The organism is Desulfuromonas acetexigens (assembly GCF_900111775.1).
GTDB lineage: Bacteria > Desulfobacterota > Desulfuromonadia > Desulfuromonadales > Trichloromonadaceae > Trichloromonas > Trichloromonas acetexigens.
On the sequence record NZ_FOJJ01000037.1, the window covers coordinates 1 to 226765 of the forward strand.

At 62.8% G+C, this 226765-nt stretch carries 220 protein-coding genes, 2 tRNA genes, 2 pseudogenes and 2 riboswitches (1 of these 226 cut by a window edge); of the genes and pseudogenes, 103 read left to right on the forward strand and 121 right to left on the reverse strand.

The window, feature by feature from the left end:
* The first annotated feature begins 116 nt into the window (after positions 1-116).
* Entirely contained in the window at positions 117-347 is a 231-nt protein-coding gene (locus BQ4888_RS12250; RefSeq protein ID WP_092057550.1) for a hypothetical protein, read from the forward strand.
* A gap of 161 nt (positions 348-508) precedes the next feature.
* Here the strand turns inward: BQ4888_RS12250 and BQ4888_RS12255 are convergent, their stop codons facing one another.
* From BQ4888_RS12255 to glmU, 10 genes and pseudogenes are all read right to left on the reverse strand, one after another.
* Positions 509-820, reverse strand: a complete 312-nt coding sequence (locus tag BQ4888_RS12255; RefSeq protein WP_092057551.1) for a type II toxin-antitoxin system RelE/ParE family toxin — start codon at positions 818-820, stop codon at positions 509-511.
* Entirely contained in the window at positions 808-1065 is a 258-nt protein-coding gene (locus BQ4888_RS12260) for a type II toxin-antitoxin system Phd/YefM family antitoxin (RefSeq protein WP_092057552.1), read from the reverse strand. Before BQ4888_RS12260 ends, BQ4888_RS12255 begins: the two co-directional genes overlap by 13 nt.
* A 152-nt stretch (positions 1066-1217) precedes the next feature.
* The gene (locus BQ4888_RS12265; protein WP_092057553.1) at positions 1218-1598 is read right to left on the reverse strand and encodes a hypothetical protein; all 381 of its coding nucleotides are present in this window, start codon (positions 1596-1598) and stop codon (positions 1218-1220) included.
* Between the two features lie 121 nt (positions 1599-1719).
* Positions 1720-2565 carry a methylamine utilization protein MauJ gene (gene mauJ, locus BQ4888_RS12270; protein ID WP_092057554.1) on the reverse strand — a complete coding sequence of 282 codons (846 nt, stop codon included), beginning with the start codon at positions 2563-2565 and terminating at the stop codon, positions 1720-1722.
* A 186-nt stretch (positions 2566-2751) separates the two neighbouring features.
* Positions 2752-2925 (reverse strand): annotated as a pseudogene (locus BQ4888_RS12275) (tyrosine-type recombinase/integrase); the annotation flags it as partial.
* A gap of 435 nt (positions 2926-3360) precedes the next feature.
* On the reverse strand, positions 3361-3732 hold the full coding sequence (locus BQ4888_RS12280) for a YbaN family protein (RefSeq protein ID WP_092057820.1): 372 nt from the start codon (positions 3730-3732) through the stop codon (positions 3361-3363).
* Between the two features lie 44 nt (positions 3733-3776).
* Positions 3777-5969, reverse strand: coding sequence for an ATP-dependent helicase (locus BQ4888_RS12285; RefSeq protein WP_092057555.1), 2193 nt, complete (start codon positions 5967-5969; stop codon positions 3777-3779).
* 1 nt (position 5970) lies between these two features.
* Positions 5971-7773: a chloride channel protein gene (locus BQ4888_RS12290; RefSeq protein WP_092057556.1), complete on the reverse strand. Its 1803-nt coding sequence runs from the start codon at positions 7771-7773 to the stop codon at positions 5971-5973.
* Between the two features lie 6 nt (positions 7774-7779).
* On the reverse strand, positions 7780-9603 hold the full coding sequence (gene glmS / locus BQ4888_RS12295; protein WP_092057557.1) for a glutamine--fructose-6-phosphate transaminase (isomerizing): 1824 nt from the start codon (positions 9601-9603) through the stop codon (positions 7780-7782).
* A gap of 78 nt (positions 9604-9681) precedes the next feature.
* The gene (glmU, locus tag BQ4888_RS12300) at positions 9682-11067 is read right to left on the reverse strand and encodes a bifunctional UDP-N-acetylglucosamine diphosphorylase/glucosamine-1-phosphate N-acetyltransferase GlmU (protein WP_092057558.1); all 1386 of its coding nucleotides are present in this window, start codon (positions 11065-11067) and stop codon (positions 9682-9684) included.
* Between the two features lie 160 nt (positions 11068-11227).
* On the opposite strand from glmU, the gene BQ4888_RS12305 reads away from it, so the two are divergent.
* Both BQ4888_RS12305 and BQ4888_RS12310 read left to right on the forward strand, forming a co-directional pair.
* Positions 11228-11779: an MXAN_5187 C-terminal domain-containing protein gene (locus BQ4888_RS12305; RefSeq protein ID WP_092057559.1), complete on the forward strand. Its 552-nt coding sequence runs from the start codon at positions 11228-11230 to the stop codon at positions 11777-11779.
* 29 nt (positions 11780-11808) lie between these two features.
* Complete coding sequence (locus tag BQ4888_RS12310) at positions 11809-13641, forward strand: B12-binding domain-containing radical SAM protein (protein ID WP_092057560.1); 1833 nt, start codon at positions 11809-11811, stop codon at positions 13639-13641.
* 70 nt (positions 13642-13711) lie between these two features.
* Here the strand turns inward: BQ4888_RS12310 and BQ4888_RS12315 are convergent, their stop codons facing one another.
* The 9 genes from BQ4888_RS12315 to BQ4888_RS12355 form a co-directional block, all read right to left on the reverse strand.
* The gene (locus BQ4888_RS12315) at positions 13712-13984 is read right to left on the reverse strand and encodes a thioredoxin family protein (RefSeq protein ID WP_092057561.1); all 273 of its coding nucleotides are present in this window, start codon (positions 13982-13984) and stop codon (positions 13712-13714) included.
* 96 nt (positions 13985-14080) lie between these two features.
* Positions 14081-14947: a response regulator gene (locus BQ4888_RS12320; RefSeq protein ID WP_092057562.1), complete on the reverse strand. Its 867-nt coding sequence runs from the start codon at positions 14945-14947 to the stop codon at positions 14081-14083.
* A gap of 151 nt (positions 14948-15098) precedes the next feature.
* Positions 15099-17732 (reverse strand): ATP-dependent chaperone ClpB, encoded by a 2634-nt coding sequence (clpB, locus tag BQ4888_RS12325; protein WP_092057563.1) that lies wholly within the window; start codon positions 17730-17732, stop codon positions 15099-15101.
* 104 nt (positions 17733-17836) lie between these two features.
* Complete coding sequence (locus tag BQ4888_RS12330) at positions 17837-18223, reverse strand: Hsp20/alpha crystallin family protein (RefSeq protein ID WP_170232859.1); 387 nt, start codon at positions 18221-18223, stop codon at positions 17837-17839.
* Between the two features lie 47 nt (positions 18224-18270).
* Positions 18271-18705: an Hsp20/alpha crystallin family protein gene (locus BQ4888_RS12335; protein ID WP_170232860.1), complete on the reverse strand. Its 435-nt coding sequence runs from the start codon at positions 18703-18705 to the stop codon at positions 18271-18273.
* A 285-nt stretch (positions 18706-18990) separates the two neighbouring features.
* Positions 18991-19944: a hypothetical protein gene (locus BQ4888_RS12340; RefSeq protein ID WP_092057566.1), complete on the reverse strand. Its 954-nt coding sequence runs from the start codon at positions 19942-19944 to the stop codon at positions 18991-18993.
* Positions 19945-20046: 102 nt separating this feature from the next.
* Positions 20047-21429 (reverse strand): DUF3999 domain-containing protein, encoded by a 1383-nt coding sequence (locus BQ4888_RS12345; RefSeq protein WP_092057567.1) that lies wholly within the window; start codon positions 21427-21429, stop codon positions 20047-20049.
* Positions 21426-24113, reverse strand: coding sequence for a DUF2339 domain-containing protein (locus BQ4888_RS12350; protein ID WP_092057568.1), 2688 nt, complete (start codon positions 24111-24113; stop codon positions 21426-21428). Before BQ4888_RS12350 ends, BQ4888_RS12345 begins: the two co-directional genes overlap by 4 nt.
* Positions 24114-24137: 24 nt before the next feature.
* Positions 24138-25586, reverse strand: a complete 1449-nt coding sequence (locus BQ4888_RS12355) for a sigma-54 interaction domain-containing protein (protein ID WP_092057569.1) — start codon at positions 25584-25586, stop codon at positions 24138-24140.
* A gap of 174 nt (positions 25587-25760) precedes the next feature.
* Between BQ4888_RS12355 and sugE the strand changes: the two genes are divergently transcribed.
* Positions 25761-26075 (forward strand): quaternary ammonium compound efflux SMR transporter SugE, encoded by a 315-nt coding sequence (sugE, locus tag BQ4888_RS12360; RefSeq protein ID WP_092057570.1) that lies wholly within the window; start codon positions 25761-25763, stop codon positions 26073-26075.
* A 14-nt stretch (positions 26076-26089) separates the two neighbouring features.
* On the opposite strand, the gene BQ4888_RS12365 is transcribed toward sugE, so the two are convergent.
* Positions 26090-26311 carry a hypothetical protein gene (locus BQ4888_RS12365; RefSeq protein ID WP_092057571.1) on the reverse strand — a complete coding sequence of 74 codons (222 nt, stop codon included), beginning with the start codon at positions 26309-26311 and terminating at the stop codon, positions 26090-26092.
* A 137-nt stretch (positions 26312-26448) separates the two neighbouring features.
* Between BQ4888_RS12365 and BQ4888_RS12370 the strand changes: the two genes are divergently transcribed.
* Positions 26449-27339, forward strand: a complete 891-nt coding sequence (locus BQ4888_RS12370) for a radical SAM protein (protein ID WP_092057572.1) — start codon at positions 26449-26451, stop codon at positions 27337-27339.
* 109 nt (positions 27340-27448) lie between these two features.
* Positions 27449-27814 (forward strand): hypothetical protein, encoded by a 366-nt coding sequence (locus BQ4888_RS12375; protein WP_092057573.1) that lies wholly within the window; start codon positions 27449-27451, stop codon positions 27812-27814.
* 72 nt (positions 27815-27886) lie between these two features.
* Here BQ4888_RS12375 and BQ4888_RS17720 read toward each other — a convergent pair whose 3' ends face one another.
* The 6 genes from BQ4888_RS17720 to BQ4888_RS12405 all read right to left on the reverse strand — a co-directional run bounded on the left by BQ4888_RS17720 (position 27887) and on the right by BQ4888_RS12405 (position 31253).
* Positions 27887-28258, reverse strand: coding sequence for a superinfection immunity protein (locus BQ4888_RS17720; RefSeq protein WP_205748009.1), 372 nt, complete (start codon positions 28256-28258; stop codon positions 27887-27889).
* 31 nt (positions 28259-28289) lie between these two features.
* Entirely contained in the window at positions 28290-28700 is a 411-nt protein-coding gene (locus BQ4888_RS12385; RefSeq protein WP_092057574.1) for a type II toxin-antitoxin system VapC family toxin, read from the reverse strand.
* Entirely contained in the window at positions 28697-28924 is a 228-nt protein-coding gene (locus tag BQ4888_RS12390; protein WP_092057575.1) for an AbrB/MazE/SpoVT family DNA-binding domain-containing protein, read from the reverse strand. Before BQ4888_RS12390 ends, BQ4888_RS12385 begins: the two co-directional genes overlap by 4 nt.
* Positions 28925-29502: 578 nt before the next feature.
* Positions 29503-29895 (reverse strand): helix-turn-helix domain-containing protein, encoded by a 393-nt coding sequence (locus BQ4888_RS12395; protein WP_092057576.1) that lies wholly within the window; start codon positions 29893-29895, stop codon positions 29503-29505.
* A complete protein-coding gene (locus BQ4888_RS12400; protein WP_092057577.1) occupies positions 29888-30202 on the reverse strand; it encodes a type II toxin-antitoxin system RelE/ParE family toxin in 315 nt (104 codons plus the stop codon). Before BQ4888_RS12400 ends, BQ4888_RS12395 begins: the two co-directional genes overlap by 8 nt.
* Positions 30203-30257: 55 nt before the next feature.
* Positions 30258-31253 (reverse strand): sugar phosphate nucleotidyltransferase, encoded by a 996-nt coding sequence (locus tag BQ4888_RS12405; RefSeq protein WP_092057578.1) that lies wholly within the window; start codon positions 31251-31253, stop codon positions 30258-30260.
* Positions 31254-31392: 139 nt separating this feature from the next.
* On the opposite strand from BQ4888_RS12405, the gene hslO reads away from it, so the two are divergent.
* Positions 31393-32268, forward strand: a complete 876-nt coding sequence (hslO, locus tag BQ4888_RS12410) for an Hsp33 family molecular chaperone HslO (protein WP_092057579.1) — start codon at positions 31393-31395, stop codon at positions 32266-32268.
* A gap of 33 nt (positions 32269-32301) precedes the next feature.
* Here the strand turns inward: hslO and BQ4888_RS12415 are convergent, their stop codons facing one another.
* The 21 genes from BQ4888_RS12415 to mnmH form a co-directional block, all read right to left on the reverse strand.
* Complete coding sequence (locus BQ4888_RS12415) at positions 32302-32769, reverse strand: OmpA family protein (protein WP_092057580.1); 468 nt, start codon at positions 32767-32769, stop codon at positions 32302-32304.
* Positions 32766-34544, reverse strand: coding sequence for an ABC transporter ATP-binding protein (locus BQ4888_RS12420; protein WP_092057581.1), 1779 nt, complete (start codon positions 34542-34544; stop codon positions 32766-32768). Before BQ4888_RS12420 ends, BQ4888_RS12415 begins: the two co-directional genes overlap by 4 nt.
* A complete protein-coding gene (locus BQ4888_RS12425) occupies positions 34541-36274 on the reverse strand; it encodes an ABC transporter ATP-binding protein (protein ID WP_092057582.1) in 1734 nt (577 codons plus the stop codon). Before BQ4888_RS12425 ends, BQ4888_RS12420 begins: the two co-directional genes overlap by 4 nt.
* A 114-nt stretch (positions 36275-36388) precedes the next feature.
* Positions 36389-36946, reverse strand: coding sequence for a Gx transporter family protein (locus BQ4888_RS12430; protein WP_092057583.1), 558 nt, complete (start codon positions 36944-36946; stop codon positions 36389-36391).
* On the reverse strand, positions 36927-37310 hold the full coding sequence (locus BQ4888_RS12435; protein ID WP_092057584.1) for a NusG domain II-containing protein: 384 nt from the start codon (positions 37308-37310) through the stop codon (positions 36927-36929). Before BQ4888_RS12435 ends, BQ4888_RS12430 begins: the two co-directional genes overlap by 20 nt.
* Positions 37307-38305, reverse strand: a complete 999-nt coding sequence (locus BQ4888_RS12440) for an FAD:protein FMN transferase (protein ID WP_092057585.1) — start codon at positions 38303-38305, stop codon at positions 37307-37309. The genes BQ4888_RS12435 and BQ4888_RS12440 overlap by 4 nt, the downstream gene beginning before the upstream one ends.
* A gap of 3 nt (positions 38306-38308) precedes the next feature.
* Complete coding sequence (gene rimO, locus BQ4888_RS12445; protein ID WP_092057586.1) at positions 38309-39649, reverse strand: 30S ribosomal protein S12 methylthiotransferase RimO; 1341 nt, start codon at positions 39647-39649, stop codon at positions 38309-38311.
* Between the two features lie 92 nt (positions 39650-39741).
* The gene (locus BQ4888_RS12450; protein WP_092057587.1) at positions 39742-40227 is read right to left on the reverse strand and encodes a YajQ family cyclic di-GMP-binding protein; all 486 of its coding nucleotides are present in this window, start codon (positions 40225-40227) and stop codon (positions 39742-39744) included.
* A 327-nt stretch (positions 40228-40554) separates the two neighbouring features.
* A complete protein-coding gene (locus BQ4888_RS12455) occupies positions 40555-41325 on the reverse strand; it encodes a LolA family protein (protein ID WP_092057588.1) in 771 nt (256 codons plus the stop codon).
* Positions 41326-41452: 127 nt separating this feature from the next.
* Positions 41453-42076, reverse strand: coding sequence for a chemotaxis protein CheC (locus BQ4888_RS12460; RefSeq protein WP_092057589.1), 624 nt, complete (start codon positions 42074-42076; stop codon positions 41453-41455).
* Positions 42073-43968: a chemotaxis protein CheA gene (locus tag BQ4888_RS12465; RefSeq protein ID WP_092057590.1), complete on the reverse strand. Its 1896-nt coding sequence runs from the start codon at positions 43966-43968 to the stop codon at positions 42073-42075. The genes BQ4888_RS12460 and BQ4888_RS12465 overlap by 4 nt, the downstream gene beginning before the upstream one ends.
* Positions 43969-43996: 28 nt before the next feature.
* Positions 43997-44365 (reverse strand): response regulator, encoded by a 369-nt coding sequence (locus BQ4888_RS12470; RefSeq protein ID WP_092057591.1) that lies wholly within the window; start codon positions 44363-44365, stop codon positions 43997-43999.
* Between the two features lie 19 nt (positions 44366-44384).
* Positions 44385-44801: a chemotaxis protein CheW gene (locus BQ4888_RS12475; RefSeq protein WP_092057592.1), complete on the reverse strand. Its 417-nt coding sequence runs from the start codon at positions 44799-44801 to the stop codon at positions 44385-44387.
* Between the two features lie 7 nt (positions 44802-44808).
* A complete protein-coding gene (locus tag BQ4888_RS12480) occupies positions 44809-46080 on the reverse strand; it encodes a methyl-accepting chemotaxis protein (protein WP_092057593.1) in 1272 nt (423 codons plus the stop codon).
* Entirely contained in the window at positions 46071-46955 is an 885-nt protein-coding gene (locus tag BQ4888_RS12485; RefSeq protein WP_092057594.1) for a CheR family methyltransferase, read from the reverse strand. Before BQ4888_RS12485 ends, BQ4888_RS12480 begins: the two co-directional genes overlap by 10 nt.
* Before the next feature lie 11 nt (positions 46956-46966).
* Entirely contained in the window at positions 46967-47968 is a 1002-nt protein-coding gene (gene thiL, locus BQ4888_RS12490) for a thiamine-phosphate kinase (protein WP_092057595.1), read from the reverse strand.
* Positions 47965-50295: an endopeptidase La gene (lon, locus tag BQ4888_RS12495; protein ID WP_092057596.1), complete on the reverse strand. Its 2331-nt coding sequence runs from the start codon at positions 50293-50295 to the stop codon at positions 47965-47967. The genes thiL and lon overlap by 4 nt, the downstream gene beginning before the upstream one ends.
* A 197-nt stretch (positions 50296-50492) precedes the next feature.
* Entirely contained in the window at positions 50493-52094 is a 1602-nt protein-coding gene (locus tag BQ4888_RS12500) for a phosphoenolpyruvate carboxykinase (protein WP_092057597.1), read from the reverse strand.
* Positions 52095-52482: 388 nt separating this feature from the next.
* Entirely contained in the window at positions 52483-53823 is a 1341-nt protein-coding gene (locus tag BQ4888_RS12505) for a DEAD/DEAH box helicase (RefSeq protein ID WP_092057598.1), read from the reverse strand.
* A gap of 408 nt (positions 53824-54231) precedes the next feature.
* Positions 54232-54441, reverse strand: coding sequence for a hypothetical protein (locus BQ4888_RS12510; RefSeq protein WP_092057599.1), 210 nt, complete (start codon positions 54439-54441; stop codon positions 54232-54234).
* Between the two features lie 48 nt (positions 54442-54489).
* Positions 54490-55545 (reverse strand): tRNA 2-selenouridine(34) synthase MnmH, encoded by a 1056-nt coding sequence (gene mnmH / locus BQ4888_RS12515; RefSeq protein WP_092057600.1) that lies wholly within the window; start codon positions 55543-55545, stop codon positions 54490-54492.
* Positions 55546-55739: 194 nt separating this feature from the next.
* On the opposite strand from mnmH, the gene BQ4888_RS12520 reads away from it, so the two are divergent.
* Positions 55740-55816 (forward strand) — tRNA-Met (locus tag BQ4888_RS12520).
* A gap of 72 nt (positions 55817-55888) precedes the next feature.
* On the opposite strand, the gene BQ4888_RS12525 is transcribed toward BQ4888_RS12520, so the two are convergent.
* The 8 genes from BQ4888_RS12525 to BQ4888_RS12560 form a co-directional block, all read right to left on the reverse strand.
* Complete coding sequence (locus BQ4888_RS12525) at positions 55889-57964, reverse strand: PAS domain-containing sensor histidine kinase (RefSeq protein ID WP_092057601.1); 2076 nt, start codon at positions 57962-57964, stop codon at positions 55889-55891.
* The gene (locus tag BQ4888_RS12530) at positions 57961-58221 is read right to left on the reverse strand and encodes a sulfurtransferase TusA family protein (RefSeq protein WP_092057602.1); all 261 of its coding nucleotides are present in this window, start codon (positions 58219-58221) and stop codon (positions 57961-57963) included. The genes BQ4888_RS12525 and BQ4888_RS12530 overlap by 4 nt, the downstream gene beginning before the upstream one ends.
* Positions 58222-58239: 18 nt before the next feature.
* Positions 58240-59334: a YeeE/YedE family protein gene (locus tag BQ4888_RS12535; RefSeq protein WP_092057603.1), complete on the reverse strand. Its 1095-nt coding sequence runs from the start codon at positions 59332-59334 to the stop codon at positions 58240-58242.
* Positions 59335-59367: 33 nt separating this feature from the next.
* Positions 59368-60339, reverse strand: coding sequence for a chemotaxis protein (locus BQ4888_RS12540; RefSeq protein ID WP_092057604.1), 972 nt, complete (start codon positions 60337-60339; stop codon positions 59368-59370).
* 105 nt (positions 60340-60444) lie between these two features.
* A complete protein-coding gene (locus tag BQ4888_RS12545) occupies positions 60445-62196 on the reverse strand; it encodes a methyl-accepting chemotaxis protein (RefSeq protein ID WP_092057605.1) in 1752 nt (583 codons plus the stop codon).
* A 305-nt stretch (positions 62197-62501) separates the two neighbouring features.
* Positions 62502-64394, reverse strand: coding sequence for a methyl-accepting chemotaxis protein (locus BQ4888_RS17805; RefSeq protein ID WP_092057606.1), 1893 nt, complete (start codon positions 64392-64394; stop codon positions 62502-62504).
* Positions 64395-64824: 430 nt separating this feature from the next.
* Positions 64825-65025, reverse strand: a complete 201-nt coding sequence (locus BQ4888_RS12555) for a cold-shock protein (protein WP_092057822.1) — start codon at positions 65023-65025, stop codon at positions 64825-64827.
* 232 nt (positions 65026-65257) lie between these two features.
* Positions 65258-68434 (reverse strand): EAL domain-containing protein, encoded by a 3177-nt coding sequence (locus BQ4888_RS12560; protein WP_092057607.1) that lies wholly within the window; start codon positions 68432-68434, stop codon positions 65258-65260.
* A 165-nt stretch (positions 68435-68599) separates the two neighbouring features.
* On the opposite strand from BQ4888_RS12560, the gene BQ4888_RS12565 reads away from it, so the two are divergent.
* From BQ4888_RS12565 to BQ4888_RS12610, 10 genes are all read left to right on the forward strand, one after another.
* On the forward strand, positions 68600-68989 hold the full coding sequence (locus tag BQ4888_RS12565) for a DUF309 domain-containing protein (RefSeq protein WP_170232861.1): 390 nt from the start codon (positions 68600-68602) through the stop codon (positions 68987-68989).
* Positions 68990-69090: 101 nt separating this feature from the next.
* Entirely contained in the window at positions 69091-69543 is a 453-nt protein-coding gene (locus tag BQ4888_RS12570; protein ID WP_092057609.1) for a ferritin family protein, read from the forward strand.
* Between the two features lie 19 nt (positions 69544-69562).
* Positions 69563-70879 (forward strand): Na(+)-translocating NADH-quinone reductase subunit A, encoded by a 1317-nt coding sequence (locus tag BQ4888_RS12575; RefSeq protein WP_240746342.1) that lies wholly within the window; start codon positions 69563-69565, stop codon positions 70877-70879.
* Positions 70876-72036, forward strand: a complete 1161-nt coding sequence (locus tag BQ4888_RS12580; RefSeq protein WP_092057610.1) for an NADH:ubiquinone reductase (Na(+)-transporting) subunit B — start codon at positions 70876-70878, stop codon at positions 72034-72036. The genes BQ4888_RS12575 and BQ4888_RS12580 overlap by 4 nt, the downstream gene beginning before the upstream one ends.
* Positions 72026-72802 (forward strand): Na(+)-translocating NADH-quinone reductase subunit C, encoded by a 777-nt coding sequence (locus BQ4888_RS12585; protein ID WP_092057611.1) that lies wholly within the window; start codon positions 72026-72028, stop codon positions 72800-72802. Before BQ4888_RS12580 ends, BQ4888_RS12585 begins: the two co-directional genes overlap by 11 nt.
* Entirely contained in the window at positions 72795-73415 is a 621-nt protein-coding gene (locus tag BQ4888_RS12590; RefSeq protein ID WP_092057612.1) for an NADH:ubiquinone reductase (Na(+)-transporting) subunit D, read from the forward strand. Before BQ4888_RS12585 ends, BQ4888_RS12590 begins: the two co-directional genes overlap by 8 nt.
* 4 nt (positions 73416-73419) lie before the next feature.
* Positions 73420-74031: an NADH:ubiquinone reductase (Na(+)-transporting) subunit E gene (gene nqrE, locus BQ4888_RS12595; protein WP_092057613.1), complete on the forward strand. Its 612-nt coding sequence runs from the start codon at positions 73420-73422 to the stop codon at positions 74029-74031.
* Positions 74032-74068: 37 nt separating this feature from the next.
* On the forward strand, positions 74069-75295 hold the full coding sequence (gene nqrF, locus BQ4888_RS12600; RefSeq protein WP_092057614.1) for an NADH:ubiquinone reductase (Na(+)-transporting) subunit F: 1227 nt from the start codon (positions 74069-74071) through the stop codon (positions 75293-75295).
* A 2-nt stretch (positions 75296-75297) separates the two neighbouring features.
* A complete protein-coding gene (locus BQ4888_RS12605; RefSeq protein ID WP_092057615.1) occupies positions 75298-75477 on the forward strand; it encodes a hypothetical protein in 180 nt (59 codons plus the stop codon).
* A gap of 72 nt (positions 75478-75549) precedes the next feature.
* A riboswitch (cyclic di-GMP riboswitch) is annotated at positions 75550-75628 on the forward strand.
* An 87-nt stretch (positions 75629-75715) separates the two neighbouring features.
* Positions 75716-75913: a hypothetical protein gene (locus BQ4888_RS12610; RefSeq protein WP_092057616.1), complete on the forward strand. Its 198-nt coding sequence runs from the start codon at positions 75716-75718 to the stop codon at positions 75911-75913.
* 82 nt (positions 75914-75995) lie between these two features.
* Here the strand turns inward: BQ4888_RS12610 and nspC are convergent, their stop codons facing one another.
* The 4 genes from nspC to BQ4888_RS12630 are packed head-to-tail and all read right to left on the reverse strand — an operon-like array spanning position 75996 to position 79131.
* Positions 75996-77150: a carboxynorspermidine decarboxylase gene (gene nspC / locus BQ4888_RS12615; RefSeq protein WP_092057617.1), complete on the reverse strand. Its 1155-nt coding sequence runs from the start codon at positions 77148-77150 to the stop codon at positions 75996-75998.
* A 19-nt stretch (positions 77151-77169) separates the two neighbouring features.
* Entirely contained in the window at positions 77170-77577 is a 408-nt protein-coding gene (locus BQ4888_RS12620; RefSeq protein ID WP_170232862.1) for a HEPN domain-containing protein, read from the reverse strand.
* Entirely contained in the window at positions 77564-77890 is a 327-nt protein-coding gene (locus tag BQ4888_RS12625) for a nucleotidyltransferase domain-containing protein (protein WP_092057619.1), read from the reverse strand. The genes BQ4888_RS12620 and BQ4888_RS12625 overlap by 14 nt, the downstream gene beginning before the upstream one ends.
* A gap of 44 nt (positions 77891-77934) precedes the next feature.
* Positions 77935-79131: a saccharopine dehydrogenase family protein gene (locus BQ4888_RS12630; protein WP_092057620.1), complete on the reverse strand. Its 1197-nt coding sequence runs from the start codon at positions 79129-79131 to the stop codon at positions 77935-77937.
* 205 nt (positions 79132-79336) lie between these two features.
* On the opposite strand from BQ4888_RS12630, the gene BQ4888_RS12635 reads away from it, so the two are divergent.
* From BQ4888_RS12635 to BQ4888_RS12650, 4 genes are all read left to right on the forward strand, one after another.
* Positions 79337-80422 carry a ribonuclease Z gene (locus tag BQ4888_RS12635; RefSeq protein ID WP_092057621.1) on the forward strand — a complete coding sequence of 362 codons (1086 nt, stop codon included), beginning with the start codon at positions 79337-79339 and terminating at the stop codon, positions 80420-80422.
* A 99-nt stretch (positions 80423-80521) separates the two neighbouring features.
* A complete protein-coding gene (gene prmA, locus BQ4888_RS12640; RefSeq protein WP_092057622.1) occupies positions 80522-81445 on the forward strand; it encodes a 50S ribosomal protein L11 methyltransferase in 924 nt (307 codons plus the stop codon).
* Positions 81446-81486: 41 nt separating this feature from the next.
* Entirely contained in the window at positions 81487-82227 is a 741-nt protein-coding gene (locus BQ4888_RS12645) for a 16S rRNA (uracil(1498)-N(3))-methyltransferase (protein ID WP_170232863.1), read from the forward strand.
* 33 nt (positions 82228-82260) lie between these two features.
* Positions 82261-83589: an RDD family protein gene (locus tag BQ4888_RS12650; RefSeq protein WP_092057624.1), complete on the forward strand. Its 1329-nt coding sequence runs from the start codon at positions 82261-82263 to the stop codon at positions 83587-83589.
* Positions 83590-83660: 71 nt separating this feature from the next.
* On the opposite strand, the gene BQ4888_RS12655 is transcribed toward BQ4888_RS12650, so the two are convergent.
* Both BQ4888_RS12655 and BQ4888_RS12660 read right to left on the reverse strand, forming a co-directional pair.
* On the reverse strand, positions 83661-84278 hold the full coding sequence (locus tag BQ4888_RS12655; RefSeq protein WP_092057625.1) for an MBL fold metallo-hydrolase: 618 nt from the start codon (positions 84276-84278) through the stop codon (positions 83661-83663).
* A complete protein-coding gene (locus tag BQ4888_RS12660) occupies positions 84275-84496 on the reverse strand; it encodes a hypothetical protein (protein ID WP_092057626.1) in 222 nt (73 codons plus the stop codon). Before BQ4888_RS12660 ends, BQ4888_RS12655 begins: the two co-directional genes overlap by 4 nt.
* Before the next feature lie 163 nt (positions 84497-84659).
* Here BQ4888_RS12660 and dapF point away from each other — a divergent pair, with 163 nt between their 5' ends.
* From dapF to yjgA, 6 genes are read left to right on the forward strand one after another with little or no spacing between them, the layout of a single operon-like run.
* A complete protein-coding gene (gene dapF / locus BQ4888_RS12665; protein WP_092057627.1) occupies positions 84660-85499 on the forward strand; it encodes a diaminopimelate epimerase in 840 nt (279 codons plus the stop codon).
* The gene (locus BQ4888_RS12670; protein WP_092057628.1) at positions 85496-85909 is read left to right on the forward strand and encodes an HIT family protein; all 414 of its coding nucleotides are present in this window, start codon (positions 85496-85498) and stop codon (positions 85907-85909) included. The genes dapF and BQ4888_RS12670 overlap by 4 nt, the downstream gene beginning before the upstream one ends.
* A gap of 5 nt (positions 85910-85914) precedes the next feature.
* Positions 85915-86556, forward strand: a complete 642-nt coding sequence (locus BQ4888_RS12675; RefSeq protein WP_092057824.1) for a pyrimidine 5'-nucleotidase — start codon at positions 85915-85917, stop codon at positions 86554-86556.
* Positions 86556-87416: a deoxyribonuclease IV gene (locus BQ4888_RS12680; protein ID WP_092057629.1), complete on the forward strand. Its 861-nt coding sequence runs from the start codon at positions 86556-86558 to the stop codon at positions 87414-87416. Before BQ4888_RS12675 ends, BQ4888_RS12680 begins: the two co-directional genes overlap by 1 nt.
* A gap of 1 nt (position 87417) precedes the next feature.
* On the forward strand, positions 87418-87867 hold the full coding sequence (gene dtd, locus BQ4888_RS12685; protein WP_140396658.1) for a D-aminoacyl-tRNA deacylase: 450 nt from the start codon (positions 87418-87420) through the stop codon (positions 87865-87867).
* Entirely contained in the window at positions 87867-88394 is a 528-nt protein-coding gene (gene yjgA, locus BQ4888_RS12690) for a ribosome biogenesis factor YjgA (RefSeq protein WP_092057631.1), read from the forward strand. Before dtd ends, yjgA begins: the two co-directional genes overlap by 1 nt.
* Before the next feature lie 59 nt (positions 88395-88453).
* Here yjgA and trxA read toward each other — a convergent pair whose 3' ends face one another.
* Positions 88454-88783, reverse strand: a complete 330-nt coding sequence (gene trxA, locus BQ4888_RS12695; protein ID WP_092057632.1) for a thioredoxin — start codon at positions 88781-88783, stop codon at positions 88454-88456.
* A gap of 177 nt (positions 88784-88960) precedes the next feature.
* On the opposite strand from trxA, the gene BQ4888_RS12700 reads away from it, so the two are divergent.
* The 10 genes from BQ4888_RS12700 to BQ4888_RS12745 all read left to right on the forward strand — a co-directional run bounded on the left by BQ4888_RS12700 (position 88961) and on the right by BQ4888_RS12745 (position 98435).
* Positions 88961-89536, forward strand: coding sequence for a phosphoheptose isomerase family protein (locus BQ4888_RS12700; RefSeq protein WP_170232864.1), 576 nt, complete (start codon positions 88961-88963; stop codon positions 89534-89536).
* A complete protein-coding gene (locus tag BQ4888_RS12705) occupies positions 89533-90231 on the forward strand; it encodes a precorrin-2 dehydrogenase/sirohydrochlorin ferrochelatase family protein (protein WP_092057634.1) in 699 nt (232 codons plus the stop codon). Before BQ4888_RS12700 ends, BQ4888_RS12705 begins: the two co-directional genes overlap by 4 nt.
* A complete protein-coding gene (gene ccsB / locus BQ4888_RS12710) occupies positions 90228-91073 on the forward strand; it encodes a c-type cytochrome biogenesis protein CcsB (protein ID WP_092057635.1) in 846 nt (281 codons plus the stop codon). The genes BQ4888_RS12705 and ccsB overlap by 4 nt, the downstream gene beginning before the upstream one ends.
* A 20-nt stretch (positions 91074-91093) precedes the next feature.
* Positions 91094-92389 carry a glutamyl-tRNA reductase gene (hemA, locus tag BQ4888_RS12715; protein WP_092057825.1) on the forward strand — a complete coding sequence of 432 codons (1296 nt, stop codon included), beginning with the start codon at positions 91094-91096 and terminating at the stop codon, positions 92387-92389.
* Between the two features lie 17 nt (positions 92390-92406).
* The gene (hemC, locus tag BQ4888_RS12720; RefSeq protein WP_092057636.1) at positions 92407-93369 is read left to right on the forward strand and encodes a hydroxymethylbilane synthase; all 963 of its coding nucleotides are present in this window, start codon (positions 92407-92409) and stop codon (positions 93367-93369) included.
* Positions 93370-93554: 185 nt separating this feature from the next.
* The gene (cobA, locus tag BQ4888_RS12725; RefSeq protein ID WP_092057826.1) at positions 93555-95117 is read left to right on the forward strand and encodes a uroporphyrinogen-III C-methyltransferase; all 1563 of its coding nucleotides are present in this window, start codon (positions 93555-93557) and stop codon (positions 95115-95117) included.
* A gap of 222 nt (positions 95118-95339) precedes the next feature.
* On the forward strand, positions 95340-95669 hold the full coding sequence (locus BQ4888_RS12730; RefSeq protein WP_092057637.1) for a nucleotidyltransferase domain-containing protein: 330 nt from the start codon (positions 95340-95342) through the stop codon (positions 95667-95669).
* Positions 95656-96042, forward strand: coding sequence for a HEPN domain-containing protein (locus BQ4888_RS12735; RefSeq protein WP_092057638.1), 387 nt, complete (start codon positions 95656-95658; stop codon positions 96040-96042). The genes BQ4888_RS12730 and BQ4888_RS12735 overlap by 14 nt, the downstream gene beginning before the upstream one ends.
* Positions 96043-96135: 93 nt before the next feature.
* On the forward strand, positions 96136-97113 hold the full coding sequence (hemB, locus tag BQ4888_RS12740) for a porphobilinogen synthase (RefSeq protein ID WP_092057639.1): 978 nt from the start codon (positions 96136-96138) through the stop codon (positions 97111-97113).
* A 23-nt stretch (positions 97114-97136) separates the two neighbouring features.
* A complete protein-coding gene (locus BQ4888_RS12745) occupies positions 97137-98435 on the forward strand; it encodes a M16 family metallopeptidase (RefSeq protein ID WP_092057640.1) in 1299 nt (432 codons plus the stop codon).
* Here BQ4888_RS12745 and BQ4888_RS12750 read toward each other — a convergent pair.
* Complete coding sequence (locus tag BQ4888_RS12750) at positions 98432-101260, reverse strand: GPMC system transcriptional regulator (RefSeq protein ID WP_092057641.1); 2829 nt, start codon at positions 101258-101260, stop codon at positions 98432-98434. The two genes, BQ4888_RS12745 and BQ4888_RS12750, sit on opposite strands and share 4 nt — an antisense overlap.
* Before the next feature lie 170 nt (positions 101261-101430).
* On the opposite strand from BQ4888_RS12750, the gene BQ4888_RS12755 reads away from it, so the two are divergent.
* Complete coding sequence (locus tag BQ4888_RS12755) at positions 101431-102216, forward strand: J domain-containing protein (RefSeq protein WP_092057642.1); 786 nt, start codon at positions 101431-101433, stop codon at positions 102214-102216.
* Positions 102217-102284: 68 nt separating this feature from the next.
* Positions 102285-103451, forward strand: coding sequence for a recombination-associated protein RdgC (gene rdgC, locus BQ4888_RS12760; RefSeq protein ID WP_092057643.1), 1167 nt, complete (start codon positions 102285-102287; stop codon positions 103449-103451).
* A 279-nt stretch (positions 103452-103730) separates the two neighbouring features.
* Here rdgC and BQ4888_RS12765 read toward each other — a convergent pair whose 3' ends face one another.
* Positions 103731-105047 (reverse strand): ferredoxin reductase family protein, encoded by a 1317-nt coding sequence (locus tag BQ4888_RS12765; protein ID WP_092057644.1) that lies wholly within the window; start codon positions 105045-105047, stop codon positions 103731-103733.
* Positions 105048-105366: 319 nt separating this feature from the next.
* Here BQ4888_RS12765 and BQ4888_RS12770 point away from each other — a divergent pair, with 319 nt between their 5' ends.
* The 3 genes from BQ4888_RS12770 to BQ4888_RS12780 all read left to right on the forward strand — a co-directional run bounded on the left by BQ4888_RS12770 (position 105367) and on the right by BQ4888_RS12780 (position 108360).
* Entirely contained in the window at positions 105367-106173 is an 807-nt protein-coding gene (locus tag BQ4888_RS12770) for a pyruvate, water dikinase regulatory protein (RefSeq protein WP_092057645.1), read from the forward strand.
* A 62-nt stretch (positions 106174-106235) separates the two neighbouring features.
* The gene (locus BQ4888_RS12775) at positions 106236-106907 is read left to right on the forward strand and encodes a response regulator (protein WP_092057646.1); all 672 of its coding nucleotides are present in this window, start codon (positions 106236-106238) and stop codon (positions 106905-106907) included.
* Position 106908: 1 nt separating this feature from the next.
* Entirely contained in the window at positions 106909-108360 is a 1452-nt protein-coding gene (locus tag BQ4888_RS12780; RefSeq protein ID WP_092057647.1) for a sensor histidine kinase, read from the forward strand.
* 81 nt (positions 108361-108441) lie between these two features.
* Here BQ4888_RS12780 and BQ4888_RS12785 read toward each other — a convergent pair whose 3' ends face one another.
* Positions 108442-109890, reverse strand: coding sequence for a cytochrome c family protein (locus BQ4888_RS12785; RefSeq protein WP_240746344.1), 1449 nt, complete (start codon positions 109888-109890; stop codon positions 108442-108444).
* Positions 109891-110092: 202 nt separating this feature from the next.
* Here BQ4888_RS12785 and BQ4888_RS12790 point away from each other — a divergent pair, with 202 nt between their 5' ends.
* From BQ4888_RS12790 to BQ4888_RS12800, 3 genes are all read left to right on the forward strand, one after another.
* Complete coding sequence (locus BQ4888_RS12790; protein WP_170232865.1) at positions 110093-111472, forward strand: sensor histidine kinase; 1380 nt, start codon at positions 110093-110095, stop codon at positions 111470-111472.
* 2 nt (positions 111473-111474) lie between these two features.
* On the forward strand, positions 111475-112221 hold the full coding sequence (locus tag BQ4888_RS12795) for a response regulator transcription factor (RefSeq protein ID WP_092057649.1): 747 nt from the start codon (positions 111475-111477) through the stop codon (positions 112219-112221).
* Between the two features lie 107 nt (positions 112222-112328).
* Positions 112329-113030: a hypothetical protein gene (locus tag BQ4888_RS12800; protein WP_092057650.1), complete on the forward strand. Its 702-nt coding sequence runs from the start codon at positions 112329-112331 to the stop codon at positions 113028-113030.
* An 89-nt stretch (positions 113031-113119) separates the two neighbouring features.
* Here BQ4888_RS12800 and BQ4888_RS12805 read toward each other — a convergent pair whose 3' ends face one another.
* The 7 genes from BQ4888_RS12805 to BQ4888_RS12835 all read right to left on the reverse strand — a co-directional run bounded on the left by BQ4888_RS12805 (position 113120) and on the right by BQ4888_RS12835 (position 121398).
* Positions 113120-114247, reverse strand: a complete 1128-nt coding sequence (locus tag BQ4888_RS12805) for a sodium ion-translocating decarboxylase subunit beta (RefSeq protein ID WP_092057651.1) — start codon at positions 114245-114247, stop codon at positions 113120-113122.
* 22 nt (positions 114248-114269) lie between these two features.
* Complete coding sequence (locus tag BQ4888_RS12810) at positions 114270-114752, reverse strand: biotin/lipoyl-containing protein (RefSeq protein ID WP_092057652.1); 483 nt, start codon at positions 114750-114752, stop codon at positions 114270-114272.
* Entirely contained in the window at positions 114745-115122 is a 378-nt protein-coding gene (locus BQ4888_RS12815; protein ID WP_092057653.1) for an OadG family protein, read from the reverse strand. Before BQ4888_RS12815 ends, BQ4888_RS12810 begins: the two co-directional genes overlap by 8 nt.
* A gap of 17 nt (positions 115123-115139) precedes the next feature.
* The gene (locus tag BQ4888_RS12820) at positions 115140-116699 is read right to left on the reverse strand and encodes an acyl-CoA carboxylase subunit beta (protein WP_217882330.1); all 1560 of its coding nucleotides are present in this window, start codon (positions 116697-116699) and stop codon (positions 115140-115142) included.
* 38 nt (positions 116700-116737) lie between these two features.
* The gene (locus BQ4888_RS12825) at positions 116738-117025 is read right to left on the reverse strand and encodes an antibiotic biosynthesis monooxygenase family protein (RefSeq protein WP_092057654.1); all 288 of its coding nucleotides are present in this window, start codon (positions 117023-117025) and stop codon (positions 116738-116740) included.
* A 159-nt stretch (positions 117026-117184) separates the two neighbouring features.
* Positions 117185-120856: a DUF748 domain-containing protein gene (locus tag BQ4888_RS12830; RefSeq protein ID WP_092057655.1), complete on the reverse strand. Its 3672-nt coding sequence runs from the start codon at positions 120854-120856 to the stop codon at positions 117185-117187.
* Positions 120853-121398 (reverse strand): O-acetyl-ADP-ribose deacetylase, encoded by a 546-nt coding sequence (locus BQ4888_RS12835; RefSeq protein WP_092057656.1) that lies wholly within the window; start codon positions 121396-121398, stop codon positions 120853-120855. The genes BQ4888_RS12830 and BQ4888_RS12835 overlap by 4 nt, the downstream gene beginning before the upstream one ends.
* Positions 121399-121653: 255 nt before the next feature.
* Between BQ4888_RS12835 and BQ4888_RS12840 the strand changes: the two genes are divergently transcribed.
* Positions 121654-122949 (forward strand): B12-binding domain-containing radical SAM protein, encoded by a 1296-nt coding sequence (locus tag BQ4888_RS12840; protein WP_092057657.1) that lies wholly within the window; start codon positions 121654-121656, stop codon positions 122947-122949.
* Positions 122950-122960: 11 nt separating this feature from the next.
* The gene (locus BQ4888_RS12845; RefSeq protein WP_092057658.1) at positions 122961-124100 is read left to right on the forward strand and encodes a beta-ketoacyl-ACP synthase III; all 1140 of its coding nucleotides are present in this window, start codon (positions 122961-122963) and stop codon (positions 124098-124100) included.
* A 54-nt stretch (positions 124101-124154) separates the two neighbouring features.
* Here the strand turns inward: BQ4888_RS12845 and BQ4888_RS12850 are convergent, their stop codons facing one another.
* From BQ4888_RS12850 to BQ4888_RS12955, 22 genes are all read right to left on the reverse strand, one after another.
* Positions 124155-124649: a hypothetical protein gene (locus tag BQ4888_RS12850; RefSeq protein WP_092057659.1), complete on the reverse strand. Its 495-nt coding sequence runs from the start codon at positions 124647-124649 to the stop codon at positions 124155-124157.
* A 29-nt stretch (positions 124650-124678) separates the two neighbouring features.
* Positions 124679-125215 carry a DUF4410 domain-containing protein gene (locus BQ4888_RS12855; RefSeq protein ID WP_092057660.1) on the reverse strand — a complete coding sequence of 179 codons (537 nt, stop codon included), beginning with the start codon at positions 125213-125215 and terminating at the stop codon, positions 124679-124681.
* A 44-nt stretch (positions 125216-125259) separates the two neighbouring features.
* A complete protein-coding gene (locus tag BQ4888_RS12860; protein ID WP_092057661.1) occupies positions 125260-125532 on the reverse strand; it encodes a phosphopantetheine-binding protein in 273 nt (90 codons plus the stop codon).
* A 32-nt stretch (positions 125533-125564) separates the two neighbouring features.
* Complete coding sequence (locus tag BQ4888_RS12865) at positions 125565-126893, reverse strand: ABC transporter permease (protein ID WP_170232866.1); 1329 nt, start codon at positions 126891-126893, stop codon at positions 125565-125567.
* A gap of 4 nt (positions 126894-126897) precedes the next feature.
* Positions 126898-127665, reverse strand: a complete 768-nt coding sequence (locus tag BQ4888_RS12870; RefSeq protein WP_240746345.1) for an ABC transporter ATP-binding protein — start codon at positions 127663-127665, stop codon at positions 126898-126900.
* Positions 127662-128660, reverse strand: coding sequence for a BtrH-related acyltransferase DarH (gene darH / locus BQ4888_RS12875; RefSeq protein ID WP_092057664.1), 999 nt, complete (start codon positions 128658-128660; stop codon positions 127662-127664). The genes BQ4888_RS12870 and darH overlap by 4 nt, the downstream gene beginning before the upstream one ends.
* Positions 128657-129100: a DarG family dialkylresorcinol biosynthesis protein gene (locus BQ4888_RS12880; protein WP_092057665.1), complete on the reverse strand. Its 444-nt coding sequence runs from the start codon at positions 129098-129100 to the stop codon at positions 128657-128659. Before BQ4888_RS12880 ends, darH begins: the two co-directional genes overlap by 4 nt.
* Position 129101: 1 nt before the next feature.
* Positions 129102-130133, reverse strand: coding sequence for a beta-ketoacyl synthase N-terminal-like domain-containing protein (locus tag BQ4888_RS12885; RefSeq protein ID WP_205748010.1), 1032 nt, complete (start codon positions 130131-130133; stop codon positions 129102-129104).
* Positions 130134-130272: 139 nt separating this feature from the next.
* Complete coding sequence (locus BQ4888_RS12890; protein WP_240746346.1) at positions 130273-131442, reverse strand: beta-ketoacyl-[acyl-carrier-protein] synthase family protein; 1170 nt, start codon at positions 131440-131442, stop codon at positions 130273-130275.
* A gap of 14 nt (positions 131443-131456) precedes the next feature.
* Entirely contained in the window at positions 131457-131711 is a 255-nt protein-coding gene (locus BQ4888_RS12895) for a phosphopantetheine-binding protein (protein ID WP_092057667.1), read from the reverse strand.
* 23 nt (positions 131712-131734) lie between these two features.
* Positions 131735-132673: a lysophospholipid acyltransferase family protein gene (locus BQ4888_RS12900; protein ID WP_240746347.1), complete on the reverse strand. Its 939-nt coding sequence runs from the start codon at positions 132671-132673 to the stop codon at positions 131735-131737.
* Positions 132660-133823 carry a DUF2062 domain-containing protein gene (locus BQ4888_RS12905; RefSeq protein ID WP_176374260.1) on the reverse strand — a complete coding sequence of 388 codons (1164 nt, stop codon included), beginning with the start codon at positions 133821-133823 and terminating at the stop codon, positions 132660-132662. The genes BQ4888_RS12900 and BQ4888_RS12905 overlap by 14 nt, the downstream gene beginning before the upstream one ends.
* 2 nt (positions 133824-133825) lie before the next feature.
* Positions 133826-135268 (reverse strand): B12-binding domain-containing radical SAM protein, encoded by a 1443-nt coding sequence (locus BQ4888_RS12910; protein WP_092057670.1) that lies wholly within the window; start codon positions 135266-135268, stop codon positions 133826-133828.
* Positions 135255-136628, reverse strand: coding sequence for a lipid biosynthesis B12-binding/radical SAM protein (locus tag BQ4888_RS12915; protein WP_092057671.1), 1374 nt, complete (start codon positions 136626-136628; stop codon positions 135255-135257). Before BQ4888_RS12915 ends, BQ4888_RS12910 begins: the two co-directional genes overlap by 14 nt.
* The gene (locus BQ4888_RS12920; RefSeq protein WP_092057672.1) at positions 136625-137890 is read right to left on the reverse strand and encodes a B12-binding domain-containing radical SAM protein; all 1266 of its coding nucleotides are present in this window, start codon (positions 137888-137890) and stop codon (positions 136625-136627) included. Before BQ4888_RS12920 ends, BQ4888_RS12915 begins: the two co-directional genes overlap by 4 nt.
* Positions 137891-137914: 24 nt before the next feature.
* On the reverse strand, positions 137915-138235 hold the full coding sequence (locus tag BQ4888_RS12925) for a nucleotidyltransferase family protein (protein WP_092057673.1): 321 nt from the start codon (positions 138233-138235) through the stop codon (positions 137915-137917).
* Positions 138228-138659: a nucleotidyltransferase substrate binding protein gene (locus BQ4888_RS12930; RefSeq protein ID WP_092057674.1), complete on the reverse strand. Its 432-nt coding sequence runs from the start codon at positions 138657-138659 to the stop codon at positions 138228-138230. Before BQ4888_RS12930 ends, BQ4888_RS12925 begins: the two co-directional genes overlap by 8 nt.
* A gap of 22 nt (positions 138660-138681) precedes the next feature.
* Positions 138682-140187: a penicillin-binding transpeptidase domain-containing protein gene (locus BQ4888_RS12935; RefSeq protein ID WP_092057675.1), complete on the reverse strand. Its 1506-nt coding sequence runs from the start codon at positions 140185-140187 to the stop codon at positions 138682-138684.
* Between the two features lie 190 nt (positions 140188-140377).
* A complete protein-coding gene (locus BQ4888_RS12940; protein WP_092057676.1) occupies positions 140378-140926 on the reverse strand; it encodes a CDP-alcohol phosphatidyltransferase family protein in 549 nt (182 codons plus the stop codon).
* A 179-nt stretch (positions 140927-141105) separates the two neighbouring features.
* Positions 141106-141372: a hypothetical protein gene (locus BQ4888_RS12945; RefSeq protein ID WP_092057677.1), complete on the reverse strand. Its 267-nt coding sequence runs from the start codon at positions 141370-141372 to the stop codon at positions 141106-141108.
* A gap of 86 nt (positions 141373-141458) precedes the next feature.
* Positions 141459-143360: a molecular chaperone HtpG gene (gene htpG, locus BQ4888_RS12950; RefSeq protein WP_092057678.1), complete on the reverse strand. Its 1902-nt coding sequence runs from the start codon at positions 143358-143360 to the stop codon at positions 141459-141461.
* A 127-nt stretch (positions 143361-143487) separates the two neighbouring features.
* Positions 143488-145491, reverse strand: a complete 2004-nt coding sequence (locus tag BQ4888_RS12955; RefSeq protein ID WP_092057679.1) for a molybdopterin oxidoreductase family protein — start codon at positions 145489-145491, stop codon at positions 143488-143490.
* Between the two features lie 201 nt (positions 145492-145692).
* Between BQ4888_RS12955 and BQ4888_RS12960 the strand changes: the two genes are divergently transcribed.
* Positions 145693-146022 (forward strand): cytochrome c3 family protein, encoded by a 330-nt coding sequence (locus BQ4888_RS12960; protein ID WP_092057680.1) that lies wholly within the window; start codon positions 145693-145695, stop codon positions 146020-146022.
* Positions 146023-146096: 74 nt separating this feature from the next.
* On the opposite strand, the gene groL is transcribed toward BQ4888_RS12960, so the two are convergent.
* From groL to BQ4888_RS12975, 3 genes are all read right to left on the reverse strand, one after another.
* Positions 146097-147740: a chaperonin GroEL gene (gene groL / locus BQ4888_RS12965; protein WP_092057681.1), complete on the reverse strand. Its 1644-nt coding sequence runs from the start codon at positions 147738-147740 to the stop codon at positions 146097-146099.
* Between the two features lie 45 nt (positions 147741-147785).
* On the reverse strand, positions 147786-148076 hold the full coding sequence (groES, locus tag BQ4888_RS12970) for a co-chaperone GroES (protein ID WP_092057682.1): 291 nt from the start codon (positions 148074-148076) through the stop codon (positions 147786-147788).
* A 221-nt stretch (positions 148077-148297) separates the two neighbouring features.
* Positions 148298-150409, reverse strand: coding sequence for a L,D-transpeptidase family protein (locus tag BQ4888_RS12975; RefSeq protein ID WP_092057683.1), 2112 nt, complete (start codon positions 150407-150409; stop codon positions 148298-148300).
* 173 nt (positions 150410-150582) lie between these two features.
* A riboswitch (ZMP/ZTP riboswitch) is annotated at positions 150583-150669 on the forward strand.
* Between the two features lie 73 nt (positions 150670-150742).
* Here BQ4888_RS12975 and BQ4888_RS12980 point away from each other — a divergent pair.
* Both BQ4888_RS12980 and BQ4888_RS12985 read left to right on the forward strand, forming a co-directional pair.
* Positions 150743-151819, forward strand: coding sequence for a pyridoxal-phosphate-dependent aminotransferase family protein (locus tag BQ4888_RS12980; RefSeq protein ID WP_092057830.1), 1077 nt, complete (start codon positions 150743-150745; stop codon positions 151817-151819).
* Positions 151820-151983: 164 nt separating this feature from the next.
* Positions 151984-153828 carry a sensor histidine kinase gene (locus tag BQ4888_RS12985; RefSeq protein WP_092057684.1) on the forward strand — a complete coding sequence of 615 codons (1845 nt, stop codon included), beginning with the start codon at positions 151984-151986 and terminating at the stop codon, positions 153826-153828.
* A 214-nt stretch (positions 153829-154042) separates the two neighbouring features.
* Here BQ4888_RS12985 and BQ4888_RS12990 read toward each other — a convergent pair whose 3' ends face one another.
* The gene (locus tag BQ4888_RS12990; protein WP_092057685.1) at positions 154043-156550 is read right to left on the reverse strand and encodes a glycogen/starch/alpha-glucan phosphorylase; all 2508 of its coding nucleotides are present in this window, start codon (positions 156548-156550) and stop codon (positions 154043-154045) included.
* An 85-nt stretch (positions 156551-156635) separates the two neighbouring features.
* The gene (locus BQ4888_RS12995) at positions 156636-158237 is read right to left on the reverse strand and encodes a DUF445 family protein (protein ID WP_092057686.1); all 1602 of its coding nucleotides are present in this window, start codon (positions 158235-158237) and stop codon (positions 156636-156638) included.
* A gap of 115 nt (positions 158238-158352) precedes the next feature.
* On the opposite strand from BQ4888_RS12995, the gene BQ4888_RS13000 reads away from it, so the two are divergent.
* The 3 genes from BQ4888_RS13000 (at position 158353) to BQ4888_RS13010 (ending at position 160865) form a co-directional block, all read left to right on the forward strand.
* On the forward strand, positions 158353-158886 hold the full coding sequence (locus tag BQ4888_RS13000) for a GNAT family N-acetyltransferase (protein WP_092057687.1): 534 nt from the start codon (positions 158353-158355) through the stop codon (positions 158884-158886).
* A complete protein-coding gene (locus BQ4888_RS13005) occupies positions 158883-160019 on the forward strand; it encodes a M20 family metallopeptidase (RefSeq protein ID WP_092057688.1) in 1137 nt (378 codons plus the stop codon). Before BQ4888_RS13000 ends, BQ4888_RS13005 begins: the two co-directional genes overlap by 4 nt.
* A 90-nt stretch (positions 160020-160109) precedes the next feature.
* Complete coding sequence (locus tag BQ4888_RS13010) at positions 160110-160865, forward strand: DUF169 domain-containing protein (RefSeq protein ID WP_092057689.1); 756 nt, start codon at positions 160110-160112, stop codon at positions 160863-160865.
* Positions 160866-160960: 95 nt separating this feature from the next.
* Here BQ4888_RS13010 and BQ4888_RS13015 read toward each other — a convergent pair whose 3' ends face one another.
* The 3 genes from BQ4888_RS13015 to BQ4888_RS13025 all read right to left on the reverse strand — a co-directional run bounded on the left by BQ4888_RS13015 (position 160961) and on the right by BQ4888_RS13025 (position 162569).
* Positions 160961-161188: a hypothetical protein gene (locus tag BQ4888_RS13015; RefSeq protein WP_092057690.1), complete on the reverse strand. Its 228-nt coding sequence runs from the start codon at positions 161186-161188 to the stop codon at positions 160961-160963.
* A 37-nt stretch (positions 161189-161225) separates the two neighbouring features.
* Complete coding sequence (locus BQ4888_RS13020; protein ID WP_092057691.1) at positions 161226-161459, reverse strand: hypothetical protein; 234 nt, start codon at positions 161457-161459, stop codon at positions 161226-161228.
* A gap of 327 nt (positions 161460-161786) precedes the next feature.
* Positions 161787-162569, reverse strand: a complete 783-nt coding sequence (locus tag BQ4888_RS13025; RefSeq protein WP_092057692.1) for an enoyl-CoA hydratase-related protein — start codon at positions 162567-162569, stop codon at positions 161787-161789.
* A gap of 138 nt (positions 162570-162707) precedes the next feature.
* On the opposite strand from BQ4888_RS13025, the gene BQ4888_RS13030 reads away from it, so the two are divergent.
* Positions 162708-165104 (forward strand): copper resistance protein B, encoded by a 2397-nt coding sequence (locus BQ4888_RS13030; protein WP_205748011.1) that lies wholly within the window; start codon positions 162708-162710, stop codon positions 165102-165104.
* Between the two features lie 11 nt (positions 165105-165115).
* Here the strand turns inward: BQ4888_RS13030 and BQ4888_RS13035 are convergent, their stop codons facing one another.
* Positions 165116-165997, reverse strand: coding sequence for an REP-associated tyrosine transposase (locus BQ4888_RS13035; RefSeq protein ID WP_092057693.1), 882 nt, complete (start codon positions 165995-165997; stop codon positions 165116-165118).
* 129 nt (positions 165998-166126) lie between these two features.
* Between BQ4888_RS13035 and BQ4888_RS13040 the strand changes: the two genes are divergently transcribed.
* The gene (locus BQ4888_RS13040) at positions 166127-166405 is read left to right on the forward strand and encodes a type II toxin-antitoxin system Phd/YefM family antitoxin (RefSeq protein ID WP_176374258.1); all 279 of its coding nucleotides are present in this window, start codon (positions 166127-166129) and stop codon (positions 166403-166405) included.
* The gene (locus tag BQ4888_RS13045) at positions 166395-166664 is read left to right on the forward strand and encodes a Txe/YoeB family addiction module toxin (protein WP_092057695.1); all 270 of its coding nucleotides are present in this window, start codon (positions 166395-166397) and stop codon (positions 166662-166664) included. Before BQ4888_RS13040 ends, BQ4888_RS13045 begins: the two co-directional genes overlap by 11 nt.
* Before the next feature lie 103 nt (positions 166665-166767).
* Here BQ4888_RS13045 and BQ4888_RS13050 read toward each other — a convergent pair whose 3' ends face one another.
* Genes BQ4888_RS13050 through BQ4888_RS13065 form a run of 4 tightly spaced genes read right to left on the reverse strand, consistent with a single transcriptional unit; the run spans position 166768 to position 168260 of the window.
* Entirely contained in the window at positions 166768-167094 is a 327-nt protein-coding gene (locus BQ4888_RS13050; protein ID WP_092057696.1) for a nucleotidyltransferase domain-containing protein, read from the reverse strand.
* A complete protein-coding gene (locus BQ4888_RS13055) occupies positions 167073-167525 on the reverse strand; it encodes a HEPN domain-containing protein (protein WP_092057697.1) in 453 nt (150 codons plus the stop codon). The genes BQ4888_RS13050 and BQ4888_RS13055 overlap by 22 nt, the downstream gene beginning before the upstream one ends.
* A 51-nt stretch (positions 167526-167576) precedes the next feature.
* Positions 167577-167903 (reverse strand): type II toxin-antitoxin system HicB family antitoxin, encoded by a 327-nt coding sequence (locus tag BQ4888_RS13060; RefSeq protein WP_092057698.1) that lies wholly within the window; start codon positions 167901-167903, stop codon positions 167577-167579.
* A 51-nt stretch (positions 167904-167954) separates the two neighbouring features.
* Positions 167955-168260 carry a hypothetical protein gene (locus BQ4888_RS13065; protein ID WP_092057699.1) on the reverse strand — a complete coding sequence of 102 codons (306 nt, stop codon included), beginning with the start codon at positions 168258-168260 and terminating at the stop codon, positions 167955-167957.
* 375 nt (positions 168261-168635) lie between these two features.
* Between BQ4888_RS13065 and BQ4888_RS13070 the strand changes: the two genes are divergently transcribed.
* The 32 genes from BQ4888_RS13070 to BQ4888_RS13225 all read left to right on the forward strand — a co-directional run bounded on the left by BQ4888_RS13070 (position 168636) and on the right by BQ4888_RS13225 (position 199580).
* The gene (locus tag BQ4888_RS13070) at positions 168636-169520 is read left to right on the forward strand and encodes an ATP-binding protein (RefSeq protein ID WP_092057700.1); all 885 of its coding nucleotides are present in this window, start codon (positions 168636-168638) and stop codon (positions 169518-169520) included.
* Positions 169521-169522: 2 nt separating this feature from the next.
* The gene (gene cmoA, locus BQ4888_RS13075) at positions 169523-170254 is read left to right on the forward strand and encodes a carboxy-S-adenosyl-L-methionine synthase CmoA (protein ID WP_092057701.1); all 732 of its coding nucleotides are present in this window, start codon (positions 169523-169525) and stop codon (positions 170252-170254) included.
* 2 nt (positions 170255-170256) lie between these two features.
* Positions 170257-171225 (forward strand): tRNA 5-methoxyuridine(34)/uridine 5-oxyacetic acid(34) synthase CmoB, encoded by a 969-nt coding sequence (gene cmoB / locus BQ4888_RS13080; protein ID WP_092057702.1) that lies wholly within the window; start codon positions 170257-170259, stop codon positions 171223-171225.
* Positions 171226-171328: 103 nt separating this feature from the next.
* Complete coding sequence (locus tag BQ4888_RS13085; RefSeq protein ID WP_092057703.1) at positions 171329-172447, forward strand: hypothetical protein; 1119 nt, start codon at positions 171329-171331, stop codon at positions 172445-172447.
* A 40-nt stretch (positions 172448-172487) separates the two neighbouring features.
* Positions 172488-173936, forward strand: a complete 1449-nt coding sequence (locus tag BQ4888_RS13090; protein WP_092057704.1) for a FlgO family outer membrane protein — start codon at positions 172488-172490, stop codon at positions 173934-173936.
* A gap of 32 nt (positions 173937-173968) precedes the next feature.
* Positions 173969-174697, forward strand: coding sequence for a 3-oxoacyl-ACP reductase FabG (fabG, locus tag BQ4888_RS13095; RefSeq protein ID WP_092057705.1), 729 nt, complete (start codon positions 173969-173971; stop codon positions 174695-174697).
* Positions 174698-174953: 256 nt separating this feature from the next.
* On the forward strand, positions 174954-176174 hold the full coding sequence (locus BQ4888_RS13100; protein ID WP_092057706.1) for a beta-ketoacyl-[acyl-carrier-protein] synthase family protein: 1221 nt from the start codon (positions 174954-174956) through the stop codon (positions 176172-176174).
* Positions 176171-177625, forward strand: a complete 1455-nt coding sequence (locus BQ4888_RS13105) for a phytoene desaturase family protein (RefSeq protein ID WP_170232867.1) — start codon at positions 176171-176173, stop codon at positions 177623-177625. The genes BQ4888_RS13100 and BQ4888_RS13105 overlap by 4 nt, the downstream gene beginning before the upstream one ends.
* Positions 177616-178851 (forward strand): beta-ketoacyl-[acyl-carrier-protein] synthase family protein, encoded by a 1236-nt coding sequence (locus tag BQ4888_RS13110; RefSeq protein ID WP_092057708.1) that lies wholly within the window; start codon positions 177616-177618, stop codon positions 178849-178851. The genes BQ4888_RS13105 and BQ4888_RS13110 overlap by 10 nt, the downstream gene beginning before the upstream one ends.
* Positions 178844-179107: a phosphopantetheine-binding protein gene (locus BQ4888_RS13115; RefSeq protein WP_092057709.1), complete on the forward strand. Its 264-nt coding sequence runs from the start codon at positions 178844-178846 to the stop codon at positions 179105-179107. Before BQ4888_RS13110 ends, BQ4888_RS13115 begins: the two co-directional genes overlap by 8 nt.
* A 19-nt stretch (positions 179108-179126) precedes the next feature.
* A complete protein-coding gene (locus tag BQ4888_RS13120) occupies positions 179127-179921 on the forward strand; it encodes a lysophospholipid acyltransferase family protein (protein WP_240746348.1) in 795 nt (264 codons plus the stop codon).
* Positions 179915-181231, forward strand: a complete 1317-nt coding sequence (locus BQ4888_RS13125; protein ID WP_092057710.1) for a phenylacetate--CoA ligase family protein — start codon at positions 179915-179917, stop codon at positions 181229-181231. Before BQ4888_RS13120 ends, BQ4888_RS13125 begins: the two co-directional genes overlap by 7 nt.
* Before the next feature lie 22 nt (positions 181232-181253).
* Complete coding sequence (locus BQ4888_RS13130) at positions 181254-182849, forward strand: HAL/PAL/TAL family ammonia-lyase (RefSeq protein ID WP_092057711.1); 1596 nt, start codon at positions 181254-181256, stop codon at positions 182847-182849.
* Complete coding sequence (locus BQ4888_RS13135) at positions 182849-183283, forward strand: hotdog family protein (protein ID WP_092057712.1); 435 nt, start codon at positions 182849-182851, stop codon at positions 183281-183283. The genes BQ4888_RS13130 and BQ4888_RS13135 overlap by 1 nt, the downstream gene beginning before the upstream one ends.
* The gene (locus BQ4888_RS13140; protein WP_092057713.1) at positions 183280-183903 is read left to right on the forward strand and encodes a LolA family protein; all 624 of its coding nucleotides are present in this window, start codon (positions 183280-183282) and stop codon (positions 183901-183903) included. Before BQ4888_RS13135 ends, BQ4888_RS13140 begins: the two co-directional genes overlap by 4 nt.
* Before the next feature lies 1 nt (position 183904).
* A complete protein-coding gene (locus BQ4888_RS13145; RefSeq protein ID WP_092057714.1) occupies positions 183905-186289 on the forward strand; it encodes an MMPL family transporter in 2385 nt (794 codons plus the stop codon).
* Positions 186274-186942, forward strand: a complete 669-nt coding sequence (locus BQ4888_RS13150; protein ID WP_092057715.1) for a DUF3261 domain-containing protein — start codon at positions 186274-186276, stop codon at positions 186940-186942. Before BQ4888_RS13145 ends, BQ4888_RS13150 begins: the two co-directional genes overlap by 16 nt.
* 1 nt (position 186943) lies before the next feature.
* Positions 186944-187300, forward strand: coding sequence for a 3-hydroxyacyl-ACP dehydratase FabZ family protein (locus BQ4888_RS13155; protein WP_092057716.1), 357 nt, complete (start codon positions 186944-186946; stop codon positions 187298-187300).
* Entirely contained in the window at positions 187297-187758 is a 462-nt protein-coding gene (locus BQ4888_RS13160; protein ID WP_092057717.1) for an acyl-CoA thioesterase, read from the forward strand. Before BQ4888_RS13155 ends, BQ4888_RS13160 begins: the two co-directional genes overlap by 4 nt.
* Positions 187755-188885, forward strand: coding sequence for a beta-ketoacyl-[acyl-carrier-protein] synthase family protein (locus BQ4888_RS13165; protein ID WP_092057718.1), 1131 nt, complete (start codon positions 187755-187757; stop codon positions 188883-188885). Before BQ4888_RS13160 ends, BQ4888_RS13165 begins: the two co-directional genes overlap by 4 nt.
* Positions 188879-189595: a beta-ketoacyl synthase N-terminal-like domain-containing protein gene (locus tag BQ4888_RS13170; protein ID WP_092057719.1), complete on the forward strand. Its 717-nt coding sequence runs from the start codon at positions 188879-188881 to the stop codon at positions 189593-189595. Before BQ4888_RS13165 ends, BQ4888_RS13170 begins: the two co-directional genes overlap by 7 nt.
* A gap of 62 nt (positions 189596-189657) precedes the next feature.
* On the forward strand, positions 189658-191037 hold the full coding sequence (locus BQ4888_RS13175) for a sigma-54 interaction domain-containing protein (protein ID WP_092057720.1): 1380 nt from the start codon (positions 189658-189660) through the stop codon (positions 191035-191037).
* Positions 191038-191221: 184 nt separating this feature from the next.
* Entirely contained in the window at positions 191222-191878 is a 657-nt protein-coding gene (locus BQ4888_RS13180; protein WP_170232868.1) for a NifB/NifX family molybdenum-iron cluster-binding protein, read from the forward strand.
* Between the two features lie 37 nt (positions 191879-191915).
* Complete coding sequence (locus BQ4888_RS13185; protein WP_092057722.1) at positions 191916-192260, forward strand: DUF5320 domain-containing protein; 345 nt, start codon at positions 191916-191918, stop codon at positions 192258-192260.
* Positions 192261-192362: 102 nt separating this feature from the next.
* Positions 192363-192725, forward strand: coding sequence for a NifB/NifX family molybdenum-iron cluster-binding protein (locus tag BQ4888_RS13190; RefSeq protein WP_092057723.1), 363 nt, complete (start codon positions 192363-192365; stop codon positions 192723-192725).
* A 31-nt stretch (positions 192726-192756) separates the two neighbouring features.
* Positions 192757-193587, forward strand: a complete 831-nt coding sequence (locus BQ4888_RS13195) for an ATP-binding protein (protein ID WP_092057724.1) — start codon at positions 192757-192759, stop codon at positions 193585-193587.
* Positions 193588-193598: 11 nt separating this feature from the next.
* A complete protein-coding gene (locus BQ4888_RS13200; RefSeq protein ID WP_205748012.1) occupies positions 193599-194558 on the forward strand; it encodes a radical SAM protein in 960 nt (319 codons plus the stop codon).
* A gap of 77 nt (positions 194559-194635) precedes the next feature.
* The gene (locus tag BQ4888_RS13205; RefSeq protein WP_092057726.1) at positions 194636-195511 is read left to right on the forward strand and encodes an ATP-binding protein; all 876 of its coding nucleotides are present in this window, start codon (positions 194636-194638) and stop codon (positions 195509-195511) included.
* A gap of 39 nt (positions 195512-195550) precedes the next feature.
* Positions 195551-195976, forward strand: a complete 426-nt coding sequence (locus tag BQ4888_RS13210) for a PaaI family thioesterase (RefSeq protein ID WP_092057832.1) — start codon at positions 195551-195553, stop codon at positions 195974-195976.
* 96 nt (positions 195977-196072) lie between these two features.
* On the forward strand, positions 196073-197773 hold the full coding sequence (locus BQ4888_RS13215; RefSeq protein WP_092057727.1) for an FAD-dependent oxidoreductase: 1701 nt from the start codon (positions 196073-196075) through the stop codon (positions 197771-197773).
* A 20-nt stretch (positions 197774-197793) separates the two neighbouring features.
* Positions 197794-198675, forward strand: a complete 882-nt coding sequence (locus BQ4888_RS13220; RefSeq protein ID WP_092057728.1) for a methylenetetrahydrofolate reductase — start codon at positions 197794-197796, stop codon at positions 198673-198675.
* A gap of 2 nt (positions 198676-198677) precedes the next feature.
* On the forward strand, positions 198678-199580 hold the full coding sequence (locus BQ4888_RS13225; RefSeq protein WP_092057729.1) for a damage-control phosphatase ARMT1 family protein: 903 nt from the start codon (positions 198678-198680) through the stop codon (positions 199578-199580).
* Positions 199581-199727: 147 nt separating this feature from the next.
* Here the strand turns inward: BQ4888_RS13225 and BQ4888_RS13230 are convergent, their stop codons facing one another.
* From BQ4888_RS13230 to BQ4888_RS13240, 3 genes are all read right to left on the reverse strand, one after another.
* A complete protein-coding gene (locus BQ4888_RS13230) occupies positions 199728-200981 on the reverse strand; it encodes an MFS transporter (protein WP_205748013.1) in 1254 nt (417 codons plus the stop codon).
* A gap of 156 nt (positions 200982-201137) precedes the next feature.
* The gene (locus BQ4888_RS13235) at positions 201138-201557 is read right to left on the reverse strand and encodes a type II toxin-antitoxin system VapC family toxin (protein ID WP_170232869.1); all 420 of its coding nucleotides are present in this window, start codon (positions 201555-201557) and stop codon (positions 201138-201140) included.
* Complete coding sequence (locus BQ4888_RS13240) at positions 201541-201807, reverse strand: hypothetical protein (RefSeq protein WP_092057732.1); 267 nt, start codon at positions 201805-201807, stop codon at positions 201541-201543. The genes BQ4888_RS13235 and BQ4888_RS13240 overlap by 17 nt, the downstream gene beginning before the upstream one ends.
* Positions 201808-202118: 311 nt before the next feature.
* Here BQ4888_RS13240 and BQ4888_RS13245 point away from each other — a divergent pair, with 311 nt between their 5' ends.
* From BQ4888_RS13245 to BQ4888_RS13310, 14 genes are all read left to right on the forward strand, one after another.
* Positions 202119-203885, forward strand: a complete 1767-nt coding sequence (locus BQ4888_RS13245; protein WP_092057733.1) for a transporter substrate-binding domain-containing protein — start codon at positions 202119-202121, stop codon at positions 203883-203885.
* Positions 203878-205296, forward strand: coding sequence for a sigma-54-dependent transcriptional regulator (locus BQ4888_RS13250; protein ID WP_092057734.1), 1419 nt, complete (start codon positions 203878-203880; stop codon positions 205294-205296). Before BQ4888_RS13245 ends, BQ4888_RS13250 begins: the two co-directional genes overlap by 8 nt.
* A gap of 265 nt (positions 205297-205561) precedes the next feature.
* Complete coding sequence (locus tag BQ4888_RS13255) at positions 205562-206890, forward strand: anaerobic C4-dicarboxylate transporter (RefSeq protein WP_092057735.1); 1329 nt, start codon at positions 205562-205564, stop codon at positions 206888-206890.
* Positions 206891-207158: 268 nt separating this feature from the next.
* Positions 207159-207500: a type II toxin-antitoxin system RelE/ParE family toxin gene (locus BQ4888_RS13260; protein WP_092057736.1), complete on the forward strand. Its 342-nt coding sequence runs from the start codon at positions 207159-207161 to the stop codon at positions 207498-207500.
* Positions 207478-207804: a helix-turn-helix domain-containing protein gene (locus BQ4888_RS13265; RefSeq protein WP_092057737.1), complete on the forward strand. Its 327-nt coding sequence runs from the start codon at positions 207478-207480 to the stop codon at positions 207802-207804. Before BQ4888_RS13260 ends, BQ4888_RS13265 begins: the two co-directional genes overlap by 23 nt.
* A 109-nt stretch (positions 207805-207913) precedes the next feature.
* A complete protein-coding gene (locus tag BQ4888_RS13270) occupies positions 207914-208186 on the forward strand; it encodes a YlcI/YnfO family protein (protein ID WP_092057738.1) in 273 nt (90 codons plus the stop codon).
* Positions 208183-208482 carry a type II toxin-antitoxin system RelE/ParE family toxin gene (locus tag BQ4888_RS13275; protein WP_092057739.1) on the forward strand — a complete coding sequence of 100 codons (300 nt, stop codon included), beginning with the start codon at positions 208183-208185 and terminating at the stop codon, positions 208480-208482. Before BQ4888_RS13270 ends, BQ4888_RS13275 begins: the two co-directional genes overlap by 4 nt.
* Before the next feature lie 198 nt (positions 208483-208680).
* Positions 208681-209055, forward strand: a complete 375-nt coding sequence (locus tag BQ4888_RS13280) for a hypothetical protein (RefSeq protein ID WP_092057740.1) — start codon at positions 208681-208683, stop codon at positions 209053-209055.
* A gap of 116 nt (positions 209056-209171) precedes the next feature.
* Positions 209172-210557: an IS5 family transposase gene (locus BQ4888_RS13285; RefSeq protein ID WP_092057741.1), complete on the forward strand. Its 1386-nt coding sequence runs from the start codon at positions 209172-209174 to the stop codon at positions 210555-210557.
* Between the two features lie 98 nt (positions 210558-210655).
* Positions 210656-211264 carry a class I SAM-dependent DNA methyltransferase gene (locus BQ4888_RS13290; RefSeq protein WP_092057742.1) on the forward strand — a complete coding sequence of 203 codons (609 nt, stop codon included), beginning with the start codon at positions 210656-210658 and terminating at the stop codon, positions 211262-211264.
* Positions 211265-211387: 123 nt separating this feature from the next.
* The gene (locus tag BQ4888_RS13295) at positions 211388-213763 is read left to right on the forward strand and encodes a peptidase U32 family protein (RefSeq protein ID WP_092057743.1); all 2376 of its coding nucleotides are present in this window, start codon (positions 211388-211390) and stop codon (positions 213761-213763) included.
* Positions 213764-213781: 18 nt separating this feature from the next.
* Positions 213782-215761, forward strand: coding sequence for a GIDE domain-containing protein (locus tag BQ4888_RS13300; RefSeq protein WP_092057744.1), 1980 nt, complete (start codon positions 213782-213784; stop codon positions 215759-215761).
* 30 nt (positions 215762-215791) lie between these two features.
* On the forward strand, positions 215792-216361 hold the full coding sequence (locus BQ4888_RS13305; RefSeq protein WP_092057745.1) for a LemA family protein: 570 nt from the start codon (positions 215792-215794) through the stop codon (positions 216359-216361).
* Between the two features lie 45 nt (positions 216362-216406).
* Positions 216407-216697 (forward strand): Dabb family protein, encoded by a 291-nt coding sequence (locus BQ4888_RS13310; protein WP_092057746.1) that lies wholly within the window; start codon positions 216407-216409, stop codon positions 216695-216697.
* Between the two features lie 82 nt (positions 216698-216779).
* Here BQ4888_RS13310 and BQ4888_RS13315 read toward each other — a convergent pair whose 3' ends face one another.
* The 11 genes and pseudogenes from BQ4888_RS13315 to recQ all read right to left on the reverse strand — a co-directional run.
* Positions 216780-218198, reverse strand: a complete 1419-nt coding sequence (locus BQ4888_RS13315) for an aldehyde dehydrogenase family protein (protein WP_092057747.1) — start codon at positions 218196-218198, stop codon at positions 216780-216782.
* A gap of 58 nt (positions 218199-218256) precedes the next feature.
* A pseudogene (gene upp / locus BQ4888_RS13320) lies at positions 218257-218878 on the reverse strand (uracil phosphoribosyltransferase).
* Between the two features lie 91 nt (positions 218879-218969).
* Entirely contained in the window at positions 218970-221399 is a 2430-nt protein-coding gene (hsdR, locus tag BQ4888_RS13325) for an EcoAI/FtnUII family type I restriction enzme subunit R (protein WP_092057748.1), read from the reverse strand.
* Positions 221396-221701 (reverse strand): winged helix-turn-helix domain-containing protein, encoded by a 306-nt coding sequence (locus BQ4888_RS13330; protein ID WP_092057749.1) that lies wholly within the window; start codon positions 221699-221701, stop codon positions 221396-221398. The genes hsdR and BQ4888_RS13330 overlap by 4 nt, the downstream gene beginning before the upstream one ends.
* Positions 221702-221748: 47 nt before the next feature.
* A complete protein-coding gene (locus BQ4888_RS13335; RefSeq protein WP_092057750.1) occupies positions 221749-222312 on the reverse strand; it encodes a hypothetical protein in 564 nt (187 codons plus the stop codon).
* A 50-nt stretch (positions 222313-222362) separates the two neighbouring features.
* Complete coding sequence (locus BQ4888_RS13340) at positions 222363-223595, reverse strand: restriction endonuclease subunit S (protein ID WP_092057751.1); 1233 nt, start codon at positions 223593-223595, stop codon at positions 222363-222365.
* On the reverse strand, positions 223592-225055 hold the full coding sequence (locus BQ4888_RS13345) for a class I SAM-dependent DNA methyltransferase (protein WP_092057752.1): 1464 nt from the start codon (positions 225053-225055) through the stop codon (positions 223592-223594). Before BQ4888_RS13345 ends, BQ4888_RS13340 begins: the two co-directional genes overlap by 4 nt.
* A gap of 271 nt (positions 225056-225326) precedes the next feature.
* Positions 225327-225402 (reverse strand) — tRNA-Asn (locus BQ4888_RS13350).
* A 71-nt stretch (positions 225403-225473) separates the two neighbouring features.
* The gene (locus tag BQ4888_RS13355) at positions 225474-226064 is read right to left on the reverse strand and encodes a GTP-binding protein (RefSeq protein ID WP_092057753.1); all 591 of its coding nucleotides are present in this window, start codon (positions 226062-226064) and stop codon (positions 225474-225476) included.
* Positions 226065-226078: 14 nt separating this feature from the next.
* Positions 226079-226573 (reverse strand): roadblock/LC7 domain-containing protein, encoded by a 495-nt coding sequence (locus tag BQ4888_RS13360; RefSeq protein WP_092057754.1) that lies wholly within the window; start codon positions 226571-226573, stop codon positions 226079-226081.
* A gap of 47 nt (positions 226574-226620) precedes the next feature.
* Positions 226621-226765: the final stretch of a DNA helicase RecQ gene (gene recQ / locus BQ4888_RS13365; protein ID WP_092057755.1), read on the reverse strand. The gene runs 1727 nt beyond the window's last position; the window shows 145 of its 1872 coding nt (coding positions 1728-1872); the start codon falls outside the window, past its right edge — the gene reads right to left on this strand; its stop codon occupies positions 226621-226623.

The following is a 226765-nucleotide window of genomic DNA, read 5'->3' on the forward strand; positions in this document are numbered from 1 at the left end:
CTACGGCGAATCATGAGTCACCCGGCCAAGCAGATCGATGAGCTACTGCCGGATCATTGGTTAGCCTCCCGGAAGAAGAATGCCGCATCGCAGACCGTCAAGCAAGATGGGCTGGGTTGACGGTTACCTTCATGCTCTTCTGGTCCAAACACAGCGCCGCCTCCCCCTGGGTCGGCTGGGAGCTGGAAACGGCCAAACAGGCCAAAGCCCGGGATCTCATCCAGATCCAGGCGCTGCAACCGGACCTGCCGCCACCCACGGGCTTCGAAGCCATCCACGGCAGCAGCGTCTATCTCTGGGTACGGGAGGGCAACGAAGCCGTGCGCAACCGGCCGCCGGCGTCATGAAGGGGAGATCTAGTCTCGCAAGACGCCTGTCGTATTGCCTCAAATCCGTAGGATGTGGTGAGCACAGCGAACCCCATCTGTCGGGGCAATTCAGAAGAGATGCGGTTCATTGCATTCACAGCATCCTACGAAACCAATGGAATTTCAGGAAGATAAAACGGTCAGCCGTTCGTCTCCGCCTCCAGAAGAAATTTGCGTAACTGCATTTCTTCCCGCATGACGTGAACAATTAAAACCACACCGTTTTCTTGACGGTAAAATATTCGGCATGGCCTGACAAAAACTTCACGATAAATCGAGTTGGGAATTTCGGGTGGAACATGGCCCGAATCCGGAAACTGCCCAAGCCGATCCACGGTTGAAAATATTTTTTTAACAAGTCCTGCAGCCGCTTCCGGCTTATCCAAAGCGATGTAATCCGCGATTTCTTCCAATTGATCCAGAGCGGGATCCGTCCATACTATTTCAGCCACTTCCGCATCCGCTCTTTGGCCTTCTCATGGGAGGTCGTCCTGCCCTCCAGAATTGCCCTTTCTCCCTTGGACAACCCTTCCAGCAGCGCGAGCCTGCGCTGCATGAATTCGTAATCCTGAACATCGACCAGGTAAGCTGACGGCTGACCATGTTCGGTAATCAATACAGCTTCCTTGCTCTCATGCAGATCGGCAAGGATTCTCGTCGCTTGACGCTTCAGATTGGTGACAAGCTCTACTTTCATGAGAGACCTCCTTCAAAGTGCTACTATAGTAGCACTCTCGTCGGTTTATGGCTACTCTTGCGAGACAAGGAGACCAATCTTGACGCCCAACGGTTCATGATAACCGGCGGCGACGCGAGGTATTGGTCACCACCGCAATTTGGTTTTGCTTTTCAATTTTGCACAGACGTATTTTCCGTCCGGTTGATTATATTGTTAGATTTCTTTTTGTTTTTAAATAAATATGTCAATAGATACAGAGTGTTAAAACAAAACATGATGCTAAAGAGTGTGATTGCTTTGCTGGTAGCTTCAATTGCTAAATCTACCGTTTTGTAGGCTCCATTTTGAGCTGTATAACTGAACTTGGCGATGCTTCTTAATTTCTCTATGTTCGTTTCATTTTTAATTATTTCTTCAAATTTGCTTGTTTTATCCGCGCTGAGCGAAAGAGAATTGTAACTTCCAAAATATGCATTCGAAAGACAAGCAATGCTTATTATAAGGAAAAAGATATTTGCAGCTAATAATAATTTTATGGGATTAGTGCTCATATTAAATTCTTTGAAATCTAACGGTTCATGATAACCGGCGGCGACGCGAATTTGCGTGACCCACCGCAATTTTGCTTTTCAATTTTGCACAGACGTATTTTCCGTCCGGTTGATTAAGTTGTTATACGCTTTTTGATAATTTTGTAATTGTCTCATATGTTAGGGCTTCTAATGGCCCTAGGAATGGTTCGACCTCTTCCTTTATTTTGGGATCAAATGGCAAATAGCCAAAGTTCTTATTCACTTTCAAATGAGCACATCGATGTCTTGCATGAACGATAGAATCAATGAACGAGATAAAGCCCTGTAATGCTTCCTCTTCGGTGGTGAATTCAAAAATTGAAGTGAACACATTTAATAGGTCTGAATTGGTTTTAAGTGTGTCTTTAATATGTTGTTTTTTATGTGTTGGTGGAAACTGACTCTCAAGTATCTTGAAAAATGCGATGAATTTTGCAATAGCGTTTTTTGTGTTTCTAGCTTCGTTGTGTTGAGTCACGAGTCGGAAATCAATTGAGTCTTCAGATTTTTTTGCAAATTTTTGGGAGTCAAATTTGGGGGGAGGGACTGCTTCAACCAAATTGACCACAACACTAAAAGGAGTGTCTCCAACTTCTTCTATTTCTTCAGGCGTTTCTGGCAACCTTTCGCAAACAAGCAGGCCTCCAAGCAACTTAAAGTCACCGTGATCAAAAGCTATTTTTTGGGAAATCATAAATGCCAAATGGTGAATGACTGGCTTGGCCTCGTCGTGTGTCAAAGGTAGCGTGATGTACAATGTCCCCGTTTGCTCGGCATTGGGGTTATTTTTTTCTTTGTCCGGTGATATGGAAATTTCTAATTCAAGATTTTCGGGCAAATTTTCTGCAATATTTACGTTAAGGCCATTTGCGGACCCTATAAATTTATGTTCTTTTTCAAAAACGAAGTCATTAGTTTGAAAATGAAAATGCCATTTTGTCTTCATTGATTTCTCATTTTTTGCGTATAACAATATTTAGACGGATCCGCATAAGATGCGGATTTTCGGCACTATGCCGTATAATGCTCCATTTTCGCATTTCAATAAAATCGACAAACTGCTGAAATCAAATCTATTCCTTCTTTATTCCGGCATATGGCGGCATCTTATGCGGATCCGGATAAGATACCATCAAAGCCCATCCACCGGGCTGCGAACCGCCGATGGACCCCGGTTCAGCACATGCGTGTAAATCATCGTCGTCTTGACATCACTATGGCCGAGAAGTTCTTGAACGGTGCGGATGTCGTAGCCTGCCTCCAGTAGGTGGGTCGCGAAGGAATGCCTGAACGTGTGGCAGGTTGCGCGACATAGGTGTTTTCGGTGCGGCGGCTGTAATGGCGGGCGCGTAGAGCTTGACGCAACTGGTCGAGCAGTTTGGGGGGATTTGTCGGGAGCGGCCTGGAAAGAGGGGAAGGGTCGGGCGGGCTGCTTCCGGGCTGGTGAGTCGTACCTTGCCTGGGCGTATGACTCTCTTGATTCGGCCGCCGGGTTTGATCGTCCATCAGCCCTCCTCGGCAGAAGATAACCCCATTGCATTGGAAGACGATAATCCGCATCGATGCAGCCCGTCAACCACAAAAAATTTCAACAGTGGCCCAAAAGGCGACGGATTTATTTCCCTGCTTCGCCCGTCCTTGGCTTCGCCGGGCGGTTAGAGACTTCGGATTCGAACACCAGATCCTCGCCCGTCTTGCGGTTGTCGTCGTGGCTTGGAACCGCCAATGGATGGGCGATTCCTCAGTCGCCGTCCCCGTCGGCGGTGGGCAGGCGCAGCAGGTAGAGGGTGACGCCGAGGGCGATCAGGGGGAGAAGGATTTGCAGCCAGAGGCGCTCGATGAGGAAAAACGTGGAGAGCAGGATGCTCGCCCAGACCAGCAGAATCGCCTTGACCTTGGCCTTGAGGGGCATGCCGGCGCCGGCGAGATAGGGGCGTACCAGGGGGCCGAGCTGCTCGTGTTCGACCAGCCAGGTATGGAAACGGTCGGAGCTGCGGGAAAAACAGGCCAGGGCCAAAAGCAGGAAGGGGACGGTGGGAAGGACCGGCAGAAAGAGGCCGAGAATCGCCAGGGCGACACTGAGCCAGCCGCAGGCGAAAAGGAGCCAGCGCAGGATGGAGGTGGAGCTGTTCTTTCCGGCGGGCGCGGCGCCCATGCTCAGGCCGGCTCCAGCCCGGCGAATTTGAGCAGCAGGGTTTTCGGCCCGACGCTGCGGAAGTAGACGGTCACCTTCTGTTTGTCGCCGCTCCCTTCCAGGCGACGCACGGTGCCGACGCCAAATTTGAGGTGGCGCACCTGCATGCCGATGCGCGGCCCCTCCTCGGCATCGGGGACGAGGCGGACCTCCTCCTCGAAGGGGAAGTCATCGTCATCGAAGGGGGCGGGGGCGATCTGCTCGAAGATCGAGGCGAGGTTGTGGCCGGCGGTCTTTTTCAGAGCCGGAGCCGGCTGATCGCGCAGGGCCGCAGGCGGAATCTCGCCGAGAAAGCGACTCGGCGGATTGAACTGGTAGTCGCCGTAGACCCGGCGGCGGCGGGCGTGGGTGAGATAGAGCTTCTCCATGGCCCGGGTCATGCCGACGTAGCACAGGCGCCGCTCCTCCTCGATCTCCGCCCCCCCTTCCGCCGCGCGCGAGTGGGGGAAAAGCCCCTCCTCCATGCCGGTCATGAAGACCACGGGGAACTCCAGTCCCTTGGCGGCGTGCAACGTCATCAGCGTCACCCGGTCGAGGCTGTTGTCGTAGCTGTCGAGGTCGGTGATCAGCGCCACCTGCTCCAGATAGTCGGCCAGCGTCCCCTCGCTGCCGTAGTGTTCCTCCATCCCCGCCAGCAGCTGTTCGAGGTTGTCCATCCGCCCCCGCGCCTCCTCGGTGCGCTCCTCCCGCAGCATCGGCCCGTAGCCGCTCTCGTCGATGATGACGGCGGTGAGCTGGGGATAGGGGAATTCCTCCAGCTTTTGCCGGAAACTTTCCATCAGCGTCACGAACTCCCCGACCCGGTTGGCCGCCGCCCCTTTGAGGGCGCCCCGCTCCAGGGCCAGGCGGCAGGCGGGAAGAAAGCCCCCGGCTTCGACTTCGAGGGCGGCGATGCGCTCGACGGTGGCGGCGCCGATCCCCCGGGGGGGGACATTGACGATGCGCCGGGCGGCGATGGCGTCGGCGGGATTGGTCAGCACCCGCAGGTAGGCGAGGATGTCCTTGATCTCCAGGCGCGAGTAGAACTTGACCCCGCCGAACATGACGTAGGGCAGCCCGCGGCCGCGCAGGGCCTCTTCGAGGGAACGGGACTGGGCGTTGGTGCGGTAGAAGACGGCGATGTCGCGGAGATGGCGGCCGCTCTCCTTGAGGCGGGCAATCTCGGCGGCGACGAAGCGGGCTTCTTCCAGGTCGTCGGGCAGGGCTTCGAGGGTGATCTTTTCGCCGGGGGGATTTTCCGTCCACAGCGTTTTCCCCTTGCGCCCAACATTCTTCGCCACCACTTCGCCGGCCGCTTCCAGGATGGTGCGGGTCGAGCGGTAGTTCTGTTCCAGACGAATCACCGTGCAGCCGGGGTAATCCCGCTCGAAACCGAGGATATTGCCGATCTCGGCGCCGCGCCAGGCGTAGATCGACTGGTCGTCGTCGCCGACCACGCAGAGGTTGCAATGAACCCCGGCCAACAGGTGGATGAGCCGGTACTGGACCTGGTTGGTGTCCTGGAATTCGTCGACGTGAATGTACTGGAACCGCTGGCGGTACTTGTGCAGCACCTCGGGATGGGCCTCGAAGAGACGCACGGCGAGCAGCAGCAGATCGCCGAAGTCGAGGGCATTGGCCTGTTGCAGCCGCTGCTGGTAACGGGCGTAGACCCGCGCCGTCAGTTCGCCGTAGAAGTCGCCGGTATCGAGCTGCTCGGGAAAGAGCCCCTTGTTTTTGGCGGCGTCGATAGCCCAGGCGGCGGCGCGGGCTTTCAGGGTCTTTTCCGGGATGTCGAGCTCAGTCAGCACCGCCTTGAGCAGGCGCTCCTGATCCTGATCGTCATAGATGGTGAAGTCGGAAGAATAACCGAGGACAGCGATCTCCCGCCGCAGGATGCGCACGCAAGTGGCGTGGAAGGTCGCCACCCAGGGGAGTTCCGAGGCGCCGAGGAGCCGCTCCAGGCGCGCCTTCATCTCGGCGGCGGCCTTGTTGGTGAAGGTCACGGCGAGGATCTGCCAGGGAGCGACGCCCTGTTGGCGGATCAGATGAGCGACCCGGTGGGTCAGGGTGCGGGTTTTGCCGGAACCAGCCCCAGCCAGCAGCAGCAGCGGCCCCTCGTGGTGAAGCACCGCCTGGCGCTGCGGGGGGTTCAATCCGGCAAGCAATTCATCCACCTTACTGGTCCTCCAGGGTGCGACTCATCAGCACCCGGTTGTAGGCCGAAACCATGTCCCGTCGCGAGATAATGCCGAGCAGTTGGCAGTGGGTCGCGCGGTCGACCACCGGCAGCTGCTCGATGTTACGGTAGCCGATCTTGCGCATCGCCTGGTCGAGATCCTCATCCGCATGGGCGGTGATGACCTTGGTCGTCGCCAATTCCTTGACCACCACCAGATCCATGAGGTCGCGCTCGAAAACTACCCCCATGAAATCCTGTACCGAGATGATGCCGGTCAGCTCCCCCTGCGCGTTGACCAGGGGGAAATTGGTATGCCGGGTGCGCTCAATGAATTGGGCGAACTGCCCCAGAGTCATGTTCTCGGGAATGCTGGCCACGTCGCGCACCATGACCTCGCCGACCCGGATCGACTTCATGATGTTGCGCTCTTTGCCTGCCTCGAGGTCGATGCCGGCCCGGGTCAGCTCGAAGGTTTCGAGACTGTCCTTTTTGAAGTGGCGAGCCGTCGCCGTGCCGATGACGCAGGTGAGCATGATCGGGATGATGACCTCATAGCTGTCGGTGATCTCGAAGAGTAGAAAGATCGCGGTCATCGGCGCGTGGGTTGCCGCCGCCAGAAAGGCGCCCATGCCGACCAGGGCGTAAGCGCCGGGGGTGATCCCCGCCATGGGGAAGAGTTTGGCCGCGAGATGGCCGAAAGCGCCGCCGCTCATGGCACCGATAAAGAGGTTGGGAGCGAAGAGACCGCCGGGCATCCCCGAGCCGAGGGTGATGGAGGTCGCCACGGCCTTGGCCAGAACCAGGCCCGCCAACAGGTACCAGGTCAGCGGTTGGCCGTCGCCGCCGCCCAAAAGGACGGTTTCGACGAACTCGTAGCCGTTGCCGAAAACCTGGGGGAAAGCCACGCCGATAAGGCCGACCACCAGCCCCCCCGCCGCCGGTTTGAGCAGGGGATGGATGGGAATGGCGGCGATACGATCCTTGATGCGAAAGTGGATATCGGTGAAGCCTGCCGCGAACACGCCGATGAGCAGGCCGAGCAGCACATAGAGACCGAATTCCCAGAAGCTCTGGACGACGTATTGGGGGGCGAAAAGTTCCGAAATATTGCCGAGCAGGGCGCGGGAGACGACGGTGGCCATGCCACTGGCGATGACGATGGAGGTGAAACTGGCGAGCTCGAAAGACGCGAGGAGGACGATTTCCTGAGCGAAGAAGACCCCGGCGATGGGAGCGTTGAAGGTAGCGGCAACCCCGGCGGCGGCGCCGCAGGCAACCAGTACCTTGAGCCGGTCGCCGCTCATCTTGAAGGCCTGGCCGAACTGGGAACCGATGGCGCCGCCGATCATGGCGATCGGTCCCTCCTGTCCGGCGCTGCCGCCGGAACCGATGGTCAGGGCGGCGCTGAAGCCGCGAGTGAAGATCGGCCGCAGACGCAGCTTGGCGCCACCGAGATTGACCCGCTCCAGAAAACCGGCAAAACCTCCCTTGAGATCCTGCCCGAACCAGTGCCAGAGGGGGATCAGCAGCAAGCCGCCGATGGCCGGTAAAAACATCACCGCAAAGCGCCGGGGGCTCCACTCATGCAGGCTGATGTCGAGCAGCCGTTCGCTCTGCTCGAACAATCCCCAATGCATGAACTCGATGGTCTGACGGAAGGCGTAGTTGCCCAAGCCACCGAGCACCCCGATGATTACCGCGAGGATGATGAGAAAAGTGTTTTCGCTGATATGAAAATAGGCGGGCAGCCCGGCCAGCGCATAACGCAGCCGCGCCCGCAGACGCTGTCCGAAAGCCAAATCCTTTTACTCCACGGTGACGCTTTTGGCCAGATTGCGGGGCTGATCGACGTCGGTTCCTTTGAGCACGGCGATGTGATAGGCGAGCAGTTGCAGGGGGACGGAGGTCAACACCGGCATCAGGTCGTCGACGATGCGGGGAATGACCAGCAGCGCGTCGGCCTTGTCGCACAGCCCCTCGGCGTCGGTGACGGCGATCACCCGTCCGGCCCGAGCCTGGACTTCTTCCATGTTGGAAACGACCTTTTCAAAGGTATCGTTCTCCGTGGCGATGACCACCACCGGCATCAGCTCGTCGATGAGGGCGATAGGGCCGTGTTTCATCTCGCCGGCGGGGTAGCCCTCGGCGTGGATGTAGGAAATTTCCTTGAGCTTGAGCGCCCCTTCGAGGGCGGCCGGATACTGGTTGCCGCGCCCCAGATAGAGAAAATCCCGGGCATTCATGAAGTCGCGGGCAATGGCCTCGATTTGCTCGTTGAGCTCCAGGGTCTCCTCGACCTTGCGCGGCAGGGTCGCCAGGGCGGTGGCGAACTCCCGCACCTGCTCCGCCGTCAGGGTGCCTCGCGCCCGGCCAAGACGCAGGGCAAAGAGGAAGAGGGCGACGAGTTGGGTGGTGAAGGCCTTGGTCGAGGCGACACCGATCTCCGGTCCGGCATGGGTATAGATGACGCCGTCGCACTCTCGGGGGATGGAGGATTCGACCACGTTGCAGACGGCCACGGCCCGGCCGCCCTTGCCCTTCGCCTCGCGCAGCGCCGCCAGGGTGTCGGCAGTCTCGCCGCTCTGACTGATGAGCACGGTCAGGGTGTTCGGCCCGATGATCGGATCGCGGTAGCGGAATTCGCTGGCGATGTCCACTTCGACGGGAATCCGGCAGTGTTTCTCAATCATGAACTTGCCGACCAGCCCGGCGTGCCAGGAGGTGCCGCAGGCGATGATGAAAATCTTCTCCAGCCCGCTCAGGTCGGCGTCGCTCAATTTGAGATCTTCGAGGTAGACATCCCCCTCTTCCTCGCGCAGGCGGCCGGCCAGGGTGTCGGTAATGGCCCGGGGCTGCTCGTGGATCTCCTTGAGCATGAAGTGCTTGTACCCCCCCTTCTCGGCCATGAGGGGGCTCCAAGTGATGGTCTTGGCGATCTTGGTCAGCGGCTTTCCGGCCAGATCGGTGAATTCCATGGCCGCGCCGGTGAAGACGACCATCTCGCCGTCTTCGAGGAAGATCATCTCGCGGGTATGGGAGAGCATCGCCGGAATGTCCGAGGCGACGAAATTCTCCCCCTGCCCCTGCCCAACCACCAGCGGCGAGCCGAGCTTGGCGGCAACCATCCTGTCCGGCTCCTGCTCACAGAGGATAGCGACGGCGTAGGCGCCGCGCACCTCGGCCAGGGCCTGGCGGACGGCGGTAACGAAATCGCCAGTGGACTTGTAATGTTCCTCGACCAAATGGGCGATAATCTCGGTGTCCGTCTCGGAACTGAAGCTGTGCCCCTGGCCCTTGAGTCGTTCCTTGAGGGACAGGTAGTTTTCGATAATGCCGTTATGCACCACCACGATCCCGCCGGCCTTGTGGGGATGGGCGTTCGTTTCGGAGGGCCGGCCGTGGGTCGCCCAACGGGTATGGCCGATCCCCCGGCTCCCCGTCAGCGGACGATCGCGCAAGAGATTTTCCAGGTTGATCAGCTTCCCCTGGGCGCGTCGGATCTCGATCTTGCCGTCATGCAGGGTGGCGATCCCGGCCGAGTCGTAGCCGCGATACTCCAGACGGCGCAGGCCGTCAAGGACGATGGGGGTAGCTTCCTGGGAACCGATATAGCCGACGATACCGCACATATATAAAAACCTCTGGAGATCAGTGATTGGTGATTGGTGATTGGCTGAGGCGAAAAGGCGCCGCTGCAAACCCCGGAATCATTTTTTCGTGTTTTTCTGCCGCAGTCGCCAGCCTTCGATGATCCGCTGCTCACAGCGCGACAGGGCCAGGGAATCGGGGGGGACATCCTTGGTGATGGTCGAGCCGGCGCCGATCAGGCTGTTGCGGCCAATGCGCACCGGCGCGACGAACTGGGTGTCGCTGCCGACGAAGACGTCATCCTCGATGATCGTTTTGTGTTTGTTGACGCCGTCGTAGTTGCAGGTGATGGTACCGCAGCCGATGTTGACGTTGCGGCCGACCTCGGCGTCGCCGATGTAGGTCAGATGGCTGGCCTGGGCCTTTTCCGCCAGGATGGCCTTTTTGGTTTCTACGAAGTTGCCGAGCTTGTTGTGCCCGGCGAGGACCGTGCCCGGGCGCAGATGGGCCATCGGGCCGATGGCGCAGCACGGGCCGAGGGTCGACTCGGCCAGGACCGAACCGGCCTTGAGATGGGCGTGCTCGCCGATGACGCAATCGCTGACGATGACCCCCGGTTCGACGATGCAGTTGCCGCCCAAGCGGGTGACGCCGCGCAGATGGACATTGGGATGGATGACGCAGTCCGGGGCGATCTCTACTGAGGTGTCGATATAGGTGGTGTCCGGATCGATGAGGGTGACGCCGGCGCGCATGTGCGCCTCGTTGATACGCCGCCGCAGGATGGCATTGGCCTCGGCCAGCTGCACGCGGTCGTTGATCCCCATCGGCTCATCGGCGTCGGTCACCGCCAGGGCCCGCACCGCCAGCCCCTGGGCGCGGGCGATCTCGAGCACGTCGGTCAGATAGTATTCCCCCTGGGCGTTGTCGCGGCCGACGGAGCGCAGCGCTTCGAAAACCAGCGGCGCCTGAAAAGCGTAGATACCCGTATTGATCTCGTGGATGGCCTTCTCCTTGGCGGAGGCGTCCTTCTCTTCGACGATGCGCAGCACCGCCTCGCCGTCACGGACAATGCGCCCGTAGCCGTGGGGATTGGCCATCTCGGCGGTAAGGACGGTGACCGCCGCCTGCTGTTCGGCATGGTAGGCAAGAAGGCGCTCCAGGGTCTGGCGACGCAAGAGCGGCACGTCGCCGCACAAGAGAAGCAGGGTGCCGGAAAAGTCGCGTAGTTCGTCGGCGGCGCAGAGCAGGGCATGGCCGGTGCCGAGCTGCTCGGCCTGCACGGCAAAGCTCACCGGCTGATCCACAAGCGCCCGGCGTACCTCTTCGGCGCCGTGGCCGACGACCAGCACCGTCTTCTCACAGTGCAGTTCCCGGCAGAGGCGGATGGGGAAATTGACCATCGGCTCGCCGGCCACCGGGTGCAACACCTTGGGCAAGGCCGATTTCATCCGCGTCCCCTGCCCCGCCGCGAGAATGACCGCCGCCAACTGTTGTCCGCTCATAAACCCTCCTGAAAATGGGCGTGGTAAAAGATGATTAGTATCATGGAAAGACCCCATGGAGTCAAGGCCCGTGGGCTCGTCCCCGCCCTTTGCGCGCCGCCTTTTTTTTTGCATTGCCGCTAGGAGTTCAGTATAGTTCGGACATTGGAGGGACTTTGCAATGAATGATCGTTTGCTGATTCTGCGGGATCTGGGGGAAATCGAGCAAGAGCTCAAGGAGCTGGTCATCCTCTACGAACAGTATTTCGCCGGCGTGGAAAAACGCGAGCCGCTCAAGCAGCGCGAACACCTGGCCCGCCGTCTGCGCCATTTCGTCAATCGCCGCATCATTCAGACCGACGCCCGCTTCCGCTACCAGACCCTGGCTGCGCGCTATCACAGCTACTCCAGCCATTGGGATCGCATCCTGCGCCTCATCGACGAAGGCCGCTACGACCGGCATACCGCCAAACTCAAGAACGCGTCGTCGCTCGCGGAGGAACCGATCCCGACGGCAACGGCGGCCGACCCCGGGGATAAAATCTACCAGGATCTTCTCGCCGCCCGTCAAAGCTGCGGCATTGCCGGCCCGCCCCCCGATCCTCGTCAGGTCAAACTCTTTCTTGAAAACCAGAGGGACAAGATCCGTGAGAAATTCGGCGACCGGGCAGTAGAGTTCCGCGTCGAAATCGAAGACGGAAAGCCGAAAATCAAGGTCCGCGCGAAAAAATAGCGGCCTCGCGCCCGGGAGGGGCTTGACCCATGCATATCCTGCTGCCGACCCTGCATGTCCGCCCGTCGCCCCAGGCCGTCCCCCTGGCGGCCGCCTGCCTGAAAGCGGCGCTGCCGGAAGAGTCCCGCCGCCGCGCCTCCCTGCTCGACCTCTACCCCCGCCAAAGCGATGCCGAGATGCTGGCGGCGATCCTCGCCGCCGCCCCCGATCTGGTCGCTTTTCCCCTCTACGTCTGGAACCGGCGCCGGCTTCTCGCCCTGGCCCGGCAACTGCGTCAGGCCCGCCCCGACCTCATCCTCGTCGCCGGCGGCCCGGAAGTCATGGCCGACAGCGCCCGGGTGCACGCGGAAGGGGTCTTCGATTATCTCATCGGCGGCGAAGGGGAGGAAACGTTCGCTACCCTCGTCGCGCGCCTGGACCGGGGGGAGAAGCCGAGCCCGACGGACCCCCTGACCGCATCGCCACCGCCGCCGGAGGAGCTCCCCTCCCCCTGGTTGAGCGGCGCGCTGATCCCCAGCGAAGGCGGCGGCGTCCTCTGGGAAACCTCCCGGGGTTGCCCCTTTGCCTGCGCCTTCTGTTTCGATTCCCGCGGCACTCGCGGAATGCGCCCGCTGCCCATGGCGCGCCTGGAGGCGGAACTCGACCTCTTCGTCCGCCACCGGGCCGGCCAGATCTGGATTCTCGACTCGACCTTCAACCATCCCCCCGAGCGCGGCAAAGAGCTTCTACGCCTGCTCGCCCGCAAAGCGCCCCACATCCACGTGCACCTGGAAGCCAAGGCCGACTTTCTCGACCGGGAAACGGCCCGGTTGCTGGGGCAGCTCTCCTGCTCGGTGCAGGTCGGCCTGCAATCGGCCCGGCCTGAGGTGCTGCGACGTATCCACCGGAACTTCGAGCCGCGGGAGTTCGCCCGCAAGATCCAGCTGCTGAACCAGGCCGGCGTCACATTCGGCTTCGATCTCATCTACGGCCTGCCCGGCGACGATTATGCCGGGTTCCGGCAGAGCCTCGACTTCGCCCTGGAACTGACCCCCAACCATCTCGACATCTTCCCCCTGGCGGTGCTGCCCGGCACCGAACTGCACCGGGATGCCATCGAGTTGGGACTGCGGGCGCAGACCGAGCCCCCTTACGAAATCCTCGAAAGTCCCTCCTGCAGCGCCGCTGAGATCGAGGCCTGCCGGCTGCTCGCCGCCGCCGTCGATCTCTTCTACAACACCGGCCGCGCCGTCGCCTTCTTTTCCGCCCTGCTCCGGGTTCCCGGGTGGAAGGGTTCGGATTTTCTTCTCGATTTTGCCGACTGGGCGCTGACCGTCGCGAAAATCCCCCGCGAACGCTTTCTCGATGGCGAATCCTGGCAGGCCGCCGACATTCTTGAGCTTCAGGAGGGCTACCTCAGCCATCTGTTCAAAAAACTGGAACGCCCCGACCTGCTGCCGGCGGCGCTCGATCTTCTCCGCTACCATTTCCATTACGCGGAAACCCTGCTCGGCCCGGAAACCCTGCCGAGTCCCCCCGAAGAGCTGCGGAATCTCGACCCCTGGCTCGCCCCCCTAAGGCTTGCCGAGGGGGTGCGGCTGGTGCACTTCTCTTACGAGATCCTTGATCTGCTGGAGATGGAAGATTCCGAACTGGAGGAAGTCGCTCTCCTCTTCCGGCCGGTGGGGTCGGTGGCGGTCTTTCTGCGGCGGGGCGAAGAGGTGCTGTGCGAATCGCTGGAAGAGGATTTTCTGACCCTGCTCTCTGGCTGCGACGGCCGGCGCTCGCCGGAAGAGATTTTCGCCGGCACGGTCATCCGCGCCGAAGGGGAGGAGATCGTCCGCTTCGCCCTGGCGGAAGGCTTTCTGCTTCCGGCCCCCTGAAAGAAAAAAGGAACCCCTCCTCTCAACGAAAGGGTTCCTTGGGTAAAAAGTGTTTATCCCCGCTGAAAACTCAGGCGGCGTTGAGTCGTTTCTGATAGCGGGGACGCTCGGCGAGTAGCGCGATGATCTCCCGCACCTCGGGAATCCGCCCCGCCACCCGTACGCAGTCATCAACGACCAATGCCGGCGAAACGTAGACCCGATGATCGATCATTTTCCGCCGGTCACGGAAGAGATGTACTTCCGCTTCGACCCCCGTCTCAGCCAGAGCCTGACGGACATTCTCCAGGGTTTTTTCACAGCGCTTGCCACTTTCCGGTTTGCCAAGAATATCGATTCTCATAAATGGCCTCCTTCCGGCTTTGGCGGCATCAATTTATGACCTTGTTAGTCATAATATCCCCTTCCGCCAGAATTTTCAATGGATTTACAACAGTTTTCAGGGTTTCGGGGGCGGCGCGGTCGTGCCGTAAACGGCCTTCAGCGCTCGCCGTACCCGCGCCGCGAGGCGCACGGGGTTGATCGGTTTGGCGACAAAATCGAAATAACCGGCATCGAGCAGCTTCGCTTCTTCTTCCGCCGAAGACTTGGAGGAGAGAGCGATGACCGGAATTCTGGTGGTTTGGTTGTTGGCCTGCAGAGCCCGGAACATCTCGAACCCATCCATGCGCGGCATGATGGTATCGGAAATGATCAGATGGGGATGACGCTGACAGGCCGTCTTCAAACCATCGGCACCGTTGGTGGCTTCGATCGTCTCGTACCCTTCTTTCCTGAGGGCGGCGATGACCGCCGAGCGCACCAGCTCCTGATCATCCACCACCAGGATCGTCCACCAATCGGATTCAGGCTCTTTCGACTCGCTGGGCGCGCCGCCAAGATAGTGCTGATGCACGGCCGCCTGGATCTCCGCCGGAGTAGTCACGCAGGGGACAACCCGCAAGCCGGTCCGGAAGGAGATATCGTCGATGGTGTCCATGTCGAGGGGATTGACCATCGCCAGAAACAAGGTTTTCTGGTCGAGCTTGAGGGGAAACAGGTTCTTTTTCAGCGCGATTTCGCTGCTGAAAAGCGCCAGCACCTCTTTGGGGAAGCTGTAGCCGGCCAGGTTCTGCACGGTGCGGAAGTCAAACTGCCGGGCCAGAGCGACGGCGGTGTCCTTCTCGGTTACCACCCCCATCTCCTCAAGCACCTGCCCGAGACGCTTACTGCTGCCGCGCTGCTTTTCCAGGGCGAGTTGCAGGACCGGTTCGGTGACGACCTTGGCTTCGAGCAGAATCTCCCCAAAGCGCTTGCGTTTGTTCATTCTTCCCCCGATGTAGTGGCTGACTTAAGACTGCAACAGTCTTTTATGCAAATTGCGCTCCCAACCCCGCCAACCCCATAAAAAAAGGGAACAGACCGCTCGATTGAGCCATCTGTTCCCTTTTCACAAGCCTTGGGTCGGAAAGAAATCCTTATCCGGCGTCCTCCGCTTGCGCCGGGTTGACCTGGATCACGGTCAATTCATCCCCCTGCAGATCGACGGTCAAGGTCGCGCCGTCACGGATATCCCCGGCGATCAGCGCCCGTCCGATGCGGGTTTCCAGCTGATGCTGGAGGTAACGCTTGAGCGGCCGGGCACCGTAGACCGGATCGTAAGCGTTTTTGGCGATGAACTCCACCGCCGCTTCGGTGAGTTCCAGCCCGATGCGGCGGGCGGCCAACCGCTTGCGCAGATCGCCGACCAGCAGCCCGACGATGGCCTTGATCTCGTTAAGTGTCAAAACTTTGAAGAGAACGATGTCATCGATCCGATTCAGAAACTCCGGCCGAAACTCGCGGCGCAGTTCGGCCATTACGTTCTTTCGCGCCCCTTCGGTGATTTGACCGTCGGCGCCGAGCCCGTCGAGAAGGTGCGGCGAGCCGATATTCGAGGTCAGGATAATGACGGTATTCTTGAAATCGACGGTGCGCCCCTGGCTGTCGGTGATGCGGCCGTCATCGAGCACCTGCAAAAGGACGTTGAAGACGTCGTGATGAGCCTTTTCGATCTCGTCGAAGAGGATCACCGCGTAGGGCTTGCGCCGCACCGCCTCGGTCAACTGCCCCCCTTCTTCGTAGCCGACGTAGCCGGGGGGCGCGCCGATCAAGCGGCTGACCGCGTGTTTTTCCATATACTCGGACATGTCGATGCGCACCATGTTGTCCTGGCTGTCGAAGAGGGTCTCGGCCAGGGCGCGGGCCAGCTCGGTCTTGCCGACCCCGGTCGGACCGAGGAAGATGAAGGAGCCGATGGGACGGCGCGGGTCCTTGATCCCGGCGCGGGCGCGGATGACCGCGTCGGCCACCAGTTGCACCGCCTCGTCCTGGCCGACCACCCGCTGATGCAGCACCTGGTCGAGCTTGAGCAGTTTTTCCCGCTCCCCTTCCACCAGCCGGGTCACCGGGATGCCGGTCCAGCGGGCGACGATCCCGGCGATCTCCTCGTCGGTCACCGCCTCGCGCAACAGCCGGTTGCCCGCCCCCTCCCCGGCGAGCAGCTTCTCTTTTTCGTGCAGCTCCCGTTCCAGTTGCGGCAAGCGGCCGTGCTTGAGCTCGGCGGCGCGGTTGAGATCGTAATTGCGTTCGGCCCGCTCGATCTCCTGGCGGGTCTTCTCGATCTCCTCGCGCAGCCCCTGCACGGTCTTGATCGCCCCCTTCTCCCCCTCCCACTGGGATTTGAGGGTCTCGGCCCGCTCCTTGAGCCCGGCCAGTTCCTGCCGCAGAGTCTCCAGACGGGCGAGACTGGCGGCGTCCTTCTCCTTGGTCAGGGCCGCTTCCTCGATCTCCAGCTGCATGACCCGCCGGGTGACCTCGTCGAGATCGCTCGGCAACGAGTCGATCTCGGTGCGGATCATGGCGCAGGCTTCATCGACCAGGTCGATGGCCTTGTCTGGCAGAAAGCGGTCGGAGATGTAGCGATCGCTCAGAGTCGCCGCCGCCACCAGGGCATTATCGTGAATGCGTACCCCATGATGGACCTCGAAGCGCTCTTTAAGGCCACGCAGAATGCTGACCGTGTCCTCCACCGTCGGCTGCTCGACCAGAATCGGCTGGAAGCGTCGCTCCAGGGCCGCATCCTTCTCGATGTACTTCCGATATTCGTCGAGGGTGGTGGCGCCGATGCAGTGCAGTTCGCCCCGGGCCAGCATCGGCTTGAGCATGTTGCCGGCGTCCATGGAGCCTTCAGCCTTTCCGGCGCCGACGATGTTATGCAGCTCGTCGATGAAGAGCAGGATGCGCCCCTCGCTGTTGCGGATCTCGGTCAGCACCGCCTTGAGCCGCTCCTCGAACTCGCCGCGATACTTGGCCCCGGCCACCAGCGCGCCCATGTCGAGGGCGAAAATGGTCTTGTTCTTCAGCCCCTCGGGGACGTCGCCGCGGACGATGCGCTGGGCCAATCCTTCGACGATAGCGGTCTTGCCGACCCCCGGCTCGCCGATGAGCACCGGGTTGTTCTTGGTCTTGCGCGAGAGAATGCGGATGGTGCGACGGATTTCGCTGTCGCGGCCGATGACCGGATCGAGCTTCCCCTTCTGGACCGCCTTGACCAGATCGATGCCGTATTTCTCCAGCGCCTCGTAGGTTCCTTCCGGATCGGGGCTGGTCACCCGCTGGTGACCGCGCATCTCCGACAGGGCCTTGAGCAGACGATCCCGATCGATGCCGAACTCCCGGAAGAGGCGCCCGGCGGCGGTCGCCGAGCCTTCTTCGACCAGCGCCAGCAGCAGGTGCTCGACGCTGACATATTCATCCTTGAGATGGCGGGCTTCCTCCTCGGCCTTGACCAGCAGCCGGTTGAAACGCTGCGAGACGTAGATTTTCCCCGCTTCCATCCCGCCACCAGAGGCGCTGGGACGTTTTTCCAGCTCCTTCTTCAGGGCGCGGGACAAGGCTTCCGGCTCCACCCCCAGCTTTTGCAGCACCCGGGGAACGAGCCCCTCGGGCTGTTCGAGCAGCGCCGCCAGCAGGTGTTCGCCGTCGACCTCCACATGGCCGAGGCGGGTGGCCTTGCTCTGGGCGGCCTGGATGGCTTCCTGGGTTTTGACGGTCAGTTTGTTGATATCCATATTTTTTCTCCTGGCGGCTCGTGTTCTTTTTCGTTTCCCGGTTTCAAGTATAGCGAGCATTCAATGAAAAGGGCCGGGTTGCGAGCCCGGCCCCGATTTCGTCCTTAGTGGACGGTGACTTCGATGCGGCGCGGTTTGGCGGAAGCCGCCTTCGGCAGCCGCAGGGTAAGGACGCCGTCCTTGAGTTCGGCGGCCGTCTGGTTCAGATCGAGGTTCTCCGGCAGATGGAAGCGGCGATAGAAGCCTTTGCCGCCGAATTCGCGGTACAGAGCCCCTTCCTCGGCGCGTTCGAGGCGCCCTTCGATGGTCAGCACCTGCCGGTCGATGCCCAGTTCCAGTTGTTCCTTGCTCACCCCCGGCAAATCCGCCACCAGGGTCAGGGCGTCATCGTTCTCGAAGATGTCGACGGCGGGAGCGATCATGGCGGCGCGGTCCTTATCCGCGACGGCCGGTGTGTTTTCTTTATGAAGAGTGATTTCGTTGTTTTTCATGGCGTATCTCCTGTTCATGATATTTCGTTATGGTCCCGATCAGCGCTTCAGTTGGCCTGCACCTCGATGCGTTTCGGCAGTACGCTGGCGGCTTTCGGCAGGGTCACGGTCAAGAGCCCGTCCTTGTAGTCGGCGCGCACCTTGTCGCCATCAATTTCCGCCGGGATGTCGATGGAGCGCATGAACTTTCCGAAACCACGCTCCCGGCGATGCCAGGTTCCCTGTCCCTCGGCGGGCGCCTTGCGCTCACCGGAGAGGGTCAGCGTCCCCTTGAGGATCGTCATTTCCAGTTCTTTGGGATCGATACCCGGCAGCTGCGCCTCAAGGAGGTAGGCATCCTGATTCTCGCGCAGGTTGATGCGCGGATAGCCGCGATAGGCGGAGCCCGGAACGAGCGGTCGACCGAAGCCGAGATCACGGAACACCTGGTCCATTTCGCGAGTGAAGCTGTCCATTTCCTTGAAGAGATCGAATCCTGTCATAGCCTTCCTCCTGTTTCCTTTCCCCGTGGGGGGAGTAATGGTTGTCATAAAGAGTCGCGCGGCGTCATGCCTTGCACTTATCCCTGATACAACGGTCATGCCAAATTTATATCTAAATAAATTCGGGATGTTAGACATATCCAAATGGATTACTTGATCACCTGCGACGTCGCACCAAATGTCGCAACTGTCGCCTGCGACGTCGCACTGAAAACAGCGAGGCCGGACTCTCTTCTGCAGAATCCGGCCTCGGTTAAGCAACGGGGAAATACGAGAGACGAGTGACTAGCGGCGCCCTCCCTGGGCATGACACGAGGAGCAGACCCGGAAATCCTTGAAAACGAAAAGCCCGTCGTCATTCAAGAGCAGTTGGTGGCAATCGAGACACTTCTTTCCCTTGCTTGCAACCAGCAGATGGTGGCGGGTCGGATTGTCGATCGCGCTATTGCGACTGGACAGTAGCGCCGGATCGACAGCACCGCCGTGACAGCCGAGACAATCCTCGTTGCTGCCGATATGACCGAAATAGGGAGCTTCGCCGCCGGGGGTGATGACCCCGTCGCCGTTGGTATCGGCCTGGATGTTGTGGATGGAAAGGGGCGCGTGACACTGCTCGCAGGCGCGAATCGCCAGAGCCGGCTCGGCCAGGGGATTGTGGCACCAGTAGCATCCCCCCGGCTGGGCATAGAAACCCGTTTCGTGGTGGGTTTCCATGTTGGTCGAGATCGGTTCGCCACTGGCGAAATCCGTCCCCCAGTCGTGGCAGAAACGGCAGGAGCCCTGCCCTTCCGCCCCGGTGCCGCGGCTGGGCAGGGGGGTGACCATGGTCGCGGCGTAGCTGGGAACATAGTGACCGTCGTCCCGGTTCTGCACCATCGAGCCGTGGCAGTCGACACAGTCCCCGGCCAAGGCGCTGTCGGCGAGGTGATGCACCGAGGCGACCCCCGGCTGCTGCTCATGGCATTCGAGACAGCCGACGACGAAAATCCCTTGGTTAACGAGCACCGGGTTATGGCAGGAATAGCAGGTCAAGCCCTCGTCGGCGGCCAGGGTATGGTGCAGGGTGCCGATATTGCCACCATGACAGGCCCGGCAGCCGGCTTCATCCAGGTCGTTGAAGACCGCGTCGAAAAGACCGAGATCCTGCCGTACCGGCGGCGGGGTCTCGGCACCGACGGACAGGGGCAGGGAAAGAAGGACGAGAAAGAACCCGAGAATCGGCAGGACGAACTTGTTCATTTGCGACACCTCCGTAGTTGAAATTTTCTAATGTCGAAAACTACAGCCCGATCACCGGGGTGTCAATGGATTTAATCTCAATTCTCTAATTCGTTCTCGGCCTTATTCCGACGAGGACGAATCCGTGGGCGCTTCCCGCAACTGCCGTTGCAGCCGCCAGGCCAGGACACCAACCAGCACGACGCCGAGGCCGAGCACACCCCAGAGCGTCAGCGTCCGCCAGGACGGCGACGACCGCCGTGGCAGCAAACGCTCCGGACCGCCCAGGGTGACGACATCACCGGGGACGAGGCGTTCCGGCGCCGGAACGCCTGCTCCGGCGATTTCGGCGCTGTGCAACAGTTCGGCGCCGGCGGTTGGGGGGGAGTTCAGGTTGGCGTTGCCGTAAGCGAGCAGGAAGGGTCCGGTGCCGCGCACCAGAAAGCACAGACGATCGGGCCGCCAGCCGAATTCCAGACGGGCCCCGGCGAGACCGTCATCGGAGCGCAAAAACCAGTAGCGGTCGCGGGACGCGGTCAGCGGCAGTTCCGCGCTGACCAGTTCCCGCTCACCAAAACGCAGCCGGTAAACCAGCGCCTCGGCGCGATGACGCCCCGGCCCTTCGGGATTTGCTCCGGAGGAGAGGCGCAGGCGCGCCAGATTGTTGGCTTCGGCGAAGGTCACGCGCAGAGCGGCGACGGGGAGGCGCCCACCGAGATCGACCCGCGACAGCCCCGGCGTCTCCGCCAACGGGGTCGCCGTCACCGGCAACCACTGGCGAATCTCCGGCAGGGTGGCGTGACTGGGGCGCGCCGAGGCGACCACCCGCGCCGGTTCGAGCAGCGGTGCGCTCCCGCTCCAGCGCAGACGCAGATACCGTCCCGGCGCCGTCGGCAGGTCGATGCGCCGGTGCTCCAGGCGCCGCCCCTGATAGTCGAGGCGGGCGAGGACAACGCGGGTCAGCGGTCGCCAATCCTTCAACTGGTCGCTCGTCGCCACCTCGACTTCGCCGAAAAAGTCGCCGCCATCCTCCCAATCCAACTCCACCTGAGCGACGGAAAAATCCAATCCGCCCAGATCGAGCAGATAACCGGAAACAGGCACCTTCGTAGTCGGTTCCGCCTGAGAACGGGTCTGAATCTCCACCCGCCAGTCGCCGGGAGCCTCGGCGACGCGCACCGCCAGGGCCTCGTCGGCGTCATCGGCGGCACGCAAGGGGAAGAAGGGAACGGCCCGCGCCGCGCCGGGGGTCTCCGTCACGACCGCCTCGGGCCCGCGCAGCAGATGCGGCACTTCCTCGCCGGCGCTGTTGAAGACCCGCAGATCTCCGAGATCGGCCCGGGTCAGGGTGTGATAGACCGCCAGCGGCAGTTCCACCTCGGCGAAGGGCGTGGCGCCGCTCGGTGTCAGCGGCAGGCCGTAGGCGAAATCCTCGGGCAGACTCCGGCCGTAAGCCGGGGCGCCAACGACGAAGCAGAGCAGCACGGCGATCAGCAAAGGCTTCATGAATCCTCCCGATCCCGGTCCGCCCGTCCCGGCAGCGGCGCCAGATAGCCGACGGCCAGGCAGAGGAGGCCGACGCCGATAAAGGAAACGATCCGCTCCACGGTACTGGTCCGGGCCAGATCGAAGATAAAGAGTTTGACCATGACCACCCCGATCAGCCCGGCGCCGGTCCACCACAGGGTTCGCAGCCCCTTGCGCGCCGCCCAGAGCATCACCGCCAGGGCGCTCAGGGTCCAGAAGATGGAGAAGGAGGTCTGCGCCAGATCGGAGGCGAGCAGCGCCCGCGGACGGAAGGGCACCTCCCCCCAGTGGTGGAGGGTGCGGACGAGCATGGCGTTGAGCCAGAAGAAGGCCGTCGCCCCGGCGAGGATAATCCGCGGGCGCCGCCGCATTCCCAGCGGCTCAAGGCCGAGCCGCGTCGTCAGGGTCAGGCTCCAGAAGGCAACCGCCAGCAGCACCAACGCCTGCGCCAGATCGAAGGGGTTGAGCAGGGGCAGGTAGGGGAGCGGCCAGGGATCGCCGGGGCTGAAAAGGTTCGCCCCCAGGGTGCCGAGCCAGAGATAGCCGACGATCGGCAGCAACCCCGGATAGAGATAGTCCCGGCGGAAGGAAGAAAGCGGCCAGCGCGGGGAATTCCACAGCCGGCAGAGGCCGAGGACGAAGGCCGACGGGAGGATGCCAAGCACCGCCAGAAACCAGGTACCGGCGCCGCCTACGCCATGATCGGTCCACCAGGCCGCCTCCCAGGTGACGAGCAGGATTAGCAGCCAGAGCAGGCCGAGATGGGGATAGCGCAGATAGGCGGCGACAGCGATCCGCTCATCCCGATAGAGCAGCAGATAGTGGAGGAGCAGGGCCAGGGGCCAGGCGAGAAAGCCGCCGTGGAGCGACGGTGGACCGTGAAATTCCAACGCCGTGAAGAGCAGTACCAGCGCCATGACCGGCACCAGACCAAGGTAGACCCGGCGTAGGTACGGCCAATCGAGCCGCGCCCCAAGCCAAAAGGCGGCTCCGGCGGAGAGGGCGCAGAAAGTCAGGGCCTGGGCGGGACGCAGGGCAAAGGGGGCGAAGCGGCCGATTTCATGAAGTCCGGCGCCGAACCACCAGCACAGCCCCCAGGCTAGCGTCAGGAGGCTCTCCAGCATCGACGTCGGAAACTCCCCGGCCCGCCGCCACAGACACCAGGCGCTGAAAAGCCCGGCCAAGGCGACGAGCAGCGCGCCAAGGCAGAGGCCGTTGAGGACCGGCAGGCCGGTCACCGTTCCCGGCAACGCCGTCAGGAAGGAAGCGCCGGCCAGCACCTGAAGAATCAGGCCGAAGATCCGGGGCGTGCGACGCTGCTGCTTGAGGGCGATCCAGACCAGCGCCGCTCCCTCCAGCGCCCAGGCCGCCGAGGTCCAGCGCCCGTCCAGGGCCAGGGGGATGGCCACTGTGGCGAAGACGACGCCGGTGGCGAGAAAGGCCTCGATCAGGGTGCGCAGGGCGGGCTGTCCCTGCCGCCACAGCCGCCAGGCTAGGCCGACATAGATCAGCCCTAGGGCCAGGGCCGACCAGGCCAGGCCGTAAGCGTAGGGCCGGACCAGCACCGCCTGCAGGGCGAAGGCGACGATCGGCGTGCCGAAAACCAGGGTACCGTCGATGTAGCCCTTGAGGTTGAGCGGCTGGTTGCGGGCGAAAAGGAGGCCGAGGGCGAGATAGAAGAGGAAAAAGAGGATCAGGAAGGGCTCGGTGGTGGCGAACATCTCCGGCCGGTAGTTGCCCGCGCCCCAGAGAGCGCCGATGCCGAAGGTGAAGAAAAATCCGAGCAGGTTCAGTTCCCGCCAAGAACGATGACGGGCGGTATAAAGAATGCCGACATTGAGCAGGGCGTAATAGCTGAAAAGGAGCACATGGCTGCCGCCGCCGGTGGAGGTCAGCACTGGCGCCAGAAAACCGCCGACGATGCCGAGCACCGCCAGCACCCGGGCGTTCTGGGCGATGGCCAGAGTCGCCGAGGCGATGGCGAGAACGATCAGCAACGGCAGGGCGAACCCGGCCGGGAACAGCTGGTAAAGCTTCATCGCCGCGAAGATCGCCAGATAGAGGATGCCGATCGCCGCCCCTTGCAGGATCAGGGCGTAGCCGGGGCGTTTCAACCGCAACTGCCAGCCGAACAGGAGCAGGGCGACAGCGCCGAGGCTGACCCCAAGCAGGCGCAGTTCGATCGGCACCAGATTCCGTTCGGCCGAGTATTTGAGCAAAAAGGCGACGCCGAAAAAGAGCACCACCGCCCCGGCCCGCACCACCACATTGCCGCCGGTGAAATAGGCGACGAAAATGTTCCACCATTCGTTTTGCTTGGAGGATTCCGGGCCGGTGCGGGGCGCGGATGGCTGGAACGACGGTCGGGGTTGGATAGATGGTGGGGCGGGCAATTCCACCGCCGGTGGTGGCGCCTCCGGCGTGAAGATGAAATCGTCGGCGGCGGGCTGCGCAACCGTCGGGGCGGATTCGGAAGCAGCGACCCCGCCTTGGGCTTCGGCCAGTTGCCGCTCCAAAGCGGCCAGGCGCTTGCCCAGACGCAGATGGCGCAGCCAGAAAATCCCGAGAAAGGCCCCGAGCAGGGCACCAGCCACCTCCCGACTGTGCTCGGAAAAAAGCCAGGCCCCGCCGATCAGCCCCACCAGCCCCGCGATGAAATACATGCCCCCTCCCCGGTTTCTGATCCCTTAATCCTCGCTTCGTTCCGCTTCGTCCAGACCGTCCAACTCTTCCCGACCCAGACCGAGCCGCTCCAGATGGCGATAGAGCGTCGCCCGATGCACCCCCAACCGGCGGGCGGCGGCGCTGAGATTTCCGCCTTCGGCCCGGTAGGCCCGACGGATCGCCCCTTCGGAAAGTTCCACCGGCCGCGAACTTTCCACAGGCGCCGAGAGCGGCGGCGAAAGGAGCAGGCGCTCGCTTGCCAGGGGATAGGGGGGCGTCACCACCCGCGCTTCCCGCGGCGCCTCCCCCCATTCGCCGGGGGAGAAGTTCTGCCGCTCGCGAATCCACTCGGCGAAGGCGCGGGCGCCGATCACCTCGCCTCCCGTCTCGATGCAGACCCGCTCGAGCACGTTGCGCAGTTCGCGGACATTGCCTGGCCAGAGGTAGGACTGCAACAGGGCGACGGCCTCGTTGGTCAGGCGTTCGATGCGGCGGCCGTATTTGCTGTTGAATTGCCGGAGAAAATGCTCCGCCAGCAAAGGGATATCCTCGCTCCGTTGGCGCAGGGGCGGCAAGTGGATGCGCAGCACCGACAGGCGATGATAGAGATCGGCGCGAAAGCGGTTCTGACCCACCGCCTGTTCCAGCGCCACGTTGGTGGCGCATACCACGCGCACATCGACCGGATATTCTTGCTCGCCGCCGACCCGTTCGACCCGTTTCTCCTCCAGCACCCGCAGCAGCCGAGTCTGGGTGTGCAGCGGCATATCGCCGATCTCGTCGAGAAAGAGGGTGCCACCGTCGGCCCGCTCGAAACGCCCCTTGTGAGTGCGCAGGGCGCCGGTGAAGGCTCCCTTTTCATGGCCGAAAAGTTCCGATTCGAGCAGCTCCTCGGAAATCGCCGAGCAGTTCACCGCCACATAGGGCCCCGCCGCACGGCCGCTTCCCTCGTGCAGGGCGCGGGCGACCAACTCCTTGCCGGTGCCGGTCTCGCCGGTGATGACGACCGAGGCCTCGGTCGGAGCGTAGAGGGCGATCTTGCGAAAGACCTCGCGAATAGCGGCGCTCTCCCCGATCAGTCCGGCGAAAGCGGGCGATGGCTCACTCCGGTCCGCCCGATCTGGACGAAACCGCACATGCACGAGCTGACCGCTGTAATCCTCGGCCAGCCCGGCGGGGAAGAGATCGGCCAGCAGATCCGCCCGCGCCCCGGGAAAACGCATCCGGATGCCGGTCAGCGGCCGCTCCCGGCTCGCCGCCTCGGTCACCAGCTCTACCAGGGACGGCACCGTCCCGGCCAGAGCCCGATCCAATTCCATCCCCTTCAAGCTTTCCACCGGCCGGTCGAGCAGCTCGGCCAGCCGTTCCGAAACCCGGACCAGGCGCGGACGCCCCTCCGGCCGGACCAGCACCACCAGATCGGGGGTGGCGGCCGGGAGATCGCTCTCGATTATCGGCGGGGCGTCGTTCATGGCATCGTCCGGAGGAATGGGGGCGGCACATGGGGCGAATACAATCGAAGGAACTTCCGGCAATCTAACCACGCCGGCGAAGAAGCGCAAGGATTGACGGGCCCTCCCCGCTCGGCTATTAATGGCAGACCGACCGCGACCTTCAACCACGCAACGACTACGGAAGGATTGAGTATGGCCTGGTTTTACCTGGTGCTGGCGGGACTGTTCGAAATCGGCTGGGCGGTGGGACTCAAATACACCGTCGGCTTCACCCGCCTCTTGCCGTCTCTGTGGACCCTGGCAGCCATGGCCCTGAGTTTCATGCTGCTCAGCCAGGCCCTGAAGACGTTGCCCATCGGCACCGCCTACGCCATCTGGACCGGCATCGGCGCCGCCGGCACCGCCCTCTTCGGCATGCTTTTTCTCGGCGAACCCCGGGAAGTCGCGCGCCTGCTCTGCCTGCTGCTGATCCTCGCCGGCATCGCCGGGCTTAAAATGAGCGCCTGAATCCGCGCGTTCCGTCAGTCCTGCAACTCCAGGGACGACTGCTGCACACTGCCGCAATCGGGGCAGCGGAAGACCCGGGTGTCGTGCCACCAGGGTTCCGGCCCCCAGTAGGTGGGATTTTCGAAAGAATTGAGATGCTCGACATCATTGAAACGCTTCGGCGCGTTGCACTGCGAACAATGCAACCAGACCCGCCCATCGTTGCAAGCCATGAGAAATTCACCGGGATTGGACATTTCACGCTCCTCTGAAAAAAGCCTGGCCGCAGGATAGCGCAAGGGCGGGCGCGGAACAACCGGGAAAAGGATCGTCGCGGATTCCGTAATTACCGGGCAACAGCTCCGAAGATCACTCCCCTCCCAAGGAAAACCCCATGTACGGCTACTTCGACTACGACCACCCCCTCTTTCGCCCACCGAGCGAGGCGCACAGCCTGATCTTTCAGATCACCCTCGGCTGCTCGCGCAACCGCTGCACTTTCTGCGGCATGTACAAGGGCAAACCCTTCCGCGTTCGCCCGGTCGCGGAGATCCGCGCCGAGACCGAAGGCATCCCGCCGGCGCACCGGCCGCATATCCAGCGGATCTTTCTCGCCGACGGCGACGCCCTGATCTATCCCCAAAAGGGCCTGCTGGAGATTCTCGACGAGCTCAATCGCGCCTTTCCCCGCCTGACCCGGATCGGCGCCTACGCCTCCCCCGCCAGCCTCGCGGGCAAAACCGGCGAAGACCTCGCCGCCCTGCGGGAACGGAAGCTGCGCATCCTCTACTTCGGGCTGGAAAGCGGCGACGACGCCACCCTGGGCGCCATCGACAAAGGCTATGGCGGCACGGAGATGCTCGCCTTCTGCCGCAAGGCGCAAGCCGCGGGGATGAAGCTGTCGGTGACGGCGATCCTCGGCCTGGCCGGGGCGGAGCGCTCGCGGGAACACGCCCGGGCGACGGCGGAATGGATCACCGCCCTCTCCCCGGAATACTTTTCGCTCCTCACCCTCTTCCATCGCCACAACGACGACTTCCTGCGCGGCATCACCCCCCTGAGCCGGGGCGGCATTCTCGAAGAAGCGAGCGAACTGCTGCGGCATCTCGTCCCCCGCCGCACCATTTTGCGTTCCAACCACGTCTCCAACTTTCTGCAGCTGGCCGGCAGCTACCCCAAGGACCGGCAGACGCTCATCGACCAGGTCGAAGCCGCCATCGCCCGCGCCCGGCGCCGGCCCGAGTGGTACGACGAGATTCCGGACTATCGGGAAGAAATCTACTGAATCGCGGCATTTGACTTGCCCGGCCGCGGTGATAGACCTGTAAACGGAAGCGGGGAGCAGGGAATGCCCCCGCAAGGTTCGCAAATGACGACGAGGCAAGGAGGAAATCATGAACAATGCGAAATGGATGGCGGCCCTGGCGGTCGGCGCGCTGCTGCTGGCCGGAACCCAGGCCCTGGCCGCCGAGCAGGCGCAGACCCGGGAAGAGACGCAAGTACGGGAAGAGGTTTACGGCAGCCAGCTGATGACCCCGCAGGAGCGCAACGAGTATCAGACGCGGATGCGGGCGGCGGCAAGCGAGGAGGAACGGGAGCGGATTCGCGCCGAGCATCACGAGCGCATGAAAATCCGCGCCCGGGAGCAGGGGCTGAGCCTGCCCGACGAGCCGCCGGCGCACGGCATGCACAAGGGCATGGGTTCCGGCGGCGGCATGGGCATGGGCCCCGGCGGGGGGATGGGCAAGGGGCGCTATTGAGTTGCCGGAAAATTGAGAACTGAAAATCGACAGGGGCGGATGGTTGCGACCATCCGCCCTTTTTTCATGGGGTCATTCCCCCTCGGTGGCGCCCTTGCCCGGCAAACTCCAGACCAGGGCGAGGGCCCAGCCGATGACCGACCAGCCGGTGAGCAGATTCAGCGCAAAAATCCCCCGCCGGTTCGGATGCCCCTTTGTGAAAGCCAGAAGCGCCGGCACCAGGTAGACGACAAGCCCGAGCAGCAAAAAGAGCGCCCGATCCCAGCGGGCGAAATAGGTAAAAACCTCCACCGCCCACCGATAGCCGTCCGTCGCGGCGGCAACCGAAACCGACCAGAGAAAGCCGACGACCGGCACCAGAATGTAATAGACAACGGCAACGACCAGGCCGACGGCGACGACATTGACCAACAGGTTCAGCAGGCGGGAACGATCGAACGGCAAGGGTTTCTCCTTTCGTGAACGTAGCGGGAACTCAATGGGTGGGGGCGATGAGCGCTAGGGTCGGAAAGTAGGTCCGGTAGCGTGCCCGGTCGCGGGTGAGCAGGGGATAACCGGAAACCGCGGCATGGGCGCCGATGAAAAAATCCGGCAAGGGAGAGGTTCGCGTTCCACCGCTCCGACGGTAATCCAGAAAGACTTTGCCGGCCAGAAACAACGCTTCTCGCGGCATGGGCAGGTGCGCAAAGTTGCCGCAACTCAACATCTCGTCCAATTCCTCGATCCGCCAAAAACCGATGGAAATTTCTGCATAAACCACATCGTTGATGAACAAGGGGCCGGTTTTGGCGTAGCATTGCAACATCTCCTCCGACCAGTCGCCCCAGTTCGGATCGTCGGTGACCAGATCGAGAATGATGTTGGAATCGACTAAAACTCCACTCATTCCTCGCTCCGAGTCAGACGCATAATTTCTTCGGTGCTCATCCTTACTGTGGCGCACCCGCGTAGTCGGGCGAACTCTTTGCTTCCCGACTCGCCAACGCCTTTCTTGACCAGAAACACTCGGCCTTTCTCCTCGACAAATTCCACCTCGTTTAAGGGGGCGATGCCCAACTTCTCCCGAACCCCCTTGGGGATGGTAACCTGCCCTTTACTGGTGACTTTCATGATGTTCCCTTCGGTATTACTTTTTGTATTACTTTAGCCCGTCACCCACCACCGGTCAAGCCGCTTTATTTGCCGGTTTTGCCGGCTGCCCTCAAGGCCGACTTGATCCGGGATACTGGCCAGACCAGGCTTATTTGTGCACGATAATCGCGTCGTCCTGCATCGTGGACTCTGCGGGGACGACCCCCTCTCGATAGAGATAGCGAACCATCCCATCCAACAAACGCCAATCCATGCCGATAGCGACTTGCACCTGACCCATATTCATTTTTGAATCCTCCATCAAAAGAGTGCTGGAAATCGCTGCCCAATATCGATCCGTTTAGTGAAGCGTAACAGACTTATCGCCCATCGCAAAAACGGCCCTGGCGCCGCGTCCAGCCCTCCGCCCCATGGGTCAAGAATCGAACCGGCGTTGCCGAAAACGGGCGCCTTCCCAGAAAATCCGCACCTCGAACGGAATGGGCGCCCAGTAGCTAACAGGGAATGGCCAGCTATTCTGTAGCAAAACAAGATCTGACCCCAGATTTTTTTTGGGGCGGCTCCATTTCCAGTCCTTCCTTCCGCCCTGCTTGAAGTTACGCCGCCAATTCCTGAAGAATTTCAGGGTAACGGGTAGCGACTTTAAGAAGGGTGGCCGCCGCCCCCGAGGGGACTTTCCTCCCCTGCTCCCATTCCTGCAACGTCCTGACGGAAACCCCGAGAAGTTTGGCGAAAGCGGACTGCGAAAGCCCTGTTGCCGCCCGGGCAAGGGCGACCTGCGCCCGTTCGGAGGTAACGATTTCATCCTTTTCGACCGTTCCATCACGGCGCGTGACAATGCGGCGCACGGTTCCATCGTCCTGTGGAATGAAATCCGTTTTCCTGGCCCAATCCCCACGCTTGCCTTCCGGCAATGCAGCAAGCAATTCCGCATTCAAGTCGCGAGTTTTTTCCCATGATGCGAGTTCGGCCTCGGACAATTTAGTCATGACTGAAACTCTCCTTGATTCGCCTTAACAAGCCGGGGTCGATATTTTCCTGGACATTTTTCGCGTACATGGTGACCAAAACAATCTGTCCATGGGCGAATCGCAAAAAATAGATCACCCGTACTCCACCTCTTTTTCCGTGGCCCTGCGCCGCCCATCGCAACTTTCGACATCCACCCGAGCGTGGAATAACATCCCCCGCATCAGGGTTCCCCAGCAAATAGGCCTGAAGAGAGAGAAACTCCTCTTCATCAAAATATTTTTCACGGACAGCCGAAAATGGCTGCAATTCAACGAACTGATACATGAAATATACGCTTTAGACGGATACTCGTCAAGGGAAGCACTATAAATTCGCTCCCCTACCCCTCCATCACGATCACCGAATGGTCGCCGATGCTCATTTTGCGGGGGGAGCCGATCAGGGAGACGTTGTCGCCGAGGATCGAGTAGTGCAGGATGCTGTCCTTGGCGTGACTGTTGGCGTTGATGATCGAGTCCTTGATGATGGCTTCTTCGATGACGCAGCCGGGGGCGATGGAGACGTCGGGGCCGAGGATGGAGTTGCGCACCACCGCCCCCTTGGCGATGTGCACCGGCTCGATGAGAACCGAGTTGTAGACTTCGCCGTGGGTGTGATGACGGCCGCGCAGCAGGTAGCGGTTGGTTTCGAGCAGGGTCTCGGGCTTGCCGCAGTCGAGCCACTCGTCCAGCTCGGGGGCGCGGAAGCGGGCGCCGTCGTGGATCATGCGCATGAAGACGGCGGGCAGGTAGTACTCCCCCTTCACCGTGTCGCCGGCGGCGATGGTCGCGCCGATGTAATCCATGAAACGCCGGCCGTCCTTGAGATAGTAGAGGCCGACCTGGGCCAGTTTGGAAATGGGGGTGTCGGGCTTCTCGACCATGTCGATGATCAGGCCGTCCCGCAGCACGTTGACGCCGAAACGCTGGTAATCCTCCACTTCCTTGGAGTAGATCAGGCCGTCGCAGTCGGCGCAGAGTTTGGGGATGCGATTGAGTTCGGTGACGAAAATGGTGTCGTTGAAGACCACCAACACGTCGTCCCCCTCATGGATGTGCGGCCCCGCCAGCGATACGGCGTGGGCCGGGCCGAGGCGATCCTTCTGCACGATGTAGCGGCATTCGACCTGGGGAAACTTCTCTTTCATATAGGCCTCGATCTGCTGGCCGTTCTCGTCGGTGATGAAGATCAGCTCGATGTTATCGAGCACCAGCAGGCGGCTGACGATATGTTCGAGAACGGTCTTGCCGGCCACATGGACCAGGGATTTGGCCTTGGTATGGGTGTGCGGACGCAGGCGGGTTCCCTTGCCGGCAACAGGAAGAATGATTTTCATGGTCGCTCCGGATGGTGAAAGTATTGGCGTCGCAGGTCGGCTTTCGGTAGGATGCACGGCATCCGCGCGCTTGCCCGCGAACCCCGGAAGTTTAACTTTTTTTCCGACAAGTCACAAGGGATCACCCGAAGGAGCCGCTATGACCGATCACCTGGTCCGCATTCTCAGCAAGGACGGTTCGCTGCGCGCCGTCGCCGCCGCCACTACGAACCTGACCGAAAGCATCCGCCTCCGCCAGGGGACCGACCCCACCGCCACCGTCGCCCTCGGTCGCCTGGTCGCCGGCGCGGCCCTGATGGGGGCGCTGCTCAAGGGGGATCAACGCCTGGCGCTGATGATCGAGGGGAGCGGCCCCTTGCAGCGGCTGCACGCGGAAACCGACGCCTTCGGCCATGTGCGCGGCTCAATCAAAAACCCGATCGCCGACCTGCCGCCAAAAGCGGATCGTTTCGATGTCGCCGGAGCGGTGGGCAAGGCGGGGTTTCTGCACGTCATCAAGGATCTCTGTCTGAAGGAGCCGTACCGGGGCATGGTCCAGCTCTACAGCAGCGAAATCGCCGAGGATCTTGCCTACTACCTGACCACTTCGGAGCAGGTGCCGTCGACCGTCGGCCTCGGCGTCGCCCTCGACCAGGATTTCGCCGTCGCCGCCGCCGGCGGCTTTCTGGTGCAGGCGATGCCCGACGGCGACCCGGAACTTCTCCCCCTGCTCGAAGAGCGCCTGCGGCAACTGCCGCCGATGACCAGCCTGCTGCGCGAGGGGAAAACGCCGCTGCAAATCCTGGAAGGCATCTTCCAGGACATCCCCTTCACCGTACAACTGGAAACGCCGCTGGAATTCCGCTGCACCTGCAACCTGGCCCAGGTCACCGCCATGCTCCGCGCGCTCCCCGCCGACGAAGTGCGCACCATGCTCGAAGAAGACCAGGGGGCCACGATCACCTGCGAGTTCTGCAAGCAGCAATATCATTTCACCGCCGAGGAACTTTCCGCCCTGCCGCAGCTGAAGAATTAGTTGACGAATTCCCCCCCTTGGCCAAGGTGGGGGTTACTCCCGCAACTCCAGCTCGAAGGGAGCTCCCGTCCCTCCCTCCGCCGTCAGTTCGAGCTTTTCCCTATCGATTCCGCGATTGGTGAAATAGCGGCCGAGCAGTTCGGCCCGGGCCTGGGCCAGCTGCCGGTCGTACTCCGGAGAAACATCGGTGGCGGCGCGCACCGTTCCCCGCCAGCGGACGCGGCCGCTCGCCGCCAGCCAATCGGCCAGGGGCTCGAGCATCTCGACCCCGCCCGCCAGGGGCAGGGCCGCCCCCGCGCTGAAGAGGCGTTCGCCGGGATAGCGCAGGGTCAGGCCTTCCCCGGGATCAATCTCGACCCCGGGGAGCAGCGCGGCGCTCGCCCGCAACTCCGCCGCCGACGGCGTCGGCGCCGCCGCTTCGACGACCGGGGCCGGGGACGGAGTGCCACCGGCACATCCCCACAATAGCAGCAGCAACAGGCCGATCAGTCCGTTCCTCATCCTTCCTCCTCAGGTTCACCGTTCAACTCCTGCAAACGCCAGAGCCGGGCGTAAAGCCCCCCTTGGGCCAGCAATTCCCGGTGGCTGCCGACCTCGGCCACGCTCCCCCGATGCAACACATGGATGCGGTCGGCACTGGCGGCGGTGCGCAGCCGGTGGGCGATGAGCAAAACGCTCCGGCGGCGTCCGGCGCGAGCCAGGGCCTCCCCCACCCGTTGTTCGGTAAGGCTGTCGAGGCGGCTGGTCGCCTCGTCGAGAACCAGCAGGGCCGGATCGCTTGCCAGCGCCCGCGCCAGGCAGAGCAGCTGCCGCTCGCCCGAGGAGAGATTGCGACCGCGTTCGCTCAGCACCCCCTCCAGCCCCTCCAGCCGCTCGGCGACCTCCTCCATGCCGCAATCGGCGAGCAGCGCCAGCAGGGCGGCATCATCCAGCGTCCCCGCCGGATCGAGGTTGGCGCGCAGCGTTCCGGCGAAAAGGAAGGGCTCCTGGGAGACCCAGCCGATGCGGCGGCGCAGTTCGGCCGGATCGAGGTCATAGAGATCGACCCCGTCAATGAGAATGCGCCCCTCCTGGGGGCGGTAGAACTGGAGCAAAAGCCGGGTCAGGGTACTCTTACCGCTCCCGGTGGCGCCGACCAGGGCCACCCGCTCACCGGGGCCGATGCGCAGGTCGATCCCCTTGAGCACCGGGGTCTTGCCGTCGTAACTGAAACTCACTCCCTCGAAGCGGACCTCGCCGGGGCCATGAGGGTAAACCCCGGATCCGACCGGCTCTTCCGGCTCGTCGAGCAGCTCGAAGATCCGTTCCAGAGAAGCGTTGCTGGCCTGGAGCACGGAATATTTGGCGGAGAGGTCGCGCAGGGGGATAAAGAACTTCTGCACATATTCGATAAAGGCCACCAGGGTACCGAAGCTGGCGATGCCGGTCAGCACCTCGCCCCCCCCTTTCCAGAGGATGGCGGCGATGGCCACCGCGGCAAGGACTTCGACCAGGGAATAGAGGGCGGCATCCCATTCGATGGTGCGGAAGGTGCTGTCCCGGTAATCGTTCTGCAGGGTCTCGAACTCGTCAAGGGTACGGCGCTGCTGGCCGAAGAGGCGGACTTCGCCGATGCCGGCGATGCGTTCGGCGATGAAGGCGTTGAGCCCGGCCAGACGCGCCCGCACCTGGCGCATGGCATCGCGCATGTTGCGGCGAAAGAGGTAGAGAATGACGAGCAGGGGCGGCACCACCGCCAGCGCCACCAGGGTCAGGGATGGGCTAAGCCAGAACATGACGGCGACGATGCCGATCAGGGTGACGATGTCGCCGACCGAGGCGATGACCCCGGCGCCGAAGAGTTCGCCGACATTCTCCACGTCGCTGGTCAGGCGGGTAACGAGGCGCCCCGAGGGGTGGCGGTCGAAAAAGGCCGTGGACAGGCGCAGCATCCGCCGGAAACCCTGGCGGCGCAGATCGGCCATGATCCGTTGCCCCACCGCCTGCACCAGGTAGCCCTGGGCGAAGAGGAGCAGGCTTTCGCCGAGCAGGGCGAGCAGAAAGAGGAGCGCCAGCCCGGCGAAGCCGTCGAGGCTCCCCGGCACGATGTGATTGTCGATCAGCAGCTTGATCAGATAGGGCTGGATCAGCTTGGCCCCGGCGATAAAGGGCAAAAGGCCCAGGGCGATGACGGCCTGCCCGCGATAGGGGCGGACCATGGCGACGAAACGGCGGAAGAGCCGCCAGTCGAGGTAGCGTCCGGTGACGGTATCGAGTTCGGTATGGCCGTGCCTCATGCCGATCCCTCCAGTTCCGCCAGCAAGCGCTCGCGCTCGGCGAGACGAGCGTAGCAACCGTCCGCCGCCGCCAGCTCGGCGGGCGTCCCCTGCTGGCAGATGCTTCCGTCTTTCAGCACCAGCACCCAATCCATCCCCTGAAACAAAGAGACTCGCCCCGAAGCGAGGAGCACGGTGCGCCCGGCCAACCGGGGACGCAGCCGCGCCCAGACCTCACGGGCGGTGGCGGCATCAAGATGGCTGAAGGGATCGTCGAGGAGCCACAGTCCGCCGTCGGCGGCCAGCGCCCGACCGAGACAGACGCGTTGCCGCTGACCGCCGGAAAGGGCCAGGCCCCCCTCACCGACGCGGGTGGCGTAGCCTTCGGCGAAGTTCGCCACTTCCTCCTCCAGACAGACTGCCTCGGCGATTTGTCGCAGCAAGTCGTCGTCGGCCTCGGGCACTCCGTAGAGGAGATTTTCCCGCAGCGTGCCGCTGAAAAGTCGCCCTTCCTGGGGAACCGCCGCCAGCCGCCGGCGATAAGCGGCACCGTCGAGGTCGGCGAGATCCTCGCCATCAACGAAGACCTTCCCCGATTCCGGCCGATAGAGCCGTGAGAGCAGCTTGAGCAGGGTGCTCTTGCCGCTGCCGGTGCCGCCGGCGACCCCGACCAGGGCGCCCGGGGGGATGTCGAAGGTCAGCCCATGCAGCACCGGCCGCTCGCCATAGGCGAAATCGAGTCCGGCCGCGCGCATCGCCGGAGCCCGCAGGTCGCGGGTGGCGGAAGCGGCGAAGGGGGCCGGTTCCGGGGTACCGAGCAGGGGATCAAGCCGTTCCATACTCGCCGCCGCCCGCTGGGTCAGGGTCAGCACCCAGCCGAGAAGCAGGGTCGGCCAGGCCAGTTGCACCAGATAAGCGTTGAAGGCGATCAACTCGCCGAGACCGAGTTCCCCGGCCATCACCCGGGCGCCGCCGAAGTAGAGGGCGAGGAGGGTGGCGAGGGGGCCGATGACGATCATCACCGGCAGCACCAGGGCGCGCAGGCGAGCCAGCACCAGATTGCGTTCCAGATAGTCGTCGTTGAGTTCCGCGAAACGTCGGCACCGGTCCTCGGCGAGATTGCCGGCGCGGATCACCGCCTGCCCGGAAACCCCTTCCTCCACCGCCTCGCTGACCCGGCCGAGACTTTCCTGGACCAGAGTGGAGTGTTGCAGCAGCCGGCGGCTGACCCGTTTGACCACGATCAGCATGAAGGGATAGGGGAGCAAGGCGATCAGGGTCAGCCCCGGCGATAAGGCCAGGAGCATAACCAGGGAGAAGAGATAGACCAGTACGGCGTTGGCCAAAGTCAGCACGCCGAACCCGGCGAGCATGCGGATATTGGTGAGATCGTTGGTGAAACGCGAGAGAAGATCACCGGTGCGGTGGTGGTCAAAGAAGGGGGCGTCCTGGCCGAGCAGGCGGGTCAGCAGGTCGCGGCGCAGATCGACCTCGATGCGCCGAGCGGTGCGCAGAAAGCGCAGCCGGGAAAGCTGCCGGGTGCCGCCCCGCAGCACCGCGGCCAAAGCCAGCAGCAGGGCGAACCAGGCCAGCCCCCGGTAATTCCCGCCCTCGACCGCTTCGATCCCGCCCTTGAGCATCCAGGGGATGACCATCGCCAGGGCGTTGGTCAAAACCAGCCAGACCACCCCAGCCAGAAGCAGCCGCCGATAGGGGAGCAGATAGGGGATGAGGAAACGCAGGCTTTTCACGAAGAACCTGTCCGAGAAGGGGGAAACACCCTCGTAGGATGCGGTGACGCAAGGAACCGCATCGGTTGCGACACGACATTGGTTTCGATGCGGTTCGCTCTGCTCACCGGCATCCTACCCTTCTTTCTCCTCACGAAAAGCCGGATGTCCGCGCAGCAGGTCGAGCAGCCAGGCGGCGGCGAAGCCGTTGGCGAGACCGGCGCCGAGGGCGAAGAGGAGAAAGGGCGGGAGCAGCTGCCAGAGGCCGGGATGGCGCACCAACAGCAGATAGGCCAAACCCATCTGGCCGAGGGCGTGGCCGACGGCGCCCAGGGCCGAAACCCCGACTGGGCCGATACGGCGGCCTCCGAAACGATAGGCGGCGGTCATCAGCGCCGTGGCCGCCGCCCCCCCGGCGAGGGAGAGGAAGAAGCCCGGAGAAAAGAGGGTGCCGACCACCAGCGAGCCGAGCAGGATGCGCCCCAGGGTCACCCCCCAGGCGGCGCGAGGGCCGTAGAGAAAGAGCGCGGCCAGGGTCAGGATATTGGCGAAACCGAGACGGAACCAGGGGGCCGGAGCGGGCAACAGGTATTCAAGGGTGTGCAGCGCCACCGCCAGGGCGGTGAAAAGGGCGAGAAAGGTCCGGCGGCGCGCCGCCGCCAGCACCTGCGGGTCAACGGCTGAGCAGGTCATGGTCGGCACCGCCTCCCTCCCCGTCGATGCGCACCAGCAGTTGGTTGGGCACGCAGGCCAGCAGCTCCCCTCGGCGGGCGATGGCGCCCATGCCGATACAGGCCTTGGTCGGACAGGGGGAAGCGAGGATGCGCGCCCGACCATCGCGAATCTCCAGCCGGGTCCGGCCCAGCGGTCCCTCCAGATCGACGACTCGATTCTCGGCCAGCGGGGCGCTGAAGAGCAGCCGGCCGTCGCGCTCGACCAGCACCCGCTCTCCCTGGGGAAGAGCGCCGAGGAGGAAAAAGGAGGCGAAAACCGTCAGCAGCAAAGTCGCCACGATCAGCCGGTCGAGACCGGTCATGCATCCCAACAGAGCCCTCATGGCCGGCGCACCCGGTCTTTCAGATCCTCGGAAAGGCTGACTTCCCCATCGGCGGCGACGAACAGGGCCAGCCCCCCCCGGGATTCCACCAACCGCCGCCCAGCTTCGGGACCGAGAACGAAGGCGGCGGTAGCCAGGGCGTCGGCCTCGGCGGCGCTCGCGGCGACCACCGTCACGCTTTGGCAGGCGTCAGCCGGACGGCCGTCGCGGGGATCGAGGATGTGGTGATAGCGCACCCCCTCCACCTCGAAAAAACGCTCGTAATCGCCGGAGGTGACAACGGCGGCATCGGCCAGTTCGAGGGTGACCAGCACCCCTTGGGGATCGCGGGGATGCTGGATGCCGATGCGCCAGGGGCGGCCGCCATGGTCGCCGAGCAGGCGCAGATCGCCGCCGGCGTTCACCGAGGCGTGGCGGATACCGGCCGCCCGCAAGGCGGCAACAGCGCGGTCGACGGCGTACCCCTTGGCGATGGCGCCGAGATCGACGCGCAAGGCGGCATCCCCTTTCGTGACCCGCCGCCCTGCCAGGCGCAGGGATGCGGGGCCGATGCCCTGCAAGGCGGCGGCAATCTCCGGGTCGCTCGGAACGCGCGGCGCGTCGCCATCAAAGCCCCAAAGCGCCTTGAGCCGCCCCAGGGTCAGATCGAAGGCGCCGCCGCTCGCCGTAGCGACGCGCAACCCCAGTTCCAACACTTCGGCGGTGGCGGCGGAAACCTCCACCGGCTCGGCGGCGGCGTTGAGCCGCGCCACTTCGCTGTCGTCCCGATGGGCCGACATGCTCGCCTCGACCTCGGCCATGGCACTGAAGGCGGCCTCCATCGCCGCCTCCGCATCGCTCGCCGCCCCGCCGTCGAGGAGGGTGATCTCCACCACCGTCCCCATGAGCACCCGGGCGCGGCGAAACTCGCCGGAATCCCCGCCCCCGCGCCCAAAGAGGGCCAGTGCCGCTAGGGCAATCGCCAGCAGCAGGGCAAACAGGCGCGACCGGGACATGGCTCAGTCCTCGACGATCTCGCCGATCAGATCGTAATCCGAGGAATCGGTGATGCGCAGGTCGACGATGTCGCCGATTTCGGCGTTTCCGGCGGTGATGTAGACTTGGCCGTCAATATCCGGCGCCTGGCGGATGCAGCGCCCGCGCAGCAGCAGCTCGGTCTCCTCGCTGTAGCCCTCCACCAGCACCGGCTCGACCCGCCCGACCAGCGCCCGGTTACGACGAAAGGAGACGCGCTGCTGGGATTTCATCAGCTTGGCGTAGCGGGATTTCTTCACCCGTTCGGGAATCTGCCCCTCCATGACGGCGGCCGAGGTCCCCTCCTCCCGGGAATAGCGGAAGACGCCGACCCGCTCGAAATGCCCTTCGTTGACGAACTCGTGTAGTTTGGCGAACTGCTCCTCGGTCTCGCCGGGGAAGCCGACGATGAAGGAGGTACGCAGGGTCAGCTCGGGGATGCGTTCGCGCAGGCGGCGGATCAGGCCGCGGATCGTCGCCTCGTCGACGCGCCGGTTCATCTGTTTGAGGATGGCATCATCCACATGTTGCAAGGGGATGTCGAGATAGTTGCAGATCTTCTCTTCGCTGGCGATCAGCTCGATCAATTCGTCGCTGATGCCGTCGGGATAGGCGTAGAGCAGGCGCAGCCAGTGCAAGTCCTCAATCTTCACCAGCTCACGCAGCAGACCTTCGAGCCGGGCACCGTCATCGCGGTCGGCGCCGTAGGCGGTGATGTCCTGGGCGATGAGATTGACTTCCTTGACCCCGTCGGCGGTCATCCGGCGGACCTCGGCGACGATCGACTCGATGCTGCGCGAGCGCAAGGTGCCGCGCAGCCGGGGGATGACGCAGTAGGAACAGTGATTGCCACAGCCCTCGGCGATCTTCACGTAGGTCGAGTAAAAGGGGGAGGACTTGACCCGGGGGGTGGTGTGGTCGTAAAGAAAATCCGGCCGGCCGATGGCGGTGGTCTGCCCCTGCCGTTCCAGCTGGGCATCGAGCAAGGCGACGAGACGGGGCGCGTCGGCGGTGCCGACGAAGAGATCGACCTCGGGCAGTTCGGCGGCCAGCTTCTCGCCGTAGCGCTGGGGCAGGCAGCCGCTCACCACCAGCATTTGGCAGCGGCCGTGTTTCTTGTGGTCGGCCACTTCGAGAATAGTGTCGACCGACTCCTCCTGGGCATCGCTGATAAAAGCGCAGGTGTTGACGATGATGATGTCGGCCTGGGTCTCGTCGGTGACGATCTGGAAGCGGTCGGCGGGCAGATGGCCGAGCATGACCTCGGCGTCGACCAGGTTTTTCGGACAGCCGAGGCTGACCAGACTTACATTCAGTTTGTTCAAGTCGATTTCTTTCGGAAATCAGGATAAAGGAAAAAGGATCGAGGAAAAAGGGTTCATCCTTTCTCCTTTTTCCTTTCTCCTTTTTCCTGTGTTTACGCCCTCATATTGACGAATTGCAGCTCGATGTCGAAGTCATGCCCCTTGACGGCCTGGATGACCTCCTGCAGATCGTCGATCTTCTTGCCGGAAACCCGCACCTGATCGTCCATGATCTGGGCCTGGACCTTGAGCTTGGTCTCCTTGATGAACTTGATGATCTCCTTCCCCTTCTCGGTGGAGACCCCCTGGACGATGGCGACCCGCTGCCGGACCGCCCCCCCCGAGGCCGGCTCCTTCTTGCCGTAGTCGAGGCATTTGGGCGAAACATTGCGCCGCACCAGCTTGCCCTTGAGTACGTCGATCACCGCATCAAGCTTGTAGTCGTCGGCGCCAAGCAGGACGATGGCGTCCTTTTCGAGGTTGATTTCGTTGTGTGTCCCCTTAAAATCGAAACGCTGGTCGATCTCCTTGCGCGTCTGATTGATGGCGTTGTCAATCTCCTGCAAATCAACTTTGGAGACGATGTCGAAACTGGGCATGGTTCACTCTCCTCCTGCGGAAAAAATCTCCGGCGAAAGGCAACAATCCCGCCGAATCAATAGCTTGTAACACAACTGCAGCGCGGATGAAAAGCCTAAATCCCGCCGCCGAAGGAAACGCCCCGCCTCCTGACGGAAGCGGGGCGTTTGTAAAGACCAGATGGGCGAAATCAGTGGAACCTGCTGAAAAACCATTGTCGCTCAAGGCTGAGCAAAAATGTCCAGATGCAAGGCGCCCGAAATTCGAGGAGTGAGGCGTACCGAAAGGTACGTCGCAGCGACGAGAATGAGGGCAACGCCGCAGATGAGCGTTTTTCCTCAGCCGGCTTAAAAGCCCCCCTCGTTGGACGGTCGTATCACCTCCACCCCGGCGGGAAGAATGAAACGGAAGGTGCTGTCGGGGATGCCCCGGTTGACCCGGGGGGCGCTGAATTCGATGATCGTTGAATTACCACTGGGGTCGAAGACGGTACTCGACAAGAGCGGAAAGATGTCGCCGAAGCTGGCCGGACGCCCCGAAGGCGCCACCGCCTCGCGGTTGACCACCAGCAGCAGGCGCTGAATCATTGGCGAGGCGCGCCGGGGGCTCAGTTCGAGGATGAAGTTGCCATCCAGGTCACGATTCGGCTCGGCCCAGCCGATCTGAAAATCCCGTGAGAGGTTGCCGAGGCCGGTGAGAAAGGTCACCGGATCGTCGGGGCGGGACTGAGCGGCCAGTTCGATCTCCGATTGAATCACCTGGTTGTTGTCCGGCAGGTAGACCCAGACGGTTTCCCCGTCGGAGACGATCTCCTGGGTGGTGGGCTGGTCGTAGTCCCAGCGGAAGAGGGCCTTCGGCACCCGGTCCCCGCGGTTGTGGTCAAACTTCACCAGGACCCGGCCGCGCCCGTTCTGCACCCGGTCGAGGGAGACGATGCGCGACTCCTGGAAAAAGTCGGCCTCGAAGTCGCGAATGGCAAGATCCTTGGGCGCGTTCGCCTGGAAGGGCTCCTCGACGGCGCGGATCACATCGCTCATGCCGATGCGCGTCTCCTCGGCCCAGGCCGCTCCCGCGGTCGCCAGCCAGCAAAGTAAGGCCGTAAGCAGTAAGTGTTTCATCTTTATCCTCCGGATTATTTCTTAGGTATGGGTCGCGGCGCCTTGCAGCGTCGCCGGGAAAAAGCTGAATGTGCAGATTAACAGAAGATGGGGGGTGCGGGCTACGGGAATTTCGTTGCCGCCGGCCTCAGTCCGGGCGACCGCCTCCGGCGCTGTCGAGAATCGCTTCCAGGGTGGCGGGATCAGGCAGGATCAGAAAGTGGCCGCGAATCACCTCGGGAAGGGACGCCTCGCCGTGAAACTCGGTCTCGACCAGCAGCGCCCGCTCCCCCGTCTCTCCCAGCTCGCCAAGAATCTGATCGAGCACCGCGCCGGCCATGTCCCAGGCCAACTGGGGGACGGAGGGCAGGAGCGGCATACCGAGCATGCCGCCAAGGGCGACGAGATAGGCCGAGGCGAGAATGTTGCCGACCTCCTTGAGGGCCGAGGCGCCCAATTCGTCCAAAGGTTCCGCCGCCCGCCCGCCGAGCAGTCGTTCCAGCAGAGCGCGGGCGCTGTCGCCGGGGAAGACCAGCAGCAACGTGCCCGGGGTCGGGCCATTCATGGCCAGCCGGATCCCCGCCACCTCCGCCTCGGGGCCGCCGACCAGCTCGGGGATGTCGCTGATCTCGACCATGGCGATGCGCGGCACCCGCAAGTCGATGCGCGTCTTCAGCATGCGCGAGAGGGCGGTGGCCGCGTGCCCCATGCCGATATTGCTCACTTCCTTCAAGGTGTCGAGCTGAGCCGGGCTCAGGGTCGAAAGGTTCATGGGGTGACTCCGCTTCGCCCGCCGGACGCTGTGCCCTCGTCGAGCAGGCCCTGGGGATCGATGATAAAGACGATGCGGCCGTCGCCGAGGATGGTGGCGCCGCTGACCCCGGCGATGCGGTCGAGGGGAAAAGCCAGGGATTTGACGAAGGCCTCGCGCTGGCCGACCAGACGGTCTACGACCAGGGCGATCTTGCGCCCGCGCGCCTCGCTGACCACCACCGGGATCGTCCCGGCGACGGGCTTTGCCGGTTGCCGCAGCATCCGCCGCAGGGAAAGGAGCGGCACCAGTTCGTTCCCCAGCGGCACGACCATCTGCCGCCCCGAGGAACGGATTTCCGCCCGCTCCAGCTCCAGGGTGCGCAGCACCCGGGTGATGGGCAGGGCCAGCAGTTCGCCGCCGCACTCCACCAACAGCAGACGGATGATCGCCACCGACAGGGGGAGGCGCAGCTGGATGCTCGTCCCCCGCCCCCGTTCGGAAGCGATCTGTAGGGTGCCGCCGAACTGCTCGGTCACGGCCTTGACCACATCCATACCGACCCCGCGCCCGGAGGTTTCGCTCACTTCGGTGCGGGTCGAAAAGCCGGGCAGGCAGATCAGAGGAAAGAGATCGCGCTCGACCATCCGCCGCGCCTGCCCCGGGGAGAGGAGTCCGGCGGTCACCGCCTTGCGGCGGATCGCCTCGGCGTCGAGGCCGCGCCCGTTGTCGCGCACCTCGACCAAAACCAGGTCCTTCTCCCGGCCGGCGCGGATCTGAACCTCGCCGCGCTCGTCGATACCGTGGTCGACGGCGTTGCGCACCAGGTGCATCAGCGGATCGGCCAAAGCCTCGAGAATCGAACGGTCAAGCTCGACCTCCTCCCCGACGATGCGCAGGGCGACCTCCTTGCCGGACTGCTGTTCCAGCTCGCGAACCATGCGCGGCAGCCGCCCGGTGATGCTCGCCAGGGGCATCATCCGCACTTGCAAGACATGGTGATGAAGGTCGGTGATCAGCCGGGTCAGTCGTTCCAGACCATCGCGCATGTCCTGATCGCGTCCATCGTTGTAGGCGGCCTGCAACATGTAGCGGTTGGTGACAAGCTCCCCGGTGAGATTGATGAATTGATCGAGCAGGCCGGTGCGCACCCGTACCGTCCGCTCCCGGCTTTGGCGGGCCGCCGGCCGAAGGCGCTCGACGACGCAGGAGACCCGGGCCACGTCGGGCATAGCGAGCAGCAGATCCTTGATCTCCTGGGGCGCCCGCCAGCTTTTCAGCCGCAGTTCCAGACGGGGAACCGCCCCCCCTTGCAGCAGCTTGCGCTCGTCCGGGTCGGCGTCGAGCACCTCCCCCTGCGCGGCCAGCTCCCGCAGCATCAGTAGGGCGCGGGCGGCGGGGGCGACTGCTCCTGACACCAACTCGATGACGATTTTCAGGATTTCCTCGCCGCTCGCCACCGGGATCGTAACCGCCCCATTCTCAAGAGCGACCGCCTCGGTCCCCTCTACCGCCGGTGCCATCGGCGGCGGGGCGGAGGGGGGCGCGGCGGCGGAACCGGCGATGAAGGGGCGCACGTCCCGCTCCGGTCGCTCAGCGGTGAGATCGTCGATCAGCCCTTCGAGCAGGTCGACCCCGGCCAGCACCCGGTCGATGGCGGTCGCGGGGATCGCCCCGCCGGCGCGGAAGCCGGAGAGAAAATCCTCGAGATGATGCCCCAACTCGGCGGTGGCGCGGTAGCCCATGGACGCGGCCATCCCCTTGATGGAGTGGGCTTCGCGAAAGAGGGCATCGAGCCCCTCCCGGTCGTCGGGGGACTTCTCCAGTTCGACCAGCAGCCGCCCCATAGTCTGGAGATGCTCCCGGCTCTCGGAGAGAAACATATCGCGGTACTTGGACATGTCGATGGCCATCGCCGTCCCGCTCCCCCTTGCCTGTCGCCTAAGCGCGCTTGACGACGCGCCGCGCCGTTTCGAGCACCTTCTCTTCACTGAAGGGCTTGACGATAAAATCCCGGGCGCCGGCCTGCACCGCTTCGAGAATCAACGCCTCCTGGCCCATGGCGCTGCACATGACGACACAGGCCTCGGGATCCTCGCGGCGGATCTCCGTCAGCGCCTCGATGCCGCTGACCAGGGGCATGACAATATCCATGGTCACCAGGTCGGGGCGCAGGCGCCGGTACTGCTCCACCGCCTCACGGCCGTCGGCGGCTTCGCCGACCACCTCGTACCCCCCCTTGATGAAAAGATCCTTGAGCATGCCGCGCATGAACAGGGCATCATCGACAATCAGAACCCTCAATCCCACTCCGATGTTCCTTTCCGTTTCACAGACTTTCCAACCGTCCCAGCAATGTTTTGAGATCGAGCAGGTTAATCATTTCCCGCCCCTGCGTGAGCACCGCCCGAATGCAGCTTTCCCGGGTCTGTTCCTCGCGGGTCGGCAGCAACGACTCCGGAGCGAACGGGACCACCCCACGCAGAGCCGTCACCGCCAGGGCCAGGTGCGCGACCGCCGGGGAGAGAACGAGAACGCGGGCGTCGCGCTTGCCCGGAGCGAAGTCGAGAAAGGCGGCAAGGTCGAGAACCGGCAGGATGCTGCCGTGAAAGTTGAGGGCGCCGGGCATCGCCGCCGGGGCCCGGGGGATGGTGTAGAGGGGGGGCGCCTCGACGACTTCCTGGATATGGGCGATCTCCAGACCATAGAGCTCGCCACCGAGGCAAAAGGTAAGCAGTTGTTCCATGTCCCGCTCAGCCCTTCGCGCCGTCCAGACGGAAGCGTTCCACCGCCTCCAGCAACTCTTCCGCCAGTTCGGAAAGCCCTTGGGCGGCGTCGGCCATCTCTTCCATGGAAGCGGTCTGCTCCTCCGTCGCCGCCGACACTTCTTCCGTCGCCGCCGCGTTATCTTCGGCGATGCGGGCGATTTCCTCGACAGCGGCAACCATGCCGGAGGCGCCGTCGGTCTGCCTCTGCGCCATTTCGCTGATACCCATGGTTTTGGACTGGGTGTTCAGAGCGGCGCCGATGATCGCCTCGAAGGCGCGGCCGGTATCGTCGACCGCCGCCCGCCCGGCGTCGAGATCCTGGACGCTGGCTTTCATCGATTCCTGGACCTTGCCCGCCTCTTCCCGAATCGTTTCGATGAGCTGGGTGATCTCGGCTGCCGAAGTCTCGGTCGAATCGGCCAGCTTGCGGATCTCCTCGGCGACCACGGCGAAACCGCGTCCGTACTCCCCGGCGCGGGCCGCCTCGATGGTGGCGTTTAAGGCGAGCAGGTTGGTCTTGCCGGCGATGCCGGTGATGACCTCGACGATCTTGCCGATCTTCTGCACCTGGGCACCGAACGCCGCCACTTGTTGGCCATTGCACTCGACCGTCTCCAGCACCTGCTTCATGCGGCCGATGGTCGCCTGGGAGAGCTGGCCGCCGCGCTGAGCGGTGGCGGCGGTCTCGCTCGCCGACTGAGACGCCTTGCTCGCCGAAGCGGCGATCACCTCGACGGAGGCGGCCATTTCCTTGATCAGGGTGGAACTCCTCTCCACCATCTCCGCCTGGGTTTCCGCCCCCTTGCTGATCTGCTCGATGGCCTTGGAGATTTCGTGGGACGACGCGCTCATCTGCTCGGAGGTCGCCGAGAGTCCCTGGGCGGAGTCGGCAACCTTGACCGAGGAGGAGCGGATGGCGCCGACCAGGGCGCGCAGGCTGTCGATGACCCGATTGAGGGAAGCGGCGAGATCGCCTGTTTCGTCGGGGAAGGCGGTCTCCGGCAGCTTGACCGGCGTGCTCAGATCGCCGTTGACCAGGGCTTCGGCGCCGGCGTTGATGACCCGGATATTGGCGGAGAAGCGGCGCGAGAAGAACCAGCCGAAGAGCAGCCCGACGAGGATGGCGCAGGCGACGGAGAAAAGCTGGCGCCACTCTTCGGGAATCCCCAGCTGGGGGACGAGCAGGTTGAGCCCGACGATGGAGGCGACCACCACGATGAACCCGACGATGAATTTGTAACTGATCTCTACACGCATCGCTCCACTCCTTGCGGCAATGACGCCGAATGATCCTCAAGCCGCCGATAGATCCGTTCCCGGGGAACCTCCCCATGGAAACGCTCGCGCGCGGCACCGAAAAGATTTTCCGCCCGACCGATGACGAGAAAGCCCCCGGGCGGCAGCGCCTGGGCAAAACGGTCGACAATCCGCTCCTGCTCGGGACGGGAAAAATAGATCAAGACGTTTCGGCAGAGAATCAGGTCGGCGCGGGGATACTCCCCCGGCGCAAGCAGATCCTGGCGGCGAAAGCGCACCATGCGCCGGATTTCGCGATCCAGCCGAAAGCCTTGCCCCTCGGCGCGGAAATAGCGCTCGCGCAGCTCCTCGGGCACCTGGGCCAGCCGTGCCGGTTCATAGAGCCCCTCCCGCGCCCGCTCCAGAATCACCGGGCTGAGATCGGTGGCGAGCAGCGACAGGGCGAGCTCGGGCGGGGCCAGTTCCCGCGCCAGCAGGGCGAGGGAATAGGGTTCCTCCCCGCCGGCGCAGCCGGCGCACCAGAGACGCAGCTCGCCGCGCCGCGTCCGCCGGGCGCGCTCGATCAGCGCGGGGAGCACCTGCCGGCGCAGATGGTCGAAGGTCGAGGGGTTACGAAAGAACTGGGAGACATGGATAGTCAGGGCCGCGAGCAGCGCCTCGGCCTCGGCCGGGTCGTCCCGCAGCCGCCGCACATAGGCGGCGCCATCGCAGCGGCAGGTGCGGGCGCGGCGCGCCACCCGGCGGCGGGCGCAGCCGTCCTTGTAATGACCGAGATCGAAACCGGCCCGTTCCAGCAGCAAGGCGCGAACTTCGGCGAAGGTCGTTTCCGGAAATTCCGGATCATCCCCGCCGGAATCTTTGCGCGCGATGCTCACCGCCGATGTCCTCAGCCCTTACCGAAGGGGGAAAAATGATTGAAACCCTTGGCCGTCGCCGCCTCGCGACCGCCGTCGGCACGCCTCAGCCAGAGCCGCCCCGGTTCCGCCGTCACCGTGCCGAGACGGGTCAGGGGCAGGCCAAGAGCGGTGGAAATTGCCGCCAACTCCCCTTCCCGCGCAGGCGGGATGGTGAAGAGCAGTTGATAGTCTTCCCCACCGGAAAGGGCCAGCTCGATCAGCTCCGGCGCCTCGGCCAGGGCCGAGCGGAAGGCGGGGGAGAGAGGGAGAGCCGCGATCTCGATTTCGGCGCCGACGGCGGAGGCCTCGAGGATGTGGCCGAGGTCGGCAAGCAGGCCGTCGGAGAGGTCGATCATCGCCGAAGGCAGGCGCGCCTTTGCTAAAGTCCGCCCCAGTTCGACCTGGGCGCGGGGGTCATGGTGGCGGGCCGCCGATACGTCGTCGGGAAGGCTGCCGTCCAGCAACCGGCGCAGAGCCAGGGCACTGTCGCCGAGGGTGCCGGAGGCGTAGATGCCGTCGCCGGACCGGGCCCCTCGACGGCTGACGACTTCGGCCGACGGCGCCGAGCCTTCCACCGTCACCGAAATCAGCAGCGGCCCCGGCGACCGGCAGGTGTCGCCGCCGACCAGGGTCGCCCCGTAGTCGCGGCAGGCGGAAAGAAAGCCGGAAATAAAGGCATCCAGCTCTTCGACCGGCAGGTCGGCGGGGATGCCGAGGCCGAGATAGAGATGGCGGGGGGTGCCGCCCATGGCGGCGATGTCGCTGACGTTGACCGAAACGCTTTTGCGCCCGAGGCGGAAGGAATCGGTCCACTCCCGGCGAAAGTGCACCTCCTCGATGAGCAGATCGGTACTGGTCAGCAGCCGTTCGCCGGGAGGCAGCTCCAGCACCGCGCAGTCGTCGCCGATCCCCAGATGAACCCCGGGGGCCCCGGCGACCGCCCGGCGGATGCGCTCGATGAAGCCGAATTCTCCCAGCTCGGCAAGCTTCATGCCGGATCTTCCAGCGCCGCCGCCAGCACCTCATCCATGGTCGAGGCGCTGACAAAGCGCACCTTTTTACGGAGATGGGGGGGGATTTCTTCCAGATCCTTGGTGTTGCGCTCGGGGATGATGATGGTGCCGATATGGGCCCGCACCGCCGCCAGAACCTTCTCCTTGAGGCCGCCGATGGGCAGCACCTTGCCGCGCAGGGTGATTTCCCCGGTCATGGCGACATCTTTACTCACCCGGCGCCCCGACAGGGCGGAAATCAGCGCCGTCGCCATCGTTACCCCAGCGCTCGGCCCATCCTTGGGAATGGCTCCGGCCGGAACGTGGATGTGGACGCTCGTCCCCTCCAGGAAATTGGCGTCAATCCCCAACTCGGCGGCGTGGGCACGGGCATAGGAGAGGGCCGCCTGGGCGCTCTCCTTCATGACGTCGCCGAGATGCCCGGTCATGGTCAGATCGCCCTTGCCCTTCATGGTACTGACCTCGACCAGCAGGATCTCGCCGCCGACCTCGGTCCAGGCCAGCCCCGTCGCCACGCCGATTTCGCTTTCGCGCAACTCCTCCTCGGGAAGAAAACGGGGGGGGCCGAGAAAACCGGCGACGGCCGTCTCCGAAACCAGCACCGGCTTTTTGTTCCCCTCGGCGAAGCGCCGGGCGATCTTGCGGCAGACGCTGCCGATCTCCCGCTCCAGATTGCGCAGCCCGGCCTCCAGGGTGTACTCGGTGATGAGCTTGAGCAGCGCCTTTTCGGAAAACCGCGCGTCCTTCGCCTTCAGCCCGTTTTCCTTGAGCTGGCGGGGAACCAGGTAGCGCGTGGCGATGGAGAGCTTCTCCTCGGTGCTGTAGCCCGTCAGCCGGATTACTTCCAGGCGGTCCTTGAGGGCCGAGGGAATGGGGTCGAGGACGTTGGCGGTAGCGATGAAGAGCACCTTCGAAAGATCGAAGGGAAGATTGATGTAGTGATCGGAAAAGGCGTGGTTCTGCTCGGGATCGAGAAGTTCCAGCAGAGCCGCCGAGGGGTCGCCGCGGAAATCGGCGCCGATCTTGTCCAGCTCGTCGAGCATGAAAACGGGATTGCAGGTCCCGGCCTGCTTGATGCTCTGCAGAACCCGCCCCGGCAAGGCGCCGACATAGGTGCGGCGGTGGCCGCGAATCTCCGCCTCGTCCCGCACCCCGCCCAGGGAGATGCGCACGAACTGCCGGCCGAGGGCGCGGGCGATGGATTTGCCGAGGCTGGTCTTGCCCACCCCCGGCGGACCGACGAAACAGAGCACCGGCCCCTTCATATCCTTCTTCAGCTTGCGCACGGCAAGGAATTCGAGAATCCGCTCCTTGACCTTTTCCAGGTTGAAGTGATCTTCGTCCAGGACCTTGCGGGCCTTTTTCAGATCGAGATTGTCGCGGGTGGCGTGACTCCAGGGGAGATCGACCAGCCAGTCCATATAGGTGCGCAGCATGGAATATTCGGCGGCCTCGGGATGCATCGTCTCCAGGCGCCGCAACTGCTTGTCGGCCTCGGCCCGCGCCTCCTTCGGCAGACCCGCCGCCTCCAGCTTCTGGCGCAGCTCGGCGATCTCCTCGGCGCGAGGGTCGGCCTCGCCCAGCTCGGCCTGGATCGCCCGCAGCTGCTCGCGCAGGTAATATTCCCGCTGACTCTTGCCCATCTCCTCCTTGGCCTGGCTCTGGATGCGGTTCTGCACCGTCGCCACTTCCAGCTCGTTGGCCAGCACGTCCTTGACCTTGCGCAACCGCTCCAGGGCGTCGACCACCTCCAGCAGCTCCTGGGCCTTGGCGACCTTGAGGCCGAGGTTGCTGGCGATGAGGTCGGCGAGGCTGCCGGGATCCTCGATATTGTCCAGCACCACCGAGACTTCCGGGGGAAAATTCTTGCCCAGCTGCATGAGCTGGGCGAGCTGGTCGCGGACCATGCGCATCAGCGCCTCGATTTCCAGGGTCGGTTCCGGAGGAGCGGACTCCTCCAACCGCTCGACCCGCGCCGCGAAGTAGGGATCGACCGAAGGAAAGCCGGTCAGGCGCGCCTTGGCCATCCCCTGCACCAGCACCTTGACCCGGCCGTCGGCGAGCTTGAGCATGCGCATGATCATCGCCACCGTGCCGACCGGGTAAATGTCGTCGGGTTCGGGATCCTCCTTGGATACATCCTTCTGGCTGGCGAGAAAGATCAGCCGGTCGCGGGAAAGGGCCGCGTCGACGGCGGCGACCGATTTATCGCGCCCGACAAAGAGGGGCAGAATCATATAGGGAAAGACCACGATGTCCCGCACCGGCAAAAGCGGCAGCACCTCGGGGATGGTCAGTTCCTTCATTTCAATGGGACGACTCAAATTAATCCTCCAGGACCCACGCCTTGCAGGCGCGGAAAAAGAAGCGCTGTAACTATCTTTTAAACCATACAAAAACCCCTATTGAAAGTCCAGCGGCAACGCGTGCCGAATGACTCCACCCCAGCGAAATAAAAAGGGCCGGCGACGGCCGACCCTTTTCCACGGTGGTGTGAAAAAGTCTACCCCGCGGGCGGACCGGCGGCGCAGACGCTGTCGCTGACGGCATCGGCGTAGTCGACGAAATTGCGGCGGAAGGCGCGGGCCAACTCGACTGCCTGACGGTCGTAGGCCTCCTGGTCGGCCCAGGTGTTGCGCGGGTTGAGCACTTCGGCGGGAACGTCGGGGCAGGACTTGGGTAGATGCAGACCGAAGACCGGGTCGGTTTCGTACTCGACCCCGACCAGGCGGCCGGAGATGGCGGCGTTGATCATCGCCCGGGTGTACTGGATCTTCATCCGTGAGCCGACGCCGTAGGGGCCGCCGGTCCAGCCGGTGTTGACCAGCCAGCAGGAGACATGATGGCGACGGATCTTGTCCTTGAGCAGATTGCCGTAGACCGAGGGGTGCAACGCCATGAAGGGCGCCCCGAAACAGGAGGAGAAAGCCGGTTGCGGTTCGGTCACGCCGCGTTCGGTGCCGGCCAGCTTGGCGGTGTAGCCGGAGATGAAGTGGTACATGGCCTGCTCCGGCGTCAGCCGGGCGATGGGGGGCATGACCCCGAAGGCGTCGGCGGTGAGCATGATGATGTTGGTGGGATGCCCGGCCATGCCGCTGCGGACGATGTTGGGGATGTGGGTCAGGGGATAGGAGGCGCGGGTGTTCTCGGTCAGGGAGTCGTCGTCGAGATCGATGCGCCGGGTGGCGTACTCCATCGCCACGTTCTCCAGCACAGTGCCGAAACGCCGCGTGGTTTCATAGATTTCCGGCTCGGCCGAGGCCGAGAGCTTGATCACCTTGGCGTAGCAGCCACCCTCGAAGTTGAAGATGCCGTTATCGCTCCAGCCGTGCTCGTCGTCGCCGATCAGCGCCCGCCCCGGGTCGGCCGAGAGGGTGGTCTTGCCGGTTCCCGACAGGCCGAAGAAGAGGGCCACATCCCCGCCCTTGCCGAGGTTGGCGCTGCAATGCATGGAGAGCACCCCCTGTCGCGGCAGCAGATAGTTGAGGACCGAGAAGATACTCTTCTTGATTTCACCGGCGTAGGAGGTGCCGCCGATGATGACGACCTTCTTTTCGAAGTTGACGATGATGAAGGCTTCGCTGCGGGTGCCGTCCACTTCGGGGTCGGCGTGGAAACGTGGGGCGTTGATGACGGTGAACTCGGGAACGAAATCGGCCAGCTCCTGGCGGGGTGCCTGGATGAACATGTTGCGGGCGAAGTGGCTGTGCCAGGCCTGGGTGGTGATGACCCGGACTTTCAGACGATAGGCGGGATCGGCGCCGGCGTAGCAGTCCTGGACGAAGATATCCTTGCCCTGGAGGAAAGCCAGCAGCTTGTGGTAAAGCCGGTCAAAGTTTTCCGGGGAGAATTCCTTGTTGACCTTGCCCCACCAGATATTTTTGGCGCTCTCCCCCTGCCGCACCACGAAACGATCATTGGGGGAACGGCCGGTGTGATGGCCGGTGGAAACGACCAAGGGGCCGAGGTGCGAGAGATGCCCTTCGCGCCGCTTGATCACCTCTTCGACCAGAGACGGAGTGGCAAGGTTCCAATAAGCTCCGCTGACGTTGCGGATGCCGTGATGCTCGAGCCCGTGGCTGCTTTCAAATTTTTCGCCGCTCATGCTTACCTCCTCGTGCCGTGACGATTTCCGGCTCCTGCCACCGGGGAATGATCATGGGAAGTTCCTAACCCCGGAAGCATAGCAGAAAAATGCAGGTTTTGGGGAAAGGGGCCGAAGACGGCCGCGCCCTAACCCCTCAGCGAGCGGCACAAGGCGAACCCGGTCTAGCGCTTGCGACGACGGCGGCGGGCACGCAGACCAAAAAAAACTCCGGCGGCAAACAAGGCCCAGATCAGGGCGGTGACGATCGTTTCACTCGATGGCATAAGTCCTCCCGGGATATGGATTTCAGGCATCGTCCGCGAACACGCATCCCGCCGCCTTGAGCCGGATCAAAAAACTCAGGATAAAAAAGGCGGGAAGCCTTAAGCTCCCCGCCTTTTTGGACTCAGCGGCTGGTTGAAACGCCGCCTTGATGATCGGAACGGCGGCTGCGATATTCGATGATCGGCGCGCTCCGCTCACCGCGCTGCTTCGTCGGGAACTCCCGCTTAGCGCGCTCCGGGCTGCGCGCCGGACGCTCGCCGGGCTTGCGCGGGGCGCCGGAACGGGACGGGGGACGGCCGGTGCGGGCCGGACGAACATCCAGCCCCCGGGTCGGCTCCAGCCCGGGAATCACCAGTTGCGGCAGGCTTTTGCCGATATAGCGCTCGATCCGCCGCAGGGCGGCGGTCTCGGCGGCGGAGGCCATGGAGATGGCAGTTCCCGTGGCGCCGGCGCGACCGGTACGGCCGATGCGGTGAACGTAATCCTCGGCGAACATCGGCAGATCGAAGTTGATGACGTGGCTGATGCTGGTCACGTCGATGCCGCGGGCGGCGACGTCGGTAGCGACCAGCAGCTTGATCCGCCCCTGGCGCAGATCGCGCAGGGTCCGGTTGCGGGCTTGCTGACTCATGTCACCGTGCAGGGCGGCAACCCGGTGCCCCTGGGCGGAAAGATCCCGAGCCAGGCTGTCTGTGTCGCGCTTGGTCGCGGAAAAGATGATCGCCTGATTGATCTCTTGGTTGGCCACCAGGTGCTGGAGAATCTTCTCCTTGTGCTGGCGGTTGTCAGTGACATGCAGGCGCTGTTCGATGGCGTCATGGGTCATCTGCCGGCCACCGATATCGATGCGTACCGGCTCGCGCAGCATGCGTCCGGCCAGATCGGCCATGGCGCGGTCGAGAGTGGCGGTGAAGAAGAGGGTCTGACGGCCGCTCGGCGCTTTGCCGATGACTTTCTCCAGATCGTCCTTGAAGCCCATATCGAGCATACGGTCGGCTTCGTCGAGAACGAGAATCTCCAGACGCGAGAGGTCGAGGGAACCCCGTTGCAGGTGATCAACCACCCGGCCGGGAGTGCCCACGACCAGATCAGGGGAATCCTGCAGGGCTTTGAACTGCTCACGATAGGGCATGCCGCCGAGGAGCAGCGAGTAACGGGTGCGCAGATGACGGCCGTAGGTGCGGGTTGCCTCGAGAATCTGGTTGGCCAGTTCGCGGGTCGGGGTCAGCACCAGCACCCGGGGGGCGCCGCGCCGCTTGGCGGCCGGCTCAGACATCAGCTGCAGGGCCGGCAGCATGAAGGCTGCGGTCTTGCCAGTGCCGGTCTGGGCCGAGGCGAGCAGATCGCGGCCGGCCAGGGCTTCGGGGATGGCGCGAGCCTGGATCGGGGTGGGAGTGGTGTAGCCACATTCTTCGATTCCCTTGAGCAGGGCGGGAATCAGGTTCAGTTCAGCAAAAGACATACGATTTCCTTCGGCCAGGCGCGGACGCACGCCGACAAGGGCGGGTCAGGCCGGGGCCAACAAAAGAGAGGTGTCCGCCGGGGGAGCAACCGATGCTCCGCGACAAGCGGCCGACACTTAAAACGATGGGGGGAAAATAGAGAGGCCCGCGGGGTTGGGCGCACATAAGCGCGCCGGGGCATTTTTCCGCGACATCGGATGGCATTCACATCGTCGCCAACCTGATTGAATGCCGCGGATTCCAGAAGAAGAAGAGCGGAGGGGGTCAGGGATCGATGAGTGGGGCAAGCGCCGTAGCGCCCGCGCCCCGGGCGAAAAATCCGCCGAAGGGTTGCACTGCCAGCGGGGCATCATACAGGATTAAAGGAGTAAGGCAAGCTTTTTCTCGGATCTTTTTTGAGTCACCAGCTAGGTTTTTCCTTTGGAATCCTCATCCTTATTCTTATCTATATCCCCCCGAAACAGATCCAGCTGCTCAAAACGGTGCGTGGAAACCTTGAAGGGCCGCTTGAGAAAGCGCGGACATTCCAGAAGCAGGACGCCCCCGGGCTGCTTGCAAGGGCGCAGGCAACGGTCGCACAGGGAATTATTACGCCCTTCCGGGATCTTCTTGGCCATCGGCGCCCTCGCGGGGAAGAGTGGGAATCAAGGGAGACTGCTATCCGGTCAGGCCGGCGGCCGCGCCAACAGTTCGGCAATGGCCTGACGCAGCCGCGCCGGTCCTTCCGGCTCATCAATGGCGATCACAATCCGCCGTTCGGGCTGGGTGTGGCTGTAGAGGGGATCATAATAGCGCAGCATCAACTCCCGCGCCAACGCCTCCCACTCCCCGGCGGCGAGCAACCCGAGGAAGCGCTCCACCACGTCGCCGCCCAACCGCTGGCGCAACGCCTTGATCGGCGGGATAAACGCAGCGCGCAGGGCATCGCGGGCCGGGTAATCCTCCAGAATCACCCGCGCCCGATAGTCGAGGGAAGCCTCGACCCACAGCGAGGTCTCCTTCTGCAGGGCCTCGTAGACCTTCAGGGGGAGGATCAAGCGCCCGATATGGCGGCTCTCCCCCTCGGCCAGGGCATAGCCCTCGGGCGGAATCTTGCGCAGGGCATCCCAGAGCAGGGACTCGAACTGCTTCTGGGATGGCTGCGGCGCCAGCCCGAGACCGCCGAAGGCGCTTCCCCGGTGGCCGGCCAGCCCTTCCAGGTCGAGGACCGGGTAACCTTCTGCCGCCAACTCCAGCAGCTGACGGGTCTTGCCGACCCCGGTCAGGCCACGCAGAACCAGCAGCCGCCCCCACTCCCCCCGCTCGAAAAAATCCCGCACCTGAGCGCGGAAGGCCTTGTGTCCGCCTATGAGCTGCCGCGCCGGCAGTCCGGCCAACTGGAGAAAGGAGGTCAGGGCCTTGCTGCGCATCCCCCCGCGCCAGCAGAAGACAACGATCGGCACCCTTCCGGCCGCTCCCCAGGCCGCCTCGACCTGTTCGATCAGTTCGGGAATCTTCGGCGAAACCAGGCGCACCCCAAGCCGCCGGGCTGCCTGACGCCCCTGGCACTTGTACAGGGTGCCGACCTCGGCCCGCTCGGCGTCGCTGAAAATCGGCACGTTGACCGCGCCCGGAATGCTCCCCTCGGCGAACTCCGCCGGCGTCCGGGTATCGACCAGCAACGCCCCCTGATCGCGCAGGGCGAGGGCTTTATCCAACGAAACGGTCAACTCTTCGAACATGATTCAACCTGATGAGGGGGAGGGCTAGGAAGGAAGGCGGAACGACGGCCGCCGCCGAACCTAGGGGGAGTTATACCGGAAAAGCCTCTAGGGGGCAAGGGCACCGCCCCCGGCGTCTTCGAAGATTTTCTCCCAGGTTGGGTAAATTTTTCATTGACAAGCGGACCATGGCACCCTATAGTACCCTTTCCTGACGCGGGGTGGAGCAGTCTGGTAGCTCGTCGGGCTCATAACCCGAAGGTCGAAGGTTCAAATCCTTCCCCCGCAACCAATCAAAGACAAAGGGATCGGCCCAGCGCCGATCCCTTTTTTTGTCTTGTGCGCCGACGGCCCTTCCCTTCGGCTAGTCGCCCTCCGCATTCGGCAGCGGCTGCATGGGCAACTCGAAGCTGACCTTGGTCCCCAGCCCCGGCTCGCTTTCGACCCAGATCCTGCCCCCGTGCGCCTCGACGAAATGCTTGGTGATGCTCATCCCCAGACCGGTGCCGCCGATCGAGGTGTTCGAGGCATCCCCCCGATAGAACTTGTCGTAGATCCGGCTGCGCTGCTCGGGGGTCATGCCGATCCCCTGGTCCTCCACGGAGACCTTGAGCCGATCGTCCGAACACTGAACGGTCATGCGGATCAACCCGCCTTCCGGCGAATATTTGTAGGCGTTGCTGAGCAGGTTGTCGAGAATCTGCTCCAGCTTGCGCCGGTCGACCCGCACCCGCCAGGATTCCTTGGGCAGGTGGAGCTTGAACAGATGGGGGCCAGCCCCATTCTGGTAGGGCCTGACCACCTGCTCGATGAGGGGGTTGAGCTCGCACTCGCTGACGAAAAGCTCCAGCGCCCGCCCCGACTCGATGCGGCTGATGTCGAGCAGGTCGTCGACGATCTTCGAAAGGAGATCGGCCTTGTCGTAGATGTAGCCGAGGCTTTGTTGTTCCAACTCGGGGCTGAGATCCTCCCGCTGGTTCATCAGCAGCTCGGAAAAGCCGATGATCGCCGCCAGCGGCGTTTGCAGTTCGTGGGCGGCGGTGGAGACGAACTCCGATTTCATCCGCTCGATCTCCCGCTCCTGGGTCACGTTGCGCAGCACGGTAATCATCCCGGAAAGGAGCCCGTCGGCGGTGAGCAGGGGGGAAGTGCTCCCCTGATAAATCCATTCGCCGCCACCGACTGCGGGAAGGGCTACGTCGACCCGGGATTCTTCCGTCAGATCCCCCCGTAACGCCTCCAGCAACCGAGAATCAAAAATGACTTGGTCTAGGGCGAGACCCTGGGAATCGTAAAGACAGATACCTAAAAGCTCTTCGGCGGTGCGATTCATGAGAATGATGCGCTGCTCGGAATCGGTGACGATGAGTGGGTCAGCCACCGACTGGAGGATGCCGTCCATCTTGCCGCGGGCATCCTCGGCTTCGGCCAGGGCCTGGCGCATGGCCTCTTCGGCCCGGATGCGATCGGTGATGTCGAGGAAACTCTCCAGCAGATACCGGCGGTCGCCGAGCATGACCGGCGCCACGGTCTTGAGAATCGGCACGGAACTGCCGCCGGCCCGTTCCAGGGAACATTCGGTGGTGTCGATACTCTTGCCGCCGTCGGTGATGGGACAACCGGCATGATCCTTGGCGCAGATGTAACTGAAGCATTCGGCGCCGAAGACTTTTTCCCGGGGGAGCTCAAGCATCTGCAAGGCATGATGATTGGCATCGACAATGCGGTGGCTTTGGGCGTCGATCAGGACGATGCCGGCCGGAACCGCCTCGAAAATCGTCGCCAGACGGGCCTTGGCGTCGGCCAGCGCCTGCTCGCTGCGAATCCGCTCGGTGATGTCGTTGTAGACCAGCACCACCTGCTCGACCTCGCCGCTCTGGTTTTTGATGGGGGAACCGACGACATCGAAATAGCGTCCGCCCAGGTGCCATTTGCGACAGCTCGCCGCCACACCGGAACGCATCACCTTATCGAAGGCGCAGGCTTCCTGCCGGGCCTCGGGGGTGCAGATCAGGCCGCCGCAACAACGACCGACCAGTTCAGTCCCTTCCGGCAGAAAGAGCTCGCGCAGCTTGGCATTATAGGAGAGGACCCGGCCTTGATTATCGAGGACCATGATGCCGTTGCCCGCGGCCTGAAAAATGGCGTCGATCTCGTCCCGCGCCAGGGCCAACTCTACGTTCGTCTCCCGCAGGTTTTCCAGAATCCGCACAAAGGTGGTGCTGACGATCCCGATGGGATCGAGGCTCAGGAGCATCTCGTCGTCCAACTCCTCGGGGCGCAGCGGGCAGGTTCCCACCACCCCCAGCAGCTGATCAACCTTGTCGCGGATATAATGGATGCTCCGCGCTTGCCAGTCGCGCAGCCGGGCATTTTCTTCCCGCAGCCGGGCGATCTCCATCTCGACGCCTGGACCAGCGGTGGCGTGAATATCGTTCATACTTGCTGCTCTTTAACGATCACGATCGTGTAATAGCCCTGCTCCTTGAGGACGCTGACCTCAAACCCCATACTCTTGACCATCGGCGGAATGGTGCCGGTGGCGTCACGGGCGTCGGTCTTCACGACCAAGCGCAAGGTTCCGGCCTTGAGCCGGTCGAAGTTGCCGTTGACTTCCTTGAGCGTCGTCAACAGGGTCGATGGGCAGACCTGCCCGCGAATGTCCAGTTCCAGTTCGTCCATAGGGGTCGCCGTCATAGGCCCTCCTGTCCATCATCAAATGACAAATTTACGCAGCAGCCGACTCCCCAACCAGGCTCCGGGAAAAAGTCCGGCGACAAAGAGCAGACTTTGTCCGGCAAGAATGGGCAGCCCGCCCATGAGATGCCAGACGTTACAGGCCGGCGCCATCCGCGCCGAAAGTCCCATCAGCGTACCACCAACAAAAGCCCAAAGACACTGTTTAATCGGGACGCGAGTGTAAAACCGCCACTCCCCCAAACGCAGCGCCGAGCAGGCCGATCCGCAGAGAATGCCCGCAATCAACGGAAACTGGGCGAGGGCGATGCCGTCCAGACGCGGACCGGGACCGCCGCGCAGAGGAATGCCCCAAAGAGGATGAATGAAATTCAGTGGCTCCGTAGCGAAAAAGGCCAAATTCGCCACATGTCCGGGAATGAACAGAGCTTCCAGCATTCCGGCGAGTTTGGCGTAGGCGGTCGTCACCCCCATGGGCATGCCGATGACCAGGGCCGATGCGCAACTCAAAAGGGCCAGCCAAAGAGCGGCCTTCCAGGGCTGCAGATGGCCTTCGGCGTAGCTTTTCTGATGCAGCAATCCCTGCTGCCACCAGCGGCACAGAAAGAAACAAACAACAACGGCGAGCGGCGCCAGAAGCAGCGCCGGGGAAAGATCGAGCATCTGCGGCAAGGTGACGGAGGCGGAGAGAGTGCCTCGCCGCGCCAGCTTCGCCCACCAAGGGTGAATTTCGGCATAAAGAGCGCTCCCCGCCAGCAGCCCGGCGAAGGCGACCAGACTGGTCAGCCGTCCTGCGGCCATTTTGTAGAGGGTGCCAACCACGCAACCGCCGGCCAGAACCATACCGATGCCGAAGAGCAGCCCCCCCAGGGGATTGACCAGGGACGGCGGGCCAAAGAGGGGAAAGGGGACGGCCAGCAGACCGAGCAGGCGACCGACCTCATAGAGCGGCATGGCGACCACCGCCAAGAGCAGCAGAATGCGCAGCATCCGCCCCTGGCGGAAGAGAAAAAGATCGCGAAAGGCGCCGGCCAGACAGAAGTCGGAACGATGCATGACAAAGCCAGCGGCGCTGCCGATGGCAAAGAGTGTAAAAGCCAAAAACCAGATCATAAAAGGATTCCGGCGCCCCTGGGGCGCGCAGGACTATTTCAGCAGGTAACCGTCGATCATCGCCACCAGCTCGGTGATCTGCGGCTTACTGATGTAACCGTCGGCGCCGACCTGCTGGCAATGGAAGACCATCTGTTCGGTGATCAGCGAGGAGAACATGATCACCGGGATGTGCTTGAGCAAGGGGTCCTCTTTGACCCGGCGGCAGAGGGTCAGACCGTCCAGCTTGGGCATCTCGATATCGGAAATCAGCAGGTCGAAGAGTTGATCCTCACCGCCGTCGCCGTTCTTCAGATTTTTCTTGCGCACGAGAATTTCATCGTAACAGGCCTCGCCGTCGACAAAGGCACAAATCTGCGTGTAACCCGAAGAGTGGAGAATGCGCAGGATGCTCTCCCGGATGATGGCCGAATCCTCGGCCATAAAGAGGCGACATTGGCCGCGCCGTTCTTCCAGGCTGAGTTCCGTCGGCGCTGAAACAGGGACCGCTTCCGGAGCCGTGTAGGAGAGTCCCGCCTCGGGGTCGAGTTCGGCGACGATATGTTCGAGATCGACGATGAGGATCTCGCGGCCGTCGATCTCGAAGCTGCCGGTGAAACGGGGCCGATAGCGGCCGATGAAGGCGGACAGTGGCTGGATCTGCTTCCAGGAAACCCGGTGGATCTGATTCACGCCGTCGACCAGAAAGCCGTTGACACAGCGATTGAATTCACAGACCAGCACTACCTGGCGTCCGGCGGTCGGCGCCGCCTCACCGGGGTTGCGGCGCAGGTGGACATTGAGGTCGATGAGGGGGATGGTGTTGCCGCGCACCAGAAAGGTACCGACCACCGACGGCGGGCTTTCCGGCAGGATGGTGGTCTTGGCTTCGTCGTAGGGGATGATCTCCCGCAGCTTGTGAACGTTGATGCCGAAAGATTGGGAGCCGAGATAGAATTCGATGAGTTCGATCTCGTTGGTTCCGCTTTCCAGAAGAATACCCTGCTTTTCCGCTACCGTGCTCATTGCGCGACTCCTCTTCGAACGCCCGTGAAGGACGTTCAGCCGGAAAGAAATGGGAGGGGTGCGATTACCCCTCCCCGAAAGGACAAACCGTTCCGCCTGCGGCGACTACTCGTCATACCCCAGAACCAGGGACGGAGACCGTCCGCTGGAAGAGGATCTCCCCGCATCGCCTTTAATCTTGAACCGCCGCAGCATCTCTTGCATATGTGCGGCATGGGAAGCGAGTTCCTGGGCAGCGGCGGCACTCTCTTCGGCGTTGGCGGTGTTCTGCTGGGTTACCTGATCGATTTGACCGAGCCCGATGTTGATTTCCGAGATGCCTTGCGCCTGTTCATTGGAGGACGCGGCGATCTCGGCGACGAGATCGGTCACCTTGCCAATGCCACCGACGATTTCGCCAAGCGCCTCGGCCGTCTTGTCGGCGATCTGGGAACCGGAGGTAACCTTCGTGACCGAACCTTCGATCAGATCCGCGGTCTCCCGGGCAGCTTTGGCGCTGCGCGCCGCCAGGTTCCGCACCTCTTCGGCAACCACCGCGAAACCCTTGCCGTGCTGACCGGCCCGGGCAGCTTCCACCGCCGCGTTCAACGCCAGAAGATTGGTCTGGAAGGCGATTTCGTCGATCGTCTTGATGATTTTGGAGATATTCTGGCTGGAAGCGTTGATTTCGGCCATCGCCTCGATCATTTCCATCATATGGGCGTTGCCCCCTGCCGCTGACTGGCGGGCCTGTTCCGCCAGCTTGCTGGCCTGGCCGGCATTTTCGGCGTTACGGCTTGTCTGTGAACCCATTTCATGCATGGTGCTGGTGATTTCCTCCAGCGACGCGGCCGATTCGGTCGCGCCCTGGGATAAGGACTGGCTGGCATCGGACACCTGGAAGCTCCCCGAGTTGATCTGATCCCCAAGCACCTGGATCTGAGACATCACTCCATTGAGATCTTGCCCCATTTTTTTCAGAGCATTACGAATGACGTCCTGCTGATCGTGGGGATGCACTTCAAAACTCAAATCTCCGGCCGCCAATTTTGTCAAAGACCCGACAATTTCCTTTTCCAGGGTCTCGGAAAAGTCATCGATCGATGCGGCGATCTGACCGATTTCATCCTTCTGGTGCAGATGGAGGCGCTGGCCCAGATGCCCCTTGCCCAATTCCGTCATGATATGGACCAAACGCTCCAGCGGCTGCCGCACCATGCGCCCCAACAACAGTATAACGCCGAGGGTGGCCGCCAGCAGACCGCCCACGCCGGTGACAACCCCGGTCAACAGGCTGTCCTGGCGCGCTTCGCTCAAGGCGGCGGCGACCCGCTGCTCCCCTTGGCGCAGTTTCTCAAGGGTGAACCGCACATAAAGTATGCCCGACACGCTCCCCACCTTGGCGTCATCATGACATTCCAGACACTTTGCCTCCATGATCTGGGGCCGCATGACCAAAAGGGCATCGCCCTCTTCCTGCTGCACGACCTCGGACGAGGTTCCGGCAAGGCCGGTATACTCCGTCATCTTCCCTTTCCTGGCCGGGTCGCTGGTATAGTGGATAGTGCCTTGCGGGTCGGTCAAGCCGACCTCCAGGACGCCATGCACCTTTCCCAGATTTTCAATCAACTCATCGAAAACATCCATCTCTCCTCGTTCGAGAGAACCGGCGGTCCCCGCCTCCAAACTGGCGAAGACACTGCGCGCCTGATCCTGAACCCCTTCCCGCAAGGTCGTCAGGGTATCCTTGCCGCTGGCCTCCAGCAGGAGATTGCTGCGCCAAGTGCCAACCAGGGTACTGACGATAAAGACCGCCGCCAGCACCAACGATAGAAAACCGCCGACCTTCGCTTGAATACTGTTCCTGTTCAATGACATAAGGCAATCTCCTCTTTTTCTGGCCCGAACCCGCGAAACACTTCGACACTGGGGAGAATGAAAAGCAATTAACATACCATAGCGCTAAACAATCCCCCAAAAAAGCAAATGAGAACATCGCAAGCTGTTTCAGCCAGAAAAAACATCAAGAAATCAATCGGATTGCCACCGTAAGTATTCTGGTGCCTTATCAACAGAAGCGATGGCTGATTATATTCAAGCCGTCGGCAATCGAGCTATTCGAGAGAATCAAATATAATATCTGTCAAAAATTTGTTCGTACCCCGTCAATACGGCCCCCCTTCCTATCGCGAAGACCAGCCCGAATCCAACAGCGGCTGCGTTCCCGGAGCCAACATCCGGGTTCCTGCGCCTGGACCAGGCCGGTGACACAGAACAAACCGCGCCAGCATTTGGCGCAACTGCTGAGCCTGGGACGACAGTTCCTCGGCGGCGGCCGCGCTCTCCTCGGCGGTGGCGGTATTTTTCTGGGTGACGCCATCAATCTGACCCAGACCTAAATTGACCTGATTGATCCCCTCCGCCTGCTCGCTGGAGGCCGCCTTGATTTCGGCGATCAGATCACTGACCTTGCCCACCACGTCGAGAATTTCGGCAAAAGCCGACGCCGTTTCATCAGCGATGCGGGAACCGTTGCGCGTTTTCTCCACCGATCCCGCAATCAGTTCGGCCGTCTCCTGGGCGGCCTTGGCGCTGCGCGCCGCGAGGTTGCGCACCTCCTCGGCGACCACCGCGAAGCCCTTGCCGTGTTGGCCGGCTCGGGCCGCCTCGACCGCCGCGTTCAGAGCGAGCAGGTTGGTCTGAAAGGCGATTTCATCGATCGACTTGATAATGCGCGAAATGTTCTGGCCGGCAGCGTTGATCTCGCTCATCGCCGCGACCATGTCGCGCATCCGGCCATTGCCCTTTTGCGCGAAATCCCGTGCCTCGGTGGCGAGAAGATGGGCCTCGGCGGCGTGGTCGGCGTTCAGTCGGGTCTGCGCCGTCAACTCGTTGAGCGAGGCGGAAATTTCCTCCAAGGAACTGGCGGTGGTGCTCGCCCCTTCCGAGAGATCCTGGCTGGAGTCGGCGACCTGGGCGCTGGCCGCGTTGATCTGGACCGAAGCCGTCTGAATTTCCCCAAGGACGCCGTTCATATCCGCCAAGGTTTTTTCCAGGGCCTGGCGCACCCTGTCCTCTTCATCAACGGGCCGGACTTGTGCATCGAGCCGACCGGCAGCCATGGCCTGCAAGGCGCCCACGACCTCCTTTTCAAGATCCTCGGCAAAATCGTTCAAGGCGTGCGCCATGTCGCTGAACTCGTCGTTGCGCCGACCCACGTCGAGCCGGGCATGAACCCGGCCATTTTTCAAGGCTTCGGCCATGGCGACGGTCTTTTTCAGGGGGGCGAGGATGTCCCGGGCGAAACGGATGAAGAGCACGGCCACCAAGACGACGGTCAGCAGGAAGGAAACCAGCAGCAACAAGCGGGCCGCGCGAGCCTCATCCCTTAATTGGGTCTGAGCGGCCTGGGCAATGCGTTCCGCCTCGACTGTGACCCGCTCCAATTCCAGGCGGTTTTCCGCGACCCGCGCGCCGATCTGCTCGGACAGGCTGCCGAGGGTGCGGGAGATGAACCAATACATGCCGGTCATGGCGACCACCGTCGCTCCCTGCTTGCGGACGAACTCCTCGCTCCCCCGTTCGGCGGCAAAGATTTCCGGCAGTTCATATTCGAGCAGAACAGCGATGTCATTGAAGTTTTCCGCCACCTGCCGGCCCAGGGTCAAGTCTTTGGTGCCGGGCACAACCTGCTCGGCGCCAGGGATAGTTTTCACCATCTCCGCCCGCGCGGCCAGATCCCGCGCCGCCTGGAGGATCGATTCCTCGGTCACTTCTGGTTTGTGTCCGTTGGTCCCCTCCACCACCAGCTGCTGCAAGGCGATCAGCTCTTCGTTGAAGCGACTGAGCAGACGCGCCTCCTCCTCGCTGCGCAAGGCCGCTTCCGTCGTTCGCGCGTAAGCCGCCCGGGCCTCCCCTACCTGGCGCAGCGAGTCGGTCGCGGTCACCGTCAACTGGGCACTGATCCGGTAACCGATCCCCCCCAGAACCAGAAGCCCACCCAGGCCCACCACGCTGATCAGGATCATTTTACAGAAGATGTTCCAACGACGTTTTGGAGCGGCATCAGCGAACATGGGGGGAGTCTCCTGAAGAAGCGATTAACAAAACTTAATTACTTGGCATTCGGAGTTTTATCGCTGACGAAAACACTGTTTGCATAAAACATTCCCAGTGCAGAAATTCAGCAAATATCCCTGTCCGCTTCAGTAAAAACCCTGAAAAGACTCCATTCCCCGGGAAATTCCGCCATTTCACTGATCTCTTTTTCGTAATGGCGGAAATGAAAACCGGCGTGGAATGACGGCAAGAACGGAACCGGTCAGTTTTTCGACAGAAAAACACCATTTTTTTGACGGGAGGGGGATGGAATCGAACCAGAGGAGGGCGGGAAGAAACGAGAATTGAAACAAGATTTCACCGGGAAAAGCTGCATTCCCGGTAAGAAAAAAGCCCCCGCGAATGTTCGCGGGGGCTTTTTTCTTAACAGGCGTGGCGAATCGGTGATCAGATACGCCGCACGTTATTGGACTGAGGCCCTTTTTGGCCCTGGGTGACTTCGAAGCTCACGCGATCGCCTTCAGCGAGGGACTTGAAGCCGTCGCCCTGGATCGCGGAGAAATGAACGAAAACGTCCGGCCCGTTATCCTGCTCGATGAAGCCGAAACCCTTTGCGTCGTTGAACCACTTTACCGTACCTTCTGCCATGATTTTCTCCATCCTTGACGCTCCCGATCGGGAAGCGTACATGTCGCGCGGTCCTTTGCCCTGAAAGCAAAAAAGCAGACCAAGAAGGGTCTGCGTGTTTTATTCCGAAGCGACACCTCGCCGTTTCGGTGGACCAAAAACCTGCGCGAACTTTTCTAAGTTTTTGAACACTAGCACGCCCCTCTGACAAAACGCAACCTTTTTCCGGCAATCTCCGAAAAAAAGATGATCATTATCCCTCCACTGCGGAAAGTTCCTCCGGCTTGACCGCGGCCCGGCGATACCAGGCGGTGAACTCTTCGACCGCGAGGGGGCGACTGAAGTAGTACCCCTGCCCGCGATAGCAGCCTCTCTGCTGAAGAAAAGCCATCTGCTCGGGGGCCTCGACCCCTTCGGCGATGACTTCCAGCCCCATGCTACGGGCCAGGGCGATGACCGAGGTAGCGATGGCGGCGTCATTATGGTCTGTGGTGATGTCACGCACGAAGGACTGGTCGATCTTCAGGGTCGAAACCGGCAGGCGCTTGAGGTAACTCAAAGAGGAATAGCCGGTACCGAAGTCGTCGATGGCCAGACGCACGCCCATGGCGTTGAGCTCTTGAAGAATCTGAATGACCGCCTCGATATCGTACATGATGGAACTTTCGGTGATCTCCAGCTCCAGCCAGGCGGGGTCGAGCCCGGTCTCGGCAAGAATCCGCTCGACCGTGCGCACCAATTCGATCTGCCGGAACTGCCGGGCCGAAATATTGACGGAGACACGGATCGGCGGCAGGCCCATCTCCTGCCAGGCGCGATTCTGGGCGCAGGCGGTCCGCAGCACCCAGACGCCGATAGGCAGAATCAGCCCCGAATCCTCGGCCAGGGGGATGAAGTCGCCGGGGGAAACCATCCCCTGCTCGGGATGGCGCCAGCGCACCAGTGCCTCCATGCCGACCAGGGCGCCGCTGGCCATATGCACCTGCGGCTGGTAATGGAGGACCAGCTGATCCTCGTCGATCGCCTTGCGCAGCTCCGTTTCCAGCATCAGCAGTTCGCCGGCGCGGAAGTTCATATCCGGCGTATAGAACTGGAAATTGTTGCGCCCCTGCTCCTTGGCCCGATACATGGCGACGTCGGCGGCCTTCATCAGTCCGTCAACATCCTCCCCGTCGGCCGGGACGAGCGCGATGCCGATACTGGTGGTGACATGCAGCACATGGGGGGGGATGGCGATGGGCGGCGGCAGGGAACGAAGAATCTTCTCGGCGATATGGGCGATATCTTTGAGTTCGCGCAGGTCTTCGAGGAGGATGACAAATTCGTCGCCGCCGAACCGGGCGACTAGGTCGGACTTGCGGATACAGGCGCTGAGACGGGCAGAAACCTCCCGCAGCACCTGGTCGCCGATTTCATGCCCTAAGGAATCGTTGATCGTTTTGAAGCGGTCGAGATCGAGAAAGAGAATGGCCGCCATTCGTCCGGAGCGCTGGACTTCAGCGATCGCCCGCCGCAAATGACTATGGAAGAGCACCCGATTGGGCAAGCCGGTGACCTGATCGTGATGGGCGATGTACTGCAGACGCTCTTCGTTCCGCCGCAGACTTTCCTCGACGGCAATACGGTCAGTGATTTCGGCGAGGGTGCCGATATAACCGATCGTCTCTCCGGCCTCATCCCGTTCCGGCACCGCTTCCCCCATAACCCAGGCCAACGAGCCGTTGCCGCGATCGAAACGGAAATCTTCCTTGAAGGGAAAACAGGCTTCGCAGGCTCGCCGCCAAGCCTCTTCAACCCGTGGTCGGTCCTCGTAATGGACGGCGGCGAGCCAGCCGTCCCCCAGGGCAGATTCCTGGACCATGCCGAGCATAGCGAGGCCGCGCCGGTTGATATAGGAGCATTTCCCCCAGCGATCGGCGTAGAAGATGCCGACCGGCGAATGCTCCACCAGGGTCTGGTGCCGCCGCTCCAGTTGCCGGAGGGTCTTGCGCGTTTCCTGGTAGTCGGTGAGATCGAGAATACTCACCGACACCTGGCTCCAGGCCTCTTCGTCATGGGGGATCGGCAGGGAGATGAAGGTCGTCAGGCGCGTGCCATCGAGAGCACGCATGGCGACCTCGGCGCTGAAGCTCTCCGCCCCTGCCCACAGGGCACAGAGCGCTTCGGCCAGGACCGGCAGAGACTCTTCGACGAAGGTTTGCGACAGGGCGGCGATCAACTCCTTTTTACCAGGGGCGCGGAAGATCCTGAGACTGGCTTCGTTGACGTCGTTGACCTGAATTTCCCCGGCCAACTCCAGGATTTTCTCTGGATGTTCCGCCAGAAAAGCGCGCAGATCGGCAATCCCCTCGGCACGCAACGCTGAAAGCGCCCGCCGCACGCCGCGCAGATCCTCATCCCAAATCGATACGGCGGCCCCCTCGAAGAGGCCGCGATAGCGGATCATATGCCCCTGCGCCGCGATTTCGGCCCGTTGGCGTTCGGTGATTTCGCGCTGCAGCTCTTCGCCGCGCAGAACCAGTTCCTGGGTTTTACGCCGCACCTGGAAACGGGTCGCCAGCGCGAACCCGGCAAGGAGCACCAGCAGGCCCGCCGCCCCGAACGCCGTCGGCAAGAGCCAGGCGGGTAGGGTCACCACAGAATCTTCCTTGATCCAGTGGGCCAGGCTGCGATAGTAGAGGGAGTCGGGTTCGGCCTTCAGCGCCGCGAGATGGCGGTCGACCGCGTGCCGCAGGGATTCGTCGGCGTCCAGGGAAAAGACGAAACGCAACTCGATGGGACTGACCAGGACCGGGCTTTTTTTCAAGCGATAGTCGCCGGCAAGACGGTCGAGAAAAAAGCGGTTGGCCAGGGCGACGTCGGCACGCCCATCAATAACCGCCGGCAGAAGCTCGGACATATCGGCGACTTCGAGAAACTTCACCTCGATTTCCAGCCTCCGCGCCAGCTCCCGCAAGCCGTTGGGACCGGTGGCGAAGATGCTGCTCGGAACGATCGCCACGGTCTTCCCTTGCAGATCGAGAAAAGAGTCGATCTTGGCCCCCGGCCGGGTCAGCAACTGCCCCCAGTTGGAAAGGACCGATTCCCGGGAAAAATTGTAGAGCCAGTCCCGTTCTTCGCTGTAGCCAACGCCGGTGACCAGATCGACCGCGCCCTCTTCGAGCCAGGCGAAGCAGTCGGTAAAGGTTCCGGGCCGATATTCCAGAAGCCAATCTTCGCGTCGGGCGATCTCCTCCAGCAGCTCGGGGAAAATCCCCCGCGCCTGCCCGGATTCACGATCCCAGGCCGCCATCGGCAGGTTGTCGAAGATCCCGACGCGAACCGTGCGAGCGGCTACGGCGAAATCCGGCGCGACAAACAACAGCAGCAAGAGGATTATTAATCCGCGGAGGATCATCAAAGAAACCTTGTCATCCTTTTGACGTTTCATGAAAAAAACCGGCCCACCAAGCCCTGCATGCAAGAATCGTTCATTTTCTCTCTCTCCTGCCGTCTCTGGCCAAAAAATCTCTCCGGAGGGATGAAAGCCCCTCGCAAATCAGTTAAGCTTTCCGAGCACAGACTTTGCAACCGCCTCGCGCCAAGGAAAAAGATCATGCCCTCCACTCCGTCCTCCTCCCCTTCGTCCACGCTGCTGGCGGCGGTCCGCCAGTTCAACGAAGGCGCCTACTTTAGCTGCCACGAAACCCTGGAAGTGCTCTGGCAGGACGAACCCGGCCCGATCCGCGCCGTCTACCAGGGGGTATTGCAGATCGGCATCGGCCTGTTGCACTGGCAGCGGGGCAATCACCGAGGCGCCCGCATCCTCCTGCGCCGCGGGGATGAGCTGCTGCGTCCCTTTCTCCCCGTGGCCCTTGGTCTTGACCTGGCCGGACTGAGCGCCGCCGTGGCGGGCCTGCTCGAAATTCTGGAGAGCCCCGCCGGACCACCGCCCCTGACCGACGATCGACGGCCCGGCCTAAGCCGGACCGGAGAAAAAGAGTAGTGCCGTTTTGGGCCCGCCCGGGTGGACAAGCACCGGCGGCGCGGTATAATGAGAGCGATTTTCGACCTTTCATGGGATAAAATTGATCAACAGGAGTTGACATGCGCTTTGAGCAAACCCGGGATGCGCTGCTCCATGTAGAGCGTTTTCACCGACTCGCGGAGCAACTTTATGGTGAGTTGCTGGAGCAGGCTGATCCGCGTGTCGTGATGCTCCTCGACTATCTGCGGCGCCACGAGGCGAAACAGGCCGACAACCTGCGCGGCGTGATCGGCGACCTCACCCCCCGGGTTCTGAACAGCTGGTTCAAATACAGCCACGACCAGGACATCTTGCTCCCCCTCGACGCCGCCCGCCTGCAACCGCCGAAAGACTTCGACGAAGCCTTCGATCTCGCCTTCCGCCTGGATGAGAAGCTGCTGGAGTTCTACCAGGAGATGATCGAACAGTCCCCTTCGGGCGAGGCCCGGGAAATTTTCATCAACCTTCTGGGGCAAGAGATGAAGGAAAAGCAGAAGTTGATGCGCGGCGCCCTCGGCCTGCTCGATCTGTGAAAGATAAGGGACAAAACCCGTGAAACATATCCGCCTGAAACAAGGATTCGACCTCCCCCTGAGTGGCGCTCCGGAACAACGCCTCGCCGACGGCCCGACGATTGGCCGTGTCGCCCTGCTCGGCCCCGACTACCCAGGGCTGCGCCCCTCCATGTCCGTCGCCGAGGGAGATCGGGTGCGCCTCGGCCAGCCCCTCTTTTGCGACCGCCGCGACGAGCGCATCCGCTACACCGCGCCGGGCGCCGGGCGGGTGACGGCCGTTCATCGCGGCGACAAGCGCGTACTGCTGGCGGTGGAGATCGAATTGGAAGGGGAAGAGGAGGAACGCTTCGCGACCTTCGCCGAGGAGGAACTCGACCGCCTCAGCCGCGCACAGGTCATCGACAACCTGCTCGCCTCGGGACTTTGGACCGCCCTACGGGTACGTCCCTTTGGCAAGGCGCCTCTGCCCGACCAGGTGCCCGACGCCCTCTTCGTCACCGCCATCGACACCCAGCCGTTGGCCGCCGATCCCCGTCTCATCATCGCCGAAAGGCAGGACGATTTCCGCATCGGCCTGCGAGTCTTACGTCACCTGACCGACGGCCCCCTCTACCTCTGCCTTGGTCCGGGCCCGGAACCGGTCGTGCCGCGCGGCATCGAACGGGTGCAGTTCAGCGGCCCCCATCCGGCCGGACTGCCGGGAACCCACATCCACCGTCTGGTCCCCATCACCCCCGGCCGCGCGGTCTGGCACCTGGGTTATCAGGATCTGCTCGCCATCGGCCGCCTCTTCACCAGCGGCCGGTTCGACCCCGCCCGCGTCATCGCCCTGGCCGGCCCGGGGATGTCTCGGCCACGCCTGGTTCGCACCTGCCTGGGAGCCTCCTGCGCCGATTTGCTGCGGGACGAAAATGTCGCCGGCGATCAGCGCATCGTCGCCGGTTCGGTTCTGCATGGCCGCGCGGCGGAAGGCCCACTGGCGTTTCTCGGCCGCTTCCATCTGCAGGTCTGCGCCCTGCCCCGCACCGGCGGCTCCCGGCCACGCCTCTCCTTTTTCAATCCACTACGGGCCTGGCTTCCGCACGGAAAAACCTACAGCCTCGACGGCGAACGCCACGGCACGGCCCAGGCCATCTTCCCCCATGGCCGCTATGAACGGGTGATGCCTTTCAACCTGATGCTTCCCTATCTGCTCCGCGCCCTCGCCTGCGGCGACGCGGAGGAGGCGCGGGCCCTGGGCTGCCTGGAACTGGAGGAGGAGGATCTGGCCCTCTGCTCCTTCGTCTGCCCGGGCAAGAATGATTTCGGCCCCATGCTGCGCGCCGTCTTGGACGAGATTGAGAAAGAAGGATGAAGACCAACGACCCGAAAGAGACGACCTCGGCACTGCGCATCCTGCTTGGCCGGGATGAGGAGACGACAGCCACCGACGCCCCGCTGGTTCGGGACCACGCCAATCTGAGCCGAATCATGGGCTCCGTGCTGCTGGCCCTGACCCCCTGCTTCGTCGCGGCCCTGTGGAACCTCGGCCGCCAGATGCATCTGGCCATGGCAACCGAAGAGATCGAGGCCCTCTTCGACTGGCGCGAAGCGGTCTTCCAGGGGCTCGGCATCGCTCACGATCCGGCCTCCCTGGCGGCCAATTTGCTCCTCGGTGCCCTTTATCTGCTGCCGACCCTGCTTCTCTGCGCCTTCACCGCGCTCTTCTGGGAGGCCCTCTTCTCCCGGGCCCGGCGCCAGGCGCTGAATGCCGCCTGGCTGGTGAGCGTGACCCTGCTGGCTCTGATCCTGCCGCCGGCGCTCCCCTGGTGGCAGATCATCCTTGGCGTCTCCTTCGGCACGGTGCTGGGCAAGGAGGTCTTCGGCGGCACCGGGCGCAACTTCATCAATCCGGCCCTGGCCGCCTATGCCTTTCTCTTCTTCGCCTATCCCGCCGGTTTCGCCGCCGACAGCGCCTATATCCCCATCGACGGGGTGACCGGCGCCACCCCCCTGGCCCTGGCCGCCGCCGGCGGCTTGCCGGAGCTCGGCGCCGTCGTGACCTGGGGTCAGGCCTTCTGGGGCGCCATCCCCGGCGCTCCCGGCGAGACCTCGACGGCGGCCTGCCTGCTCGGCGCCGCGATCCTGCTGGCTGCGGGCGTGGCGAGTTGGCGGATCATGCTCGCCGGACTGCTCGGCGCCTTCACCCTGGCGAGCCTGCTGACGCTTCTCGGGGGGGACGGCAACCCCATGCTCGGCCTCCCTTTCCACTGGCATCTGGTGCTCGGCAGCCTCGCTTTCGGCTTGGTCTTCATGGCCACCGACCCGGTCTCCTCGGCTCTCACCCGCACCGGTCAATGGTGGTACGGCTTGCTGATTGGCGGCATGATCATTCTGGTGCGAGTTTTCAATCCCCTCTTCGCCGAAGGGACGATGCTCGCCATTCTTTTCGGCAACATCTTCGCGCCGGTGATCGACCGCTTCGTGCTCCTCGCCCACATCCGGCAAAGGAAGTCCCGTCATGGCCAATGATTCCGTCGGCCGCACCCTGCTGGTCGCCTTTCTCGTCTGTTTCGTCTGTTCGCTGCTCGTTTCGGCGGCGGCCATGGGCTTGCGCACGATCAAGGAGCGGGACGCCCGCCTCAACACCTACCGCCAGGTCCTCGCCGTCGCTGGGCTACTCGACGACGACCCGGAAGCCGTCTGGAATGCCCGGGTCGAGGTGAAGCTGGTGGAACTGGAGGACGGCCGCTACCGGGAGGAGCTCGATCCCTGGAGTTTCAATCCCCGGCGCGCCGCCGCCGACCCCAAGCGGAACTATCGCATCCCCGCCGAACTCGATCTGGCCGAGATCAAGACCCGGGCGCGTCAGGCGCAGGTCTATCTCATCCGCGACGGGGAAGCATTGAGCCAGGTGATTCTGCCGGTCCACGGCAAGGGGCTCTGGTCGACCCTCTACGGCTATCTGTCCCTCGCCCCCGACCTGACGACGGTGAAAGGTTTCGGCTTCTACGAACACGGGGAAACTCCCGGCCTCGGCGGTGAGGTGGACAATCCCGCGTGGCAGGCCCAGTGGCCCGGCAAAGAGGTGCGCGACGCCCAGGGCCGACCGGTCATCGAAGTCCTCAAGGGCAAGGTCGAAGCGACAGACCCCCTGGCCCGCCACCGTATCGACGGACTTTCCGGCGCTACCATCACTTCGCGCGGGGTAACCAACTTGCTGCGCTACTGGCTCGGCGAGGACGGTTTCGGTCCCTATCTGCGCCGACTGGCCGAAGAGGGAGGCACTCATGGCTAAACTCAAGGAGACCCTTTTTCGCCCCCTCTTCGACAACAACCCCATCGCCCTGCAGATTCTCGGCATCTGCTCGGCCCTGGCGGTCACCGGCCGGATGGAGACGGCCCTGGTCATGTCGTTGGCAGTCATTTGCGTCGTCTCCCTGTCGAGCGCCATCATCAGCCTGATCCGCCGGCAGATCCCCGACAGCATCCGCATCATCGTACAGATGACCATCATCGCCTCGCTGGTCATCATCGTCGACCAGACGATTCAGGCCTTTCTCCCCGACCTCAGCCGCAAGCTCTCGGTCTTCGTCGGCCTGATCATCACCAACTGCATCGTCCTCGGCCGCGCCGAGGCCTTCGCCATGAAACATTCGCCCGGCGCCGCCTTTCTCGACGGCCTCGGTAACGGCCTCGGCTACAGTCTGGTGCTGCTCGTCGTCGCCAGCCTGCGCGAGATCTTCGGCGCCGGCACCTGGTTCGGCCTGACCGTGCTTAAAACCGCCCAGAGCGGCGGCTGGTACGTTCCGAACGGGCTGATGCTGCTGCCGCCAAGCGCCTTTTTCATCATCGGCCTGCTGATATGGGCGCTGCGCACGTGGAAACCGGAACAGGTGGAGAAGGACTGACGCCATGCTCGAAAACTATCTCGACATCTTCATCCGCGCGGTCTTTATCGAGAATATGGCTCTTGCCTTCTTCCTCGGGATGTGCACCTTTCTCGCCGTCTCGAAGAAGGTGGAGACGGCCGCCGGATTGGGGCTGGCGGTCATCGCCGTGCAAACCATCACGGTGCCGGTCAACAGCCTCATCTACCGCTACCTGCTGCGCGAGGGGGGGCTGGCCTGGGCCGGGCTGGAAGGGGTCGACCTGACCTTTCTCGGACTGATCTGTTACATCGGCGTTATCGCTGCCATCGTGCAGATTCTCGAACTCTTTCTCGACAAGCACATGCCCCGGCTCTACGCCGCCCTCGGCATCTTTCTGCCGCTAATCACCGTCAACTGCATGATTCTCGGCGGTTCGCTCTTCATGGTCGAGCGCAACTACAACTTCGGCGAGAGTCTGGTCTTTGGTTTCGGCAGCGGCACCGGCTGGGCACTGGCCATCGTCGGCCTCGCCGGCATCCGCGAAAAGCTCAAATACAGTCGGATTCCTGACGGCTTGCGCGGCCTGGGGATCACCTTCATCGTCGCCGGCCTCATGTCCCTGGCCTTCATGGCCTTTTCCGGCATCAAACTGTGAGGCGCACGGCGCCCACCGGCACCAAGGCAATGGCGTTATGACCGAAATCATTCTCGGCGTTTCTCTCTTCACCGGCATCATCCTGCTGCTGGTCGTCCTGATTCTGGTGGCGCGGGCCTTTCTCGCCCCGCGCGGCCAGGTCACGCTGACCATCAACGACGATCCGGGCAAATCCCTGACGGTCAAGCCGGGGGGCAAACTGCTCACCACCCTCGGTGCCAACGGCATCTTCATCCCCTCGGCCTGCGGCGGCGGCGGAACCTGCGGCCAGTGCCGGGTCAAGGTCCTCGCCGGCGGTGGCGCCATCCTTCCCACCGAAACCGGCCACATCAACCGTCGCGACGCCCGGGAAGGGACGCGCCTCGCCTGCCAGGTGGGAGTCAAGCAGGACCTGCGTCTGATCCTTCCGGCGGAAATCTTCGATATCCGCAAATGGTCGTGCACGGTGCGCTCCAACCGCAACGTCGCCTCCTTCATCAAGGAGCTGGTGCTGGAACTCCCGCCCGGCGAAGACGTGAATTTCCGTGCCGGCGGCTATATCCAGATCGAGGCGCCGCCCCACGAACTCGCCTACCGCGACTTCGACATCGACGAACGCTTCCGCCCTGAGTGGGACCGCTTCGACCTCTGGCAGTACCGTTCCACGGTCAAGGAACCGATCCAGCGAGCCTATTCCATGGCTAACTATCCCGAGGAAAAAGGGGTCATCATGCTCAACGTGCGCATCGCCAGTCCGCCGCCGCGCCATCCCGAGGTGCCGCCGGGGCAGATGTCCTCCTACATCTTCAACCTCAAGCCGGGGGATCAGGTCACCATCTCCGGCCCCTACGGCGACTTCTTCGCCAAGGAGACGGACAAGGAAATGATCTTCATCGGCGGCGGCGCCGGCATGGCGCCGTTGCGCTCGCACATCTTCGATCAGCTGCTGCGCCTCGAGAGCACTCGGAAAATTTCCTTCTGGTACGGCGCCCGCAGCCTGCCGGAGCTCTTCTATGCCGAAGAATTCGAAAAACTCGCGGCCGAGCACGATAATTTCAGCTGGCACGTGGCCCTCTCCGAACCCCTGCCCGAGGACCAGTGGGACGGTCCCACCGGCTTTATCCACAACGTCCTGTACGAACGGTACCTCAAGGATCACCCGGCGCCGGAAGAGTGCGAATACTACCTGTGCGGTCCGCCCATGTTCCTCCTTTCCACCCGGGATATGCTGGAAAACCTCGGCGTGGAGGGGGAAAACATCCTCTATGACGATTTCGGCATGTAGCCATGAAGATCTTTTTCCTCAGCCTGATCCTCTTTCTGCTCAGCTTCGCCGGCCTCGCCGCCGGGCTGCTGCTCGGTCGCCGCGAGCCGCGCCGCACCTGCGGCGGCGGCAAGGAGAGTTGCAGCTGTGCCTCGGCCGGGGAAGGGCCGGCGCGTTGCCCCGACGCCCCGCGCCATTCTTGAATCCCGTTAAGTAGTCTTTGGGCCAGAATCGGCTGTTGACAGCGCCCCTCCTCTTCCCATAGACTTAATCCATCGACGAATGGGCAAACCCGGGGCAACCCGGCGACGCAAAACCACGGGTCCGAACGTTTCGGATGGCCGGGTTACCGAATCGAACGGGCAACCACCCCACCCGCCTTCGTCGATTCGCAGGCGGGTTTTTTCGTGGGAAGGGCCCGCGCACTTGAAGGAGGTCACCATGAACGTGAATGGCGCAGCAAACGCAACGGCCGGTCTTTCCATCCTGAAAAAGGCCAACGAACAACCGAAGGTCGCCCTCGAAGTCATGCAGAAATCCATGCAAGGCATCGAGCAGGCTCAATCCCCGCGGAAAAACCAGGATTCCAGCTTGGCCGAAATGACCGGCAAGGGAAAGCTCATCAACGTCAAAGCCTGATTTCTCTTGCCCATTACGTAAAAAAAGACCCCGTTTCCGACTGGAGACGGGGTCTTTTTTTATCAAAGGATGAGCGGATCGCTCAGGACAGCCGGGCCTTGAAATCCTGGTAGCCGAAACGGCGAACGACTCGCAGTTCACCGCTGGTCGGCTCGAAGGTGCAGATGGCCGGATGCTGGATGCCGTTGAAGGTGGTCGTCTTGACCATGGTGTAATGGGCCATGTCCTCGAAAGCCAGGCGGTCGCCGGGCTTGAGCGGCTGCGCGAAGGACCAGTCGCCGATCACGTCCCCAGCCAGGCAGGACGGCCCACCGAGGCGGTAGCTGTGGGCCTTGACGCCGGCATCGAAACCGCCGGTGATGCCGGGACGGTAGGGCATCTCCAGCACGTCGGGCATGTGGCAGGTGGCGGAGACGTCGAGGATGGCGATCTCCATCTCGTTTTTTACCACGTCCAGCACCTCGGAGACGAGCACGCCGGTGCCGATGGCGATGGCTTCCCCCGGTTCCAGATAGACCTCCAGGTCGTATTTCCCCTTGAAATATTTGATCAGCTCGACCAGTCCGTCGATATCGTAGCCTTCGCGGGTGATGTGATGGCCGCCGCCGAGGTTCATCCACTTCATCCCCGGCAGAAAGGCGCCGAACTTCTCCTCGAAGGCTTTCGCCGTCCGCGCCAACGGCTCGAACAACTGCTCACAGAGGGTGTGAAAATGCAGCCCCTCGACCCCCTCCAGGGAGCGCCCGTCGAACTCCCGGCGGGGGATGCCGAGACGGGACTTGGGGGCGCAGGGATCGTAGATGGCGGTATGCCCCTCGGAATGCTCGGGATTGACCCGCAAGCCGATGGAAACCCGCCCCTTTTCTTTCTCCCAGAGCGGCCGGAAACGTTCCAACTGGTTAAAGGAGTTGAAGACCAGGTGGTTGGAGATGGCGAGCAGTTCCACCACATCGGATTCTTTAAAAGCGGCGGCGAAGCTGTGCACCTCGCGGCCGAATTCCTCCCGCCCAAGGCGGGCCTCCCAGGGGGAAGAGGCGCAGACCCCGTGCAGGGTTTCGCGAATGAGGGGAAAGAGACTCCACATGGAAAAAGCCTTGAGCGCCATGAGGATTTTCGCTCCGCTGCGTTTCTGCACCTCATCGAGAATGGCGAGATTATGCCGCAACCGCCCCAGATCGACCACATAGGCGGGGGAGGGGGCGAGTTGCAGGATTTTTTCGATATCGATACCGACCATAGACACAGCTCGTGCTTTCTCAGGGGTGGATTCCCGGCGGCAGCAACCCCAGGATAAAATCGTAAAGAGCGCGGGCAGCGGCAAAAGCATCCCGAAACTCCTCGGGTTCCGGCTCGACAAAGAGACCGGGATAGCGATATTCCACGGCCAGCGGCGTCAAAAGTCGGGCTGCTTCGACATAGTCCGCGAACCGACCGTCGATATTCGCCGTTTGTCCAATCAGCAATTCGAGGTCGTGGGATTTTTCGAAGCGAACATCGTGGTAAAGAAGAAATCCTTTCAAAGCCTTTTCCGCCGCCTGCTGACAATGGTACGCCGCCGTATCCAGAAGGGGCGTTGCCGCCTCGGCCAACTCCCGGGCCGAAAGCAAATCGCGGCTCGCTTTAATCAACCAACTTCTGGTCAATTCGGCTTTAGTGTCGTTCATACAAAACCCGGCCCTTTTCAAATACCTGACTTTCAAGGGAGGCATACACGTCGCGAAATTTCTCCGCCTCGGCGCGGGTCCGAACCAGCACGTCCTTGGCGACTTGCAGCCCGCTCAAACAGGCCAACGCTCGACGAGCTCTCTGCAAGGGCCGCTCGCTGCTCTCCGACACGATCACATAGAGATCGACGTCGCTTCCCTCATCCGGGCGGCCCCAGGCGCGGGAACCAAAGAGAATCACCTGTTCCGGCGCGAAGGTGCGGACCAGCCGGTCAGTCATCTCTTGCAGCAATGTGTCATCAACCTTGGTCATTTACTCATCCTTAAAGAACAAAATCCGAAAACCTCCATATCCGCCTACAGCTCCGGCCAGTCGCCGCCGTCGACGACTACCGTCGGCAGGCCCATGGGGCCGAGTTCCGCCAGGAACGGCTCGGGATCGAACTGTTCCATGTTCCAGACCCCCGGGGCGTGCCATTTGCCGGTGAGCATCATGATGGCGCCGACCACCGCCGGTACGCCGGTGGTGTAGCTGATCGCCTGGGATTTGACCTCGCGGTAGCAGGCCTCGTGGTCGCAGAGGTTATAGATGTAGACCTGCTTGCGCTTGCCGTCCTTGAGGCCCCGGGCGATGACGCCGATGCAGGTTTTGCCCTTGGTCAGCGGCCCGAGGCTGCCGGGATCGGGGAGGAGAGCCTTCAGGAACTGAATCGGCACGATCTTCTGCCCCTGGAATTCGACCTCGTCGATGCGGGTCATACCGACATTCTGCAGCACCTCCAGGTGCTTCAGATAGTTGTCCGAGAAGGTCATCCAGAACTGGGCCTTCTTGATGGTCGGGATATGCTTGACGATCGACTCCATCTCCTCGTGGTAGAGGCGGTAGACGTTCATCGGCCCGATGCCGTCGGGGAAATCGAAAACCCGCTTGGTCGAGAGGGCCGGGGTTTCCACGAACCGGCCGTTCTCCCAGTGGCGGCAGGCGGCGGTCACTTCGCGGATGTTGATCTCCGGGTTGAAGTTGGTGGCGAAGGGCTGGCCGTGGCTGCCGGCGTTGGCGTCGATGATGTCGAGCTCCTGTACCTCGTCCAGGTACTTCTTCGCCGCCAGGGCGGTGTAGACGTTGGTGACGCCGGGGTCGAAGCCCGAGCCGAGCAGGGCCATGAGCCCGGCCTGCTTGAATTTATCCTGATAGGCCCACTGCCAGGAGTACTCGAACTTGGCGGTATCGAGCGGCTCGTAGTTGGCGGTGTCGAGGTAATCGACGCCGGTCGCCAGACAGGCATCCATGATATGCAGATCCTGGTAGGGCAAGGCCACGTTGATGACCAGTTTCGGCTGCACCTTCCGGATCAGCGCCGTCAATTCCGGCACGTTGTCGGCGTCGACCTGGGCGGTGGCGATCGGCGTGGAGATCTGCGCGGCGATGGCGTCGCACTTGGCTTTGGTGCGCGAGGCCAGGGTGATTTCGCTGAAGATATCGCGCCGCTGGGCGCATTTATGGGTAACGACCTGGCCGACCCCGCCGGCGCCGATAATCAGAACCTTGTTCATCGCTCTTCTCCGTTCGTCAAGGATGGCCCGGGCGGGCAAGAAACGCCACGTCCTTCAGGCCGGATTAAAAAGTAAATGCGGATATTAACATCGTTGTCCGGCAAATAATAACAGATTTTTCCCTGGCGGCAGGGGATGGGGGAGAAACCGAGTCAATTCCCTCCGAATGCGCTAAGCTTGAGGAAACGTCCATGGAGAAACCGCCATGCCCCGCTTTTTTCGCTTTCTTGAACCGACCTTTTTTGCCGGACTCATCGACGATCCCTGCCTGATAATCCGCGACCGCCCTATCCACCAGAGCATCCTCCTCGACTGCGGCGCCCTCCATCAGGTCGCCAAACGCGAGATGAAACCGATCCGCGCCATCTTCGTCAGCCACGCGCACATGGATCACTTCATGGGTTTTGACGCCTTTCTCCGCCAGGTTCACGCCAGCCCCCGCACCGTCGAGCTGTTCGGCCCTCCGGGGATGGCCGACCGGGTGGCGGCGCGACTGGCCGGCTACGACTGGAATCTAGCCGAACCCTACTGGTGTACCCTGCTGGTGCATGAAGTCCACCCGGAACAGATGATCTCCGCCCACTTCTCCGGCCCGGAAGCTTTCCGCCGCCACAAACTGGGCGCGACGCCTCGCCCGGGGAATCTCATCTACCGCCATAACCATCTGGAAGTGGCGGCGGAAATCCTCGATCACGGCATTCCGGTCCTCGCCTTTCGGGTCTGGGAGCGAAAAGTCTTCGCCCTGGATGGAACCAAACTGGCGGCGCTCGGCCTGGTGGCGGGGGATTGGTTGGCGGAACTGAAACGGCGCTTTTTCGCAGATTGGCCGAAAGCGCCGCCGCTGCGCATCACCCGAAGCACGGCGCAAGGTGCGCGGGAGGAAAGCGTCGCCGATGCGGAGGTCTTTTATCGGCAAATCCGAGCCACGCCAGCGATGCCGAGTATTGGCTACCTCACCGACTGGGGCTGGTCGCCGGAAAACCTGGCGAAGGTCCGGAATTTTATGGCCGGGGTCGACCTGCTGGTCGGAGAGTGCGCCTTTCTGCAGGCAGAAACCCACAAGGCCCGCGCCTCCCGCCACCTCGGCACCGCCGACTGGAATCTCCTCCTCGCCGAACTGCGCCCGCGCGCCTTTCTGCCCATGCACCTCTCCAAAACCTACCTGAGACGCAGTCCGGAACTGTACGCGGAACTCGCGCCGCCCCCCGAAACAAAGCTGCTCACCCTCCCCGAACACCTGGCCCCCCGCCCTCTGCACGCCCACGAAGCCCGGGCGCTGTTGGGCTATTGATCGAGGATGACGACAGACAGCGGATTAGCAATCGCCAACAAGCGGTTTATTCGGCAGGATTTTATTGCCTTGCCCTGGCTTCTTTGCTAAAGAGGACGGATGAAAACGACCTGGTACGAAATACGAATCGATGTGCCGGCGAGCGGGCTCGACCTGGTGTGCAATGAACTGGGGGAGCTCGGCTGCGCCGGAATTACTGTCGAGGAGCGGACGCTGGATACCTTCGTCGCCCCCGATCCCGACGCCGACGCACCGGAGCGCTACGGCATCAGCGCCTACTTCCCCACCGAGGGAGATGAGACGACCCTGCGCACGCAGGTGACGGAGCGCCTCGAATGGCTGGGCCAACTGGCTCCGGGACTGCTGCCCCTCTCCCTGCAATGTCGGCCGGTCCAGGAACAGGACTGGGCGGAGGGCTGGAAGCAGCACTTCAGCGCGACACGCATCGGGCGACGGCTGATCGTCAAGCCGACCTGGGAAGACTGGTCCCCCGCCGGCGACGAGGTGGTGGTCAATCTCGATCCCGGCATGGCCTTCGGCACCGGCACCCACGGCACCACTCGCCTTTGCCTGGAGGCCCTGGCCGGTCTCTACGATCAGGCCCCCGTGCCGACGCGGGTTCTCGATGTCGGCACCGGCAGCGGCATCCTCGCTATCGCCGCCGCCGCCCTCGGCGCCCGGCGGGTTCTGGGCTGCGACATCGAGGAGGAATCCTGCCGCGTCGCCCGGGAAAATGTCGAGCTGAACGGGGTCGGCGACCGGGTGGAGATCACCGGCGCCCCGCTGGAGTCGCTGGAAGGCGATTTCGACGTGATCCTGGCCAACATCCTGGCGGAGGAAAACATCCGTCTCGGCGATGAGCTGACCCGGCGGCTGGCCCCCGGCAGCGCCCTGATCCTCTCCGGCATCCTGCAGGAAAAGGAAGCCCTGGTCACCCAGGCCTTTGCCCGTTATGATCTGCATGGCCCGGAAGTCACCCATGAAGCCGAATGGGTCTGCCTCCGCTACCGGAAACCCGCCTAGTTTTCCCACCCGAACGTCGGCCGCTGTTGCCGGAAAGACCGATGCAGCGTTTTTTTGTTCCCCCCGAACTTATCGCCGGCGATGAAGGGCTGCTGCCTGAGGACGTCGGCCATCATCTGGGGCGGGTGCTGCGCCTTCCGCCGGGGGAGGAACTGCTTCTCCTTGACGGCGCGGGCGCGGTCTGCCGGGCCCGGCTGCTCGCTTTCGGGCCGCGCGGCGCCCAGGTTCGGGTACTGGAACGCTGGCGCGAGGCCGAGCACGGCCTGCCCATCCATCTCATCCAATCCCTGCCCAAGGCCGACAAACTCGAACTGGTGCTGCAGAAGGGGACCGAACTGGGAATCACCGTCTTCTCCCCGGTTCTCAGCGAGCGCGGCGTCTGTCATCCTGTTGACAGCCGTCAGGCAAAACGTCACCAACGCTGGACAAAAATTGTCCGCGAAGCCGCCCGTCAGTGCCGCCGTCCCGTCATCCCCCAGCTCGATGAAATCCAGCCCCTCGCCCTGGCGCTCGGGTCCTGCGCCGAGCCCCTGCGGCTGATGTTGTGGGAAGAGGAGAGCCGCCCCTTGGCCGAGGTTCTGCCGCCCTCCCCGCCATCGGCGGTGGCTTTGCTGGTCGGACCCGAAGGCGGCTTCAGCCCGCGGGAAGCGGAACTGGCCCGAAATTTCGGATTTCTGCCGGTACGCCTCGGCCCGCGCATTCTGCGCAGCGAAACGGCTGGGTTTGCGGTGGCAAGCATCTTGCAGTACATTTATGGAGATCTGGGCGCGCCGGCAGCATAAGCGCCGGTTCGTTGGTTGACGAAAGGAGCCCCTATGAAGTGTCCGAAATGCGGTTATCACAGCTTCGAGTATCTGGAGCGCTGCCGAAAGTGCGGCAACGATCTCGCCGCCTTCAAGTCCAAATTCAATCTGCGCAGCCTGATTTTTCCCAAGCGTCAGAACGGGGCGGCCGCACCCGCCGCCACTAGCGAGAGCTTTGCCTTCGAAGCGGAACCGTCGGCGTCGGTAACGACTGCCGCCGTGACCGCTGTCGCAGCGACGGCCGCAACCGCGACAGCTACGAATGCGACCGATTTCGGTTTTGACTTCATGGATGAAACCCCCGGCGCCGACGAGAGCGCGCCGATCCCCGCCAGTGCCGAATCTCCCTTCCCGGACGAGGTCGCGCCTTCCGCCGGCAAGGGGGCCTTCGATAGTGAAGCCTTCGATTGGAATGCCGAAGACGAAACCCTGAAGGAAGCGACCGGCGGCGATGAGGTGGAGGAAGCCGTCGAAACGGCCGCCGGCGATGAAAGCTTCGGTCTCGACCTCTCCTGGGATACGGAATTGCCGGTGCTGGAGCAAACGGCGGCGGTCGAACCGGAAGACCCCTCCGATCCTCTCGACATGGATAGTCTTTCCGATTGGGACTTCGAGGGCGAGTCTCCCCTTCCTCCCGAAACGGAAACCGTCAAAACCAAGGGGCAGGAGGCCCCTCGCGACCCTTTTGAGGTGCGGGAACCGGAGATGGAGAGCCCGGTTCCCGAAGTCGATCTCCAGCCCCTTTCCCTGCTATCCACCGCGTCTGCCGGAACGGCGGAAGACTCAGCGACAGCGGCCATGATGGGAGCGGTTGCGCTTCCCAGTGCCGCCGAAATTCCGCGCACGTCCATATCCAAGGCGGCCACCACGGCCGAGGACGACGAGCCGAAAGTCGCCGCGATCCTTCCCCGAGCCTTGGCCCTGGGGGTGGATCTGCTCCTTTTGGGCGGCGTCCTCCTTCTCTTTCTGATCGCCGGGGAACGGGCGCTGACGCCGGGAGTCTCCGGGCGACTGCTGCCCTCCCTCGAATCCCTGCTGCGCTTGGCCATCCCCTATTTTCTGGTCGGTTTTTCCCTGAGCTTCAGCTATTTCACCCTCTTCCACTTTCTCGTCGGCCAGACCCCCGGCAAAATGCTCTTGCGCCTGCGCGTCGAGACGGACGAGGGCACACCCCTCGATCTGCCCCAGGCTTTTTTGCGTAGCACCGGCGGGCTCTTCGCCCTGCTGGTCGGCGGCTTGGGCTTTCTTGGCATTCTCTCGGCGCGGCGGCGGGGCTGGAACGACCTCTTTGCCGGCACGCGCGTGGTAGCGGCCAGCTTGGAAGACGAGACGGCGGAATAACTGCCCGATGCAAAAAAGGGGAAGAAGCGAAAACGACGAAGCGCGCTCCAAGGGGGCGCGCTTCGTGTTTTTCAGCCTTGGCGCAGTTGGATGAAGGAATCGAGGTCCGGACAGCGCAAGTAGGGATTGTGCTCCAGCTCGAAGGCGATGGTCGAGACCGGCTGCGGTCCATAGTCGTGGCCGGGATAGACGCGCGTTTCCGGGGGAAGGGCGGCGAGGCGGCACAGGCTGCGATAAAGCTCCCGGACATCGCTGCCGGGAAGGTCCGCCCGCCCGCAACGGGTGACGAAAAGGGTATCGCCGGTTACGACCAGACCCGGCGCGTAGAGGCAGATGGAGCCGGGGGTGTGGCCGGGAGTGTGCAGAACCTCAATCGTCCCGTCGCCGAGAGTGATGCGACTTCCCTCATCGAGGCGCAGGTCAGCCTGAGGGAGATCGAGGGGATGTCCGGCAAGCTTCGCTCCGCTGGCCGACAAGACGGTGTCGTTGCCGGCGACGTGATCCCGATGACCGTGGGTGTTGATGAGCAGCTTCAGCTTGACGCCGAGCTGTCGGGCCTGATCCAGCAGGCGGTCGGGGGCGAAGGAGGGGTCGACCGCCACCCCCTCGAGGGTGGCGGGGCAGTAGATCAGGTAGGCGAAGTTGGCCATCTCGCCGGCGGCGATCTGGACCACTTCCAACGGGCTCACAGCCACTCGGGAACCTTCGGTTCTTCGTGGCCGATTTTACAGATTTCCCCATCAACGATCTGAAAAATGTCGCCGGTCTTGAGCACGTGCCAACGATCCCCCTCGTCGGGGGGCAAGGGGAACTCGCGGCTGCCGAGATAGACGTCGTCGCCGCCGATCATCCCCCACCAGTCGAGGGCGCCGGTCTGCCAGACCTTGGTCTTGAGATTAAAAGCCATGCGGTTTTCTCCTTTATATTGAATTCGCTTGGGTTTTTAAGGATAGCACGAAATGCGCGATCCGCTCGCCGGCGGGTTTTGTCCTTGTGACCCCCCGGTACATCGCTTATAATTCAGTTCTCTCTTTTTCTCAACCAAAACCGGGGCAAGGAGCCTTTTCTTCATGAGATTCGCGAAAATGCACGGTGCCGGCAACGACTATGTCTATGTCAACGGCTTCGCGGAAGAGGTCACCGATCCGGCGGCGCTGGCCCAGGCGGTCAGCAACCGCCAGTTCGGTATCGGCTCGGACGGCCTGATCCTCATCCTGCCGTCCGAAGTGGCCGATGTGCGCATGCGCATGTTCAACGCCGACGGCAGCGAGGCGGAGATGTGCGGCAACGGTATCCGCTGCGTGGCCAAGTACGCCTACGATCACGGCTTGGTAACGAACAAGGAGATCCGCGTCGAGACCGGCGCCGGGGTCAAACCGTTGCAGCTTTTCACCAACGCCGCCGACAAGGTCGAGCGGGTGCGGGTCAACATGGGGCAACCGGTGCTGAAGCGCTCCCTGATTCCCATGGCTGGCCCCGAGGCCGAGCAGGTAGTAGCGGAATCCCTCGCCGTACTTGACCGCACCTTCGCGATTACCTGCGTATCCATGGGCAATCCCCATTGCGTAATCTTTGTCGATGATGTCGATGCCTTTCCCGTCGAACTCTACGGTCCGGCCATCGAGAACCATCCCAGCTTTCCCCGCCGGATCAACGTCGAGTTCGTCCAGGTCCTCGCCTCCGGTGAGGTGCGCCAGCGGACCTGGGAGCGGGGCGCCGCCGAGACCCTGGCCTGCGGCACCGGCGCCTCGGCGGTGACCGTGGCCGGCGTACTCACCGGCCGCACCGACCGTCGGCTGCTCAACCACCTACGCGGCGGCGATCTGGAGATGGAATGGGCCGAGGATGGTGACATCTACATGACCGGCCCGGCGGTGCAGGTTTTCGAGGGAGACTATCAACCCCAATGAATTGCCCCATGTGTACCCGCTGGCAGGACGAACCGGAGCTGCGCGTGGCCGAGCTGGAGCACTGCTACGTGCAGCTCAACCGCGACCAGTTTTTCCCCGGCTACTGCCTGGTTTTCGCCAAAAAGCACCTGACCGAACTCTTTCATCTCGACCCGGCGACGCGCGCAGGCCTCATGGAAGAGGTCAACGGGGTGGCGGCGGCCCTCGCCGAGGTCTATCGGCCGAGCAAGATGAATTATGAACTGCTCGGCAACATGGTGCCGCACATGCACTGGCATCTGGTGCCGCGCTTTATCGACGACCCCCTCTGGCCGCGCCCGATCTGGAGCGAACCCCACGAGGAAAAGACTCTCAACCCAAGTGACTACCAAGAAGCCGCCGGCCGCATCCGCCGCGCCCTGGGACTTTGACCGCCATGCTCCTGTTCGATCTCGACAACACCCTCTATCCGCCGGAACGGGAGCTCTTTTCCCTCATCGACGTGCGCATCAACCGCTACATGAGTGAGGTGGTGGGCATCCCCGCCGCCGAGGTCGACGGCCTGCGCCGCCGCTACTGGGCCGAGTACGGCGTGACCCTGCAAGGGCTGATCCGCCACTACCGGGTCGATCCCGAGGATTACCTCGATTACGTCCATGATGTCGACGTCGCCTCCCGGCTCGATCCCGACGCGGAACTGCGCCAAGCGCTGCAACAGTTGCCCCAGCGCAAGGCGGTCTTCACCAACGGCTCCACCGGCCACGCCGAGCGGGTGCTGGCGCACCTCGGTCTGCGCGACCAGTTCGAGTGCATCTTCGACATCCGTGTCGCCCAGTATCAGCCCAAACCCTTCGCCGCTCCCTATCATCAGGTCGTTGCGGAGCTCGGGGTTGACGCCCGCGACTGCACCATGATCGAGGATTCCCAGGAAAACCTGCGCACCGCCAAGGCTTTGGGGATGAGGACCGTGCTCGTCGGCGCCGGCCCAGGGGCAGATTTCGTCGACGTGCGTATCGACCGCGCGGCGCAGGTGCCGACCGCTCTCGCCGCCCTTCCGGCCCTGCCCGTCTCCTTCTGATGCCAGCCTGCCCGCACCCTCTCGGCGCCCATATGTCCATCGCCGGCGGTCTGGACCGGGCCTTCGCCCGGGCAGAGGCGGTCGGTGGCACGGCTCTGCAGATTTTCACCAAGAACGCCAGCCAATGGCGAGGCAAAGCGATCGACGATGCTAGCGCCCGGGCTTTTCGTACTGCCTGGGAAAAAAGCGGCATCGGACCGGTCCTCGCCCACGCCAGCTACCTCATCAACCTGGCCGCGCCCGACACCGAACTCTGGGAGAAATCCAAGGCCGCTTTTCTGGATGAACTGCAGCGCTGCGCCCGCCTCGGCATCCCCTGGCTGGTCCTGCACCCCGGCTCACACCGTGGAGAGGGGGAGGAGGCCGGACTGACGCGGGTCGTGACGGCGCTGCAGGAGATTCTTGCCGACAGCCCCGCCGAGGTCGGCGTACTGCTGGAAAATACCGCCGCCCAGGGGGATTACCTCGGGGGGCGTTTCGAGCATCTGGCGGAAATTCTGGCGCGGGTGCCCCAGGGCCGCCTCGGTGTCTGCTTCGATACCTGCCACGCCTTTGCCGCCGGCTATGACCTCGCCGGCCCCGAGGGCTATCGGCTGGTGATGGATGAATTCGACCGCCGCGTCGGTGTCGAAAGTATCCGCGCCTTTCACCTCAACGACAGCCTGAAAGGCCTGGGCAGCCGGGTCGACCGCCACGAACAGATCGGTCGGGGGGCCATCGGTCGTGCCGGCTTCGCCGCGCTGATGACGGATCCGCGCTTCACGGCGATCCCCAAGATCCTCGAAACCCCCAAAGGGGAAGACGACGCCTGGGATCGTATCAATCTGACGTTGTTGCGGAAACTGGCACAGGGGGATTGAGATGCGCGCGGTGCTTCAGCGGGTAGCCTCGGCCCGGGTCGAGGTCGATGGCAAGAGCGTGGGGGAGATCGGCCGGGGGTTGCTCATCCTCCTCGGCGTCGAGCAGGGGGATAACGCCGACGATGCCCGCTACCTGGCGGAGAAGTCGGCGCAGCTGCGTATTTTCGAGGACGCGGCCGGGAAGATGAATCTTTCGCTGGAGGATGTCGGCGGGCAGATTCTGGCGGTTTCCCAGTTCACCCTGCTGGCCGATTGTCGCAAAGGCCGCCGCCCCGGCTTCTCCCGGGCGGCGCTGCCGGAACCGGCCGACACCCTCTACCAGCAATTCGTCGCGCTCTTGCGCGAGCGCGGCCTGACCGTGGCCACGGGGATTTTTCAGGCCGAGATGCAGGTGCATCTGGTCAATGACGGTCCCGTTACTCTGCTGCTCGACAGCCGGAAGGAATTTTGATGTCCCACGACGAAGAACACGAAATCCCCCAGTGGAGCGGCCCGAGCCGTTCGGCGAAAAAACGCGCGGCCAAGGCGGTGGAAACGGTCGCCGCCCAGTTGATTGAGCTGCCGGAGGCGACCTGGGCCAAGGTACCGGCGCCGTCGGAACTACGTGAAGAAATCGAGCTGGCGCGGCGAACGGAAAGCCACGGGGCGCGGAAACGGCAAATGAAACATCTGGCTGGGGTTCTGCGCCGCCATGACGAAGAGGCGGCGGTCATTCAAGAATTTCTGGAGGGCCTGGACCAGGTCCAGCGGCAGGACAAAGAGGCTTTTCATCTCTTGGAGGAACTGCGCGACCGGATCTGCGATCCCGAGCAGAGCGCCGCCGCCCTGGTCGAGGCCGAGGGGCTGCTTCCCGCTATCGACCGCGCCGGCCTCGCCCGTCTCGCCCGGGCGGTGCATGCCGGAAACGATCGCAAGGCCTATCGGGAAATCTTTCGCCGTCTGCGCGCCGCATCGGAAGCGGCCGCTGCCGACGACTGACGCAAAAAGGCCCGCCGGAAAGCGGGCCTTTGCTCAGGTTCGCTGAGGAAAATCCTGAATTACAGGGCTTTCTTGATCAGGTTTTCGAGTTGGCTCTTGGGGGCGGCGCCGACCAGCTGGTCGACGATCTTGCCGTCTTTGAAGAGAATCAGGGTGGGAATGCCGCGCACGCCGTACTGGCCGGGGGTGGCGGGGTTTTCATCGACATTGAGCTTGGCGATTTTGACCTTGCCGTCGTACTCGCCGGCGAGGCCGTCGATGACCGGGCCGATCGCCTTGCAGGGGGCGCACCAGGTGGCCCAGAAATCGACTAGAACCGGGGTCGAGGATTTGAGGACTTCGTTTTCGAAGCTGTCATCGGAAAGCTGGACGACCTTATCGCTGGCCATGATGGAGTCTCCTTGCCGTGAAGTTTTTAGATGCGATTCGATTGATTCAACTTTCGCAATGATAGAACACCCCTTGAAAAAATCAAGGGATTATTTGGTTTTCCTCTCGTCCCCCGAACCTTGACAGGCGCCTGGGGGGCCCCTATCATGCCGATGACTTCAAGTGGCGGAGAGCGTATGAAGCAGTCCAAGATTCATCTGGCGGTCAAGGAACAGACGGCTTTGCTCGGCGAATGCCTCGCCGGCCACGGCGAGGGGCTGGAACGCCTGGCCGGGGAATTGGTGGCGGGTTTTAATCAGGGAGGACGGCTGCTCCTGGCGGGTTCCGGCCCGCTCGGAACGGTGGCCGAACTCGTCGCCGACCTTTTTCTCTATCGCCTGAGCTTTGAGCGCCCCTCCCTGCCGGCCTTGGCCCTGGGACGGGATCCTTCCTTGGCCGCCTGCATGCTCCGCGACGGCCAGGGGCGGGCGTACTTTTCCCGCCAACTGCGGGCCCTGGCCGGCAACAACGACCTGTTGCTGGTCCTGGCGGACAGCAACCGGGACGAAGCGCTGCTCGACCTTCTGCCGCTGGCCCGGCAGTTGGAGTGCAAGACGGCGCTGATCGTTCCCGAAGGGGCGCCCCTGGCGGGAGAAGAGGTCGACTTCCTCTTTGCGCTGAAGACCGTAGCCCCCACGCGCCTGCTTGACATGGGCCTGTTCATGGGGCAGATGCTGTGCGAGCTGGTCGAAGGGGAGCTCTTCGGCACATGACGACCGATGTGGAAGTAAAGGCCGCGCCCGTTTTCTATCCCTTGCAACTCAGTCTTTCCGGACGGCTGTGCGTCGTCGTCGGCGGCGGCGCCGTCGGGCGGCGCAAGCTCGCCGGGCTGTTGCGGGCCGGAGCCCGGATACGGTTGATCGACGCCGCTGCCACTTCCGTGCCGCCGGCGGGTGACGCTCTGGAGTTCCTGGAACGCCCCTATCGGGACGGCGACCTGGAAGGCGCCTTCCTGGCCTTTGCCGCCACCGACAACCCGACGATAAACGCCGCCGTCGCCGCCGAGGCGCGGCGCCGTGGGATTCCCGTCAACCGCGTCGATGACGGACCCGACAGCGATTTCATCCTGCCCGCCAATCTGCGGCGGGGGGATCTGCTCTTCAGCGTCGCCGGCGGCGGCCGCAGCCCGGCCTTGATCGCTATTCTGCGGGATCGACTGGCCGAACACTTCGGTCCCGAATGGGGAACGGTTCTCGACATCGCCGCCGCGCTGCGCCGAAAGCGGTTGACACCTCTGGAACAAACCAAATACAATCACGAGATTTTACGCCAACTTCTGGCCGCCGGGCTGGCCGGGCGGGTCGCCGCCGGCGACGAGGCGGGGGTCGACGCCCTCCTCGCCACCCTGCCGGAGGGAGGCTGCACCCTCGACGATCTCGGGATTCAACTGCCGAAAGGGATGCCATGAGTGTCAACATCCTGCTGTTCAAAATAACCCTGATCTTCTATTCCGTGGCGACCGTCCTCTACTTGGTCGATGTGGTTCGACGGAAGGAAAAGGCCGGCAAAACCGGCAAGGCCGCCCGCTGGATCCTGGTCGGCGGCTTCGCCCTGCATTGCGCCACCCTCCTTGCCCGCTATCTCGAAGCAGGCTACACCCCGGTGGCCAACCTGCACGAATCGCTCTCTTTTTTCGCCTGGACCCTGGTCGGCATCTTCCTGCTCTTCGATATCCGCTACCGCATGACTGTCCTCGGCGCCTTCAGCTGCCCACTGGCGGTGATCCTCATGCTGATCGGCTCCACCGCCCCCACCGCGATGAAAGAGCTCAATCCCGCCCTCGACAGCTGGTGGTTCCCGGTGCATGTGACATTGGCCTTTCTCGGCAACGCCGTCTTCACCGTGGCCTTCGTCGCCGGGGTCATGTACCTGCTGCAGGAACGGATGCTGAAAAGCAAAAAATTCAGCGCTCTCTACTACCGTCTGCCCCCCCTCGACGTGCTCGACAGCATCAACTACAAGTGCCTCTCCTTCGGCTTTCCCCTGATGACCATGGGCATCATCTCCGGCGCGGTCTGGGCCAATTCCGCCTGGGGCGGCTACTGGCGCTGGGATCCGAAAGAGACCTGGGCGCTGATCACCTGGTTTTTGTACGCCGCCCTGCTGCACGGTCGTCTGACCGTCGGCTGGCGCGGGCGGCGGGCGGCGATCTTCGCCATCCTCGGCTTTCTGTGCCTGCTCTTCACCTTCCTCGGCGTCAATCTGCTGCTTTCGGATCTGCACAGCTTCAAGGCCATGGAAGGACCTTAGGGAATACGGAATTCACCATGATGAACATCATTGTCGTGGGGCTGAGTCACAAGACCGCCCCCGTGGAAATACGCGAACGGGTCGCTTTTGCGCCCACGGATATGGGTCGCCCCCTGCACGAGATGCGCGCCCTGCCGGCGGTGGCCGAGGCGATCATCGTGTCAACCTGCAACCGGGTGGAGCTCTACGCCGGCACTCACGCTCCCGAGGCCTGCGTCGGCCAGCTCAAGGCCTTCCTCGCCGCCTATCACGGCATCCCCGCTGAGCAGTTGGAGGAGCATCTTTACGACTACCAGGGGGAAGAAGCCATCCGCCACGTCTTCCGCGTCTCATCCAGCCTCGATTCGATGGTCATCGGCGAGCCGCAGATTCTCGGGCAGATCAAGACCGCCTACGGCTACGCCACCGAGCACAAGACCGTCGGCTCGGTGCTCAACCGCTTTCTGCACAAGGCCTTTTCCGTGGCCAAGCGGGTGCGCACCGAAACGGATATCGCCAGCAATGCGGTCTCCGTCTCTTTCGCCGCCGTCGAACTGGCGCGCAAGATCTTCGGCAGCCTCGACGGCAAGAAAGTCATGCTCATCGGCGCCGGCGAAATGTGCGAACTGGCGGCGCGGCATTTCCTCAACAACGGCGCCGCTTCGGTGATGGTCACCAACCGCACTCTGGAGCGGGCGATCAAACTCGCCGAAGAGTTTCAGGGACAGGCCATTCCCTTCGAGGAATTCCCCCAGCGCCTGCATCAGGTCGATATCGTTCTGACCTCCACCGGCGCCCCCCATTTCATCCTCGGCCAGGAAAAAATGGAAGAGGTCATCCGCCAGCGCAAGAACAAGCCGATGTTCCTCATCGACATCGCCGTCCCTCGCGACATCGACCCCAAAGTCAACAAGATCGACAACATCTATCTCTACGATGTCGACGACCTGCAGGGGGTGGTGCAGGCCAACCTCAAGGAACGGCATAAAGAGGCGAAGAAGGCCGAGGTCATCATCGACCAGGAGATCGGTCAGTTCAGCCGCTGGCTGGAGAATCGTGATGTCGTTCCGACCATCGTCGCCCTGCGCAAGAAGTTCGAGGAAATCCGTCAGGGAGAACTCCAGAAAACCTTTTCCAATCTCAAGGATCTCGGCCCCAAAGAGCGGCAGGCGATCGAAGCCCTGACCGCCGCCATCGTCAACAAAATGCTGCACCCACCGACCTCGGTCCTCAAGCAGAACCAGGAAACGGCCTCGGGGAGCGACTACGTCGATGCGGTGCGGACCCTGTTCGATCTGGAAATCGCCCAGGAAGAAGACGACAGCGAAATCAGCTAAGGAGACATAAGGCATTCATGGAAAAAATGACACTGCGTATCGGTACTCGCGCCAGCCAGCTGGCCCTGTGGCAGGCCAACTGGGTCAAGTCTGAACTGGAGAAAAAACACCCCGGGCTCGAAGTCACCCTGACCAAGATCAAGACGCAAGGGGATAAAATCCTCGACGTGCCGCTAGCGATGGTCGGCGGCAAGGGGCTCTTCGTCAAGGAGATCGAGGAAGCCATGCTGCGCGGCGAGATCGACATCGCCGTGCACTCGATGAAGGATGTGCCGACCTTTTTCCCCGAAGGTCTGGCCCTGCGTTGCATCACCGAGCGGGAAGACCCTCGCGATATCGTGGTCCTCAGACCCGGCTTCAAAAGCTTCCGCGATCTGCCGCAAGGGGCGCGCATCGGCACTTCATCATTGCGGCGCAAGGCGATGCTGCTGCATCTGCGTCCCGATTTCCAGATGGTCGATATTCGCGGCAACGTCGAGACCCGCATCCGTAAGCTCACCGAAGACAACCTCGACGCCGTGGTGCTGGCCGCCGCCGGCATGCATCGTCTCGGCTTCACCGGGCAGATCGGCGAATACCTGCCGACCGACGTGTCGTTGCCGGCCATCGGCCAGGGGGCGCTGGGCATCGAATCGCGCATCGCCGATACCGAGGTCAATGCCCTCATCGACTTCTTCAATCACCCGGAAACCGCCGCCGCGGTCAAGGGCGAGCGGGCGGTGCTGCGCCGTCTCGAAGGCGGCTGCCAGGTGCCCATCGGCGCCTACGGCGAGGTCAAGGACGGCCAACTGACCCTGACCGGCGTGGTCGCCAGCGTCGACGGCGCCAGATTCCTCAAGAAGACCGTCGTCTGCAAGCCGGAAGATTCGGAAAAGGTCGGCATTTCCCTGGCCGACGACCTGATCATCCAGGGAGCCGGGAAAATTCTCAACGAGGTCTATAAGCACGAGACCTTCAACGTCGGTCGCGAGGACGTTTAACAGGCTGATGAAAAACACCCATCTGCGGCGTTGTCCTCACCCCTCGTCAACGACGTACCTTTCAGGTACGCCTTATTCCTCAGGATTTCGTCCGCCTTGCATCTGGGCATTTTTGATCAGCCTTGGAAAACGATTTTTTCAACAACCTCTTAGTCTCCATGGCGAATGATCCCCAGGGGCGGCGCATGCGTCGCCCCTATCCGTTTACGGCAGGTGAACTCTTGAAACCAGGCATCGTCTATCTCATCGGCGCCGGGCCCGGCGATCCCGGCCTGATCACGGTCAAGGGACGCGAATGCCTGCGCCGGGCCGAGGTGGTGATCTACGACTATCTGGCCAATCCCGCCTTTCTGCGCGAAGCCCCCAACGCCGAACATCTTTACGTCGGGAAAAAGGGTGGAAACCACCACCGCTCCCAGGAGGAGATCAACACCCTGCTGGTGGAAAAAGCCGGGGAGGGCAAGACCGTCGCCCGCCTCAAGGGGGGAGATCCCTACATCTTCGGCCGGGGCGGCGAGGAAGCCCTTTGTCTGCGCCGGGCGGGGATTCCCTTCGAAGTCGTTCCCGGCGTCACCGCCGGTTTCGCCGCCGCCGCCTACGCCGGCATCCCCCTCACCCACCGCGACCACACCACCAGCCTCGCCCTCATCACCGGCCATGAAGACCCGGCAAAGAAGATGTCGAGTCTCGACTGGGAGAAACTTGCCGGCGCCGTCGGCACCCTGGTCTTTTATATGGGGATCGCCAACCTGTCGCTGATCGCCCGGGAACTGATGGCACACGGCCGCCCCGCCGACACCCCGGTGGCGATTGTGCGCTGGGCGACCACGGCGCAACAGCAGACCCTGACGGCGACCCTCGGCGATGTGGTCGAGCAGGCGGCCCAGTCCCGGATCAAGCCGCCGGCAGTCATCATCGTCGGTTCGGTGGTCGGCTTGCGGGAGGAGTTGCGCTGGTTCGACAACCGCCCCCTCTTCGGCAAACGTATTCTCAACACCCGCGCCGCCGACCAGGCCGCCGAACTGACGGCGCTTCTCGAAGCGCGAGGGGCCGAAGTCATCGAGGCACCGACCATCGAGCTGGTCGCGCCGGAGAATTATGACGAACTCGACGGCGCCATCGCCGAACTGGAAACCTTCGACTGGCTGATTCTCACCTCGGCCAACGGCGTGCGCTGCTTCTTTCGGCGCCTGGCCGAACTCGGTCGCGACGCCCGCGCCCTGGGCTCTTGTCGGATCTGCGTCGTCGGCCCCAAGACCGCCGCCTTTCTCGCCGCGCACGGGTTGCGCGCCGACCTCGTCGCCGCCGAGTTCAAAGGCGAAGGGGTGGTGGCGGCGCTGGCGGATACCGATCTGCAGGATAAAAAAATCCTCTTCCCCAAGGCCGACCGGGCGCGGGAAGTGATCCCCACGGAACTGACCAAACTCGGCGCCACCGTCATCGCTCCCGTCCTCTACCGCAACGTCGTCCCCGCCGCCCTGCCGGAGACGGCCCGCGCCGCCCTGGAGGCGGGCGAGATCGACTGCGTCGCCTTCACCGCCTCTTCCACCGTCGACAACCTCGCGGTTCTGCTTGGCGACAATCTGGCCGCCCGCCTTAAAGGCGTCGCCGTCGCTTCCATCGGCCCGATCACCTCCAAAACCTGCCGCAAGCACGGCCTGGAAGTCGCCGTCGAACCCACCGAATACACTCTGGAGGCCCTGGTAGAGGGGATTGTGGGGTATTTCGCAGGCGGATCTTTTTCATAATCTTTGGTTCCCAAGCTCTGGCTAGCCGCCCTTGATTGTCCTATAGAAAATTGTGCGCCTGATGACGTTCTGTGTTATTTAATGATGGATCCCAATGGTTATGACTTGGAACAAGCCTGAGAGGCGGCATAGCTGGGATACTGTTCCAAATCAACGCCAAGCACTCGCCTCGGCTAGTAAAAACGCTAAGATTTTTCAAGAATAAAGAGACAGAGGAGTTCGATGACGGTCGAAAAAGTTCTTCCCGAAATCGTCAAACGATTGGTTGCTGCGGCCCAACCCGAAGAAATCATTTTGTTCGGTTCCCTGGCCAGGGGCGAGGGTCGACCGGATTCCGACATCGATCTACTGGTCATAGAAACCGAGCCTTTCGGACCAGAGCGTAGCCGGCTGGTGGAAATCGGCCGACTGGAAGCCGCCTTGGGGCGACTTCCCCATGCGACCGACCTGCTTATCTACAGTCGCGATGAAATCAAGAAATGGAAGGATTCACCCCATCATGTGATCGGTCGCGCTCTGCGTGAAGGGACGGTCCTTTATGCCCGACATTGATGCCGCCCGCCTTTTTTTGACCGCCGGTCAACGCGATCTCCAGGCCCTTGGCAACATGCTCGATGCCCAAGCCTTTCCCCTTGAAATTTTTGGGTTTCACGCCCAACAGGCGGTGGAGAAATGTCTGAAAAGCCGGCTGGCCCTGGCCGGAAGGGAAATCCCCCGATCTCACAACATCCGTCACCTGATCGTGCTGCTGGAGGAAGCCGGCATCACCGCCGACAACTTGTGGGATCTGGTTTCTCTGACGGCTTTCGCCGTTCAGTTTCGATATGAATCCTTCGAGGCCCTGGATGATGACTTAGACCGGCCGGCCTTATTTGCCCGCATTCAAGGGTTGGTTGCAAGTTGCGAGGGGCTCTTGGGTGAATGATTATTCACAGGGGCCTTGTGCTTGCCAGCTCCGTGGAATATATGTTTAACAACCGGTAAACGATAAATTCACTTGCCAAAGGAGTTTTGATTCATGTTCTTCCCCGAATACCGCGCCCGCCGTCTGCGTCGCAACGACAATATCCGCCGCATGGTGCGGGAAACCCATCTACGGGTCGACGATCTGATCTATCCGATGTTTTCCGCCTTTGGCACCGGGATCAAGAAAGAGATTCCGTCGATGCCAGGGATTTATCAGCAGTCCATCGAACACATCGTCGCCGAGGCCAAGGAGGTCTATGAACTGGGCATTCCGGCGGTGATTCTTTTCGGCATTCCCGAAATCAAGGATGCTTTGGGCCAGGATGCCTACTCGGAGACCGGGATCATCCAGGAGACGATCCGGGCGATCAAGAAAGAAGTACCGAAGCTCACCGTCATCACCGACGTCTGTATGTGCGAATATACCGACCACGGCCATTGCGGGGTGATCAAGGACGGCGACGTAGACAACGACGAAACCCTCCAGCTGCTCGCCGCCGAGGCCCTCTCCCACGCCCGCGCCGGGGCCGACATCATCGCCCCTTCGGACATGATGGACGGCCGGGTGGCGGCGATCCGCGAGATCCTCGACGCCAACGGTTTCGAGCAGATCCCGATCATGAGCTATGCAGTAAAGTACGCCAGCGCCTACTACGGCCCCTTCCGCGACGCCGCCGATTCGACCCCCCAGTTCGGTGACCGCCGCTCCTATCAGATGGACCCGGCCAACCGCCGCGAAGCGATTCGCGAGGCGGCCCTCGACGTGCAGGAGTGCGCCGATTTTCTCATGGTCAAGCCGGCGTTGGCCTACCTCGACATCCTCCGCGACATCAAGGATCGCTTCGACCTGCCCCTGGTGGCCTATAACGTCTCCGGCGAGTATTCGATGATCAAGGCCGCCGCCGCCAACGGTTGGGTCGACAACGACCGGATCGTCATGGAGACTTTGATCGGCATGAAACGGGCCGGGGCCGACATCATCATCACCTATCACGCCAAGGAAGCGGCTCGCCTGCTTCTCGGCCGCTAGGCCGAAGGAACACGCGCCGACTCATGCGAGAATATTTCTGCGACCGGCTGGCCAACGGCCTACGCCTGGTCACCGTTGAAATGCCCCACCTGCACTGCGCGGAGATGGCCTGCTACGTCCAGGTCGGCGGACGGGACGAATCCGCCGACTTGGCGGGCATCTCCCATTTCCTCGAACACATCCTCTTTCGCGGCAGCCTCGATTTCCCCAGCACCTTCGTTCTGGAGCGAGCCTTCGAAGCCATCGGCGGGGCGGTGAACGCCGCCACCGACGTGGAAAGTACCTGCTACCACAGCCGCTTCCACCCCCAGCATCTGGATGAGGCGGCGCACCTCTTTGCCTCGCTGCTGACCCGGCCGCTCTTCGCCGATGTCGAGCTGGAGCGGCGCATCATCCTCGAAGAGGCGTTGGACGATCTCAACGAGCGGGGGGAGGATGTCAGTCCCGACAACCTCACCGCCGGGCTGCTCTGGCCCGATCATGCCCTGAGCCTGCCGACCATCGGCAGCACCGCCTCGATCAAGGCGATCCGCGAGGACGATCTGCGCGCCCACCACGGCCGCTATTACACCCCGGTCAACGCGGTGGTGGTGGTCGCCGGCAACGTGCGCCGCGAAGCGACGCTGCAGGCCGTGACCGCAGCCTTTGGCCACTGGCGCGGTAGCGGCGGCCCCGAACGACAGAGTCCGGCAGCCCGCGAAGCCCATGCGCCGGAGGTGGCCTGGGCCAAGGACTCGGATTCGCAGATTCTGCTACAGCTGGCCTTTCGTGCCCCGGGACGGGGACATGCCGATACCGTACCGCTGCGGGTGCTGCGCTGGATTCTTTCCTGGGGGGGCGCCTCGCGCCTGATGCTGCGCCTGCGCGAACAGCTCGGCCTGACCTATCATGTGGAGGCGGGTCTGTCGATGCTCGCCGACTGCGGCTCCTTCACCATCGACCTGGCGGTGGCGCCGAAAAATCTCGAACGGGCGGTGACGGAAGTGCTTGGGGTGGTGGCGCGGCTCTGTCGCGAGCCGGTGCCGGAGGAGGAACTGCAGGGGGTGTTGCGGGCCTATCTCTTCGACCTGGAGTTCAGCCAGGACCATACCGAGGCGATGCTTTCCCGCTATGGCTGGGGGGAACTGGCCGGCTATCTGCGCACCGTCGAAGACGACCGGCGCGAGGTCATGGCGGTGACGGCCGAGGCGATTCAGCAGGCGGCCCGGTCGGTCTTTGCCCCGGGCAATCTCAAGCTGGCCGTCGTCGGCCCCTGGAAAGAAGCGCACCGGCGCGCGGTGAACAAGGTCCTTGTCGCCTATTCCCCGCTGACGGAAGCCTAGGCGATACGGATCGTCTTGTAGAGAAAATTCTTGAAACGGAAAAAGGTTTTGCGGCTCTCCGCGTCCTTGGCGCGGGGGTCGCAGGCCTGGAGCATGACGGCGATCTTCGGCATGTTGGTCGCCCCTTCCCGGCGGGCGAGGTCGATGACCGCCGCCACCACATCCCGGGAGATCCGACTCTCGGAAAAAGGCTCGTAAACCCGCTCCCAGAAATCCCCTTCCCCCTTGCGCAGATCCGAAAAAATCTCCTCCGCGACCTGGGCGGTAAGTTTCTCCACCGCCACCGTCCCCTTCGGCCGTTCCGGTTCGCCGATTGCCCGACGAATGTCTTCCTCGGAAAGCACCCGTTTTTTCCGAAAAAAGAGCGAGCGTAGCAGGATGCTGCGCAGTTCGCGTACATTGCCGGTGTAATGGTGCTGGGAGAGGAGTTGCTGGGCACCGCGAGTCAGCACCGGAGCATCCTCCTCGCGCTCCTCGCCCCCCCCTTTGCGATAAACTTGGTAGAGCTTGCCGAGAAAGTGGGTCGCCAGGTCGGGGATGTCCTCGCGGCGCTGGTTGAGGGAGGGAACCTCGATGGTCAGCTCGGAGAGGCGATGGAAAAGGTCCTCGCGGAAATGGCCGGACTCGATGAGCTGCTTGAGGTTCTTGTTGGTGGCGGCGATGAGCAGCACCCGCGAGAAGCGGGTGACGTTTTCGCCGAGGCGGACGAAGCCGCCGTTGTCGAGAAAGCGCAGCAGCTGCACCTGGGTCTTGGGGTCGGCGTCGCCGATTTCGTCGAGAAAGACGACGCCGCCGTGGGCTTCTTCGAGAATCCCCTTGCGGTCGGTATGGGCGCCGGTGAAGGCGCCGCGCTTGTGGCCGAAGAGCTCCGAATAGGTGAGGTCACCGCTGTAGGCGGCGATGTTGGTCTTTTTCACCGGCAGTTCGCCGCGCGGGTCGATCTCGATCTGGTACATCTCCCGCAGCCGGGAGAAGATGTTGTTGAAGAGGAACTCCTTGCCGCTGCCGGTGTCGCCGGTAATGAGGATCGACGGCAGGCCGAGGGAGGCCTCCTGCAGGTCGCGCACCGTCCACTTGGCCAGACGGTTGAAGAGGGGCGGGGTGATGCGCTGGATGAAGTCGATCAATTCCGAGGTCTTGGCCGAGTTGCCGATGATGTTCCCCAACTTGTAGGAAGAGATCTTCGGGTCTTTGTAGCCGACATCCCGGCGCAGGTTGATGACTTCGCCGGTGAGTTTCTCGATCCGTTGCAGATCGTAGAGAAAGGGCGCGATCAGCCGCTCGATGATCATCAGGATGCGCTTGTGTTCGTCGGTGAAGTAGTGGGGGCGCAGACTGTCGAGGCAGATGACGGCGATGACCTGATCGTCATAGAGTACCGGCACGGCGATTTCGCTCTTGATGACCCCGGTGATCTCCCGGTACAACCCCTTCTTGCGCTTCTCCTCGTCGGTATCGGCGATGACGTGCGGCCGCCCGGTGTAGGCGACGTAGCCGGTGAGGCTGCGCTCCTCGGGGGGCAGCTTCTCGCCGCCGACGCGGATCGGTGGAATGTCCTTCTTCAGCCATTCCTTGCTCTTAGCCCCGGCCAGCCGGCCGTCCGCTTCCTCGACAACCAGCCAGCGCGTTCCTTCCTCCTCGCGCACCAGGGCGATACTGCCGGTGTCGGCGCCGATCAGCTCCGTCGCCTTGGACAGGGCGCGGTTGAGAAAAGGCTGTAACCCCTCGAATTTTTCCTGCAACAGGTCGTTGATCTCGGAGAGGACCTGGATCTCCATATGCTCGACGCCGATTTCCTGGATGACCCGCTCGGCCATCTCGGCGTGGGCCTCCAGCAGCCCCTTCTCGAAGTCGCTGAAATGGTAGGACCCGCGGGTGTAGTAGTTGACCAGGCAGATGATCCGCCGGGTGTGCGGTTCGTAGCGGGGGACCACATAGAGGGATTTCAGCCCCATCTGCTCGGTGAGGTAGCGCTTCTGCAAAGGCTCCGCCGGCAGGTTGGGGATATAGAGGGGGGAGAGGAGAGTGTCGTCGCTGATGATGCCGCTGCTGCTGATGTAACGGGAAAGGAGGGATTGGCCGGGGCCGAGGTTGATGAGTTTTTCGTCCTCGTAGAGTTGGCGGGCGCCTTGGTCCTTGGTGTAGGAGGCGAGCACCTGCAAGCCCTCCTCCTTCGATTCCAGACCCAGCGGTGAAGGAATGAGGACGGAGGCCAGAGTCAGTTTATCGATCAGACGGACCGCCGACTTCACCATCAACAGAGCGGCTTCCTTCTTTTTCGCCTTGTCGATGCGCCGGGCCAGGACGATCTGCTGATGATACTTGCGCGCCTGGTCGATAAGCGGCACGACTTCGTCGAGAAATTCCCGCAGCACTCGCCGCTGGGATTCGGCGGGGACGCGCCCGACCCGACTGCTGTCGACACTGAGAACGCCGGCCGAGCGTCCCTGATGGATCAGGGGAACGAGGTAACTGGCGCGGATATCGAAGCGGTCGGCGAGTTCCAAGGCGTTGGGTCCGGCCAGGGTCGCCACATCCTCGACCAGGGTCGCCTGCTGGGTCATGTAGACCCGCGACACCAGATAGTCGGTGCTGTTGAGGGGAAAAGACTGCCCCTTGACCGCCTGCGCCTGGGCGCCGTTGGCGGCGGCGCAGACGAGGATGCCGCCAGTCAGGTCTTCGAGGTAGACCCGGCAGCGGTTCTGACGGGTGATGAGTGTCACCGCGCCGAGCAGTACATGCAGGATGTCTTCCAGGTTCTCCTTGCCGTAGCTGGCGATTTTGGCTTTGAGATGGGAGAGTTGCGCGACAACGAAGGATTCCATGGCGACCTCTGAAGTTGAGTGGAAATTTTACTCAGGCACTATAAAGCGATCCGCCGGGATCTGTCAAAGGCGCACGGGCGTTTCCCGGTAAGCCGCTTGTGCTTTTCCAGCCCTTGGTGTATAAATTCGCCAGGTGATTTTAATCTTTCCGCGAAGGGACTCAGATCGGCGTGCTGCCCCGTTTTCACGAAAATGAGGTCTTTTCGGCCTGCCGAACCCTGTTCGGCCCCGAAGTGCATCTGTCCCTCGATTTTCTCGGCTACCTGCAGCCGGGGGGGGTCAAGGCCGCTTTTCGCGAACAGGCCAAGCAGAACCATCCCGATCTCTTCGCCAGCCACGATCCCGAAATCCAGCACCGCCAGTCAGAGCTTTTCCGTCAGGTCCGCGAAGCCTTCGATCTGATGCAGGCCTTTATCAAGCATCGGGACGAAGAGCAGGGGCACTGTGCCCATCGCGCTTTTCATGGCGCCCGGCCCCAGACTTGGGCCCGCCCCAAGCGGCCGACTCGGCGAGCGGCGGGAGGACATTTCTTTCGCGGCGCCGTCCCCGCGCGACGTCTGGAATTCGGCAGCTACCTCTACTATCGTGGGCTGATTTCCTATCAGTCGCTGATCGACGCCTTGGTCTGGCAGCGTCGCCAGCGGCCAGTGCTCGGGGATATCGCCCGGCGCTGGCAGTGGCTGAGCGAAGGCGACATCCTCACCATCTGTCGCGATCGCGGCGGTTACGGCCGTTTTGGCGAAAAAGCCGTGCGCCTCGGTCTCCTCGGCCAGGCCCAGGTGCAGACCCTGCTCTTCTTCCAGCGTAGCCGGCAGCAAAAGATCGGCCGCTACTTCGTTGAAGCCGGCCTACTCAGCGAATTGCAGATCGAACGCCTGGCCGCCGAATGTCACCAGCACAACAGCCGCGTGGCCGGCGCCGCCGCCAATGAAAGACGCCGCGCCGCCACCGGCTGATCTTTCCTCCGCTCACGTTTTCATCCCTTCGCTTCACTCCCCATTTTCAACAACAGGAGCATCTTTTCATGGGCATTCTTGCCAATAGCGTCAGTCTTTGCCAGTTTCAGGTTCTGCTCGACAATCCGCCCGACGATCTCTTCGCCTGGGCGAGCGAACAACTTGCGACCAAGGCCTTCCGCCCCATCGATCGCGGCAGCGAAGAGCTCTCCGTCGGCTGGGTGCTGGTCGACGATCCCCAGTCCAGTGATTTTTCCGAACCCCGCACTTTCTGGCGGGATCATTACCTGGTCTTCTCCTTGCGCCGCGACCAGCGTCGGATCCCCTCGGCGCTGCTGAAAGCCCATCAGGAACGGGTCGAGGCCGAGTTTCTCGCCGCCCATCCCGGGCTCAACCGGGTGCCCAAGCAGAAGCGGGAGGAGTTGCGCGATGCCGTGCGCGGCACCCTGCTCAGCCAGACCCTGCCGGTGCCGGCGGTCTTCGACGTCGTCTGGGATACCCGCACGGGCCGCCTGGGCTTCGCCAGTCTTAATGCCAAGGTGCTGGAAATGTTCGAAGGACTCTTCCGCCAGACCTTCGAAGGGTCGCGCCTGATCGCCGTCCATCCCTACGGCCGCGGCGAGGGACTCCTCGACGAAACCGGGCGCGCGGCCCTGGCGGCGGAAAACCGCGCCGGCGGCGATTCGGTGCTGGAGATGATCGAAGGCAACCGCTGGCTCGGCGAAGATTTTCTGCGCTGGCTGCTCTACCAGACCCTTACCGAATCCTCCCGCTATACCGTCAATCGCCCCGGTCCGGCGATCGCGGGGGAGGGCTTCGTCGCCTATCTCAACGACCGGTTGCTGCTCAAGGGGGGAAGCGAAAGCGGCGTGCAGAAGGTCACCGTGGTCGGCCCGCAGGATGCCTTCAGCGAAGTGCGCACCGCCCTGAATGGCGGCAAGCAGATCACCGAGGCCATCGTCCATCTGGAAAAGCTCGAAGACCAGTGGAAGCTGACCCTCAAGGGGGAGACCTTCCACTTCGCCTCCTTCAAGACCCCGTCGGTGAAGGTCGAAAAGGATCAGATCACCGATGCCGCCAGCGAAAAGGAGGCGGTCTTCTACGAGAAGATGCACGTCATGGAAGAGGGACTGCAACTCTTCGACAGCCTCTACCGGCACTTCCTCGACCTGCGTCTCGGCGCCGACTGGCCCGCCGTCAACGCCCGCATCGCCGAGTGGCTGGCGGCGGAATAAACCACTTTCGCCCACGGGATTTATTCAGGCCGACAAAAAGCCGCTGTTCCGATTCAAGGACAGCGGCTTTTTTATGAGAACCCTGTGCCCCTACAATCCGATTGTTTTCCGAACCGTAGGATGCGGTGACTGAAAGGAACCGCATCGCCGTCCCCGGGAACCACCCGGTGTTGATGTCAGGGATTCTGCACCAGGGCGAAGAGGACCGACAAGAAGAGCAGAAGTAACGTGCTGGCCAGAGCAAGAATCTGGGCAAAGCGCAGGCGCATGGGGAACTCCTCAGACCAGGTCGAAGATTTCGGAATGGATGTGGGTGGGCGGTATCCCCTGCCGGGCCAGGGCCGTTTCCGCCACGGCGATCATCGGCGTCGGGCCGCAGATGAAACACTCCCGCACGGCCCGGTCATCGGGGAGGTGGCGGGCAAAGACCTCGTCGCGCAACAGGCCCCGTTCCCCTTGCCAGTCGGCGGGGGGTTCGCTCAGCACATAGACGATGTCCAGATTGAGCCGCTGGCACAGCGCCTCCAGTTCCTCGCGAAAGGTTACCCGCTCCCAGGTGTGATAGGCGTAAAAGAGGAGCAGGGGGCGGAGATCCCCCCGCTCGGCGAGGGTGCGCAGCATGCTCATGATCGGGGCGATGCCGACCCCGCCGGCGACGAAGACATACCCGGGCGCCCGGCTGATATCGACACTGAAGGTGCCGTAGGGTCCGTCGATCCAGGCCTTCTCCCCTGCCTGGATTTCACCGATGCGGTTGGTGAAATCCCCCAACTCCTTGATGGTGAAGGAAATCACCCCAGGGGTGTCAGCGCTGGAGGAGATGGAAAAAGGATGTTCGCGCATGGCAAACGGGGAACTCCGCAAGGTCAGCCAGGCGAACTGTCCCGGCAGATAGCGGAAGCCGCCGTGTCCCTCGGGACGCAGCTCCAGGGTCCAGCTGCTGCCACGCTCTTTGATGACCCGGGTTACCCGCCAGGGGCGGCGCAGCAGCTGCACCGGCTTGATCAGCCGCACGCGGATGACCACGGCGACGCAGGAAAGGGCGATACCCAGCCACAACCAGGTCTTCCAGGGGGTGGCGCTGTAATGGCCGACCGCGACAATGTGCGCCACCGCCAGCAGCAGCGCCGTCAACGCCAGCAGCACATGGACGACGCGCCAGGCGTCGTAGTGGATGCGCAAGGGCTTGCGCCACAGGGAGGAAATCATCAGTGCCGCCATCGCCACCCAGGAAACGAGTCCCGTCCACAGATGCAGGGGCAAGGTGCCGGCAAGGATCACCCTTAACAGTCCTGGTTCCTCGTGAAAGAGGAGCAGGGGATGGAGGGTGGCGAAGGCAAAGGCGCCGATGGAAGCGAGGCGGTGGAAATAGTAGACGAGGTCGATGCCGAAGGGGGCCGTGGCCCGCTGAAAGCGCGCGGTGAGCAGGAACATGATCGCCATCATGGCGGTGACGGCAAAGCCCAGAGCAAGGGAGAGGTCGAACCAGAAACCGTCCCCGGCGGGCTTGGGACCGAGCAGCAGGACGAAGAGCGGGGCCTGGACCAGCAGCAGAAAGAGCAGAATCCAGAAGGTCGCGCGCAGATAAGGATGCATGGGTGTTTGTCCGAAACAAAAGGATGAACGGCGGCATTGCCGTTACCCTTAAGTATGCCCGAAGGTGAACAAGGGGCAAGCCGCTAAAAGCCGCTAAAAAATCTTGACAGAATCACATCTTTCGGGTTTAATTAAGTTACTGTATTTAATGAGCAAACTACTATTTATGGTATATTTTTTACATATTTCACAAAATATCATTTCACCGCCGCCTTCGAAAATGAATCGCTGTGGCGATGGCCCTATCCCCTTCCCTCCTTTTCTTGCATGGAACGATTGACATGCTAGAATTGTGACGGCTCTTTCATGAGGATTCGCGATGTCCAACCCGAAAATCGTGTTCCTGCTCTCGGACGCTACCGGCGAAACCGCCGAAAAGATGGTCATGGCGGCCCTTCTGCAATTCGGCGACCGGGATGTGCGGTTGCGCCGCATCAGCCATGTACGCAGCAAAAATCAGGTGTACGAAGCCCTGGACGAAATCCTCGCGGCCCAGGGTATCGTCGTGTATACCATTGTCAACCGCGAACTGGCACGCCTGGTGCATGACGAATGCGATTCCCTGGGGCTTCCCAGCATCGATCTGATCACCCCTCTGCTGATGAAAATCACCGAGTTTTTCGGCCTCTCCCCCCGGGAAACCCCGGGTCTGCTCCATGGCATCGACGAGGATTATTTTCGCCGCATCGAGGCCGTGGAGTTTACCGTCAAGCACGACGACGGCCAGGAAACCGCCCATCTGCCCAAGGCCGACATCGTCCTGGTGGGGGTTTCCCGCAGCAGCAAGACACCTCTCTCCATCTATCTCGCCCACGCCGGCTGGAAGGTCGCCAACGTGCCGCTGGTCAAGGGGATCGATCCCCCCAAGGAGCTGTTCGACGTTGATCCCAAGCGGGTGGTGGGGCTGATCATCGACCCCCAGCGCCTGGTGGAGATGCGGGTGACGCGTCTGAAACATCTGGGCATGGACTCCAAGGCCGCCTATGCCGACTTCGCCGAGATCGAAGATGAACTGCGCCACGCCCGGGCCTTTTTCCGCCGTCAGCCATGGGTGGTCATCGATGTTTCGGGCAAAGCGGTGGAAGAGACGGCCAACGAGGTTCTGGTCAAACTCAAGTTGAAATAAAAAACAGTATATCTCCGATAAGGATACCGCCCGTCGGAATCAAACACGAGAAGGAGTTGAATATGAGAATTCTGGTCGTCGAAGACGAGAAAAAAGTGGCCAGCTTCATCAAGCGCGGCCTCGAAGAGGAAGGTTTTCTGGTGGATGTCGCCTACGATGGCGAGGAAGGGCGCTACATGGCCGAAACCAACCCCTACGACCTGATCCTGATGGATGTCATGCTGCCGAAGAAGGATGGCCTGACCGTCGTCCGCGAACTGCGGGAGAAGGGGATGAGCGCGCCGGTGCTGTGCCTGACGGCAAAGGACACGGTCGACGATATCGTTTCCGGTCTCGACTCGGGGAGCGACGACTACCTGACCAAACCCTTTGCCTTCGCCGAGTTGCTGGCCCGGGTGCGGGCGCTGCTGCGCCGCGGGGGACAGGACCGGGGGGCGGAAATCCTCTTCGCCGACCTGCGCCTCGACCCGGTGGCTCACAAGGTCTGGCGCAGCAACAAGGAAATCGATCTCACCGCGAAGGAATACGCGCTGCTCGAATATTTCATGCGCAACCCCAACCAGACCCTGACCCGGACGATGATCGCCGAGCATGTCTGGGACTACACCTTCGATTCTTTTACCAACATCATCGACGTCTACGTCAACTACCTGCGCAAGAAGGTGGACAAGGACTTCGACAAGAAACTGATCCACACCGTCAGGGGCGCGGGCTACGTTCTCAAGGAGGAATAACTTGGCCGGCTTCCCCTGTCCCGGCTCGGTCCGGTTCCGCCTGGCATTCTGGTATTTCGTCACCCTGGCCGTCATTTTGACGGCCAGCGGTGCGTACTGGTACTGGACCCTGTCGCGCAACCTGCTGGGACATGTGGACGACAAGCTGTTAATGGTCGCCAACGACGTGATCTCCTTTCACATGGTGGAATCTCAAAGCAACAATCAGGATGACGCCTGCCAAAAGCTCGAAACCTTTATCCGCGAACACAACTGGAGCGAATTCGTCCAATTTGTCGACGAATATGGCGACATCGTCTGCTACACCAGCAATCTGCTGGATGCCCGGCTGCCCATCAGCGCTGACGCCCTGCGGGCGGCACGCAATCAAAAACCCCTCTTTGAAACTGTCCATTTCGATCCCGAGAGGCCCTTGCGCCTACTGACTTTTCCCCTGGATGTCGACGGCCATCACCGGGACGTCGTCCAGGTCGCGGAAGACCTGAGCCCCCTGTTCAAAAGCCTGCGGATGCACCGCTGGCAACTCTCCATTTACAGCCCCCTGCTGTTGCTCGTCCTTTCCGTCGGAGGTTGGTTCGTCTCCGGTCGCGCCCTCTCCCCAGTGCGACACATCACCAACGCGGTACAGCGGATCAGGGCGGAAAACCTTTCCGAACGCCTGCCGGTAAATCACTGCCGTGATGAAATTTCCGAGCTGCAGGAAACCTTCAATTCCATGCTCGAACGGCTGGAGGAGGCCTTCACCAAGGTCCGTCAGTTCACCGCCGACGCCTCCCACGAGCTGCGCACCCCCCTGGCGATTTTGCGCGGCGAAACAGAAGTGGCCCTGCGCTGGGCGAAAAACCCCGAAGAACTGCGCACCACCCTCGAATCGAACCTGGAAGAAATCGACCGCATGAGCCGGATCATCGAGGATCTGCTGGCGCTGGCCAAGAGCGAAGCGGGGGAAATTCCCCTCGCCCTGGCCGATGTCAAGCTCAGCGATCTGCTGCAGGATCTTTATTTGCAAGGCAAGACCCTGAGCGAGCCCAAGGGGATCGATTTCGCCCTGCACATGGAGGTGAACCGGGAGATCCACCTGCGCGGCGACCAGTTGCAACTGCACCGGATGCTCCTCAATCTGGTCTCCAATGCCATCAAGTACACCCCCGACGGCGGCCGGGTCGCGATTCATCTCGCCAGCGACGACCGCTTTGCCCGCATCCGCGTGGTCGACACCGGCTTCGGCATCGCCGCCGAGCACCTGCCCTTCCTGTTCGATCGCTTCTATCGTATCGACGAAGCCCGCAACCGCGACATCGGCGGCAGCGGACTGGGTCTCTCCATCGTCAAATGGATCGTCGAAGCCCACGGCGGCCGGATTGAAGTCACCTCGGAACCGAACCGCGGCAGCACCTTCGCCGTTAGTCTCCCCCTCGACGGCCCTCCGCCGAAGGAACAGGAACTCACCTGACCAGAAAAACCGACTTCCACGAAAAAAGCGGCCCCAGTACGAAACCGGGGCCGCTTTTTTCATGCTTGCTTGAAGCTGAGTCTACTCGCGGGTCTGGAAACTGACCTGCTTGGCGACCAGGTCGACCACCGGCAGAGGCGGCACTTCGGTCAGACCATAGGTCGCGTTCAGATCGATATCCTCGGGGACATTGGCGAGGAGTTTTTCGGCGACCTTCTGGTCAGCCTGGCGGTAACGCAGCTTGACGTCAAGCTTGACCACCGGGCTGGTGCCGGCATTGATGCCGTAATAGACTTCCTTGTGCCCCTTGGGAGGGATGGTGTCGTGCCGGGAGAAGGCGGTGATCACCCAGGGATCGACCGCGAAATGGAAATCGTCGCCCATGCCGTCGGAATTGAACAGCCGAGTATTCTCAGGGAGTTGGCCGTTGTCGTCGACGGCGCCGCTGGTCATGATCACCTGCCCTTTCTCGTCAGTGGCGGTAATTTCCAGCCAGAGCTGACGAATATTGGTCAGGGAGGTCGGCAGGTTGTGGCCGGCGCGAATATTTTTCACCCGCACTTTCACCTCGCCCAGCTGGCCGTTGTTGTAGACCGGCGTGACTTCCAGGTCGGCGGCCGACTGGAGACGCCCGACGGCCATTTCATATTTTTTCATGATATTGGCGGCCAGGGCCTCGTCGCCGGCCTTGGTGGCCGCGCCGGCGGCCAGGTAGTAGAGCAGATAGTTGGCACCGTTGAAATAATGGCGGTATTCATGCCGCTCGGGCTTCTTGAACTCGTCGGCGACACGCTTGAAGGTTTCAAGATCGACCATGTGGCAATCCTGGCAGAGGATGGTCTTCTGCGCGTAGGCACCGTGTTTCCATTCGAGATAGGTGGCTTCGAGAGGGAAATGCTTGTCGTAATGATAGACCTGGTGACAGCCGGCGCAAAGGTCTGCCTGCAGATGCAGGGAGGACTGATCGCATTCATGGAAGCCCATGCCGCAGTCGTCCGACACGGCCACCGGCCCCATCTTCCTCAGCTGCGGCCCCTCGGGCGTATCGACCCCGGGGCGAATGATGAAGGAGCCGTTTTGCGGCTCATGGGTCGGGGTCTGCCAATGGGTGGTGCCGACGATGGAATGACAGACATCGCAGGAAACCCCGGCCAGGGCCATCGGGCTCAAGCCTTTGAGGCCGGGACCCTTGATCTCGCCGGTGACGACGCCGGCGGGGGAATGGCAACCTTCGCACTGGCGGGAAATCTCATGACCGACGGCCTGCACCGCGAGGTTGAGCTCGCCCTGGTAGACGGGATCCTTGAACGCCAGGGCATGAATCGAACCGGTCCATTCCTCGTATTGCTTGGCATGGCATTCGGCGCAGACTTCCGGGGGGGTGAATTCGGCGCCGCTTTTCTCGTATTTGATGAGTGACGGGTAGTAGGGATAAAATTCCCGGTCGACATCGAAGACCGGCGGCGGTTCGGCAAAAACACCGGCCGGCAACAGTGACAGGCAGAGCAACAGCAGCAACTTCTTCATCATCTGGCCTCCTTGAGTGGGGGGGTCCGGAACGGACGCGCAATGTAAGACATAAACGGTTATAAATTATCATGTGCTAACGTCTTGTCAATCGATATTTTGTAGCCGACGACGATTTCTCCCAGTCTAAACTCTGATCATGGCGCTAATGGTTCTGTGTATTTACACAGTGTATTCCGCGAGGCCCTGTGCTATTTTTCGACCTATGCGTCTGACACTCAAACACCAGATCATTCTCGCTCCGGCCGCGGTCCTGCTGCTGATGGCGCTGCTTCTCGCCTTTTTGCAGTACACCTACTGGGATCTTTCCCGCAAGCGCCAGGAAGCCCGCAACCTGGGCACGGTCTTCGTCGCCCTGGCCGAGGCGGAGCTGGCGACCCAGCGGATGCATTCCCTGCTCATGCAACTGGGCGGCGAACCGCTGGTCGACGTGCGTTGTTTCGGCGAGCTGAACGGTCTCTACGAACACCTGGACGGCGCCACCGGCCGCATCCTCCAGATTCTGCCCTTGCCCGAGCAGTCCCGCACCCTGCTGCGCCAGGCGGTCGCCGACCTCAACCCGGAACTCGGCATCGACGTGGACCGCTTCAACGCCGCCATCGTCATGCTCCGTCCCGAGCTCGGTTCCCTGTCCGAACTGATTCAACGCCAGCGGGAAAAATTGCGCGGGCTGCACAGCCAGGACGTCGACGAACTGGTCGACCACACCGCTTTCGTTTCCATCGTCGTCCTCGGCTCGGCGATTGTCGTCGGCATCTTCCTCTCCATGTATTTCGGCCGCCGCATCCTGCGCCGGGTCAAGGAGCTCTCCGACAGCGCCGGCCGTGTCGCCGCCGGAGATCTCACCCCGCCGCCGGCGCCGGCCCAGGTCCACGACGAACTCGACGCCCTGGCCCTGGCCATCAACCACATGACCGACCGCCTGCTGCGGGTGGTGGGGACGGAAAAGCTGCTGGAAGGGGCCGAGGAAGAGCGGCGGCGCATCGCCATGGATATCCATGACCAGACCCTGGCCGATCTCGCCTCGGTACTGCGCGGCATTCAGGAAGTGCGCTGCGAAGGGGAATGCAAAAACGGTGTGGCGCGGATCGAAGAGGACCTGCGCCGGGCCATCGGCAATCTGCGCGAAGTGATGGACAACCTCCATCCGCAGACCCTGGATATTCTCGGCCTGGGGCCGGCCCTTGAATCCCACCTGGAGCGGCACCTGAGCAAGCCCGACCTGCCCCCCTACCACCTTTATATTTCCCCCCGGGTCGACACCCTGCCCCTGTCGCGCGCCGCCCGCCTCGCCCTTTACCGCATCGCCCTGGAGGCCATCCACAATGTCATCAAGCATGCCCAGGCCTCCCGCTACGAAGTCAATCTCGACCGCCGGGAAAATGATCTGATTCTCTCCATCGAGGATAACGGTAACGGTTTCGATCCTCGCGCGGTCCCGACCTCGGGACACCGGGGACTCTACAACATCCGCGAACGCGCCAAGACCATCGGCGCCGAGGTTTCCTGGGGGGCATCCCGCTTCACCTCGGGGACCCGTTTCGAACTGACCCTGCCGCTGCCCGACGCCGGGCAAGGAGCCTAAGCATGCCGCCATTGGATATCCTGATCGCCGAAGACAATCCCAAGGATTTTGAATTCCTCGATCAGCTGCTACAGGGGCTGGAAGTCGAGTGTCGGGTGGAACGGGCGCACAACGGCCAGGTCGCCCTCGACCTGGCCCTGGGCCGCGCCAACCCGCTGGTCATCAGCGACATCCAGATGCCGGAGCTCAACGGCATCGAATTCGCCCGGGAGCTCTGGCAACGGCAGCCAACGGCACGGATTGTCTTCTGGAGCCAGTACAAGGATGAAATGTACGTGCGCGCCCTGTCGAAAATCGTCCCGCCGGAAACGGTCTACGGCTACATTCTCAAATCGAACACCAAGGAACGCATCGCCTCGGCCATCCGCACGGTGCTTCTCGACGACCAGTGCTGGATCGACCCCGAGGTGCGCAAGGTGCAGGGGCGCGCCGGACACAGCCAGACCGCCCTGTCGGACATCGAATTCGAGGCCCTGCTCGACATTGCCCTCGGCCTCACCGACAACCTTATCGCCCAACGTCGCTACCTCAGCCGCCGCGGCGTGCAGAGCCGGCTCAACTCCCTGTACAACAAGCTCGCCCTCGACCAGGACCAGTTCAACAGCGAAAAGATCGGTGACGCCTTCAACCTGCGCAACCGCGCGGTCGCCGTCGCCTTGCGGCGCGGCCTGCTCAACGCCTTCGAACTGGAGCACGAGGAAGAAGAATTTCAAGAGTGGCTCAAGCAGTTCAAGAAAAACCGCCGCTGACCGCACCGTCCATGTACGTCTTCAAAACCCCGCCCTGACCTTTTCGGAGTTCCGGCTTCTTGGCTTCCACAACTATTCAACATTGTTATTTTCGTAAGAGGGGAATCATGCCGCAAAGACTCGTCTTTTTTTTCGCTATACTGTCCTGCCTGACAACCGCCTGGCCGACAACTTCAGCCCTGGCCTTTTCAGGCCAGATTCAGGGCATTTACGGCCAGGTCGACAATGAAGAAATAGAGGGTGCCGGCGCCAGCCTCGCCATCGGCTCACGCTTCGGCCTGCAGTTCGATGGTGCCTACGCCGAACGGGAAGAGAACCAACTCAAGGGTGCCGCACTGCACCTTCTCTACCGCGAACCAGAGCGCTTCCTCTTCGGCCTGCTCGCCGCCCATGGCGAAGATCAGAACGTCGATTTCAATCGCCTCGGCGTCGAAGGTGACCTCTACCTGAAGACGCTCACCCTGGCGGCGACGGCGGGACAACAGCAGGGAGATATCGACTACAACCTCTTCGCCACGATCGATCTGCACTGGTATCCGGCTCCGGACCTCCTCCTCTCCCTGGGCGGCGCGTTCGCCGACAAAAACGACGGCCGCCTTCACTTTGGCGCCGAATATCAGCTTCTTCCCGGGCTGGCTGCCTTTATCGACGCCGCCGCTGGAGAAAACCACTACGACCACCTGCTGGGGGGCATCCGCCTCTATATCGGCCGGAGCAAGCCCCTGCTCAATCGGCACCGGGAAAATGACCGCCCCAATCCCGTTATCGCCAATCTCCTGCAGGGATTGGCTAGCATCGAATCGCGCTAACTCTCTTTCCTCTCAACCATAAAAAAGCCGGGGCCGCTTCGTGTGACACGAAAGCGGCCCCGGCTTTTTTTTGCGGCGACAAAGGAAACTCAGCGGACCAGCACCGTCCACAACACCCCGGCCCCAATGGCCGAACCGATAACGCCGGCGACGTTGGGAGCCATGGCGTGCATCAGCAGGTAGTTGGTGGGATCTTCCTTTTGCCCAACGGTGTGCACCACCCGCGCCGAGTCGGGAACGGCGGATACTCCGGCGGCGCCGACCAGGGGGTTGATCTTATCCTTGAGAAAGAGATTCATGAACTTGGCGAAGAGGATGCCGCCGGCGGTGGCGATACAGAAAGAGAGGGCGCCGAGGCCGAAGACGAGCAGCGACTGGGGCGTCAGGAAATGGTCGGCGCTGGTGCTGGCGCCGACGGAGACGCCAAGGAGGATGGTGACGATGTCGATCATGGCGTTACGGGCGGTATTGGCCAGGCGATCGGTGACCAGGCTTTCCTTAAGCAGGTTGCCGAAGAAGAGCATGCCGATGAGTACCATGGACCCAGGGGCGATCAGGGCGCAAATCATGAAACCGGCGATGGGGAAGATGATCCGCTCGCGGCGGCTGACCTGACGGGGGGGCTTCATGTGGATCAACCTTTCCTCGCGGGTGGTTAGCAGCTTCATGATCGGCGGCTGGATGACCGGCACCAGCGCCATATAGGAATAAGCGGCGATGGCGATCGGCCCGAGCAGATGGGGGGCGAGCTTGGCCGAAAGGAAGATCGCCGTCGGCCCGTCGGCGCCGCCAATGATGCCGATGGCGCCGGCCTCCTGCGGGGTAAAGCCGAGAAAGAGGGCGCCGAGCAGGGTCAGAAAGATGCCGACCTGAGCCGCTGCGCCGAGCAAGACGAGTTTGGGATTGGAAAGCATGGTGGAGAAATCGGTCATGGCGCCGATGCCGAGAAAGATCAGCGGCGGGAAAATCCCCTGACTGACGCCGTAATAGATGTAGCTGAGGACGCTCCCCGGCTCATAAACACCGATCGCCATCCCCGCCGTGAAGGGGATGTTGCCGAGGAGAATCCCGAAACCGATCGGCACCAGCAGCAACGGCTCGTAATCCTTGACGATGGCCAGGGTAATGAAGACGATGCCGATCACGATCATGATCCCGTTCCCCCAGCTCATCAGGGAGAATCCGGTACCGTCGAGAAATTTTAACAACATGTCCATGGCTTAGGCTCCCGGGAAGGTTTCAGAGGTCGCTCTTGCGCCGGTTTTTCAGAACCGCGGCGGGGGCGATGGCCATGATCTCCTGCCCCTGGTTCACTGAATCCCCGGGATGGACATGGATGGCGCTGATGGTGCCGTCAAGATGGGCGTTGATTTCGTTCTCCATCTTCATCGCCTCCATCTTGTAGAGAGGCTGACCGGCCTGAACCTTGTCGCCCGATTTAACGAAGATCGCCATGATCGAGCCGGGAATCGGCGCCCGCACGCTACCGGCATCGTCGGAGCCTGGCATGGCTCCCACATAGGCCGGAGCCGTCACCGGGGCGGAGGAGGAAAAGCTGCGCACCGGCGGTGCCTCGCCGGAAGCGCCCAGCTCTTCGCTGATTTTGTCGATGGCGACCCGGTAGCTTTGGCCGTTCACTTCCAGTTGCGCCTCCTCGGCGGAGAATTCCACGACATGGACGGAGAAGGGTTTGTCGTTGATTTTCAGTTCATACTTACGCATGGGGACTCCTTTGCGAGAGACTGCGCACCTTGCCGGCCGAAGCCCAGATCGCGCCCTGTCCCGAACGTCTCAAGATGGTGATCTTCTGGCTTTCCCCGGTCAGTCGCTCGAGCTCCATATGCACCACCAGGCTGATGGCCGCCATGATTTCCTCCCCCTGAGGCACGGCCGCTCTTTCGGCAACGGCTTCGCTCGGCGCCTCTGGACGCGCCGCCCGGGTTGTCAGGCGGTCGAAGAAATCGAGCATCCGGGGGAGTTGGGCGATGAAGAGGCTGATCAGCAGCAGCCCGGAAAAGACGATGACCATGCCGATCAGGGTGATGGCGAAGCCTTGACCGTCCAGCACATTTTGCCAGCTTACGTGAACCATGATGGGCCTCGTTGACCTCAGAGTGGAATGTTGCCGTGCTTCTTGGCCGGCAGGGAATCCTGTTTGTTCTCCAGCATCCCCAGAGCCTTGATGAGACGCAGCCGGGTGCGGTAGGGCAGGATGATGTCGTCGATGTAGCCGCGCTGCGCCGCCACGTAGGGGTTGGCGAAGGTTTCGGCATATTCCCGCTCCTTTTCCGCCAGCAGCCGTTCCGCCTCGGCGGGATGCTTCTTCAATTCTTTAGCGTAGAGGATTTCCGACGCTCCTTTGGGCCCCATCACGGCGATCTCCGCCGACGGCCAGGCGTAGTTGATATCCCCCTTAAGATGCTTGGAACTCATGACGCAATAGGCGCCGCCGTAGGCCTTGCGGATCGTCACCGTGACCTTGGGCACGGTCGCCTCGGCATAGGCGTAGAGCAGCTTGGCCCCGTTGCGGATGATGCCGCCGTACTCCTGCACCGTTCCGGGCAAAAAGCCGGGCACGTCGACGAAGGTTACCAGGGGGATGTTGAAGGCGTCGCAAAAACGCACAAAACGCGCCCCCTTCACCGAGGCGTGATTGTCGAGCACCCCGGCCAGATACTGGGGCTGGTTGGCGACGATGCCGACGGGCATGGCGCCGAGACGGGCGAAGCCGATAATCAGGTTGGGCGCGAATTCGGGCTGGATTTCGAGAAAACGCCCGTCATCGACGACGTTGAGCACGATCTCCTTCATGTCGTAGGGCTGGTTGGGATTTTCCGGCAGCATGCCGTTGAGATAGGGAATTTCACGATCGGGGGGATCGTCTGTTTCCAGACGCGGCGGCGACTCCAGATTATTCTGGGGCAGATAGGAGAAAAGCTCGCGCAGGGAAGCGATGGCCTCTTCCTCGCTCTCGGCGGCGAGATGGGCCACGCCGCTCTTGGCCGTATGCACGGCCGCCCCGCCGAGGGTCTCCTCGTTCACATCCTCGTGGGTCACCGCCTTGACTACCTTGGGTCCGGTGAGGAACATGTAACTGTTGTTCCGGACCATCACCGTGAAATCGGTGAGCGCCGGGGAATAGACGGCGCCGCCAGCGCAGGGCCCAAAAATCCCCGAAAGCTGGGGGATAACCCCGGAGGCGCGCACATTGCGCAGGAAAATATCGGCGTAACCGGCCAGGCTCTCGATTCCCTCCTGGATGCGCGCCCCTCCCGAGTCGTTGAGGCCGATGAGCGGCGCGCCGTTCTGCACCGCCAGATCCATGACCTTGCAGATCTTCTCGGCGAAGGTTTCCGACAAAGAGCCGCCGAGCACGGTGAAATCCTGGGAAAAGACATAGACCAGGCGGCCGTCGATGGTGCCGTAGCCAGTCACCACCCCGTCGCCGGGCACCTGGGATTTCTGCATGTCAAAATGGTGACAACGGTGGGTCTTGAACATGTCAAATTCTTCGAAACTCCCCTCGTCGAGAAGGAGCGCCAACCGTTCCCGGGCGGTGCGCCGCCCCTGGTTGTGCTGTTTTTTGATCCTCTCGGTGCCTCCCCCCTGCATCGCCTGCTGACGCATCAGTAAAAGATGATTGATTTTTTCTTCCATCGTTTGAGCCATGGCCATAATCCTTCACATGTGAGGCGCGTTTTACGCGATCAACCGTTGTAATAGATCTGATACAGGGTCTCGTGGCCGAGAATCCGGTCGACCTGGGACTGCAAGTCGATACGCTGCTCGTTGCGCAGCCACTGGTTCCAATTCTCCAGAGACCGCCAGGTACTGATGACCAGATTCTCCTCGGGATCGTCGTAGTTGACCAGGGTTTCACCGGAGATGTAGCCGACCTGGGCATTGGCCACGGCCCGCATCTGTAACAGCAACGGGCGGATTTCGTTCTGCTTTTCCTTAGGTACGCGCCTGACGATGATGATCTTGACGGCCATGGATTCCTCCAGCGAGGGGAAAGAGAATGTATGGTAAGAACAACCCTTTTTCGCACAAATTAACCGGCTGCAATCTTCGTACCTGCTCCACCAAAAAAGGGGCAGCCCCGCGAGCAGCAACGGCGAGGCACGCCCCTTAAGTCAAAAAGCCGTCCGCCCTCAGCGGGCGACCACGTCGAATTCCACCCGGTTGCCGTCGGCATCCTTCTCCTTCGGCTGCTTGTTGATATCGGGCCGGGTCTGGAAAAGGCGATCCGTCGGCAATCCGCCGGGGCCGGTCAGATAGTTCACCACCGCCGCCATGCGCGCCTGGGCCAGAGCCTGCAACTGGGGCGGACCGACCTCGGTATTGGCCAGGATCAGTTTTTCCATCTCCTCCGCCGGCAGGCTCTTGTTGAACCCCAGCACATTGCGGGGTTTGGGAAAGTCGGCCTGGTCGTAGACCTCTTCCAGATAGCGTTCCCGCTCCTCGGTCAGAATCTCCACATTCGCCTCGGTCTGTCCCGGCAGATTCTCCTTTTCATCCACCAGTTCGAGAAATTTCGCCTTACGCAGCCGTTGTTCCAGCAATTCCTTGCGATACCCTTCGGGGTCTTTGTCGGCATCGACGAAACCGGCCAACTCCAGCCGCAACGCCGGGCGGTCCTTGAGCATGGCCGCCAGGGTGTCGAGTTTTTGTTGTTCCGCCGGCGGCAGTACCGAGCTGCCGAAGGGAAAGATCGCCGCCGTGGCCTCCTCGCCGCCACCGCCGAATGCCGATTGCAACAACGAGAGGGGCGAGGTCGCCGCCTTGATCATGAGGTTTTTCAACACCGTCAAGACCACCGAAAAGATGCTGAATTCGGGGTCGTCGGTGCGGCCGGCGACGGGGATATCGAGCTTGATGGCGCCGTTGCGATCCTTGAGCAGGGCTACCGCCAACTTGACCGGCAGATTGACCGCCTGTTCGCTTTCGACTTTGTCGCCAAAGGTGAACTGGTCGATCAACACCCGGTTCTGGGCCCGCAGCGCCTTCTCGGCGATTTTGTATTCGAGATCGAGGGTCAGCTTCCCTTTTTCCACGGTGTAACCGAGATAGGTGCCGGTGTAGGGGGTCGCCGGCGAGAGCTCGATGTCCTTGAAGCTGAGCTTGATGTCGGCGAAAAGCTCCTGCGCCAGGGGATTGATCTGCCCGGAGATCTGTAAGGGGGAGAGATTTTCCAGATGCCCGCGCAAATCGACCTCGGCGGGTTCCACCCCCGCGGTGGAAATCCGGCCGATCTTGCCGCCGAGCTGGTACATGGTGGTGGAGAAAGCCGGCTGCATCTGCCGGTCGCTGAAGGAAACGGTGCCCCCTTGCAAGGTGATGGCATCGATGGCGATCTCCGGACCCGGCGCGGCGGGCGTGGTTTCCGGCGGAGCCGGTTCGGCGACCGCCACGGCTTCGGCGGGCTTCACCGACTCAGACGCCGCCTCTGCGGAAGCCGCCTCTGCTTCTCCAGCGGTCGTTTCCGGCTCATCGGCGGCGACGATGCCGCTCAGGTTGAGCAGCCCCTTTTCATCGATGACGATGCGCGCCGTGTAATCACTGAGGGCGATCCCGCCAACATGCAGGGCGAAGGGCGCGATCTCACCGGCGATTTCGTCGATCTGCAAACTGCCCCAGCGCAACAGCTCTTCGCGATGCTCGCCGTCGAGGCCGTAGAAGTTGCGAATCCCGAGATTGCCGGTGAACGCCCCGGTGAGTCCTGCCTTTTTCGGATCGAGCCTGACCTCCAGGTCGGTGTCGAGCTGGCCGTCAGCCAGGATCATGCGCACCGAATCGGGGAAATAGGGGACGAAATCGGTCAGGGCGATCCCCTTCAGGCGGCTGTGCAGATTGAGCTTGCCGGTGGCGGCGATTACATCGCCGGAGAGATCGAGATATCCCCCTTTGTTATAGGAACTCTTCAGCCGGAAGGGGCTGACGACGGCTTCGGGACCGGCCAGGTTCTTGAGGGAGAGGTCGAGTCCGGCCAGAAGATGGCGCGCCGGTTTTTTCGGCATTTTGTCGGTGAAGTCGATGCGCAGCTTGCGCGCGGCGATCTCCCCCACCCGGTAGCTGAGCGGCGGTTTGGCCTCGGCCAGGGCCGCGGCAACGGGCATCTGTTCCAGTTTCTGGGGGGGCGGCTCCGTTTCCCGAAGCAGATTGAGGGGCGACACCCGCCCGTCGCGGTCCATGGACAGTACCATCGCCCCCTCGGCCAGTTCGACCCGGCCAATCTCCAGTTGCCGGCGGGCGTCGTCGAACTGGACTCCATCCACCTTGAGGTGAGCCAGCTTCAGTTCTTCCTCGCCACCAAAGGGGACTTGCAGATTCTGCACATCCAGCGCGGCATCGGCGACCTTGAGGACACCCTCGCGGAAATCGAGGCCGGCCCGCGCCGCCGCCGCTCCCGCCAGCGGGTAGTTCAGAAACAGGGAAAGGTAGGGATGGTATTCCTTCAGGCTAAGCCCTTTCAGATCTACCGTCGTTTCTACCGCCAGCGGCTCCAGCACCAGACCGCCGTCGACCTTGAGCTGCTCTTCCCGGTCGGTCCGCAGGGAAAGATCGTAGGTGGCGCGGCTCGCGGGGGCGGTGGAGAAATCCCTGACGGTCAGATCGAGAGCGCTGATGTCGCGCTGGAAGCCGCCTTCGGGAACGGCGTCGCGGAAAGCGAGGCGACCGTTTTTCACCAGCAGGGTCTTGACCGTCGCCAGGAAGGGGGCGGCCTTTTCGGCGGCGGCCTTCTCTTTGGCCGGTTGCGGCTCGGGCGCAGCCGCTTTTGCTGGCGCCGAAGCGGGGGCCGGCTGCGCCAGTCGGGCGAAATTAAGTTCGCCCGACTGGTTGCGATCCAGGGTGATCATCGGACTGTAAATGTAGACGCCGTCGAGCAGCACCTGACTTTCGAGCACCTTTGATGTCGCCAGATCGACATTGACCTGCGGCAGTTTCAGCAGATCGGCCCCGGAAGGTTCGGCGACATCGATGGCCGACAGCCGGACCTTGCCGCCCACCTCCAACTCCGGCGCCTTCTCCGCCGTCGCCCGATAGACCAGTTGCAGGTCGGAACCGAGCTTGCCGGAACGCACCTGCACCGGCAGGGGCGTCGGCACCAGCTTGAGGTAGAAGGGGATATCCACGTCGCTGAGAAGCAGATCGACGGAGGCCTCCACCGCCTCGGTGAAGAGCTTGAGTTGCCCTTCCCCGCGCACTCGGGCATCGTTGAGCACCAGCGACAGGGCCGGGGTGATGTACTGATCGAGCAGGTGAGGCACATTGCCGATGAAGGGAACGGCCAGATTCAGTTCCCGCAGACTGTGGCGCTGGACCTCAGCCCCTTCCTTGCGCTCGACATAGAGCGCCTCGCCGTCGACGATGCGCAGGTTGTTGAGGGAGAAGAGGAAGGGCTCGGCCGGCTCCTCAGCTTCCTCCGGCGGGGCTTCCTCGGGTTTTTCCGAACCGGCGAAATCGGAAAAATTGAAGACGTCGCCCTCCTTGAAGACCTGGGCGTAGGGAGCGACCAGGTCGAACTTGTTGACGATCAACGCCTTTTCAATGATCGATTTGGGACTGACCTGAATTTCCAGACGCGTAAGGCCGGCGAAACGCTCGTCGCTGTTCGGCTCGCTGAGGGCGAAATCTTCTACCACCAGTTTCCAGGTCAGCACGTTCAGGGAGAGATCGCCGAGGGTCAGGGTCCGCCCGGTATTCTCCTTCAGCCAGTTGCCGCCGAAGTGCCGCACCAGATTCGGCAGCGCCAAAAGGGTTGCCGAGCCCAGAATCAGCAACCCGACAACGATCCCCAGCGTCCACTTCATCCAACGTTTCATACCCCCTCCTCGCTTCCTTGGTTGCCAAAAATTTCACTATAGGCCTTCTGATAGAGAGTCAAGTCCTTTGCGGAAAAGCAGACCAGCAGCACCCGTCGCAACGGACCGCCGGCGGCAAGAAAATCGCGGATTTCCTCCAAGGCGATGCGACAGGCCCGCGCAATGGGAAAACCGTAGACACCGGTGCTGATCGAGGGAAAGGCGATACTCTGCAGCCCCTTCTCCGCCGCCAGGCGCAGGCTCGCGCGGTAACAGGAAGCGAGCAGGTCGTCCTCGCCCTGACCGCCGCCGTGCCAGACCGGCCCGACAGTGTGGATGACGTAACGGGCCGGCAGCCGGTAACCGCCGGTGAGGCGCGCCTCCCCCGTCGGACAGCCGCCCCGGGTGCGGCATTCCGCCAGCAGTTCCGGCCCGGCGGCGCGATGGATGGCGCCGTCCACCCCGCCGCCACCAAGCAGACTGTTGTTGGCGGCATTGACGATGGCGTCGACGTTCAGGGTGGTGATATCGCCTTGCAGGCATTCAACAATGCGGTCGCCCATGGTTATCTCCCTGAATAGACTGGCTTTAAGACTAAAAGACTAACGCAGCGCGGGCGTTATGCAATGGCCCGGACCATTTCCGTCGCCGGCGCCGCGCCCGCCGATGGCTTTCGAATGGGGCTAAGAGCTCTCCAAGAACCTCGGGGAAAGCTGTAAATTAGCGGTTTGCAAGGGATTGCGCTCTTTACAAAAATCCGCCGAGCCGTTAAGGTGGCTGCCGGAAACCTCCCCATCCCAACCGAAACCTGACCGGCCATGAACATTTTGCTCATCAATCCCCCCAACTGCGGGCGCTCGATTCCCGAGGAACGCTACGGGATCACCAGCATCAAGCAGATCTTTCGCGGCGAGCCTCTGGCCCTGGAGACCTTGGCCGGCAACCTGCCTGGGCATGAGGTGCGAATTGTCGACCTCAAAGCCCGCCCCGACGGGTTGGATGAGGCGTTGCGCCGCTTTACCCCCGACCTGATCGGCTTCACCGCCGTCACCTGCGAGGCCAACTGGGTGCGGTCCCAGGCGCCACGACTCCAGGCGGAATGCGACGCGACGCTGGTGGTCGGCGGCATTCACGCCAGCAACGATCCGGAATTTTTCAACGCTCCCGGCATCGACTACGTCGTCCTCGGCCTCGGCAAACAGAGCCTGCGGGAGCTGGTCGAGGCCATTGAAACCAGCGCCGACACGACGAGCATCCCCGGCGTCGCCCACACCAATCCGGGTCGGCCGCTGCGCTGGCGGCCCCGCGCCTACAGCCGCGTCGATCTGGTGGAAGAGCGGCCGCCCCGCTACGACCTGGTCGCCGGCGAGCGCGACCGCTACACCCTGGCCGCCCTCGGCGTTCCCCTCGGCTTCGTCAGCTCGGCCTTCGGCTGCCCCTACGACTGCTCCTTCTGCTGCATCGCCGGTCTCACCGACAGCCGTTACCTGAGCGCGTCCATCGCCACGGTCATCCGCGATATCCAGCTCCTTAGCGATGTCCCGGTCATCCGCCTGGTCGACGCCAACACCTTCGGCCACCCCGAGCACGCCCGGGCGCTCTGCCGGGCCATCGTTGGCGCCGGCATCGACAAAACCTTTCTCGCCGATGTCCGCGCCGACACCGTCGTCCGTCACCCGGAGCTGCTGCGGGAATGGCGGGAGGCCGGGCTGCGCTCGGTGGTCATTGGTTTCGAGGAACTCAGCGACCAGGGCCTCGACGCTTTGAACAAGTCGGCCTCCGCCGCCGCCAACCTGGAGGCGATCGCCATCCTCCACCAGTTGGGAATCAACATCGTCGGCGACTTCATCGTCTCCCCTGACTATGTCGAAGCGGATTTCGCCCGTCTGGCCGCCTACGTCGCCGAGCAGCGGATAGGCCTGCCGATCTATACCGTCCTCACCCCCCTGCCCGGCACGGCCCTGCACCGACAGCTGCGCTCGCGCATCGTCAACCACGATCTCGACTACTACACCCTGGCCAACGCCGTGCTTCCAACCCGGCTGGACGAGGGGGAATTCTATCGCCAATTCGCCGCCCTCTACCAGGCCGGCCACAAAGAGGTCAAACTCTGAAAATCATGCCCATGGATGTCTTCATCACCGACCTTGCCGCCTTTCTCCCCAACGCCCCGGTGGACAACGACCGGATGGAAGAGGTTCTCGGGATGGTACACCAGTTGCCTTCCCGCACCCGGCGCATCATTCTTCGCAACAACAAGATCGAGCGCCGCCATTACGCCATCGATCCGGCGACCGGCGCCACCACCCACAGCAACGCCGAACTGACCGCCGAGGCGATCCGCCGCCTGCGCCCCTATCCCGGCTTCACGACCGCCGCTATCCGCTGCCTGGCCTGCGGCACCTCCTCCCCCGACCAGACCAAACCCGGCCACGGCTCCATGGTCCACGGCGAACTCGCCGCCGCCCCCTGCGAGGTGGTGAGCACCGCCGGGGTCTGCGTCGCCGGCATGACCGCCCTCAAGTACGCCTGGATGAATGTCGCCGCCGGGCTGGCGGAAAACGCCGTCGCCACCGGTTCGGAGCTCTCCTCCACCTACCTGCGCGCCCAACTCTGCGGCAACGGGCCGACCGACGCCGACCTCGATGCCCAGCCTCAACTCGCCTTCGACGCCGACTTTCTGCGCTGGATGCTCTCCGACGGCGCCGGCGCCGCTTTCCTCACCACCGTTCCGCCCGACGACCGCCTCGCCCTGAAGATCGAATGGATCGAGATCGTCTCCTTCGCCCATCAGTTTGAGGCCTGCATGTACTCGGGGGCGGTGAAGAACGCCGACGGCAGCCTCACCGGCTGGCGCGAGTTCCCCCCCGAGGAGGCCCTGCGCCGCCACGTCATGCATGTCAAGCAGGACGTCAAGCTGCTCAACAACGAGATCGTCCCGACCTCGGTGGCGCGCACTCTGCCGCCGCTCATCGAAAAATACGGCCTGCGCCCGGAAGGGATCGACTGGTTCCTCCCCCACTATTCCTCCGACTACTTCCGCCGGCCGATTCACGACCACCTGCAGGAAATCGGCTTCCCCATCCCCTTCGCGCGCTGGTTTACCAATCTGGCGACCCGGGGGAACACCGGCTCCGCCTCCATCTACCTGATGCTCGAAGAGCTCTTCCATTCCGGTCGCCTCCAGCGCGGCGAGCGCCTGCTCCTCTTCGTCCCTGAAAGCGGGCGTTTCACCATCAGCTACGCCCTGCTCACCGTCGTCTGAAAAAAAATGGGGCACGGCCTCGCGCCATGCCCCGTCCTTTCTACTCAACCACCACTAGCGATGCGACCCTTTTCCTTTGTCTTTTCCTTTGCCTTTATCTTTCCCCTTACTTTTACCGCCATCCCGGCCATAATCCTCAACCCGCCGGTCGCGTCGATCAGTGCGGTCGGGATGCCAACCGAGGTCGCCGCGCTTGAGGGCATGGAAATCGGCCGAGCCGGGCTTGATGCCGAGACTCTGGGCGAGCGCCCCCCAGCCCTGCCCCTGGCGCGCCTGATATTCCCGCAGGACGACGTCGAGAGGCTGCCGTGTCCGATTACTCAGCCACAGAGCGAGGGCGGCGTCGCCGTGGCGGGAAACGGTGCGCAGGGCCAGATCAATTTCGGGGGCGGAAGCACCGAAATGGGCGCCAAGGTCGGCCCGGAAGCGCCCCAGGTCGGCACCGGCATAAGCAGTGAGGCGGTTGAGATAGGCGTCCATGTCGGCGGAGGCGACACCGGCGCCGAGGGTGAAGAGCATCAAAGCGATCAACAGGGTTCGTAAAATCATGAAAAATCTCCTTTTTCTGGACGTTTGCGTTAGCCCCGCCCGCCTGTTTCGGCCAGTTTGCGGGAGACAGCATCGACCATCTGCTGATTGAGCTTTTGCACCACCTGATACCAGTCGATACTGGAACCGACGCCGTGGTCTTCAGCGAGGAGGGGCTGCGGCCCAGCCCCGTACAGTTCGTAATGGGTATCGAGAGAAGTGGCGCCAGCACCGAAACCGACGATGATGCGCGCCGCCTTGCTGCCGGAACGGTAGGTGACGATGCGCACGCTCAGCAGATATTCGCCGTCGGCGCCGGAAAATTCCCCGCGACTGCCGATCAGCCGCGCCTGATAACCGGCCTTGCCCAGCATGCGCAGCAGATCCTGTTCCATCCAGGCGCCGACCTGATTGTACTGGTTGGCCCGATCCGGGTCGAGTTCCGGGGTGACGCCACGATCGGAAAGAACGGCAATGGCGTAGCCGCCTCCTCCCGCGCGCGTCGGCGCCTTGACCTTGGGACTCGCAGCGCAACCGACCAGCAACATTACCAGCAAAAGCACCCCTCCCTGCAACAGCTTCCTCATGTTCAAGCTCCTTTCCCATGCAATCCGGTTGACGACAAGGGCCTTTAGCCCCGCTCCTTGCGAATGAACTCGGCCAGGGTGCGCAGCGAGGCGAGCACCTCGCGGCTGGTATCCTGGCCGCCGATACGCACTTCGTAGGCCTTCTGCACCGCCACCACGATCTCCACCGCGTCGAGGGAATCGAGCCCCCAGGGGGAATCGGGACCGATCAGCGGCGCGTCGGGAAAGACCTCTTCCGACGCGTCGGGAATGTTGCAGCTGTCGACGATCAGGTCGCGCAGCGCTTGTTCGAGGTTGTCGGCAGACAAAACTTCCATACGTTTCTCCATCAAATCATCACGATTGAAGATCAGCGCCCGCCGCTGCGGCGCCGGGCGAAAACGAGCCAGGCCAGACCCAGGCAGGCGGTGGCGAAAAGCAGCAGTGATGCCAGTTGCGGTGCGATCCGCGCCAGGTCGCCGTCGCGGACAAAGAGTTCGATAAAACCCTCCAGCCCCCAGGCCAGCGGCGACAGGGCGCTCAGGGACTGCATCGCCGGGGGCATGGCGTAGACCGGCACCATGATGCCACCGAGGGCCGCCGCCAGCACGATCGAAACGGGGCCGAGCATGGCCGCCTGCTCGTAGCTGCGCACCAGGGTGCCGATGAGCAGGCCGTAGCCGGTGGCGGCCAGGGCGCAGGCCAGGATCAGCAGGATCAGGGCCGAAAGATCGCCGCCGAACTGCAGGATCGGGGTGCCGAAGCGGGGAAGGAGCAGCCGCCCGACCAGCAGCATGACCAGCGCCTGGGCGCAGCCGACGAGCACATAGGCGGCGAGCTTGCCGCCGAGGAGGGGAAGGCCGGAAACGGGGAGGCTCAGCAGCCGTTGCAGGGTTCCTTCCTGACGTTCCCGCAGCAGCGCCCCGGAGAGAGGGACGACGATGAAAAACATGCCGAACAAGGTCCAGGCGGGGACGTTCTGTTGCACCGAGTCGGGCTGGGCGATGATTTTTCCGGCGGCGATTTCCGCGCGCACCGCCAGCAGTTCCTGGTCCTGCCAGGCAAAGGTGACGGCGGGGGGCGCCGGCGCGCCGGGCAGGTTCCCATAGGGGCCGAGAGCTTTGCCCGCCTGCTCGGCCACCTGGCGGGGCAGCACTTCCCCCAGCTGTCGACCCTTTTCCGCGACCTCGAGACCGAGGGCCGCCCGCCGCAGGGCGTTGACCAGGGTGGCGCGAAAGGCTCCCTGCACCGCCGGGTCGAAATAGACGGCCAGTTCCAGGGGATTCCCGTCATCCTCGGTCGCTTCATTCGCGGTGAAGGCGCGCCGGGCGAGGGCTGCGGCGCGCCGCTCCAGTTCTTCGCCGAGCCCGGCGGGGATCACCAGGGCAAAAGGATAGTCGCCGGCGGCGACCCGGCGGCGAGCCTCGGCCTCGCCTTCGGCGTCCCCTGCCGCTTCGACCAGTTGCACCGCGCCGCTCTCCTTCAGACCGTCGACCAGGCGCCGCGCCGCCGGGCCGCCGTCGCGGTCGACCAGCAGCACGCGGATGCTCCCCTCGCCGGTGAGCTTGAGGACGTTATCCTGCACCAGCGACACCACCAGGACCAGCACCATCGGCATGAGAAAGAGCAGGGCCAGGCCACCGCGATCCCGGGAAAGGAGCAGCAATTCCTTGCGCAGAGTGGCGAAAAAAGCGCCCATGCCGTCAATCCCGCAGATGGCGGCCGGTGAGGCGCAGAAAGAGCTGTTCGAGATCGCGGCAATCGGGCTGTGCCGCCAGCAGTTCCGCCGGCGCCCCCAGGGCGACCACCCGCCCGGCATCGACAATGGCGATGCGGTCGCAGAGCTGCCGCGCCTCTTCCATATAGTGGGTGGTGTAGAGCAAGGTCATCCCCTCGGCCTTGAGGCGCGCCAGATTCTCGAAAATGACGTTGCGCGACTGGGCGTCGATGCCGACCGTCGGCTCGTCGAGAAAGAGCAGGCGCGGCCGGTGCAGCAACCCGGCGGCGAGATTCGCCCGCCGTTTCATCCCTCCCGAGCAGGCCTCCACCAATCGCCCCCCCTGGGCTTCGAGGCCGACCATGGCCAGGCAGTCGCCGACTTGGGTCTTCAATCCGGCCCCGGCCAGCCCGTGCAGACGGCCGAAGTAGGCGAGATTTTCCGCCAGGGTCAGGCGCGGGTAGAGGGCGATTTCCTGGGGAACCAGGCCGATCAGGCGCCGGACCTCTTGGCAGCGACGCCCGGGATCGAGACCGAAGAGGCGGACGCTGCCGGTCGTGGGACGCAGCAGGGTGGCGAGGATGGAGATGGCGGTGGTCTTGCCGGCGCCGTTGGGGCCGAGCAGGCCGAAGGTCTCCCCGGCGAAGATCTCCAACTCCAGTCCATCCAGGGCCGGCTGCTCGGCGCCGGGGTAGCGCTTGACCAGTTCCCGCGCGGCGACGGCGAGCTCTGCCGGGGCACCAGCCGTCGTCACCGGATCACCCCGGCGAGGTCGCGAAAGAGGGCCTCCTCGCCATCGGCGCAGCGGCGCAGCCATTCGCCCAGCTCCGGGCAGGCCTCGGCCACGGTGATCCGCCCCTTGCAGGCCCGGGCGGCGAGCAGGGCGAACTCCCGCCAGCCATCGCCGATGCCGGTCATCCGCCGGGAAAGATCCAACAACTCGGGCCGTTCAAGGATCCCGGCGGACTCCTGAAGAAAAGCGGCGTACATGAAGCGGAAACCGCCGCCACCGGTGCCGATCTCCTCCTGCATGCGGATGAGATGGCCAAGATGCTGCACCGTCCGCCGTTCACCGAACTTGCGCGGCCAGCCCTCGATCACCCGGGCCAGCCGGCGCATGCCGCGCACGCCGATGAGCGGCACCGGGTTGCGCAGGTTGCGGCAGACCTCGCCCATCCCCGCCCGCACCGCGCGGCGCAGGTCGGGCTCGGTCGGCACGGCGGTCAGGTAGTAGATGCGTCCCTTGGGCGCCAGATCGCCGGCGGCAAAACGCGCCCGGCGCAGATCCTCGGCCGGGCAGAGAACCGCCTCGTCCATCACCGGGTCGCTGATCAGGTAGGTTTCTCCCTGCTTGCCGTAGACCACCAGATTGTGGGCGTTGAAATGAAAACGCAACGCCGGCGGCAGATAAGGGAGCCAGTAGACGCTGGTCTGCGCCCCCACCGGAATCCCCCGGTCGAGAAGCTCGTCGAGAGCGGCCATGCCCGCCTCGGGATCGCGGAAACGGCGCCCCTCGACCCGCACGCCGAGGCGCTGGGTCGCCGCCTTGAAGATCCCTCCCGGGCCCTTGCGGTAGGTGACGAGGGGTAGGCGGTTGAGACGGATAAAGGGGAGGTAGCCGAAAAAGAGGCCGCCGCCGATGCCGAAGGCCAGGGCCTCGGAGAGGTGGATTCCCTGATGGCGCAGGAGATTGGCGGTCGCCCCGCTTTCGCAGTGGGCCGCTTGGCGATGGACGAAGGGGATGCTCACCGGGATTCCTCCGTTTCGTCGATCTCGGGGACCTCCAGCTCGGGGGTCTCCGGCAACCGGCACAGTTCCTCGACGGAAAGGTGCAGTACCTCGGCGTAGCGCGCCAGCAGCCCCCGATCGAGGCGGGCGAAGATCGCGGGCCGCAGATGCCGCCGCACCCGCCAGCGAAACAAACCCGTGTACCGGGCCAGCAGCGCCGCATCCATCTGCCGCCAGGCCATGTGGTAGGCGAGAGGGCTCTTGCGCCCAGCCAATACCTCGCCATGGATCGCGGCAAGCTCACGGGCAAGCTCCTGCCAGGCCTGACGGTTGGCCAGGTTGACCGGGTTCCAACCGGCGGTAGGGGCGAGCACATAGCCGCCCTCCTCGTCGAGGGCGTAACAGACCGCCTTGCGCTCCCCGAAGAGGCCAGGATGTTGCGGAACTTCCTGTTTTTTCATGCTACTCCCTCCGCAAGCGGATCCAGCCATAGGCGTCGTCGCGCCCGAATTTCAGACAGCACAGCTCCCGCCCGGCCAGGGCTTCCCCCTCCGGCAGCCGGTCGTCCCGGCAGGCCAGGGCCGCGACCGCCAGATCGAAGGCCGGCCCCGCCGGCAGGCTGCCGTAAACCGGGGCATAGGCGGCGCACCGGGCCTCGGCGGGGAGATGGCGGGGATAGTTCGCGCCGCATTCCCGGTGGCCGTCGGCGCCGAGCAGATAAAGGGGCGCGGCGTCCAGCAGTGGTGGGCGTACAGCGGCGTTGCCCTGGCGGACCTCGCTGATCCGCCCATAACGGGCCGCGCCCGAAGCGGCGGTGAGCAGAAAAAAGGCCGCGCCCTCGCCGGGGACGGCACTTTGCCGGTCGAACTCGAAAGGACAGATGAGATCCGAGGGTTCGGGGAAAAACCGCCCCCAGCAGTAGCGCAGCACCGCGCAGGCCTCGTCGACCCCGCCGAAAAGAACGGCGTCGACCCGCCCTTCGGCCAGCCAGCCCTGGGCGGCGAGCAGAGCCGAGGGGACGGACAGCTCAAATTGGCTGACGGTGAGATTGGGGCCGGTGATGCCGAGGAGGATGGCGACGTGGGCGGCGGCGGCGTTGTGCACGGAGCTGGAAAAATGGGTCGGCGAAGCGAGGGCGTCGCCGCCGTCAAGGACGGTGTCGAGGAAGGAGAAGGTGGTGGCGCTGGCGCCGTAGCCGGTGGCGACGATCAGCCCCAGCCGTGTCCGATCCAAAGCCGGCAGCCCGGCATCCTCCAGGGCGAGGTGGGCGCCGAGCAGGGCCAGCCGGGAAAAATGGTCGATGCGGCGCAGAGCGCGCTTGTCGACGAAGCGCTCCAAGGGGGCGGTATCGGCGAGCAGGGCCGGAATCTCGCCGCCGGCGAAGGCCGCCGGGCGCGTCGGCACCGCTCCGCCGGCAAGCGCCGCCGCGAAATCCTCCAGCCCGCAGCCAAAACCGCCGACCAGCCCGATCCCTTGAATGGCCATGGTGTTCATAATCAATCCTTTAAAAAAACCAAGGCAGCTCTCGCCCGCTCCTTACAGTCGCTCGAGCTCACAGAGAGAAAAGATTTTTCGATTTTCTCCGCGTTCTCTGCGAGCTCAAGTGAGCGAAGCGAACAGGCGCGAGGCCGGTTTAAGCTTTGCCCCTGTTCCCCCGCCCAAAGACCAGCACCGCGTTGTTGCCGCCGAAGGCCAGGGATTGGGAAATGGCCAGCTCGCCGGTCGCGGCGGTGGTCTGCGTCACCGGGGTTGCAGGCAGCTCCGGGTCGGGCTCGACGAAGCCGATGCTGGCGGGGATTTCCCCCCGCTCCAGGCAGGCGACGGTGAGGGCCGCCTCGATGCCGCCGGCGGCGCCGAGGGTGTGGCCGGTATAGCCCTTGGTGGAGAGAAACGGTACCTGCGGCAGCATCGCGGCCAAAACCCGGCTTTCGACCCGGTCGTTGTCCGCCGTGCCGGTGCCGTGGGCGTTGACGAAGGCGATCTCCGCCGCCGTCGCCCCAGCTTCGGCCAGCGCCTCGATGAGCGCCCGCTGGAGCCCGGCCCCCTCGGGATGGGGCGCGGTCAGATGGTGGGCGTCGCAGGCCGCGCCGTAGCCGCGCAGAAAAGCCCGCGCCGAGCGGGAGCCGCGCACCGCTTCGCTCTCCAGCACCAGCACGCCGGCCCCCTCGCCGAGGTTGAGCCCTTTGCGGCGGCGGTCGAAAGGGATCACCGGCGCATCGGAGGCGATCATCAGGGCGTGAAAACCGTTGCAGGTGGTGCGACAGAGCTCGTCGGCCCCCCCAGCCAGGGCCAGGTCGCAGAGCCCGGCGCGAATCCAGGCGGCGGCCAGGCCGACGGCGTCACTACCGGAGGAACAGGCGTTGACCACCGTCTGGCAGGGGCCGTCGAAGCCATACTCTTTCGCCAGGCTCGCCGCCGGGTTGCTGTTAAGAAAGCGGCGGATCGGTGCCAGCGACGGATCCTGCCCTTGCCGGTATTCCCGGTAGAACTCCTCGTTGTTCATGGCGCTGCCGACGGTGGTGCCGAGACAGACCCCGACCCGCAAGGGACGCAGCGACTCCCGGCTCCACCCGGCATCGGCCAGGGCCTCGTCGGCGGCGGCCAGGGCCAGCAGGCTGGTGCGCAGCAGATCGTCGCGACCAGCGAAATCCTCGGCCACCTCGAAAACCGGAAAGGGCGTCGGATGGCTGGTGGCGAAACGGCGCGGCGGCGCCGGGGCGCGCTCGCCGCGAAAGAGCGCCGCCAGCGTTTCCGGCAGGGTCCTGCCGGCGGCGCAGATGCAACCGAGGCCGGTGACGGCCACCGGAGCGGGGCTCCTCATCCCTGCCGTTTTTTTTCGATGAAGGCCGCCAGGGTGGCGACGGTCTGCAGGGCCGGGCGCCCCTCTTCCATATCCTTGATCTCGACGCCGAAGTGCTTCTGCACCAGCACCACCAACTCCACCGCGTCAAGGGAATCGAGCCCCAGTCCCTCGCCGAAGAGCGCCATATCGTCGGTGATCTCCGCGGGGGTCAGATCTTCGAGGTTCAGCTCCTCGACCAGAATCTTTTTCAGCTGGTCCTTGATGTCCATATGTGAAACTCCTCTCCGTTCAATTATTTGGTCTCGTCATTCTGCCACATATCGAAAAAATTGAAAAACTGGTAGGGGTGCTCCCGGGTGAATTTTTCCAGAGCGGCGGCAAATTCCGCCACATAGGGGGCGAAGGCGGCGCCGCTGCGTCCGGCGATGGTCGGCACACGGATGATTTTGGCCAGTTCCAGTTCGTAGCTCGCCGGGCCGGTCTTGGCGGAAAAGAGGACGGCAATGGGCGCGCCGGTGGTCGCGGCGAGCTTGTAGGCGCTGAAAGGCAGGCGCGCCGGGCCGCCGAGAAAGTCGACGGTGACGGCGTTCTTGTCGCTGCCGAGCAGGCGGTCGCCCATCACCGACAGCACCTCGCCGCGCTTGAGGACGGCGAGCATCTCCAGAGAGCCGCCGAGAAAGCCCCGGGGGTCGATGATCCGATAGGGGCATTCGCGCCCGGCGTGCTCGAAGTAATGGCGGTCGATGTCGCCGTCTTCCCGCTGCATGAGCAGGCTCACCGGGGTTTCCAAAAAGCCGAGGGCGCTCATCGCCGCCTGCCAGCAGCCGACGTGGGCGCCGATCAGGATCAGGCCCTTGCCCTCCGCGAGCAACTGGAGCAACTCCTCCTTGCCGCGCAGCCGCACCGCCATGCACTCGGGACCGAGGATGCCGACCACCGCCCGGTCGACCAGCACCTTGCCGAAATCGAGGAGAAGCCGGCAGCCGTGGCGGAAAAGTTGCCGAGCGGTGGCGCCGGGAAAACGCCGGCGCAGGTAAGGCTCGCCCTTGCGCCGCAGATCGGGGCGCAGCAGGGCGTAGTAGGCGACCACGAAATGGAGCAGAACGTAGGCGGCGCGCCGCCCGCCGAGGTGAATCAGCAGATAGAAGATTCCGTGCTGCAGACGCGAGCCGACGCTGCGGCTGTGCCAGGATTGGGCTTTGGCGGTCATTTCCGGTTCAGTTCGGGACACGGCCGCTCCTCAGCAGAAACTGAGCCATGACATAGATGATCCCCGCCGTCGTGAGCGCCAAAAGGGGCCCGACCAGCAGCGAGCCGAGCAGCCACTCGTAAAGGCGCTCCAGCCCCTGGTAGCCGAGGGTTTCCAGGGAGATCTCGGTGAGAAATGTGCCGTGACGCAGGTAATAGCCCACCCCGATACAGAGGGCCGGAACGAGGGGGGGCATGCACAACTGACTGGCGCCCACCGCCGCCACCTTGTTGAGGCGGAAGAAGGAGCAGACGAAGAGAATGGCCAGGGTGTGACAGGCGATCAGCGGCAGCGCGCCGAGGAAGACCCCCACCCCGCCCGCCGTCGCCAACTGTCCGGGGGTGGCATGCTCGGTCAGCAAGGTCTGGATCGAACGCAGGGGATGAAGAACGCTGACCTTGAGTTCGCCCCCCTCGTCGGCGACCAGTTTGCGGTGCGGCCAGGGCAGGACCGAGCGCAGGGTCAGATGGGTGTTGAGCAGGGTCAAACGCAGATTGTCGCGAAAGGCCTTGAAATGGGATACGCGCTCGCCGGGCGGGGGATAATGAACAGCGATGTCGACCTCGCGCAGCGGCACCCCGGCCCAGGCCGCCCGGACCAGCACTTCGATCTCGAAGGAGTAGTGGCGCTGACGCAAGGGGAGCCCGTTCAGCACCGCCAGGGGATAGGCGCGAAAACCGCTCTGGGTGTCGCTCAAGGTTTTTCCGGTCTGCAGGCGCAGCCAGAAGTTGGAGAACCTGCGACCGAAGCGGGACGAACCCGGCACGTTGGCGGTGTCGAAATTCCGGGCGCCGACGACAATGGCCATCGGCTCCGCCGCGACCGCCGCGGCAAACTTCGGGAAGTCGGCCGGGTCGTGCTGGCCGTCGGCGTCGATGGTGACGATGTGAGTCATCCCCAGCCCCCGGGCCAGCCGCGCCGCCGTCATGATCGCCGCCCCTTTCCCCTGGTTCAGGGGATGGCTCGCCAGCCGCACCGGTAGACCGTACAGGGTGTCGAGGGGCCGATCAACGCTGCCGTCATCCACCACCAGCACCTCGGGATGCACCGCCAACGCCCGCTCCACCACCGCCCGCAGGGTCGGGGCGTGGTTGTAGACGGGGATGACGATGAGGATGCGCGGCGCCGCCATCGTCACGAATCCCCCAGGCGCCGGCTGTCGCGGGCGAATCGCAAAAAGCTGCCGGCGTTGAGGGCGAAGCGGCGCCAGCTGTCGGGGGATTTCCAGAGCATGGCGAGATAGCCGAGGAGGACTTGTGGGCGCTGGAAGTGGCTTTTGTAGTAGAGGGTGAAAAGTTCTTCCAGGCGCTCGCGGGTCATGCCGCTGGGGACGAACTGGAAGTGCATGCAGTCCATCTTCGCCCAGTCCTCGTTGAAGCTGCCGAGTTCGTGGGCGTTTTCGTAGATCGGCGTGCCCGGAAAGGGGGTGAACTTGGAGAGGTTGAAGTCGTCGATGGGCAGGGAGAAGACGTACTCCATGCTCTTGCGGATGCTCGCCTCGCTCTCGCCGGGCAGGCCCATCATCAGCAGCCCCTTGACGCGGATGCCGGCCGTCTTGATCTGGCGGATCTTCTCGGCAAGCATGGCGAGGTCGGGATTCTGCCGGTGTTTCGCCAGCAGTTCGGGGTCGCCGGTCTCGATGCCAAGGCTGGCCATCCAGCAGCCGGCGGCCTTCATCAACCGCAGCAGCTCGGGATCGACGTGCTCGGCCCGCACCGCGCAGTTGTAGGTCAGTCCCAGCGGCTCATCGATCAGCTTCCGGCACAGGGCCTCGACCCGGCCCCGGTTGAAGGTGAACTGGTCGTCGTAGAAGTTGACGTGACGCACGCCGAAACGTTCGCGCAAATAACGCAGGTGGTCGTAGAGGTAGTCGGCCGAGTTGTAGCGGAAGGTGCGGCGGAAGACGCTGCGGTCGCAGTAGCTGCAGGCGTAGGGACAGCCCCGGCTGGAGATGCAGCTGCTGTTGGGCGCCTTGGGGTAGTTGAAGATCGGCAGCTGATAGGCCCTGGGGTAGCCGGCGAGCTTTTCGTAGGCGGGAAACGGCAGGGAGTCGAGTTCCAGACCCGGTTCCCGGTAGCCGGTGAAGCGCGGCACGCCGCCGTCGCGGAAGACCAGCCCGGGGATCTCCTCCAGCTTCTCGCCGCCGGCGGCAAGGAGCGCGGCCAGCGTCTCTTCCCCCTCGCCGACCACGACGATGTCGACTTCCGGGAAGTCGGTCAGCACCCGCTCCTTCAGCGCCGAAACGTGGGGGCCGCCGAAGACGGTACGGATCTCCGGCCGTTCGCTCTTGGCCAGTCGCGCCAGGCGGACGCCGTCGAGAAAGCTGGAGGTGGTGCAACTGAAGCCGATCCACCCCGGCCGTGTGCCGCGCAAAAGCTCCCGGATGCGGCTTTCTGCGTCGGGATGGGCGTGGCAGTCGACGAGATCGACGGCGAAACCCTGACGCTCCAGCCAGGCGGCGATGCTCGCCAATCCCAAAGGGGGCATGATGTTGGCCAGCCGCGAAATGTCGCGCCCGGCCGCTTCCGCCTCGTAGCCCAGGGGATGCACCAGCAGGATGCGTTCAGCGGCAGCCATGCCCCCTCCGCGGCTTGTCGAAAGCGATCAGCTTGTCCCAGAGCAGCCCGCGAAAGCCGAAGTCCTGCATCACCTGCATGCGCTTCTGCCCCTCGGAGGGGGGGAAGATGCGGTCGCGACAGCCGTGAAAGTCCTGTTCGATGGTCGCGTTCATCCATTCCCGGTCGAGGCCGGGGGCGAAGTAGTAGAGGGGATGGAGCAGCGACTGCTCGGCCGTCACCAGCCCCTCGCGGATGGCGCGGAGGTGCAGGGGGGACTTGCTCAGCAGGCGGATGCCGGAAAAGGCGAAGACCACGGTATGTTCCAGCCGCGCCAGATTGGCGAGGCCTTCGCGCACCGTCGCCTCGGTTTCACCGGGACCGCCGAAGATGACGAAATGGGCGCAGGGGAGGCGTGCGGCGACACAGGCGCGGTTGACCGCCTCGACCTCGGCGAAGGTGAAGCCCTTGCCAAGCCCGGCCAGGGTGGCGTCGCTGGCGGCGTCGGTCCCCAGTTCCAGGGCGTAGAGGCCGGATTGTTTGAGCAGGGTCAGTTCCGGGGAACCGAGCCCCTGGGGACGGAAGAAGGCGCTCCAACGCAACTGCACGCCGCGCCGCAGAATCTCCTCGGCCACCGTCAGGTAATGACCGGCCGGGTCGTTGAAGATGGAATCGGTGAAGAAGAGTTGGTCGATGCCGTGTTCCCGTTGCAGGCGCTCGATGTCGTCGACCACCGCCTCGGGCGGACGGCAGCGAAAGACCTGGCCTTCGAGGCCGGGATAGGTGCAGTAGGCGCAGTGGAAGGGGCAGCCGCGCTTGGTTTGCAGATTGGCCATCCCCGAGCGTTCGCGGTAGAAGGCGACCAGCTCCGGCACCAAGAGCGGCGCCGCCATCTCCGCTCCCGAGAGCCCCGCCCCCGGTTCGCTGGCCAGGCGCGGCAGCGGCCGCCCCGCCGCCCAATCCTCCAGCAACCCCACCAGCACCCGCTCCCCTTCGCCAACGACGCCGCAGTCGGCGCCGAGGTAGTCGAGAATCGACTCAGGCATGATCGAGAAAGCCGGGCCGCCGACGATCAACGGCGCCTTCGTCGTCTCCCGCACCAGGGCCGTCAGCCTCCGCGTCCGGGCGAGATACCAGCCCTCCTCGCCATCGAAAGAGTCGACGTTATCGATATTGCGCAGGGAGAGGCAGACGACCTCGGGGGCGAAATCCAGCAGGGCCGCGCGCAGCGCTTCCTCGGACTGGTCGGCGGCGAGAAAATCGAACTGGCGCAGGGTATGGCCCGCCTGGTCGAGCGCCCCGGCGATCACCGCCATCCCCAGAGGATAGACCGGATAGGGCTCGGTGACGACGTTGGCGGAGAGGAGGAAAATCCGGCTCATGCCGTCGTCCCGGCCGTCCTGAAGCCGCGCCGGGTGCGGGGGTTGTAGCGGCGGTAGGTGCCGTCGTCCATTTCCCGGCGCATCACGGTCTTGAACAGCTCGCCCATCCTCAGGGCATAGCCGCCCCCGGCGTAGAAGGTGTCCCAGGCGTAATAGAACATTTCCTGCAACTTCTCCGGCGACATCCGTTTCGGTTGGAAGACGACCTTGTCGGCGCTGTAGTCGAGCCAGTTGTTGGAGAGGATGCGCCCTTCGCGCTCCAGTTGGGCGCGGATCGGCGAATGGGGGAAGGGGGTCATGATGGTGAATTCGGCGACGTCGAGTTCCACTTCCATGAGGAAATCGACCAGCCGCTTGATGGCGTCCTCGTCCTGGTCATCGGTACCGAGGATGATCGTCCCCTCGATGCCGATGCCGTGCTCCTTGAGACGGCGGATGCGGTCGCGGATGGTGTCGGAGGTGTCGAAGACCGCCTGATAGACGTACCAGGCGCCGGCGTCGGCGGCCAGCTTGAGGATTTCCGGATCGTCGAGGATCGGGTGGGAGACCCACTTCTTCTTCAGCGGGATCATCGCCGTGAACAGCTCTTTCAGCCACTGACGGTCCTGGGCCAGGGAGTTATCGACGATGAAGAGGCGGTTGTTCTCGATCGCCTCCATCTCGGCGATGACCTGATCGACGGGCCGCGGCCGAAACTTTTTGCCGCCGAGGTAACCGGTGCAGCAGGGGAAGCAGTCGAACTTGCAACCGCGCGAGGCGTGCACCAGATCGAGCATCTGCACCCCCCGGTAGTTGTAGAGCTCGCGCTTGAGAAGGTCGCGGCGGGCGGTGCCGACCAGGCGGATGTCGGGATGGTTGTTCATATAGTCGTAGACCGGCTTCAGCCGCCCGGCCTGGAAATCGTCGATGACCGCCGCCATGCGCCCTTCGGCTTCGCCAAGGAAAACGGCGTCGGCATGAAGCGCCACCTCTTCGGCATGCAACATCACGGCGATACCGCCGAAGATCACCGTGCGTCCCTGCTCACGAAAGCGGCGGGCGATCTCGAAGGCACGGGGGAGCTGGCAGCTGAGCATCACCGACAGGGCGACCAGATCGGCGCTCGCAGCAAAATCGACGGCTTCCAGATTCTCGTCGACAAATTCGACCTCCACCTCCGGCGGCAGCGTCGCGGCAAAAACCACCGGCCCGTGCGGCGGCAGGTGAAACTCGGTCTGCCGCTCCAACTTCGACCAGCGCGGGTAAATTAGCAGCATTTTCATCAACTTAACCTTCCTGGCTCTGGTTTAATCTTGAGGGTGTCCCGGTTGCAGAACCTCCACCGGCCCCTTGTGGATCTCAGCGCGAAAATCCTCGGGAATTACCGCCCAATCGAGCAGATCGACGAGAATCGGCAGGGAGCTTTCCGCGAAGGCCGTGCGCAATTGGTTGAGGTGGGGATGGGAACGCTCGGGGGCTTCAGGGTTACGAATCAGCAGATCGAGATCGCTACCTTCATGGGCATTGCCGTTGACGCGACTGCCGAAAGCGAGCACTTCCGCATCGGGCACATACTGATCGAGCAGCCGCCGCACCTCGGCCAGCCACTCGGGTCGCAGATCAAGCATCGCCTTGTCCCAGGCGCTCCCGCAGGGTGCTTTCCAGGGTGCGGGCATCGGCAATAAACCCCGGCAGCAGGGCCAGGGTTTCCTCGGCGAAAGCGACACCGTAGTCATGGGCGGTGCTATTGCGGTTATCGCGGTAGTCGAACCAGCGCTCCACGGCGGCAACGCTCAGCAGACCATGCTTGCCCCCATGGCGGAGCAGCTCCTTGAAAGTGAGCCGATCCATCTCGCGCGGATTGCCGCTATAGTCCTTGAGCGCCTTGCGCAGCAACTTCCCGGCGGTTTCCAGAGTCAGCTCGAAACCCTTGACCACCGCATTGCGGAAGATTTCATATTCGATGGATCCCGGCGCCGCCCCCTGCAACAACAGCAGAGACGATTCAAGCGTATCGATACATCGCGCATAATGGGCGGTATTCAACGGCATGGCGAAAACTCCGGGGAAACCTTCAGAAGGAGGGGACGGAAGCGGAGGTCTGCGGCGCGAAACTGCCGGGGAGGGCTTCCGTCACCATGGCGGGCGCGGAAAAATAGTAACTGATCGCCCGGCGGGCGTATTCGCCGGCGCGGGTGCCGATGAAATCCTCGTGGCCGACCATGACCGAAACCACCAGTTGCCGCTCTCCCTGCCGTTCCTTGGCATAGCCGACAAACCAGTCGTAGCGCACGTCGCGGGTGCTGTTGCTGATCGAGCCGGTCTTGCCGCCGAGACGCAGATTACCCAGAACCGCATCCGTCTCGTGACCGCGAAAGGCCTTGCGAGCGGTGCCGGTGGCGACGGTGGTTTCCATCATCCGCTCCAGTTCCCCGGCGGCGCGAGGGGACATGATCTGCCGTCCCGGCACGGGCCCGGCCTGATAGAGCAGCTCCCCCTCCTCGTCGGCAATGCGCTCGACGACCGATTGCGACGGCATCCGCCCCTCGTTGAGAACCGCCGCGACGACTGCCGCGCCATGCAGCGGGGAGATGGTCGTCTGACGGTTGAAGCCGCTGGCGACCTCCGCCCAGTGATAGGGGTCGTCACTGATCTGAAAGCGGCTGGGGGGGAGACTGACATCAAAATCGAGGGGCTGGTTGAAGCCGAAAGTGGCGGCGCCCCGCTCCAGCAGCGGCCGGCCCAGGCGTAGTTCGCCAAGCTTACCGAAAACCGGATTGATCGAGTCGGCGAAGGCCTCGGCGAAGGGGACGGTAGTCGTGTTGCGGTCGACCCGTTCGGTCAGCTGCCCTTTGTAGAGGGTGTGCTTGCCGCCGTTGAAATGCATGGGCGAGTCGGCGGAATAGCCGAGCAGATCGACCGCCGTCGCCGCCGTGACGATCTTGAAAATGCTGGCGGCGGGAAATTCACTTTGCAGGCAGGGATTGCACCCGTCATCAGTGCGGTCGAAACCGGCCAGGGCCAGCACCCGACCACTGACGGGGTCCATGACGACAATGCCGAGATGGCGGGAATTCTTACGGTCAAGGCCGGTGAGCAGGAAGTTTTGCAGATCGGGATCGAGGCTGGTCTCCACCTGCAAGATGCCATCGGCGACCGGCAGAATGAGATTTTTCTCGGTCAGATTGGCGAACATCCGTACATCGAGCAGTTGCCGCACCTGCTCCCGGTTGAGCGGCCCATCGATCTCGGGCAGAACCTCAGCCACCGGCACAGAAGCAGGGTCCGCCGCCGGTTCCGAAATCGGCCCAAGTTCCGCCGACGCCGTTACCAACGCTGCCGACGGCGGCGCGGCGACCACCGAAGCGGGAGCCTCGTCACCACCGCGCATAAAGCCGAACAGGCCGAAAAACGCCAGCAGCACGAGCCCTGCGACCACGACCGGGGCGACAGGGAAGGTCCGCCGCTTCCGGCCGCGCGGCCAGGCACAACGGGGATACTTTCTGGGGAGGGAAGACTGATAGTCGCGCCAACTGCCGACCTGGGGACGACGGGACCAAGATTTTTTTGAAAAAGACATGAGCAGCCTGACAGGAGGAAAACGGCAGGGTTTGATTCGTCAATCAACCACACGGATCTCGGAATCATACGACAGCCCCGACAGATTACACCAACTTCCCGCCGTGATGCATTAAAAAACCCGTGTCAGAGGGAAAAGATCGCGACGGATCGGGCCTCCGCGGCCGCGCCGGAAGCCCGGAAAGGGACCGTCACTCCTCCCCGCCCCGGACGGGATGGAGGCTGAAAAGCCGCACCCCCTGGCGGATGTAATCGAGGCAGGCGACGACGGTGATCAGTCCGGTCAGGCAGAACAGGGGAAAGAGCGGCCAGGGGAAGAGACCAACGACCGCCATGAGAATCAGTCCGGTCGTCAGAAACTGCAGGAGGGTCGCCAACTTCCCCCAGAGGCTGGCGGTGGCGACGAAGCGGTAGCCGGCGACATAGAGGATGGCGGCGCCGATGCCCACGTAAAGATCCTTGGCCACCACCGTCACCGCCAGCCAGGGAGGCAACAGTCCCTGAACGGCCAGGGCGACATAGGCGACGGTGGTCAGCAAGCGATCCCCCAGGGGATCGAGAAAGGCACCAAGGAGGGATTTCTGCCCCAGGCGGCGAGCCAGGAAGCCGTCAAGAAAATCGGAGAAGCCGGCCACCAGAAAAATCCCCAGGGCCAGGGGATAGTACCGATAGATGACCGCCACAAGAAAGGGCGCCACCAGAAGGATGCGCAACAGGCTGATCGCATTGGGAAGATTCATCCGCCCTCCAATCGGGGATGGCGCGGCCCGTACGCTTCCGGCATCCCTCTAAAATCAAGTATGCCGGATTTTTTCGTGATGCCAATGGCGGAAGCTGGCAAGAGGGGGAAACGAGCAGGACGAAGGCGGCGGAATCATGAAGCAAAGAGAGCGAAGAAACCTTGGGTGGGCTGGCAGATTCAGGGTTTCTGCCTGGGCAGATGGCAGACCATACACTCTTCCTTGTGCGGATGCGCCGCAGGCAGCGAGCCTGGCTTGTGGCAAGAAACGCATTGCTTTTCCAACGCGATGCGCTTTTCACCGCCGTCCAGTCGCCGGTAAAAAACCTGATGCTCCTCGTCAGCCGGCACTTCCGGGCCAAGCTTCTTCTCCGATCCCAGAAACAAAAAGCCCAAAACGGCGGCTGCGACGACGACTAGGCTGATGTCGATTTTGGTTATTTTCATAGGACTCTCTCTTTCATAAGGCAAACGGCGGAGCCGGGTCGCTGGGTCCGGCTCCGCCGCTTTTCATCCTTGCCTCAAGCCGATCCTCAGTTTTCGCCCGCCCCTTCGGCCATCAGCTTCGACAGGGCCTTGGCGAAGGCGACCGGGTTGCGCGGCGCCTCTCCTTCGAGGAGCAGGGCCTGATCGTAGAGCAGGCCGACATACTCCTTGAGCCGGGGGCTCTCCTTGTCGGCGGCGAAAAGTCCCTTCATGCGCGCGATCAGCTCATGATCGGGATTTACCTCCAGCACCCGCTGGCCCTTGGGCACTTCCTGGCCCATGGCCTGGAACATCTTGACCATCTTCGGGTCGAGATCGTGCTCGCCGGCGACCAGGCAGACCGCCGAATCCTTGAGGCGTCCAGAAACGCGCACGGCGGCGACCAGATCCTTCAGCTCGGCCTTCATCAGTTCCAGCAGATCGCCGAACTCCTTCTGCTTTTCTTCCTTCTTGCCGTCGCCCAGGTCGAGGTCGCCCTTGATCGCCGACTGGAATTCCTTTTCTTTGTAGACGCCGAGGCCGCTGATGATGATGTCGTCGAAGTCGTCGGTCATGATCAGCACTTCGATCTCTTTTTCCTTGAACACCTCCAGATAGGGGGAGGACTCGACGGCGGCGCGGTCGGGGCCGGTGATGTAGTAGATCTCCTTCTGCTCCGACGACATCCGTTCGACGTATTCGGCCAGGGTGATCTTCTTGCCGGGCTCGGTCTTGGTCGATTCGAAAAGAAGCAGGTCGGCGATGGTCTCCCGCCGCTCGAAATCGTGATGAATGCCTTCCTTGAGGATACGGCCGAACTGCTCGTAGAAGGCACCGTAGGCCTCCATATCCTCTTTTTTCATCTCGGCCAGGGTGTCGAGGATCTTCTTGGTCAGGCTCTTCTTGATGACCGTGACGGTCTTGTTGTCCTGAAGGATTTCCCGGCTGACGTTGAGGGGCAGATCGGAGGATTCCACCACGCCGCGCACGAAGCGCAGGTAGGTCGGCAACATCGCCTCGCAGTGGTCCATGATCTGCACCCGGCGCACGTAGAGGGTTGGGCCGATCTTGTAATCCTGATAGAAGATGTCGAAGGGGCGCTTGCTCGGCAGGTAGAGCAGGGCCGAGAACTCGGTGGTCCCTTCGGCGCGGTAGTGGATCACCCGCGCCGGATCGGTGAAGTCGTGGGAAATGTGTTTATAGAATTCGTTGTATTCCTCGGTGGTGATCTCGGCCTTGTCCTTGAGCCAGATCGCCTTGCGCGAGTTGAAGGTTTCCTCCGTCGTTTCGCTGACGGTCTTCTCCTTGTCCTCGGGATCGGGCGTGGAGCGGGTCACGTTCATGACCACCGGATATTCGATGAAGTCGGAATACTGCTTGACGATCTTGCGCAGCTCCCACTCTTCAAGATACTCCTTGGCGTCTTCCTTGAGCTTGAGGATGACATCCGTCCCCTTGGTCGGCTTCTCGGCGTCTTCCAGGGTATAGGTGCCGTCGGCGTTGGACTCCCAGAGCACGGCGTGCTCGGCGTCCGCGCCGGCCTTGCGGGTGAGGACGCTGACCTGGTCGGCAACCATGAAGGCCGAGTAGAAACCGACGCCGAACTGGCCGATCAGCTCAGGATTGTCCTTGACCTCGCGGCTCTCCAGCAGCTTCATGAACTCCTTGGTCCCCGAGTGGGCGATGGTGCCGAGGGCCTCGACCGCTTCGTCGCGGGTCATGCCGATGCCGTTGTCCCGCACCGTCAGGGTGCCGGCCGCTTTATCGGGGATCAGTTCGATCTTCCAGTCTTCGCCCCCTTCGAGCAGGGACTTGTCGGTGAGCGCCTGATAGCGGGCCTTATCGATGGCGTCCGAGGCGTTGGAGATCAGCTCGCGCAGGAAGATTTCCTTGTGCGAGTAGAGGGAGTGGATCATCAGGTCGAGGATCTTGTTGACCTCGGCTTTAAACGGGTGCTTGTTCGCGGTCATTATGTCGCTGCCTCCTGTGGGGATAAATGGGATGAATGAGCGGAACCGGCGGTCAAGATAAGCACGGCCGCCGTCGATGTCAACCCGAGGGGGTGGAAATCCCCTGCTTTTTTCAAGGTTTCATCCTTCAGGCCGGGCGCACCTCCACCCGGTTGTCGTAGAAGGTACTCCCCTCCCCCTGGTCGGTGAGGCGCTGGGAGGTGAGGGCGTTGACGGTGCGCTCGCCCGGGGCGAACTCCCGCCACCAGACCCCCGCCGCCACCACCACCCCGGACGGAACCGCTCCGTCGACTTTCAGGACGAAACGCACCTCCCCCAGCTCGTTGTAAGCGATGACCTCCGCACCGTCCCGCAAGCCGCGCGTGGCGGCGTCGGTAGGGTTCATCCGCAGCGACATCCCGCCCTGGCGGGCGCGCAATTCGTCGCGCTCGTAAAAGGTCGAGTTGAGGGCATGACGGGAGGGGGCGGTCATCAGACAGAGAGGCAGATCGCCGCCATGCGGGGGGAGAAAGACCGGCAAGGGGTGGGGCTGAGCCGGGTTGAGCAGCTCGATCTTGCCCGAAGCCGTGGCATAGACGGGCAGCCCCGGCGGTAGCCGCAGTTCCACCGCCTTCCCGGCGGCGAGGGCGGCGAGATCGATCCCGTCCCGCATCGGGTGCGGCTGGGCAAGCAGGCGATCGATAAGCTCGTCGGCGCTCTGGTGGAAAAAGGGTTCGTCGAAATCCATGGCCTCGGCGAGCAGGGCGAAGACTTCCCAGTTCGATTTGCTCTGCCCCACCGGCGGGATCGCCGCCCGTACCCGCTGGATGCAGTAACTGCCGTAGGCGCGGTAAAGATCGCCGTATTCCAGGGAACTGGTGGCGGGCAGAACGATGTCGGCGTAGCGGGCGGTATCAGTGAGAAAGCGCTCGTGGACGACAGTAAAGAGGTCCTCCCGCGCCAACCCTTGAAGCACCTGGTTCTGGTCGGGCGCCACCGCCGCCGGGTTGGAATGATAGACGTAGAGACTTCGCACCGGCGGATCGCGCAGTTCATTGAGCGCCTCGCCGAGGCGGTTCATGTTGACGACGCGACTCGGAGTCGCCATGAAATCTTCGCGCAGCACCTCGTGCATGGCGAAGGCGCCGCTGGTGCTGGTGCCGCTGAGACAGCCGCCGCCGGGCTTGCCCCAGGCGCCGACCAGAGCCGGCAGGGCAACGATGCAGCGCGCCGTCATGGCGCCGTTGCCGTAGCGGCAGAGGCCACCGCCGAGGCGGATGAAGGGGGCGCGGGCGGTCCCGAAAGCGCGCGCCATCTCGCGCAGGGTCGCTACGGAAAGTCCGGATAGTTCGCTCACCCGTTCCGGCGGATAATCGGGGAGCACCTGTGCTTCAAGCTCGGCGAAGCCCTGGGTCGAGGCGGCCAGAAAGACGCGGTCGACCAGTCCCTCCCGCGCCAACAGATGCATCAGTCCCAGGGCGAGGGCGCCGTCGTGCCCCGGCTTGACCAGAAAGATCCGATCCGCCAACTCGGCGGTGGCCGTGCGGTAGGTATCGATGACCCAGACCTGTGCGCCGCGTTCTTTCGCCTGACGGACGCCGTGGAGAAAATGGAGGTTGGTCGCCAGCGCGTCGATCCCCCAGAGGATGACCAGATCGCTCTCCGCCACCGTATCGGGATGGGGCGCCGGGGTCGTCCCCATCACGGCCTTCCAGCCGACCTCCTTGGCCGGGGAGCAGATGGTACGGGCCAGACGCGAAGCGCCGAGGCGGTGAAAGAAGGGATGGCCCGAGTTGCGCTGGATCATGCCCATGGTCCCGCCATAGGAATAGGGCAAAATCGCCTCGGCCCCGGACTCGCCGATGATGTTCCGCCAGCGGCCGGCGATGCGCTCGATCGCCTCATCCCAACCGATCGCAATGAATTCCCCCGCCCCCTTGGCGCCGACGCGCAGCAACGGCGTGGTCAGGCGGCGCGGGGAATGAACCGTCTCCTGGTAACGGTTCATTTTCGGGCAGAGAAAGCCGCGCGTATGGGGATGCTCCGGGTCGCCGGAAATCTTGACGGCCCGGCCCTCTTCCACCTCGACCAGCAGGCCGCAGGCATCGGGACAATCGTAAGGACAGACGGAACGCTTTATTTCCTTGGGCATGGATCGTCCTTTCGTGGACAAGAAAGGATCAAGAGGCGAGAAGATGACATTATAGTGCCGGCCGGCGGGAAAGAAAACCGGCGTTGTTAATCATGATCTTTTTAATAGAACAGCGTTTGACTATCTTCCATGATTCCATTATCTTTATAGATAGAATCGTAAATAAGCAGCCGACACCCCACCCATGGAAAGGAGAAGCCCATGACAATCGCGAAATCTTTGACGATGATTTTGCTCGGCCTTTTGGCTCTGGCCGTCCCCCCGGTTCTGGCCGAAGGCCCCGAACGGATCGACCTGCCCGCGCCGCGCATGGGCACCGTCCCCTTCCCCCACGAACTGCATCAGGAGCGGGCGCAAAGCTGCGAAGTCTGCCACCACAAGGGTGTCGAATCCGGCCCGTGCCACGGGTGCCACGAGCTGGGCAAAGGCCCGCCTCAGGGGCGCGACCTCTTCCACAAAATCTGCAAGGACTGCCACCAGAAAGAAGGCGGACCGACCGCCTGCAACGGCTGCCACAACCGCACCTCCTGACCCTCCCCACAAAAACGCCCCCCGCTCCAACTAAGGAACGGGGGGCGTTTTTACTTCAGCCTGGGGGAATCAGATCACATCATGCCGCCCATGCCACCCATGCCGCCCATGCCGCCGGGCATGGCGGGCATGCCTTCTTCCTTCCTGGGCGCGTCGGCGATGGCGGCTTCGGTGGTCAACATCAGACCGGCCACGGAAGCGGCATTCTGCAGGGCGCTGCGGGTGACCTTGGTCGGGTCGATGATGCCCGCCTCGATCATGTCGCAGTATTCGTCGGTGGCGGCGTTAAGGCCGTAGGCGCCGCCCTTCTTCAGGACTTCGTTGACGACGATGGAGCCTTCCAGACCGGCGTTAGCAGCGATCTGGCGCAGCGGCTCTTCAAGAGCGCGCTTGACGATGTTGACGCCGAACTTCTGCTCGCCTTCCAACTCAAGCTTCTCGACCGCCGCGATGGCACGGATCAGAGCGACGCCGCCACCAGGGACGATGCCTTCTTCCACGGCCGCACGGGTAGCGTGCAGGGCGTCTTCGACGCGGGCTTTCTTCTCTTTCATTTCGGTTTCGGTGGCAGCGCCAACCTTGACCACGGCAACCCCGCCGACCAGCTTGGCGAGACGCTCCTGGAGCTTCTCACGGTCGTAGTCGCTGGTGGTTTCCTCGATCTGAACGCGGATCGCCTTGACCCGAGCGGCGATAGCGGCTTCGTCGCCGGCGCCGTCGATGATGGTGGTGTTGTCCTTATCGACGACAATGCGCTTGGCGGTGCCGAGCATGTCGAGGGTGGCGTTCTCCAGCTTGTGGCCCATGTCCTCGGAGATCACGGTGCCGCCGGTAAGGACAGCGATGTCTTCGAGCATGGCCTTGCGGCGGTCGCCGAAGCCGGGGGCCTTGACGGCGGCGATATTGAGGGTGCCGCGCAGCTTGTTGACCACCAGGGTGGCCAGGGCTTCGCCTTCGACGTCCTCGGAAATGATCAGCAGCGGACGGCCCTGTTTGGCAACCGGCTCAAGAACCGGCAGCAGATCGCGCATATTGCTGATCTTCTTGTCATAGATGAGGATCAGGCCGTCTTCGATGACGGCTTCCATACGGTCCGGGTCGGAGATGAAGTAGGGGGAGAGGTAGCCACGGTCGAACTGCATCCCTTCGACGGTCTCCAGGGTGGTTTCCATCGACTTGGCTTCCTCGACGGTGATGACCCCTTCCTTGCCGACCTTCTCCATGGCCTCGGCGAGGATGTTACCGATGGTGGCGTCGCTGTTGGCCGAGATGGTGCCGACCTGGGCGATTTCCTTGTGGTCCTTGATCGGCTTCGAGAGCTCTTTCAGGCTGGCCACGGCCGCTTCCACAGCCTTGTCGATGCCGCGCTTGATCTCCATCGGGTTGTGCCCGGCGGAAACCAGCTTGACACCTTCACGGTAGATGGCCTGGGCGAGAACAGTGGCGGTGGTGGTGCCGTCGCCGGCGACGTCCGAGGTCTTGGAAGCGACTTCCTTGACCAGCTGAGCGCCCATATTCTCGAAACGGTCCTCCAGTTCGATCTCCTTGGCGACGGTAACGCCGTCCTTGGTGATCAGGGGGGCGCCGAAAGACTTGTCGATGACGACGTTACGGCCCTTGGGACCGAGGGTGGCCTTGACCGCTTCGGCCAGCAGGTTGACCCCTTTGAGGATGCTGTTGCGGGCGTCCTGGGAAAACTTGATTTCTTTGGCTGCCATTACTCTCTATCTCCTTGTCACGTTATTGAAATGATAGGGGGGAAATTACTTCTCGACGACGCCGAGGATATCTTCCTCGCGCATCATCAGATATTCCTTCCCTTCGACCTTGATTTCGGTGCCGGCATATTTGCCGAAGAGCACCTTGTCGCCAACCTTCACATCCAGGGGCAGAACCTTGCCGTCATCGGTCTTCTTGCCGTTGCCAGCGGCGACGATTTCACCCATCTGCGGCTTTTCCTTGGCGGTGTCGGGGATAATCAGGCCCCCGGCGGTTTTGGTTTCCTCTTCGATGCGCTTGACGATGAGACGATCTTGAAGCGGTCTGATGTTCATGTACTTCTCTCCTTTCTGACCTGTTGGATAAAGTTTTCGGGCTGCTCCCGATAGAAAGCGGAAAATAAAAAAGACGTCTGATACCGTTGGAACCGCGGCGGCTCGGACCTCTTGGGGGACCCTGTTGTTAGCACTCGCTTCCGATGAGTGCTAACAACAGGGCTAAATATAGTCAGGGGAGGGGGAATGTCAAGGGTAATCTGCAAAAAATCGGCGGGAGATCAGGAACCACCCAGGGCTGCGCGCACCTTGGCGGCCAGTTCGTCGGCGATGAGCTCGGCCAGCTTGCGACGCTCCTTGTCGATAGTCGAATAATCGTGATCGAAGAAGGTCTTGACCGGATACTCGTGCCGCAGCGTCGGGGTTTCTCTACCGGCGCGATGGAAGGCGACCCGCGACTTGGTCCGGATGTCGGTGGAGCAGCAGCCCGACTCTTCGACATAGCCGAAGACCTCTCCGGTGACGTAGTCGTGATCGCGGCGCCAGTCGCTATCGACCGAGTCGAGACCGCCCTTGAGGATGATGAAGCTATAGCGCTCCGCCAACCCTTCGGCGCTCATCGCTTCGACAAAACGGTCGAATATCGTCTCGACCACGGCATCGGGAACCATGACCGTGGTGAAAGGCACCAGATAGACTTCGTCGCGCTCGCCGGGGAAGCTCAGGCGCAACTCGGGCTCGGCGGTCTTTTTCGTCACTTTCGGCTCCGACTCCGGCTGGGGCGCCGGAGCCGGTGGCGGCGGAACCGGCTCGGCCCTGACCACCGGTGGTGCCGGCGGCGGCGGGGGAGTTTTGACCACCGGCGCGGGAGGAACGGGCGCGGGCCGCACTGGAACAGGACGGGGAGCAGGCGCGGGGGGCGCGGCGACGACCGGCGGCGGTGCGGGAGCGGGCACTGCAACCCGAGACGGAGGGGATGCCGGACGCGCGACCGTGCTCGGCGGTGGGGGAGAGACGGCACCCCCACCGAGCAGGCGCTCCACATCCGGGTCGTCAACCAGCTGATTCAAGCCGTCGCGCAGGCGTTGCAGGGTCGCGGAAGAAAGGCCCTGACGGGCGACGAGACTGACTTCCCCGCCGCCGAAGGCGCCGGCAGGGAGCAAGGGCAAGGCGCTGCCGGCGGGTTGGCGACGCAGGAAGGCCGCTTCGAGGACACCGATGTCGATCATGCGGTGACGCCCCAGCCACTGCTGAAGGGTCTGTTGGTCGGGGAAGGAACGGGCGTTCACCGGCACCCCGAGACGGTTCCCGAGAATCCGGGCGAACTCCCGGGCCTGGTCTTCGTCGCGAAAGAGCACGCCAGGGACGCTGCCTAAAGTCAGGGAAGAAGCAACCCGGCCGACGGCACGTCCCTCTCGCACTGCCGATGAACGGGAAACCGGCGCCGACATGGGGGCCGGCTTCCTCATCGCCGGACGGGAGGGAGCGGAGCGCTGGACCACCGGATCGCCCACCAGGGCCTGACGCACGGCGCTCAGCTGCCGGGGGGAAAGACCGGGACGGGCCACCAGCAAGCTCTCTGCTGGAAACTGGCGACCTGCCGGCTCGGCGCTTCGGGCGAGACGCAGAACCTGAGCCGAGAGCGCCTGCCGGGCGGCGGACTCGGGCAGGAAGGCCAGATCGATCATGCGATAGCGGCCCACCCATTGCAGCAGCTCGTCTTCGGCCGGAAAGGACCGCACCCGCACCGGCCGTCCGAGACGTTGCCCGAGATCCCGGGCAAAAACCTCGGCCTGGATGACATCTGCGGCCAGGGCGCCGAGTACCAGGGCCTTGCCCGCGCCGGAAACGGGAAGTCCGGAGCGGGCGGGGGCCGTACGAGAAGAGACCAACGGTGCGCTCCGCGGCAGCGTAGCGCCAGAGGCGGTGGAGGACAGGCTCTGCAGTCCCAGATCATAAAGAAGCGCCCGCCCCCCCTCATCCTGTTCCATGCCGGCAAGCACTTCGGCCAGGCGCTGGACGCGGGCATCATCCAGGCCGGCGCGTGCTACCAGCGTTCCCGCAGCGGCAACCTCGGCGCGCGGCGTCGGCCGCGCCAGCAGACGGACACCCTTTTCCGCCTCCGCGCCGGCGTCCGTCAGCACCGCCAGATCGACCACCGCGCCGCTGACAAGAGCGGTCCGCAGTTCCTCTTCCGCGAAGAAGATGCGCACGGCGACGGATTCCTCCAGGCGGTGTTCCAGATAGGCGGCAAGGCGTTGCGCCTGGGGAACGGACTTAAGCAGAGAAGTGGGCTGGGGACAAGCCCCCAGCACCAGCTCTGCGCGAGCCGAAAAGGGGATGAGCAGGAGTCCGGCCAGAGTCATCAGCAGCAATTTCGTCGGCAGCCGCATACGCTTTGCAATCCTCCCGGGAATAAGAGCAAATAAACGGGGAAACCATTGAAAACCTTCGCATTCTAACCTTCAGACCAGGGAAAGTCAACGAGGGAATGCCTTGACAGAACCATGCGGATATGTTAACCAATCCCGACTTGCCGAGCCTTTCGGCGCGAAAAACTTATTCAACGGTCGCCTGTAACTGGCGTAAGGTGGGCAACCACCGGGGAGCAGGAGATTTTCGACCGCGACAGCCGAACGCCTGGGCTCTTCCGCATTGACGGAGCCGGGCGTTTTTTCATCGCGCTCGCCCGATCAGCCATTCTTCGCCACAGGAGGAATCACATGATGGACAAGAAACTCTACATTCCCGGCCCGGTGCAGGTCGCCGCCGATGTTTACCAGGCCATGTGCGCGCCGATGATCGGCCACCGCAGCAAAGACTACGCCACCCTCCAGCACGAGGTCACGACCGGTCTGAAGCGCCTGCTGAATACGGAAAACCCCGTCTTTCTCTCCACCTCAAGCGCCTTCGGGGTCATGGAAGGGGCGGTGCGCAACCTGGTGGGCAAGCGCTGCGCCAACTTCGGCAACGGCGCCTTCAGCACCAAGTGGCACGATGTTACCCGGCGCTGCGGCCTGGAGGCCGACCTTTTCACCGCCGAGTGGGGCCAGCCGATCACCCCGGAGATGGTCGAGAAGGCCCTTTCCTCCGGCAAGTACGACGCCATGACCCTGGTCCACAACGAGACCTCTACCGGCGTCCTCTCCCCCCTGGAGGAGATCGCCGAGGTGATGAAAAAATATCCCGAGGTCTCTTTCATCGTCGACACCGTCTCCTCCATGAGCGCGGTGAAGATCGACGTCGGCGCTCTCGGTACCGATGTCTGCCTGGCCGGGGTGCAGAAAGCCTTCGGCCTGCCGCCGGGATTGGCGGTCTTCGCCGTCTCGCCGAAAGCCCTGGAGAAGGCCAAGACCATTCCCAATCGTGGCTATTACTTCGATTTCGAGGAATTCGCCGCTAACGACCTGAAAGACAACACCCCGAGCACCCCGGCCCTGAGCCTGGTCTACGCCCTCGCCCACCAGTTGCGCAAGTTCTTCGCCGAAGGACTGGAGAACCGTTACGAACGCCATCGCCGCATGGCCGAAGCGACCCGCCAATGGGTGCTCGATCAGGGTTTCGGCCTCTTCGCCGCCGAGGGCTACCGCAGCCTGACCCTCACCGCCGGCGCCAACGACGGCCGCATCGATCTGGAAAAGCTCAAGAAGCTGGCCGGCGAGCGCGGCTATGCCATCGACAACGGCTATGGCAAGATCAAGAACCAGACCTTCCGCATTCCGCACATGGCCGACATGGCCCAGGCCGACCTCGACGAACTCTTCCGCCTGCTCGAAGAGCTTCTGCCCCAGGTGCGTTCCTGATCCAACCCCATTTTTCCGGGGGAGTCCGCTCCCCCGGAAAATTCCCGCCTTGCAAAAAGCCTTTTGATTAATCCCGCCTTTCCGTAGTAAGCTGCCGGACAATTCAACACAAAAACCCGGTGAATTCCTTACCGCCTAACTCCTCAAATGACCACGAGAGTTCCATGCGCCTGCGCAGCGTCCTGATCCTCAGCTACGTCTTCATGGCGATCCTCGCCGGCCTGATCGGCGCCATCGGCATCCGCGCCACCCAAACCATCCACCACGAATTCGAATTCGTGCGCAACGACCTCTTGCCCGTCAGCGATGTCCTGGATGACCTGCGCCGGGCGGGGATGAACATCTCGGCGTCGGCGGCAGACTTCGGCCTGATCATGCTCGCCGATCCGGAAAGACCCGCCGCCCTCGATGCGCCGCGCAAAAGACTGACCCGCGCCAGTTTCACCTTTGTCGAAGCCCTGCTGCGCTACGAAAAGATGGTGCGCACCCTCTTTCCCGAAGAGGAGTCCTTTCTCGCCGAGGTGCGTACCCGGGGGAGCCGGCTGCAAAGCTCGACCCTGGCACTGATGGACATCATCCATGCCGGCGCCGGCGGGAAGGAGCTGCTCGATGCCTTTCACCGCCTGCAGGAACGGGAAGCCCAGTTCCATATCGCCATCGAAAAGGCCCTCGAACACGAAAAATGGGAACTGGTTGAGACCAAGGATCAGGTCAACGACATCATCCATGACGGAATCCAGACCACGATCGCCGCAACGGTGGCCGGCATCGCCCTCGCCCTGGCGGTGGGCGTCGCCCTCTTCGGTCGGCTGAGTCGCCCCCTGGCGGAGCTACGCGACACGGCGGAGCGTTTCGGCCGGGGAGAACTCTCGGCGCGGGCGATCATCCGCCGCGACGACGAAATCGGCCTCCTCGCTCACTCCTTCAACGGCATGGCCGACGACCTCGATCAATCGCGCCGGCGCCTGCTCGACAGCAAGCGCCATCTCGACGACATCATCCGTTCCGTCCCCGACGGGCTGCTGGTCACCGATCGGCAGAAGCGGGTCAGCCTGATGAATCCGGCGGCCCGGCGGCTACTCAATCAGCCGGAAGAAGCGCTGCTGGGGCAACCGCTCTGGACGGCTCTTCGATCCCTGGGGCGACTGGTGAACGAAGAAAGCAGAGACCTCCAGGAGGGGGTTGAACTGGAGGTCACCACCGGCGAAAGGGGGAGCGGTCGCCGCCTGGCGATCACCAGTACTCCCTTGGCCGCCGACGGCGACCGCCCGGGCGAGACCCTGGTCATCCTCCGAGACATCACCGCCGAACGCCAGATCGCCCGGATGAAGACCCAGTTCATCTCCACCGCCGCCCACGAACTGAGCACGCCGTTGACCTCGATTCTCGGTTACGCCAACCTGCTGCACGACGAACACACGTATGGCGACTTCAGTGACGAGCAGAAACGGGCCTTCATCGCCGAAGTCCACGACAACGCCGAGTACCTCTACGAGCTGACCAACAAGCTGCTCGATCTCGACCGCATGGAAAACGGTCAGGCGATTCCCCTCAACCGCGAGGCCGTCGACCTCGCCGCCCTGATCGACAAGAGCACGCGCCGCTACCGCCAGCTCTTCCCCGACCGTTCCATCGACATCCGCCGGAGGGAGGACTTTCCCGCCACCTGCCTCTGTGATCCGTTGCGCATCGGCCAGGTGCTGGGCAATCTGATCAGCAACGCCATCAAATATTCACCGTCTGGAAAACCGATCCGCCTGCTTCTTTCCGGCGAAGCCGGCGGCGCCCGCATCGAGATAGAAGATGAAGGCCGGGGGATGAGCAGCGAGGAGCAGGCTCGCGCCTTCGACCCCTTCTACCGCGCCGACGACTCGAACACCGCGCCCCGCGGCACCGGCCTTGGTCTGTGCATCGTCAAGAATATAATTCAAGCCCACGGCGGCCGGGTCTGGATCGAAAGCGCCCTCGGCCGGGGCAGCCGCATCGGCTTCTTCCTCCCCGCAAGCTGACGTCTGACGCCGATCCCTCCCGCAAAAAAAGTTCAGGGCCGCCCCCATCCGGAGCGGCCCTGTTTTATTTAGTCGGTGGCTGCAATTATCTAAGGCTGATCAAAAATGCCCAGGTGCAAGGCGCCCGAAATTCGAGGAGTGAGGCGTACCTTCAGGTACGTCGCAGCGACGAGGATGAGGGCAACGCCGCAGATGGGCGTTTTTCATCAGCCGCTCACACCATCGGCACCGGCGGAGTCGGCTCCAGCTTCCAAATGTCGCGGTTGTAATCCTGCATGGTGCGGTCGGTGGAAAACTTGCCGCTGCACGCGGCGTTGAGGATACTCATGCGCACCCAGTTTTCCTGATCCTGATAAGCGATATCGACCAGTTTCTGGGCCTCGAGATAACCGCGGAAATCGGCGGCGACCAGCCAGGGATCATGGGGATTGCGAATCGCCCGGGTCAGGGGGTCGAAGATCTCCGGCTCGAACTGGTTGAAATGCCCGCTCTCCAGCAGGCGCATGACCCGCGCCAGATCCTCGTCGGCCTCGATAATGGCGTGGGGATCATAATGCCCGCGCAGCGCCTCCACTTCTTCGGCGGTCAGGCCGAAGAGGAAGAAGTTCTCGTCACCGACCTCCTCGCGAATCTCGATGTTGGCGCCGTCCAGGGTGCCGATGGTCAGCGCCCCGTTCATCATGAACTTCATATTGCCGGTCCCCGAGGCTTCCTTCCCGGCCGTGGAGATCTGCTCCGAGAGGTCGGTGCCGGGGGCGATGATCTCCATCAGCGATACGCCGTAGTTGGGGATGAAGGCCACCTTGAGCCGATCCCCCACAGCCGGATCGTTGTTGACCACCTCGGCGACGTTATTGATCAGCTTGATGATGCGCTTGGCCAAAAAGTAGCCGGGCGCGGCCTTGCCGCCGATGAGGACGCAACGGGGGGTCCAGTTGTCGTCGTCGCCGCGCTTGAGGCGGTCGTAGAGATGGATGACGTGGAGGATATTGAGCAACTGCCGCTTGTATTCGTGAATGCGCTTGACCTGGACATCGAAGAGCGCCTCGATATTGAATTCAACGCCGCAGCGGGTCTGCACCAGGCTCGCCAGACGCGCCTTGTTGTCCTGCTTGACCTGCCGCCAGCGAGCGCAAAAGGCGGGATCGTCCGCCGAAAGAGCGAGCCGGGAGAGAAGTTGCAGGTCGGTGACCCAAGCGTTGCCGCCGAGGGTTTCGGTAATCAACTGGGCCAGCTCGGGATTGCACCAGGCGAGCCAGCGGCGGGGGGTGACCCCGTTCGTCTTGTTGTTGAACTTCTCCGGCCAGAGCTCATAGAAGTCACTGAAGAGCCCCTGCTGCAACAGCCGCGAATGAAGCTCGGCGACGCCATTCACCGAGAAGCTGCCGACGATGGCGAGATAGGCCATGCGCACCTGCGGCTGGGGGCCTTCCTCGATGAGCGACATGCGCCGCTGACGCTCGTGATCCCCCGGCCAGCGGCGGGAAACTTCCACCAGGAAGCGGCCATTGATTTCGTAGATGATGTCGAGCAGGCGCGGCAGAAGTCGCTTGAAAAGGGAGACCGGCCAGCGCTCGAGAGCCTCGGGGAGCAGGGTATGGTTGGTGTAGGCCATGGTCTGACTGGTGATGTTCCAGGCCTCGTCCCAGCCGAGCCCGTGGACATCCATGAGCAGGCGCATGAGTTCGGGGACGGCGCAACTCGGATGGGTGTCGTTGAGCTGAAAGCAGTTCTTGGCCGCGAAGTCGGTAAAATCCCCTCCCTTTTGTCCGGTCCAGCGCTGCAGCACGTCTTGCAGGCTTGCCGAAGCGAGGAAATATTGCTGGCGCAGGCGCAGATCCTTGCCGTTTTCACTCGAGTCGTTGGGATAGAGGACCATGGTGATGTTCTCGGCGGCGTTCTTGTCCGATACCGATTCGGGATAGAGTCCCGAGTTGAACTCGCCGAGATCGAATTCGTCGGTGGCGGCGGCCTTCCACAGCCGCAAGGTGTTGACCGTACCGTTGTGGTAGCCGGGGACCGGAATGTCGTAGGGAATCGCCAGCACGTCGTTGGTGTCGACCCAGCGCGCCCGCAACACGCCGGTGGCGCTGCGATAGAACTCGGTACGCCCGCCGAAATGGATGCGCATGGTGTACTCGGGCCGCGCCAGCTCCCAGGGGTTGCCGTCCCGCAACCAGTGATCGGGCTCCTCGGACTGGTGGCCGTTGACGATGTTCTGGCGGAACATGCCGTACTCGTAGCGGATGCCGTAGCCCATCACCGGTAACTGCAAGGTCGCACAGCTGTCGAGGAAGCAGGCCGCCAGCCGCCCGAGACCGCCATTGCCGAGGCCGGCGTCGTGCTCGTTGGCGCTCAGCGTTTCCAGATCCTGGCCGAGACACTGCATGGCCAGCGCCGTATTTTCGTCGAGATCGAGATTGAGCATAGCGTTGCCCAAAGCTCGGCCCATGAGAAATTCGAGGGAGAGATAGAAGGCCTGGCGGCAACCTTCGGCCTCATAGGCGTAGCGGGTGCTCTTCCAGCGCTCCATCAGGCGGTCACGCAGGGTCAGCACCAGAGCCTGATAGGCATAATGGGGGGAGCGGCAATGACGGTCGCGCCCCAGGGTGTAGGTGTAATAGTGGCGAAAATCCTCGACCAGATCGAAAATGTCCATGCCCAGAGGGGGGAGTTCGGTGAGGCTGTCGCGCAGGGTATTGGGATCCAGCGGTTTATCCATCGTCAACTCCTATGCGGATTTGCTCCGCCTGTGAAATGTCCGGAAATTATGGCGCGAGCGAACAGGGGCTCGCTGTCGGACGCGGTCAGACCAGTTTCAGCAGAAACAGATTGACCAGCCCGATGATGAAACCAAGCAGGGCACCGAAGAGATTGATGTATTTAAACTGCTCTTTCATGATGCCCATGAGCAGCCCTTCGACCTTAAGTATATCGAGGGAATTGACCTTATCCTCGACGATCCGGCGCACGTTGAGGGTTTCGACCAGGGGCGGCACCTCTTTTTTCAATAGCTCGGCCAGCTGGTTAAAGAGCCCGGCCTCCAACTCCTCGCGCAGGTCGGCGGGCACCCGGGCCGAGAGTCGTCCCAACGGCTTGCGGAAGAGCCAAAGCTCGAAGCGCTCGGCGAGAATCCGGTCGAGCGCCTCCCGCGCCGCCGGGGTCCGCAGCTCGGCCAGCAAGCGGTCGGCGAAAAGATCCCGGACCCGCGCCAGTCCTCCCTCGGGGAGTAGCCGCTGCAGTAGCGAAGCGAAAGAACTGTCCTTGATCCGCTCCACCCCCCGTTCGGCGAAAGCGAGCAGGGTTTCCGCGGCGCGCCGCCCCTGCACGCCGGCAACCACCCGCTCGCGGATGAAACGGCGGGTACCGGCGACCTTTTCGTAAGGCACCTTTTCCAGATAAGAGGCCACCGGCCGGTCGAGGAAGCCGTCGAGCCGCTCGCGGATGGCCGCCGCCACCTGGGCCTGGGTCTTCTCCTCCCGCAGCCAGCGGGAAATCTCCTCGCCGGCCTTGTCGAGAAATTCGGGGATGCGCCCGTAGACCTTGTCCATGTCGAAGAAACCGGCGAGAATCGCCGAGAGTCCACCGAGGGAGTCGAGAAAGCCCTCGATCCCCTCCCGCGCCTTCTTCACCAGCCGCCCGCGGAATTCGGGGTCGTAGAGCATGCCGCCGAAGCGCTCCAGCACCGGGGGCACTTCTTTTTCCAGCTGGCTCAGCACGACCTCCACCAGGCCGGCGGGCAGCACCTCGCGCAGGCTGCGCTGCGAGGTCACCCACTGCTCCGTCTTGGTATCGACGAAGCCGGCGACGGCGCGCGCCACGCCGTCGGAACGCAAGAACCGCGAGAGCTTGTCGTCGAGATGGCTGCGCAGGGCCTGATAGCGTTCGGGGGTAAGAAAGTTTTCCAGATCCTTGGCCAGCAGCTCGTTCCCCTTACGCGCCAGATAGGTGCGCAGCAGCCGCTCGAAATCGGGGCTTTCCAGATAGTCGAAGATCCCCTTGACCAGTTTCCAGCGCAGCTGTTCCACCAGATCGGCAAAACGTCCGCGCAACTCGGCCGGGACCAGCGAGGCCACGGGCCCCAGGTCGCGGTCGAGGAAGAGGCCGAGCTTGTCGGTCACAGCGCCTTTCAGTTCCCGGCGGAAACCCTCTTTTTCGAGGGCGAGGCCAACATCTTCCGAAGTCAGCAGATGACTGCCGACCATCTCCCCCATCTTCTCCGCCAGTTCGCCGCGCTTGCCGGGAATGATCCCCGGCGTCAGCGGCAGACGCAGGCCGAAGACCCGCCAGGGGCGCAGGGGCCGAAAGAGCATGCGGATGGCGATATGGTTGGTGACGTAGCCGATGAAGGCCCCGAGCAGGGGAGGAACGAGATAGGGCAGAATTTCTTGGAAAGTCCAGTCAGGCAAGGGCAACTCCGATTTTTTTGGGCATCATAACCGCAAAAGACCCGCATAACAAGTCACACAAAAGCGGGCGGTCTGTTATATTAGGTGCGTTTCCCTTTTCCCTGCGAGGCTTTTCATGACCAGCGAACCGACTGAACCGTTGCCACCCGAAGATGAGGACCTCTGTATCCGCGAGATGAGCATCGACGATTTTCCCATCGTCTTTCATATCGGCGAGGACCTCTTCACCTCGGACTATTCCCCCAGCATGTACCGAACCTGGGACGAGTACGAAATCACCACCCTCTACAATTCGGACAGCGAACTCTGCCTGGTCGCCGAACTGGGTGAAAAGATTCTCGGCTTCGCCCTCGGCACGACTGTGGAAAAGAGTAATTCCGCCTGGAAATACGGCTATCTGGTCTGGCTCGGCGTACGCCCGGGCCTGCAGAAAGGCGGAGTCGGCGCCGCCCTCTTCAAGGAGATCAAGCGGCGCATGCGCGAACAGGGGGTGCGCATGATCATCGTCGACACCGATGCCGACAATACGGCGGGGATTCACTTCTTCCAGAAACAGGGCTTCGGCAACATTCAGCAACATGTCTACATGACCCTCAACCTTTCGCGCAAGAGTCCGAAAAAACGAAAAAAACCGGAGAAGAATAAATGACCGCGACCTGCGACGCCCTCTGGCGCGCCATCGACCCGACCCGCCTGCGCCACATCTTCATGGAGATGTTGGAAATCTACTCGCCCACCGGCAAGGAAGAGGATGTTCAGCTCTATCTCGAGGACCTGCTGACTCAGGCCGGCTTCACCGTCGAACGGCAGATCGTCGAGGAGGACCGTTACAACCTGCGGGTGACGATCGGCTCAACGCCGCCGCGCCTCTATCTGGTCGGCCACGTCGACACCGTGACCGCCTGGGATCTGGAGGAATTCGGCCCGCGCGAAGAAGAAGGGATCATCTACGGCCTCGGCAGCGCCGACATGAAGGGGGGCTGCGCCGCCATGGTCGAGGCCTTTCTCGCCCTGGCCACCCTCCCCGAGGAGGAGCGTCCCCCGGTCGGCCTGCTGCTGGTCGTCGGTGAAGAAGAGAACGGCGACGGCAGCGCCGCCTTTCTCGCCGGGGAAACACCCCCCTGGGTGGTGATCGGTGAACCGACCTCCCTGGCGGCCTGCTTCAGCCACTACGGCTACCTTGAAGCCGGACTCATCACCCGCGGCCGCCGCACCCATTCCTCCCTCCCCGAACTGGGGCACAACGCCGTCGAATCGATGCTGCGGGTGCTGCTCCTCCTCGGCCGCCACCCCCTCTTCGACCGGGAGACCCCGGAACTGGTCTATTCCATCCGCGAACTCAGTTCCTCCCGCGCCGGCTTCGTCGTCCCCGACCGCTGCGAAGCCTGGATCGACCTGCATCTGCCCCCCGAAACCGACCCGGCGGCGGTGCGCCAAGCGATGGAAACCCAGGTCGAAGTCGCCGCCAGCGCCGTCGACAACCTCGACCTGGAGATGACCTTCACCTTCGATTCCCGGGGCTACCGGCTCGATTCCGACAACTGGCTCGCCACCGAACTGGCCGAACTCTACCCGCGCCTCGGCCTCCCCTTGAAGTTCGACGCCTTCCGCTCCCACTCGGACGGCAACCTTTTTTTCGAAGCCGGGGTCCAGCCGCTGATCCTCGGTCCCGGCTCCCTGGAAACCGCCCACACCTCCGACGAGCAGACGATCTTTTCCGAAGTCGTCGCCGCCGCCCGCATCTACGCCGCCCTCTGTCTGGCGGCCAAATCCGCCCCCTGAGCGAAGCCGAAGGGCGTAAAAAGTCTCGACCTGCGCTCCCTTTTCTGATATCAATAAAACATTGTTTGTTTATCAGAGAAGGAGGAACGGATGGAAGGATTTCTGACGACAGTAAAAGAAACGGTCAATCCAGCGACCCAGGCGGTGGGGGTCAATCTGGTACGCGATGCGGAGACGCTCGCGGGGCAAAAAATCCGCCTGCGCGACAAGCATTTAGCGGTCTGCCAGCAGATCGCCTACAGCCGTTATTACGGCTGGTCGACCTGGTGCACGGCGGAGACCAGCCATTGCGTCCTCGGCGCGGCAGCCACCGGCTTGGTCGCGCCCCCTGAGCGGGTGCTCTCCGGCGCGGTCAATTGCTCGGTCTACCAGAAAGATGAACTGGCCGCCCGCTCCATGCAGCAGTCCATGCCGCGCCTGAGCGAACGAATCGCCGGGGTGCTGACCTATCCTCTGAGCCGACCGCTGGCAGGGATGGAGCCCGACCTGGTCGTGCTCTACGTCAACGGCGCCCAGGCCATGCGCTTCATCCAGGCCTTCCTCTATCATCAGGGGGGGGAATTCGTCATGAAAAGTTCGGGGGATGCCGGGGTCTGCGCCCGGGGGATCGCCCAGGTGGCCAAGACCGGCGAGCCGGTAATAGAGATCCCCTGCCTGGGGGATCGCCGCTTCGCCATGACTCAGGATCACGAACTGATCGTCGGCATTCCCGCCGGGTGGCTGGAGCGGACGGCGGAAGGCCTGGCCGCCACCCACAAGGCCGGCATCCGCTACCCCATCCCCTTCCAGATTCCGGAACGCTGTGAGCTGCCGCCGACCTTCACCACCGGTGCCGAGGATCGCTGAAGGCCACACCCTCATGAAGCGCGAAACAAAGACGGCAGGGACGGTTCGCGAACCGTTCCTGCCGTCGTCTTTTTAACCGTTTTCGCTTCAGCCGATTACTTGCCGGCTTCCGTCGCTTCGCTGCTGGCGGTCACGCCCTTGGCGATGCCGATGACCAGCATCACGGCCGGAACCAGCTGGGTGGCGACGATCAATCCAAAGAAGCCGAGAAAGAGCCAGACGAGGAGGCCACTGCCGCCGCTCGCGGAACCGGCGGCAAATGCGCTGGTGGCCAGGGTCAACATTCCGGTGGTGAGCAGGCTGGTGCGGGCGATGGCTTTCATGGTCTCCTCCTTTATAAGGTCGGGTTCGTTGCGATGGTTAGTGGGCGCTCTGTTTCGCTTCTTGTGCTTTCGGCTCGGCCACGGCTTTGACGATACCGAACATGACCAAGAGGGCCGGGATGAGCTGGGCGGCGACGATCAGGCCGCAGAAGCCGAGGAAGACCCAGACGACGATGCCGCTGTGGTCGGTGCGGGTCGAGGCGGCGAATGCGGGAGCGGCCAGGGCGGAAAGAGCGAGAGTGGCGGATGCGATCAGGGATTTGACTTTCATGATGTCCTCCTATGGATGCAGGTGATTAGCTTGAGGCGTTGTGCCTTGCTGTTGTCTTTATCTAAAGCGAGGAGCGTACCAATCTTGGAAAAATCCCATAAAATATTTTCAATTTATTGAAATCACAGAAGAAAAAACAAACGCCGAGGGCCTGCGCGAACATTTCGCAGGCCCTCGGCGTATAACACAAATATACATTTATTCGTTATCCTGGTTTCGTTAAATTTGCCTAAATCACATTCAACCAACTGTAATCAATGATGATTCGCCTGATTTCAGGGTGTATCTGTCTTTTATACAGGTGTATGAGCACTAATCGGACAGGATCTATTCGTTCCGGAAGCACGCCGTCCGCTTTTCCAGAAAGGCCCGCATCCCCTCCTTCTGGTCCGCCGTGGCGAAACAGAGGGCGAAGAGATCCGCTTCCATGGCGGCGGCGCGCAGGCTTTCCAGTTCCAGCCCGTTGACCACCGCCTCCTTGCACAGCCGCACCGCCACCTGCCCCTTGCCGGCGATCTTCCCCGCCAGCGCCCGCGCCTCCTCCAGCAGCCGCTCCGCCGGCACCACCCTGTTGACCAGGCCGATGCGCCAGGCCTCGGCGGCGTCGATCATCTCGCCGGTCAAGAGCAGTTCCAGCGCCCGGCCCTTGCCCACCAGACGCGGCAGACGCTGGGTGCCGCCCCAGCCGGGGATGATGCCGAGATTGACCTCGGGCTGGCCGAAGCGGGCGTGCTCCGCCGCGATCCGCAGGTCGCAGGCCATGGCCAGCTCGCAACCGCCGCCCAGGGCGTAACCGTTGACCGCCGCGACCACCGGCTTGCGCCCCTGCTCGATACGGTTGAGCACCTCCTGGGCGAGGAGCGCGCTCTCCCGCGCCGCCAGCGGCCCCATGAGCGCCATCCCGGCCAGGTCGCCACCGGCGACAAAGGCCTTCTCCCCGGCGCCGGTGACGATCACCACCTTGACCCCCGCGTCCTCCTGCACCGCCGAGAAAAAGTGCCGGAGTTCCTTGAGGGTTTCTAGATTCAGGGCATTGAGCGCCTGCGGCCGGTTGACGGTGAGCAGGGCGATCTCGTCGGCGATCTCCACCAGCAAATTGACATATTCCATGGCCGCGTCCTTTCTCATCGGGAATTGTTCGAGTAAACTTGTCGACAACCGAGTCTATCGGATTAATCTTTCACATGGGTTTGAATTATGCCGGATTTTCCCCATTTTTCCAGGCCCGAAACGCGCAAGGAGGCGCCCATGAGAATCATCCTCTTTGGTCTCGCCCTGCTTTTCACTCTCGCCGCCGTCGCCCAGGCCAAAACCAGCGAACATCATCTGACCATCGATCGGCAGGCTGTCGACATCACGGGACAACCTGTAGAAAAAATCACCGTCAACGGCACTATCCCCGGGCCGACCCTGCATTTCAGCGAAGGGGACGAAGCCGTCATCCACGTCACCAACCGCATGGACCGGCCGACCTCCATCCACTGGCACGGGCTGCTGCTCCCCGATGCCATGGACGGGGTGCCGGGCTTCGGCGGCTTTCCCGGCATCGCTCCGGGCGAAACCTTCACCTACCGCTTCACCATCCGCCAAAACGGTACGTACTGGTATCACGCCCACAGCAGCGCCCAGGAGCAGGACGGTCTCTACGGCGCCCTGATCATCACCCCCCGGGACGGCGATCCCGTCGCGGCCGATCGCGACTATGTGGTGCTGCTCTCCGACTACAGCGAGGAGGATGCCGAGCGCATCCGCGCTAACCTGAAGATGGACGGTGAATACTATCAGAACCAGCGCCGCACCCTTTTCGACTTCTTCGCCGACGTGCGCCGGCAGGGTCTCGGCCCGACCTGGGCCACGGCGAAGGCCTGGGGGCTGATGCGCATGGCCCCCACCGACCTCGCCGACGTTTCCGGCTACACCTTCCTGGTCAACGGCCAGACGCCGGAAGTGAACTGGACGGGGCTCTTCACCCCCGGCGAGCGGGTGCGCCTGCGCTTCATCAACGCCTCGGCGATGACCTTTTACGATGTGCGCATCCCCGGGCTGAAAATGACCCTGATCGCGGCGGACGGCCAGCCGGTGGAGCCGCTGGAGATCGACGAGTTCCGCTTCGGCATCGCCGAAACCTACGACGTCCTCGTCACCCCACCGGAGGCGAAGGCCTACACCATCGCCGCCGAATCGCTCGAACGGGCGGGCTTTGCCCTCGCCACCCTCGCCCCCGCGCCGGGCCTTAAGGGAGAAATCCCCAACCAGCGCCCCCGCCCGCTGCTGACCCTGGCCGACATGGGCATGGGCCACGCCGGGCACGATATGACGCCGCCGGCGGCGGCCGAACCCGCCGGCCACCATGAGTCCATGGCGCATCACGGCCACGGGACGGCACCGGCCGCCATGGATCACGCCCCACCGCCGTCCGCGACCGACGATTACGCCACCGGCGTGCCCGGAAGCGGTTGGGCCGAAAGCGGCGCGCCCCCCGGAACCCGGCTGCTGGCCTACCAGGATCTGCGTTATCTGGGGATGCGAAAGGATGTCCAGCCGCCGGAACGGGAGATCGAAATCCGCCTGGACGGCAACATGCACCGCTACGTCTGGACCATCAACGGTAAGAAGTTTTCCGAAGCGGAACCGATTCATCTCGCCTACGGCGAGCGGGTGCGGCTGAAGTTCGTCAACGACACGATGATGGCTCACAGCATGCACCTGCACGGCATGTTCGTGCAGCTGGAAAACGGCCAAACAGCCGCCAAACTGCCCAACAAACATACGCTGATCGTCGCCCCCGGCGACACCCAGGCCGCCTGGCTGACCGCCGACGAACCCGGCGAATGGGCCTTCCACTGCCACATGCTCTATCACATGCTTGCCGGCATGATGACCCAGGTCGTCGTCGCCAAGGCCGCACCGGGCACGGGGCACACCCATACCATGGACCATGCCGGGCATGCCGACCACAGCCGGACCGCGCACGAAATCGCGGCGCCGAAGGCGGTGACGCATGCGCTGAAGGAACATGGCGGCGGGATCTTTCACGCCTTCCGGCTGGAGGCGGGGCTGGGACAGGGGGATGGAGAGAACCTGGCGGAATGGGATTTCGACGGCTGGATCGGCGGCGACGAGCACAAACTCTGGATCAAGAGCGAGGGGGAGCGAACCGCCGGGGAGACCGAACAGGCCGAGGCCTGGCTGATGTACAGCCGTATGATCGCGACCTTCTGGGATCTGCAAATCGGCGCGCGGCACGATTTCCAGCCGACCTCAACCGCTTATCTGGTTTTGGGCATCGACGGGCTGGCGCCCTTTTTTCTCGAAACGCAAGCCCATCTCTTTCTCAGCGACGAGGGGGACGTCAGCGCCCGACTGCGGATGGAAAAGGATGTTCTCCTCACCCAGCGCCTGATCATCCAGCCCTATCTCGAAGGGGAACTGTACGCCCAGGATGTCCGTGACCGAAGCATCGGCGCCGGCCTCGCCGACCTCGAAATCGGCCTTCAGACCCGCTATGAATTCTCCAAAAGATTCGCGCCCTACCTCGACCTGCGCTACGAACGCAAAACCGGCGAAACCGCCGCCATCGCGAAAAGACAGGGCGAGGACCGTGATGCGAGTGTTGTTATGCTGGGATTGAAAGTGCTGTTTTGAGGCGGGAAGGTTCAAGCCGGGGTCTTTGAACCCGCCATTTCCTCTTCCACCTTTTTAACCATCCGACTGACCGTCGCGTAGTGGATGCCCAGAAAATCCCCGATCTCCTTGAGGGAATAACCGAAATCCACATGCGCCCGGCGCATCCGTAGATTGCGCTCGGCCCGGTCGCCGATGACCTCATCCGAGAAAAGCTCCTCCAGCGGCGGCCGCAACGCCAAGCGCTGCTCACGGGGGATTTCCGTCGGCGTCTGCCGATCATCCAGCAGGTCCATCAGCTTGTGGGCGAAATCGGCGCCGCCGAGAAAGATCCGTCCGGTCAGCTCATCCCAGGGGCGGTCGTCCTTCGGCGCGGCGGCGACGAACTGCCGGTAATGGGCCTGCGCCGCTTCCCGGGTTTCACCGAACTGGCCAAGAATCCAGTCGATTTCCAGCCAGGTCGGCGCGGGCACAAGCCCGGCCGTGGCCTGAAAGCTGCTCCAGGGCCAATCCTCCACCTTCTTGGTCAGCCTGGCGGCGACCGGGTTGCGGACGATGTAGCGGCACAGTTGCAGCAGGTAGCTTTCCTTTTCGACCAGAATCGCCTTGAAGCGCCCCTGCATGACGTGCCCGGCCTGCTCGTGGCGGCGGTTGTAGGCCTGGGTGTAGACGCCGTTGAGCTGGCGCATCCCTCGCGACAGGTTCGGTTCGGGGGTTTCGATGAGCAGATGATAGTGGTTGCCCATCAGGCAATAGGCGTGGCAGCGCCAGCGGAAGCGGCCGACAACGGTTTGCAGCACCTTGAGAAAGGCCGCGCGGTCGCCGTCATCGGCGAAGATATCGTGGCCGGCGTTGCCCCGCGAGGTGACATGATAGACCGCGCCGGGATATTCGATGCGTAATTGTCGGGCCATGGAGGAAAGTCCTTTCGTGGAATTCTGGCGGAGCAAGATGCGACCCCGGTTCGGAGGGGTGTTCGAGATTGACCATTTCCCGTTTTTGTTGTACGGTTTTTCTGTACATATCAAGGAGGTGTCACGATCATGCTGCAAACGACCTATACCAACGCCAGGGCGAATTTCGCCGGACTCTGTGACGAAGTCACCGAAAACAGAGAGATCGTCGTCATTCGTCGCCGCAAGGGAAGCCCTGTCGCGATGATTGCCGCCGATGAATTGCAAAGCCTGGTGGAAAGCGCCTATCTGATGCGCTCTCCTAGAAATGCCGAGCGACTGCTTTCCGCCTTGGAACGCGCATTGAAGGGGGGCGGAGAGGCCTCTTCCCTGAATTCGCTCCGTGCCGAGGTCGGGCTTGAAGACTAGAGCGCGGGATGCCGTTTTCCAACCCGAATTCCGCGAAGACTTGCGGTATTGGGTCGAGACCGATCGCAAGCTTGCGTTACGCGCCTTCGATCTGATCGAAGCCGTCATGCGCGACCCCTTCTCCGGCATCGGCAAGCCGGAACCGCTCAAATACCTGGCGAGCGGCGCATGGTCAAGACGCCTGACTCAAGAGCATCGGATAGTCTATCTCGTCAGGGATGACCGCATCGATTTCCTCCAGGCGCGCTACCATTATTGACCCTGCGCTCTTCTTTATTGTTACGAGGCTGTTCCTTCCTCCGGTCGGAACAGCCCTCCAATTGTGTCGGAGCAAGATTTGACCCCGGTTCGGAAGTGTGATTTCAGGCTGCGTCGAGGATTTGGCCTTCTCGCCGGGCGATTTCGATAATCGCGCTGGAATCGTCTTCCCGCCATTGCCGGGAACCGCAGGGGATCGGCTCAATGCGGCTGTCGATCCGGGCGGCGAGGCGCCAGAGCAGATTGACGGCGCTGCGATCGCGCAGATCGTCGAAGAGGGGAGAGACAACCAACAGGTCGATGTCGCTCCAAAGGTGGGTCTTTCCCGTCGCCTGCGAACCGAAGACAACGGCAAGTTCCACGTCGGTACCCATCTCTTTGAGAGCGGCGAGATATTTTCTGACCGAGATCAGAACAGATTGTTCAAGCATTCCAGAAGCCTTCTAATTTTGTGGAGATATGCGGTGGTTTCGGCGGCCGATAGCGGGGGCAAGTGAAGCTCCGGGTAACGTCCTTCGATATTAAAGCTGTTGACCTCCGCCAAAAGGTCCAACTGCTCGGGTTCCAAACTCAAGGCCGCCCTTTCCGCAAGTCTAACCAAGTTATGGATCGGGGGAGCGAGTTCATTCGTCACCCGACAAACGAGAGCCTTGAGGGTCTTTTCCAATGACAGATGGGCGAAAAACAGGCCGTGCCTGAGTTTGCCCCTCGCCACGAGATCTTCGGCGACATCCCAGTCCTCTTGCGCGCCGGAGCGCCAATGCTCTATCTGTTTGTCTACATTGACCATGGTTTTGATTTTATTGGAGAACCAAAGAAGGTCAAGGAAATAGTCAGTATCTATGTGGCTGTGACGGGGCAAGATGTGACCCCGGCTGAGGGACCAACACCTCGGGGGGATTGTCAGCGTTGGTCAGGAGGCTTTCGAAAGAACGGCCGCGGCCCATTGATTGAGGCTCATACCGTGGGCTTCGGCCATCATTGCCGCGCGGGCGTGAACTTCGGGGGGGACGCGCAGCATGAGTTTGCCTGAATAGGGGCGTTGCGGCGCCTGGCCGACTTTTTCGCAGGTCGCCAGATAGTCGTCGACCGCTTCACGAAAGGCTTCGCGCAGTTCTTGGACGCATTCGGCGTGAAAACCGACGACGTCCCTGATGCCGGCGATGCGACCTATGAAGCAGCCGTCTTCTTCGCTGTACTCGATACGGGCGGCATAATCTTTATACGTCATGGTGCTCATGGTTTGACTCCCGCGTTTTCCAGAAACGTTCTGGCGTCACGCACCTGGTATTCATATTGCCTTGAGCACGACCCGCGCCATTTTCTTTACCGCGTCGCCATTCAAACAAAGGGTGTTTTTACTCAAGTTGGCATCATTCATGTCGCCGATTCGTTCTAGCCAAGCGCGGTGATGATGCTCCGATCTATTAATAGTATTGATGCGTGAAGTCTTGGTTTTTATCGAATCCCAGTTTCTATGATTTGAGTCGACATGCTGGTAGTAGAGGTAAGAAACGAAGAAAGTGGCGCCAATGGTGGTGAGCTGTTCTCCTCCCTCAAATGAAAATACATGGCGTCCCGTAGTCGCGCGCGTCATTTTTTAACTCCTCGCAAATTCGATTTGGATAGTAGTCAAACGCAATGTGAAAGTTTTTTGTTCATATGCATAGCTAAGTTTGGACAGTTGTTCCCGCGTTAGGGGGTCATATTTTGCAAAAAACATCCATACACGCCCCCCATCATCGAGACCTGCGTCCGTCAAACACGCCCACCGCCAATCCACGGCAAAAACCTTAACGCAATCGAACATCACCGACAAGGCCTAAATCCGGCCTCGGCCGCCCCTTTCCCGACCATCCCTTTTCTTGACACCCCGGGGGTAAAGTTGTATGAACAATCCCGGCCGCAAACGGGATTTTATTTTTCCTCCTTTGGCGACCGCTGGTCTTTTCGTCACGCAAGGAGTCGCGTCATGATGAATCTCAAACCCGAAGTCGTCGCACAGTTGGAGCGGGTGCTGTCGTCGCTGGAGCAGTTGCTGCCGACGGCGGTGGGGCCGGTGGACTGGAGCGTCTGCCATGCCGCCAACTGGCGCCGCCATTCCTTTTCCGGCTATCTGGAGCCGGTGGAGTCGGTCCCCTCGACCCGCCTCGACGATCTGCTCGGCATCGATGAACAGAAGTCGGTCGTTGAAGTGAATACCCGCCAGTTCCTCAAGGGCTATCCGGCGAACAACGTATTGCTCTGGGGGAGCCGGGGGACGGGCAAGTCGTCGCTGGTGCGGGCGCTGCTCAACAGCTACGCCGACCAAGGGCTGCGGGTGATCCAGGTGGACAAAGAGGATCTTATCCATCTGCCCGGCATTTTCTCCGCCATCAAGGGCCAGCCCTACAAATTCATCCTGCTCTGCGACGACCTTTCCTTCGAGCACGGCGAGCTGACCTACAAGATGCTCAAGAGCGCCCTCGACGGCTCGGTCTACGCGGCGCCGAAGAACGTGCTCATCTATGTCACCTCCAACCGCCGCTACCTGATTCCCGAATATCCCACCGACAACCTCGGCTCGAAGCTGGTCAACGGCGAGGTCCATCACGGCGAGGCGATCGAGGAGAAGATTTCCCTCTCCGACCGTTTCGGCCTGTGGGTGGCCTTCCATGTCTTCACCCAGGATCACTACCTGCGGGTGGCGCAGCAGTGTGTGGAAAAGCTCTGCCGCGAGCAGGGGGTGCCCTCGCGCTGGTCGGAAGAGGCGCGCAAGGCCGCCGTCCAGTGGTCCCACGACAAGAGCAAGCGGTGCGGGCGCACCGCGTTGCAGTTCGCCAGTCACTGGGTCGGCCGCGATCTGCTCAAGGGCTGAGCATGACCAAAAAGGATTGCATCTTCGCCGCGCCGCGCCCAGCGGCGCCGTTTGCTTTTACCGCCGAGGTGGCCGGGGTTTTTGACGACATGCTCGACCGCTCGGTGCCGCTCTATCGCGAGAGCCTGCGCCGCCAGGCGCAACTGGCGGCGCGTTTCTATCGGGAGGGAACGCGCATCTACGATCTCGGCTGCTCCAACGGCAACTTCGGCCTGGCCCTGGGCGCGGAGATGGGAGCGCGGGATTTTTCCATGGTCGCGGTCGATAATTCAGCGCCGATGCTCGATCGCTACCGGGCGCGGCTGGCGGCGACCGCTTTTGGCGAACGGATTGTGCTGGAAGAGGGGGATGCCCGCCAGGTCGCCATGGCGAACGCCTCGGTGGTGGTGATCAACCTGACCTTGCAGTTTCTCCCCCTGGAAGATCGCGACGCGCTGCTGGCGCGGGTGCATGAGGCGCTGGTGCCCGGCGGCGTGCTGCTGCTGACCGAGAAGGTGGTGGATGGGGACGCCGCCCTGGCCGAGCTGGAGCGGGAATTCTACTACCGGCTCAAGGGCGAAAACGGCTATTCACAAATGGAGATCAGCCAAAAGCGCGAGGCGCTGGAGAACGTGCTTATCCCCGAAACGCTGGCGGCGCACCGGGCGCGGCTGGAGCGGGCGGGATTTTCCGCCGTGACGGTCTGGCTCAAGTGGTTCAACTTCGCCGCCCTGTTGGCGCGCAAGGCGGATTAGGCGTGGAACGGCTGTTGGAGCGGGCCGAGCGGCTCGGTCTCGGTCCCTGGAAGGAAGCGCTGGCCGAACTGATCGCGGCCAAGACGCGGATGATCGCGGCGGATGGCAAGGGGCGGCGCTATCTGGCCAATGCGGCCGCATTGCCGGAGGTTACGCCGTCGGCTCTGGAGTTGGCCGGCGACCGGGTGCGCATCGGCGCCGCCGAGGATCTGGCGGCGGGGCAGGCCGATTCGCTGCGTAGCGCTCTGGAAAACCTCCGCCCCTGGCGCAAGGGACCGTTTTCCCTCTTCGGCATCGACCTCGACAGCGAGTGGGATTCCTCCCTGAAATGGAATCGCCTGGCCGGACATATCGCCCCCCTGGCCGGGCGCCGGGTGCTCGACATCGGCAGCAGCAACGGCTACTACCTGCTGCGCATGGCCGCGCACCAGCCGCAACTGGCCCTCGGCGCCGAACCCTACCTGACCTACTACTTCCAGTTCCAACTCCTGCAACACTACACCCGCCGCCCGGAAATCCTCACCCTCCCCGCCACCTTCGAGGAGTTGCCGACCCTCGAAGGCTACTTCGACACAGTCTTTTCCATGGGCGTGCTCTCCCATCGCCGCTCGCCCCTCGACACCCTGACGGCCATGCGCCGGGTGCTGCGCCGGGGCGGGCAGTTGGTGCTGGAAACCCTGGTGCTGTCCGGCGACGACGAGCTGGTGCTCTGCCCGGACGGCCGCTACGCCAAGATGAACAACGTCTACTTCCTCCCCACCGTGCGCGTCCTGCAAAACTGGCTGCGCCGCTGCGGATTTACTGACGGGCGCTGCCTCGACGTCAGCCTCACCACGCCGGAGGAGCAGCGCGCCACCCCCTGGGTCGGCACCGAATCGCTGACCGACTTCCTCGACCCCAAAGACTCTTCCCGCACCGTCGAAGGCTATCCAGCGCCAAGGCGGGCGATCCTGCTGGCCGAGGCGCGCTGAGTTCTCCGGGGGATAAAAGGGTGGCATTTTGGCCGGGACCTATACTAGAATCATCATTCAAACCATGAGGTTTCCCCGTTTTTCCTGCCTTCGGGAGGGTCTGATGAAAAGACTGTTTTTGCGCCTGTTCGCCGTCTGTCTGCTGCTGATTCCCAGTTTCGTCGCTGCCGAAGGTCCCAGCGGCGATTTTACCGTCGATAGCGAGGGGATCGGCAACACCCGGGAAGAAGCGCTGCTGCTGGCCAAACGCGAGGCCATCGAAAAAGGGATCGGCACCATGCTGGTGTCGCAGACCGAGGTCAAGAACTTCATGCTGCAGAAGGATGTGGTCATCACCCAGACCGCCGGGTCGGTGCGCCGCTACGACGTCCTGCTGGAGCAGCACCTGCCCGACGGCACCTGGCAGGTGCAGATCCGCGCCGTCGTCTCCCTCGACAGCATTCGCGCCGACCTGGCCGCCCTCAAGATCCTCCTTGAATCGATGGACAAGCCGCGGATGATGGTGCTGATCAAAGAAGATGGCGGGAACTACGCGGAAAACGCCGTGGTCGACTACCTGCGCGGCAAGGGTTTCGATCTGGTCGATCCGGCGCAGACCGCCGCCCTGATGAACAAGGGGGACGATCTCATCCAGCGGGCCACCCAGGGCGATCCGGTGGCGGCGGCGAAGATCGGCGCGGATAACGGCGCCGAATACGTGCTCGTCGGCACCGTCAGCAAGTCGCAGGTCGCCAATCCCCTGCTGCAGAGCAGCGGCATGGTCTCCGGCCAGGCCAGCCTCACCGCCAAGGTGGTGAACTGCTCCAACGGCCGCATCGTCGCCAGCAAGGCGTCGAGCGGCGCCAGCCCGCACATCTCGGCCGACGTCGCCCAATCCCAGGCGGCCGGCAAGGCGGCGCAGAAACTCATGGACGACGAACTCTTCGAGGCCATCGTCGCCTCCTTCCAGGATACGGTGAACAACGGCGTCAATCTCGAAGTCACCGTGCGCAACGTCGCCGACTACCAGGCGCAGAAGGGGATCGCCGCCTTCTTCGAAGGGGTGACCGGGGTCAACTCGGTGACCAAGCGCGGCTTCGGCAACGGCGAACTGAAGCTCTCCGTCCTCTATCGCGGCCAGGCCGACGCCTTCTGCGACGCGGTGGACGGGCAGAACGTGACCGGCAAAACCCTGGCCGTCACCTCGGTCGCCGGCAGCGGCATCGTCATGACGCTGAAGTAAGCACAACGCCTCTTTAACCCCAGTCCGGAAGGGTCTGCCGATGAGAATACTTGCCGGAATCTTTTTGCTTCTCGCCTTCGGCCTGATGCCGGTCTCCGCCTCGGCGGAATTCACCAAGACCAAGATCGCCGTCCTCGACTTCCAGATGCAGGGGGAGGAGCAGGAAAACCAGGACATGGGGAGCATCGTCGCCGAGTGGTTCATCACCGCCATGGTCAAGGAAGGGCGGTTCGATGTCATCGAGCGGCGGTTGCTGCAGAAGATTCTCAGTGAGCAGCAGTTGGTCATGACCGGAGTGGTCGACGAGAGCAGCGCCACCCAGATCGGCAAGCTGCTCGGGGTCAAGGTCATCATCTCCGGCTCGGTAATGAAAGTACGGGAGATGCTGGAGGTCAACGCCCGCATCATCGACGTGGAAAACGCCTCGATCATCGCCGCCGAAAGTGTCAAAAGTTCGACGGCCTCGCGCCTGCAGGATCTGATCGTCGAGATGTCGGCCAAGATCATCCGCAACTTCCCCCTGGAAGGCTACGTGGTCGACCGCGATGGCAAGAAGGTGACCCTCGATCTCGGCAGCCGTTCCGGGGTCAAGCCGGGGATGGAGTTCGTCGTCTACCGCGAGGGGGAAGTCATCAAGCACCCCAAGACCGGCGAAGTGCTCGACGTCGAGCGCATTCACACCGGCCGGGTACGGATTCAGACCGTTCTCGGCAAGATCTCCGAGGGGGAGGTGCTCGACGAAGAGGCGGACGATGCCATCAAGTACGGACAACTGGTCAGCAGCGCGGTTATCGGCGGCAACGGCGGACGCCGTCAGCCCGCCACCGCGGCCGCCGCTTCGGTAAAACCGGCCGAGGATTTGCCCAAGGGTCGGCTCTACGTGAGCAGCGAACCGAGCGGGGCGAAGATCCGGATTCTCAACATCGGCCCGGTCTATCGTGAGGGGATGGAACTGGCCGGTGGCTCTTATCACATCGAGGTTTCCGCCCCCGGCTATCGCACCGACCGCCAGTGGCTGAAGCTGGCGGCGGGAGAGGACCGGCGGGTCGCGGTCAGCCTCCGTCCCGCCCCGGTCGAGGTGTCGCCGCCGCCGACGGCCCTGGTCCCGAAGTCGCAGACACCCCAGGCCAGGGCTACCGCCCAGCCGCCGACCGTTGCCGCCAAAGCGTCGGCGGCCAAGGGCGAGAGCCGCTACATCAAGATGCTCCGTTCCGGCAACCTGCGGAGCAAAACCGACGCCGGCAAGCTGATTGTGCGGGAAGGGGTCAAAGATACGGCCGTTCTCGATGTGGTGGAACAGGAATTGCTTAAGGGCTACCAGGCCAGCGGCGACGACCGCGGCGCCGTCGACGCCATGGCCTGGCTGTGCAAGGCCCTGGGCGCTTCGGGCAACGGCAAGTACCGGAGTACGCTGCGAACCGTGGCGCAGAAGGCGCCGCACCGCAAACTGCAGAAGTATGCCGAACAGAGCCTGGGGCAGTTGCGATAAAACGGACATTACCCGCCAAGGATAGGCATGTCATGAGTACACGTGGAATCGCCCTGGTGACTGGGGCCAGCAAGGGGATCGGGGCAGCCATCGCCCTGGAGTTGGCCCGGGAGGGTTTCGACATCTGGCTTAACTACGGCCGAGATCAGCAGGTGGCCGCGCAGGTCGCGGCGGAGATCGAGGCGCTCGGCGTCGCCTGTAAGCGCCTGCCCTTCGATGTGGCCGACGGCGAGGCGGTCAAGGCGGCGCTGGAACCGCTCCTCGACGAGGCGGCTCCCTTCGTGCTGGTCAACAATGCCGGTTTCGCCCGCGACGCCCTGCTCTTGTGGATGACGAAAGAGGAGTGGCGCGACGTGCTGGCGGTGCATCTCGACGGCTTCTACAACGTCACCAAACCGGTGGTCAACGCCATGGTCAAGGCGCGCCGGGGACGGATCATCAACATCGTCTCCACCTCGGGGGAGAGCGGCATCCCGGGGCAGGTCAACTACTCGGCGGCCAAGGCCGGGTTGATCGGCGCTACCCGTTCCCTGGCGGCGGAAGTGGCCAAACGCAACGTCCTGGTCAACGCCGTCTCCCCGGGCTTCATCGACACGGAAATGCTCAAGGATCTGCCGAAGGAACGGATTCTGCCAATGATCCCCCTGGGTCGCCTCGGCACCGTCGAGGAAGTGGCGGGCCTCGTCGCCTTTCTCGCCTCGGACAAGGCGACCTATATTACCGGCCAGGTGTTTGCGGTCAACGGCGGCGCCCACATGTAAAGGGTAAGGCTGATGAAAAACGCCCATCTGCGGCGTTGCCCTCATCCTCGTCGCTGCGACGTATCTTTCGGTACGCCTCGCTCCTCGAATTTCGGGCGCCTTGCATCTGGGCATTTTTGCTCAGCCTTGGGACGACCGGGTTCCCCCCCTTAGAAAAAGGGGGGCGGGGGGGATTTAAGACGTTACGGAAAATCCCCCTCATTCACTCTTTGCCAAAGGGGGAGGTCTTCTCGTTTGTTTTTACTAAAAGGATGTTATGCATAAAGTCGCCATCACCGGCATCGGCATCGTCTCTTGTCTCGGCTGCGACCCGGAAACGGTCGGCGCGGCCCTGCGCGCCGGGCGCTCGGGGATCGTCGTCGACGAGGAGCGCCGGCGCCGGGGTTTCCGCAGCCCCCTGACCGGGGTCATCCGCGATTTCGACCCCGCCCGGGTGCTGAGCAAGAAGCAGCGCAAGACCATGCCCGACTTCGCCGTGCAGGCCTATGCCGCCGCCCGCGACGCCCTGGCCATGGCCGGTCTCGGCGGGGACGATATTGCCAACGACCGCACCGGCCTGATCTTCGGCTGCGATTCGACCTGCATCGCCGCCATCGAGCAGGTGGAACTCTTGCGCGAGCGGGGGGAGACGATGCTCATCGGCAGCGGTCAGGTCTTCCGTTCGATGAACTCCACCGTGACCATGAATCTCAATACCCTGCTCCGCACCCGGGGGGCCTGCTGGACCCTCAGTTCGGCCTGCTCCAGCGGCGGCCACGCCGTCGGCCAGGCCGCCGACCTGATCGCCTTCGGCCGTCAGGACCGGGTCATCTGCGGCGGCGCCCAGGAGATCAACTGGGAATCGATGTGCAGCTTCGACGGCCTCGGCGCCTTCTCCACCCGCGTCGACGCGCCCGCAGCGGCCAGCCGCCCCTTCGACGCCCGCCGCGACGGGCTGGTGCCGAGCGGCGGCGCGGCGGCGCTGGTCCTCGAACGCTACGATCTGGCCGCCGCCCGGGGAGCGGAAATTCTCGGCGAGGTGGCGGGCTACGGTTTTTCCTCGGACGGCGAACACATCTCGGTGCCGAGTCGGGACGGCCTGCGCCGGGCCATGGCCATGGCCCTCGATAATGCCGCCATGACTCCGGCCGAGATCGATTACCTCTGCGCCCACGCCACCTCGACCCCGGCCGGCGACACGGCGGAGACACAGAACATCCTGGCGGTCTTCGGCGACAAAACCCCTTTAGTCTCTTCCCTCAAGGCGATGACCGGCCACGAACTGTGGATGTCCGGCGCCGCCCAGGTGGTCTATACGACGATCATGGCCCGCCAGGGCTTCATCGCCCGCAACCTCAACTTCGGCGAGCCGGACGAATGGTCGGCGCGCTTGCGGATCGTCACCGAAACCATCAACCGCCCGCCGACGACGGCCCTGTGCAACTCCGCCGGGTTCGGCGGCACCAACGCCTCCCTGGTCCTGCGTTTTCCCCGGTGAGCTACGACTGGCTGGTCATCGGCGGCGGCGCGTCCGGCCTGACCGCCGCCGTTCTGCTCGCCCAGGAAGGCCGGCGGGTCGCCCTGGTCGAAAAGAGTCCCCGCCTCGCTCCCCTGCTGCGCGGCTTCCGCCGGGGGAATTTTCATTTCGACACCGGTTTTCACTATTCGGGCGGGCTGGGACAAGGGGAGATTCTCGACCTTTTTTTTCGCCACCTGGGGGTGTCCGAACGGCTGCGGACCACCCCCTTCGATTTGACGGGCTTCGATCGGGTGCGCGAGCCCGGGCAGGCCGAGTTTGCCTTTCCGGTCGGGGAAGAGCGGCTGGAAGAGCGGCTATGCCGGGAGTTTCCCGGCCAGGAAAAAGCTGTTTCAGGCTATCTTGCCGAGGTGCGGCGGGCCTGCGCCGTCCATCCCTACCTCGACTTGGACGCGCCGTTGGCAGGAAGCGGCGCCCTCTTCGGCCTCGACGGCACCAGTCTGCGGAAGATGCTGTCGCGCTGGACGGACCTGCCCCGGCTCCGGCGCCTCCTCGCCGTGCATACCCTGCTCTACGGCGTTCCCCCCGAAGAGGCCCCTTTTCGCCTGCATGCGTCGGTGGTCGGTCCCTACTACCAGTCGGTGCATGGCCTGGTCGGTGGCGGGTTGGCCCTGGCCGAGGCCTTCACGGCCCGGCTGGCCGAACTGGGGGTCGATATTTTCCTCGGGCGGGGCGTTCGAGAATTGCTCTTCACTCCGGCCGGGACGCTGCGTGGAGCGCGGTTGGAGGACGAAACGGTAGTGGAAACCCGGGGCTGCGTGGCGACCCTTCACCCGACCCTGTTGCCGGCCCTGTTGCCGGAAGGGGTCTTTCGGCCGATCTACCGCCGCCGCCTGCTTGCCCTGGAGGATTCCCTGCCGGCCTTCACCCTCTATGGGGTCTGCCGCAAACCGAACGACCTGCTGCGGGGGCGCAATATCTTTCTCCTCGGGCCGCTGAAAAAGGGACTGGAGGACAGCATCTATCTGACGGCGGCGGATAACGGACCGGGAAGCGGTTCCGGGCTGATCGCCATCGCCCCGGTACCGTCCGGCGCCGTCGAGCGCTGGAAGGATTCCGTCGCCGGTCGCCGACCGGCCGGGTACGAGGCCTACAAGGCCGAGCAGGCCGCGCAGCTGGTCCGACGGATCGAGGAAGGCTGCCCGGAACTGGGTGGGATCGAAGTGATGGCAACAGCCACGGCGCTGACCATGCGCGACTATCTGCATACCCCCAAAGGCGGACTTTATGGGGTCAGGCATCGCCTCGGCCAGTACAATCCCCAGCCGCGGACACGGGTCGCCAATCTGCTCCTGGCCGGACAGGGAGTGGCCGCCCCCGGGGTGTTGGGCGCGGTGCTTTCGGGTTTTCTCACCTGCGGCGAGGTCATCGGCCATGAACGATTGCGGGAAAGGGTGAAAGCATGTCGCTGAAACGCGTGGTGGTAACGGGTCTGGGAGCGGTATCCCCCTATGGCGCGGGGATGGAACTCTTCACCGACAGCCTGCGTGCCGGGCGCGGCGCGGTACGACCGGTGCCGGAACTGGCCGCCATCCAGGGGCTGCGGGCACGGGTCGCGGCTCTCGTTCCGGAACTCGACGCCAAGATTATTCCCCGCAAGTTCCGCCGCTCCATGACTTCGATGTCGGTCTTCGCCTACCTCGCCTGCCGGGAGGCCCTGGCGCGGGCCGGTCTGGGCGAGGAGGAATGTCGAGGCGGGCGGCTGGGGATCGTGCTCGGTTCGACGGTCGGCAGCATCGCCGCCTCGGAAAGCTTCTTCGCCGACTTCTTCGTCGACCGCAGCCTGGAGCGGATGAAATCCGGCCTCTTCTTCCAGATCATGAATCACTCCTGCGCCGCCAACGTCGCCCAGGCCCTCGGCATCGCCGGACGCATCCTCGCCCCGGCGGCGGCCTGTTCCACCGGTTGCCAGGCGATCGGCTACGGCGCCGAGACGATCGCCCTGGGCAAGCAGGACTGGCTTCTGTGCGGCGGCGCCGACGAATTTCATCCCCTGACGGCGGCGACCTTCGATGTGATGAACGCCGGCTCCGCGCGCTACAACGACGATCCCGAACGGACCCCGCGCCCCTTCGACCGGGGCCGGGACGGCGTCGTCTGCGCCGAGGGCTGCGGCATCCTCCTTCTCGAATCACTCGATTCGGCGCTGGCGCGCGGCGCCGAAATCCTCGCCGAAGTGACCGGCTTCGCCACCCTGTCGGCGCCGAGCAACATCGCCAACCCCGACGCCGAGGCCATCGCCCGGTGCATGACGGCGGCCCTGGCCGACGCCGGGGTGACCGCCGCCGACATCGATTACGTCAACGCTCACGCCACCGGCACCGACCTGGGGGATCGCGCCGAGGCCGAAAGCATCTACCGCCTCTTCGGCGACCGGGTGCCGGTGAGCAGCCTCAAAGGGCACATCGGCCACGCCATGGCGGCCAGCGGCTCGCTGGAGTTGGCGGCCTGCGTCGCCATGCTCGGCGACGGCCGCCTTATCCCCACCCGCAATCTCGACCGGGTCGATCCCGAATGCGCGCCGATCCGCCATGTGCGCGGACTCGAAGCGGCGCCGGTAAACACCATCCTGAAAAACAACTTCGCCCTCGGGGGCGTCAATTCATCCATCGTCCTAAGGAGATATCGGCATGACTGATCAGGAAATCATCGAGCGGATCGACACCTCGCTGGCCGAGGAGTTCGAGCTCGATCTCGCGGATATGGTTCCGGAAGCGACCATCTATGAGGATCTCGGCCTCGACAGCCTCGATACCGTCGATATGGTGATCGTGCTGGAAGCAGCCTTCAAGTTCAAGATCCGCGAGGAGGCGGCCATTCGCGAAATCCGCACCCTGGGGGATATCCACAACTTCGTCATCGACAAGTACCGCCGGCAGGATGGGGCGGCTTGAGCCGATGGAGGTAACGGAGGTGGCGACTCTCGGGCCTTGCGCCCAGCGCGGCGGCGTATCGGCCTGGCTGGCGGCGCTGCTCATGAATCTGACGGTCTACCCGCTGCTGGTCCTCTGGACCCTGCTCGGGCTGGCCACCCTGCCCCTGACCCTGCCTTTGACCCGGCTTGTCACCGGCTGGTCGACCCAGCGGGGCATGCGCTATATCGTCTGGGTTTACGGCCAGGGCTGGCTGCTGATCATGCGCCCCTTCACCCGTTTCGAAAGCGCCGGGCTCGACCCGGAGAAACTCCGGGCGCCGGCGATTCTGGTGGTCAACCACCTCTCCTTCTTCGACACCTACTGCATGGCGCTGCTCCCCTGCTTCGACGTCAATTTCGCGGTGCGCTCCTGGCCCTTCCGGATGATCTTCTACGGCTTCATCATGCGCCGCGCCGGCTATCTCGACGTGGAAAGCATGAACTGGCGCGAGGCCCTGGCCGCCGGGCAGCGGGTGCTGACGCAGCCGGCCTTGCAGCTCTTCTTTCCCGAAGGGCACCGCAGCCGCGACGGGCGCTTGCAGCGCTTCTACTCTGGCGCCTTTCGCCTGGCCACGGAAACCGGGACGAAGGTCATTCCCCTGTGCCTGACCGGCACCGACACCCTGCTGCCGCCGGGGCGCTTCTGGCTGCGTCCGGCGCGGGTGCGGCTGCAGGCCCTCGACCCCGTCGACCCGGCGGATTTTCCCGGCGAGAACGGGCACGTGGCGATGCGCAAAGCGACCAAGGAGCGGATGCGCCGCCACCTGGAAGGGATGGAGGAGCGGCGATGCTGAACGGAAACGCCTTCGTTGGCGACGCCGGAATCGAATTTCGCGCCCAGGCGGAGATTCGCGGGATTCAGGAAAAACTGCTGCGCCGCCATCTGGCCTATCTCGCCGAACATTCCCCCTTTTACCGGCGCCGGTTCACCGAGGCCGGGGTCGACCCCGCCGCCGTCGCCGGGCTGGATGATCTGCACCGCCTCCCCTTCACCGACAAGACCGACCTCGCCGACCACAACGAGGCGTTCCTCTGCGTGCCGCCGGAGGCGATTGTCGATCTCTGCCTGACTTCGGGAACGACCGGCCGGCCGGTCGCCATGCATCAGACCCGCGCCGACCTGGCCCGACTGACCTACAACGAAGAGATCTCCTTTCGCCCAGCGGGGATCGGACCTACGGATCGGGTACTGATCGCCGCCGCCATCGACCGCTGCTTCATGGCCGGGCTCGCCTACTTTTTCGGGCTGGCGCAGATCGGCGCCACCGTCATCCGCGGGGGATCGAGCAGTGTCGCCATGCTCGAAGAGCTGGCCATCCGCTATCGCCCCACCGCCCTGGTCGGGGTACCGACCCTGCTCTTGGTCCTCGCCGACCGGTTGCGGGCGCGCGGCGTCGATCCCCGCGAACTCGGCGCGCGGCGGCTGATCTGCATCGGCGAGCCGGTGCGCGCCGCCGATCTCTCCCTCTCGCCCCTCGGCCGGCGGCTGCGCGAGTCCTGGGGGGCGGAGGTCTTCGGCACCTATGCCAGCACCGAAATGGCGACCTCCTTCGCCGATTGCGAAGCGGGACGGGGCGGACACGTTCATCCCGAACTGATGATCGTCGAGATCGTCGACGAGGCCGGGCGTCCCTTGCCGCCGGGAAGTCCCGGCGAAGTGGTGGCGACCCCTCTGCAGGTGACCGGGATGCCGCTGTTGCGCTTCAAGACCGGCGACATCGCCACGGTCCATAACGAACCCTGCCCCTGCGGCCGCCATTCCTGGCGCCTCGGCCCGGTTCTCGGGCGCAAGGCGCAGATGCTCAAGGTGCGCGGCGCCACCGTCTATCCCCCGGCGATCCAGGGGGTGTTGCAGGAACTGCCGGAAGTGCGCGGCCACTATATCGAGGTCTTCGACGACTTCGAGCTCTCCGACCGCATCCGCGTGGTCGTCGGGCTGGATTCTGCCGCCCTCGACGCCGAGGAGATCGCCGAGCGCATCGCCGCCCGCATCCGGGTCAAGCCGGAAGTCGTCGTCGTCACCCCGGAAGAAGTCACCCGCCGCACCCTGCGCGAAGACAAGCGCAAGCCGGTGACCTTTTTTGATTACCGGATCAAGCAATAAGTTAGTGGAAAGAGAGAAACTCATGTCCCAGCGTTCCACCGTCATTCTCACCGGTAACGATCTCACCATCGACGACATCATCGCCATCGGCATTGGCGACAAGCAGGTGGCTATCGCCGGCGCCGCTCGCGAGCGCTGTGCCGCCAGCCGCGCCTTTCTCGAAGGGGAAGTGGCGGCGAAACGGGTGATCTACGGGGTCAACACCTCCTTCGGCCCGATGTGCAACAAGATCATCAGCGACAACGAAATCGAGGCGTTGCAGGTCAACCTGATCCGCAGCCATGCCGCCGGCCTCGGCGAGCCGATCAAGGACTACATCGCCATCGCCATGCTGGCGGTACGGCTCAACACCCTGGCCAAGGGCTACAGCGGAGTGCGGCTGGAACTCCTCGATTTCATGGTCGAGCTAATCAACCGCCGCGTCGCTCCCTATGTCCCCGAGTGCGGCAGCGTCGGCGCCTCCGGCGATCTGATCCACCTGGCCCATCTCGCCCTGGCGATCATCGGCGAGGGGCGGGTCTTCTATCAGGGGGAGTTGCGGGATGCGGCGGAACTTTATACCGAGCTCGGCCTGAGTCCCATGCGCCTCTCCTTCAAGGAGGGAATCGCGCTGATGAACGGGACCAGCGCCATGACCGCCCTGGCCGCTTTCTCCCTCTTTGGTGCCCGCAAACTGCTCAACCTCGCCTGCGTCACCGGGGCCTTTGCCCTGGAGATCTTCGGCGGCATCGACGACGCCTTCGATGTCGACCTGCACCGGGTCAAGCCCCATCCGGGCCAGTTGGCAACGGCGGAGACGATTCGCAACCTCTATCAGGGCTCGGGCAACATCACCCTGCGTCAGGATATGCACGAGCGTATCCGCCGTGAGCAGACCGAGGGGCTGGTCTTCGAGACGAGCATCAACGTGCAGGATGTCTACTCGATCCGCTGCACCCCGCAAGTGCTGGCGCCGGTGGCCGAGGCCGTCGAGCTGGCGACGCGCACGGTGGAGACCGAGGCCAATTCCTCCAACGACAACCCGATCATCATCCCCGAACAGAAGAAGGTCATCCACGGCGGCAACTTCCACGGCCAGAGCATCGGCTTTGTCATGGATATGCTCTGTGTGGCCGTTTCCACCCTCTGCAACCTCTCGGAGCGACGCCTCAACAAACTGCTCGACAAGAACCTCAACGAGGGCCTGCCCGAATTCCTCATCCCCGGCACCCTCGGCCTGACCATGGGCTTCATGGGCGCCCAGTACCTGGCCACCTCGACCACCGCCGAGAACCGCCAACTGGCGGCGCCGGTGAGCACCCACAGCATCTCCTGCAACGCCTCCAATCAGGACGTGGTGAGCATGGGGACAGTGGCGGCGCGTAAGGCCTTCCGCTCCATCAGCAACGCCAAGCATGTGGTGACCCTGGAAGTGCTGGCCCAGTTGCAGGCCCTCTCTTTCCGCAACGCCGACCGCCTGGGACGGGGGACCGGGCGCATCCACCAGCTCCTCGCCGAGCACTTCACCCCTTACGATAACAGCCGGATCTTTCACGAGGATCTGGTGAAATTCCGCAAGCTGCTCTTCTCCAGCCAGCTCTTCGATGACCTGGCGGTCTATTGGCGGGAGGAGGACTGATGGACATCTCCCTGCCCCTGGCGGCGGAAGCCCTGATGCCGCACCGTTTGCCGATGCGCCTGGTCGACCGGCTTGTGGAATATGGCGGCGACTCCGGCGTGGTCGAGGCCGAGGTGGCGGCGGGCAATCCCCTGCTCGACGGCCAGGGGTGCCTCGACGAGGTGGCCCTGGCCGAAATGCTGGCCCAGGCCTACGCCCTGGTCAAGGGCTACGGCGCCCGGCGGGACGGGGAACCGATTCGCAAGGGCTTTCTCGTCGGTTTTCGCGAGTTCGTCTGCGCGGGGTCGGCGCGTCTGGGCGACCGGCTGCGCGTCACCGTGCGGGCGGTGGCGGACGTGGAGGATTTCACCGTGGCCGAGGGGGAGGTTTGGCGCGGCGCCGAACGCATCGCCCACGGCTCCCTGAAACTCTGGATACCCAAGGAAGGTCCATGAAATATCTGCTGCCGCTGTGGCTGCTGCTTTTCGTTTCTCTCCCCCTTGCGGCCTGGGCCGAAGAGGATGCGGAGCTCGAACGGGTGCTGGCCGGACTGAAGGTTTCGGCGGCGGGGATCGAAACCCTCGCCAGCGACTTCACCCAGGAAAAGCATCTGGAGATCTTTCGCGAAACCCTCGTTTCCCAGGGGCGCTTCTATTTCGCCAAGCCGGATAAGCTGCGCTGGGAGACGACGGCGCCGGTCGCTTCGGGCTTTCTGCTCAATGGTTCCGGCGGCAAGCGCTGGCATCAGCGGGCGGGGGCGCCGGTCCCCTTCGACCTCGGCCGCGAGCCGGGGATGAAGCTGATCGCCGAGCAACTGCTGGCCTGGGCGCGGGTCGATCTCGACTGGCTGCGCAGCCAATACGAAATCGCCCTGGTCGAGACCCAGCCGGTCTCCCTGCGCCTCGTTCCCCGGCAAGTGGGGGCGCGGGACTTTCTCGACCATCTGCTGATCCGCTTCGACGACGGCGGACGGCATGTGGCGAGCGTCGCGGTGCACGAGCCGGGAGGGGATCGAACCCTGATCCGCTTTTCGGCGACGGTGCTCAACCAACCCCTCGATCCCGCTCTCTTCTGATATGCTCAGTACGCTTTTCGCCTCCCTCTACCGCTTTTTCGCCCCCCGCCGTATCCCGCTCTTCGCCCTGACCCTGCTCCTCATCGGCGGCGGGCTGGCGGGTCTGGCCGGGCTGGAGGTGCGGGAAGACATCGAGGCGATGCTCCCCGACGATCATTCCCAGGTGGCGGAGGACTTTCGCCGTCTGCGCCAGGCCCCCTTCTCCCGCAAGGTGCTGATCGGCCTGAGCGCCGCTGAAGGACAGGAGCCGGCGGTGTTGCTGGCGGCGACGGATCGCCTGGCCGGGGCGCTCTCCCCCGACTACTTCAGTCGGGTCGTTACCGGCCCGGCAGCTTTGGAGAATTACCGGCTGCCGGGATGGCTGACGGACAATCTGCCCAATCTGCTCGCTGCGGAAGATCTGCCACGCCTCGGCAAACGCCTCGCCCCCGAGGCGATTGAAACGCGGCTGACGGCGGCCTACGATCGACTCCTTTCGCCGGAGGGCTGGCTGATCAAAGGGCAGCTGCGCCGCGACCCCTTGAGCCTGGGGGAATTGGGGCTGGAGAAGCTGCGCTTCGTCAATCCCGTGGCCAAGACCCGCCTGCGCGACGGGCATTTTTTGAGCGCCGACGGCCGCCACGCCCTGATCATCGCCGATTCGCCGGTGGCGATGACCGACTCCCGGGAAGGTGCCCGGCTGCTGAAGCACTTCGTCGAGACCGCCGCGGGCAGCCTCCCCGAAGGGGTCAGCGCCCGGTTGGTGAGCGGCCATGCCTATACGGTGGCCAACGCCGAAACGATCCAACGCGACCTCTTCGTCGTCCTCTCCGCCTCAACGTTAGCCCTGGCCGGGCTTTTTCTCGTTTTTCTGCGCTGTCGGCGTTCGCTCTTCGTCTTTCTCATCCCCGTCGCCGTGGTCGGGCTGGCGGCGGTGGCGGTCTCCTGGACCACCCCGGTCGTCTCCGGCGTGACCCTCGGCTTCGGCGCGGTCCTGCTCGGCATCGCCGTCGACTATGGGCTGCATGTCTATTTCGCTCTGCGCACCGGAAGTCTGCCGCCGGATCAGGCCCTCGGCCGGGTCTCCCGGCCGGTTCTCTTCGGCGCCCTGACCAGCCTGGCCGGTTTCGCCGTGCTCTTGACCTCCAGCCTGCCGGGACAGCGCCAGCTCGCGGTCTTCGCCATGACCGGCATCGCCCTGGCGGTGCTGCTGGCGCTGATCGTCCTTCCCCATCTGCTCAAGACGGCGGCCGAAGCACCCCGGCCGCCGATGCTTCCCCGTCTCGGCGCGGTCCGTCGACGGCCCCTGGTGCTCGGCCTGTGGCTGGCCGGGATGCTTCTCTGCGGCGCGCGCATCGCCGATGTCCCCATCGACGGCAATCTACGCAGTCTTGGGCTGATGCCGAAAGACCTTGTCGCCGCCGAAGAGGAGTTGCGCGCCACCTGGGGGGAGCTGCGTTCCCAGGCGCTCTTCTTCGCCGAAGGGTCCACCCTGGAAGAAGCCCTGGTCCACAACGACCGGCTTTTCGAGGAATTGCGCCGAAGCTTTCCCGAAATGCCGCTGGTCAGCCTCGCGCCGCTCTTGCCGGCGGCGGCGCGGCAGGAGGAAAATCGTGCCGCCTGGCAGACGTTCTGGCGAGAATGGTCGGCACCGACCCGGCAACAACTCCTCGTAGCGGGCGCCCCTCTGGGATTCGCAGAGACGGCTTTCGCCCCCTTCTTCGCCGCGTTGGAAGATCCGCCCCCGGCGATCACCCCCGCCGCTCTGCGCGAGCAGGGGTTGGGGGAACTGCTCGATGCCTTGTTGCTGGAAGAGAAGGGTCGGGTGCGGGTGCTGACCCTGGCGCCGGACACACCGGCGCTGTCGGCCTGGTTCGCAGAAGCGAAAAGCATTCCCGCCGGGGTGCATCTCGTCTCCCCCTCCCGCTTCGGCGACGAGCTGGGGGAAGCGATTCGCGCCGATTTCACCCGCTTCATCCTGCTCGCCGGAGGCGCGGTCCTGCTCATGGTGACGCTGCTGCTGCGCCGTCCCGGGCCGGTTCTGTTGGCGCTGCTGCCGGTGGCGACCGGGCTGACGGCCATGTTCGGCATCATGGGCTGGCTGGGGATGTCCTTCAATCTCTTCAACATCGTCGCAACCATCCTCGTCATCGGCCTCTCCGTCGACTACGGCATTTTCATGGTCTGCCGTTCGTCGGCGGAGATGGAACCGGAGACGGCCCGGGCGGTGCTGCTCGCGGGTCTGACGACCCTGGCCGGTTTCGGGGCGCTGGTTCTCGCCCGCCACCCGGCCCTGCATTCCATCGGCCTCACCGTCCTCCTCGGCATCGGTGCGGCCATGCCGACGGCGTTGCTGGTGATTCCGGCGCTGCGGCGGGAAGGGAAACGAACATGCACAGACGGCTAGTCGGCCTCTGCCTGGTACTGCTCCTCGGCGGCTGCGCCTCGATTCCCTTCGAAAAGCCACTGCTGTCACCGACCCGGGTCCTGACCGCAGCCGAGCTGGCGGCGGCGGACTGGCGCGCCGTTCCGGGCGGCTGGCGCATCCGCCAGTCGGGGCTCTTCGAGCTGCGCGGCCTGCGTCTGCCCATGGAAGGCTTTCTCGAACTCGACAACGACGGGCGCCGGGTCCGGCTGGTCGCCCTCGAAGGACTGGGTCTCAAGCTCTTCGATCTGACCGTCACCGTCGACGGGGTGGAGGTCCATCACCTCTTGCCCGATCTCGCCAAGGATCCGCGGCTGGCCGAGGCGGTCGCGGCGAGCGTGCGCCGCATCTTCCTGGCGCCGCGCCCCGACGCCGGCGACCGGCTGGAGATTCGCAAGCGCGACTATCGACTGACCCGGCCGGGCCGGGAGCGGGTGGAATTTCTGTTCGGCGGCGAGCCGCCGCTGTTGCTGGAAACCCGCGTCCGAGGCGCCGCCGGCGACTGGCGGGTCGGCTATTATCAGTTTCGGGAGGCAGCGGGCGTGCCGATCCCCGAAGGCATCCTGCTGCAAGACCGGCGGGCGGGCTATCGCCTGACCCTCTGGCTGGAAAGTGTGAAACGTGTCGAAGAGTGAGATGAAACGGGCCATCGCGGCGGCGGGAACGGAGCTGCGACGGGAAGCGGAGGGGGGCGCGCGGGTCTTTTGCCTGCCCGCCGATTTTCCCGGATTCGCTGGGCATTTTCCCGGCTATCCGGTGCTGCCGGCGGTCCTGCAGGTGCTGGCCGCCCAGGTGCTGGTCGAGGAGCTGCGCGGGCGGCCGTTGTACCTGGCGAAGCTGGAACGGGCCAAGTTTCTGCGCCCGGTGCGCCCCGGCGAACCCCTGCGGGTGGAATGCCGCCCGCGCCGGGGGAGCTGGGAGGCGCGGCTGGCGGTCGAGGGCGAGCCGGCGGCGACCTTCGCCATGACCCTGGTCGAGGAGGATGAGGGATGAGAAAGGCGTATTTCCCGGCCCACCCCGGCGATCCCGCACCCTTGCGGGCCAGTGTCGAGCGGGTGGTCCGGTTCGAGGAGGTCGATCCCCTGGGGATCGTCTGGCACGGGCGCTATCCCAGCTATTTCGAGGACGCCCGGGTGGCCGTCGGCGAAAAGTACGGCATCGGCTATCTCGACATCTACCGCCAGGGAGTGCTGGCGCCGGTGAAGAAGATGCACATCGACTACCACCGGCCGCTGCGTTTCAGCGAGCCCTTCACTATCGAGGGAATTCTCCACTGGTCGGAAGCAGCCCGCCTCAACCACGAGTTCATCATCCGCGACCGCGACGGGCATCTCGCCACCAGCGGCTACACCGTGCAGATGCTCATGGACACGGCGGAGAACGTGCTCTTGCTCCATCCCCCATTCATGCAGGCCTTTCTCGACCGCTGGCGCGCCGGAGAGCTGCCGTGAACCGCGTCTGCGTGGTCGATACGGCCTTGGTCAGCGCCTTCGGCGACGGCCTGCCGCCCCTGTGGGAAGGGCTGCTGGCCGGACGCACGGCCATCGCTCCCTTGACGCGTTTTGCCGCCGACCGCTACCTGAGCAAGCTGGCCGCCTGCGTGCCGGGGCTCAAGGCCGAGTCCGGCGAATCGCTGCTGCTTCCCCTGCTCGAACGATTGCTCGACCAGTTGGGACCGGTTCCCGGCGATTGCCGGGTGCTGACCGCGAGCACCAAGGGGGGGATCGATCTCCTGGAGCGGCGCGGGCGCGGGGAGCTTTGCCCGATGGAAGCGGTCCTGCCGGGGGCGCTGCCGACCCTGGTCACCCGCCGGCTCGGTTTGGCGGATGCCGGGTTGAACATCAACGCCGCCTGCGCCTCCTCGACCCTGGCTTTGGCCCGAGGCGCCTCCTGGATCGCCGCCGGAGCCGCCGAGGCGGTGCTGGTCGTCGGCATCGACCTGGTCAGTGAATTCGTCTTTTCCGGCTTCTCCGCCCTGCAAGCGTTGTCCAAAGAGGCCAGCCGCCCCTTCGATGCCCATCGCGACGGCCTCTCCCTCGGCGAAGGGGGGGCGGCGCTGCTGCTCATGAGCGAAGAGCGGGCGCGGCGGGAGGGGCGCACACCCCTCGGCACCATTGCCGGCTGGGGAAGCGCCAACGACGCCAACCACATCACCGCCCCGGCCCGGGACGGCTGCGGGCTGGTGCTGGCCATCGAAGAGGCGCTGGCGAAGGCCTCGTTGACGGCGGCGGCGGTCGCCGCGATCAGCGCCCACGGCACCGGCACCGTCTACAACGACGCCATGGAACTGACCGCCTTCGCCCGGGTCTTCGGCGAGCGGCCGCTGCCGGTTCAGTCCCTCAAGGGGGCCGTCGGCCACACCCTCGGCGCCGCCGGGGCGATCGAGGCCATGTTCGGATTGGAGTGCCTCGCCCGGCGGATCATGCCGCCGACGGTCGGCCTCGTCGAGCCGGAAGAGGCCGGACGGGGCCGGGTCGCCGCCGAAGCGCAAAGCATCGCTGGGGATTATCTGCTCTCTACCAATTCGGGGTTCGGCGGGGTCAACGCCGCCCTGCTGCTCGGGAGGCCGTCATGCTGAGCGCGCACCTCACTGGCATCGGCTGGGTCACCGCCCAAGGATTCGGTTGGGGCCGACAGGAAGCGGCGTTCGCCCTCATCCCCGGCGAGTTGCCGACCCTGTCGCGGGCCGAACTTTTCCCTCAGCCCGACCGCCGTTTCGGCCGCATGGACCCCTTCTCCCGTCTCGGCCTCGCCGCCGTCACCTTCGCCCTGCGCGACGCCGGGCTCGAAGAGTGGCGGGAAAAACGCCCCATCGGCCTGATCGCCGCCACGACCTACGGCTGCCTCGCCACCGACCGCGACTACTTCGCCACCGTCATCCCCGACGGCGGCGCCCTGGCCAGCCCACAGCTCTTCGCCTACACCCTCTCCAACACCTTCCTCGGCGAAGCGGCGCTGCGCTTCGGCCTCACCGGCGAGGCCCTGGTCGTCAGCGAACCGCCCCCCGGCGGCCTCGCCCCCCTGGGACTGGCCCTGGAAAACCTCGCCTGGAACGGCGCCCGCGCCATGGTCGCCGGCCTCTGCGATCTCGCCCCGAGCGAAGGCATCCCCAAGGTCCCCGGCCTGCCGCCGGGAGCGGTCTTTGTCGTGCTGGAACGGGACCGGCGGGCAGAAGCCCCTGATTATGGCGAGCTGCGGCGGGATGAAAAGGGGGGATACCGGCTGAAGGGCGTGCCGGTGAGCGATATACTCGACCTCGTCACGCAGGGGCTATCGGGGACCGGATAACTCCGCCCCGGCCGCGCGACCTCCCCAATCCCCTGACGGCCCCACCCCGAAAGCAGTCTTCGATGAGCGCACGCAAGAAAAATCCGCCGACGCCGACCGAGGCGATTCTCGAGAGCATCTCCGACGGGGTTTTTACCGTCGATGATCAGTGGCGCATTACCTCCTTCAATCGCGCCGCCGAGGAGATCACCGGCGTCCCCCGGGAAGAGGCGCTGGGGCGGCACTGTTCGGAGGTCTTTCGCTCCAGCATGTGCGGCGAGGATTGCGCCCTGCGCCGGACCTTGAGCGACGGCAAGCCGATCATCGGCAAGGCGGGCTACATCATCGACGCCGAGGGGCGGCGCATCCCCATCAGCGTCTCCACTGCCGTGTTGCGCGACGCCGCCGGCCAGGTGATCGGCGGAGCCGAAACCTTTCGCGATCTCTCCGAAGTCGAGGAATTGCGCCTGGAACTGGCCGGGAAGTTCCGGGTCGGCGATCTGACCAGCCACAGCCCCCTGATGCAGCGGGTCTTCGAAATCCTCCCGGCCATTGCCGCCAGCCCGAGCACGGTATTGATTCTCGGCGAAACCGGCACCGGCAAGGAGTTGCTGGCGCGCACCCTTCATGCCCTCAGTCCCCGCAATCAGGGGCCTTTCATCGCCGTCAACTGCGGCGCCCTGCCCGATACCTTGCTCGAATCGGAACTTTTCGGCTACAAGGCCGGCGCCTTCACCGGCGCGCAAAAGGACAAGCCCGGCCGCTTCGCCCTGGCCAAGGGCGGCACCCTCTTTCTCGACGAGATCGGCGAGGTCAGCCCCGCCCTGCAGGTGCGACTGTTGCGGGTGTTGCAGGAGCGCACTTACGAACCCCTCGGCGGCACCCGCTCCGAGGTTGCCGACGCCCGCATCATCGTCGCCACCAACCGCGACTTGGCCGAACGGATGCGCCAGGGGGAGTTCCGCGAGGATCTCTACTACCGGGTGAACGTGGTCCGGGTCGAACTTCCTCCCCTGCGTCGGCGCAAGGAGGATATCCCGCTGCTGGTGGAGGAGTTCGTCGCCCGCTTCAACCGCCTGCAGGGCAAGGCGCTGAGCGGGATCACGGCCGAGGCACTGGCTCTGCTCATGGCCCACGACTGGCCGGGCAACATCCGCGAACTGGAAAATGTTATCGAGCGGGCCTTTGTCCTCTGCCGCGAGGGGCGCATCGACATCCCCCACCTGCCTGCCGAACTGACCGCCCGGGGTGCGACATTGGGCAACGAAGGGGATATCCGCGGCGCCCACGACATCCTCGACGCCCAAGCGATCCGCGCCGCCCTGGAGCGGCACGGCTACAACCGGCTGGCGGCGGCCCGCGAACTGGGTATCCACAAAACCACCCTCTTTCGCAAGCTGAAGAAGCTCGACATCCCCCTCCCCCCCCAGGACGGCCGCACCCGCCGCGACGCAAAAGAGTAGCATTACTGCAACCCTGTCCTTTCATAGGGTTGCATTACTGCAGTTCTTACACTTCCTCCCCACGTCCCCACCAAGACAAATAATCCATCAATTTTAGACAGTTATACCGCAGATTCCGAATCTTCGATATTGGCACTGTCCTTGCCTATAGAACAGGGTACCAACCTCATGCAGGATGATCGCGATGAAGACGGCATTTGCCTATTGGGAAAACCGCATCGCCCCGGTATTCGACACCGCCCGTGATTTATTGCTGGTGGAGAGCGAAGGAGAGCGCATTACCCGGGAAGAGCGACAGCCGCTGGCGGACGAACCACCCTTGGCGCGGACCCTGCGCCTGGTGGAGCTGGGGGTCGAGACCCTGGTCTGCGGGGCGATTTCCCGGGCGTTGCAGGAGATGCTGCTCACCTATGGCATCCGAGTACAGGGTTTCGTCGCCGGAGATTTGCATGAGGTGGTACGTGCCTGGCTCGAAGGCAAGATGAACCAGGAAGTTTTCGCCATGCCCGGCTGTCTCGGACGGGGCGGGCATGGCCGATGGTCAGCAGATAAGGAGAACATCATGCAAGGACGTGGACGTAATACGGGCGCCGGCGGCGGCCAGGGACAAGGAGCCGGGCGCCGTCAAGGGCAAGGAATGGGTCAGGGAGCAGGGCAAGGCATGGGGCAAGGCATGGGGCAAGGCATGGCCGGACGGGGACGTCGGGGCGGCGCCCTGGCCGGGGGACCGGCGGGAGCCTGCGTTTGCCCCAAATGCGGCCACCAGCAGAGCCACGAACGGGGACACCCTTGCGTCGAGCAGGCCTGTCCCCAGTGCGGAACCTCGCTGGTCAGGTCATAAATGGTAAAACAGACAAAAACACGAAAGGAGAAGGATCATGCCAAGAGGTGATGGAACAGGACCGATGGGAACGGGATCGATGACGGGACGCGGCGTCGGCTATTGTGCCGGAAACACGGCTCCGGGTTTCGCCAGTGCCGGTTACGGCGCCGGCTGGGGTGGCCGCTGCCGCGGTTTCGCCGGCGGCGGTTACGGGCGGCGGAATATGTTTTACGCCACCGGTCAACCGGGCTGGGTACGCTTCGGCGGGGTGAACGCCTCCCTGGCCGATCCGGAAGTGGAACAGGCCGCGCTCAAAGGGCGGGCCGAAGCCCTCGGGACGGAGTTGGAGCGGATCAAGGCACGGCTCGAGGCCCTGGAAAGTAAAAAACCCCAGGACTAATCGAAAGGCAAGCCGCATTCGGCCAACAGGCATGGCCGCGTCGCGCCAAGGGGCGACGCGGCCATGAACGGCAACGAAAGACTTTCAGGAGGGACGGAAACGATGAAAATAGTTGTCACAACATCGGGAAACGATCTTCAGGCGCCGCTCGATCCCCGCTTCGGCCGGGCGGTCGGTTATCTGCTTTATGACACGGAAAGCGCGGCCTTCGAACTCATCGACAATGCGAAAGCCCAGGAAACCTCGCACGGGGCGGGGATTCTCGCCGCCGAACGGGTCGCTCGCACCGGCGCCAAGGCGCTTATCACCGGCCATTGCGGCCCCAAGGCCTTTCGCGTACTGCAAGCGGCGGGGGTCAAAGTCTACAACTGCGAAGCCGCGACGGTCGCGGAAGCCTTGGAGCAATACCGCGCGGGGAAATTGGTCGAAGCCGAAGGCGCCGATGTTTCGGGGCATTGGGCATGAGCGTAACAGCATACGGAAAGGAAAAAACGGCATGAAACTGGCGGTAGCTTCCGGTAAAGGGGGGACGGGCAAGACCACGGTCTCGGTGAATCTGGCGCGCACCCTGGGGCGGGCCGTGCATCTGCTCGATTGCGATGTCGAAGAGCCCAACGCCCATCTCTTTCTTCAGGGACGCTTGACCAAGGAAGAGACCGTCGCCCTCGCCATCCCCCAGGTGGATGAAACCCTCTGCGACGGCTGCGGCGAGTGCGGCAGGTTCTGCGAGTTTCACGCCATCGTCAGTTTCGGCACGGCGCCTCTGGTCTTTCCCGAACTCTGCCACGGCTGCGGCGGCTGCGCCCGGGTCTGCCCGCAAAAAGCCATCAGCGAAGTCGACAAGCGCATCGGCGTGGTCGAAACCTTGCAAGCGGGGGAGATTACCCTGACCCAGGGGCGTCTCGACGTCGGCGTGGCCATGGCGCCGCCGCTGATCCGTGCGGTCAAGGATGCCCTGCATGACGATCAACCGGCCATCCTCGATGCGCCGCCGGGCACCTCCTGCCCGGTCATCGCCACCCTGCGCGAGGTCGATTATGTGTTACTGGTCACCGAGCCGACCCCCTTCGGCCTGCACGATCTCAAGCTGGCGGTCGACATGGTGCGGGAGTTGGGCCTCCCCTTCGGCGTGGTGGTGAACCGCATGGGCAGCGGCGACCTCCGCACCCACGACTTCTGTCGGACGGAAAAGATTCCCATCCTCCTCGAAATCCCTGACGACCGGCGCATCGCCGAGGCCTATTCCCGGGGAAAACTGATGGTCGACGCCCTCCCCGAATATCGCCACCTCTTCCAGGGGCTGCTGGAAAAGACCCTGGGCCTATGAGAGCAGCAACCATGAAACATGTCTACGGACCGGTGCCGTCGCGGCGCCTCGGACGATCCTTAGGGGTCGATCTCGTCCCCTTCAAAGTCTGCTCCTATGACTGCATCTACTGCCAGTTGGGGCGGACGACCGAAAAGACCCTTGAGCGCCGGGAATACGTTCCCATTGCAGAAATCCTGACCGAATTGAAAAGCCTGCTGGCGCAAGGCGCGGCGCCGGACTACATCAGTCTCGCCGGTTCCGGGGAGCCAACGCTCAATTCCGGCATCGGCGAACTGATCCGGAACATCAAGGAGATCACCTCGATTCCGGTGGCGGTCTTGACCAACGGCTCGCTACTCTGGCGGGACGATGTGCAAGAGGAACTGCTCGCCGCCGATCTGGTTCTGCCCTCCTTGGATGCCGGGGATGCGGCCCTTTTCGAACTGGTGAACCGGCCTCATGGGGGAATTTCCTTCGAGCGGATGGTGGAAGGGCTGGTGACCTTTACCCGGCGCTTTCCCGGCGAGGTCTGGCTGGAGGTGCTACTCCTCGGCGGCGTGACCGGCATTCCCCGCGAAGCGGAAAAGATCAATGATCTCATCGAGCGGATTCAGCCCCAGCGGGTGCAACTCAATACCGTGGCGCGCCCTCCAGCTGAAGACTTTGCTTTTGCCCTTTCGACAAAGCAGATGCGGGCGTTGCAGAAATCGTTCACCGTCCCGGCAGAGCTGATCAACGAAAACCCTGAAGCAAGCCCTGAGTATTCCGACACGAGCGCCGTCGACGAGGAACGGATCCTGGCGTTGCTGGAGCGGCGACCTTGCACCTGCGGCGATCTCGCCAAGGGCCTAGGCCTCCATGTCATGGCGGCGATGAAAGCCCTCGATCCTCTCCTTGCCGCCGGCAAGATCAACGCGGTCGTCATCGGTGGAAAGCCCTTTTACCGCGCGCGGCAAGCGCCGGAAAAAGAGGCGCTCAGGCCGGTATGAACGCCATGGCGGCCTTGACGATCCGGGTTACGGAATTTTGCTCTGCTTCCATTTCTAGATAAGGAAAAGGTTGAACTATGAAAGAGCTGGTCATTATCAGCGGCAAGGGGGGGACCGGCAAGACCAGCGTCACCGCCTCTTTCGCCGTGCTGGCTGAAAAGGCGGTACTCGCCGATTGCGACGTCGACGCGGCCGATCTGCATCTGGTGTTGAAGCCGGATGTCCGGGAGCGCCACGATTTTCGCAGCGGGCATGAGGCGGTCATCCGCGAGGCGGACTGCACCGGCTGCGGAGTTTGCCTCGACCTGTGCCGGTTCGACGCGGTGCGGACCCATGAAACCGAAGCCGGTGCGCGCTGCGTCGTCGATCCGGTGGCCTGCGAGGGCTGCGGGGTCTGTGTGCGTTTCTGCCCGCAAACGGCCATCGATTTTCCCGAGCGGCTCTGCGGCGAATGGATGGTTTCCGATACCCGTTGCGGGCCGATGGTCCATGCCCGGCTGGGGGTGGCCGCCGAGAATTCGGGCAAGCTGGTCGCCACCGTGCGCCAGGAGGCCCGGCGCATCGCCGAGGAGCAGGGGCGCAATCTGGTGATTGTCGACGGCCCCCCCGGCATCGGCTGCCCGGTCATCGCTTCGCTGAGCGGCGCCGCCCAGGTGCTGGTCGTCACCGAGCCGACCGTCTCCGGCGAGCACGATCTCGCGCGGGTGCTGAAGCTGGCCGCGCATTTCGGGATTCCGGCATCGATCTGCGTCAACAAGTGGGATCTCAACCCGGAGATGACCGAGCGCATCGAAAAGCAGGCCCGAACGGTAGGTGCGAATGTGGCCGGGCGCATCCGCTACGACCGCTCCGTCACCCAGGCGCAGATTCAGGAGCGGGCGGTGGTCGAGATCGACGCCCCCTGCGCCAAGGACATTCGCGCCCTCTGGGCCGGCCTGGGGCTTTCGTGCTGAGGGGCAAAAGAGCGGGTGGCGGACGGGGAGGTTCCGGGCATGGCCGTTGACCCGTCGCCGGAGCTCGCCGAACACTACGGGCACGGCCGCTGCGTGATCTGCGGCGGCCGCAACCCCCATTCCCTGCGCCTGCGCTTCGAGCCGACGGCGGATGGTGGAGTGCGGGCATCCTTTTTCGCCCATGGGGAACTGCAAGGCTATACCGATCTGCTGCACGGCGGGGTCATGGCCTCATTGCTCGATGCGGCCATGACCCACTGCCTTTTTCATCTCGGCATCGAGGCGGTCACCGGCGAGCTCAACATCCGCTACCTGCGCCCCATCCCCTGCGGCTCGGCGCTGGAAATCCGCGCCTGGCGACTCTCCGCCTTCCCCCCGCTGCACCGGCTCAAGGCGCAAATTCTTTCCGGCGGCGAAGTCATGACCCTAGCCGAAGCCAAATTCATGGAGCGCCCGGTGCGCTGATCTCCCCCTTTCAATGTAAAATTTTTATCCATAATGGCCCGTCGATTGTGCGACAATCGGCGCCAGGATTTTAATCAGCGCAATGAGGAGGATGCCATGCCGGAAAGAAAGAGAATCATCGTCATCGGCGGATCGGCCGCCGGCCCCAAAGCCGCCGCCAAGGCCCGCCGTCTCGACGAAAACGCCGAAATCGTCATCATCCAGAAGGCCCCCGATCTGTCCATGGCCTCCTGCGGCTATCCCTATTATGTGGGCGGCGTCTTTGACGACCGCAACATGCTCATCTGCACCCCCACCGGCGAGGTCCGCGATCCCAAGTTCTACCTCAAGGCCAAGGGGATCGTCGCCCGCACCGAAACCGAGGCGTTGCGCATCGACCGCCAGGCAAAGACCCTGCTGATCCGCGACCTCAAGAGCGGCGCGGAAGAGACCCTGGCCTACGACAAGCTGATCATCGCCACCGGCGCGCTGCCAAAAAAGCCGCCGATCCCCGGGGTGGAGCTCGACGGCATCAGCACCTTGCAGTCGATGGGGGACGCCGACTATCTGCGCGACATCCGTGACGGCCGACAAATCACCAAGGCGGCGGTCATCGGCGGCGGGTTGATCGGCATCGAAACCTGCGAAGCCCTGCAACTGGCGGGGATCGACATCACCGTCATCGAAATGCTCCCCCAGTTGCTCACCTTTCTCGACTGGGAACTGGCCAAGCTGGTGGAAAACCATGTGCGCGCCAAGGGGGCCAACGTCATCACCGACAACGGGATCGCCGAGTTTCTCGGCGAAAACGGCAGGCTGACGGCGGTCAAGCTCCAGAACGGCACCGAGCTTCCCTGCGAGCTCGCGGTCGTCGCCATCGGCGTGACCCCCAATGTGCGCCTGGCACAGGAGGCGGGGCTTGAAGTCGGCGCGACGGGCGGGCTTTTGGTCAACGAATATATGCAGACCAGCGACCCCAACATCTACGCGGCCGGGGACTGTGTCGAAGCCCTCAATCTCATCACCGGCAAGAAGGTCCATGCCCCTTATGGCGATCTGGCCAATCTGCAGGGTCGGGCCGCCGGCGAAAATGCCGTGCTCGGCAACGCCGTCACTTTTCCCGGCACCATCCAGACCGGCATCTGCAAGGTCTTCGACTTCGCCGCCGGATCGACGGGGCTGTCGGAAAAAGCGGCGCGGGCGGCGGGCCTGACGGAGATCGAAACGGTGATCAACGCCAGCCCTGACAAACCCGGCTTTATGGAAGGCAAGCTGCTCGTCTCGAAACTGGTGGTGGAAAAAAGCAGTGGCCGGATTCTCGGCGCCCAATGCGTCGGCCCGGGGGATGTGAGCAAGCAGCTGGCCATCTGGGCGATGGCGATCAAGGCCCGCCTGGGCGTCGAGGAGATGATCAATGCCGATCTGCCCTACGCGCCTCCTTTTTCCCTGGCCATCGACCATTCCATCGCCACCGCCCATCTCATGCAAAACAAACTGAAAGGGCGTATGCGGGGGATTTCCTGCGTCGAGGTGAAGAAGAAGCTCGATGCCGGGGAGAGGCTTTTCATTCTCGACAATCGCGCCCCGGAGGAGTTCGACCAGATGCGCCTCGGCATCGGCGAACGGCTCATGCCCCTGGGTGCCCTGCGCGGCCGCCTGAATGAAATGCCGGCGGATAAAAACGCCGAGATCATCTGCTTCTGCAAGATCTCCCTGCGCGGCTACGAGGCGGCGCGGGTGCTCGAAGGGCACGGCTGGAAAAACGTCAAGGTGATGGAAGGCGGCGTCATGGCCTGGCCTTATCCCCGGGAAAAATAATTTTTTGTGGAGTGATGCTTATGCGTGTGACCGACCTGTGGACAAAAAATGCGCGCCCGACCCTGTCCTTCGAATTCTTCCCGCCGCGCAGTGAAAAGGATGAGGCGAGCTTCGCCAAAGTCGTCGACACCCTGGCCGAATTGAAACCGGACTTTGTCTCCGTGACCTTCGGCGCCGGCGGCTCCAGTCGCGAAGGCTCGTACCAGCTGGTTAAAAAACTGATTCAGGAAAAGGAGCTGGGGGTTATCGCCTACCTCGCCGCATACGGCTTGGGTCCGGATGAAATCTGTTCCATTCTCGATACTTACGCCGATCTCGGGGTGGAAAACATCCTCGCCTTGCGTGGCGACCCTCCCCGCGCGACCGAGGGACTGACCCCGCACCCGGAGAGCCTGGCCCATGCTTCCGACCTGTTGCACTTCATCAAGGGCCGCTACGCCTTCTGTCTAGGGGGCGCCGGCCATCCGGAAGGGCATCCGGAAGCGGCGAGCAAGGCCAGGGATCTCGACTATCTCAAACTCAAGGTGGCCAACGGCGCTGAATTCATCATCGCCAATTTCGTCTATGACACGCGGCTCTTCTTCGATTTCGTTGAGCGCTGCCGGGCGATCGGCATCGGCGTGCCGATTCTGCCCGGGGTGATGCCGATCTACAGTGTAAAGTTGCTGGAAATCCTCACGAAAACCTGCGGCGCGACAATCGGCGAAGAGGTGCGAAAAGGTCTAGCCGCGCTGCCCGCGGACGATACCAAGGCGGTCGCGGAATTCGGTATTGCTTTCGCCATCAAGCAATGTCGCGAATTGCTGGAACAGGGCGTTCCGGGCATCCATCTCTATACGATGGATAGAAGCGCGGCGCCCCTTGCCATCGTCAACGCCTTGAAAAATGAAAAGTTGCTCTGACCATGAAAACCTACCTTGAATGCGTTCCCTGCCTGCTGCGGCAGACGGTCGCAGCCTGCCGCATGCTCGCCGCTCCGGAAGCGGTTCAGGATCGCCTCGTCCGCAACGTCCTGACGGAACTGGCCAGTGCCGACCTCAGCCAGCCGCCGCCGGTCCTCGCCCAGGGGATTCATCGCCAAATCCGCGAACTGTCGCTGCAGAAGGATCCCTACCGCTGGGTCAAGAAGCATTTCACCGATCTGGCGGTCGGTCTGCTCGACGAATTGACGCAAACGGTGGAAGATTCGCCGAACCCGCCGGAAACCGCCCTGCGCCTGGCAATCGCCGGGAACGTCATCGATCTGGGCGTTACCGGAACGCTGAGCGAGGCGGAGGTGTTCGCGGCGATCGAGCATGCGTTGGCTGCCCCCCTGCAAGGCGATCCCGATGAACTCCTGCTGGCGGCGGAAGCGGCCAGGAAGATTCTCTACCTGGCCGACAACGCAGGGGAAATCGTCTTTGACCGGCTGCTGCTGCAGCAGCTCCCCCTGGAGCGGGTGACGCTGGCGGTGAAAGGGGCGCCGGTGATCAACGATGCCGTTCGTGAAGACGCCGTCGCCGCCGGAATCGACGCACTGGTTGAGGTGATCGACAACGGCGCGGATGTGCCGGGAACGCTTTTGGCCGAATGCAGCGAGAACTTCCTGCGCCACTTTGCCGAGGCCGATCTGGTCATCGCCAAGGGGCAAGGCAATTACGAAACCCTCAATGATGTACCCAAAGACATCTTTTTCATCCTGAAAGCGAAATGCCCAGTGATTGCACGGGATCTGGGGTGCAATGTCGGCGATTTAATTCTCCGGCGCTCCACACACCAGGCCAAAAGGGGGCAGGATCCGACCGGATTGTCCGATAGAACGCCGTGAAACTATTTCGCTGAACCGTAAGAATCCATGCCTGCGGCAACCTCCCATCGCCCCTTGCCACTAATACAACCGGCCCAACGGGATCTTCCTGTTGGGCCGGTTTTTTCCCGGGATCGAAACCTCAGGGACGAAAAGCCGTGCAGGTCGTTATGCTTGCGCCGGCGGCCAGGGGCGCCCGAGGCGAATGGTCACGGCCAGCCCCAGGCACAGCAGGCCAATGATCAGCCCCGTCACCCCGGTCCATTCCCGCCAGCTCCAGAAGAAGCCTCCGACCGTTCCGGAAATACTCGAACCGAGATAGTAGAAGAAGAGATAGAGGGCCGAGGCCTGGGCCTTGGCGACGGGCGCCCGGCGACCGACGCCGCTGGAAGCGACGGAGTGGACGCCGAAAAAACCGACGGTGAAGATGCCGACGCCGAGCACGATCCAGGGCAGGGCGGCGGCCAAAGTCAGCAACGCGCCGACGACCATGGCCGCCAGGCCGAAGCGGATCAGCGGCGCCCGACCGAAGCGGTTGACGAAATGCCCCATGATCGAGGCGCTCAAGGAGCCGAGCAGATAGACGAGAAAGATCAGGCTCGCCTGGCTCTGGCTGAGGAGATAGGGTCCTTCGAGCAGGCGAAAGGTCAGGTAGTTGTAGAGGGTGACAAAGGCGCCCATGGCGAGAAAGGCGATGAGATAGAGGCGGCGCAGCAGCGGATCGCGCAGATGCCGACCAAGGGAGGTGAAGAGATAGGCGGCGGCAAAAGGGCGCGGCGGCAGGTGCGAGGGGGGGAGACTGGCGGAGAAGAAGAAGCTGGTCAGCAGGCAGGCGCCGCCGAGGATGAAAAAGGCCGCCTGCCAAGTCCAGAGATCGGCGAGGATGGCGGTGAGCAGCCGTCCGGCCATGCCGCCGACGGCGTTGCCGCTGATGTAAAGGCCCATGGCCGAGGCGATGGCCGACGGGCTCATCTCCTCGCTCAGATAGGCCATGGCCACGGCCGGAAGCCCGGCGAGCAGCAATCCTTGTAGAAAGCGCAGGCCGAGCAGTCCGGCAAAGCTGTCATTGAAACCGATCAGCAGGGTCAGGCACGAGGTCAGGATGAGCGCGCCACTCATGACCCGCTTGCGCCCCCAGGTTTCCGACAGGGTACCGACAAAGAGCATGGCGACGGCCAGGGTGCCGGTGGCCAGGGAGAGGGGCAGGCTGCCGAGAGCTGGTGAGACGCCGAAGCTTTTGGAGAATTCCGGCAGCAACGGCTGCACCGCGTAGAGGCTGACGAAGGTGACGAACCCGGCCAGAAAGAAGGCGAGATTGACCCGACGATAGACGGCGGTGCCGACCTGGATGCTCCCCAACCCGGGATTCTCCGGCGGCGTGTGCGGGTTGACGTGCTGATGATGGCGCGGGTCGCTGGTCATGATTGACGGGAAAGATAGCACCGAAGTTGAGGCAAGGGAAGGGGCTCGCAAGGATGAGCCACCGGACTCCTATCCCTGCGCCACTGGTCACCAAAGACAAAAACACCGTGAATCCTTCGTGCGACTCCACGGTGTTTTACATTCAGGCCGGTTATTTCAAGCGCCGGAAGCTTTGATCCGCTCAATCAACTCGGCGGGATCGAGCACATTGGCCCGATCTCCGAAATCCCCCTTATTTCTGGTCACCAGCGCGTCACACCCGTTGCGGGTGCAAATGACGTACTGCACAGCATCCTCGAAGTCCCTCATGCCCGTGCCGAGCGCCTCGCGGAAACCTTCTTCATCGATATCCGCCAGTCTGAAAGTATCGAGGATGTCGGCAATGAAGGCGCGGGCCTTTTCCTGGCCGGCGTGCTTGTTGATGATATAGAAAATGTCGGTGATGCTGGTATTGGAGAGACAGGCCGTGACTTCCTCCCGTTCCGCCAGCCGCCACAACAGTGCCGCCTGTTTAACGAAGGGCCGGCGATTCAAGGCGATATCGAGAACGACGTTGGTATCAATGAGAATCTTCACGGGGCTTCCCTTCGAGGGCGGCCCGGCGCTCGGCCTTCCAGTCTCCAAGTCGCGCCCCTTCGATCACCCCGATCCACTTGTCCACGGAGCTTTTGCCCTTTGTCACCCGCTCCAGGTCCACCGCATGGCGCTCTTCGGTTTCCTCGGCATCCAGAAAGATCACCAGGGCTCTCGACTTGCGTATCCCGGCGGGTTTGTGCTTGAGTTCGACGACTCCGTCACGATAAGTGGCTTCTACGGTCTGCGGCATGGCTTTATTCTCCCCTCGCCTGCAATTTCAAACGGTTTTCTTGATGCGGGTGTTCATCGGCGGACCTACAAATTCCGCCAGGGACATCGACACCTATAATGTGCCACAAAAAAGCCGTTTGCACGACAGCAAATCTGTTCATATTCGGTCTATCCCGGCCCCAGTTCTTTTCATTACCAAGCCGAAAGGGAAACCCATCTTCGACTCCGACAGCGAAAAAGCGACAAAAAATAAATGGAACCCTCCCCCGGGCAAGGCGTTACAAGCCGAGAATATGCTATCCTCAAGCCATCCTGAAGCAAGGAGCCGTCATGCCGTTTTTCCGAATCTTCACGCTTTTCTGTCGCGTTTCCCTGCTGCTGTGGCCGGCGCTCTTCTTCTGCCTGGGCATCGGCGCGCCGGCCTTCGCCGAGGTGCGAAAGGAGACCCTGCCGGAAGTGGTGGTGGTCGGTGGCGACCGCGCCTATCCCCCCTATGAATTTCTCGACCGGGACGGCCAGCCAAGCGGCTACAACGTCGAGCTGACCCGGGCCATCGCCGAGGTCATGGGGCTGCGGATCGAATTCCGCCTCGGCGGTTGGTCGGAGATGCGCGACGCCCTGCAAAGCGGCGCGGTCGATGTCTTGCAGGGGATGTCTTTTTCCGAGGAGCGCCTGGCCGAAGTCGACTTCTCCCTCCCCTCGGCCATCGTCAATCACGCCGTCTTCGCCCGCCGTGATTCCCCCCCGGTCAACACCCTCGCCGAACTCAATGAATACAGCGTGGCCCTGCACCGAGGCGGCATCATGCACGACTACCTGGCGCGCACCGGCTTCGCCGGGGAGCTGCTGCTCACCGAAACCCCGGCCGAGGCCATGCGTCTGCTGGCCGCCGGCAAGAGCGACTTCACCATCGTCGCCATCGTTCCCGGCATGTACCACATCCGCGAGCTGAAGCTGACCAATCTGCTGCCGGCGGTGCGCAATGTCGCCACCTACCGCTACGGCTACGCGGTGAAAAAGGGGAACGCCGAACTCCTCTCCCGTATCGACGAGGGCCTGGCGATTCTCAAGAAGACCGGTCGCCAGCAGGCGATCTACGAAAAGTGGCTGGGGGGGCTGGAACCGCGCCCCGTCGACTGGTGGACCCTCGTCAAATACGCGGCGGTGGTGGTCATCCCCCTGCTCCTCTTGCTCGGCGGCTTCGCCCTCTGGTCACGCATCCTCCATCGCCAGGTGGCGCTGCGCACCGCCGACCTCACCCGGGAAATCGCCGAGCGCCGCCACGCCGAGGAGGAGTTGCGCCTCAACCAGCGCCAGCTGGTGCAGGCGGACAAGCTCGCGGCCCTGGGCACCCTGGTTTCCGGCGTGGCCCACGAGATCAACAACCCCACCGGCCTGATTCTGCTGGAGGCGCCCAAGCTCAAGCGGTTTCACGGCGACGCCGTCAAGGTACTCGATCGCTACTTCGCGGAGAACGGCGATTTTCAATGCGGCGGCCTGCCCTATTCACGCATGCGCAAGGAAGTGGGGCGAGGGCTGGACAAGGTGCAGGAGGCGGCCAAACGGATCAAGCACATCGTCGACGATCTCAAGGATTTCGCCCGCCGCGACGACAGCGGTGACCACGCCCCGCTCGATCTGAACGCCGTCGCCCAGGCCGCCGTGCGCCTGACGGAACCCTCCATCCGCAAGGCCACCGCGCGCTTTCGCGCCGACTACGGCGCCGGGATTCCCGCCATTCGGGGGAACGCCCAGCGCATTGAGCAGGTTCTCATCAATCTGCTGCTCAACGCCTGCCAGGCCCTGCCCGACCCGAGTCGCGCCATTGAACTCGTCACCCGCCATGATCCGGAGCGGAATCTGGCGGTTCTGCAACTGCGCGACGAGGGGACCGGCATCGCCCCGGAAAACCTCGCGCGCCTGACCGATCCTTTCTTCACCACCAAACGGGACAGCGGTGGCACCGGTCTCGGCCTCTCCGTTTCCGCCGGCATCGTCAAGGAACACGGCGGCACCCTCGAATTCGCCTCGGTTCCCGGCGAAACCCTCGTCACCCTCTGCCTGCCCGTCTTCCAGGAGGAACCGACCCGTGAGTGAACGGCTCTATCCCGCGTTTAAAATTCTGCTGGTGGATGACGAGCCGGACTGGCTCGGCTCCCTCGCCCTGACCCTGGAAGCCCGCGCCGGGCTCTCCAACCTCCTCACCTGCGACGACAGCCGCCGGGTCATGGAGTTGCTCGATCAGGGGGGGATCGGTCTGGTCGTGCTCGACCTGACCATGCCCCATCTTTCCGGGGAGGCGCTGCTCAAGGAGCTCGCCGAACGCCATCCCGAGGTCACGGCCATCGTCCTCAGCGGCCTGAACCAGCTGGAGACGGCGGTGCGCTGCATGAAGCTCGGCGCCTTCGACTACTGCGTCAAGACCGACGAGGAGGAGCGCATCGTCGGCGCGGTGCTGCGGGCGGTGCGCATGCAGGAGATGCGGCGGGACAATCAGGAACTCTCCAGTCGCCTCGTTTCCGGCGAGCTGCGCCACCCCGAAGCCTTTGCCGGCATCGTCACCGGCGACCGGGGGATGCTGGCCCTCTTCTCCTATCTGGAGGCGGTGGCGCCCAGCCCGCAACCGCTGCTGATCACCGGCGAGAGCGGTGTCGGCAAGGAACTCTTCGCCCGCGCCGCCCATCGCCTGAGCGGTTGCCGGGGCAAGCTGGTGACGGTGAACGTCGCCGGGCTCGACGACACGGTCTTCGCCGACACCCTCTTCGGCCACCTGCGCGGGGCCTTCACCGGCGCCGAACAGGCGCGGCGCGGCATGGTCGAAGAGGCCGCCGAGGGCACCCTCTTTCTCGACGAGATCGGCGACCTGAGCATTCCCTCCCAGGTCAAGCTGCTGCGGCTGTTGCAGGAAGGGGAATATTTCCCCTTGGGCGCCGACCTGCCGAAGCGTCTCAAGGCCCGGATCATCGTCGCCACCCACCGGGATCTGGCGGCGCGGGAGGATTCCGGCGCCTTCCGCCGCGACCTCTATTACCGTCTGCGTACTCATCGCATCGAAGTGCCGCCCCTGCGCGAGCGCCCCGGCGACATCCCCTTGCTCTTGGAGCATTTTCTTGCCGAGGCGGCGCGCGCCCTGGGCAAGAAGAAACCGCCGGTCCCTCGGGAGTTGGCGCGCTTCCTCGCCGGCTATGCCTTCCCCGGCAACGTCCGCGAACTGCGGGCCATGGTCTACGACGCCCTCAGCATTCACCGCGACGGGCCGCTGGCCCTGGACGCTTTCGTCCAGGCCGCGCGTCAGGCCCCGGATGCTCCTGCGGTGGCCGCCGTCCCCAGCCGCAACCCCTTCGCCGGGTTTCCCGAATTGCCCACCTTCACCGAAGCCGCCGCCTTTCTGGTGATGGAGGCGATGGACCGCGCCGGTCACAACCAGACCCTGGCCGCGCGCCTGCTCGGCATCTCCCAGCCAGCCCTGAACAAACGCCTCAAACAGATGCGCGAGGGCGGGGCATAACCGGGGGTTATAGCTATAACCTCTGGTTATGGACGGTTCCATCCCATTGAAATTCTTTCGAATTTTATCGCCCGGCCGCCCCGAGCCATAACCCCGGGTTATGGCCGCGCTTCCCGCCTGCTTTGAGCTTCTCAAGAAAAACACAATAATTTCGGTTGGATAGAAACACTTTCCGACTTGGCACTCTCCATGCTCTAGGGAATAGGCAAGCACGGTGTCGCACAGACGACATCGGCAACCCGGACCCAACCAATGGAGGTGCCCCATGGCAATGTTCTGGATCCAATTCATCCTCGTTCTCGGTGCGGTACTCATCGGTATCCGCAGAGGCGGCGTCGCCCTCGGTCTGATCGGCGGCCTCGGCGTTTCCCTGCTCGTCCTCGGCTTCCGCAGCTCCCCCTCCGAACCGCCCATCGCCGTCATGCTCATCATCCTGGCGGTGGTCACCGCCTCGGCCACCTTGCAAGTGGCGGGCGGCCTCGACTACCTGGTGCAGTTGACGGAAAAACTGCTGCGCGCCCATCCCAAGTACGTCACCATCCTCGCCCCCCTTTCGACCTTCTTCCTCACCGTCTGCGTCGGCACCGGCCATGCCGTCTACGCCCTGCTGCCAGTCATCGCCGATGTCGCCTTCAAGACCGGCATCCGCCCCGAGCGACCGATGGCGATTTCCAGCGTCGCCTCGCAGATGGGGATCACCGCCAGCCCGGTGGCCGCCGCCGTCACCTTCTTCCTCGGCTTTGCCGCCAAGGCCGGCTATCCGGTGACCCTCATCGACATCCTCTCCGTGACCATGCCGGCCGGGGTCATCGGCCTGCTCACCGCCGCCCTGTGGAGCTTCAACCGGGGCAAGGATCTGGACAAGGACCCCGAATACCAGGCCCGCCTGCAGGATCCGGAATTCCGCAAGGCGCTCGATGTGAACGTCACCACGCTGGACAAGAAGATCAGCAAGGCCGCCAAGATTTCCGTCGCCCTCTTCTTCACCGGCGTCGGCACCATCATCCTCTTCGCCGTCTACCCCCACCTGCTGCCGCTTAACGCCGCAGGCAAGACCGTGCCGATGACCACCGTCGTCCAGTTCGTCATGCTCGCCTACGGTGCCTTCATCATGTTCGCCGCCGACGTGAAAGCCAAGGATATCGCCCACTCCAGCGTCTTCATCGCCGGCATGATCGCCGTCGTCTCGATCTTCGGCATCGCCTGGATGAGCGATACCTTCATCGCCGCCAACAAGAAATTCCTGGTCGACAACATCGGTATCATGGTCAAGATCGCCCCCTGGACCTTCGCTATCGCCACCTTCTGCATCTCGGCCTTCGTCAAGAGCCAGGCGGCGACCCTCGCCATCACCCTGCCCCTGGGCCTGGCCCTCGGCCTGCCGGTGCCGCTGCTCTTGGGCCTAGTGCCAGCCAGCTACGCCTACTTCTTCTTCGCCTTCTATCCCAGCGACCTGGCGGCCATCAACTTCGACCGCACCGGCACCACCCGCATCGGCAAGTACCTGCTTAACCACAGCTTCATGATCCCCGGCCTGATCGGCGTCAGCGTCTCGACCATCGTCGCCTACACCATCGCCAGCGTGATTCTCTGATTTTCGCGGATTCTCGACAGCAAACGACAAAAGGCGCCGGACAGGGCGCCTTTTGTCGTTATGACGGCGGCGAAGCGAGCGGAAGCTTGCAGGTGGTCGGTTTGGACGTATGATTCAAAGCGAAACAGGAATTTTTGGTAGTTTGGCCGGCGAGACGATCCAGCTGAAATCGAAGATAAAATGAGGGCGAAAGCGCGCTTTTCGCATTTCCGGATTTCCCCTGTTCAGATCCCCTAGACATTCATAGCAAATATGCTATAATCTGGCCATGCACTGGACAATCACCTACGTCAGCGAAACCGTTCAGGCAGCCATCCTGGAAATGCCGGGCGGCTTGCTCGCCCGGTACCTTCGCTACACAGACCGGATGGAAGTATATGGCCCCGACTTGGGGATGCCTCATACCCGCGCAATGGGGGAAGGGTTGTTCGAGTTGCGGCTGAAAGCTTCCGAAGGGATCGCCAGGGTGTTCTTCTGTACGGTCATCGGACGCAAGATCGTCATGTTGCACCACTTCGTCAAGAAAACCGATAAGACGCCGCCCAATGAGCTTGCCATTGCGCGCAGGCGTCTGAAGGAGGCCAAAGATGCTTTCTCACAAAGAGCTTAAGGCGCGCGCCCTCGCCCACGCCGAGGTGAAGGATGAATACGACAAACTGGAAGAAGAGTTTGCCTTGCTCGATGAATTTCTGAAAGCCAGGGCGGCGGCGGGCGTTACACAGGCGGAGGTCGCCGAGCGTATCGGTACCACCCAGTCGGCCATTGCCCGGCTCGAATCCGGCAACAGCAGACATTCGCCCTCACTCGCCACCCTTCGCAAATATGCCCATGCCCTTGGCTGTCGCCTCGAACTGCGCCTTGTCAAGGAGTCCGCCGCCGGGGGCATTAACAACAGGGATAGAGAAGTATCATGACCTCGGAACTCGGCAAAATCCGTCACCATTTTCGCGACGCGAAAGCACGCTTGCCGCCGGCGCCAAAAGCCTCTAGAATGTGTTGCAAACGCAATGCAAGGAGTTCGCCATGAAAACAGCCACGATACCGTCCCTCCGGGTCGATCCCGAACTGCGCGCGGCAGCCGAAAGTGTTTTACACGAAGGGGAAACCCTCTCCGGTTTCATGGAGAAGGCCCTGCGCGACGGCATCGAGCAACGGAAACTGCAACGGGAATTTGTGACGCGGGGTTTGGCCGGACGCGACGCAGCCCGCCACAGCGGCGAGTATTATTCCGCCGACGAGGTTTTGGCGAGCATGCGCGATATGCTGGCCCGTAACGAGGGCGAAGACCGCAAGTGAGCTTTGCTGTCCGTTACACCAGGACCGCCAGGGAAGACCTTCTGCGGTTGTACGATTTCCTCCTGCGAAAAGACCCGCGCGCCGCGCGCGGCGCCCTCGATGCCATCGAAAAGAGCATCGCCGTCCTGCGCGATTTTCCCTTTACCTGCCGCAAGGCGACCCCCGACGACCCTTTTCTGCGCGAGTTGGTGATACCTTTCAGTGGCGGCGGCTATGTCGCGCTTTTTGAGATCGAAGACGATAAAACCGTCACCGTCCTCGCGGTTCGCCATCAACGCGAAGACGATTATCGCTGAGCGGACGTTGCTGGATTTCTTCTGTTGTCCTCATGCTCGCTTGCCTGTGCGGCAATGATCGGAAAAATAAATCCGTCCCCTTTTTCCTTTCGTCCGTCCCCTTTTTCCTTTGATGTAGGCAGTGGTGACAAAACACTCTTCCCGAACCTAATTGGTCACGATGGATCTATCCCCTTAACTGTAAAGTGATGGATAATCATGTATAGAATTATTGGCTACTTAGCGTTATTCGAGGTTCTAGGGTTGCTTGGTTTTATTGTTTCGTCACGCGGCCCAGAAGGGATGGTTGCTCGTTACTTGCCTTTATTGTTGGCCTTTGTGGCGGTTGTGTTTGTCGCCTACTTGAAGGCGAAAGCCTTCTCATACAGAGAAATTGTTTATATCTCGGTTGCAGTATCTGCGGTATTTATTCTTGTAGTGCAGATCTTGGGATTTACCGTCTATCCTGGTTTGGCTAAGGGTATGGATTTTCTTTCAGGAGAGAATTTAGTGCGGACAGGTGTGATGCTGTCTGTTGGAACGGTGGGGCATTTTTTACTGCTGTCTCTGGTCCGCATAGGGAGAATTTTATAGCTATATTAGTCGTCTCTGAAAAATGTTAAGTATTCGAAATTAAATGTTTAATTCGCTGTTTATGATTGATAAAATCACCGGAAAGAAGAGTTCACACTCCAATTTCTGGTGATTTCATGAAGCCAAAGAAGCCGCAACCGCAAGATCAGGCCGAACTGTTTCGATCGCGCCTTGACCAGATCCTTGACAGGAACCATCCGCTGTTCGTATTGGCCAACCAGATCGACTGGTCCGTGTTCGACCAGACGTTTGGCCGGTTGTATGCCGACAAAGGGCGTCCGGCATTGCCGACCCGGTTAATGGTCGGGCTGCACTACTTGAAGCACGCCTTCGACGAGAGCGACGAATCGGTGGTGGCTCGGTTGCTGGAGAACCCCTACTGGCAATATTTCTGCGGGTTCGAGTTCTTCATCCATCGCCTGCCCCTCGATCCGAGTTCCTTGGTGCGCTGGCGCAAGCGGATCGGCCCGAAAAACATGGAGCCGTTGTTTGGCGAGACGTTGGAGACGGCCAAGCGCGGCGAACATCTGACCGAGTCGCACCTGGAGCGGGTCAACGTCGACACCACGGTGCAGGAGAAGGCGATCGCCTATCCGACAGACGCCCGGCTGCAGCACAAGGCGCGGGTGCTCCTGGTCAAGGCGGCGAAGAAGCGCGGCATTCCGTTACGGCAGAGCTACCTTCGCCTCGGCAAGACCGCCCTGATCATGGCCGGCCGCTATGCCCATGCTCGGCAGATGCGGCGGGCGAAAGCAGAACAGAAGAAGATCAAGAACTACCTGGGTCGGGTGTATCGCAACCTCCTGCGCAACTGTCCGCAGCCGGACGAAGAGCTGGCGGAGTTGCTGCATCTGACCAAAAGGCTGCTGACCCAGAAGCGTAACGACAAAGACAAACTGTACAGCCTGCACGCCCCCGAGGTGGAGTGCATCAGCAAGGGCAAGGCCCACAAGAAATACGAGTTCGGCTGCAAGGTGTCGGTGGCGACAACGTCCAAGGACAACTGGATCGTCAGCGTGGAGGCGCTGCACGGCAATCCGTTCGACGGCCACACCCTCAAAGGCGCCCTGCAACAGATCCGGCGCCTCGTTGGCTGGGAGGCCGAAAATGCCTACGTGGACAAGGGTTACAAGGGCAACCCGAAGCAACTGGGCGCAACCAACGTTCACCTGGCCAATCGACGGAAAAAGAGCATGAAGCCGAGTGAGTGGCGCTGGTTCAAGCGGCGATCCGCCATTGAGCCGGTCATTGGCCACATGAAGCAGGACAACCGGATGGATCGCAACTATCTCAAGGGTACCGACGGCGACAAGATGAATGCCATCCTGGCCGCCTGCGGCTTCAACCTGAGAAAGCTTCTGCGGGCTCTTCTTTGGCTTGTTTTCAAAGAACTGGACCGACTCAAATCGTTGCTGATGTTGCTCAAACGAGCCGGTTGGGTCGCCAGGGAACGGATACGGTCACCTGGGTTCAACATGGAATTCCCTTCGGGTATCGCCTGAAGGCGAAATTTCGAATTTTTCAGGGACGACTATGTATTCAAAACCAAACTGGAAAAGTCACATGACCCCTTTTCCCCGCAAATCTCGGATGGCTCGAAATGGATCACTCCACCATTGCCTCTGCCTATAATTCACTGGCCGAACGCTGGCTGGACGAGCGGTTTGGTCGGACTGACGGCGTTCGCCAACACGAGCGTGCCCTGGCCTTTCTTGACGACGGCAGCGAAGGCTGGGCGCTTAATGTCGGCTGCGGCTGCAATACTCGCTTCAACCCTATGCTGCGCGATCGCGGGTTGCGGATCGAGGGCATCGATATCTCCGAGCGTATGATTGAATTGGCCAGAGTCGCCGATCCCGCTGTCCTTCTGCATCATGCCGACGTCTGCGGCTGGCGCCCCCAGCGCACCTATCGCTTCATCTCGGCCTGGGACAGCATTTGGCATGTCCGACTTGAAGAACAACGACCGTTGCTGCTGAAACTCATGCATGCCCTGGAGGCCGGAGGCGTCTTTATCTTTTCCGCGGGGGGGCTTGATCATGCGGACGAGCACGTCGACTCGGCAATGGGGCCTCCCCTCTATTACAGCACGCTCGGGATCCCGGGCCTGCTCGACGTCATCAAGGAAGCGGGGTGCCTTTGCCGGCACCTCGAATTCGATCAGTATCCGTTGAAGCATCTCGTCGTCATGGCTCAACGGCCCGCCTGACCGCCATCCGGATTCGCTTTATTTTCCCATTGCTTCGCGCCTCCCCCCCATGCTAGTTTTTAACCATCGGACAACTTCGGCCGGGCTGGTTCGCGCCCCGGCCTTTTTCATTTCAGGCATTTCATGACCCCTCCCGTTAAACCCGAACTGCTCGCCCCCTGCGGTAGCCTCGAAGCCTTCTTCGCCGCCATGGAAAGCGGCGCTGATGCCGTCTACGCCGGGCTCAAGGAGTTTTCCGCCCGGGCCAAGGCGAAGAACTTTTCCCTGACCGACATGGAGCGGATGCTCGCCTACGCCCACCAGCGCGGGCGCAAGGTCTACGTCACCCTCAACACCCTGGTCAAGGAAGCGGAGCTGCCGCAGCTGGTCGACACCCTCGCGGCACTGGAAGCGATGGGGATCGACGCGGTGATTTTGCAGGATCTGGCGGTCTGGCGGCTGGCGAAGGAGCACTTTCCCGGGATCGAGCTGCACGCCTCGACGCAGATGACGGTGCACAACGCCGCCGGGGTGCGGATGCTGGAGAAGATGGGTTTTACCCGGGGCGTGCTGGCCCGAGAACTCTCCCTGGCGGAGATCGCCGCGATCCGCGCCCAAACCACCCTGGAGCTGGAGCACTTCATCCACGGCGCCCTCTGTTTCTGCTTTTCCGGCCAGTGCTATTTTTCCTCCTTTCTCGGCGGCAAGAGCGGCAACCGCGGGCGCTGCGCCCAGCCATGCCGCCGCCGCTACCGCTATCGCCAGAACGACGGCTACTATTTTTCCCCCAACGACCTCTCGGCCATCGACCTCTTGCCGCAGTTGCGCGAAGCCGGGGTCATCAGCTTCAAGATCGAAGGGAGGATGAAGAGCGCCGAGTACGTCGCCAACGTCGTCGGCGCCTACCGGCTGGCCCTCGACGCCCCCGCCACCAAACGGGCGGAGGCGGTCAAGGAGGCCAAGCAGCTGCTCAAGTCTTCCTTCGGGCGGCCGCCGACCAAGGGCTTTCTCCCCGGCGGCATCCCCACCGACATCGCCGTCCCCTCGATCAAGGGGGCGACCGGGCAGTTGCTCGGCGAGGTCGCGGCGGTGCGCGGCGGCGATGTCTCCTTCAAAACCCGCGACCGGCTGCACGTCGGCGACCGCCTGCGCATCCAGCCGAAGAGCGACCAGGCCGGCACCGCCTTTACCGTGAAGAGCCTGCTGCTCGGACGCAACCCAGTGAAAAAGGTCAATGCCGACAGCTACGTCACCGTCCCCTCCCCCTTTTCCGGGATTTTCAAGGTCGGCGACGGGGTCTTCAAGGTCTCTTCGGAGCAGGCCTTCACCATGAGCGAGGTCGCCTGCCGGCGCAAGCTGGAGGCGGTGCGCCGGGAACCGGCTCCGGTCGACCTGGAGCTGTCCGTCAGCGCCGAGCGCATGCACATCGTCGGGTCCTGCGGCGCCATCCGCGTCGAAGGGGACTACCCGCTGGAGAGCTACCCGGCCGGGGACTCCTCGCTGACTCCCGAGATCTTAAGGGGGGTCTTCGCAAAGGCCGCGGACGAGCCCTTCGCCCTGCGCGATTTGACCACCGGGGAACTGCCGGCGGTGGTCATCCCGCCCAAGCGGCTCAAGGAGATCCGCCGTGATTTCTACCAGGCGCTGCGCCGGGAAGCGGAAGAGCGCCGGGGGCGGGTGCGCCGCGAGCATCGCCAGGCGGCCCTGGCCGACTTGCTCCCCGCCGCGCCGCGCCGCGCCGCCGAGGAACGGCGGATCAGCGTCGCCATCCGCGACAGCCGCGACGCCCAGTTGCTTAATGACTCGGCCGTCGATCGCCTGATCCTCCCCCTGACCCCGGGCAACGTCCAGGAGTCAGGCCGTCTGGGCAAGCGCGGCGACGACCGGGGGGAACAGATCGTCTGGGATATTCCCTTCATCATTTTCGATCACCAGTGGGATGGCTACCGCGCCACCGTCCGCGAGCTGGTGAACCGGGGCTTTCTTTCTTTCCGCCTCAACAATCTCGCCCATTTCGAACTCTTCGCCGGGCTGGAGGGGCTCCTGCTGAGCACCAGTTACCGGCTTTATGCCCTCAACAGCCAGGCCCTTCTCGCCTGGAAGGAACTGGGCGCCGGAGAAGCGGCCCTGTACATCGAGGATGACCGTGACAATCTGGGTGACATCCTGCAACGCCCCGTCGGCATGCCCTTGGGGATGGTGGTTTACGCCTCGGTACCGCTCATCACTTCGCGCATCCCGATCAAAGGGGTGCGCGGCGACACGCCGGTGGTCTCCGACCGGGGGGACACCTACCGGGTGCACAAATCGGGGGATTTGACGGTGCTGACCTCGGAAACGGACTTCTCCCTTTTGGGTCGCCTCCCCGAACTGCAAGGGCTCGGCTGCGGCCGCTTCACCCTGGAACTGGGGCATCTCGGCCCTTTCTCGCCCAAAGGCAAGCAGGTCATGGAGGCGCTGAAGAAGGGACAGGCGCTGCCGGGGACGACCCTCTTCAACTATGAGTCGGGGATGGAATAGGGAGGCGGAGGGGAGAGGATGTCCAAGGAGCGGAATCGGCTGCTGATCGTCAACAAGGTCTCGCCGGGAGCGGAGGGGCTCGAAAGCCTGCCGGCGACGCTGGCGAAGCGTTTCGGCCTCGACGCCTTTGCCGCCCGCCAGCGCCTGCTCGGCCAGGGGATTGCCCTGCTCGCCAACGGCCCCGACGAAACCCTCGAAAAGATCACGCCGCTCTTGACGGAACAGGGCATCGAGCACTGGCTGGTCGATCCGACCCCGCCGCGCTTCGCCCCGGCGCGGGTGCAGGGTTTCCGCCTCGGCGGCGAAAGCCTGACCTTTCTCACCGGCGAAAAGGAAGTATCCCTCGACGGCGAATCGCGGGTGCTTGGCGTTCTCGCCGATCTCAGCGGCGCCGTGGTCGACCGCGACCTCAAGCGCCTGCTGGTGCAGACCGCCTATCGCGGCGCCGATGCCCTGAGCCGCCTCGACGACGACGAAATCTTCAAGACCGCACTGCAGCATCAGCCGATCCTCGACCTCTATCTGCTCGATGCCGACTACCGGGTGCGATCCGGGGTGCGCATCTTCGCAGGACGCTTCGATCCCCAAGGGCTGGAAGAACACAAGAGCTATAGTGTCGCCGGCAATCTCAAGGCGATTCTGCGCCTGATCCGGGAGCGCGCCGACGACTTCCAGTTGCGCTGCGATTTCGGTCTCGCGGCTCTTCCCGGTTGCGCCCTGAAGCGGGTGCCGCCCGGGGAGGCGCCGGGGCGGGAACAGCTCGCCCCCCTGACCCGCTTCGGCTGGCTGATGGCCGACCTGTGGCGTCACCAGATCGCCGCCGAGGAAGCAAGTCGGACCGCGTCAGCCGAGATTCCGGCCACCCTCACCGCCCTGATCGGCGGACCGGCTGCGGCGGTGGTCGCCACGGCCGCCGGGGTCAAGCTGCCGGGGATGGAGGAAGTGGCCGCGGCCCTGGGGGAAGACGCCGCCAAACCGGCTCCGACGGCGCAAGGCGTGCCCCTGCCCCTGCCCGAAGAACTGCCGCCGCTGCGGCGCCATTCCCGACGACTGCTGCTGCGGATTTTTCTGGTGGCGATGGGCGTGGGCATGGCCCTCTTCGGCGTCATCGGCGAGACGGTGACCGCGCTGGTTCGCCAAGGGATGCGCAATGGCCTGCTCCCTGCCCTCTTTGCCGGGGGCGCTTTCTGGGGGGGCTTCTACTACCTGCGGCTGAAGCGCCATCTGGAAAATCTGCCGACCAGCAAGGCTCGCTCAGTGGCGCTGGGGCTGGTCGAGGTTCACGGCCGGGCGCGACGCACATATGCCGTGGTCTCGCCCATGACCCAGCAGCCCTGCGTCTTTTACCGCCTGCGCAAGCTGCGGCGCAATCACGAAAACCAGAGTTGGGAGGAGGTCAGCACCACCGACTGCGGGCCGATCCCCTTTGCGGTCGAGGACGACACCGGCCGCCTCACCGTCGATCCCCGGGGCGCCGTCCTCAAACCCCGCCACCGTCAGGAAGGACTGCCCGGCCAGATGAGCATGTTGCTGATGGCCTCGTCCGTCTCCGATCCGACGGAAAAATGGATCGAGGAGATCATTCCCGAGGGCGCCCCGGTTTACGTCGTCGGTTACGCTTCCGCTCCCCGACCGGCGGCAAGCAGCCTGCGGGAACGAACCCTCGCCGCCCTGCGCGAACTGAAACAGAACCGCCACCTGATGAACCGCTATGATGCCGACGGTGACGGCCGCATCAGCGCCGACGAATGGCAGGCCGCCCGCGAGGAGGTCGAAGAGCGGGTGCTGCGCCAGTCCCTGGCGACAGCGGACGAAGACGGCCCCCGGCCGTCGTCGGTGGTGATCGGCCGCCCGGCACGGCGGGATCTGCCCTTCATCATCGCCGAAACCGAGTCGGAAGCCCATCTCACCCGGGGCTACGGCGTGCTCAGCGCGGTCTTTTTAATTCTTGGCCTGGGGTTGGCGGTGCTCGCGCTGACCCGGCTGGTTGATTTTTAACTCTTTTCACCACTCTGCAAGGAGGCACTCATGACCCTCTGGATCCCCCTCGGCGTCATCCTGCTCGTTCTGGTGTTGCTTATCCTCTACGTCATCGTCGTTTACAACGGCCTGGTGACGCTGAAGAACAACATCGACAAGGCCTGGAGCAACATCGACGTGCTACTCAAGCAACGCTTCGACGAACTGCCCAAGCTGATCAAGGTCTGCGAAGGCTACATGCAACACGAACGGCAGACCCTCGAAGCGGTGGTCAAGGCCCGCTCGATGATCGCCAATGCCCAGGGGGATCAGGAGCAGCTTGCCGCCCAGAACGCCCTGACCGACACCCTGCGTTCCCTCTTCATGGTCGTCGAGCGCTACCCCGAGCTCAAGGCCGACAAGGTCTTCAAGCAGCTCAGCACGCGCATCACCGAGATCGAAGAGATGATCGCCGACCGCCGCGAGCTCTACAACGAGTCGGTGAACCTCTACAACATCCGCATCGAGCAGTTCCCCGACGTGCTTGTCGCCCGCCTCTTCAATTTCGCCAACCGCGAGTTGTGGCGGATCGATCCGGCCCACCGCGCCGATGTGGCGGTCGAGTTCCGCGCCAACTGATTCGGCGAAGGATCGCCGTTCATTTCATCCCCAGGAGGAAGCCCCATGATCCGACACATCATCTTTTTCAAATTCAAGGCCGACGCCGGCGAGTCCGCCATCGCCGATCTCGAAGCGAGCCTCAACGGCCTGCCCGGGCTCATCGCCGAGATCCGCGCCTTCAGCTGCGGCCGCGACGTGCTGCGCTCGGCCCGCTCCTACGACCTCGCCCTGGTTGCCGACTTTGACGACCTCGCCGCCCTCGACCGCTACCAGGTACACCCCGACCACCAGGCGGTCGTGGCCAAGGTCAAGGTGCTGGCCGAAAGCGTGGTCGCCGTCGATTTCGAGTGTTGAGCGAGATCCAAGGCAAAAACGCAAAACGGGACCGCTCCCTGGGGAGTCGGTCCCGTTCTTTCTTGGGGGATGGGGGTGCGCCTTAGAGTTGCAGGGATTTGATTTCGAGGAACTCCTCCAGCCCGAAGGTGCCGAACTCGCGGCCGTGTCCCGACTGCTTGTAGCCGCCGAAGGGGGCGAGGAGGTTGAAACGGCCGCCATTGATGTCGACCTGGCCGGTACGCAGGCGCCGGGCGACCCGTTGCGCCCGCTCCCCGTCCGCCGACCAGACCGCCCCGGCCAGGCCGTAGGGGGAGTCGTTGGCGATGCGGATCGCTTCCGCTTCGTCCCGATAGGTCAGGATGGAAAGGACCGGGCCGAAGATCTCCTCGCGGGCGATGGTCATGGTCGGCGTCACCCGGCCGAAGACCGTCGGTTGCACATAGTAGCCGGTCGCCAATCCTTCCGGTGCCTCGGCGCCGCCACAGAGCAGCTCAGCCCCCTCGGCGAGCCCTTTTTGAATGTACTCCCGCACCCGCTCCCGCTGCACCGCCGAGACCAGCGGCCCGAGCTTGGCCTGGCCGCCCTTCGGGTCGCCGACGGTGAAGCCCCGCGCCCCTTCCGTCGCCAGACGCGCCGCCTCGTCGTAGCGGCTTTCCGGCACCAGCAGTCGGGTGTGAGCCGAGCAGGTCTGGCCCGAATTGAGGAAGCAGGCGTTCAAGGTGCCTTTGATCGCCGTCGCCAGGTCGGCATCGTCGAGCACGACCGCCGCCGACTTGCCTCCCAACTCCAGCGCGAGGCGCTTGACCGTCGCGGCGGCCAGCTCGGAGACCCGCTTGCCGGCGCGGGTCGAGCCGGTGAAGGAGACCATGTCCACCTCGGGATGGGCGGCCAGCACTTCGCCGACCACCGGCCCGGTGCCGCAGATCAGATTGAAGACCCCCGGCGGGAAACCGGCGGCGTCGATCAGCTCGGCAAGGATGAAGGCGTTGCAGGGGGCGACCTCACTCGGCTTGAGGATCACCGTGCAGCCGGCGGCCAGCGCCGGGGCGAGCTTGGCGACGATCTGATGGAGGGGATAGTTCCAGGGGGTGATGCAGGCCACCACTCCCACCGCCTCGCGCAGCACCAGCGAATTCCCGACGGTCTCCTCGAAGGAAAAATCATCGAGCAGCTTGATGGTGCTCTCCAGTACCGCGATGGGCAGGCCGACCTGCACCCGCTGGGTCATCTTCAGCGGCATGCCGACCTCATCGGTGATAACCTCGGCCAACTCCTCGGCGCGCTCGCTCAGCCCGTGCCGGAGTTTTTCCAGCAGCGCCTGGCGTTGCGCGACCGGCGTCGCCGCCCAGCCGTCAAAAGCGCGGCGGGCAGCAGCAATCGCCGCCTCGGCATCTTCGCCGACGCCCGCCGGAATCCGCGCCATGACCTGCTCGCTCGCCGGATTGACAACCTCGATCGTTTCCCGGCCCCGGGACTCGACCCAGCGGCCATCGATATAGAACTTCTGGTAATCGCGCATGGCTCTCTCCTGAACTTTTATTGAAAGGGGATGGAACGAAGAAGTCTACCAGCAAAAATTACCGAGTCCCGAAAATTTTGTCCCCGGCATCGCCCAGACCGGGAAGGATATAGCCCTGTTCGTTCAGACGCTCGTCAACCGCCGCGACGTACAGATCGACATCGGCATGGGCCTGCCGCACCCGCTCGATCCCCTCGGGGGCGGCGACGAGAAAAAGTCCGCGGATGCTGGTGCAACCGGCGAACTTGAGCATATCGATGGTCGCCACCAAGCTTCCCCCTGTCGCCAGCATCGGATCGACGATGAGCGCGCTGCGATGGGCCAGGTTTCCGGCAAGTTTGCGAAAATAGGTGACCGGCTCCAGCGTCTTCTCATCCCGGTAGATGCCCACGACGCTGACCTTGGCGCTGGGAATGAGATCGAGCACCCCGTCCAACATCCCCAGCCCGGCCCGGAGGATGGGAAAGATGGTAACCTTCTTCCCCTTGATCCGTTCCACCGCCACCGGCCCGCCCAGCCGCGAATGGTGTGCCGTTCCGTTTCCAGTTGGTCGCCTCATAGGTCAGCAGACGCGCCACCTCCGAAGCCAGCTCGCGGAATTCCTTGGTGCTGATATTCTGCCGGCGCATCAGCCCCAGCTTGTGCCTGACCAGCGGATGCCCAACCTCGATGACCGCCATGGTGCCTCCTTTCCCCTTGAATCAACCTGCGCTGGCGTCGCTCTTGTCGCGGATTATTCCCGTGAACACCTCCAGGGGGGCGTTGCCGACGTCAATCCTGCTCCCCACGCGCATACAGATGACGCTGAAACCCCACAAAGGTTTCTCTTATGAGCGCGGCTCCGCCCAGTTCCTCGGCGGCATCGTAGGCATTGCCATACTTCAACTCCAGCAGCCCCGGCAATTTTGCGACATCCAGTTCACCGACGCCCTCTTTGACATACTCGCCCAGGACAAACTCCAGAAAGGCTTGCTGCCGGTCCCGGTAGTGGGTCAAAATCCGGCTCTTGTGCGCGGCTACCCGCTCCTTGCGGCTCATTGGCTGCAAGGTAAAGGCGATATAGGCCAGCACGTCGAAAACATCGCTCTCTTCGGCATCGATCATCTTTTTGGTCTCGGCCAGCTGCAAGGAGCCGAAGCCTTTTTCGGCCAAGCCTTCCAGCAGGGCCTTGCGGGTATCGGGCTGTCCCCAGATCGCCCGCAGCTCGTCTTCATCCTTGAACAGGGCCGGAAGCTCACCGTAAAGCTGCTCGACAAACTGAGCGGCGGACATGGGCCTGCCGTCCAGATTCCAGAAGGTGGTCGCCATCATGTGCTGAATCTTGCGCTCCTTGCCGTCCGCCAGCTTGATCATGACCTTGTTGCAGACACAAGGCTTTTTGCCACAGGTGTCGCACACACAGACGCAGGGTTTTTCACCGCACTTCTCGCAAGGGCAGATACAGGGTTTCATGCCGCATTTTGCGCAGACGCAGACACAAGGCCACTTACCGCAGCGGGCACAGACCGGCGCTTCACAGGTACAGGGATCGTTGCCGCAGGTCTTGCAAGGGTCGGGATTCTCCGGCTCGCCATCCCACTCGGGATCGCTGAAATGCTTGTATGCCCCGACGAAGTCATAAATGGTGAAGTAGTCCTTGCCGTCAAAAAGGCGGGTCCCTCGGCCAACGATCTGCTTGAACTCGATCATGGAGTTCACCGGGCGCATCAGCACGATGTGGCGCACGTTGCGCGCATCGACCCCCGTTGAGAGCTTCTGCGAGGTGGTCAGAAGTGTCGGTATGGTCTTCTCATTGTCCTGAAAAGTCCGCAGCCAGCGCTCTCCCTCTTCCCCGTCTCGGGCGGTTACCCGCACACAGTAGTTCGGGTCGGTAATGCTCTTTATTTGATTGACCAGATCACGAACCGCCGCCGCATGGTCCTGCGTGGCACAGAACACCAGCCCCTTCTGCTTCTGGTCGATCATGTTCATGAAGAGCTTGACCCGATATGCCTCGCGCTCCTTAATCACGATGATCTTGTTGAAATCATCCTCCCCGTAAAGCTTGCCCTCCTCCACCTCGCCTTCGACCACCTTGTCATCCGGCGTGTAAATGTAATCGTCCAGAGTGGTGGCGATTTGCTGCACCTTGAACGGGGTCAGGAAGCCGTCGTTGATCCCTTCTTTGAGCGAGTAGATATAGACCGGGTCGTTAAAGTAGCGATAGGTGTCGGCATTCCCCTGGCGTTTCGGGGTTGCCGTCAAGCCAAGCTGCACGGCAGGCGAAAAGTACTCCATGATGCCGCGCCAGTTGCTCTCGTCGTTGGCGCCGCCGCGATGGCACTCATCAATGATGATGAAGTCGAAGAAGTCGGGGGGATAGTCGCCGAAACTCGGAGCGGGGGTCCCTTGGGCATCGCGACCGGTCATGAAGGTCTGGAAGATGGTGAAGAAGATGCTGCCGTTCTTGGGAACCATCCCCTTCTTGCGGATGATCGCCGGATCGATACGCACCAGCGCGTCTTCGGGAAAGGCGGAAAAGGCATTGAAGGCCTGGTTGGCGAGGATATTGCGGTCGGCAAGAAAAAGGATGCGGGGTCGGCGGTTGCCGTCGCCGTTCAAGGTCCAGCGGCTGTGAAACAGTTTCCAGGCAATCTGGAAGGCGATGGCGGTTTTGCCGGTACCCGTCGCCAGCGTCAGCAGAATGCGGTTCTTCCCCGCGACAATCGCCTCAAGCGCATTGTTGATCGCATTATGCTGGTAGTAGCGCGGCTGCCACTGTCCACTCTTATCTTCGAACGGCACCTCGGCAAACTTGTTGCGCCACTCATTCTCCTCGGCGTAGGTCATGGCCCAGAGTTCATCCGGGCTCGGGTAGCAGTCAACATACCCTTCCCTGCCGGTGCTCATGTCGATCTGATAGATGCCGACGCCGTTGGTCGAATAGGTGAAACGGGCCTGCAACATCCCGGCGTAGCGCTTCGCCTGATCCACGCCCTCGGTATCGGGGAGGTCCCGCCGCTTGGCTTCGATCACCGCCAGCTTCTGGCTCCGATAGATCAACACATAATCGGCGATGTCCTGTTTCGAGCGCCTACCCGCCCCCTGCAGCCTGCCTAGAGTGATGACCTCACGGCGCACACGACTGTCCTCGGCCACCCCCCAGCCGGCAGCGTTCAAGGCAGGGTCGATCAGTTCGGCACGGGTTTCGGCTTCGTTCATTCGATGACCACCCAGGGGCCGCCTTTTGCCGGACCGACTCGACGGATGCGACCATTTTCCTGAAGTTTCTGAAGGTTCCGCTCAATAGAACGTTCCGTCACCCCGACAAACCGAGACAATTCGGGGATGGTGATCGAGGGGTTTTTCCTTATGGCCACGACAATTTTCCCCGACGTTTTCCCCGACGTTTCCGCAGGCACCTCAACCAACATTTCACCTGCCTGCTCCAAGGCGGGCAAGGCTAGAATGAAACGAAAGATATCGCTCTCAATCAGTTCGGCACAGGTTTCGGCTTCGTTCATGAGTCATTTCTTTCCAAGTATTCAGAATAAAAAAAACCGCAGACAGCCTAAACCAACTTCCATTTTTTAAGATTGTTCTCAGTTATTTTTTCCCAGCCGGAGGGTAAGGTCATCTCTTCGGCTTCGTAATATTCTTCTATCTCTTCGAGAATCGTCTCCATAGATACCTTAACTCCATTACCGTCTAGCCTCTGAATAACCTGTTTCAGGATGTCTATAGAAGGAATTCTGGCTCTCTTTATTTGTGCTTCAGTCACAGTAGCCGTGACGGGTTCATATTGGTCACGCCCCTCGACAACCTGCTGAGCGAAATTTCTCAATGCCTGTGGATCTTCAAATGCCAGGTGCCCCTCAGGATTAAATTCGGCGAGAAACCCCATCGCCCAAATCTTGGAATGATCCGGCATCTGACTCTGTTCTTTCATCGCCCCTGCTGCAGTCGCACTATCAGAAAGCAAACTAGCCAAGAATGATAAGCCCTTTATGGAGAAGTCGCCGACTCTACCACAAGACCTTGCTGTTTGATCGTATCTGACAGACGGTTTTTTCTTCGCCTCACCCGCTTCGTTGCATTTTTCGATGAATTGTTTGTGGGTCATATTTTCAATCATGATTTTTTCTCCTTGCTACATGATTAATTAGTCGCGGGTTTCGGTCTCGTTCATGCCACAGCCTCATCAATCGCGTTTTCCAGCAGGGTGGTCAGCTCCCCGGCGAAGGCTTTTTGCAGGATGGATTGCTTGAGTTCGGCGAGGGCGGTGAGTTTTTTCTTGTAGAGGGATTCGAGATTATTGGACTCTGTGCATATATCATCAAGCCTTGAGACAATTTTATTTTGATCAGATAGGCTCGGCACAAAAATAGGAAAGCTCCTTAGATACCCCAATCCGACAAATTTTTGTGTGGTTCCTTTCGCCTCTTTTTTCATTTTCGAAACAACAAAGCCTGATTGAAGATAATACTTTAAAAAATGACTATTTTGACCCTGTGGTACTTTGAATAAAGCCACATTTTTAATAGAGAATGACGGCTCTACTTCAACAACAGTTGGGTTTCCTATTGTCCCAATCATTGCCAAAAGAACGTCGCCGACAGATACTGCGCTTCTCTCGTTTATCTTAAGGTAATCAGACTCAGATATGTATTGCACTTTCTCTAAATTTAGCCCATCTCTCTTTAAATTTTTGGAGGTGACAAGTGGGAACCCTTCTGAATGATACTTAGGCGAGTCATGCGTGCCATCCCGAACGTCATAAACCTCCCCCAGCGTCTTCTCCACCCACCCGTCCCCCTTCTGGGTGAACACAGCATTCAGATAGCTTTCAAACAGCTCACGAGCATTGGCGTGATTCTTCTCGGTATTGGCGATGGCCGCATCGATCCCCGCAAAGGCTTCATCGAGGATGTCGACTATGCGCTTTTGTTCTGGGAGGGAGTCTGGATATGAAACTCTGAACTTTTCAGCTAAGACACTTCTGGCCAATTCTGTTTGGCCACTCGCGCCTTCACCGCTTGTTGCAATCTCTTCTTCAATCTTGATCATCATGTAGCCAAAGAAGTCGTTGAAGAACTTCCCTGGCTGAGGTCTTACAATGGTTACGTGTGTATCAACTGTGGTCGGTTCGTTTGGCTCTTGACGAACCTGGGCTACTCGTCCCAAGGTGCCCGTACCAGTAGAATTAACTAAAACGTCACCAACCTTTATGTACCGATCAGGGTTTACCTTCTTGGCCGCAGAGTCATGACGACGCGCAAGACTCGGATTGATGCTGTGATCACGAATACATTTTTGGTTGAGTACAGCAACCCCACCTTCCTCAATGTATTTGGGAGCTACACCCCTATTTATCAGCTCGCATACATCGCCAAGCGAGTCCTCTTTCCAGCTCATCATACCATCTCCCGAATACCAGCCAGAATCTCCGCACTCTCCGCATCCAGCACCGCAATCTCATCCAGAATCTCCTGCGGACCACGCAGCGGTGCTTCCTCCCCCTTGTTCGGGTTCTTTACCGAGAGATCAAAGCTCGCCTGATCGATCTCCTTCACATCGACCGACCACGATTTATCCGAATCGGCAAAGCTCGCCTGCAGCGCTACAAACTCTTTCATGTCATCGTCATTCAGCGCATTGGTCTTGCCCATATTGCGACCCGGATCGAGCTGGTAGTACCAGACCTTACGGGTCGGAGCACCTTTCTCGAAGAAGAGCACCACCGTCTTCACGCCGGCCCCCAGGAAGGTGCCGCCGGGGCAATCGAGCACCGTATGCAGGTTGCAGCTTTCGAGCAGCTCTTTGCGCAGGGCTTTTGAGGCGTTATCGGAATTGGATAGGAAGGTGTTCTTGATCACCACCGCCGCCCGGCCACCCGCCCTGAGCGACTTGATGAAATGTTGCAGGAAGAGGAAGGCGGTCTCGCCGGTCTTGATGGGGAAGTTCTGCTGGACCTCCTTGCGCTCTTTGCCGCCGAAAGGAGGATTGGCCAGGATCACGTCAAAACGGTCCTTTTCCTGAATATCGCTGAGGTTCTCGGCCAACGTGTTGGTGTGGATAATGTTCGGTGCGTCGATGCCATGCAGGATCATGTTCATGATCGCGATGACGTAGGCGAGGCTCTTCTTCTCCTTGCCGTAAAAGGTCTTGGTCTGCAGAGTCTCCAACTGGCTGGTGGTCAGTTTGCCGCCGTCTTTGGGATGGCGCAGGTAATCATACGCTTCGCACAAGAAGCCCGCCGACCCCACGGCACCATCGTAAATGCGTTCACCGATCTTCGGCTTGACGACCTGGATCATGGCCCGGATCAGGGGCCGGGGAGTGTAATACTCGCCGCCATTGCGCCCGGCATTCCCCATATTCTTGATCTTCTCTTCGTAGAGCACGGAAAGCTCATGCTTCTCTGTCTGCGAACGGAACTTGAGCTTGTCCATTAGCTCCAGGGCATCACGCAGGCTGTAACCGCTGCGGAACTTGTTCTTGATCTCACCGAAGATTTCGCCAATCTTGTATTCGATGGTGTCCGGCGACGACGCACGCTGCTTGAAACCCTGCAGGTAAGGAAAGAGCTCTCTATCCACAAAGGCGATAAGGTCATCGCCGGTCATCGCCCTATCGTGATCGAAGGAGCCGTCCTCCTTTTTGGGCGCCGCCCAGCGGGACCACTGATAGTCCTCCCCGATGATGAAGGTGTAGCTTTTCCCCTCCAGTTCGGCGCGCATGGCGCGTTCACGCTCCAGATCATCCAGATACTTGAGAAAAAGCATCCATGAAGACTGCTCGGTGTAGTCGAGTTCGGAGGAACAACCGGCCTCTTTCCAGAGGACGTCATCGATATTTTTAAAGGTTTGACGGAACATGAATTTCCTTGGCTTCGGTAATGGCCGTTTATTGCCGTCACGGAAAGTGAAGACGTCTGTTTAGGGGCAAATATTCCGGCACTTTAGTCAACCATGCTACCACAGCCGGTCGGAAAACCGGAAACGGGAATCTTCCGGGCCGTAACGCGAGTCTCCCGACCGGGTTCCGCGCCGTCGTCGCCTCCCTTTCCCACAAAAAGGGGCCTCCAGGGGCCCCATCGCCCAAACAAAAAAAGGGCCTACGGAATAAACCGTAGACCCTCGATTTGTTTGGCTCCCCAACCCGGACTCGAACCAGGGACAGGGTGGTTAACAGCCACCTGCTCTACCGACTGAGCTATTGGGGAATGTCGTTACAGGGCCGGAATATACGAGATTGCCCCGGGGGTGTCAAGGGCTTTTTCATCTCCGGCGTTTTTTAGCGGGAACCCTTTTTCAGGTCGACCAGAATCAGCTTGGCAACGGCCTTGAGGGTTTCGAAGACGCCCTCGCCGGTCATGGCGCAGGCGGTGAAATCGAGCACTCCCCCGGGGTTGATCAGCCGCCGCAGCTCTTCGATCGGCGTGATGTTGGGCAGGTCGATTTTGTTGTACTGAACGACGAAGGGCAGGTTTTCTAGTTTGTAGCCCTGCTCCTCCAGGTTGTCCTTGAGATTCTCCAGGCTTTCGATATTGGCATCGAGCCGTTCGTCCTGGGCATCGGCGACGAAAACCACGCCGTCGACCCCTTTGAGAATGAGCTTGCGCGAGGCGTCGTAGAAGACCTGTCCCGGCACCGTGTAGAGATGGAAGCGGGTTTTGAAGCCGCGAATCTCGCCAAGGGCCAAGGGCAGAAAGTCAAAGAAGAGGGTGCGCTCGGTCTCCGTGGCCAGGGAGATCATCTTGCCCTTGGCCTCGGGAGCGGTCTTCTGATAGATGTATTGCAGATTGGTGGTCTTGCCGCAGAGCCCGGGCCCGTAATAAACGATTTTGCAGTTGATCTCCCGGGAAGCGTAGTTGATGAATGACATGGCGGCTTATCCCGTTACCTGAAAAGATTGTCGATGTCGTCGTCGGTAATTTCCGCGAAGGGGCTCATCTTGTTGGTCTTCTCGGTTTCGGCGGTCTTTTTCGCGAGTTCGTCAAAGATCCGACCCAATTCTTCGCTGGCTTTTTTGACACGCAGGCGCACCAAGCCGAGGGAGCTGCGCTGGTCGAAGATGACGACCAGGATCACTCGTCCGGCAACAATGGAGATGTGAAGATTGTCCTTTTCCCCCTCGTGAAAGAGGATGGAGAACTCTTTTTCGCCGATCAGCTTGGCCAAACCACCGGTCGCGGCGATATTGCCGGCGGTGAGCGACGCCAGGCTGGTGGTGTCCATATGTTCGGTTTCACCAACGGCAGAGATCAGCTGGCCGTTTTTGTCGACCAGAAAAATCACCTTGGAGTTGGACTCGCGCAGGAGACGTTCTATAACAACATTGATTTTCTTGAACTCTTCGTCATACATGACAAAGGATGGTTGAGAACCGAACATATCCGCATACTCCTTGCTGAGAGTTTCCCACCGGCTTTTTATAGCATCTATTGTGCCAAACAATCAAGGCGATCACCTTCCCGCCGCTCTTCCCCCTCCCCTGCCACCATTTCTTTATCCTGGCTTTCCCTGTAGTCCGCCAACTCGGCGAGAAACAGCTCACCGTAGCGGTCGGCTTTATGGGCGCCGATG

Bases quoted from the DNA above. Each gene is read 5' to 3' on its own strand.
- BQ4888_RS12260 (WP_092057552.1), bottom strand. From the start codon at position 1,065: ATGAAAGTAGAGCTTGTCACCAATCTGAAGCGTCAAGCGACGAGAATC.
- BQ4888_RS12265 (WP_092057553.1), bottom strand. From the start codon at position 1,598: ATGAGCACTAATCCCATAAAATTATTATTAGCTGCAAATATCTTTTTC.
- mauJ (WP_092057554.1), bottom strand. From the start codon at position 2,565: ATGAAGACAAAATGGCATTTTCATTTTCAAACTAATGACTTCGTTTTT.
- glmS (WP_092057557.1), bottom strand. From the start codon at position 9,603: ATGTGCGGTATCGTCGGCTATATCGGTTCCCAGGAAGCTACCCCCATC.
- glmU (WP_092057558.1), bottom strand. From the start codon at position 11,067: ATGAGCGGACAACAGTTGGCGGCGGTCATTCTCGCGGCGGGGCAGGGG.
- BQ4888_RS12305 (WP_092057559.1), top strand. From the start codon at position 11,228: ATGAATGATCGTTTGCTGATTCTGCGGGATCTGGGGGAAATCGAGCAA.
- BQ4888_RS12310 (WP_092057560.1), top strand. From the start codon at position 11,809: ATGCATATCCTGCTGCCGACCCTGCATGTCCGCCCGTCGCCCCAGGCC.
- BQ4888_RS12315 (WP_092057561.1), bottom strand. From the start codon at position 13,984: ATGAGAATCGATATTCTTGGCAAACCGGAAAGTGGCAAGCGCTGTGAA.
- BQ4888_RS12320 (WP_092057562.1), bottom strand. From the start codon at position 14,947: ATGAACAAACGCAAGCGCTTTGGGGAGATTCTGCTCGAAGCCAAGGTC.
- clpB (WP_092057563.1), bottom strand. From the start codon at position 17,732: ATGGATATCAACAAACTGACCGTCAAAACCCAGGAAGCCATCCAGGCC.
- BQ4888_RS12330 (WP_170232859.1), bottom strand. From the start codon at position 18,223: ATGAAAAACAACGAAATCACTCTTCATAAAGAAAACACACCGGCCGTC.
- BQ4888_RS12335 (WP_170232860.1), bottom strand. From the start codon at position 18,705: ATGACAGGATTCGATCTCTTCAAGGAAATGGACAGCTTCACTCGCGAA.
- BQ4888_RS12340 (WP_092057566.1), bottom strand. From the start codon at position 19,944: ATGAACAAGTTCGTCCTGCCGATTCTCGGGTTCTTTCTCGTCCTTCTT.
- BQ4888_RS12345 (WP_092057567.1), bottom strand. From the start codon at position 21,429: ATGAAGCCTTTGCTGATCGCCGTGCTGCTCTGCTTCGTCGTTGGCGCC.
- BQ4888_RS12350 (WP_092057568.1), bottom strand. From the start codon at position 24,113: ATGTATTTCATCGCGGGGCTGGTGGGGCTGATCGGCGGGGCCTGGCTT.
- BQ4888_RS12355 (WP_092057569.1), bottom strand. From the start codon at position 25,586: ATGAACGACGCCCCGCCGATAATCGAGAGCGATCTCCCGGCCGCCACC.
- sugE (WP_092057570.1), top strand. From the start codon at position 25,761: ATGGCCTGGTTTTACCTGGTGCTGGCGGGACTGTTCGAAATCGGCTGG.
- BQ4888_RS12365 (WP_092057571.1), bottom strand. From the start codon at position 26,311: ATGTCCAATCCCGGTGAATTTCTCATGGCTTGCAACGATGGGCGGGTC.
- BQ4888_RS12370 (WP_092057572.1), top strand. From the start codon at position 26,449: ATGTACGGCTACTTCGACTACGACCACCCCCTCTTTCGCCCACCGAGC.
- BQ4888_RS12375 (WP_092057573.1), top strand. From the start codon at position 27,449: ATGAACAATGCGAAATGGATGGCGGCCCTGGCGGTCGGCGCGCTGCTG.
- BQ4888_RS12385 (WP_092057574.1), bottom strand. From the start codon at position 28,700: ATGAGTGGAGTTTTAGTCGATTCCAACATCATTCTCGATCTGGTCACC.
- BQ4888_RS12390 (WP_092057575.1), bottom strand. From the start codon at position 28,924: ATGAAAGTCACCAGTAAAGGGCAGGTTACCATCCCCAAGGGGGTTCGG.
- BQ4888_RS12395 (WP_092057576.1), bottom strand. From the start codon at position 29,895: ATGACTAAATTGTCCGAGGCCGAACTCGCATCATGGGAAAAAACTCGC.
- BQ4888_RS12400 (WP_092057577.1), bottom strand. From the start codon at position 30,202: ATGTATCAGTTCGTTGAATTGCAGCCATTTTCGGCTGTCCGTGAAAAA.
- BQ4888_RS12405 (WP_092057578.1), bottom strand. From the start codon at position 31,253: ATGAAAATCATTCTTCCTGTTGCCGGCAAGGGAACCCGCCTGCGTCCG.
- hslO (WP_092057579.1), top strand. From the start codon at position 31,393: ATGACCGATCACCTGGTCCGCATTCTCAGCAAGGACGGTTCGCTGCGC.
- BQ4888_RS12415 (WP_092057580.1), bottom strand. From the start codon at position 32,769: ATGAGGAACGGACTGATCGGCCTGTTGCTGCTGCTATTGTGGGGATGT.
- BQ4888_RS12420 (WP_092057581.1), bottom strand. From the start codon at position 34,544: ATGAGGCACGGCCATACCGAACTCGATACCGTCACCGGACGCTACCTC.
- BQ4888_RS12430 (WP_092057583.1), bottom strand. From the start codon at position 36,946: ATGACCTGCTCAGCCGTTGACCCGCAGGTGCTGGCGGCGGCGCGCCGC.
- BQ4888_RS12435 (WP_092057584.1), bottom strand. From the start codon at position 37,310: ATGAGGGCTCTGTTGGGATGCATGACCGGTCTCGACCGGCTGATCGTG.
- BQ4888_RS12440 (WP_092057585.1), bottom strand. From the start codon at position 38,305: ATGTCCCGGTCGCGCCTGTTTGCCCTGCTGCTGGCGATTGCCCTAGCG.
- BQ4888_RS12450 (WP_092057587.1), bottom strand. From the start codon at position 40,227: ATGCCCAGTTTCGACATCGTCTCCAAAGTTGATTTGCAGGAGATTGAC.
- BQ4888_RS12455 (WP_092057588.1), bottom strand. From the start codon at position 41,325: ATGAAACACTTACTGCTTACGGCCTTACTTTGCTGGCTGGCGACCGCG.
- BQ4888_RS12460 (WP_092057589.1), bottom strand. From the start codon at position 42,076: ATGAACCTTTCGACCCTGAGCCCGGCTCAGCTCGACACCTTGAAGGAA.
- BQ4888_RS12465 (WP_092057590.1), bottom strand. From the start codon at position 43,968: ATGGCCATCGACATGTCCAAGTACCGCGATATGTTTCTCTCCGAGAGC.
- BQ4888_RS12475 (WP_092057592.1), bottom strand. From the start codon at position 44,801: ATGGAACAACTGCTTACCTTTTGCCTCGGTGGCGAGCTCTATGGTCTG.
- BQ4888_RS12480 (WP_092057593.1), bottom strand. From the start codon at position 46,080: ATGCGTGTAGAGATCAGTTACAAATTCATCGTCGGGTTCATCGTGGTG.
- thiL (WP_092057595.1), bottom strand. From the start codon at position 47,968: ATGAAGCTTGCCGAGCTGGGAGAATTCGGCTTCATCGAGCGCATCCGC.
- lon (WP_092057596.1), bottom strand. From the start codon at position 50,295: ATGAAGGAACTGACCATCCCCGAGGTGCTGCCGCTTTTGCCGGTGCGG.
- BQ4888_RS12500 (WP_092057597.1), bottom strand. From the start codon at position 52,094: ATGAGCGGCGAAAAATTTGAAAGCAGCCACGGGCTCGAGCATCACGGC.
- BQ4888_RS12505 (WP_092057598.1), bottom strand. From the start codon at position 53,823: ATGTCTTTTGCTGAACTGAACCTGATTCCCGCCCTGCTCAAGGGAATC.
- BQ4888_RS12510 (WP_092057599.1), bottom strand. From the start codon at position 54,441: ATGGCCAAGAAGATCCCGGAAGGGCGTAATAATTCCCTGTGCGACCGT.
- mnmH (WP_092057600.1), bottom strand. From the start codon at position 55,545: ATGTTCGAAGAGTTGACCGTTTCGTTGGATAAAGCCCTCGCCCTGCGC.
- BQ4888_RS12525 (WP_092057601.1), bottom strand. From the start codon at position 57,964: ATGAACGATATTCACGCCACCGCTGGTCCAGGCGTCGAGATGGAGATC.
- BQ4888_RS12530 (WP_092057602.1), bottom strand. From the start codon at position 58,221: ATGACGGCGACCCCTATGGACGAACTGGAACTGGACATTCGCGGGCAG.
- BQ4888_RS12535 (WP_092057603.1), bottom strand. From the start codon at position 59,334: ATGATCTGGTTTTTGGCTTTTACACTCTTTGCCATCGGCAGCGCCGCT.
- BQ4888_RS12540 (WP_092057604.1), bottom strand. From the start codon at position 60,339: ATGAGCACGGTAGCGGAAAAGCAGGGTATTCTTCTGGAAAGCGGAACC.
- BQ4888_RS12545 (WP_092057605.1), bottom strand. From the start codon at position 62,196: ATGTCATTGAACAGGAACAGTATTCAAGCGAAGGTCGGCGGTTTTCTA.
- BQ4888_RS17805 (WP_092057606.1), bottom strand. From the start codon at position 64,394: ATGTTCGCTGATGCCGCTCCAAAACGTCGTTGGAACATCTTCTGTAAA.
- BQ4888_RS12555 (WP_092057822.1), bottom strand. From the start codon at position 65,025: ATGGCAGAAGGTACGGTAAAGTGGTTCAACGACGCAAAGGGTTTCGGC.
- BQ4888_RS12560 (WP_092057607.1), bottom strand. From the start codon at position 68,434: ATGAAACGTCAAAAGGATGACAAGGTTTCTTTGATGATCCTCCGCGGA.
- BQ4888_RS12565 (WP_170232861.1), top strand. From the start codon at position 68,600: ATGCCCTCCACTCCGTCCTCCTCCCCTTCGTCCACGCTGCTGGCGGCG.
- BQ4888_RS12570 (WP_092057609.1), top strand. From the start codon at position 69,091: ATGCGCTTTGAGCAAACCCGGGATGCGCTGCTCCATGTAGAGCGTTTT.
- BQ4888_RS12580 (WP_092057610.1), top strand. From the start codon at position 70,876: ATGAAGACCAACGACCCGAAAGAGACGACCTCGGCACTGCGCATCCTG.
- BQ4888_RS12585 (WP_092057611.1), top strand. From the start codon at position 72,026: ATGGCCAATGATTCCGTCGGCCGCACCCTGCTGGTCGCCTTTCTCGTC.
- BQ4888_RS12590 (WP_092057612.1), top strand. From the start codon at position 72,795: ATGGCTAAACTCAAGGAGACCCTTTTTCGCCCCCTCTTCGACAACAAC.
- nqrE (WP_092057613.1), top strand. From the start codon at position 73,420: ATGCTCGAAAACTATCTCGACATCTTCATCCGCGCGGTCTTTATCGAG.
- nqrF (WP_092057614.1), top strand. From the start codon at position 74,069: ATGACCGAAATCATTCTCGGCGTTTCTCTCTTCACCGGCATCATCCTG.
- BQ4888_RS12605 (WP_092057615.1), top strand. From the start codon at position 75,298: ATGAAGATCTTTTTCCTCAGCCTGATCCTCTTTCTGCTCAGCTTCGCC.
- BQ4888_RS12610 (WP_092057616.1), top strand. From the start codon at position 75,716: ATGAACGTGAATGGCGCAGCAAACGCAACGGCCGGTCTTTCCATCCTG.
- nspC (WP_092057617.1), bottom strand. From the start codon at position 77,150: ATGGTCGGTATCGATATCGAAAAAATCCTGCAACTCGCCCCCTCCCCC.
- BQ4888_RS12620 (WP_170232862.1), bottom strand. From the start codon at position 77,577: ATGAACGACACTAAAGCCGAATTGACCAGAAGTTGGTTGATTAAAGCG.
- BQ4888_RS12625 (WP_092057619.1), bottom strand. From the start codon at position 77,890: ATGACCAAGGTTGATGACACATTGCTGCAAGAGATGACTGACCGGCTG.
- BQ4888_RS12630 (WP_092057620.1), bottom strand. From the start codon at position 79,131: ATGAACAAGGTTCTGATTATCGGCGCCGGCGGGGTCGGCCAGGTCGTT.
- BQ4888_RS12635 (WP_092057621.1), top strand. From the start codon at position 79,337: ATGCCCCGCTTTTTTCGCTTTCTTGAACCGACCTTTTTTGCCGGACTC.
- prmA (WP_092057622.1), top strand. From the start codon at position 80,522: ATGAAAACGACCTGGTACGAAATACGAATCGATGTGCCGGCGAGCGGG.
- BQ4888_RS12645 (WP_170232863.1), top strand. From the start codon at position 81,487: ATGCAGCGTTTTTTTGTTCCCCCCGAACTTATCGCCGGCGATGAAGGG.
- BQ4888_RS12650 (WP_092057624.1), top strand. From the start codon at position 82,261: ATGAAGTGTCCGAAATGCGGTTATCACAGCTTCGAGTATCTGGAGCGC.
- BQ4888_RS12660 (WP_092057626.1), bottom strand. From the start codon at position 84,496: ATGGCTTTTAATCTCAAGACCAAGGTCTGGCAGACCGGCGCCCTCGAC.
- dapF (WP_092057627.1), top strand. From the start codon at position 84,660: ATGAGATTCGCGAAAATGCACGGTGCCGGCAACGACTATGTCTATGTC.
- BQ4888_RS12670 (WP_092057628.1), top strand. From the start codon at position 85,496: ATGAATTGCCCCATGTGTACCCGCTGGCAGGACGAACCGGAGCTGCGC.
- BQ4888_RS12675 (WP_092057824.1), top strand. From the start codon at position 85,915: ATGCTCCTGTTCGATCTCGACAACACCCTCTATCCGCCGGAACGGGAG.
- BQ4888_RS12680 (WP_092057629.1), top strand. From the start codon at position 86,556: ATGCCAGCCTGCCCGCACCCTCTCGGCGCCCATATGTCCATCGCCGGC.
- dtd (WP_140396658.1), top strand. From the start codon at position 87,418: ATGCGCGCGGTGCTTCAGCGGGTAGCCTCGGCCCGGGTCGAGGTCGAT.
- yjgA (WP_092057631.1), top strand. From the start codon at position 87,867: ATGTCCCACGACGAAGAACACGAAATCCCCCAGTGGAGCGGCCCGAGC.
- trxA (WP_092057632.1), bottom strand. From the start codon at position 88,783: ATGGCCAGCGATAAGGTCGTCCAGCTTTCCGATGACAGCTTCGAAAAC.
- BQ4888_RS12700 (WP_170232864.1), top strand. From the start codon at position 88,961: ATGAAGCAGTCCAAGATTCATCTGGCGGTCAAGGAACAGACGGCTTTG.
- BQ4888_RS12705 (WP_092057634.1), top strand. From the start codon at position 89,533: ATGACGACCGATGTGGAAGTAAAGGCCGCGCCCGTTTTCTATCCCTTG.
- ccsB (WP_092057635.1), top strand. From the start codon at position 90,228: ATGAGTGTCAACATCCTGCTGTTCAAAATAACCCTGATCTTCTATTCC.
- hemA (WP_092057825.1), top strand. From the start codon at position 91,094: ATGAACATCATTGTCGTGGGGCTGAGTCACAAGACCGCCCCCGTGGAA.
- hemC (WP_092057636.1), top strand. From the start codon at position 92,407: ATGGAAAAAATGACACTGCGTATCGGTACTCGCGCCAGCCAGCTGGCC.
- cobA (WP_092057826.1), top strand. From the start codon at position 93,555: ATGCGTCGCCCCTATCCGTTTACGGCAGGTGAACTCTTGAAACCAGGC.
- BQ4888_RS12730 (WP_092057637.1), top strand. From the start codon at position 95,340: ATGACGGTCGAAAAAGTTCTTCCCGAAATCGTCAAACGATTGGTTGCT.
- BQ4888_RS12735 (WP_092057638.1), top strand. From the start codon at position 95,656: ATGCCCGACATTGATGCCGCCCGCCTTTTTTTGACCGCCGGTCAACGC.
- hemB (WP_092057639.1), top strand. From the start codon at position 96,136: ATGTTCTTCCCCGAATACCGCGCCCGCCGTCTGCGTCGCAACGACAAT.
- BQ4888_RS12745 (WP_092057640.1), top strand. From the start codon at position 97,137: ATGCGAGAATATTTCTGCGACCGGCTGGCCAACGGCCTACGCCTGGTC.
- BQ4888_RS12750 (WP_092057641.1), bottom strand. From the start codon at position 101,260: ATGGAATCCTTCGTTGTCGCGCAACTCTCCCATCTCAAAGCCAAAATC.
- rdgC (WP_092057643.1), top strand. From the start codon at position 102,285: ATGGGCATTCTTGCCAATAGCGTCAGTCTTTGCCAGTTTCAGGTTCTG.
- BQ4888_RS12765 (WP_092057644.1), bottom strand. From the start codon at position 105,047: ATGCATCCTTATCTGCGCGCGACCTTCTGGATTCTGCTCTTTCTGCTG.
- BQ4888_RS12770 (WP_092057645.1), top strand. From the start codon at position 105,367: ATGTCCAACCCGAAAATCGTGTTCCTGCTCTCGGACGCTACCGGCGAA.
- BQ4888_RS12775 (WP_092057646.1), top strand. From the start codon at position 106,236: ATGAGAATTCTGGTCGTCGAAGACGAGAAAAAAGTGGCCAGCTTCATC.
- BQ4888_RS12785 (WP_240746344.1), bottom strand. From the start codon at position 109,890: ATGATGAAGAAGTTGCTGCTGTTGCTCTGCCTGTCACTGTTGCCGGCC.
- BQ4888_RS12790 (WP_170232865.1), top strand. From the start codon at position 110,093: ATGCGTCTGACACTCAAACACCAGATCATTCTCGCTCCGGCCGCGGTC.
- BQ4888_RS12795 (WP_092057649.1), top strand. From the start codon at position 111,475: ATGCCGCCATTGGATATCCTGATCGCCGAAGACAATCCCAAGGATTTT.
- BQ4888_RS12800 (WP_092057650.1), top strand. From the start codon at position 112,329: ATGCCGCAAAGACTCGTCTTTTTTTTCGCTATACTGTCCTGCCTGACA.
- BQ4888_RS12805 (WP_092057651.1), bottom strand. From the start codon at position 114,247: ATGGACATGTTGTTAAAATTTCTCGACGGTACCGGATTCTCCCTGATG.
- BQ4888_RS12810 (WP_092057652.1), bottom strand. From the start codon at position 114,752: ATGCGTAAGTATGAACTGAAAATCAACGACAAACCCTTCTCCGTCCAT.
- BQ4888_RS12815 (WP_092057653.1), bottom strand. From the start codon at position 115,122: ATGGTTCACGTAAGCTGGCAAAATGTGCTGGACGGTCAAGGCTTCGCC.
- BQ4888_RS12820 (WP_217882330.1), bottom strand. From the start codon at position 116,699: ATGGCTCAAACGATGGAAGAAAAAATCAATCATCTTTTACTGATGCGT.
- BQ4888_RS12825 (WP_092057654.1), bottom strand. From the start codon at position 117,025: ATGGCCGTCAAGATCATCATCGTCAGGCGCGTACCTAAGGAAAAGCAG.
- BQ4888_RS12830 (WP_092057655.1), bottom strand. From the start codon at position 120,856: ATGAAACGTTGGATGAAGTGGACGCTGGGGATCGTTGTCGGGTTGCTG.
- BQ4888_RS12835 (WP_092057656.1), bottom strand. From the start codon at position 121,398: ATGGGCGACCGCATTGTTGAATGCCTGCAAGGCGATATCACCACCCTG.
- BQ4888_RS12840 (WP_092057657.1), top strand. From the start codon at position 121,654: ATGAACATTTTGCTCATCAATCCCCCCAACTGCGGGCGCTCGATTCCC.
- BQ4888_RS12845 (WP_092057658.1), top strand. From the start codon at position 122,961: ATGGATGTCTTCATCACCGACCTTGCCGCCTTTCTCCCCAACGCCCCG.
- BQ4888_RS12850 (WP_092057659.1), bottom strand. From the start codon at position 124,649: ATGATTTTACGAACCCTGTTGATCGCTTTGATGCTCTTCACCCTCGGC.
- BQ4888_RS12855 (WP_092057660.1), bottom strand. From the start codon at position 125,215: ATGAGGAAGCTGTTGCAGGGAGGGGTGCTTTTGCTGGTAATGTTGCTG.
- BQ4888_RS12860 (WP_092057661.1), bottom strand. From the start codon at position 125,532: ATGGAAGTTTTGTCTGCCGACAACCTCGAACAAGCGCTGCGCGACCTG.
- BQ4888_RS12865 (WP_170232866.1), bottom strand. From the start codon at position 126,893: ATGGGCGCTTTTTTCGCCACTCTGCGCAAGGAATTGCTGCTCCTTTCC.
- BQ4888_RS12880 (WP_092057665.1), bottom strand. From the start codon at position 129,100: ATGAAAAAACAGGAAGTTCCGCAACATCCTGGCCTCTTCGGGGAGCGC.
- BQ4888_RS12885 (WP_205748010.1), bottom strand. From the start codon at position 130,133: ATGAACACCATGGCCATTCAAGGGATCGGGCTGGTCGGCGGTTTTGGC.
- BQ4888_RS12895 (WP_092057667.1), bottom strand. From the start codon at position 131,711: ATGGACATCAAGGACCAGCTGAAAAAGATTCTGGTCGAGGAGCTGAAC.
- BQ4888_RS12905 (WP_176374260.1), bottom strand. From the start codon at position 133,823: ATGGCGGCGCCGCGCATCCTCATCGTCATCCCCGTCTACAACCACGCC.
- BQ4888_RS12910 (WP_092057670.1), bottom strand. From the start codon at position 135,268: ATGGCTGCCGCTGAACGCATCCTGCTGGTGCATCCCCTGGGCTACGAG.
- BQ4888_RS12915 (WP_092057671.1), bottom strand. From the start codon at position 136,628: ATGAGCCGGATTTTCCTCCTCTCCGCCAACGTCGTCACCGAGCCCTAT.
- BQ4888_RS12920 (WP_092057672.1), bottom strand. From the start codon at position 137,890: ATGAAAATGCTGCTAATTTACCCGCGCTGGTCGAAGTTGGAGCGGCAG.
- BQ4888_RS12925 (WP_092057673.1), bottom strand. From the start codon at position 138,235: ATGCTTGATCTGCGACCCGAGTGGCTGGCCGAGGTGCGGCGGCTGCTC.
- BQ4888_RS12930 (WP_092057674.1), bottom strand. From the start codon at position 138,659: ATGCCGTTGAATACCGCCCATTATGCGCGATGTATCGATACGCTTGAA.
- BQ4888_RS12935 (WP_092057675.1), bottom strand. From the start codon at position 140,187: ATGTCTTTTTCAAAAAAATCTTGGTCCCGTCGTCCCCAGGTCGGCAGT.
- BQ4888_RS12940 (WP_092057676.1), bottom strand. From the start codon at position 140,926: ATGAATCTTCCCAATGCGATCAGCCTGTTGCGCATCCTTCTGGTGGCG.
- BQ4888_RS12945 (WP_092057677.1), bottom strand. From the start codon at position 141,372: ATGAAAATAACCAAAATCGACATCAGCCTAGTCGTCGTCGCAGCCGCC.
- htpG (WP_092057678.1), bottom strand. From the start codon at position 143,360: ATGACCGCGAACAAGCACCCGTTTAAAGCCGAGGTCAACAAGATCCTC.
- BQ4888_RS12955 (WP_092057679.1), bottom strand. From the start codon at position 145,491: ATGCCCAAGGAAATAAAGCGTTCCGTCTGTCCTTACGATTGTCCCGAT.
- BQ4888_RS12960 (WP_092057680.1), top strand. From the start codon at position 145,693: ATGACAATCGCGAAATCTTTGACGATGATTTTGCTCGGCCTTTTGGCT.
- groL (WP_092057681.1), bottom strand. From the start codon at position 147,740: ATGGCAGCCAAAGAAATCAAGTTTTCCCAGGACGCCCGCAACAGCATC.
- groES (WP_092057682.1), bottom strand. From the start codon at position 148,076: ATGAACATCAGACCGCTTCAAGATCGTCTCATCGTCAAGCGCATCGAA.
- BQ4888_RS12975 (WP_092057683.1), bottom strand. From the start codon at position 150,409: ATGCGGCTGCCGACGAAATTGCTGCTGATGACTCTGGCCGGACTCCTG.
- BQ4888_RS12980 (WP_092057830.1), top strand. From the start codon at position 150,743: ATGGACAAGAAACTCTACATTCCCGGCCCGGTGCAGGTCGCCGCCGAT.
- BQ4888_RS12985 (WP_092057684.1), top strand. From the start codon at position 151,984: ATGCGCCTGCGCAGCGTCCTGATCCTCAGCTACGTCTTCATGGCGATC.
- BQ4888_RS12990 (WP_092057685.1), bottom strand. From the start codon at position 156,550: ATGGATAAACCGCTGGATCCCAATACCCTGCGCGACAGCCTCACCGAA.
- BQ4888_RS13000 (WP_092057687.1), top strand. From the start codon at position 158,353: ATGACCAGCGAACCGACTGAACCGTTGCCACCCGAAGATGAGGACCTC.
- BQ4888_RS13005 (WP_092057688.1), top strand. From the start codon at position 158,883: ATGACCGCGACCTGCGACGCCCTCTGGCGCGCCATCGACCCGACCCGC.
- BQ4888_RS13010 (WP_092057689.1), top strand. From the start codon at position 160,110: ATGGAAGGATTTCTGACGACAGTAAAAGAAACGGTCAATCCAGCGACC.
- BQ4888_RS13015 (WP_092057690.1), bottom strand. From the start codon at position 161,188: ATGAAAGCCATCGCCCGCACCAGCCTGCTCACCACCGGAATGTTGACC.
- BQ4888_RS13020 (WP_092057691.1), bottom strand. From the start codon at position 161,459: ATGAAAGTCAAATCCCTGATCGCATCCGCCACTCTCGCTCTTTCCGCC.
- BQ4888_RS13025 (WP_092057692.1), bottom strand. From the start codon at position 162,569: ATGGAATATGTCAATTTGCTGGTGGAGATCGCCGACGAGATCGCCCTG.
- BQ4888_RS13030 (WP_205748011.1), top strand. From the start codon at position 162,708: ATGAGAATCATCCTCTTTGGTCTCGCCCTGCTTTTCACTCTCGCCGCC.
- BQ4888_RS13035 (WP_092057693.1), bottom strand. From the start codon at position 165,997: ATGGCCCGACAATTACGCATCGAATATCCCGGCGCGGTCTATCATGTC.
- BQ4888_RS13040 (WP_176374258.1), top strand. From the start codon at position 166,127: ATGCTGCAAACGACCTATACCAACGCCAGGGCGAATTTCGCCGGACTC.
- BQ4888_RS13050 (WP_092057696.1), bottom strand. From the start codon at position 167,094: ATGCTTGAACAATCTGTTCTGATCTCGGTCAGAAAATATCTCGCCGCT.
- BQ4888_RS13060 (WP_092057698.1), bottom strand. From the start codon at position 167,903: ATGAGCACCATGACGTATAAAGATTATGCCGCCCGTATCGAGTACAGC.
- BQ4888_RS13065 (WP_092057699.1), bottom strand. From the start codon at position 168,260: ATGACGCGCGCGACTACGGGACGCCATGTATTTTCATTTGAGGGAGGA.
- BQ4888_RS13070 (WP_092057700.1), top strand. From the start codon at position 168,636: ATGATGAATCTCAAACCCGAAGTCGTCGCACAGTTGGAGCGGGTGCTG.
- cmoA (WP_092057701.1), top strand. From the start codon at position 169,523: ATGACCAAAAAGGATTGCATCTTCGCCGCGCCGCGCCCAGCGGCGCCG.
- BQ4888_RS13085 (WP_092057703.1), top strand. From the start codon at position 171,329: ATGAAAAGACTGTTTTTGCGCCTGTTCGCCGTCTGTCTGCTGCTGATT.
- BQ4888_RS13090 (WP_092057704.1), top strand. From the start codon at position 172,488: ATGAGAATACTTGCCGGAATCTTTTTGCTTCTCGCCTTCGGCCTGATG.
- fabG (WP_092057705.1), top strand. From the start codon at position 173,969: ATGAGTACACGTGGAATCGCCCTGGTGACTGGGGCCAGCAAGGGGATC.
- BQ4888_RS13100 (WP_092057706.1), top strand. From the start codon at position 174,954: ATGCATAAAGTCGCCATCACCGGCATCGGCATCGTCTCTTGTCTCGGC.
- BQ4888_RS13110 (WP_092057708.1), top strand. From the start codon at position 177,616: ATGTCGCTGAAACGCGTGGTGGTAACGGGTCTGGGAGCGGTATCCCCC.
- BQ4888_RS13115 (WP_092057709.1), top strand. From the start codon at position 178,844: ATGACTGATCAGGAAATCATCGAGCGGATCGACACCTCGCTGGCCGAG.
- BQ4888_RS13125 (WP_092057710.1), top strand. From the start codon at position 179,915: ATGCTGAACGGAAACGCCTTCGTTGGCGACGCCGGAATCGAATTTCGC.
- BQ4888_RS13130 (WP_092057711.1), top strand. From the start codon at position 181,254: ATGTCCCAGCGTTCCACCGTCATTCTCACCGGTAACGATCTCACCATC.
- BQ4888_RS13135 (WP_092057712.1), top strand. From the start codon at position 182,849: ATGGACATCTCCCTGCCCCTGGCGGCGGAAGCCCTGATGCCGCACCGT.
- BQ4888_RS13140 (WP_092057713.1), top strand. From the start codon at position 183,280: ATGAAATATCTGCTGCCGCTGTGGCTGCTGCTTTTCGTTTCTCTCCCC.
- BQ4888_RS13145 (WP_092057714.1), top strand. From the start codon at position 183,905: ATGCTCAGTACGCTTTTCGCCTCCCTCTACCGCTTTTTCGCCCCCCGC.
- BQ4888_RS13150 (WP_092057715.1), top strand. From the start codon at position 186,274: ATGCACAGACGGCTAGTCGGCCTCTGCCTGGTACTGCTCCTCGGCGGC.
- BQ4888_RS13155 (WP_092057716.1), top strand. From the start codon at position 186,944: ATGAAACGGGCCATCGCGGCGGCGGGAACGGAGCTGCGACGGGAAGCG.
- BQ4888_RS13160 (WP_092057717.1), top strand. From the start codon at position 187,297: ATGAGAAAGGCGTATTTCCCGGCCCACCCCGGCGATCCCGCACCCTTG.
- BQ4888_RS13170 (WP_092057719.1), top strand. From the start codon at position 188,879: ATGCTGAGCGCGCACCTCACTGGCATCGGCTGGGTCACCGCCCAAGGA.
- BQ4888_RS13175 (WP_092057720.1), top strand. From the start codon at position 189,658: ATGAGCGCACGCAAGAAAAATCCGCCGACGCCGACCGAGGCGATTCTC.
- BQ4888_RS13180 (WP_170232868.1), top strand. From the start codon at position 191,222: ATGAAGACGGCATTTGCCTATTGGGAAAACCGCATCGCCCCGGTATTC.
- BQ4888_RS13185 (WP_092057722.1), top strand. From the start codon at position 191,916: ATGCCAAGAGGTGATGGAACAGGACCGATGGGAACGGGATCGATGACG.
- BQ4888_RS13190 (WP_092057723.1), top strand. From the start codon at position 192,363: ATGAAAATAGTTGTCACAACATCGGGAAACGATCTTCAGGCGCCGCTC.
- BQ4888_RS13195 (WP_092057724.1), top strand. From the start codon at position 192,757: ATGAAACTGGCGGTAGCTTCCGGTAAAGGGGGGACGGGCAAGACCACG.
- BQ4888_RS13200 (WP_205748012.1), top strand. From the start codon at position 193,599: ATGAAACATGTCTACGGACCGGTGCCGTCGCGGCGCCTCGGACGATCC.
- BQ4888_RS13205 (WP_092057726.1), top strand. From the start codon at position 194,636: ATGAAAGAGCTGGTCATTATCAGCGGCAAGGGGGGGACCGGCAAGACC.
- BQ4888_RS13210 (WP_092057832.1), top strand. From the start codon at position 195,551: ATGGCCGTTGACCCGTCGCCGGAGCTCGCCGAACACTACGGGCACGGC.
- BQ4888_RS13215 (WP_092057727.1), top strand. From the start codon at position 196,073: ATGCCGGAAAGAAAGAGAATCATCGTCATCGGCGGATCGGCCGCCGGC.
- BQ4888_RS13220 (WP_092057728.1), top strand. From the start codon at position 197,794: ATGCGTGTGACCGACCTGTGGACAAAAAATGCGCGCCCGACCCTGTCC.
- BQ4888_RS13225 (WP_092057729.1), top strand. From the start codon at position 198,678: ATGAAAACCTACCTTGAATGCGTTCCCTGCCTGCTGCGGCAGACGGTC.
- BQ4888_RS13230 (WP_205748013.1), bottom strand. From the start codon at position 200,981: ATGACCAGCGACCCGCGCCATCATCAGCACGTCAACCCGCACACGCCG.
- BQ4888_RS13240 (WP_092057732.1), bottom strand. From the start codon at position 201,807: ATGCCGCAGACCGTAGAAGCCACTTATCGTGACGGAGTCGTCGAACTC.
- BQ4888_RS13245 (WP_092057733.1), top strand. From the start codon at position 202,119: ATGCCGTTTTTCCGAATCTTCACGCTTTTCTGTCGCGTTTCCCTGCTG.
- BQ4888_RS13255 (WP_092057735.1), top strand. From the start codon at position 205,562: ATGGCAATGTTCTGGATCCAATTCATCCTCGTTCTCGGTGCGGTACTC.
- BQ4888_RS13260 (WP_092057736.1), top strand. From the start codon at position 207,159: ATGCACTGGACAATCACCTACGTCAGCGAAACCGTTCAGGCAGCCATC.
- BQ4888_RS13265 (WP_092057737.1), top strand. From the start codon at position 207,478: ATGCTTTCTCACAAAGAGCTTAAGGCGCGCGCCCTCGCCCACGCCGAG.
- BQ4888_RS13270 (WP_092057738.1), top strand. From the start codon at position 207,914: ATGAAAACAGCCACGATACCGTCCCTCCGGGTCGATCCCGAACTGCGC.
- BQ4888_RS13280 (WP_092057740.1), top strand. From the start codon at position 208,681: ATGTATAGAATTATTGGCTACTTAGCGTTATTCGAGGTTCTAGGGTTG.
- BQ4888_RS13285 (WP_092057741.1), top strand. From the start codon at position 209,172: ATGAAGCCAAAGAAGCCGCAACCGCAAGATCAGGCCGAACTGTTTCGA.
- BQ4888_RS13290 (WP_092057742.1), top strand. From the start codon at position 210,656: ATGGATCACTCCACCATTGCCTCTGCCTATAATTCACTGGCCGAACGC.
- BQ4888_RS13295 (WP_092057743.1), top strand. From the start codon at position 211,388: ATGACCCCTCCCGTTAAACCCGAACTGCTCGCCCCCTGCGGTAGCCTC.
- BQ4888_RS13300 (WP_092057744.1), top strand. From the start codon at position 213,782: ATGTCCAAGGAGCGGAATCGGCTGCTGATCGTCAACAAGGTCTCGCCG.
- BQ4888_RS13305 (WP_092057745.1), top strand. From the start codon at position 215,792: ATGACCCTCTGGATCCCCCTCGGCGTCATCCTGCTCGTTCTGGTGTTG.
- BQ4888_RS13310 (WP_092057746.1), top strand. From the start codon at position 216,407: ATGATCCGACACATCATCTTTTTCAAATTCAAGGCCGACGCCGGCGAG.
- BQ4888_RS13315 (WP_092057747.1), bottom strand. From the start codon at position 218,198: ATGCGCGATTACCAGAAGTTCTATATCGATGGCCGCTGGGTCGAGTCC.
- hsdR (WP_092057748.1), bottom strand. From the start codon at position 221,399: ATGAACGAAGCCGAAACCCGTGCCGAACTGATCGACCCTGCCTTGAAC.
- BQ4888_RS13330 (WP_092057749.1), bottom strand. From the start codon at position 221,701: ATGAACGAAGCCGAAACCTGTGCCGAACTGATTGAGAGCGATATCTTT.
- BQ4888_RS13335 (WP_092057750.1), bottom strand. From the start codon at position 222,312: ATGATTGAAAATATGACCCACAAACAATTCATCGAAAAATGCAACGAA.
- BQ4888_RS13340 (WP_092057751.1), bottom strand. From the start codon at position 223,595: ATGATGAGCTGGAAAGAGGACTCGCTTGGCGATGTATGCGAGCTGATA.
- BQ4888_RS13345 (WP_092057752.1), bottom strand. From the start codon at position 225,055: ATGTTCCGTCAAACCTTTAAAAATATCGATGACGTCCTCTGGAAAGAG.
- BQ4888_RS13355 (WP_092057753.1), bottom strand. From the start codon at position 226,064: ATGTCATTCATCAACTACGCTTCCCGGGAGATCAACTGCAAAATCGTT.
- BQ4888_RS13360 (WP_092057754.1), bottom strand. From the start codon at position 226,573: ATGTTCGGTTCTCAACCATCCTTTGTCATGTATGACGAAGAGTTCAAG.